Raw genomic sequence first — 230,686 nt, 5'->3', positions numbered from 1 at the left:
GAGCAGGCTACGTGATACCTCAGTTTTCTTGGTTGGCGGCTTTGGGAGTTCAAAGAAGCCCATTGAGGCTTGCTATACTCCTGTATGAAGATTATCAGTAAGCAGGTGAGTTAGAGGGAAGTAAGTATTGTGAAGATTGAAATAGCAGAATCTCTTTTGCGCTCTTGGTTAAGGCATGTTCGTGGCTGTGAATTTGCTGAGTTAAACTGGAAACCATCTCCCGAATGGTTGCCAAAGTCTGATGGAATAACTGAACTATTCGATACAGCTCAAGAACTTTGGCCGGAGGCGTTTGGTAAAAACAGTTACGAGCAATTGTTGCGTCAAGCAGAGGTCGATGTACTGGGACTTTCATTTTACGATAACCGACTATATTTCATAGATGTAGCTTTTCACCTTGGTGGGCTGAATTACGGCGATAAAGTAACAACGGCAATGAGGGTCTATAAAAAGCTAGTTAGATCAGCATTAATTGCGAAGCGCTACTTCCCTGAGCATGCATCTTCTATCTATTTTGTTTCACCATTTACTAATCCGAGCACTTGTTCTGAACTTGAGGGAGTGAAGGATAAACTTCAAGAAATTTCAGCTAACGATAAAAAGATTAACTTTGAAATAATTCTCACAAAATCCGACTTTAAATCGGAATTGGTGGAACCACTACTGTCATTGGGTAACGGTGTAGCAGATACATCTGAATTGTTTTTGCGTAGTTGGCAACTAATAGAACCTTTCCTCAATCTTCAACAACAAAGAAATCACCCAGAAGTATGCGTGCCTAAGAAAGATGCTTTGCGTCTGACCGTGCCTACACCTGAAATTAATAGGAAAGACCTATTAGTCTCGGCGCTTTATTTGGCAAAATTTGGTCACTTTAATCTTTTAGGTTTTGGGAACCAAACTGGAGCAATTCAAAGCTTGGCGGATCTAATAGGATGCTCAGCAAACTCATTAAGAGGGTTTCGAGATCGATACGATAGATATGTTGAGAGTCCTCGTGTGGGATATGATTTGCCTCTCTCTGATGAGTTGATGGCGACTTTAGATAAATATGGTGAATTGTCAGAAGTTGAGTTGCGTTCTAAATTACCGAACTAAAGTTATTCATGCCCCTTTCTAATGTTCTTCAGATAAACGCCTTAAGTTTATTAATCTAAAACGTTTTTCTTCATCAAATATTGGCTTCAACACGATCTAATACAGTACAAGAGGGAACTAACTCAACAAACAAAATTCCGCCAGATTATAACTAGTACTTAAATTTCAAATGCCGAAGACAACTAATTTTAATTAAAGGTTTTTTATAAATATCGGATACTTTTTGCAGTGGTGGTACTTAACCATTTGAACTGCGATACTATAACCTTGATTCATCGATTCTAAAGAACGGTACGCTGTTTCTACATCAATTACGAATGGAATACCTCCTATTCTATTAATATTTGCTACATAATGAAGTGCCATTGCAAGTTCATGCTCTACCAAATTTTCACTAACATTATCATACTCAATCATGTATTTCCCATAACGTTCTCTGTTTTCGGTGTTTGTAAGGTAAAGCAAGGAAGCCGAACACTTGGAAGCAATACTCAAAATTTCAGTGGGACTTTTTTCTCGTAATTTACTTGAATAGTCCAACCAATCATTTGCGTCTACTGACGCACTTAGACATACTGTAATGGTAATTAAACTTGCCGAATTTTTGTTCATTAATTTTTTCATATCTTTTGTAAAAGTACCTCATTGAAGTTTATTGTAGTGAGTGTTGATTGAATGTCTGTAATCCCCAAATGGCTAGACACTAAGTTGTTACACCAACTAGCGGCCTATAGGGAAAAAGCGAGGTAGATTTAAGTGACCTGATTTAGGCTAGTCTGGTTGAAGTGGAACGATAAGCCCTTCTAGATTAAATATTTCAGAGATAGCAGCGAAACTTAGCTTTCCAGAGCGTCCTTTGTAACCACACATTGAAAGGTAGACATCATGAAAGTTGGGGCAAAGGTAGAGATCGTTGGTACATTTTAATAGGAATTCGTACCTGTTTGCTCGTGAACGTTGAGTATATACTTTTTCCCCGCTGCCTTCTTCATAACTCAGCCATAATTCGGGAGCCAAACTGTCTAGATGACTTTTTAACTCTTCGGCAAGATCATTGAATAACTCTTCACTATTTAAGGGGAGAGTACAAAGCATTTTCGTCAGTTTTTCTTTGCTTAATTTAGTAAAAAGAGGATGTTCATCCCAAGCTCCATCGAAAGAAAAATGTTGATAAATTAATGCTAGGAAAGGAACTATAGCTTTGTATGTGTGATTTTCTGGATAAGGAAGCTCATCGAAAAAGTTTACTTCATGTAAATGAGCCCACGCTTGGCGACACCAACGAAGATCTTCTTTAGTGCTCCAAAATTGGAAGTATTCTTCTGCTAAATGCTGGATATTGTGCCAGCTATATTTATTGTGTTGTTCTATCATTTCCATTTAACTTTATGTATTACATCACTAGAAGTAGCATCAACGCTAAGCGTACCATTTGTCACTTTTTGGGACAAAAGCGAGATTGAGTGATAATTCTAAATGACTTCTGTCCCAATTTATTACCAAATAGGAGCGGGGAGAATGTAATTGGAGAACTACCTGTCACAACAATGCTTATATTTCTTTCCCGAGTTGCATAGGGGACACACGTCGTTTCGTCCTATTTTCTGATGTGTAAGGTTTCTAGTTGAAGACGTATTAACTCTACTTGGCATGTAAAATCTTGACTTTACATTGTTTTTTATATCTTGAGCTGAAGAGGTTTGTAGGCTATTGGATAAAGCTGAAATAGAGTCAAGCATGCTTTTCTGAGAATCAAAAGGGCATCCTTTAGAATCAAAATTGCAATAGAAAGCCGTCCAATCATCTTCTTCCTTCTTGGTAAGAGACATTTTTGCAAATAACCGATCTAGAGCCCTTAAGTGCTTTGGAGTAAGGTTTTCTATTTCTTTTCTGATTTTGATGGGACAATCTGAGCTCCGATAGCTAGCTATAAACTCCCCAAGACCTTTCTTGATTTCAATCGGATTTTCTCCGGCATGTTTGAGAATTAGTAATCCGAACTCATATCTAGCAACTGGATCATTACTTATTTCAACATATCTGCTGTAACATGAAAGAGCTTCAACTAGTTGTTCTTTGTTATGTGGTTGACGGACTAAAGTTCTTCCCGCGCTAAGCAATGCTGGTACATAACCATTTGACAGTGACTGTTCAATATATACCCAATAGTTATCGAACTCACCTTCTCTAAGATAAAATTCAGCTAATTTATATTGTGATTCTGGGTAACCTGAATTTGCCGCTTCTGTTAGTAGCTCCATTGATCGTAAAAGATCTTTCTTGACGAGCTTTCCATCGGCATAGACTTTACTTAGGGTATTCAAAGCTAAAGGGTGGCGTTTTTGAGCTGATTCATCTAAAAACCTCAGCGCTTCTCGGATATCTTCCTCATCTTTGTCATCTAGTTCAAGTAGAAAATAACCATAATATGCTTTGGCTTCATCGTGATCCGAGTATGCCGCGAAGCTTAGGTGGCTAATACCTTTGTGCATATTAACTTCACATCCTAACCCTTTAATATATGTGAGCCCAAGAGTGAACCGACTATCAGAATGTGCCCAGTTCGAGGTAGACTCCAAGAAATGCAGGGCATTTCTTAGTTCATCACCATCTTCTTCAGAAAAATAGACATAGCTTTGGTTAGTTGTATTGTTGAATGTCTGTTCCCACCTCTGATTACGCTGTTGTATTAAAGCTATCGCAACATCATACTTCGCTTGCGAATCATTTTTGAACAAAGCTTTGTAGGTTAAATTCTCTAATTCGGTTTCATTAGACTCGATAAATTCGTATTGAGTAGGCTGAAGCCCTTGAAATGAGGTTCGTATAAGATCGACAGTATCACATAACACTAATAGCGTATTTCTAGCTAACTCTCTGAAATCCGTTTCTTTTAATGAGAATTGCTCTGGGTGGGCAGCTTTGTTTCCTTCTAAGCGGATTTGATGTAGGTATTTAATTATATCTTTGTTTATAAGTTTTGTTGAATGGAGTTTCTCTACTAGATCATATAGATCAGAATCGCGTTTCTCTTCACCAACCTCGGATAACATCAAGGTAGTTATACTTGTTGCCAGTGAGCGGAGGATAATCAGTGTTTGGATTGGTGCAGATTTATAAAGACATTTCGCTCGTTCATATTCCTGTCCCATCACTTCATCGAAGTCCTTGATGAGTTCGATGTCATCTAGAGTTTTCAAGTTGTTCAATTCCTCTGGCTAAAAATCTTTTTCATCTGTTTGAACATAAAAGAATCATCAAAATAATACCTTCTTCTTGCTCCGGGACAAAAGCGACTTAGGAATTAGCCTAAATCGCCAAGCTTTATATGATTTACATTAGATTGAGGATTTGAATTGCTTCCACTACGATTTTTGTACGCTCTCCTTTTCTAGGAGGAAAGCCTGCTCGACGGAAGTAGGCTTCGATTAAGTGTTGCCATTCTGAGTCATGATGATCATCACTAGGCTCAAACAGGTCTGAGCTGTACAAGCATTCTTGCGCGATCATTGTAAGGACTACTTGATGGTGTTCGGCATCAAGTGACCCTTCTTGGATGGGAACTATTTGATGTTCACCAAAGAATTCAGCAAGCTGTTTTGCATCAGCTCTTGAACGAGCAAGCGAGCTAGCTATCTGTTTATTAAAGCAAAATAGCATGACTCCAAACAGCCTAAGTAGTCGGTATCCGAATACAACGCCATTAGCTAGAGCTTGCCCATTTGAGAGTTGTTGGTATACCTCTATGCACCTGACCAGTGTTTCCACTTCACGCAATGAAAGGTGATGCTCACTTATGACATGCCTTACTAAAGCAAACTCGGCATTTTCTGCCAAATTAAGAGATTCCAAAAGGGGGCTTTGGTTAACTAGGTTTTGATAGTGGAAAACAGAAGCTAGAGACTTTTCTAGACCGCTATGATTTGAAAAGGAGTTCGGTAGTACGAAAGTAAACTTGAGGAATTTATCAAGATATTGTTGAGCGTTAACACTGTCACCATATCGATGATTAATAGAGGCTTTTAGTTGGTTTGTGTTGGTCACTAGGACAAACTGAACACCAGAAACAGGGAATGTGTGCTTAATTACTTCGAGTATATTCACCGCAAAGTCAGGTCGACATCGGTCTAGTTCATCGATGAATACTACAATAGGCTTTTCTTCCGTAATATCAGCCATCATTTTTTGCAGAGCTTCTAGGCTTTCATTAGCCTTTATATGATCTTTTAACAGCGACTCTACTGACGAATCTATCGCTTTGTCTGCTACTTTCTGGATCTCTTTATCAAATCCATCAAGGACAGTTTCTGTATCTTGTTTTAAAACATGAGCAACACCTGCTTTTGCTAAAGTTTTTAGACCATACCTAACTGTTGGTAAGACTTTTTGAACGAAGCTTTCTCGTTGCTCACCTTCAGGTAGAACCTTCAAAATTTCAGCTAGTATTGTTAGCAAAGGTTCGTTGGCATGATCAGCCTGAAATGCATCAACGTAAATCAAATGATGCGAATCTTTGCCTTTCATTAAGTTGATTAGTTTATGGCAAAACTCTGTTTTTCCGGTTCCCCATCCACCATCAACGACCATTGGAGAAATATCTATCGAAGACTCAAGCAATAGAGCTACTTTTTCAGCGACAGTTTCTCGTTTGAACTCATCACGGTCAGTAAAGGTTATATTGTTCATTGGTTTCAATTAAGCCTTATAAATTATATTCTTAATGAGTAGCGTACTTCACATCACCACGCTCATAGCAAGTAGCCGCCCATGTGTGTTTATCAATCACTTTTGCTCCAAAAGGCCCATATACACCCCATGCAACTGAAATGTCTTCGTCCCAACAAAGGTCGCACTGTAGTGCTTCCGTGGGAATGGTCATACTTAAAATGTCGTGTGCAATATTATGAAGTGATGTAGGTTTGGCGCAGTAACAATTTTTACTACCTAATGGGTCTCGCAGTGTTAATGGGCCTACATATCGACGATAAAGCTTGGGAAACACTTTCCGTAAACGCTGTTGCACTGCTTTTAGTATTGTTTTTTCGCCTTTAGTTTCAGCATTTTTCATGAGCCTAACTAGACTGTCTTGGTTATCATATTGCCCCTGATTTATCTTTGAAAACAGAGCGTTTAAACGCTCTGATCTAGATGTTGTTCTGCTGGTACTCGGAGTTTCTGACGAGGATGTTAGTTGAATAGGCGCTATTTTTTCGCCATGTATTTTTCTAAGGTGGCGTTTAAGGTTTTTCTGTTTGATAGCCTTTTTACATTGAGGACACTCAACGAATAGCTCTTTATCAGATAGTGAATTATTCATCTACAACCTCAACGGTCTTATGTTGCGCACCGTAGTACGTCCCCTCATCAATGATGTAACGCAGCATCACACCACAGCTTGGGCAATCAAACTCTTCGTTTGGTTCAATGCATTCGTCTTCAATCCAGTCCCAGCCAAAGTGATTCTCACATTCGGGGCATTGCATAACGGCTCCTCACGTCTCACAACTCTCTGAAATCCTTAGTGCATCTTCAATCTCGACGCCAAGGTATTCAACCGTGCTTTCTAACTTAGCATGACCAAGAAGTAATTGAATAGCCCTAAGATTCTTGGTTTTAGCGTAGATCAAAGAAGCTTTGGTGCGGCGCAGTGAATGTGTGCCGTATTGCGTTTTATCGAGTCCTATATCAGTAACCCATCGATTAACCATGGTTGTGTAGTAATGGTATGAGATGGGCTGCCCTTCACGGCGTGGGCTTGGGAATAAATAGTCTGTTGGCTGTAATGAGTTTTGAATGATCCATTGTGACAAAGTTTGCTGAGTCTTCTGCTGTTTCACTATGGTTCTCGACATAACGCAGCCGCTGCGGCTGACATCTTGAACTTTCAAGTTGCGTAAATCACAGGATCTCAACTTACAGTCGATGGCTAGATTGAACAGTGCCAACTCAAACAAGCGTTCTTCCAATTCAAGTCGAATACGGATGCGCCAAATGTCCTCTAGCTTGAAGGCTTTCTTCTGACCTACACGCTTTCCTTTATTCCAAGCTTCCATAATGTGCTCCTTACTTCATAAAAATGCTCTTTAAGTAAGGCAGAAATCAAAGACAATGCTGTATCCAGTGGTATGATTGACGGAATATTTCTATAACAAGAAAACTTCTAATGAATCAAACAGAACAACAGTATTTGAAAGAGCTTGAAGGTAAGCTTTGGAACGCCGCAGACAAGCTACGTTCAACGCTAGACGCAGCGCAGTACAAACACGCAGTGTTAGGTCTAATCTTCGTTAAATACGTCTCTGATGCATTTAAGTTGCGTCAGGATGAGATTAAAGCTGATATTGCTAACCCTGAGCACGAATACTATTTAGATCCTGCCGATTACTCTGAAGAAGAACTAGCAGAAGAAATCAAGATTGAGCTTGAGCAACGTGACTTCTACACAGAGAAAAATGTGTTCTGGCTGCCAATTGAATCCCGTTGGCAGTTTCTGCAAAACAATGGCCCGCTGGTTATTGGTGGTGCTGAGTTAGATGTTGACGGTAAAACGAAAAAAATCACTTCTGTTGGGCACCTAATTGATAACGCACTTGAAGGCATCGAGCGTGATAACCCGAAACTGAAAGGCGTACTTAATAAGTCCTATTCGGGCATGCAGATTGACCAAGCCAAGCTTAACGAACTTATCAACCTGATTGCCACTATTCCGTTTGTTCATGCCGATCTAAACAGTAAAGATATCCTAGGTCATGTATACGAATATATGCTGGGTCAGTTTGCGCTTGCCGAAGGTAAAAAAGGCGGTCAGTTCTACACGCCAGCCTCTATCGTAACGCTGATCGTTGAAATGATTGAACCGTTTGAAGGTCGTGTGTATGACCCTGCAATGGGTTCTGGTGGTTTCTTCGTTCAATCAGAGAAATTCATCGAGCGTCATGCAAACGAGAAGAAGGTTGATGCCCTTACTCAGAAGCAGAAGATCTCTATCTACGGTCAAGAATACAACCATACAACGTGGCAATTAGCAGCGATGAACATGGCGATTCGTGGTCTTGATTACGACTTCGGTAAAGAGCCTGCAAGTACCTACACCAATGTACAGCATCCAGATTTACGTGCTGACTTCATCATGGCTAACCCTCCATTCAACATGAAAGAGTGGAACACTGGCGTAGATGATAACGATCCTCGCTTCAAATACGGCCAACCGCCATCAGGTAACGCTAACTTCGCATGGATGCAGCACATGCTTCATCACCTTGCTCCTGAAGGCTCTCAGGCGCTTCTGTTGGCAAATGGTTCGATGAGTTCAACGACCAACAACGAAGGTACTATTCGTCAGGCGTTAATCGAGAATGACTTGATTGAATGTATGGTGGCGCTTCCCGGCCAACTGTTTACCAACACACAAATCCCTGCTTGTATCTGGTTCTTAACTAAGAACAAGAATCCTCGCGTTGATAAGGCAGGGCGTAAACTACGCGGTCGTAAAGGTGAAGTGTTATTTATTGATGCGCGTAACCTTGGCTACATGAAAGACCGTGTACTTCGTGACTTTAACTTCGATGACATTAAGAAAGTCGCAGACCTCTTCCATGCTTGGAAAACAGGTGAAGAAGTTAATGGCGTTGGTTATGAAGATCAAGCAGGTTTCTGTAAGTCAGCAATGCTAGAAGAAATCACTAAGCACGATTTTGTTCTGACTCCGGGTCGCTACGTTGGTGCTGCTGAAGAAGAGGATGACGGTGTTCTTTTTGCTGAGAAAATGGCAACACTGACTTCGAAGTTAGGTGAGCAGTTTGCAAAGTCGGCAACGCTAGAAGCTGAGATCAAGAAGAACCTAGCGGGGTTAGGTTATGAGTTGTAATTGGCCTGAATTTACCGTAGCTGATTTGGAAAAGAAAAAGCTAATTCTTGTTCAAGATGGGAATCATGGTGAGTACCGTCCGAGGAAGAATGAGTTTGATGCCGATGGTATCGCATTTATTCGAGCTGCCGATTTTTGCAATGGAACTCTAGATTTTACTGGAGCAGAAAACATAAATGATGTTGCTTTTCAGCGTATAAGAAAAGGGATTGGCAAAGATTTAGATACTATTCTTTCGACAAAGGGTACGGTTGGTAAGATAGCGTTTGTTCCAGAAAACTCCCCTAAATTTGTATGTTCACCTCAGACAACATTTTGGCGCTCATTGGATCATACTTTTCTTCATCCACAATATCTTTACTATGCGCTTCAATCTAAGCACTTTGTAAACCAGATTTCATCAAGAAAAGGTGAAACTGACATGGCTGACTATCTTAGCTTAACAGCACAAAGAAGCTTATCTTTATTAATACCGGACATATCAACACAAAAAAAGATCGTTGCCCAGTTGTCGGTCATAGACGCAAAGCTTCAACTAGGAGCGCAAACAAACCAAACCCTTGAAGCTATAGCTCAGGCCATTTTCAAGTCATGGTTTGTCGATTTTGACTCAGTAAAAGCCAAGATGAATGGTGAGCAACCTGAGGGGATGGATGCGGCTACTGCCTCGCTATTCCCAGAAAAGCTAGTTGAGTCTGAATTGGGTTTGATACCTGAGGGGTGGGAAGTAAAGCCCTTAGACAAAGTTGCTCACTTCCAAAATGGGCTGGCATTGCAAAAGTTTAGGCCTGAGTCTGAAGATGATGAATTCTTACCAGTTCTTAAAATTGCTCAGCTACGCCAAGGCTACTGTGATGGCAAAGAGAAGGCACGTACAGATATAAAAGAATCTTGCAGAGTATACGATGGGGATATGATTTTCTCATGGTCAGGCTCCTTGATGATTGATTTATGGACTGGTGGTAATGCTGCTTTAAATCAACATCTTTTCAAGGTTACGAGTGAAGAATATAACCTACCGTTATACCTGTTCTGGACAAAACACCATTTGGTGAAATTCCAGCAAATTGCTAAAGACAAAGCAGTAACGATGGGACATATAAAACGTGGTCACCTGAGTGAATCATTATGTGTCATTCCTCCAAAGGAACTAAGAGACAAAATGGATGAAGTTTTGATGCCATTAATCAATCAAGGACTTAATTTGCGACTTCAGAGTAACCAGTTGGCCGCACTGCGTGACACGCTACTTCCTAAATTGCTTTCCGGCGAAATCGACTTAGACAAAGTGTTAGACGTTTAAGATAAGGACAATAAGACGTGTTTAAAATTGATAAGGAATCCAACCGAATTTCAAGAATAGAAACTAAACGTTTTAGTGATCTTGGTTTTCGAGAACGTGATCACCTGCAAGAATGGTTAGCGAACCAACCAGACGCCTTAGGCGAAGAGCTACTTATCATTCAAAAAGAATTCGATGGGTTTGATGATACGAGAGAGCGTCTTGATCTATTAGCGATGGATAAAGACGGGAACCTTATCATTATAGAAAACAAGCTTGATGATACTGGTCGTGATGTCATGTGGCAGGCTCTTAAATATGCGTCTTATTGTTCTAATCTAACCAAGTCACAAATTGTCGATATTTATCAGGGCTATCTAATTAAGTATTGCGGTGGTGGTGATGCAAAATCTCAATTATGTGAATTTCTAGATGCTCCTGATTTGAGTGAAGTCGTTCTTAACTCTGGTATGAATCAACGCTTGATGCTAGTTGCAGCCAACTTTAGAAAAGAAGTAACAAGTACGGCATTGTGGTTATTGAATCACGGCATTCAGGTTCAATGTTTTAAAGTGACGCCTTATTCAATGGCTGAAGATCTTTTTCTTAACGTTGAGCAAATCATTCCGACTCCTGAAGCTAAGGAATTGATGATTGGAATGAATGCCAAAGAAGCTGAAGAAAAGAACACAGAAGCAGAACTTAAGAATCGACACCGAATCCGAATGGCTTTTTGGGAGAGAGCATTAGAATCCATGAAGAGTAGTCAATGCGATTTGTTTAACAATATCAATCCAAGCAAAGATCACTGGCTAAGTGCTGGCTCTGGTGTTCGTTCTTGTCCGTTTACTTTGATCTTTGGTGTTAGAGAGGTTCGAGTTCAACTTGAAATGACTCGTGCTGGAGGTTTGGAAAACAAGTTCTTGTTTGACCAGTTACTAGAACAGATCAGTCCAATCGAATCCTCTTTTGGTCAACCTTTGGAGTGGTTGCGGTTAGATGATAAAAAAGCATCTAGAGTTCAGTTACGAAAAGAGTTTGATGGGTACGATCGAGAACAATGGCAAGAGATGATTGACTGGTTAGTTGAGCACATGATCTTACTCGAAAAAGCGTTTAAATTTCCACTTCAAGTGGCAAGTGATAAATTAAAAAATACTACTTTTGAGGGTGGAGCCGAGACATGATCACTGAAGACCAGTTAGAAAAAGAATGTATTAGATGGTTCACCGACCAAGGTTATCTGTATAAAAATGGCTATGACATCGCACCTGATGGAGATTCTCCAGAGCGTGATGATTATCATCAAGTTGTTTTAAAGCAACGGCTATTAAATCAATTAGCAATCATCAATCCAGAGCTTCCGATAGAGGCACTGAATGATGTGGTTAACACGGTATCTTCCCCCGATACGCCAATTCTTATTAAAAACAACCGCGCCTTCCACAAGTTTGTGATTGAAGGGGTGCCTGTCGAATACACGATTGTTGAAGACGGCGAATCAAAGACAAAGCATACTCACGCTCAGTTAATGGATTTTACGACGCCTGATAACAATGAATTCCTTATCGTGAATCAGTTTACGATTACAGGTACAAAAGGGAATCGCCGTCCCGATGTTTTGGTGTTTATTAACGGCTTGCCCATCTCTGTTATTGAGTTGAAAAATCCAGCCGATGAGCATGCCGACATTTGGAATGCCTTTAATCAACTTCAAACCTACAAAGATGAAATTTCAGATCTGTTTATTTTCAATGAAGCGCTGGTTGTTAGCGATGGGTGGACGGCTCGTGTTGGTTCACTGACGGCTAATAAAGAACGATTCTTACCTTGGAAAACCGTCGCTACGGAGGACGATAGACCATTATTGGAGTTTCAATTAGAAACCATGGTTCGTGGCTTCTTTAAGCAAGATTTATTGCTCGATTACATCCGTTACTTTGTGTTGTTTGAAACTGACAATGACAAAATTATCAAGAAGATTGCAGGCTATCACCAGTTTCACGCGGTGAGAGCGGCTGTTGAGGCGACGGTTCGTGCCGCCAATACATCTGGTAACTTCCTTGAGAGCACTATACCTGCTTTAGAAAAAATTAAACAAGGGAGTGGTAAAGCTGGTGTGGTTTGGCATACGCAAGGCAGTGGCAAAAGCATCTCTATGGTTTGCTACGCGAGTAAGTTATTGCAACAAGCCGCAATGAATAACCCGACGATCGTGGTGGTGACTGATCGAAATGATCTCGATGGTCAGCTTTACAATACCTTCGGGATGGCACAAGAGACGTTAAAGCAAATACCTCAACAAGCGGACGACCGAGATGCGTTACGTGAACTGCTTTTAAATCGCCAATCTGGAGGCATCATCTTCACGACGATTCAAAAGTTCGCTTTATTAGATGAAGAGACTGAGCACCCTAGACTGTCTGAGCGAAGTAATATCGTTGTTGTTTCTGATGAAGCGCACCGAAGCCAGTATGGCAATAAGTCAAAGATGGTAGAAGTGAAGGACAAAAACGGCACTGTAACGGGTCACAAGTACGTTTATGGTTATTCCAAGTATATGCGTGACGCATTGCCTAATGCTTCATTCATCGGCTTTACAGGAACACCTATCGCAATGGATGACAAAGACACGCGTGGTGTTTTTGGTGAGTACGTCTCTATCTATGATATTCAAGATGCCGTTGACGATGGTGCCACGGTGCCTATCTACTACGAATCTCGCCTCGCTAAGCTTGATATTAACCAAGAGGAAATAGAGCAACTTAACGATAAAGTTGAAGATGAAATCGGTGAAGATGAAGAAACGGCAGATCGTGAAAAAGTAAAATCAGAATGGGCAACGTTAGAAAAACTTGTAGGCGCAGAGCCTCGTATTGAACAAGTCGCAAAAGATCTCGTTGAACATTTCACCACTCGAACGTCGACCTTTCCCGGTAAGGCGATGATTGTTTCGATGAGTCGAGAAATCTGTGTCGATCTTTACAATGCTATTGTGGCAATTAAACCAGAGTGGCATCACCCAGATACAGATAAAGGTGCAATCAAGATTGTGATGACTGGCTCTGCATCAGACAAAGAAAAGATGCAGCCTCACATCCACGATAAGAAAACCAAAAAGCTATTCGAGAAGCGTTACAAAGATACTGAGGATGAACTTCAGCTCGTCATCGTTCGAGATATGTGGCTGACAGGATTCGATGCACCTTGTTGCCATACCATGTATATCGATAAACCAATGAAAGGGCATAACCTAATGCAGGCTATTGCTCGTGTTAACCGAGTATTTAAAGATAAACCCGGTGGTTTGGTTGTCGATTACATCGGTATCGCTAATGAACTTAAAAATGCACTAAAAACCTATACTAACAGCCAAGGTAAGGGCCAACCAACTGTCGATACAGCAGAAGCGTTTTCAGTATTGATGGAGAAAGTTGATATCATCAGAGGGATGTTTGCAACACCCGTTGATACAAAGGTATTCAACTACCGTCCAGACTTTGAAACGGATGCATTGCGCTTGTTACCGGGAGCAGTTAACCATTTGTCAGGTTTATCTCATACTGACGCTAACGGAAAACAAGTCAGGGACGGAAAGAGGCGATTCCTCGATGTGATGGCGGCTTTGGCTAAAGCATATTCACTGTGTAGCACCATGGATGAAACTCACGGTTATAAGAACGAAATTGCCTTTTACTCTGCGATCAAGACAGCTTTTATCAAGCACTCAACGGTAGACAAGAAACGTACCGATGAAGAGCGCAATACAGTGTTAAAACAAATTCTAAATAATGCAGTTGTAGCCGATGGTGTTGATGATATTTTCACTATGGTAGGGCTTGATAAGCCAAACATTGGGCTTCTGTCTGAAGAGTTCTTAGAAGATGTAAAGAACATGAAAGAGAAGAACCTCGCGGTAGAGCTGTTAGAAAAGCTGCTTCGTGATGAGGTTAAATCTCGCATGAAGAACGACGTCGTACAGGAGAAGAAATACTCTGAACGTATTATGTCGACGCTTCAAAAATATCATAACCGTAGTATTGAAACGGCTCAGGTTATTGAGGAGCTGATTCAATGGGCAAAAGAGATGCAAGAAGATGGGGAGTTATTAGAGAAACTCGACCTCTCTGTTGACGAAATTGCTTTTTATCGTGCCTTGGTCGACAACGAATCTTCGGTTAGAGATCTTGGTGACGACAACTTGCGTAAGCTTGCTATTGAATTGACTCATCAACTACGTAAGTCAGCCACTGTCGATTGGCAAAAGAGGGATAGTGTTCGTGCTCGAATGCGCAATCTTGTTCGTCGGTTATTACGTAGATGGAAATACCCGCCAGATGCGGCAGAAGAGGCGATAAAGCTTGTACTAGAGCAAGCTGAAGTGCTGGCAGATGGTTGGTATAAGTAATTATAAAATTCTAGTAGATGTTAAAAGGCCACCAGCCCAGCAACTGAGTCGGAGTGTGTTCAAGTGAACCATCTCCATATCTAGGGCGTAACATCGCTTAAAAGTGCTAGCTGGTGGCTTAGCTTTTACGAAGCTGCTTAATGGGTTATTACGGTATAAACCCCAGCAACACAAGCTCCTTATATTCGGCGTGCATTAATGAATTAGTACAAGCATCATGCTGATAAGAAGATTTGAGAGAAGGTAAGGCGTTATGAATTGCTGGTGGACACTGAAACTGGTGTAGTGCGAACTAAAGAGTTTAATGGGGGAGTTGTACTCCTTACGGTGGTTTAGAGTTTAACTGGGTGATTGTTATGACTCCCAACAGGGTTGTTGATTACGTAGTGGTGCATGAGCTTTGTCATCTAATCCATCACGGCCATTCGCCACAGTTCTAGAAGGAAGTTGAACGAGTCATGCCCGACTACCAAGAACATAAAGACTGGCTGAGAGAGTACGGGCATGGACTATGTGTTTAATGGTATTTATGAGAACCAACTCTGATAGCTCTATCTCAGAGTAGGTTCTCTTTTTTATCAATTAGATGGTTCTTAGTTAATGTTCATGAAGTCAGGTTTATCAAAGCTTTCTTGATGATTGCATCCTTTTAGCGTTCTATAGATATCATCTAAAAAACCGTTTAGAGCTTGTCGGTTGTTGTATTGAAGGTCTAGCTCTTTAGTCTCACTAGGAATGCGAACGTATGCTTGTTCAAGCTCTGTAAATATATGAGGTATTTCACCATCATAGAGTTTGAGTTTAGAGACGCATTTTCCGTGTAATGAGTTGAAGTTAGTCTTGCTGGAAATCGCAACAAGGCACCGTTCTATGTGTTTCTTCAATTTAGTACTCTGCTCATCTGTCATTCTTTCAATGATAATGCAACATGAGCGTGCCATGAATTGACAGGATGTATTGCCATTGAGCTGATATTCTTTTTTATACTGTAGGTAAATTTTTGTAATCTCACTTGTTAGCTCTAGTACTTCTTCGGTGAATAATTTTCTCATTTTGGTGTTTCCTATTGTTAAATTTTGTGTTACGCGCGGAGTTTCTACGCTTGGTTTAAAAATTTTGGAATAGTTCATCGATGTCTTCAAAGTTAATGGATTGCTCTCTTTGACCTGCTGGTGTTACTGAAGCTAAGAACATAAAGCAATAAGTATCAGACCTGTCTGGTGATTTGATGTTGTATTTATCCCTCATCTCTTTTTTCGATACCGCTACCCATTGACCAGATTCATTGAGGTGAACGGGAAGTCTGCTAATTTGTTCTTTAGTTTTCTCTGTTGAATCAATACGCATACGACTTGTTTTAATGGCATTACGCATCATGATGTGACTAAAGGCTCTTTTATTAATAAAGCGGCTTTTTTGTGATGAAGAGAAAACTGGTTGCCCCCACCGTATCTCTTGAATGTTTAACCCTATTTGACGGGCAGTTTTTACTGTCGAAAAGCCTACACCGTCACCATCTATTAGGATGGAGATATTTTCATTTAGATACGGCTCAACCGCTTTTTGTATTTCATACGCAAAATCAATAGGGTCAATATCTGAACGCATTTCTAATATTTGGTGACTTAATATTTTCCGTTCTTCTGGTGAGTCTAGGGTTACTTTACATATATTAATTATGGACTTATCTCTGCCATTGCCTACATCACAAGCAGCAACCCAGCCCCATTCGCCATGTTCTAGGTTCAACGTTAATCGAGCAGAATGTTCACAATCACTACGACTGAGTAAAAAACCGTCCGCATTATTGGGAAACTGACCTAATACTTTTATTTGATACTCAGGGGAGTCTTCACCGCCATAAGATATGAGTTTTTCGCCAATGAATTCAGGTGTCACGAGCGGTGACTCTTCTGAACTCAGAGTGAGTGCCGTCCATATGCCGTGGGGATTGGCTTGGTTTTTTGCCAAACGATGATGGGTGTCATAAAAGAACCCAGAGCTACGTGTTGGTTGGCTTAGAAGGCACATATTGTTATGTTTCTCTGTTAAAGCAGAGCTAAGGATTTGCAATGCTTTGTCTGATAATCCACTAGCTTCATCTACAACAACAAGGTAGGTATGACAGTGTTCTCCCGCTAATGCTTCTTCGTTTCCCTGTCTTGCTGATTTAGCTATACAACTCCAAACACCTTTATATCCAATTGCATAGAATTCGCGCTCGTTCAATTCGAAGTACTGTTTTATCCAAGGTAGTGTATAACAAATTGCGTTGAAGTTTATTTTGATATATTTCCAAATTACATTTCTAACTTGCGCCGCATTATTTGCTACGACAACGACTCTACTTTCAGGATTCAAAATAAGGAATGCGAGTATCATGATACTGGTCATGTCCGATTTTCCCGTCCCATGACCGCTCGATACTGATACGCGTGCGCCTTTAATTTGAATCGCCTCAATAATTAGACGCTGTTGCCACGTGGGCTTTTTATTTGCAATTACAGCTGCAAATTCAATCCAATCATGCTGAAATTTTTTTAAGAGCTCGATATATCTGGGTTCGTGATAGATAGTCTTAAGCTTTTTAGCCATCATTATTTCCTTTTGAAGGCTCGAATATCTCTTTATTTATCCGTTGCTTAATATTGTGAACCTCTTCTTGACGTAGCTGTTTATCTTTAGCTTCTTTTTTTGTTGCCTCCCAATACTCACACAATTGTTGTTGTAGGTCGGTTCGACTAAATAGCTCATCTTCAACTTTTGAATCACTACTACGTAACTCAATATCAATCATCTTATGGACATACGCTGGTGGCTCACCGAGTTGCTGAGTTTCAAACTGATAAGCCACTTCAGATGGAAGGCATACACCATCTTTAAGTTTTTTTAACCAACGCTTGCGAGCTGCTTGTTCTTTATGGGTTAAAGCGTTGTGCTGAGCCTCACTGTACAGCAACAGTTTTTGAATCTGAGGAACTAGCTTTGATGATCGATCTGCACATGAGAGGATTACAGAGAGCGCATTGGCTTCTTCGCCTTGGCTTATTAAGTCTCGAGTTAACTCCCCCCCTATAGTGTGGATGTTAGTTAATTGACCTTTTAAAATACCAACTTCAAAGCCTAAATCATTATCTAGAATAGCCTCTAAAATACGATCACTAATGTCATGTGAATAACCTCCGTGAATTAATGCCGCTTTGTTATTTTTCTTAAATGTTGCTCGCGATGTTATAGGGTCTAAGGTGTAATCCACGCCTTTTTGTGCTTTTTGTCTCTTCATATTAATCTCTTAACTACATCTCGGGTTGTAAGGTAACCTGCTAGTACTAAATGCTTTGGTATGACTGCCAAAATTCGTTTTGGAATGTACCTTAGCTAGGTAACTCAGTCTTAACCTTGCAGCCCTTAACTCGTGTTGTTTACCATCTCTATGGATACGGTAAATTCTGTTTCTTACTTTGAAGCTAAAATTTAAAGGGTCTATCTGCTCCCAGACATCTTTGCAAAGCTGGTCGATACCACGACTGCTTTGGCAAAGGTGACCGCTTAGCATTATCGCAAGATGATAGTGTTGAGATTGAGCGTACACTTGCTCTCTTACCCAAACGTAACCAAATTTACATGAGTAAATCTTTGACAGTTTTAGTTGGAACCTTTTAATAAATAAAGCCATCTGCTTATTGTCATCGGTAAACTCCTTTTGGTGGATCTGGAGAAAGACAACACTGACTTTTGAGTAATAGCTCATCATGGTATCTAGCTGGCTAAAGCTCCGAAGTAATATCTTTTTAATCACTCCACCTAGTGGATGAAAGATCAGTTGTTCTTCAGCGTAATAGTTCAGATAAGCAAGATGCTTTTTTGATTCATGGAGTGCTATCTGATACATACAATATATATAACCTGCAAAGTCGCATGACTCGTACAACACTAAGTGCTTATAAAATCAATTGGTTAGTTAGGTTGGTTGGAATGAACAAAGATGAGGTTTCATTTCAATTTCGGTCATTTCCGGTCAACCTATCATCAGTTTAATTATGATTGATTATCTGCAATCCAAATTTCAATTGAGCTTTGTAGCCATCCTCTAATACGTCCTGTTGGTGATAAAAGAGGTTTTGGCAATTGGTTCTGTTTATTCATGCGATAGATGGTTGATTCACTTACACCTAGTTTTTTAGCTAAACTTTGTTTATTGATGATTTTTATGCCATCAGCCTTTGTTATGGCTCGGGCGAAATCAAAGCCATTTGTTTTCATATGTAATTACTCAAAGTTAAATCGATAATTAACTTACGCTGGTTACGCTATTTCTCTGGATTGAATCCATTCATTTATTTCTGAAAGTAACCATCCAACTGAGTTGCCAGTAGGAGTGAGTTTTCTTCGCTTAGGGAAGTGCCCAAATTTTTCGAGCTCCCATGCTCGTACACGAGAAATTCCCGTGAGTTCTTTTCGTTCAGCTTCACGAATGATGCGGTCAAGTAGTAGGGTGGTGGCTGTGGATTTTTGGCTCATAAATACCTCTATCTGTTTCAATTAGTTCGAGTGTCTTCGATAGAGGTATTGTGATGTTTTTAGCTGGAAATAAAACGCAGAGGCAGTGCCACTCCAAGTTTTTAATCTTACAAGTTTTTCATGTAAATTATTGATTATTATTGATTAATGACAGTATTTGTTTTTTACCAAAATTATTTTTTAGATGCTTTTCAAGTTTAGAGCGCGAAGTGCATTGTTGCAGCTTTTTACTGGTCGTAATTTTTAGTAGTAGTACTTGGGTTCTGATCTTCTCTATTGAGGGAGCGGACGGAACTTTATGATTCCCATAAGGTAGGAATAAATTTTGAACAGATTCTGGGAGCTTTTTTAAGCATAAGAAGTCATCAATAGTATTTTGTATAGCTTGATACGCCTCTTCTTTTTTAAAGCTTTCAATTTCAGATGACTTATATAGAGATGTATACATTTCTTGAATGAGTCGATTTACTGGTATTGGCTTATTACTTTGTTTTTCTATATTTGTATTACACCTAGCTGTCAATTCGCTCCCTTTAAATGCAGGATCTTGAGTTAGTACATGCATATCGTTTGCTGCTAAGTTGTAGCCTATGTGAAAAGCAACTTCTAACATATGCTGAACTTCGGGTATCGAGGAAAATGGTTGTGTTCGGTCTAATAGTTGAAAATATTTGTTTATATTTTCCTCTATAGCCTGAAGGTGTGCTAATGGAGAGCGCTCATTTTTTTTATCAAGATGGCTAATTTGATAGTTGCATCGCGCACTAATTAATTTTATTAGTTCATTTGCAGGTAATGGAGACTCCATTACGTTGATCAATTCATTATCTTCGTCTGCTGGAAATTGAAGGTTAATCTGCTTGCTATAACCTTCTAAAAGCTCAGGTAGAATTGTTTTGTTAAAATCTTTTTGTTTACGTTTTAGCTCTGTTTCATGTGACATTAAGAGCCTCCTACAACTCTAAGGTGTTTATGGGTAAGGCTGAAACTTCCAGAGCTAGCTTTAGAAATGTATTCACTCCACCAGCACATTATTGGACGACGTTGCTCTAGGTAATCGGTACGATTGTATGCTCGGCGCACTTCATTGCTGTCAACGTGAGATAAGGCTGCTTCAATGATATCAGGGTTAAAGCCTTGTTCATTCAAAGTCGTGCTAGCAATTGCTCTTAGTCCATGCGAAACCAGTTTCCCCTGATAACCCATTCTTTTGATGGCAGCGTTAGCTGTTTGAGAGTTTGTTGGCTTCTTAGGGTCTCTATCTGCGGGGAATATAAACTCTCGATGCGCGCTGATGGGTTTCATAACGTCAAGTAGTTCGATCATTTGAGGGGTTAGAGGGATTGAATGTTCACGGCGGTTTTTCATTCGTTTTTCTGGAACCACCCATATTTGTTTATCCCAATCTATCTCTGACCATTTAGCTCCTGATGACTCTTGAGGTCTTGTCATCGTGTGCAATTGCCACTCAATTAAGCATCGTGTCGTAAGTTTAATGCTTGCTCTAGATAGAGTTGTCATAAACTTGGGAAGCTCTTCTGGAGTTATTGTTGGCATATTTTGCTTTTTGGGTGCATGGAATGCAGCATGAATCTTATTTAATGGATTTGCATGAATCACTCCGGTATTAACCGCAAAGTTCATAACTTCATTAATACGCTGGCATAAGCGCTTAACCGTTTCCAATGAGCCTTTTGCTGCAATTGGTTTAAGTGTGTTGATAGCTTCAATTGCGGTAAGCCTACTGATTGGAAGCTTGCCTAATTTAGGAAATACATGAATTTCAAACGAGCGCCATATGTCTTTCGCGTAATCTTCTGAAACAGTTGAATTCTTAACGACCATCCACGATTCTGCGATTTTTTCGAAGGTGTGCTCTAGTTCTGCGAGTTTTCCTTGGGTCTGTTGTTGTTTGTGCTCTCTGGGGTCTATTTCTTTAGCTAGTAGACTTAAAGCATCTAGTCTTAGCTTTCGCGCATCAGCGATACCAATTTCAGGGAAGTTACCAAATGAAATGTTGGTACGCTTTTTAGTGTAGGGCTTTTGATATTTGAAAAGCCAAACTTTGCTACCGGACGGTCGAATGCTTAGCATTAAGCCTTGTCCATCGCTCAACGTATATTCTTTATCTTTTGGTTTAGCTTTGTTTACCTCTGTGAAAGTAAGAGGTCTTACAGTTCTAGCCATCCTAATGCTCCTTGAATGGTACTAAACCTCATTTAGTACCAAGATACTTAGTACTAAATTCACCTTGGTACATTGCTTAGTACTAAAAGAAGCGAATTTAGCCGAACAGTTTCGAACATTATAGACACAAAAAAGCCCCCGAAGCTATATGCTGCGGGGGCTTTTAGAACGTTCTAGAACGTCTTCGTATACGAATTTGGTGGAGCTGGCGGGAGTTGAACCCGCGTCCAGAAATCATTCATCATTGGTACTACATGCTTAGTCGATCTTTAATTTCACCAAGTACCTGCGAACCGACACGCTAGTAAATGACTATCCTGAATTAAATTTCGAACTTCATCTCTCAGGCGGGAGAATCCGATCTAGCTAGTTTGGGTTTGACTCTCTGTTATTCCCCGTCTTACAAGCGGAAGCTAGGGCAGAAAGGCTCTCAGCAGGTTATTAAGCTGCTAGTGCGTAGTTTTCGTCGTTTGCGACTATTTTTTTGCGGCTTTTTACGTGGCCAACCGCCCCACGGCATGCACCTCAGACTTCAAAATTCCTGTCGAATCCTGAATCAGCCCCAAGTGTTATTTGCATAGTACCAGAAAAGCATAGCCTGTCTAGCGTTGTGCGTTTAAGTGCTTAAAATTAACGCAAACTACTCTTCATAATTCGCGATTTATCTCTCGCCCAATCTTTTTCTTTCATATCAGTACGTTTGTCGTGCAGTTTTTTACCTTTTGCTACGCCAATTTTGATTTTCGCCCATGAGCGAGACCAATACATAGCGGTTGCAACTAGCGTCATACCTTCACGATTAATGCGCCCGATAAGATTATCGAGTTCTTTTCTAGATAAAAGAAGTTTACGAATACGAGTTGGGTTAGCGACAACGTGTGTTGATGCTTGGATAAGCGGAGTGATAGTCATACCACTGATAAATGCTTCTCCATCCCGAACATAGACGTAACTTTCCACGATATTAGTTTTACCTTCACGTAGAGATTTTACTTCCCAGCCTTGTAGCTCAAGCCCCGCTTCTATCTCATCATCGATGAAATATTCGTGGCGAGCTTTCTTATTTAGCGCAATGGTATTGCTACCCGCTTTTGATTTTGATTTATTCTTTGCCATAATGGCCTCATTATACGGATTGCACCTGAATTGGGGAATCCTTTATTTGCGCGCTAGCTCAATAGAATTAAATTTTTCGACAGCTAAATGTATCGCTGTTACTTACAGGAGTCTATATGCCACAAGTCACTCGCTCAGCGTTAGTGTCGTTTAGTGCTGACCAGATGTATGCTTTGGTTAATGATGTTGCCCGTTATCCCGAATTTTTGCCTGGTTGTTCAGGCTCTCGTGTCTTGGAATCATCAAGTACGACAATGGTCGCATCAGTTGATGTTGCAAAAGCCGGTATTAGTAAAACGTTCACTACTTCTAATCAGTTAACTGATGGTACTTCTATTATGATGGAGTTGGTAGATGGTCCGTTCAGAAAGTTACAAGGTGGTTGGTCTTTTATTCCGTTAGATGAGCAAGCATGCAAGGTTGAACTTAAGTTAGAGTTCGAATTTTCAAGCCGGATGATTGAGATGGCTTTTGGTAAGATCTTCAATGATCTGACGAGCAATATGGTTAGTGCGTTTACCCAGCGCGCAAAACAGGTGTATTAAAGATGAGTATTGAATCGGACATGATCCATGTAGAGGTTGTGTACGCGTTGCCACACGAGCAGCGAGTATTTAACTTGGTGGTGAACCGTAATATGACGGTGGAAGAGATTGTACAGCAGTCGGGCGTGTTGGCTTTGTACCCTGAGATTGACTTAGCCAAAAATAAACTGGGAGTGTTTAGTCGTAATATCAAGCTAGATGCGACGGTTAGAGACAAAGATCGCATTGAGATTTACCGACCATTGCTTGCTGATCCTAAAGAGATCAGACGTAAGCGAGCGGAACAAGCCAAAGCCGCAGGGGCTATTGACCCTGTGACAGGCGGTAAGATGAATGAGATGCGTAAAAGCTAGTTAGGTCTTGTTTGCAATCTCTTTGTTATCATGTCTTCGTTGACTATATCTATGGTAACGATGTCTTCGGTAAAAATGGTTTCGTTAACCACATCTGCATTGGCGTTGCTGTGTTTAACTTGAAACCGTTGTCGTTACAGTAATGTGACGTCATTGTGGAAAATTGCCTATGCGCCAGATATAGAAAAGGCTCGTCATTGCGAGCCTTTTTGAGCCTTTTTATTGCGCGTTGTGTTTTCCGATGAGGATTAGTTTAAGCCTTCGAAAAAGGTGTCGCTTTCCGGGAAATCACCCGCAATATTCAATAATGTACCATGTTCACCAAAGTTCACGATTAAGTCCTTTTGGATCGGATCGTTATGGCCTTTGGTGTGATGGTAGATGTAGTACCAAGTATCAGGGTAGCCATTTTCGATTAGCATAGGGGACCCCATGACATACCGAACTTGGTCTTTAGTCATACCAAACTTGAGTTGGCTAACTGCTTCTTGTTCTACATAGTTACCTTGGTTTATATCAATTCGATAAACCAGCTTTTCTAATACGGAGCAACCCGTCAACATTGTTAGTGCTAGTGGGACTGCTACTAACCACTTCTTAAATCGCATAGTAAAATTCTTAGTCGTTATCCGTAAATCTGGCCTGATAATAAACAAGCTAGAGGCAGAAGTAAAAAACTCCCTGTTATTTGATGCTAATCAGACTGCTATTTTTGAGTTAAGTTGCATTATTGGACAAAAATAGTGCTCTGATTGAACTTTTCAAACAAACTTTCGGCTTAAGCAACCATGAGTAGTTCTTTCGCGTTGGCTAATGTCGAGTCGGTGATTGTACTGCCTCCAAGCAGTCGTGCTAGCTCTCCAATACGCTGAGTTTCATCCAAAACGTTCATCTGCGTTTCAGTTTTTCCCGCTTTAGTATTTTTCGCGACAAACAACTGTTGATGCCCACACCCTGCGACTTGAGGAAGGTGAGTAACACACATTACCTGAGTGGACTCTCCCAGTTGACGAAGCATTTTCCCGACAACGGCAGCGGTTGGGCCGCTGATACCGACATCGACTTCATCAAAAATAAGGCTTGGTGTTTCTACCTTCTGTGCGGTGATGACCTGTATCGCCAATGAGATACGTGATAATTCACCACCAGAAGCGACTTTCGCAATGGGCTGCATTGGCTGCCCAGGGTTAGTCGAAACCACAAAAGTGACGCAATCTAATCCAAGAGGAGAGGGATGAGAACCTTGAGCTTCAACCTGAATCGCAAATTTCGCGTTTTCCATGCTCAATTCATGCATGCTTTGTGTGATCAGTTTATTTAACTCTTTCGCATAGCGACTACGAGACTTATGCAGTTTCTCTCCATGATTGAGGAATAATTGGAATTTTTGCTGCACTTCTTGAGCGAGTTCGTCGAGTTTCTCGTCTGAACAATCAAGCTCTTCGATCTGTTTCAACAAATCTTGATGATGCTGATAGAGCTCATTGGGTTGAACATGATGTTTACGAGAGATAGACATAATTTTTGAGAAGCGTTCTTCCACAAAGGCCATTCTTCCTGGATCTACATCAATGCAGTCTAGATATGAGCGCAGTTCGTTGTTGGTCTCTTCAATTTGAATGATCGCTTCCTCAAGCATATTAGGAAGTGAGGATAGTTTTTCGTCTAGCTCAGCCAGTTGGATTAACGAACTATTGGCTTTTTGAAGCACGCTGAGGGCATTGTATTCATCGCCTTCATAGATGAGATCAATGGCGAGTTGGCAACTTGAGGCAAGCTCTCCGCTATTGGATAAGCGTTTATGCTCTTGCTCTAACGTTTGGAACTCCTCTTCACCAATGGCGAGTTCCGTTAACTCTTTAATTTGGTATTCGAGAAGCTGCTTTTGAGCTTGGTTCTGTTGGCTATTATCACGTAAAGTTTTTAGGTTGTTGTCGGCTTGTCGCCACGCTTGATAAGCGTTACGGACATTTTTTAGTAGATTAGTATGGCCTGCATATTGATCCAACATGGAGAGTTGGTAATCACTTTTCATTAATTGATGGTGCGCATGTTGACCATGAATGTTGATCAATAGTTGAGCGAGTGATTTTAGTTGAGATAGCGGAACAGGGCTGCCATTAATAAAAGCGCGAGAGCGACCCTCTTTGGTGATGGTTCGGCGTAAAATGCATTCGCTTCCATCAAAAAGATCGTTGTCTTCTAACCAGCGAGTGGCATTGAGATTGTTGTCGAGTAAGAACGCGGCGCTGACTTCGGTTTTTTCTTCACCTTGTCTTACCATTCCTGCATCAGCTCGACCGCCTAAACATAACCCGAGTGCATCTATTGCAATAGATTTACCTGCGCCTGTTTCACCAGTGATGGTGGTCATGCCCTTAGAGAGCTCTAGCTGTAGCGACTTAACAATTGCAAAATTATTAACACTTAAATGAGCCAGCATCTTTTATTACCTGTATAACTAAACACTACTGTATAAGAAGACAGTATATACTGTTTCTTTATACAGTAAAGTTATACAGGTAATTTTTGTTGCTTATGCGATTTCATTTTGTGAGCAGCATCAATCTAATGGCTGTTTCTCTTTAATCTACTTATGTTTGAGTGACTTGGTAGATTTACATCCATTAAATACCTTAAGCGAGCCCGGAATTAAAACAGCTTACTAGACCACCCAAGTTTGTTTCGCAGTACATGGTAATAGCTGTAATCTTTCGGGTGAATCAACTTAAGTACGTTGGGGCTTCGGTAAATATGAATTTCATCGCCAGGAGAAACAGGTAGCGATATTTGTCCATCACAACTTACCTCTTGAGTGCCCGGATTATCAGGAGAAACAATGAGCTTAATATTTCGATTTCCATCTACTACAAGCGGACGACTCGATAAAGTGTGTGGGAACATTGGCACAAGTGAAATGGCATTAAGGCTTGAAGAGAGGATAGGGCCTCCACCTGAAAGCGAATAAGCGGTGGATCCTGTAGGTGTGGAAACGATTAATCCATCTGAACGCTGAGAAAAAGCAAAACTATCATCGATATACACTTCAAATTCGATCATTCGTGCGACTTGACCCGGGTGTAAAACGGCTTCATTTAATGCGGCATTATGACTTTTTATTTGACCATGGCGATGTATTTCAGTCTCTAATAGAAAGCGTTCTTCTTCAGAGTATTCACCACTCAATACGGCTTGCAGTGAGGTTTGGAAGTCTTCTGGGTTGAGATCGGTAAGAAATCCTAAGCTTCCACGGTTGACTCCAATGACGGAAATATCAAAGCGTGAAAGGATCCTTGCGGCTCCAAGCATATTCCCATCACCACCAACAACAATGGCAAGATCGGCTTTTTTTCCTAGGCTGACTAGGCTGGCAAATTGTTCTTGTGGGATATCATCTAAGATAGCAGCAAGACGATCGTCAATAAATACTTGATAACCCTCAGAAGTTAGCCAATTAAATAGCTCTCGATGGGTTTGAATTGCTTTTTGATCACGAGGTTTACCTATGATGGCAATGACCTCAAATGGCTTTTTCATAACGTTTCCAAACTATTAATGCTTGAATCACAAATCTTCGTCCCCATAATAAAGGCAAGTCGAACGTCTATGCGAGTTTTTTATCTCAATTTAGAGGTTTAATATCCCCTTTTGATATGCATAGAAAATTGAATTCTGGAGAGAACATGAGCAACGAAGAGAACAAATTGAAAGAAGAAGAGCTGCAACAGCAAGAAACAGCCGAGCAAGAAGTTGAAGCGGTTGGTACGGAAGCGGATGTGGACTGGAACCCAGAAGAAGAACTTTTTCCAGAAGAAGAGTCTCAAGTCGCTCAACTTGAAGCCGCATTGCTATCGAGCGAAGCTAAAATTAAAGAGCAACAAGAGTCTGTATTACGCGCCAAAGCTGAAGTTGAAAACATGCGCCGCCGTACTGAGCAAGAGATCGATAAAGCTCGTAAATACGCACTGAACAAATTTGCTGAAGGCTTGCTACCGGTTATTGATAACCTTGAGCGTGCAATTCAAGCCGCAGATGCAGAGCATGAAGCCGTAAAACCAATCCTTGAAGGTATCGAACTGACGCATAAAACATTCGTAGACACCGTGTCTAAGTTTGGTTTGAAAGAGATTAACCCTGAAGGTGAAGTGTTTAATCCAGAATTCCACCAAGCTATGTCAATTCAAGAAAGTCCAGATCACGAATCAAACACGGTTATGTTTGTGATGCAAAAAGGCTATGAGTTGAACGGACGAGTGGTTCGCCCTGCAATGGTTATGGTTGCAAAATAAAATACCAAATCGAATGCATAAAAAGAGAGGCTTAGGCTTCTCTTTTTTTTATTTTTAATTCAAGGGAAACTCGATATATAAGGGCTTTCTAATCTTTATTGAGTTCGATGTACTAAAACATTGTTATCTTTGATAATTGGAGTTTTATATTGCAATGCTATGAGTTGGTGATTGTTTGTTCTGATTTGTTTTATGTAGCATTAATGTAAATAAATGCTTTAAATTGTAATTTTGCTGTGTATTATGCGCGGTAGTTTAGCGTTTTAAACGCTTTGCTCACTAAAATATTACAATTATTCAACACAACGAACCGGAGACGAACGATGGATAAATCGCTCTCAAGTAAAATTTTTGTAGGCTTGTTCGCTGGTCTGCTTATTGGTACTGCCATTCAGTACCTATTTAATGGGATAACAATTTTCGATACATACTTACTAGGCCTTGCAGAAGGCGCTGGTGGCATGTTTGTTTCACTGATTAAACTTTTGGTTGTGCCTCTAGTTTATGTCTCTATCGTTTGTGGCATCGTCGATTTAAAAGACATCACGGCATTTGGTCGTCTTGGTGGTAAAACCTTTGCGCTTTACATTATTAACACCATCATTGCGATTACGGCAGCTTTAACTGTTGGTATGATTTTCCAACCGGGTGCTGATGCAAATCTTGCTGGAACGATCTCAGAAGCGGTTAAGCTGACGACAACAGAAACGCCAGATATTTTTTCTCTAGTGGTTAATATTGTACCAAGCAACCCTGTGCAAGCTTTTGCTAATGGTGACATGCTCCAAATCATCTTCATGGCTATTTTAACCGGTCTTGCTATTCAGGCTCTTGACTCTCGTGGCGGCCCTGCGATCAAAACGTTCAAAATGGCCAATGAGATCATGATGAAGCTTGTAGGCTTGGTGATGAGCTTGGCTCCATTTGGTGTTTTTGCCCTTATGATTCAACTGGGTGCCACTTTAGATGCGAATACTCTTGCTTCTGTTGCTGGTTACGTGGCGCTTGTTGTCGCAATGCTTGTATTCTGGATTTTTGTCTTCTATCCAATGATGGTTGGACTTACAACAGGTATTTCTCCTCGCCAATTCTTGCGTGCAACTCGTGAACAAATACTGTTCTCACTATCTACAGCAAGTTCTAACGCAACTATCCCTGTAACGATGCGTACTTTGACTGAAAAGCTTAATGTATCTAAGTCAGTGGCTGGTTTTGGTGTTCCGCTCGGCGCGACAATGAACATGTCAGGCGTGTCTATCTATATTGCATTGGCGACTATTTTCGTTGCGAACGCATTTGGTCAGCCAATTAACTCTGCAGACATCTTCACTCTAGGCTTAACGATTCTACTTCTGTCTATTGGTGCTGGTGGTGTTCCTGGTGGTGGTGTTGTGATGGTGGGCGTGCTTCTTCATCAACTAGGCTTGCCACCGGAAGGTCTTGCAATCATTGCTGCGGTTGACCGTATTAATGATATGTTCTGTACTTCTTCAAATGTGGTTGGTGATACCGCTGTGAATACCATTGTGGCTAAATCAGAGAATGAAATCTCGGTATCAATTGAGAAAGAAGCAGAGCCAGCTCAAGCTAACTCATAAGAAACGATACAACGAATATAATCAGCGGAGCCAATTGGCTCCGCTTTCTTTTGGTGGTTTTCAGTGTTTAGGATAGACAGTTGCTTATGAGCACCTGTGTCATTTTTAAAGAGTAGAAACCGCCATTTTGAAAATAACCCTTCGCTTTTTGACTAATACAGATAAAAAAGTGATTTTTTTTGCTTGCGACCCTTGAAAAGGAATTGTCCGCCCCTATCTATTGGGCATACAAGAAGCAAACATGATTATGCTTCATAATTTGTGAATGAGGATTGCGTCCTTGTTTACTCGCTCCAATTTTGGGGCATAGCAAAAACTAAACAGAATTTATTTCGGAGATAGCCTGATGGGTAGAATCATTGGTATTGATTTAGGTACTACTAACTCTTGTGTTGCAGTTTTAGACGGCGACGCACCACGCGTAATTGAAAATGCTGAAGGCGAACGTACTACAGCATCAGTAGTTGCATATACTGAAGGTGAAACGCTAGTAGGCCAGCCAGCTAAACGTCAAGCCGTAACAAACCCTCAAAACACACTATTCGCAATTAAGCGTCTAATCGGTCGTCGTTTTGAAGATGAAGAAGTTCAGCGTGATATCGAAATCATGCCTTTCAACATTGTTAAAGCTGACAATGGTGATGCTTGGGTTGAAGCGCAAGGTCAAAAAATGGCTGCTCCTCAAGTTTCTGCTGAAATTCTTAAGAAGATGAAGAAGACAGCTGAAGATTTCCTAGGCGAAGAAGTAACAGCAGCAGTAATCACTGTTCCTGCATACTTCAACGATGCACAACGTCAAGCAACAAAAGATGCTGGTCGTATTGCTGGTCTAGAAGTTAAGCGTATCATCAACGAACCAACAGCAGCGGCACTTGCTTACGGTCTTGATAAGAAAGATGGCGATCGCACTATCGCTGTATATGACCTTGGTGGCGGTACATTTGATATCTCTATCATTGAAATCGACAAAGTAGACGGCGACCAAACTTTCGAAGTACTAGCAACTAACGGTGACACTCACCTTGGTGGTGAAGATTTCGATAACCGCATGATCAAGTACTTGGTTGAAGAATTCAAAAAAGAGCAAGGTATCGATCTTAAGAACGATCCTCTTGCAATGCAACGTGTTAAAGAAGCTGCAGAAAAAGCGAAAATTGAACTGTCTTCTGCACAGCAAACTGACGTAAACCTTCCTTACGTTACAGCTGATGCGACTGGTCCTAAGCACATGAACGTTAAAGTGACTCGTGCAAAACTAGAATCTCTAGTTGAAGACCTAGTACAACGTTCTCTTGAGCCACTTAAAGTTGCTCTAGCTGACTCTGATTTATCAGTAGGCGATATCACTGACGTAATCCTAGTTGGTGGTCAAACACGTATGCCTATGGTTCAAGCTAAAGTTGCTGAGTTCTTCGGTAAAGAAGCTCGTCGTGACGTAAACCCTGATGAAGCAGTAGCAATGGGTGCTGCAGTTCAAGGTGGTGTACTTGCTGGTGATGTTAAAGACGTTCTTCTACTAGACGTAACTCCTCTATCTTTCGGTATCGAAACGATGGGCGGCGTAATGACTAAACTAGTTGAGAAAAACACAACTATCCCAACAAAAGCGAACCAAACGTTCTCAACAGCTGAAGATAACCAAAGCGCGGTAACTATCCACGTTCTTCAAGGTGAGCGTAAGCAAGCGACTTACAACAAGTCTCTAGGTCAATTCAACCTAGAAGGTATCCAACCAGCACCACGTGGCATGCCACAAATCGAAGTAACATTCGACCTTGATGCTGATGGTATCCTAAACGTATCTGCTAAAGATAAAGCGACTGGTAAAGAACAGAAGATCACTATCCAAGCTTCTGGCGGTCTATCAGACGACGAAATCGAAGCAATGGTACAAGAAGCTGAAGCTAACAAAGAAGAAGATAAAAAATTCGAAGAGTTAGTGACTACTCGTAACCAAGCTGACCAAATGATCCACGGCACTCGTAAGCAAATGGAAGAAGCTGGTGAAGCTCTACCTGCAGACGAGAAAGAGAAAATCGAAGCGGCTATTACAGCACTAGAAGGCGTTAAGTCTGGTGATGATAAAGAAGCGATCGACGCTAAAGTTCAAGAACTTATGCAAGCGGCTCAAAAGCTAATGGAAATTGCTCAACAACAAGCTCAAGCTCAACAAGCTGGCGCTGAAGGTGAGCAACCTAAGCAAGAAGACGATGTAGTTGACGCTGAATTTGAAGAAGTTAAAGAAGACGCTAAGAAGTAATACTTCTCGCTAATCAACTTCAGATCTAATAGTCTTGCGGGCGTCAGAGGTAACTCTTACGCCCGCAATCTTGTAAGTAACGAATCACTCTAGATAATACTCAGATAAATAGCTCAATTTTTAATGATCTCTTTAGGGGTTTTATCTAGATTGATACATAAACCGCCCATGGCACGTTGAGTGCGATGTGGTAGCAATAATTGGTGACCTAGAACATGTCAAAACGTGATTTTTACGAAGTATTAGGCGTGAGCCGCGATGCATCAGAGCGCGATATTAAAAAGGCGTACAAACGCCTAGCAATGAAATTCCACCCTGACCGTAATCAGGATGATAAGAGTGCGCCTGAAAAGTTTAAAGAAGTAAAAGAAGCGTATGAGATCCTAACCGACGCTCAGAAAAAAGCCGCTTACGATCAATATGGTCACGCTGCTTTTGAACAAGGTGGAATGGGCGGCGGTGGCTTCGGTGGCGGCGGTCAAGGCGATTTTGGTGATATTTTCGGCGATGTGTTTGGTGATATTTTCGGCGGCGGTCGTCGTGGCGGTGGTCAGCAACGTGCACAACGTGGTGCTGATTTACGTTACAACATGGAACTATCATTAGAAGAAGCCGTTCGTGGTTGCTCTAAAGAGATCCAGGTGCCAACTCTTGTCGAGTGTGACACGTGTGACGGCAGCGGTGCTAAAAAAGGTTCTTCTGCACAAACGTGTGGTACTTGTCATGGTCATGGTCAAGTTCAAATGCGCCAAGGATTCTTTGCAGTTCAGCAAACATGTCCTACGTGTAATGGTAAAGGTCAGATCATTAAAGACCCTTGTAACTCTTGTCATGGTCAAGGTCGCAAACAAAAAACTAAAACGCTTAATGTTAAGATCCCAGCAGGCGTGGACACTGGCGATCGCATCCGTTTATCGGGTGAAGGTGAAGCCGGAGAAATGGGCGCGCCAACCGGTGATTTATATGTTCAAGTACATGTAAAAGAGCACCATATTTTTGAGCGTGACGGCAACAACCTTTACTGTGAAGTGCCAGTAAGCTTTGTTCAAGCGGCTCTAGGTGGTGAAGTTGAAGTTCCAACACTTGATGGTCGTGTTAACCTTAAAGTGCCTGAAGAGACGCAAACAGGCCGTATGTTCCGTATGCGTGGTAAAGGGGTTAAAGGCGTTCGTAGCGGTGGCGTTGGTGACTTAATTGTGAAACTTGCGATTGAGACTCCGGTGAAATTAAGTTCACGTCAAAAAGAGTTACTTCGTGAATTTGAAGACACTTGTGGTGGTGCAGTTGCGAATAAGCACAATCCAAAATCAGAAGGTTTCTTTAATGGCGTTAAGAAGTTCTTTGATGATCTAACCAGCTAATTGGATTAGATGAAATGAGAGGTCTACTGCGGTAGGCCTTTTTTGTATCTATAGGTTGGGGGCTTGGGTGCTGATGTTCCAAGACGTAACTGAAAGTGAATGGACATTTCGCGAGTAGATGACAAAAAGCCCAGCAATCAAATTACTGGGCTTTTGGGTGTTTAATGCGGCAGTAGATTTAGCCGTTTAGCACAAACCGATTACTTGTTTGGAATCGCTTCTAATAGCGCACACATCTGTTCCCAGTAAAGTGTAACGGTATCGATTTTCACTTTCTCGTCAGGCGAGTGTGGGAATTTGATTGTTGGACCAAAAGAGACCATATCCATGTTCGGGTAAGGTTCTTTGAACAGACCACACTCAAGACCCGCGTGGATCACCATGATATTTGGTTTATGACCGTAGATACCTTCGTACATGTCACGGAAAATACCCATGATTTCAGAATCAGCATCAGGTTTCCAACCAGGGTAAGCACCTGTAAATTCGACATCAGCACCTGCAAGTTCAGCAACAGAAGCAATCATGCTTTCTACTTGCATACGGCCTGAATCCATTAGTGAGCGGATTAGGCAAAGTACAGATACTTTATCGTCTTCAGTTGTAATTACACCAACATTCAAAGAGGTTTCTACTACACCTTCAATCTCGTCACTCATGCGAATAACGCCGTTTGGACAAGCATTCAACGCAGCAACGAAGCGGCTTTGGTCAGCATTCGCAAATACGCCTTGCTCTGTCTCAATCGCTTCGTTAAACGTAACGATGTCAGTTTCAACTTTACCAAGCTCAGTAGAAAGTAACTCAGTGTAGTAAGTGTAAAGTTCTGCTAGTTTTGCTTCATTCTCAGCAGGAACAGCAACAGTAACGAAGCCTTCACGAGGAATTGCGTTACGTAGGCTGCCACCTTTGAATTCGATCATTCGTAGATCAAGTTCTTGAGCGTGACCAGCAAGGAAACGAGCAAGCAGTTTATTTGCGTTAGCACGGCCAGTGTGAATATCACAACCAGAGTGACCGCCTTTTAGACCTTTTAGGATTAACTTACGAGTTACGTAACCAGCAGGTTGAGCTTCGCGAGTGATGTTGAAAGTCATTTCACCATCAATACCGCCAGCACAGCCCATGTAAACTTCGCCTTCTTGCTCTGAATCGGTGTTAAGAAGGATATCACCTTCTAACCAGCCCGCTTCTAAGCCAAATGCGCCAGTCATACCAGCTTCTTCATCGATAGTTAGTAGAACCTCTAGTGGGCCGTGTTTAAGGTCATTAGAAGCTAACACAGCAAGACATGAAGCCATGCCAATACCGTTATCTGCACCTAATGTTGTTCCTTTCGCTGTCACCCATTCACCATCAATGTATGGCTGAATTGGATCGGCAACGAAGTCATGTTCAGTGTCTTCATTCTTCTGTGGCACCATATCGATATGAGCTTGAAGTACGACACCTTTCTTGTTTTCCATTCCAGCAGTCGCAGGCTTTTTGATGAAAACATTACCTGTTGGATCACGACGAACATCTAGCCCTTGGCTCTTAGCCCAATCAACAATGTATAACGCTAAAGGTTCTTCATGTTTAGATGGGTGTGGGATAGAACAAATTTTATCGAAAAATTGCCAGATTAGTGCAGGTGATAAACTGCTGATTTCAGAATGGAATTCAGACACGGATGACTCCTTTATGGATTAATTACCAGATTTATGATTGCAAAGTCGTAGTAATAGTAGATTTATTATCTACCGACAGTTGCGTTGGTATGGCCACAGCATACCACTACTCGAATGGGGCTAGTAGTGGCAGAAATCGTGAAATGTCTCTGAGCTCTCAATTTTTATCTAAATGGGAATTTCAGTATATGAGTGTCGTTTTATTAGAAGTGTCAAACAGAGGCTCTGTAACTAACATTTCTGTAATTTAATTACGAAAATCATTTGATCTAGATCGTTATTTTCAAATAAGTGTGACTTAAGTCTACTTTTTTGTTGTAATTTTTTTTCTCAATGGTATATTAAACCCAACTTCTGAAGCGAAGAAGAAATGCTCAAAGGATGAGTCCGTTAATCGCCTCCAAGGAACTGAGAATCAAATTTTTGTTTATTGATTTATTAAGGTGATATTTATGAAAGGTTTACCAGCTGCAATGTTTTGGACAAACAACTCTGTTTTTACTAACAACTTTGCATACCCAACAAGCTTTGGTTACTAATTAATACCAACGCATGTGATTGAACATTATGTTCACCCCTATATATTAGAATTTTTCTACAGTCCTTGACTGACAAGATTCAACCGCCACTCCTCTTGAGTGGCGTTTTTTTATCTGAACCATTTTTTGATTAATCTTTGACCTTTAACGGTTGTCATTCCACCAACTCTCTTCTCCCTTAGCCACAACAGTCCATTATTCTGGATAAACTCGTAATTAAAGAACCACTGAACTCAGTAGAAAAATACCGAATAGATTAAATAACATCCATATTAATGGTTTTTAAATTTATGTTTAATTCATTGTTTTTAAAGTTATTTATTGTTTGGTTGATACTTTCTGATTGATGGTTTCTATCTTTTATAGAAAGAAATATTTATTAGAGTATGAATTCTATCTGGAATTTGTTATTTGATAACTTTATAATCCCTGCCAATCGATTACGCAACCGTTTACTTTGATAATTCACTAGCCACTTTTAGCGGATAAGAGGGCTACTGAATTTGATTACACTTTTTAGGAATAACAAAATGCTCGAAAGGCTATTTAAACTCAGCGAACATGGAACGAACGTTCGAACTGAAATCATTGCAGGTATGACGACTTTCCTGACAATGGCATACATCATCTTTGTTAACCCAGCGATTTTGTCTGATGCAGGAATGGATCACGGAGCCGTATTTGTAGCGACCTGTTTAGCGGCGGCGATTGGCTGTTTTATCATGGGATTTGTGGCGAACTACCCAATTGCACAAGCGCCTGGGATGGGACTCAACGCCTTCTTTACCTATTCAGTCGTACTTGGGATGGGATATACATGGCAAGTTGCGCTAGCAGCGGTATTTGTTTCAGGTATTTTGTTTGTCCTTTTAAGTATCTTCAAGATTCGTGAATGGATCATCAATTCAATTCCTATGTCTCTTAGAACGGGTATCTCTGCGGGTATTGGACTTTTCTTGGCGTTCATTGCTCTAAAGAATGCAGGCATCGTGGTGGATAACCCAGCGACATTAGTTTCTATGGGTGCGATTACTTCTGTTCCTGCGGTACTGGGTGCGATTGGGTTTTTCCTTACGATTGCATTAGTTCACCGTGGTGTGAAAGGTGGAGTGATGATTGCCATTCTGGCGGTCACGGGTCTTGGTCTTATTTTTGGTGATGTGCAGTACCACGGTATTATGTCAGCGCCACCTAGCATTGCGCCGACTTTCTTGCAGCTAGACTTTTCTGCTGTATTTGAACTGGGCATGATTTCTGTTGTGTTTGCGTTCTTATTTGTCGATTTATTTGATACTGCGGGTACTTTAGTTGGTGTCGCACAAAAAGCGGATCTTATCGGTAAAGATGGCAAAATTCCTCGCCTTAATAAAGCATTGCTTGCGGATTCAACAGCAACATCGGTTGGTGCTCTGCTTGGTACCTCAAATACGACGTCATATATTGAAAGTGTTTCAGGGGTCGCTGCGGGTGGACGAACAGGTTTAACTGCGGTTGTTGTTGGTATTTTCTTCCTACTTGCTTTATTCTTCTCGCCATTAGCTGGAATGATCCCGGCTTACGCAACCGCTGGCGCACTGTTTTATGTCGCGATCTTGATGCTATCTGGTTTAGTTAGTATTGATTGGCGTGATCTGACAGAAGCGGCTCCAGTTGTCGTTACTTGCTTGCTTATGCCACTGACTTTTTCGATTGCTGAAGGTATTTCTCTTGGTTTTATCGCGTATGCGGCGATCAAGTTATTCAGTGGTAAAGGTCGTGATGTATCGATGAGCGTGTGGGTCATGGCTGCAATCTTTATTCTAAAATACGTGTTAACAGCTGCTTAATTCGTAAAACAATAAGTTTATAACTATTAGGTTTTATTATTATGACGACTAAATTCATCATTACTTGGGACAACATGCAAACATATTGTCGCCAGCTTGCTGAGAAGCAAATGCCAGCAGAACAATGGAAAGGGATCCTTGGTGTAAGCCGTGGTGGTTTGGTTCCTGCTGCAATTTTAGCTCGTGAACTTGGTATTCGTTACGTAGATACAGTGTGCATTGCAAGTTACGATCACGATCATCAGCGTGATATGCGTATCTTGAAAGCACCAGAGCATGACGGTGAAGGGTTCTTGATTGTTGATGATTTAGTAGACAGTGGCGATACAGCACGTAAAATCCGTGAAATGTACCCAAAAGCTAAATTTGTGACGGTATGTGCAAAACCTGCGGGCGCTGATCTAGTTGACGAATACATTGTTGATATTGCTCAAGACACATGGATTGAACAACCGTGGGATACCGCGATTACTTACGTAGAGCCAATTAATCGTAAGCAAAAATAAGATCAAAATGTGATTATTTGAAAATGACCCTTTATTGGGTCATTTTTTTTATTATGATTAAGGCAAATCATTGTAAGAAGCGTAGATATGACTGACGAAACAAGTAAAAATCTGTCTGAGACCCTGTTTGTTAAGTACAAACAAGCACAGGAAACCTCTGCCTTAACACGTTACCTACCAAGCTCATTAGAGATCCTCAATGAGCGTAAACAGCAGGACAATTTTTCGTGGTATCGTAACCTACGTAGATTGCAATGGATTTGGCAGGGCATCGATCCTATTGAGCAAGAAGGGGTATTGTCTAGAATCGCTTGCTCAACGCACTCACGAACAGATGAACAGTGGCTCGATACCGTTATGGGTTATCACAGTGGAAATTGGGCTTATGAGTGGACAAAGCTTGGCATGCTTCATCAAAAAAGAGCCAATGATATGCAGAATGAAGAAGCAGCCAATGAGCTTTTTTCTGCCTCTCTGTGTTTCAGCATTGCAGGCTACCCACACCTTAAAAATGATAACCTTGCCTTACAAGCGCAAACCCTTGCGACAGGTGCCTACCAAGAAGCCGCGAAACACACGAAACATGTAATTAAGCAGATAGAGATCCCATATAAGAATAAGAAAATTATCGCTAATTTACATATGTCTTCAACTGACAAACAGCAGCCAGTCGTGATAGTAAGTGCGGGGTTAGACAGCCTTCAGACGGATATGTGGCGTCTGTTTAGAGATTATCTTGCGCCTAAGAATATTGCGATGCTGACTGTAGATATGCCTTCTGTTGGGCATAGTTCTCATTGGAGTTTGACTGAAGACTCTTCATGTTTGCATCAAGCTGTATTGAATGAACTGCCTAATTTACCCTGGGTGGATCACTATAAGGTTGGTCTAATCGGTTTTCGCTTTGGTGGTAATGCTATGGTTCGCCTCTCTTTTATAGAGCAGACTAAGATAAAAGCATGCATTAGCCTTGGTGCTCCGATCCATGATGTGCTCGCCACTCCTGGAAAATTAAAACAGATGCCCAAGATGTATCTTGATGTATTAGCCTCTCGACTTGGAAAGAGTGGAGTGGATATCAATAGCCTTGCAGGGCAAATGATGGCGTGGTCATTAAAAGTTCAAGGCATATTATCGAGCCGACGAACTAAAGTGCCAATTCTTGCCATTGGTTTAGAGGGCGATCCTATTTCGCCATACTCTGATAATCAATTGGTTGCACTTTTTAGTGAGTATGGAAAAGCAAAAAAAATTGATTCTAAAACTATTTCAAAAGGGTATGAGCAATCCCTCGATTTAGCAATAAAGTGGCTTGAAGAGGAATTATTTAGGTGACATTTTTCCTAATTTAGTTAAGCATGATATAGCAATGTAGCGTAAGCTTATGATCCCCATTCATAATTTATTGGAGAGGGTGGGGAGGACATTGTCATAAAGGATATTATGCTTTTCATTGAAATGGAGATTCAATATGTCAGATGAAATCACAAAGTCGACTCACTTTCGTCTACTTCCGGCACTAAAAGCGATTGGCCCATATTTGAGAGAGCCTCAATCGGAAGACGGTCATTACCTATTCGACTGCTTGTCAGTCTGTGTTAACGATAAAAAATCCCCAGAAGAACGAGAATTTTGGTGCTGGTGGTTAGAGCTTGAGCGGAATGATGAGGGCTTCGCCGCGAAATACCATATTGGTAAATACAATCAAGCGGGTGATTGGGTTGGTGAAAAAGTGCCAAAGAAAGCCCATGCCGAAATCAATCGAACCCAAGAAAATTTCCACGCTAAGCTTGTCGAGACACTTGCGACGAAATTTGACTTGGAAGTGACTATTCACGCAGATTCGGCCGAATTTGTCTGATTTTACCCAACTAACTTCTTCTTAGAACAAAAAGGTGCTTATTAGCACCTTTTCTACTTGTGAATTGATGGTTTGATTGTTAAAACAACGGTTCTTATATGTTTTTTAATTCAAAAGAACCCATGAATACGAATCAGAAAAGCGGGAACACAACACACTCCAAGACAGTGGTTGTTAAACTAGGTACTAGTGTTTTAACTGGTGGAACGTTAGCGCTTGACCGAGCTCATATGGTTGAGCTTGTGCGTCAATGTGCGGAGCTTAAAAAGCAAGGGCACTCAATTGTAATGGTATCGTCTGGTGCTATTGCGGCTGGACGTGAACATCTAGGATACCCCGCACTCCCCAACTCAATGGCAAGTAAACAACTACTTGCGGCAGTAGGGCAGAGCCAGCTGATTCAAGCGTGGGAATCACTTTTTGCTATCTACGGCCTGAAAATCGGCCAAATGCTACTGACACGAGCGGACCTTGATGATCGTGAGCGATTTTTAAATGCTCGCGATACCATTAATGCTTTAGTCGATCACGACATCATTCCTATTGTGAATGAGAACGATGCCGTGGCGACGAATGAAATTAAGGTTGGTGACAACGATAATTTGTCTGCTTTGGTTGGGATTTTGTGCGGTGCCGATAAACTGCTTCTGCTGACGGATCAACGCGGGTTGTTTACGGCGGATCCAAGAAGTAATCCGAATGCAGAACTTATCCGTGAAGTGACCACCATTGATGAAACGTTGCGTCAAATCGCAGGTGGTAGCGGAAGCACATTAGGCACGGGCGGAATGGCAACTAAACTTCAAGCTGCCGATATTGCACGCCGAGCAGGAATCGAAGTGATCATTGCTGCGGGTAGTGCAGAAAATGTCATTTTTGATTCATTGAGCGATGAGCCTCAAGGTACTCGATTCTTGCCTTTAGCGGAAGCGTTAGAAAACCGCAAACGTTGGATCTTAGCGGGCCCAGCGGCTTCTGGAGATATTGTTATTGATGATGGTGCGGTAAGCGCTGTGGTTGAAAAGGGCAGTAGCTTGCTTGCTAAAGGCGTGGTGGAGGTGAGCGGACAATTCGCACGTGGTGAAGTCGCACGAGTGACCAACACGAAAGGTCAGCTTATCGCCCGTGGTATTTCGAGTTACTCCAATCAAGATTTAGCAAAAATTGTCGGTAAACACAGTAAAGATATCGGTTTGATTTTGGGTTATGACTATGGCTCAGAAGTTATTCACCGTGACGACCTCGTGGTTATTCAAGATTAACGATTTAAACGAATTTAGGGAGCGTTCAACGTGACTAGCTTACAAAATATGGGCATAGCGGCAAAAGAGGCGGCTTTCCATTTATCAACCGCATCGACGGCACAAAAAAACCAAGCATTAGCAACGATTGCTGATGAACTTGAAATCAATTCAGCGGCCATTTTAGCCGCGAATGCAAAAGATATTGAACTTGGACGCAATGCAGGGCTAACCGATGCTCTGCTTGATCGACTGATGCTGAACGAAGAGCGTTTAACGGGTATCGCTAACGATGTACGTAATGTTATTAGCTTAAACGATCCTGTTGGCAGTGAAATCGACAGTAAAGTATTAGAAAACGGCATGTCATTGTCGCGACGTCGAGTACCACTGGGTGTGGTTGGCGTGATTTACGAAGCTCGCCCAAACGTGACGATTGATATCGCGGCGTTGTGTCTGAAAACCGGTAATGCGAGTATTTTGCGTGGTGGTAAAGAGACCTTTTTCTCAAATATGGAGCTGGTTAAAGTCATTCAATCAGCTTTAGAAAAAGCACAATTACCAGCAGCTTCTGTGCAATACATTGAAAAACCTGATCGTGAATTAGTGTCACAACTGCTTAAATTGGATGACTATGTGGATATGATCATTCCACGCGGCGGCGCTGGTCTGCATAAAATGTGTAAAGAGAACAGCACCATTCCTGTCATCATTGGCGGTTTTGGTATCAGCCATATCTTTGTCGACGAGAGTGCAGATTTAGAAAAATCAGTTGATGTAGTCGAAAACTCGAAAGCACAGCGCCCATCTGCATGTAACTCATTAGATACGCTGCTGGTGCACGAATCCATTGCCGTTGATTTTCTGCCAATGTTAGCGAAACGCTTGAGTGGTAAAGTTGAGTTTGTGGTCGAAGAGAAAGCAAAGTCATTATTAAGCGAGACGGTGAAAACGGATGCTGAACTGCAATTACGTGATGTGATTGATGGTGATTTTGATACTGAATGGCTCAGTTACACTTTGGGCATTAAAGTGGTATCGGGTGTGAAAGAGGCGATCGATCACATGCGTATTCACAATGCGAGTCACTCTGATGCCATCATGACCAACAGCTTAACGAATGCGGAATTGTTTATTAATTCGGTAGGTTCTGCGGCGGTTTATGTGAATGCTTCAACACGATTTACCGATGGCGCTCAATTTGGTTTAGGGGCTGAGGTTGCAGTGTCGACTCAGAAACTGCATGCTCGTGGTCCGATGGGACTGGAAGAACTCACCAGCTATAAATGGGTAGGTAAAGCGAATTACTTGGTTCGTCCATAGCGCGTAACGTTAGGCAGAGATGCCTCTATAATGAAACGCTTCACATATAGAGTTTTGGTTAGAATTGGGGAGATCCCATCTCTATCCTAAGTTCTTGAGTGAAGCGTTTGCGTATTTGATATGAAAAACGCAATATACGCACCATTATTCGGCAAATCTCGGCCTAACTATCGACTTCTTCATTCACTCCCTGTCCCAATTCCGTTACACTGATGCCAATTAATTGGAGGTGATATGCATTGTCCTTTTTGTTCAGAAAATGACACTAAAGTGATTGATTCGCGCTTAGTCGCAGACGGTCACCAAGTTCGTCGTAGACGCCAGTGCTTAGCGTGTAGTGAACGTTTCACTACTTTTGAAAGTGCTGAGCTTGTGATGCCTAAAGTGATCAAATCAAATGGCAACCGTGAACCATTTAATGAAGATAAAATGGTGGGCGGAGTACAGCGCGCACTAGAAAAACGCCCAGTCAGTGCTGATTCGATTGAGTTAGCAATCAGTACGATTAAATCTCAGCTGAGAGCAACGGGTGAGCGAGAGGTTCCGAGTGACCTTATCGGTAACTTAGTGATGGAACAGCTTAAAGTCTTAGACAAAGTGGCTTATATTCGTTTTGCGTCTGTTTATCGTAGTTTTGAAGATATTCGAGAGTTTGGCGAAGAAATTGCCAAGCTAGAAGACTAACCGTTATGTCTAATTTCACTCCTCTAGATTACCAATTTATGGTGCGTGCGCTTGAGCTTGCCAAGCGTGGCATTTATACCACGGCACCGAACCCTAATGTCGGCTGTGTGATTGCGCGTGACGGCGAAATCGTTGGAGAGGGTTTTCACCTAAAAGCGGGTGAGCCTCATGCTGAAGTTCATGCCTTACGAATGGCGGGTGAAAAAGCGGTGGGAGCCACGGCTTATGTCACTTTAGAGCCATGTTCGCACTATGGCCGAACGCCACCTTGTGCTGAAGGCTTGATAAAAGCGAAAGTCGCGAAAGTTATCTGTGCAATGCAAGATCCAAATCCTCAAGTTTCTGGCCGTGGTATTCAAATGCTACGTGATGCTGGAATTGACGTTGAAGTCGGTTTATTAGAAGTCGATGCGAAAGCTTTGAATCCCGCGTTTATCAAAAAAATGCAAACGGGTATGCCATTTGTTCAATTAAAAATGGCGGCGAGCTTAGACGGACAAACCGCATTAAACAATGGTAAAAGCCAGTGGATCACTTCTCCTCAAGCAAGACAAGATGTTCAGACTTTCCGTGCTATGTCTGGCGCTATTCTCTCAACCAGTAAGACGGTGATTGACGATAATGCTTCGTTGAATGTGCGATGGGATTACTTACCTTGCAGTGTTCAGTCTCGCTATGGCCTAAAACCTAGTGCTTTACTAAAACCTAGAGCTTTACTGAAACCTAGCGATGTACTTAAGCTAAGTGATGAGGTGAACTCTCAAGCTCAGAAGAGTGTGGTTAGGCAGCCTATTCGCGTGATTCTTGATAGGCAGCATCAGTTGACCGAAGATCTTAATCTGTTTCAAACTCAAGGTGAAGTGCTGAGAGTTGGCTCTGAAGGGTCGGATATCAACCTAACGGAGACGGGTCATCAACTGGATTTAGCTGAGTTGATGTCACAGTTAGCGGAGCAGCATAATATCAATCACGTGTGGGTTGAAGCTGGGGCGACTCTGGCCGGACAGTTGCTCGTTAATGGTTTAGTTGATGAGTTGATCGTTTATTTAGCACCTAAACTCATGGGAAGCGATGGCAGAGGCTTAATCGGAGCGCTCGGCTTAGAATGTATGTCGCAAGTGATTGAGCTTGATATTCAAGATGTTCGCCAAGTGGGTCAAGATATTCGCTTAATTGCTAAGCCTGTATTGAAAGAAAACAAATAGATGATATTCATAGGAATCATATGTTTACAGGAATCGTAGAAGCTGTCGGAACATTGGCGGCTATCACCCCAAAAGGGGAAGACATTAGCATTACAGTTAATGCTGATAAGTTAGATATGTCAGACGTTAATTTAGGCGATAGTATCGCGACTAATGGCGTTTGTCTGACGGTTGTAAAATTTGATGCTTGCAGTTATACCGCCGACCTCTCACTTGAAACATTGAAAAAAACAGGTTTTGCTCAATACCAAGCTGGCGATAAGGTTAATCTTGAAAAAGCGATGTTACCGACAACCCGCTTTGGTGGTCATATTGTTTCAGGCCATGTGGATGGTGTTGGTGAAATTGTAGAGCGAAATCATGTCGGACGTTCGATTGAATTTTGGGTCAACATGCCAGCAGATATTGCAAAATACGTTGCTCAGAAAGGCTCTATTACCGTAGATGGAATTAGCTTAACGGTTAATGCTCTACGTAAAAATGCATTCAAATTAACTATCGTACCTCACACCTCAGAAGAGACGACGATTGATGATTTTCAGGTCGGCAGAAAAGTTAATTTAGAAGTAGATGTGCTTGCTCGTTATATGGAGCGTCTACTTCAAGGACAACAAGAAGAACAACCGGAATCTCGTTTAACGATGGAATTTTTGCAACAAAATGGATTTGCTTGATTCAATGAAAAAGTAAAGGGAGCTTCTCCTACACTCTTTTAGAATTACCGAAGATTTTCATGATTACAGTAGACTTTCATGATCACCGTAGATGTAAGCCTAGAGTCTCAACACCTAGCGCCTAATAAAATAGGAACAACATAATGCCAATTAGTACGCCTCAAGAAATTATTGAAGATATTCGCCTCGGTAAAATGGTTATCCTGATGGATGACGAAGATCGTGAAAACGAAGGCGATTTAATCATGGCAGCGGAACATATTACCCCTGAAGCAATTAACTTCATGGCAATGTATGGTCGCGGTTTGATCTGTCTAACTATGACAAAAGAGCGTTGTGAGCGTCTTGGATTACCGCCAATGGTTCAAGATAATAATGCTCAATACACAACTAACTTTACTGTTTCTATTGAAGCTGCTGAAGGAGTGACAACGGGTATTTCAGCATCTGATCGTGCGGTTACTGTTCAAGCCGCTGTAGCGAAAGATGCGAAAGCCGCTGATCTTGTTCAGCCGGGTCATATTTTCCCTCTTACGGCTCAAGAAGGTGGCGTGCTAACTCGCGCTGGACATACTGAAGCAGGCTGTGACTTAGGTCGACTCGCAGGCTTGGAGCCAGCTTCTGTTATCGTTGAGATCCTAAATGAAGATGGCACAATGGCTCGTCGTCCAGATTTAGAAATCTTCGCAGAAAAACACGATATTAAACTCGGCACCATTGCTGATTTAATCGAATACCGAAACAACACAGAAACCACTATTGAGCGTGTTGCTGAGTGTAAGTTGCCAACGGAATTTGGTGATTTTGACCTTGTGACTTTCCGCGACACCATTGATAACCAAGTTCACTACGCGCTGAAAAAAGGCGATGTGAAAACGGGCGCTCCACTTGTGCGTGTTCACCTGCATGATACGTTTACCGATTTACTGCACTCAGACCGCAGCACAGAGCGTAGCTGGACGTTAGATAAAGCGATGCAACGTATTGGCACAGATGGTGGTGTTTTAGTGATTTTGGGTAACGAAGAGACGTCTGACACCTTGATCAATAAAGTGAAAACCTTTGAAGCACAAGATAAAGGTGAAGCTCCGACAATGGCGAAAAAGCAGGGTACATCTCGCCGTGTTGGTGTTGGCTCTCAAATTTTGGCGGATTTAGGAGTAAGCGATATGCGCCTGCTTTCTTCTAGTTCAAAACGTTACCATGCATTAGGCGGGTTTGGCCTTAATGTCGTTGAGTATGTTTGTGAATAATTAGCGTTTATTCAATACGAAAAAAGCGAATACAGAAAGCTGTGTTCGCTTTTTTATTTGAATAGGGCTAATTAAGTTAATTGGTATTAGATATCGCTCACAGTTCTGTGCTAGAATCCGTCGATTCTCACTTGATGAACATAGTTAAAGGAAGGCTTATGAAAGTGATCGAGGGTGGCTTCCCAGCGCCAAATGCAAAAATTGCTATCGTTATTTCTCGTTTCAACAGTTTTATTAACGAAAGTTTACTTTCTGGTGCAATCGATACTTTAAAGCGTCATGGACAAGTTAGCGAAGACAATATTACTGTAGTTCGTTGCCCTGGTGCAGTTGAATTACCGTTAGTTGCTCAACGTGTTGCGAAAACAGGAAAATTTGATGCTATCGTATCACTTGGTACTGTAATTCGCGGCGGAACGCCACATTTTGACTATGTTTGCAGTGAATGTAATAAAGGTTTAGCTCAAGTGTCTATGGAGTTCAGTCTTCCTGTAGCATTTGGTGTACTTACTGTTGATACAATCGATCAAGCTATTGAACGCGCAGGAACCAAGGCTGGTAATAAAGGTGCAGAGGCTGCACTAAGCGCACTTGAGATGATTAACGTTCTTTCTGAAATCGATTCCTAATGGGGGCCAGTGTGAAACCAGCCGCACGTCGTAACGCACGTCAATTTGCTCTGCAAGCAATTTATTCTTGGCAAATTACTAAAGAAAATGTCGCAACAGTTGAGGAACAGTTCCTAACTGGTGGCAAGTATGATGAAGAAGAGCATCATGAATTAGAACCGGCTTTGTCGGCTCCAGAAACAGACGTTGCGTATTTCCGTGATCTATTTTCTGGTGTTGTACTTGGTCATATGGAGCTGGACAGCAAATTGCGTCCATACCTATCACGTCCAATGCAAGATTTGGATATGATGGAACTTGCTCTGCTACGTCTTGCTATGTACGAGATGACTCGTCGTGAAGATGTACCATACAAAGTCGTAATCAATGAAGCTATTGAGCTAGCAAAAGTATTTGCAGCGGAAGATAGCCATAAGTTCGTTAATGGTGTGCTTGATAAAGCTGCGCCACACGTGCGTAAAAAGTAATTGATTATCTAAGAATTGAAAAGGTCAGCTATATGCTGGCCTTTTTTGTGAGTATTTTTTCAACAAACGTTCTAGATCCTAAATCAACACATCATGAAATTTAGTGATAAAGCCTTTTCGTGATTAAACCTAACTGTGTTGATATCTGCTCTATAATGATGGGTCTGAACGAGACATCAAGGATGTATGTATGTCTGGTGAATTCAATTTAATCGAAAAGTATTTTTCTAATCGCCAAAGTCAGCGAAAAGATGTGCAGCTATCGCTAGGTGATGACTGTGCTTTAGTCAAACCGCCAAGTAATGTTCAAATTGCGATTAGTACAGATACGCTGGTCGCAGGTACACACTTCTTAGCCGATGCAAACCCTGCATGGGTAGCACATAAAGCATTAGCCTCCAACGTGAGTGATTTAGCCGCGATGGGCGCGACACCTGCGTGGGTATCATTTGCGTTGACCATGCCGGACGCTGATGAAGCGTGGCTGGCTCCATTTTGTGATGCGTTCTTTGAGTTAGCTGACTATTTTGGGATTCAATTGATCGGTGGAGATACCACCAAAGGCCCATTAAGTTTAACCTTAACGGTGCAAGGCTTTGTTCCGGAAGATAAAGCGTTGCGCAGAGATGGCGCTAGTGTGGGGGATTGGATTTATGTCACTGGGAACTTAGGTGACAGTAAAGCGGGTTTATCCGTGATTTTAGATGATAGCCTCCGTTGCAAACCTTTTGCACAAGAACTTGAAAAACGTCATTACCTTAGCCAACCTAGAGTACTTGCAGGACAAGCATTGTTAGGTTTAGCGTCATCGGCGATTGATATCTCAGATGGGTTGATATCTGATCTTAGTCATATACTCAAACGCTCAAATGTTGGGGCCAGTATTAATGCTAATTTTTTGCCTCTCTCTTCTGAACTTATACAATTTAGTGGTAATGTGGACAGTGCTCAGCAGTATGCTCTGACGAGTGGGGAAGAGTACGAACTCTGCTTTACCGTTCCTGAAGAGAATAAAGGATCACTGGAAACCGCTTTAGCTCATATTGGCGCGAAAGTAACATGTATTGGTCAGATCCGTCCGCAAGGAATGTTAGAACTGCATAGCAACGGGCAACCTCTTGATTGGCACTTAGATGGCTATGATCACTTTAAGGTTAAATAATTATGACTAACCCTCTCTCTTTAATTTCATTAAAAAACCCATGGCATCTGTTGGCGACGGGCTTTGGCAGCGGTTTATCGCCGATCATTCCGGGAACAGTGGGGACTCTTGCTTCTATTCCATTCTATTTGCTTCTTGTTCAGTTGCCGCTTCCGATGTATTTAGTGGTGGTGGTTATTTCATGCATTATTGGCGTTAAGATCTGCCAAGTGACGTCAGATGACATGAAAGTTCACGATCATGGTTCAATTGTGTGGGATGAATTTGCGGGCTTTTGGATCACCATGAGCTTAGTGCCTATGCTAGACCTTCCCGTAGATGACTGGAAATGGCTTATCACCGGTTTTGTACTGTTTCGTTTCTTCGATATGGTTAAGCCGTGGCCTATTGGTTGGCTAGATAAGCGCGTCGATGGCGGCTTTGGGATCATGGTAGACGATATCGTCGCTGGTGTAATGGCGGGTGTCGCTTTGTATTTTGTTGGGCATTTTTCTGGCTGGTTATAATGGTAGCTGCCTAATGTTAGACAAATGAACGGTTCTTAAATGGTAATAAAAAGCCCACAGATTTTGCTGTGGGCTTTTTTGTATCTTTCTAATTTTGGTTATTTTTCAAGATATTGTTGAATCGAACGAATGATGCCATCACTGTCTAACCCAAGCTCTTGATGCAGTTCGCCTTGCGTACCTTGAGCAATAAACTTGTCAGGAAGACCAAGAGTAAGAACGGGCATTGGGCGCTTATCTTGCATTAAGAATTCAATCACGCCTGCGCCTGCGCCACCAATGATGGCATTCTCTTCAAGTGTAATGAGCACATCATGATCAGCGGCCAGTTGCCGGATTAACTCTTCATCGAGAGGCTTAACAAAACGCATATCCGCAACGGTTGCGTTTAGTGTTTCTGACGCTTCCAAAGCATTTGGCAAGAAAGTACCAAAGTTCAAAATCGCGACTTTACTCCCATCTTTTGGTGCATCGCTTTGCTTGATGATTCGACCTTTGCCAATTTCAAGTGCGGTGAACGTTTCGACTAACTCAGTGCCCATGCCATTACCTCTTGGGTAACGCACAGCACTTGGACCTGTATGCTTATGGCCAGTATAAAGCATCTGACGGCACTCATTTTCATCACTTGGTGCCATGATGACCATATTAGGAATGCAGCGCATGAAGCTTAAATCAAAGGCTCCTTGGTGAGTTTGACCATCTGCACCCACAAGACCTGCTCGGTCAATTGCAAACATCACGGGTAAATCCATGATCGCAACATCGTGAATCAGTTGGTCATAACCACGCTGTAAGAAGGTAGAGTAAATCGCGACGATAGGGTGATCCCCTGCGATAGCCATGCCTGTTGCCAAAGTAACAGCATGTTGTTCTGCGATTGCCACATCATAATATTGGTCTGGGAACTCTTTGGAGAAGCGCACCATGCCTGAACCTTCACGCATTGCTGGCGTAATTGCTCTTAACTTAGGATCTTGCGCGGCCATGTCACATAAGAAGTCACCAAATATCTTAGAGAAAGTTGGTTTATTGCTTGTGCTCTTAGGCAGGCTGCTGTGGCTAGGGTCAAATTTAGGGACACCATGATAGCCAATAGGATCTTTTTCTGCGGGCTCATAACCTTTGCCTTTCTTGGTCATAATATGCAGAAATTGAGGGCCTTTTAGCCCACGCATGTTGCGCAGCGTTTTAATCAGCTCATTTACGTCGTGACCATCCACAGGGCCAATATAATTAAATCCAAGCTCTTCAAAAAGGGTTCCAGGAACAACCATGCCCTTAAGATGTTCTTCAGTGCGGCGTACTAATTCTTTGATTGGTGGAACACCAGAAAGAACTTTTTTACCGCCTTCACGAATAGACGTGTAAAGGTTACCTGAAAGCACTTGAGCTAAATGGTTGTTCAGCGCACCGACATTTTCTGAAATTGACATTTCGTTATCGTTTAATACCACGAGCATATCCGAATGAACATCACCTGCGTGATTCATCGCTTCAAATGCCATACCTGCGGTAATCGCACCGTCACCGATAACGCTCACCACTTTGCGGTCTTTGCCTTCCTTCTCAGCACTAATTGCCATACCAAGAGCGGCACTTATCGACGTTGAAGAGTGTCCAACTGAAAGGGTGTCGTACTCGCTCTCTTCACGCCAAGGGAAAGGATGTAACCCATCTTTCTGGCGAATCGTTGATAATTTCTCTCTTCGACCAGTAAGGATTTTGTGCGGGTAGGCTTGGTGGCCAACATCCCAAACAAGTTGATCGAATGGAGTGTTGTAGACATAGTGCAACGCTACCGTAAGCTCGACTGTACCTAAACCAGACGCTAAGTGACCACTTGATTGGCTCACTGAGTTTAGAAGGTATGAGCGTAGTTCATCACATAATTGTGGCAGAGTGGATTTTGGCAAAAGGCGCAGATCATCAGGAGTGTCTGCTAAAGCCAATGTTGGATACTTTGAAATATCAAGAGTCATATAATTGCGCGCTTATAGTCTTAGTTCTTGCGCTCGATGACGTATCGGGCGAACTCTTCGAGTAACTGGGTATTGTATGGGATTGCATCCAAAGCTTGAAGGGCTTCAGTTAACAGAGTTTGAGCTTTTTTCATTGCGCCATCTAATCCGAGCAATGAAGGGTAAGTGCTCTTGTTCAATTCTTGATCTGAACCTTGTGGTTTACCCAATGTTTCAGTATCGCCAATAATATCCAAAATATCATCTTGGACTTGGAAGGCTAAACCAATCGCATCAGCATATTTATCAAGTTGAGGTAAAATTTCCACGCCTTTTTGACCCGCAGCCAACGCGCCTAAACGAATAGCACACTTCATGAGTGCGCCCGTTTTGTTTTTGTGGATATCTTTTAGCTCTTCGAGCGAAACCGAGCGGTTTTCTGCTGCAAGATCAAGAGCCTGACCAATGCACATGCCTGAGGCGCCAGATGCTTGAGCTAAGACTTGAACCATCTTAATACGGTTCGCTTCGCCAGCAGCGGATAACTCACCTTCTGCAAGGATGGTAAAGGCTAACGTTTGTAGAGCATCGCCAGTTAAAATAGCGGTGGCTTCATCAAATTTAATATGACAAGTCGTTTGCCCACGGCGCAGCTCATCGTCATCCATTGCAGGAAGATCATCATGAATTAAAGAGTAAGCATGGATGCACTCTATCGCTGATGCTGGTGTGTCTAGAGTGGCTGATGAGCACCCGAGCATTTCCCCTGTGATGTAAACCAAAAATGGGCGCGCTCGCTTTCCTCCAAGTAATAAACCATAGCGCATTGCTTGCACGAGAGGTTGCTCTTGATGAGGTAGGCGATCGAGCCAATAATTTAATTGGGAATTATTTCTTTCCTGATAAGAGGTTAAGGCCTCAACCATAGGGGGTCTCATATATTTTGTTCTAGTCTTGCTGAGGATTAAATTCGCTTAATTCAGCATTGTCGTCATTTTGTAGCAAAATACTGACACGCTGTTCAGCATCGCTTAATTTATTTTGTCCGGCGCGGGCTAATGCGATGCCACGTTCGAATTTCTTTAGCGCATCATCTAAAGCCAGTTCACCATTTTCTAGTTGATCAACTAGGCCGTCGAGCTCTTCGATCGTTGCTTCGAAGGTCATATTTTCAGGTTTCTTAGTCGCCATAATAATTCTGCATTGCAAAAGATGCACGAAAGTTACCTTAGGGCGTGAAGATGGTCAAATTTAACCAAGTAAAATTGTTAGAAAAATGGAGCTCATACGTGCTTGAGTCGAAGATAAAACTTAACATATCAGCTCGTGTGATGAACAAAACCCACGTAGACTCAAATAGCTAAGAATGAGTATTGATCAAATTTAATGAAAAAGTATGAGATTTACTCCAAGGTTTCACTTAAAGATCTTACGATCTTGCCGATAACAATATTATTCTCCATATAGTTGGCACAAAACAGATAGCATGAGGAGTGCTTTGTGGATTTAGCAACGCTGATAGGTCTAATAGGTGGCTTCGCCTTTGTAATCATGGCAATGATTCTTGGTGGCAGTCTATCCATGTTTATTGATGTCACTTCGATTCTGATTGTGGTTGGTGGCTCTACGTTTGTTGTATTAATGAAATTTACCATGGGGCAGTTCTTTGGAGCCGCCAAAATTGCAGGTAAAGCTTTCATGTTTAAGTCAGACGAACCTGAAGATTTGATCGCTAAAGTTGTCGAAATGGCAGATGCAGCTCGTAAAGGGGGCTTCCTTGCTCTTGAAGAAATGGAAATCACGAACAGCTTCATGCAAAAAGGTATCGATCTTCTCGTAGACGGCCACGATGCTGATGTGGTGCGCGCCGCTTTGCAAAAAGATATCGCTTTAACCAATGAACGTCATGAACAAGGCGGTAAAGTATTCATGGCCTATGGTGATGTATCTCCAGCTATGGGGATGATCGGTACCTTAGTTGGTTTGGTGGCAATGCTTTCAAACATGGATGACCCTAAATCCATCGGTCCAGCGATGGCGGTTGCTTTGCTAACGACACTATATGGAGCGGTATTATCCAATATGATCTTTTTCCCTATCGCCGATAAGTTGGCCTTGCGTCGAGAGCAAGAGACACTGAACCGCCGTTTAATTATGGATGGTGTACTTGCGATTCAAGATGGGCAAAACCCTCGTGTGATTGATAGCTACCTGAAAAACTACCTCAACGAAGGTAAGCGACTTCTTGGTGTTGATGGTGAATAGACAGGACTCTTAAGATGGATGATGAAAATGAATGCAAATGTCCACCACCAGGTCTCGCGTTATGGATGGGAACGTTTGCCGATTTAATGTCACTGCTGATGTGCTTCTTCGTTCTGTTGCTTTCCTTTTCAGAAATGGATGTACTGAAGTTCAAGCAAATCGCTGGTTCGATGAAGTTTGCCTTTGGTGTTCAGAATAAGCTTGAAGTAAAAGATATTCCGAAGGGGACCAGTATTATTGCTCAAGAGTTTCGTCCGGGCAGACCTGAGCCAACGCCGATTGATGTGATCATGCAGCAGACGATTGATATTACCCAGCAAACGTTAGAGTTTCATGAAGGTGAATCGGACCGTGCGGGTGGTAATAAGCGTGATCAAGGTAAGTTGAACGGCGGACAATCGCCTGAAACTTCGACCCAAGATAACCAAAATACGGAATCTGAACAGCAGCAACAGCAAGCGGAATCCATGTCGGAAGAGATGGAAACATTGATGGAGAACATCAAGAAAGCGCTGGAGCGAGAGATTGATCAGGGGGCGATTGAAGTTGAAAACTTAGGTCAGCAGATTGTCATTCGTATTCGAGAGAAAGGCGCATTCCCTAGCGGTTCGGCGTTCTTACAGCCTAAATTCCGCCCGTTGGTAAGACAAGTTGCCGAGTTGGTTAAAGACATTCCGGGTATTGTTAGAATTTCAGGTCATACAGACGATCAACGCCTCGATTCTGAACTGTATCGTTCAAATTGGGATCTCTCTTCTCAGCGAGCGGTTTCTGTCGCTCAAGAGATGGAGAAAGTTCGCGGATTTTCTCATCAGCGATTACGAGTGAGAGGGATGGCGGATACCGCACCTCTGGGCCCGAATGATACCGAAGCTCAGCGTTCAATTAACCGACGAGTTGAAATCAGCATCATGCAAGGCGAACCTATTTTTAGTGATGAAGTTCCTGTCTTATAGTTAACTATTATTAATATAGTTAGCACTCATTAATAAAGGCTCCTAATTCGCGATTCGTTAGCTTTAGGAGCCTTTTTTATTTCTGAGATAAACTAAACTCAGTGGTGGTTATTCATCTCCCTCTTTCCTTTAGTTTGAGATCTCATGTATAATCTTGCGCCCTCAGTGGGGCTGTGCATTCGAAGGTTTCTGCCTATCGACAGTTTGAATATAAAATCGAAAGTTTGGATATAAACAAGCTAGCACCTAATCAAGGTTGAATAAATCAATCTGATGCCCACGCAGAGAGACAACCTCATCTTGCAAACCCTAAAATTATTGTGAAGAAAATATGAAATTTATTGTTAAGCCCCATCCGGAAATTTTTGTAAAAAGTGAGTCGGTGCGTAAGCGCTTCATCAAAATTTTAGAATCTAACCTTCGCATTATCATTAAGCGCCGAACTGAATCTGTTGCGGTATACAACCGTCGCGATCATATTGAAGTGAGCGCAAGCTGTGATAAATACTACGAGCAAGTGCTTGAAATCCTGACTCATACATCAGGTATTCACCATACGCTTGAAGTTCTTCAAACTGAATTCACTGATATGCACAATATCTATGAGCAAGTGTTAGAGCGCAGTGGTAGCAAGATTGTTGATAAAACATTCGTTGTTCGTGCTAAACGTCGCGGCCAGCATGATTTTACTTCAATTGAACTTGAGCGTTATGTTGGCGGTGGTTTAAACCAAGCAGTAGAAAGTGCGAAGGTTAAACTGAAGAAGCCAGATGTATCAATCAACATTGAAGTTGAAAACGATAAATTAAACCAAGTGATTGAACGTCACAAAGGATTAGGCGGTTTCCCTCTAGGTACTCAAGAGGATGTATTAAGCTTAATTTCTGGTGGCTTCGATTCTGGTGTATCCAGTTACTTACACATCAAGCGCGGTTCTAAAACGCATTTCTGCTTCTTTAACTTAGGCGGCCCTGCTCATGAGATTGGTGTTAAGCAAGTTGCTCACTATCTTTGGAATAAGTACGGATCTTCTGCAAAAGTGAAGTTTATTGCGGTGGATTTTGAACCTGTCGTGGCTGAAATTTTAGAAAACGTCGATGACGGCCAAATGGGTGTCGTTCTAAAACGTATGTTCATGCGTGCTGGTGGCATGGTGGCAGAACGTTTTGGTATTCAAGCCTTAGTGACTGGTGAAGCGTTAGGCCAAGTTTCAAGCCAAACGTTAACTAACTTACGCCATATCGATAACGTGACCGATACTCTTATTTTGCGCCCACTGATTAACTGGGATAAAGAAGACATTATCGATCTATCTCGAAAAATTGGCACGGAAGATTTTGCCAAAGTAATGCCAGAGTATTGTGGTGTTATCTCTAAGAAGCCGACCATTAAAGCTGAAAAGGCGAAGTTAGAAGCTGAAGAAGCGAACTTTGATTTCTCTATCTTAGATGGTGTGATTGAGAATGCTCGTATCATGGATATTCGTGATATTGAGAAAGAGAGTAAAGAACAAGCGCCAGAAGTTGAACAAGTGACTGCGGTTGAAGAGAATGCGGTAGTACTTGATATTCGTAGTGCTGAAGAAGAAGAGGCTAGCCCACTTGAACTGGATAGCGTTGAAGTGAAGCATTTGCCTTTCTTTAAGCTTGCGACTCAATTTGGTGATTTGGACCAGTCTAAGACATACCTATTGTACTGTGACCGTGGCGTAATGAGCCGCTTACAGGCGCTTTACCTGCAAGAGCAAGGTTTTAGCAATGTAAAAGTTTATCGCCCTTAGAAACCGTTAGAGCGTTAGCTGAATTAAAACCGTTTACGATTCACTGATAAAGTGAGTAGTGAGCGGTTTTTTTATGGCCACTACTTTATTTTGAGATTGTTTCTTTGTCGTAAGCCTTTCTGATTTTCTAAGATAAGAAGATAAGAAGATAAGAAGATAAGAAAAAAGTGACAGATAAAAAAACACCGCCATATAGGCGGTGTATAAAAATTTGACAGACAGGTCAAAAAAACAGGAAGCAGTCTTATCGCCACAGGGATAATGGGCAATAAACTACGGTAGAAATTCTACCTAACTCGAAATACGAGTTTGCAAACACAACATCGCAACAACTAAGCCAATTGATTCTGAGAGAACCAAGCCGTTCAGGCTAGCGCTGCGGGATGAAATATAGAATTTCTCTAGCCCTTAGGCAATGGACAATTTATAATGTTTCAGATTAAAAAAACTAATGTATTTTTTAGAGCGTATTTATGTCCAGAAGATTGCCACCATTAAACTCGTTAAAAGTGTTTGAAGCTGCGGCTCGACACTTAAGTTTTACCCGTGCCGCTGAAGAACTTTTTGTTACTCAAGCCGCTGTGAGCCATCAAATAAAAGCGCTGGAAGAGTTCCTTGCGTTGAAATTATTTCGCCGCCGAAACCGCTCTTTGTTACTAACAGAAGAAGGACAAGGCTATTTTCTTGATATCAAAGATATCTTCACTTCTTTAGCCGAAGCGACCGATAAAGTGCTTGAACGTAGTGAAAAAGGGGCTTTGACCATCAGCCTTCCGCCAAGTTTTGCAATTCAATGGCTTGTCCCTCGGCTTTCTGATTTTAATCAACAGCAACCTGATATTGATGTACGAATCAAAGCGGTTGATATGGATGAAGGTTCACTGACCGATGATGTGGATGTGGCGATCTACTATGGACGAGGAAATTGGCCAGGATTAAGAGCCGATAAACTCTATCAAGAATTCCTGATTCCACTCTGTTCACCCTCGTTACTTTTAAGTAACAAACCATTAGAAACTCTAACTGATTTAAATCATCACACTTTGCTTCATGATACCTCAAGGAAAGATTGGAAATCGTTTGTGAAGCAGAACTCAATCGAAGGTGTAAATGTTAACCAAGGGCCAATTTTCAGTCACTCGACGATGGTGCTTCAAGCTGCGGCTCATGGACAAGGGATTGCACTTGGTAATAATGTACTGGCTCAGCCGGAAATCGAAGCGGGTCGTCTGATTGCGCCTTTTGATGAAATATTGGTGAGTAAGAATGCGTTCTATGTAGTGTGCCACGATAAACAGGCTGACATGGGGCGAATTGCCACTTTCCGTGATTGGATGTTAGCGAAAGCGCATAAAGAGCAGGAAGAGTTACTGGATGACTGAGAATAATCATCAGCTGATTAATGGCGCAGAGCATAAGGCGACGTTTATTTTTGCTCATGGCGCTGGCGCGGGAATGGATCACCATTTTATGGTTTCTGTCGCGCAAGGGTTAGCTGAAAAAGGCATTAAAGTGGTGCGCTTTAATTTTCCTTATATGATTCAGCGAGCAGAAATGGGCACCAAGCGTCCGCCGGATCGCGCTCCTAAGTTGCTCGATGCTTATGTTGACGTCATCAATGAACATGCAGGCGTACCAGTCGTTATTGGTGGCAAATCGATGGGGGGAAGGATGGCGAGTTTATTAGCCGATAACCCTCTCGTCGCGGGAGTGGCTTGTTTGGGTTTTCCATTTCACCCTCCGGGTAAGCCTGAAAAATTTAAAGGCGATCACTTAGCGACAATCGAAAAGCCTTGTTTAATTTTGCAAGGGGAAAGGGATACATTTGGTAAGCGTGAAGAGTTTACTGACTTTGATCTATCTCCGATGATTGATGTGGCGTTTCTCCCTGATGGCGATCATGGCTTTAAACCGCGTAAACGTTCTGGTTTTACCGAGCAGGGGAATTTAACCTTAACAATAGATAAGCTCTCTGCTTTCATTTTTGAGGTTTTAGATGAAAAGTAAGTATTTACTCACTATTGCAGGGATGTTTTCTGGGCTTGGTGTGATGTTAGGGGCCTTTGCCGCGCATGGTTTAAAGGCTCAATTAGCGCCATACTTGCTTGATGTTTTTAATACGGGAGTGCTTTATCAATTGCTTCACTCCTTCGCGATCATTGCTTGTGCGGTGTTGCTGCGCTTTAATCTTGGAATAAAGTCGCAAAAATATTTTTTCATTGCGGCAATTTGCTTTATTATCGGCATCCTTTGTTTTAGCGGCAGTTTGTATGCGCTAGCACTAACAGGCATAAAATGGTTTGGCCCAGTCACTCCATTTGGTGGTTTGTTGTTTATTGTCGGATGGGGAAGTTTCTCTTTCGCGGCATTCAATATTAATGAGGTTACTAAGTGAAACACGTATTACTGTATTGTCGTTCTGGTTTTGAAAAAGAGTGCGCAGGTGAAATTCAAGACAAAGCAACGCAACTTGAGGTGTTTGGTTTTCCTCGTGTAAAGAATAATAGTGGTTATGTTCTTTTTGAATGCTACCAAGATGGTGACGCGGAAAAACTGATCCAGAGAATCGATTTTCAATCATTGATTTTTGCTCGCCAAATGTTTGCGGTTGCCGCTGAACTAAAAGAGTTGCCGTCTGAAGACCGCATCTCGCCAATTTTGGCTGAACTTGGTGATATTGATGGTTTCCCTCGTTGTGGTGATATCCGCATCGAAACTCCAGACACTAACGAAGCGAAAGAGTTGCTGAAGTTCTGTCGTAAATTTACGGTGCCGCTGCGTCAAGCTCTACGTGGTAAAGGGATCTTGTTCAATAAAGACCACCCTAAAAAACCAGTACTGCACCTTTGCTTTATTGCGCCTGGGCACTGCTACGTTGGTTATTCACTACCAACTAACAACTCTCAGTTCTTCATGGGTATCCCGCGTCTGAAGTTCCCATCTGATGCACCAAGCCGTTCTACACTGAAATTGGAAGAAGCGTTTCACGTATTTATTCCACGTGATGAGTGGGATGAGCGTTTAGCATCAGGCATGTGGGGTGTCGATTTAGGTGCTTGCCCGGGTGGTTGGACTTACCAACTTGTTAAGCGTTCAATGTTCGTTCACTGTGTTGATAACGGCATGATGGCAGATAGCTTAATGCAAACTGGCCAAGTTAAGCACCATATGGAAGATGGCTTCAAGTTTGAACCACCACGTAAGAACGTGACATGGCTTATTTGTGACATGATTGAGAAACCATCACGTGTTGCTCAGTTAATGGGTGAGTGGTTGATCCGTGGTTGGGCGAAAGAAACAATCTTTAACCTTAAGCTGCCAATGAAAGGTCGATACGATGAAGTGCTACAAGATATCGAAAACTTGAAGCAGTTTTTGAGTGACAATGATGTGAAATATAAGCTGCAAGCGAAGCATCTTTATCATGATCGCGAAGAGATCACGGTGCATATCCAATCTCTATCGAATATTTCACCCTATTAATATCGAGTAATGTGAGAGTGATAAGTTAAGTTCTTCGCTTAAGCTTGCATGTTCTACATCAAATAATTCAAGGCCGCTGTCTTATACTTTAAGACAGCGGCCTTTTCGTTTATTGAGCCGTAGGATTGTCAAAGCTGCTTGCTATGAGTCTGGCTGTTCGAACCTCAGGTCTTGCAAATTAAAACCGAGTTCAATGTCGGTTTTGAGTGCCGATATTTGCTTACAGATTCGAGCTGATTCAATGTGCTCATCGAATTTTTTTCGGTATTTTGGCAGCAACTCTTCTGAAGTATGTGCTTGTTCTATATCTTTAAACTGCGTCAAAATCTCTTTTGCGGCTTTAGGGCCAATTCCGGGAATACCGGGGACTTGACTAGAACTTACGCCGGTGAGCCCCCAGTAATCAGCCAGTTGATCCGGTGTTACGCCAAACTCTTTCTCTATGAAGGGTTCATCTAGCCAGCGATGTTGAAAGTAATCACGGATCTGTAAAGTTGGAGTCAGAAGCTGGCAGTAGCCTTTGTCTGTTGAAATGATGGTGACTTTCTCACCGTGACTGGCGACTTTGGTTGCCAGTGTTGCGACTAAATCATCGGCTTCATCGCCTTCTGACAGCAGTGAATCTATTCCTAACTCCCACCATGCTTGCTGGATCGCATCCAACCCTTTCATAAGCGGTTCAGGCATGGGTTTGCGGTTCTGCTTATAAGTAGGAAGTACCTCGGCTCGCCACCCTCTGTCTTGTTCGTGGTGATCGAATACAGCGATGATATGAGTCGGTTGAGATTCCGATAAAATGCGATTTAATGTGCGAGTGGTGGTGGTGATGGTTCTTGCAATATCGTTAGGATCTGGCTGGGCAGAGTGCACCCGGCGGATCAGGTTGAGCGCATCGATAATAACAAGATGAATAGACATAACATTCCAATAAAATAAGGGGCCATTTAGCCCCTTATAGTAACTGACTTAGGAATCAGTTTAAACGCTGTTGCCGATGATCTTAACGGTTTGCGATTCGGTAGCAGGGAACATAAGCACTGCCCGGTAGCTTCATGCGTTGCTGCTCAACAAAATCATTCAGTAGCTTATCCATTTTTTTCATCAGTGACGCATCGCCATCAATGGTGAATGGACCGTGACGTTTGATCTCTCTGATCCCCTCCGCTTTTACATTACCAGCCACAATACCAGAGAACGCTTGGCGTAAATTGGCGGCCAAGTTTTCAGGGCGTTGGTTTAGGTGTAGATCCAGATTCTTCATATTGTCATGAGTCGGGTCGAAAGGAAGTTGGAACTCCGGGGCTATTTTTAGTGACCAGTTGTAGCTGTATGCATCGCCGCTCTGTTTTCTATGCTCACGTACTTCAGGCATGGCTTGGCTCATTATTTGCGCCGCTTTTTGCGGATCATCAATAACGATTTGGTAATGTTTCTGTGCCGCTTCGCCTAGTGTGTCACCAATGAATTTATCAATGGAGCGGAAGTAGGCTTCACTCTCTTTTGAGCCCGTCAATACGATTGGCATCGGCTGATCTTTATTTTCTGGGTGCATCATAATGCCGAGAATATACAGCAGCTCTTCAGCCGTTCCCGGTCCTCCAGGGAAAATAATGATCCCATGGGCCATGCGGACAAACGCTTCTAAACGCTTCTCTATATCAGGCATAATGATAAGTTCGTTCACAATTGGGTTAGGCGGCTCTGCAGCAATGATTGACGGTTCAGTTAATCCAAGATAACGCTGTTCAGCGTAGCGCTGCTTAGCGTGGCCGATAGCGGCACCTTTCATCGGCCCTTCCATCGCCCCTGGGCCACATCCTGTACAGATATTCAATTCACGCAGCCCAAGCTCGTGCCCAACTTCACGGGTGTATTGGTATTCGCTAGGATTAATTGAGTGACCACCCCAACACACCACTAAATTTGGCTCAATGCCAGGGGTAAGAGCACCTGCATTGCGTAATATCCCAAAGACGAGGTTCGTAATGTGAGTGGCATTCGTGAGGTTAAGATGCTGGTTATCTGCTAAGTGCATATTGACGTAAACAATATCGCGAAGCACAGAAAACAGATGTTCTTGGATCCCTTTAATGATCTCTCCGTCCACAAAGGCATGCTCTGGTGGATTATGGAGCTCAAGTTTTATTCCGCGTTCACGGCGCATCACATTAACATCGAAAGATTGATACTTATCGAGCAACTCTTGCGAGTTATCGGTGTGGCTACCTGAGTTCAATACCGCCAGTGTGCAGTTTCGATATAACTGGTATAGATCACTAGATGCAGTTTTTTTAAGACGCTCAACTTCAAGTTGAGAAAGCAGATCCATGCTACCTGCTGGGCTAATATGAGTGATCATAATGCCTCCTTTGGTGAGAGGTGAACAAAATACCCACGTTGTAATTAGAATCGATGCTACTGGACTAATTTGATGACAGAACAAATGCAAATGGTTCAGTTGTGAACAACTTGGAGAGGTTCATTTTTGTAGTGGGTATCATTTAGCTTAGCAAACAAATTGGGGATTGTTTTGTGATAACTGATTGAAAAATTTATAGCAAATGAATAATTAGGACAAAAGGGAATGAGGAAAGGTGGAAATAGTACTTAAACTATTTCCATACCACTTGATTCGTTCCTAGGTTTTTCGCTTCATTCAGTGAGCAATTTAATCGCTCTAAAATGATTTCGGGAGTATCAGAATCTTTAAAGCTAGTCGTTGATGCCGAGAGAGTGATCGTGATGCTCTGATCTCTAAATTTGAACGGTAACTTGCTGACACTTTGCTGAATGCCTTTGATTAACTCATGGCAATATTCGTCGGTTTGTTCAGGCAAGATCAAAATGAACTCTTCACCTGAAAAACGAGCGACAGTGTCGGTATCACTTGCCGCTTTTGCTATGGTGCGTGCAATGATTTTAAGCGCTTTATCTCCGGCAGTATAACCAAAGCTATCGTTGATTTTTTTGAAGTTATCGATATCAAAAAGCACCATTTTCAATGCTTTTTGCGAACGTATCCAGCGACGATATTCCAACTCTAATCGATCCGTTAAGGCGGTACGGTTATACACCTTAGTTAAAGGATCAAGCAGCATTCTTTGAGCTTGGTCATCCAGACGTCGACGATAATCTTGGGTGACTTCAAAAAGGGCTTCTAACTGGTTTTGACCATATGCCATTCTTTCGTTGAGTGCTTGTTCACGCTGTTCTGCATGATGTAAGCGTTCAGACAGTGATGACAGTTGGCTAAGAAGTGGGTTAATAGTTTGTTTTAATTCATCTAATTCTGAAGAATCTTGGACGGACTCCTGGCTTCGCTTAACCAGTGAGCTTAGCTCATCGTTCATCCCTTTTCTGTGTTCAAAATAGCTTTGGCTTTGATCTGAATTTTGTGACGAGGTTTTAAGTGAAGAGGCGAGTGATGAATTAATTTGTTCTAAAAACTGTTCTGACGTTTTACGTTCTAAATGAGTACCCTGAATGACCAGTTTCAATATTTGTAATGTCAGCTCAAGGAGAGACTCCGTCGATACTCCGATCAGTAGCTTTGCTCGAATATCAATGAGGACATCACCGGACTCACCATCGAAATCGAGTTCCGTGATTAAGTGTTGTAACTCATCTGTTAAGCAAGAGAACAACTCTTTATCAGGGGAGTGATCAAAACTCCCAACCGAATGGCTAGAGTTAGACGCCATTATTTTAATGGCACGTTCATAAATTGTTAGTAAGCGAATCGCGTGATCGACCTTTTTGTTCCCATTTGTCGCCGGGAAACTCAGTAAATTACGCAGGTCACGTTTCAGTTGAGCAGGTAAGCCTGTCACTCTCTGAAGTGTTTCACCACTATGCTTGATCTGTTCATCAAGATGTCCAGTTTGTTTTTCCATAGCCAACGTTTTTTGTTTTAGCATTCTTTCTAATACCGCAAGTCGTGGTATCAGGGCGCTAATTTCTTTTTGTTGTTCTAATTCTTGTTTTAGCGCGATTAAGTTGCTATCAAGTTGAGAATTTGTACCTACACAAGCTGAACTTAAAGATGTGACGATACGCTTAAGAATCTTTTGTTCTCGTTTAAATTTGAATGATGTATCTCTCTGTGTCAAACGCACTTGTTCCAACTGACTTTTTAGCTGGTGTAACTGTGTTTGAATATCTTTTTCGAGAATGCCCATGGATTGTTAAACTTCGACAAATGATCAAGCGTAAGCTTATTAATGAATCTCTCGATAATAGCAAAAAAAGTCACAAGGTCACGTGTTGCAAGTGCCGACAGGGCAGTTTTTATTCATCTTTTAGCATTTTTTTGATGTTATCCTCATTCTGGTAAGAAGATTGAATTTTTATTAGGCCTTGATTTATTGCATGTTTACACGCTTCTCTTATGTTACCAGTTGCAAGGCTTGCCGCAGGGGCATTATCAATCGCTTTGAAATATACCCATTCGCTACTGTGTTCTTTGAGGCTTATATCACGAGCAAGGTGTGTTGACATCAGTAGAACATCAAGCAGTTCTTGATCGTTTATTGCCGTATAGGCGCGTGGCAAAAATGGATAATCCGCGATACCAATACGAATACGACGATTGATTTTTCGATTGGGTTCAAACTCATTAATCCAAGTTTGGATTTTGCTAAACATCGCCTCTGGTGAAGCATTACGGTCTGAATTTGATTCAATATACAACAAGTTAGCATCAGAGAAGTGATAAAGGCGTGAGGAACCTTCAACTTTGGAAGCAAGGTATTGTCCAAAGGATTCTTCTAATTGTAGTCCAGATTTGTATCCGTGTTGGATATACATACTGCGTAAAAAAGGCAAATCAATCATCACAAACCGTAGTCGGTCATTTAATGGCTCGTGAATGAGCTCTCCCATTTGCCACTGCTCAAAGGTATCACTCGTTTTTTGGAGTGAACTTGATAACTTGGCATTAAGCATGCGTAAGTTACGCAATTTTGAGCGTGAATGAGTATAGAGCTGCTTGGTTAATTTACTATTTTGTCGGTTGAGAGCCTGGATAATGAACCCTCTGCGCATGACGACAAAAAACAGAATTATAGAGAGAGCAAACAGGGAAAGCGCGATTTTTTGATATTTTCGATGTTCGATCGCCATCTGCTTTAGCTCATTTTCTTGATTGGCGTAATGCAGAGTTTGTTCAGCGAACTCTTTTTGTTGTCTAAAGGCATCCTCACTGATCTGGTTGAGTTGCTGCTGTTTTATCGCCACTAACATGTTGTATTTTTTCATGTAATCAAGGGCGAGGGCATACTGCTCATTTTGTTCGTAACCCATTGAAAGTAAGTCGTATGAACGTTGCATAAGATCTTTGTTTTTGATGTTCTTCGCGATGGCTAACGCTTTATGAGCGTGAATAATGCCATTTTTACTTTCATGCTGATGATAAGCTAATCCCGATCTTAATAGTTCAGCTTTAGCTCTGAGTGCTGAGATGTCGGTGTATTCTAAAAGTTCGATTGCGCGGTTGAGGTACTGCTCTGCAAGAGGGTAGTTGTAAAGGTTTAGGTAAGTGGCCGCCAAACTGATGCGCACTTCGATAACTTGTTCTATGTTTTGTGCGGTGCTTTCATGATCCAGTACATTAAAAAAGTGCACTAAGGCTAAATTATATTTTCCTTGTTGAAAATAGATTTCGCCCATCATTTTTAAGACATGAGATAGAATAGGTGACTGGTCATACTTATTGTAGAAATCAGCCGCTTGAGACAGATGCTCAATGGCTTTATCCAGCACTCGTCTTTCAAGGAACAGTTGCGCTAATAATCGGTTTACTTGTGCCAGTTGCGGGCTTAAATCGCTCTCTACTGACTTCCAATAACCAAACAGTAATTCAGATAAAGCTCGATTGTACTGTTTGTGGTTGAGGTAGAACTCCCCAACTTGTAAATGGTATTCAATGAGGTTTTTTTCGGAGTTACTGGTATTAATGAAGTTTTTTGCTTCGGCGTAAAAATTCTCCGCCGCTGATATTTCACTTTCTTTCGATGCGATCTTTGCTCTAAGCATGGTTAGGCGGTAGGTAATGCCTCTGGTTAGTTGCTGTGAGTTGTCTAGCAACTGTAAGTTATGATCGATGTTATCAAGGGATAGCTTCGCTTTTGTTGAGTCGTGATCGGTTAACCAAACAAGGCGAGTTCTTAAAATATCAACGTCCATCTTTTGGTAAGGAAGGCGATGTGTTTGGGTAAGGGTAGAGGCTAAATCGAGTTGTTCTAATGCTTGACGAGTATTACCTAGATTGAATTCGGCTTTGGCCAGAACCTTATATGCATCAATGCTGGCTCTAGGTGAACGAAGTCGGTTATCTGCCTCTTCTCTTGAAAGTGCAGTTAGGCTTTTATCACTTTGATCGGAAAGTTGGCGCTGTACAAGATAGTTACTTGCAATTTTTTTTGCCTGTATTGGTGAGATCTCAACCAATTTATTTGCATCATTAAGCTGAGGCGATGAGTAAATGGTGGCATTTACTCCTGACGATAGCAGTGCACAAAATAGCAATAACAGTCTTAGCCAGCGCATTTTAATTCCTTTGAGTTTATATATCGATTGATTTGTAAATCGATTACTGACGAGCCATGCGACAGTTGTGGCTTGGCTTTGCTTGCTCGGTAGAACGGTACGGGTTGATGTCTAATCCACCACGGCGAGTATAGCGTGCAAAAACAGTGAGTTTGCTCGGCTGACAGTATTTCATAATATCAGTGAAAATGCGCTCAACACACTGTTCGTGAAATTCATTATGCTCACGGAATGAAACTAAGTAACGCAGTAATGACTCACGGTTAATCTGTTTACCTTTATATTGGATTTCAACACTGCCCCAATCTGGTTGATTGGTGATTAGGCAGTTTGACTTCAATAGGTGGCTGTGCAGAGACTCTTCAACGATGTTAGTACCTGCCGCGCCAGAAAGCAGTGTAGCATCGAAATCATAGCTAGTGATTTCAATATCTTGCCCGTCAATACAGTCACCTTCCATCGTAACAATCGCTTGATTGGTGTATTGGGTAACAGGGTTTACTTCGACTTCAACCGCTTCTCCTGCACACTGTGACAGATCTTTTGCAAGGCTTACTTGAACGGCTGACCAGTCGTTGAAGCGAGTTTGATTGTAGCTGTTAAGGTAGAGCTTAAAAGATTTAGATTCAATCAAGTTTGAGCTCGTCGCGGGGATATACACTTCAGCTACGGCGACTTGCGGTAGACCTTTATTATTGAGCCATGATAGTTCGTATAATGTCCAAATATCGTGCCCCATAAATGGCAACTCGTCACCTAATTCAAGATCATCTCGGTTTAGGCTACGTGGTACGGGTTGTAGTAGGCTTGGATCGTACTGAGATGCGTATTCAGTCTTTTGACCAAGGGTTAAACCTGCTAGCTCTTTTGCGTCAGAATATTTGCTCATACTTTCGTTTAAATTCGATTAGAATGGCATGAATTTTACTGAATCCCCCTTTTGCTGTCATTAAGCATTTGCTTGGTTGCCTTCAACTATTTGTATAAAAGGTGGGGTCACACATTTATCTTGTCCATCTTTTAGGAGATCTTCATGGATCAATCTGCCGAGAAAGCTTTATATTCATTCAGTCAACGCTATCTTGATGAGTGGCAAAAACAGCACAATAGCTTGCCAGTTAACCAAGAACTGGTGGATTTAGTTTCCCCTTGTGTAGAAGAAAAACGTGCCGATGACGTGTTATGGAGAGCGCACCCTCGAGATCAGAAAGCGGATTTCACGAATGTTGAAAATGGCATTGAGTTGACGTTACATGACGATATTAAAACCTTCTATGGCACGCAATATAGCGCGGATATGGATGCCAAATGGCAAGATAACTCACTGACGCTGCTTCAAGTTTGGAGCGATCATGATTTTGAACTTTTACAAGAGAACATTTTGGGACATTTAGTAACGCAGCGTCGTTTAAAGTTAAAACCGACGGTATTTATTGCGGCAACCGATGCTGAGTTGGATGTGATCTCTATTTGTAATTTAACGGGTAATGTCATTCTGGAACGCCTAGGGACAAGCAATCGTGATGTACTGGCTGAAGATTTAGCGGAATTTTTAACGAAACTTGAGCCTGAGGTTTAATTATGTACGTTGTTGAACTCCAGTTTGAGTGCTTTGATAACACGACGGTTTCAGCTGTCGATAAAGCAGTAAATGGTTTGATGGATGCATTTCGTTACAATGGACAGGTACTCGGCCGCGAATTTCCTATTGTGATGGGCGACGGAGAATTTTTTGTTCGAGTAGTGTGCCCAGAGCAAGATAGTTTGCATCCGCGGAATCACTCAGACTTCGTTAAAGTGTGTTTTGATCGCTTATCTAACGCGTGCCTTCTTGCGCCTAAAATGCGTTTGTTAGGGCGAGATCTTAACTCCGAAGAAGTGGCAGAAGATGAAACACCGAGTTGGCAGGTGTTATACACGACATTCGTTCATACTTGTTCACCTTTGCGCAGTGGCGATAGCTTGCTGCCAATCCCTTTGTATCGCAACCCACCTACATTCAACGGCGACCATAAAGCCGTACTGAAATGGCAGACAGAATGGCAAGCCTGTGATGAAGTACAAATGGGCGGTGGTTGCCGTGCTGAACATGCAACGCTAGCTGAAATCAGTGATACTAAGAGTGTATTGTTTAAACGTGGTTGGGGGTTAAGAGGGCGTATTGAGTATCTGACTAAGGTACCAACCTACTACTATTTATACCGTGTGGGTGGAATCAGCTTGAAAGATGAAAAAGAGCGCAAATGCCCTCAATGTGGTGGTGAATGGCTGCTTGATGCGCCGATCCACGATATTTTCTATTTCAAGTGTGATGATTGTCGACTGGTGTCAAACATCTCTTGGGATCATCTTAAGTAACTCTCCTGTTTTGATTTAAACGTCATATTTAGATGTCGGAGCACTACCTAAGTGTTCTGATATCGATTTTCCCTTTGGTATTAATTATTTACCTTCTGTTTCCTTACTCGATTTCATGACTTCGATACCGATCTTTTCCCAATATTTCTGACTCCCTAATTGTTAGCTACTGTTCCCTGAATACGCGCAGAACGTGTTATCCCCCTCTTGCTTCAGCTCCAATGTATTCATTGAAATAATCCAACACTCATCAACTTTTAGTTACCTCAATAGTTAGCCTGATCACAATAATCAATCAGTTCTCTTTCAATTTATATTCATCTCAATATAAATGGGATCGATCCCATGGGAATGTTCCCAAGTTTGATAATCACCTGATTCTAAATCTAAAAGGAATGGACGATGAAACTGTTACCTATTGCTGCAGCGCTTACTACTGCTTTACTTACTCCTAGTTTATACGCTGGTGAAACCGCACCATTGGAATTTAATGGCTACATGCGCGGCGGTGTTGGCCTTAGTAATGAAGGTGGTTCAAATAGCAAGTGGGAGGTGAGTAAGGTTGGTCGCCTCGGCAATGAAAATGACCTGTATGGTGAGTTTGGTTTTAAGAAAGAGGTGTATGTAGAGGGCGACGTTTCGTTTTTAGTTGATTCTATGTTGTCGTACTGGCAAGGACAAGATGAGAACGCTGCGGATAAAAACGTTGATGTGGTGCAATTGAATGTTCAGGCTGTAGGGGTTTTTGAAGATAAGGATATTGGGATTTGGGCGGGTGAGCGCTACTACCAACGTCATGATGTGCACATCGTTGATAACTATTACTGGGATGTCAGTGGTATTGGTGCTGGTGTTGAACACATCAATATGGGCCCAGGTAAATTATCGGTGGCTTTGATTCAAGACACGGTCACGGGTGACATTGCCGATGGTAAAGAAACCACAGCCATGATTGCTGATGTACGTTATGCGGGCATTCCATTGTGGAACAATGCTGATCTTGAGGTCGGTATTGATGTGAACTTTGCCAATGAAAAGCAAGGTCAAACTGTGGATGCGGATGACAGCGTAATGCTAACGGCGAGCTTGAATCAGAATCTTTCAGGTGGCTTCAATAAAACCATTCTACAGGTTGCTAACTCTGGTTATGCAGAGCAGATGACGACTTTTGGGACGGGTAAAAATATCGTTCGTGATGCAAACAACAATGACGCCGATGGCTTCCGATTGATTAACTGGGGCGTACTTGCGATCGGCGAGAACATCGAGTTTGGCCACACTGTTCGTTATGCCGCGTCAACCGGTGTTGGCGCCAATAACAGTGATGATGATTCTTTTAGTGCGGTAATTCGCCCGCTTTACAAGTGGGATAAACGTATGCGAACCATCCTTGAAATTGGTGGCTTTGTTGAAACCATTAATAACCAAGATGGTGCGGGTGGCAAGCTTACTGTGGCTCAGGCTTGGGTACCGCAAGTGGGTTTCTGGTCGCGTCCTGAATTTCGTATCTTTGCGACTTACCTAAACGACGCTGAAAACGACAATGCTTTCGGTGAAGGTAAAAACAGCGAAATGAGTGTTGGTATGCAGGTGGAAGCTTGGTGGTAAGCCGATTTTCCTAACCAGTCTAAACCAACAAAAAAGAGGCTGACATTATGTCAGCCTCTTCGGGTATCTATAGGGTGCTGTCGTTTAGTTGATTACCAACCTTTAACTACGCCACCTTGGAAGATCTCAGACGCTGCGTTGTATACTTCGTCTGTTTGGTAAGATTTTACAAAGTTTTGTACGTTTTCAGCGTCTAGATTTTCAATACGAGAAACAATGATGTTCACGTATGGAGACTCTTTATCTTCAACAAAAATACCGTCTTTTTGTGGTGTTAAGTTGATGCTGCTTGCGTAAGTGGTATTGATTACTGACAAAGCCACATCGTCTAGAGAGCGAGGAAGTTGCGCTGCATCTAGCTCAACAATCGTAATATTCTTTGGGTTGCCAACGATATCGCGAACGGTTGCTAGAAGGCCAACGCCATCACGAAGTGTGATAAGGCCTTGCTGTTCTAAAAGAAGTAGAGAGCGGCCAAGGTTTGTAGGATCGTTCGGTACCGCAATACGTGCATTGTCTTGGATTTCATCAACACTTTTAACCTGCTTTGAATAGCCTGCAATTGGATAAACAAAGGTATTACCCGCAATCGTGATTTTGTATTCACGGTCAGCGATCTGTTGATCTAGGTATGGCTTATGTTGGAACGCGTTGATATCGATTGAACCATCGTCTAACGCAGCATTAGGAGTAACATAGTCAGTAAAAGTGACGAGCTCAACATCAAGTCCAAACTTCTCTTTAGCAACTTTAGCGGCAACTTCTGCTACTTGAGCTTCTGCTCCTGCCATTACGCCGACTTTGATTTTTGAAGTATCGATCTCTTTTTCTCCACAACCTGAAAGCACAAGTGCTGAGGCGGCAACGGCAATGGCTAATAAGCCCTTAAGATTAAATTTCATGACTCTCTCCTTGTTATATGATTATATTTTTTATCTAACTATCGGTGATCAACGCGGCGAACTAGTGCATCGCCAATCGATTGAATTATTTGTACTAATATAATAAGCATTACAACCGTCACTGCCATGATAACAACGTCGTAGCGGTGGAAGCCGTAGCGTATGGCGACATCACCCAAACCACCACCACCAACAGTTCCTGCCATTGCAGAGTAACTGACTAGCGTCACCATGGTGATCGTGACTGAGTTAATAATGGTTGGTAGTGCTTCCGGTAATAATACTTTGGTAATAATCTGGCGTGGCTTAGCACCCATTGATTGCGCGGCTTCGACTAGACCTGTAGGGACTTCTAAAAGCGCACTTTCAATTAAGCGTGCAACAAATGGGATAGCGCCAATCGTTAAAGGAACAATGGCAGCAGTCGTGCCGATGAAGGTGCCAATTAACAATTTAGTTAAAGGAATAATCGCGACCATCAAAACTAAGAAAGGGACTGAACGTCCGATATTGACGACTGCACCTAAAATACTATTGAGTTTGGTATTTTCTAACAGCCCACCTTTTTTACTGGTATGCAGAATTACACCTAGTGGGATCCCCACAGCAAAACCTACAATGCCAGCGACTGCGACCATGTAAAGGGTTTCAAGAGTTGCGCCTAGTAGTAGGTCACCATTTAAACTTAGCCAATCGATGATTGAATTAAAGGACATAACCTAATACCTCTACTTTTACTTTGTGTGCGCGTAAAAATTCAATCGCGCCGTTATCATCTTGTTCTGTTCCGAATAATTCAGCGACCATCATGCCGAATTTAACGCCGCCAGCGTAATCTAAGTCTGAGCTTAAAATACTGACATCGATATTGAATTTACGTGCGATTTGCGTCATTAACGGCGCATCAACGGTTTCCCCAGTAAACTCCAAACGCAATAGAGGGTAACTGCCATGCACTCGTGTTTCTTGTAGTCGAGCTTGGTAATCTTCAGGAATCGAAAGATCTAAGGTCGAGCGGATAAATTGATGGGCTAACTCTGTTTTTGGATGAGCAAAAATATCGCCAACACTGCCTTTTTCTACTAGTTTTCCGCCACCAATAATAGCCACTTCATGACAGATGCTTTTAACCACATCCATTTCGTGAGTGATTAATAACATGGTGATATTGAGTTTACGGTTAATCTCGCGCAGTAACTCTAGAATTGATTGAGTAGTTGCGGGATCTAGCGCGCTGGTGGCTTCATCACAAAGCAGTACTTTTGGATCAGACGCTAGCGCACGAGCAATGGCGACACGCTGTTTTTGTCCGCCACTTAAATTTGATGGGTAGGTCTCTTTCTTATCCGCCAAGCCAACTAAATTGAGCAGTTCAGTGACTTTTTTGTTGATGTCACCTTTGTCTACTCCTGCAAGCTCTAACGGTAGGGCGATGTTACCAAAAACAGTTCGAGAAGAGAGCAGGTTAAAGTGTTGAAAGATCATACCGATGTTACGTCTTGCAGCACTTAGCTCAGATTTAGAGAGTTGTGTTAAGTCAACACCATCAACAATGACAGAGCCACTGGTTGGAGCTTCTAGCATGTTGACACAGCGTATAAGAGTACTTTTCCCTGCCCCTGAAGAACCAATAACCCCAAAAATACCACCTTGAGGGACTTGGAGGTTTATATCTATTAAGGCATTGATTTCTTTAGTACCTTGATAGAAAGTTTTGTTAACTTGATTAATTTTAATCATCTAAAAACCTATGCAGGAGTAACAGTGGAAAATGTTGTTCAAAGTTTGAATCTATAGAAGATGCTATGGGCTAACTTGATTTAAGTCAATAGATATTTTGACGTCTAGACGTCTAAAGGGCAATTAGGTAGTGCCGTAAGAAATAAAGCGTGTAATAATTCTTTTCATATAGGGTAGATAGAGACATAAATTTTGGCGAAACCAGCAGTTTTTCTAGATCGCGATGGTGTGATTAATGTTGATCATGGCTATGTGCATGATGAGCATGATTTTGAATACATCGATGGTGTCTTTGAGGCGACAAAGAAGCTTCAAGATATGGGGTACATGTTAGTTCTCGTGACGAACCAATCGGGCATCGCTCGTGGCATGTTCAGTGAAGACCGCTTTTTGTCTTTGACGCAATGGATGGACTGGAATTTTGTCGATCATGGCGTTGAGCTTGATGGGATTTATTACTGCCCGCATCACGCAGAACATGGCGTGGGTAAATACAAAGAAGATTGTGATTGTCGTAAGCCTAAACCCGGTATGTTTATCTCTGCTCGTGATTTTTTAAAAATCGATATGGAAAAATCCATTATGATTGGCGATAAAGCAGAAGATATGATGGCAGCCGAAGCGGCAGGGGTTGGAACGAAAATTTTAGTGAGAACAGGTAAACCAATCACTGAAAAAGGTGAAGCCATTGCCACCGTTGTACTTGATAGTATTAAAAATGTTCCAGATTACGTGCTAGGTGCTTAATGAACAAAAAACTCACTATTCTTGATATTGCCAAACTTTCTGGTGTAGGGAAATCAACCGTTTCACGAGTTATAACCAATGATCCGAAAGTGAAACCTGCAACACGAGCAAAAGTTGAACAAGTAATACAAGAGTCTGGCTATGTTCCATCAAAGTCAGCGCAATTGATGCGAGGTGGGAGTCAAAAAGTGATCGGGGTTATTATCTCTCGCCTCGATTCTCCCTCTGAAAATCGAGCGGTGAGTACGATGCTCGCTGAGCTTTATCGTGCGGGCTATGATGTCGTTATTATGGAGAGCCAGTTCAGTCGGAGTAAAACCAATGAACATTTAGCAGTATTACAAAAGCGTAATGTTGATGGTGTGATTGTATTTGGCTTTACTGATTGTGATGTTGAAACTCTGAATTTATGGCAAGAAAAAGCCGTCGTTATTGCATTGGATACTCAAGATGTATCTTCGGTCAATTATGACAACATAGCCGTGATCCAACTGGCCATCTCTCATTTAGAGCTGATGGGTATTAACGATATCGCCTTTATAGGGGTAGATCCTAGTGATCGTTCCACTGGTGAACTACGTTTAAGTGCCTATCTTAATTGGTGCAAGAGAACGAGCGTCGAGCCTAATTATAAGACAGGCCAACTGCACCATGAAAGTGCTTATGGGTTAGTCGATGACGTGATTACTGAAACAACACAAGCGATTGTCTGTGCGAGTGATACTCTTGCCCTAGGCGTAATCAAACGTCTACAAGAGCTGAAACGTACGGATATTGCGGTGACAGGTGTCGGCGGAAATGATCTGCTTTCTTTTCTTTTTCCGAACATCTATAGCATTGACCCTGGCTACTCTCAAGCTGGAGAAAAGGCAGCTAAGTTGTTGATTGCTCAGCTTTCTGGTGAGGGTAATATCACACATGTAACCCAAAAGCCTGTTGTTTAAAACAGGCTTGTAACCTATTTAAATAATGACCATTCATCCATGATTTTAAAGGAAGTCACCCTAAATCGTGCCGTGAAACTCACCATTGATTCCTATCTATTTAAGCTATTGTTTATTCATTTAAAATAAAATATTGTGTGATCTCTTTCAATTAATGGGAATGTTCCCATTTAAAGATTCTATTGATCTGTGCAATATACTCATATTGACGTTTGGGAATGTTCCCATTGCGGTAGGTATGAAAGTAGAGCTTGTTTGCGGGCACAGCCTTACTAACGTGCAGAATTCAGGAATAGAAATAGGGTGGATAGTTATGAGTAAAATAGCGAGACAAGACGTTGAGCGTCTTATACAGCTTGTCGGAGGGAATGATAACATTGCTAGTGTTAGTCATTGTCTCACTCGGTTGCGCTTTGTATTAAATGATACGGATCTTGCAAATAAGCAGGAACTAGAATCAATGCGCTTGGTGAAAGGCTGTTTTACTAATGCAGGACAATTTCAGGTTGTTATCGGCACTGAAGTTGATGAGGTTTACGCTATTCTCATTGAATTATCAGGCAAAAGTGAAGCGTCAAAAGATGAGTCTAAGCTCGCTGCTCGTCAGAACATGAATATATTAGAGCGCGGAATTTCCCATTTAGCAGAAATTTTTGTTCCGCTTTTGCCCGCAATTATTACGGGTGGTTTGATTTTAGGTTTCCGAAATGTGATTGGTGACATTCGCATGTTCGACGGAAAAACCCTTGTTGAAATCAGTCAATTCTGGGCAACCGTACACTCATTCTTATGGTTGATTGGTGAGGCGATCTTCTTCTTCCTTCCTGTTGGTGTTTGTTGGTCTACCGTTAAGAAGTTAGGTGGAACACCAATTCTTGGTATCACGCTTGGGGTTACCTTGGTCTCGCCTCAATTAATGAATGCTTACATGATCGGTAAACAAGTGCCAGAAGTCTGGGATTTTGGGCTGTTCGTGATTGAGAAGGTAGGCTATCAGGCTCAAGTGATCCCGGCAATGTTAGCCGGTGTAGCATTAGCCTTTATTGAAACTAACTTAAAACGAATTGTACCTGCCTACTTATACTTGGTGGTGGTGCCATTTGTCTCCATCATTCTTTCCGTCATTTTAGCTCATGCTTTCATTGGTCCCTTTGGACGTGTGTTAGGTGATGGCGTTGCTTTTGCGGCAAAAGCGGCAATGACAGGCGATTTTGCGGTGATTGGTTCTATTATCTTCGGTTTCTTGTATGCACCGTTAGTCATTACCGGGATCCATCACACCACGAACGCTGTCGACCTTCAATTAATGCAAGACTTAGGTGGCACGCCAATTTGGCCTCTAATTGCTTTGTCTAATATTGCTCAGGCATCAGCTGTAGTGGGTATTATTATTCTGAGTAAGAAAGAGGGCGAGCGTGATATCTCTATTCCTGCAGCTATCTCTGCTTACCTAGGGGTAACGGAACCTGCGATGTACGGTATCAACTTAAAATATAAGTTCCCAATGCTTAGCGCGATGATCGGTAGCGCAGCGGCGGCGGCGATTTGTGGCAGCGCTGGCGTTATGGCGAACGGTATCGGTGTTGGTGGTCTGCCCGGTATTCTGTCTATTCAACCTCAGTACTGGACAGTTTACTTAATTGCGATGCTGGTGGCGATTGTTGTACCTGTGGCGTTAACACTACTCAGCTACAAACGAGCACAAGCGAAAGGTGAGTTAACTGCCGTTAACGGATAATAGATTTTGGAGTGATGCTTTTGTCACTCCGTTTTTGATTTTTAGTAAGAGTAAGTCGAGATGATGATTCAAAAGAAAGATGCGTTGTGGTGGAAAACAGCAACCATTTATCAAATTTACCCAAAAAGTTTTTGCGACAGTGGTGCTCAAGGTTCTGGTGACATTAAAGGCATTATTTCAAAATTAGATTATCTGAAAACATTGGGTATTGAGGCAATCTGGTTAACGCCAGTCTACGAATCACCGATGATCGACAATGGTTATGATATTTCAGATTATTACGCGATAAATCCAGAATTTGGAACCATGGAAGATTTTGAACGTCTGCTGTCGGAAGCTCACCAGCGCGGCATTCGAATTATCATGGATATTGTCGTGAACCATACCTCAACGGCTCATGCTTGGTTTCAGTCAGCTCTGGGTGACAAAACAAGTCCATATCGTGATTATTATATTTGGAAAGATCCAGTAAACGGAGGTACTCCAACGAACTGGCAGTCTAAATTTGGTGGAAATGCATGGGAGATGGATGAGGCGACAAGCCAATACTACTTACATCTTTTTGCAAAAGAGCAAGCCGATTTAAATTGGGAGAATCCACAAGTTCGAGATGAAGTGAAAAAAGTCATCAGTTATTGGGCTGAAAAAGGGGTGGATGGTTTCCGGCTAGATGTGATCAACCTGATCTCTAAACAGCAAGACTTCCTTAATGATGAGATTGGAGATGGGCGACGTTTTTATACTGACGGCCCACGAGTTCACGAATACCTGCAAGAGATCAGCGAAGCGGTTTTCCAGAAATACGGGAGTGTCACGGTTGGTGAAATGTCTTCAACGACGTTAGAGCATTGCCAGCAGTACTCAAGTACGGATAACAAAGAGTTGTCTATGGTGTTCAATTTTCATCATTTAAAAGTGGATTATACGAATGGTGACAAATGGACAAAAGCGCCATTTGATTTTGTTCAGCTTAAATCAATTTTCAATCATTGGCAGACAGGCTTGAACGGCAAAGGTTGGGGGGCGTTATTTTGGTGTAACCATGATCAACCTAGAGTTGTAAGCCGACTGGGTGATGATAAGCAATATCGAGTTGAATCTGCCAAAATGCTTGCCGCGTCTTTGCACATGATGCAAGGAACCCCTTACATCTATCAAGGTGAAGAGATCGGCATGACTAACCCTCATTATACTGATATTAGCCAATATCAGGATGTTGAGAGTACTAACATGTACGACATTATGGTGAGCCAACAAGGGGTCGAACACCTGGATATGATGGCGATCTTAGCGCAAAAATCCCGCGATAACTCACGAGCGCCAATGCAATGGAACAGTGAGCCTTACGCAGGATTCTCACAAACTCAGCCATGGCTTGATGTAGCGAATAATTACCCTGAGATTAACGCTGAGCAAGCACTTGAACACAAAGACTCTGTTTTTTACTTCTATAAGAGCTTGATTGAGTTACGTAAACAAGTGCCAGTGATTACGGATGGCAGCTATCAAGACCTCTTGCCTGAGCACTCATCCATTTTTGCATATGTACGTGAGAACGAAGGGCAAACCTTGCTGTGTATTAACAACTATTATGGTGAAGAAACAGAGTGCGTTTTACCTGAGCGTTTTGAGATGATGAAGGCTAAGAGCCTGTTATCCAATTATCAAGTGAGCGAAAGTTTAGTTACGTCTCATCACCAAGTGCTACGACCTTACGAGACTCGTATTCTCCTGATTGAAGATTAGCCTCGTTACTATTTCAAGAAACCTAATTCTCAGTTCCCCCTAAAGATTTAGGTTTGAACAAAGGCTTTGGAGTGCTCCCAAAGCCTTTTTTATTGTTTGTGGCTAGTCAGCAGCCACGCTCTGGTTCAGTGAATCTAAGTCAGGGCTAGCTAATCGAAGTCAGTACCGCTGCTGATTCTTCGATCGTAGATTGCTCTACAGACATCAATTCAATCTGCTCAACTAGGCCGAGCGTTGGGTTGAACCAACGCTCAGACGATGTGCCAAACTCTGCTGAGTCCATCCCGACACAGCCAATGTAGTAAGTGTTTTTTTCCGTAAGATTCGCAGCTTCGATGGATTTACCCGAAACAGTGAAGCTCTTACGTACACCTGTTTCATTAATTTCTTGCTGCCAAGTAACTTGGCATGAAGCATCCGTGGGCAGTGATTGCACCCACTGGTGATCTTCAAAGTCACTTAACATATTCGAGACAGCTTCCCCTTCTAACGTGATTTGCATTGAAATAGTTTCTTCACTGATATCAATGATCGGGCTGCTCTCTTTTACGTCTGTTCCTTGCAAACGGAACAGTGGGCTGCTGTACATCATTCTTGTGATGTATTGGCTACCAATCAAGTAGGCATTGGTGATCTCGTGTAGACTGCGGTCGAGACCTGCAAAATAAATGCTGCCGTCTTCTTGTGTACCTTCAGCATTCGTCATGATGTCTTCAGAAACATAAAATTCGGTGATGCCGTAATTGATCAGGTCGTTGATAACTTGAACTACCGCTTTATTGCCGGCCTCTTCTTCTAACCCTGCAATAATGAGCTCACCGCTTAAAGGCGTGAAGTTCATGGTCATCACGCCTTCAGTCTGACCATCTTTGGTAAATGAGTAGCCCAATGTTGTTTCTGGTTTAGGGGAAAATGCAGAGCTCGCAATAGGGTAATCCACCTGACTGTTTGGACCTTTATTACCATCTATTGAACCAGAAGAAGAGCTACCTCCGCCACCACAACCATAGAGAGCAAAGAGAGAGGTCGCTAGCAGCGTCATTGTTTTTTTCATGTTGAACATTCCTAAAGTTGAAAGCCCTTGGTGAGCCCGATGTTTTTAAGAATGCTATTGCTTGAGGAGTAAATAGGGCAAAAAATGAAGTCACATAAGATCTTAATTTATATTTAAGTTATTTATTTTAAAGGGCTTTTTGTTGTCCTTTGAGAACTGCTGCCCGACAGCGGTGCAGTAGTTAAGCATTAAGTTTTCCCACTGCTTTATGATCAGAGGCTCTTTAACGCTCAGCTTTAAGCTCTTCCAAGGCTGTAGGCAGGTCGATTTAGATTCAGGTTTAGATAGTCGAGCGAATAGATCTTCGGATGGAACCACTCTTAATAACGCAACCAGAGACTCCATGTAGTTGAGGCGGAACTTCTCCATGTTGCCTTGCTTATAAGCAATGTGAGAAACCATCATATAAACCAACGCATTTTCGATCGTAGAGTTTCCTGAGGTATTGGTTAGGAGTTCTTTTGCGGTTTGCAGGTCTCTCAGTTTGAAATGAATGGTACCAACCCACAGTTTGAGTTCGTCCGGTAGTAACTTAAATCGAGTTTGAACAAGATTGGTGAATGCAATGAGCTTCTTCTGATCCGTTTCAAATAGAGCAAGTTGTCGCGCAATCAGAGTAGAGGTCATGGTGTTGAGTTTGATGTCATCAAACGTGATGGTTTTACCACTCAGCAATTCGCTGACTTCAGTGTTGTCGACTGACCATTCTGGCGACAATGGTGCGGGCAGAGCAAAGTAGTTAGCTAACTTTCGGTTGATCTCCATAACGCTGCTGCTGATATTATTAACATCAATAGAGTAAACCCCACCAAACGCCAGTTTCCCTGAGTTTGGGTAAATCAGGCTTATTTTAGCGACAAGGCGTTTATCTACTTCTTGATCCTTTAGCTGAATGTTAAGCAGGTAATCACTGGTACGCATGTTCTTTGCGCCCGGAAAGAAGGGAGAGCTATCTATAGGGTCAAGGAAGTAGCTTGGCGCATCTTGGTTAGCAAGATCGGTGTAGGCGTATTCAATCTGCTGTTGAAGTAGCAATGCTTTTACGACTTTTCGGTATTTTCTGGAATTATCGCCAATGGCATCCAATCGATTCAGGAGAAGTTCGACCTTAGGAATCAATCGTTGGTCGCGTTCGACTTCAGAAGCACGAGTCGAAGGTTGCCAAAGCATATAACCCATTATCGCAGTGTTGATCAGTAAAACCAAAGACACCACAACAAGCCAAGAGTTAACTGAATTGGTGCTAAATCCTTTTTTACTGGTTGGAGATTCTATGGCTGCATCTCCCGCTGTGGTATCAGGGTAGTCCGCGGCAAAGCTAATCGAGCTTGGGTTAAGGAAATAGCCCTTGCGTGGGTAAGTCACCAGTATTTTGGTTGCATCGCTATCAGGCAGATATTTTTGAAGTACTGAACGTAAGGTGCTGATTCTGTTTGTCAGAACATTTTTGGAAATGAAGTTACTTTGCCATACAGATTCAATGATGTGCTCGGCAGCGAGCGGTTGACCAACGCTGGTAAGAAATAACTCTAAGAGCTCGATAGAACGAGGTTCTAAATCTATGATCTGTTCGCCGCAGCTTAAGACTCGTGTGTTGGGGTTGAATTCCAAGCCTTCAATGTAAATAGAGGCTTGTTGGTCTTTGGCGCTAGAGAGATAATCTTGCATAGAAAAGGCGACGGTTTATAAAACCTAAATACTAGCTGTTTTTGTTATTAAAAACAGCTAGTAATTCATAGGGTGGTTGGTATTAAGATACGTACTTCACTGTGTAGCGTGTTGGTTTGTGGTTCATTGCTAATACGACATTAAGCGCGACAGCTCCTAGTACAGAGACTGCAATGACTTCTGGAGCAACGAAGAAGCAAGATGTGAAAAGAATACAGCAATCGATAGCGAGCTGAGTCTTACCGACTGAAATCCCAAACTTGTCTTGAATGACCAAGCAAAGTACATTGAAACCACCTAAGCTTGAGCGGTGTCTGAATAGAATCAACATGCCTAATCCCATCAGTAATCCCCCTGCAATCGCACAGTAAATGATGTTCATTGTGTCGAGTGAGATCACTAAATATAGATGATCGGCAAAAACTGAAACTAACGCGCCAGAAATAGCACTATTGATCGCAAATCGGTGTCCGAAACGTCGCCAAGCGAGAATGTAGAAAGGACAGTTTGCCACAAAATACAGTATGCCAAATGACAGAGGAATGAACTGGGTTAATAATAGTGCTAGTCCTGTTGTGCCGCCGGTTAAAAGGTTAGCGGCCTGAAGGAAGAAAACACCCTGAGCAACTAAAAAGGTGCCTGTCAGTATTGCCATCCAATCTTCTTTACGTGAGTGTTTTTCCATCATTCTTATTTTTAACTGCTTAATAATGGCGTGCATAGTAGAGAAAAGATGATCTTTTCGGTAGCTTGAGAGGTTAAATTAAGGTAAACCTATGTAATCTGCGTTTTACAGGGTGTAAAACGTGAAATTGACACTCAATGTAATGACTCATGCGTGAAGTCGTTTCAGTATGAGGAGCGTTGAATGTCATTATGAAAAAACTGCATGATAAATTTTGCATTTACTCTTTATGACCTAGATCAAATTATGTAGAATGCATTTCATCAAAAACGGTTACGAAAACGTTTGCTTTCGGTCGTTGAGTGGTTTTTTTGAAACTTTCAGTACAATCTGAGTCAGGAGATACAGATGCTTAAGCGTGACATGAACATTGCTGATTACGATGCGGATCTATTCGCAGCAATCCAAGAAGAGACGATTCGTCAAGAAGAACACATCGAGCTAATCGCTTCAGAAAACTACACAAGCCCACGTGTAATGGAAGCTCAAGGTTCTCAACTTACTAACAAATACGCTGAAGGTTACCCTGGCAAGCGTTACTACGGCGGCTGTGAGTTCGTTGACAAAGTTGAAACGCTAGCAATTGAACGAGCATGTGAACTATTTGGTGCAGAGTACGCGAACGTACAACCTCACTCAGGCTCTCAAGCAAATAACGCTGTATACATGGCTCTACTGAATGCTGGTGATACCGTTTTAGGCATGAGCCTTGCTCACGGTGGTCACTTGACTCATGGTTCGCCTGTAAACTTCTCAGGTAAGCTTTACAACATCATTCCTTACGGTATCGATGAAGCAGGTCAGATCAATTACGAAGAGATGGAAGCGCTTGCGATTGAGCACAAACCTAAGATGATCATCGGTGGTTTCTCGGCTTACTCTCAAATTTGTGATTGGGCGCGTATGCGTGAAATCGCGGACAAAGTTGGTGCTTACTTCTTCGTTGATATGGCTCACGTTGCAGGTCTTATTGCTGCTGGCGTTTATCCAAACCCTGTACCTCATGCTCATGTTGTTACAACAACAACGCACAAAACCCTTGCTGGTCCTCGTGGCGGTCTTATTCTTTCTAATGAAGGCGAAGACTTATACAAGAAGCTAAACTCTGCGGTATTCCCTGGTGGTCAAGGCGGCCCTCTAATGCACGTTATCGCGGGTAAAGCGGTAGCGTTCAAAGAAGCTCTAGAACCAGAATTCGAAGAATACCAAACACGTGTGGTTGCTAATGCAAAAGCAATGGTTGCAGAATTCCTAGCTCGTGGTTACAACATCGTTTCAGGTTCAACAGAGAACCACCTGTTCCTTGTCGACCTAATCGATAAAGACATCACAGGTAAAGAAGCGGATGCAGCACTTGGTTCTGCGAACATAACAGTGAACAAGAACTCAGTACCAAATGATCCTCGCAGCCCATTCGTTACTTCTGGTATTCGTATCGGTTCTCCTTCTATCACTCGTCGCGGTTTCTCAGAAGCAGACGCGAAAGAGTTAGCGGGTTGGATGTGTGACATCCTAGATAACATGGGCGATGAGTCCGTTATCGAAGCGACGAAAGCTAAGGTATTAGAGATTTGTAAGCGATTACCTGTTTACGCATAATCGAATGTCTAGAATAAAGAAAAAGGAACGGTAATCGTTCCTTTTTTTGTGCGTGCTATATTTGTAGAAAATTGAAAACTAAATGCTAAGAGCAGGAGAAAAGGTGATAGGCATAAAAAAAGTTGATGGGTAAACATCAACTTTTTAGATCGGATTCGTCTAGCAGGGAGAAGTGACTATTCACTGTCTCTCGTCCTCGGAATTATTTAATTTCCATGCCTTGAGCTTGTAAATCTGCATGGTAAGAAGAACGAACAAATGGCCCACATGCAGCATGAGTAAAGCCAAGCTCTAGAGCAATCTCTTTTAGCTCATCAAACTCAGCAGGTGGCACGTAGCGTTCCACGGGTAAGTGGTGACGGCTAGGTGCTAAGTATTGACCTAGAGTTAGCATGGTTACACCGTGCTCTCGAAGATCTTTTAGTACTTGAACGATCTCTTCTTTGGTTTCACCAAGTCCCATCATAACACCCGATTTTGTTGGGATATCTGGGTGCTGTTCCTTGAATTTCTTCAATAGGTTGAGTGACCACTTATAGTTCGCACCTGGGCGAGCTTTACGGTACAAGCGTGGTGCTGTTTCTAGGTTGTGGTTAAAGACATCTGGCGGATTGTCTTTAAGTAATTCAAGAGCAGTATCCATACGGCCACGGAAATCAGGAACCAAGGTTTCGATTCTGATCTCTGGGTTTAATGCGCGAATTTCACGGTTACAATCTGCAAAGTGTTGTGCGCCGCCATCACGTAGGTCATCACGGTCAACTGAAGTGATCACCACGTATTTAAGCTGCATATCCTGAATGGTTTTCGCCAATTTTTGTGGCTCATTCGTTTCTGGTGCAATTGGACGCCCATGAGCAACATCGCAGAATGGACAACGGCGAGTACAGATCGCGCCTAAAATCATAAAGGTCGCGGTGCCGTGGTTGAAGCATTCTGCGAGGTTTGGACAAGATGCCTCTTCACACACCGAGTGAAGTTTGTTTTTACGCAGAGCCGATTTGATATCTTGAATACGTTTACTGTCAGAAGGAAGTTTGATCTTCATCCATTCAGGTTTACGCAGTACTTCTTTTTGCTCGGTTGGCATATTCTTAACGGGAATTAAGGCCATCTTTTCAGCGTCACGGTATTTAACGCCTTTTTCCATTTGGATAGGTTTGCTCATGATTTTATGCTTCTGCTGTAATGTTACTTTCGGCTTGGATATCCACTTGGTCGTAATCAAGTAGAGCCACAAGCTCTTGTATTAGTTGTTGTTCTACGGGTTCTAGGCTTTCTGGACCACCAAATTGACTCACCTGAACCATTTCCATACCTTCATAACCACATGGGTTAATACGCAGGAAAGGGGATAAGTCCATATTGACGTTGAGAGCCAGTCCATGGAATGAACAGCCTTTACGGATGCGAAGTCCAAGCGAACATATTTTCTTACCATCGACGTAGACACCAGGGGCGTCAGGTCGGGCGGCTGAATCAATATTGTATGCTTTTAGCGTATTAATTACGAGATTCTCAATGTGCGTAACGAGATCTCGCACCCCGAATTTTTTCCTGCGAATATTTATTAGAAAATAAACAACAAGTTGGCCGGGGCCATGGTAAGTCACTTGCCCACCACGGTCGCTTTGCACTATCGGAATATCGCCTGGGTTTAGGACATGTTCTGCTTTGCCCGCTTGCCCTTGAGTAAACACCGGATTATGTTCAACCAGCCAAATTTCATCGACTGAATTTTCGTCACGAGTATCGGTAAAATCATGCATGGCTTTCCAGACTGGTTCATAATCTTGTCTGCCTAACTTTTTAACGATCAGTTGATTGTGCAAACCGCGTTCCCTCAAGGATTAATAAAGTGTTTTCATTATAAACTCGAAAAGCATTTCTCACTACCTGAAATCTGTATCAATTAACAGATGTTGGTAGTAATCGTTACAACTGGTTTTAAATACTGTTACGTTTCAGTCGTCTGCTAGATAAGAAACTTATGTCTAGATAGCAAAACAGCGACTATTGAGCCGCTGTTTGATGTTTTTGTTCGGAATCTGGTGATACCGAATTACAGAACCATACGTACGATATCAATCTCGCCTAACTCTTTGTATAGAGTTTCGACTTGTTCGATAGAGGTCGCCGTAATATTAATGGACACTGAGTTATAAGTACCTTTACCACTAGGTTTTACTGTTGGGCAGTAATCTCCTGGTGCATGGCGTTGGATAACTTCTAAAACCAACTCAGGCAGTTCTGGTTTAGCATAACCCATTACTTTGTACGTAAACGAACAAGGAAATTCCAGTAGGTCTTTTAGTTTAGCATCAGAATTAATGTTCATGTTTGACTCCAAGTTGGAAAGCAATTTTCGATAACAAGGGCGGGATATTACTGGCAATGAGGTTGGAACTCAAGAACAACAAAAGCCGCATTTAGCGGCTTTTGTTATTAGAAAGAACAAATTCTAAGTTAGAACAAGCCCTTTAGCAGTAATACGATGTAATCCCATAAGCGGCTAAATAGGCTGCCTTGCTCTACATTTTCAAGTGCAAGCAGTGGGTATTCAGCGACATCTTCACCATCAACTTGGTAGAAAAGTTTACCGACAACATCACCTTTACTGATTGGCGCTTCAAGCTCTTTCTCTAGAACAAAGCTCGCTTTTAGGTTCTTCGCTTGGCCGCGAGGTAAAGTTACATATGTATCTGTATCTACACCAAGAGCAACGGTATCTTTGTCACCCATCCAAATTTTCTCTTCAACAAACGTTTCACCAGCCGTGTGCGGTGCGACTGTTTCGAAGAAGCGGAAGCCGTAACCCAGTAATTTCTTACTTTCAGATTTACGAGCGTTGGCATTTTTGGTTCCCATCACAACGGCAACAAGGCGCATTTTACCTTCCGTTGCTGAGCTAACTAAGCTGTAACCAGCATTACTTGTGTGGCCAGTTTTAATGCCGTCCACATTCATGCTTTTATCCCAAAGAAGGCCATTACGGTTGTATTGAGTAATACCGTTGTAGGTGAACTTCTTCTCAGAGTAGATTCGGTACTCTGCTGGCACATCACGAATAAGCGCTTGGCCAAGTAAAGCCATATCGTAAGGTGTTGAGTATAAATTAGGGTTGTCTAGGCCGTGCACGTTAGCAAAGTGTGTGTCTGTCATGCCAATTGAGCTTGCCCAAGCATTCATTAAATCGACAAATGAATCTTCAGAACCTGCAATATGTTCAGCCATCGCAACACAGGCATCGTTACCTGATTGGATAATAATGCCGCGATTTAGCTCTTCTACTTTTACCGTTGTGCCAACTTCAATGAACATCTTTGAGGAGTCTGGGAAGTTTTTAGCCCAAGCATTTTGGCTAATAACGACATCATCTTGTAGGCTGATATTTCCGCGATCTAACTCCTGACCAATGACGTAGCTAGTCATCATTTTGGTTAAGCTCGCTGGAGACAGTTTGGTATTCATCTCTTTTTGCGCGAGAACTTTCCCTGAATGGAAGTCCATTAGAACAAAACCCTTCGCTGCGATTTGCGGAGCGTCAGGTACGACAATAGGAGCGGCAAACGCTGAAAATGCGATAGAGGCAGAAAGCGCGACCGATGAAGTTAAAATAGATGTAACGATTTTTTTAGTTTTGTTCATTTTGGGTGCAATTCTTTGGTTAACTGTCGGTATCTTAACAGAATCATTCTGGCAAGTCAGAAATGGTAACACTAGAAGCAGTGCTACTCATTGTCAATAGTGTTACTCATTGTTAATTTTGGCGTATGCTTTTTGATAAAAGCGGATGAATAGCCCAACATTTTAACTTGTTCTAAAGTTGTCTGCGTCAGAGCGTAGTCATTAAATGGGCCAAGGAACACTCGGTGCTGTTGCTCTGTACTCTCAAGAAAACTAGCAACTGATAGCTTTTGACCTAATTCATCCGCTAAAGTTCGGGTACGTTCAGGATGTTTTGAAGTGGCAACTTGAATAATGTACTTAGGCAGTAGCTTATTGGCTTGTTCGCCTACTGGTTTATCGATATTGATCACTTCAATCTCGACACTTGCTGTCCCTGTTTTAACGACATCGAGTTTATAAGCGGCGGCATAGCTAAGATCTATGATTCGACCTTCATGAAAAGGACCACGATCATTGACTCGAACAACGGCTGATTTTCCATTATCCGTATTGGTGACTTTAACATAGCTAGGAATCGGTAGCGTTTTATGGGCGGCAGACATGGAATACATGTCATAAATCTCACCATTTGAAGTTAGGTGCCCGTGAAACTTCTCTCCGTACCAAGAGGCTTTTCCTTGCTGTTTAAACTCATTGGTATTTTTGATTATTTTGTAATCTTTCCCTCTGAGTGTGTAGTCCGTATTCCCTCCTAGACTGTAAGGTTCATATTTTGGATGTGCATCTTCAATATGGTCAACAGTCAGTGGGGCATCAGGGGCAATATCATTATCTATTGAGTAGCGGCTAGCATCCTCTTTAGTTGAGGTACACCCAACTAAAACGGTGCCAAATAGAGCGAAAATGAAACAGCTGCGCATGGTCATAATTTATGTTGCCTTTGAGAATGCTTTTCTATGTGTATGGATCGACATTAACATACCGAAACCTGCCATAAGTGTCACCATAGAGGTTCCACCATAGCTTATCAGGGGCAGTGGTACACCAACTACGGGAAGAATGCCGCTCACCATGCCTATATTTACGAAAACATAGACAAAGAAACTGAGAACGATACTACCAGCCATCATTCTCCCAAAAGCGGTTTGAGCTTGGCTCGCTAAGAATAGCCCACGACCGATGATAAATAGATAAAGCGTTAATAGGAGTAAAATACCTATCATGCCCCATTCTTCTGCGATGACTGCAAAGATAAAGTCAGTATGTCGCTCTGGAAGGAACTCCAATTGTGATTGAGTACCTTGCAACCACCCTTTGCCTGAGATGCCACCTGACCCGATGGCGATTTTACTTTGAATAATGTGGTAACCCGCTCCGAGAGGATCAGATTCCGGATCAAAGAGTGTTCTTACGCGAACCTTCTGATATTCACGCATCAAAAAGAACCACAGGATAGGGATAAAACAACCTAAGGCTGTTGCGGCAGCTGCGATGATCTTCCAACTAATACCAGCCAGAAAGATCACAAAAATGCCAGAAGCAGCAATGAGGATTGAGGTTCCTAAGTCCGGCTGTTTTGCAATCAAAATAGTGGGAAGAAATACCATCACTAATGATATTACGAGCGTTTGAAAGGTCGGTGGGAGCGATCGCTTACCGATAAAGCGAGCGACCATTAATGGTACTGCAAGTTTGAGTAATTCTGATGGTTGGAATCGAACAAAGCCTAGGTTAAGCCAGCGTTGTGCCCCTTTTGAAGCCTCACCAAAAAACAGTACGCCTAGCAGTAGAACCACGCCACTGACAAAAAGTAAGGGCGCAAGCGTTTCATAGGTTCTCGGAGAGATCTGCGCTAAAAAAAGCATAACCCCTAAGGCTAAAGCCATACGCATCGCTTGGCGATCCATCATCGCCAGGCTCTGACCACTGGCGCTATACATCACAATGAGACCAAACCCCATAAGCACAAGTAAGCCAAGAAGGAGAGGCAAATCAATGTGGAAGCGCTCAAATAAAATTCGATTGCGACCGGTTGATGGATCCAGTTTCATTACTTGTTAGCCTCTTTCGAATTGAGAATGACATGGTCGAAAATTTTGCGCACCACAGGGCCACCATTGCTTGAACCGCCGCCTGCATTTTCAAGAACTAGGGTCACGATCAATTGTGGATCATCAACTGGGGCAAAACCGGTAAATAATGCGTGATCGCGTAAATGTTCCGCGAGCTCATCTGCGTTGTACTCTTGATCTTCTTTAAGGCCGAATACTTGTGCGGTCCCCGATTTTCCCGCAGACACATAAGACATTTTTTGGAATGAGCGTCTTGCTGTTCCCTTTTTGCCGTGATTCACTCGGCGCATCCCATCTTTTGCGATATCCCAATAACGAGTAGGCACGTTAGTGATAGGCGGGTAAGTCACGATCTCAGAAAGTTGTTGAGAAGAAAATTCGCCGCCATTCTCAATGGTTGAACGCAATAGGTGAGGAGCTGTCACTTGGCCATCATTCACCAATACTGATGTTGCCTTGGCAATTTGCATCGGTGTTGCCGTCCAATAACCTTGGCCAATACCAACAGGAATAGTATCACCTTGATACCATGGTGTTCTGTGTCTGCCCATTTTCCAGTCTCGGGTTGGCATATTGGCTTTGCTCTCTTCGTTGATATCAATGCCAGTGTAATCACCAAAGCCAAACATCATCATCCAACGAGATAGGCGGTCGATCCCCAGATCAAACGCGATTTGATAGAAAAAGGTATCCACAGACTCTTCAATTGCTTTGGAGATGTTAACTTTGCCATGTCCCCAGCGAAGCCAGTCTCTGAAAGGTTTGGTTTTTGAGTTGGGTATTTTCCAATAACCGGGATCGTTACGTGTTGTACTTGGTGTAATAACCCCTTCCTCTAATGCCGCGACAGCAATAAAGGGCTTAATGGTTGATGCTGGTGGGTAAATACCGAGTGTGGCTCTATTTACCAGTGGGCGGTCTGGGTTGTTGAGTAGTGCGTTATAACCTTTCACCGATATTCCATGCACAAATGCATTGGGGTCATAACTTGGGCTAGAGACCATCGCAAGTACGCCATTGTCTTTCGGATCCAGAACAACGGCAGAGCCTCGGCGTCCATCTAATAATTTAGTGACGTACTGTTGTAGTTTAATATCTAAATTAAGAACAATATCTTTCCCTGGTACAGGAGGAACATATTTTAGAGTTCGGATAATTCGCCCGCGGCTATTGACTTCCACTTCTTGGTAGCCGGCAATCCCATGTAAGACATCTTCGTAATAGCTTTCGATGCCCAATTTCCCGATATCACGGGTTGCTTGATAATTGGAGTCTTTCTCTTCTCGAATCAGTTTCTGCATATCGCGGTCATTGATGCGAGACACGTAACCAATAACGTGAGTAAGTTCTCTTCCAAAAGGGTAGAAACGCTTTAGTGTTGCAGTCACTTCAACCCCAGGGTATTTGTGCTGATTAACTGCAAAGATTGCGACTTGTTCTTCTGTTAACTGAGTTAATAACGGGACCGACTTAAAACGGCGAGCGCGTCTTTTCTCTTTTTTGAAGCGAGCCACTCGTTCTGGAGAGATCTCTAAAATTGCTCGAAGACGTTCAATCGTCTCATCGATGTTTTTAATTTTTTCAGAGGTGAGTTCTAAATTATAAACAGGGCGATTTTCGGCAAGTAATACACCATTACGATCATAAATCAGGCCACGATTGGGCGCGATAGGAACGACTTTAATGCGATTGTCGTTAGAGCGAGTTTTATAATCTTGGTATTGGTTGACTTGGATGTTGTATAGGTTTGCAATGAGAAGCCCCATCATCACAATAATACCAATAAATGATACAACAGCACGGCTAGAAAATAGCCGTGCTTCTGCTTTGTAATCTCGTATTTGGCTACGTCTGCGTAACATTACAAATTATTCTCGGTGGTACGGATGATTAGTTGTAATACTCCATGCTCGATATAAGCTTTCAGCCATAACGATTCGAACAAGGGGGTGAGGAAGTGTGAGTGCAGATAAAGACCAACTCTGCTCAGCGGCCGCTTTACAAGCCGGTGCTAACCCTTCAGGTCCACCAATTAGGATAGAGACATCACGAGCGTCTAACTTCCAACTCTCTAATTGACCAGCTAGCTGTTCGGTATCCCATTTCTTACCTGGGATATCGAGCGTAACAATGCGGTTGCCTTTAGGTACGGCAGCCAACATCGCTTCCCCTTCCTTTTGCAGAATACGAGCAATATCAGCGTTCTTTCCGCGCTTGCCTGCTGTAATCTCAATTAAATCGAGTGGCATGTCATGTGGGAATCGACGACGATATTCTTGAAAGCCTTCCTCTACCCACTTGGGCATCTTTGTTCCGACTGCGATTAATTGAATTTTCAAAAGACTAGCTCCACAACTTTTCTAGTTGGTAAAGCTCACGGTGTTCCTCTTGCATCACATGTAACATGCTTGTGCCTAAATCTAGAACGACCCATTCACCTTCTTGCTCACCGCTAATCGCGATAGGTTCAATACCTGATTTTTTCATTTCATCGGCTACATGTTCTGCGATAGAAGCGACATGGCGCTTAGAAGTGCCCGTACAAACAATCATGTAATCTGTGATGTTTGATTTGCCTTCTACATTAATCGTAACAATGTTTTCTGCTTTCATGTCGTCAGCTTTATCAGCTAAGAAGTTGTTCAATTCTGCTTGTAACACGGTGTGTTCCTCTGGGGCTTAGATATAAGCTTTAAATAAAATGGTAAAAATGAAATTCATTTCGCGGGCAGTGTATACCACGATTTTAGTTGTGAAAAGCGGTCGAGAACGGTATCTCATGTTCAGGCTTACACACTTCTAGGCTTAACTGTATTAATTGTGGCCAAGGTGAATGTTCATATTGTGTTTTTGCTGTGAGCTCTATTTGAGTCAGTAAAATGAGCAGTCGATGAATCTTAGCTACAGATAAACGCTGAAGCGCGGCATTATAAAACGGTCGCTTTGATTGCCATATTCTATTTTTTTCAAAGACTTGAGCCATATTCATCAGCTTCGATTGTTGATGCATTCTAAGCAGTAGGCTGAACTCTTTTTGAATGCTTCGAAGTAGAATGACCGTTTCGACACCTTCGGCTTCAAGCTGACGTAATATCCGCTGTGCCCGATTGGCTTTGCCTATTAATAGGGCATCGATCCAATGAAAAGTCGTAAAATGATTATGTCTGCTTAAGGCTTCTTCTAAGCGAACGAGCGTAAGTTGTCCGTCAGGGTAGAGTAAAACTAATTTTTCTAAGCTCTGAGCCAGTGCAAATAAGTTACCTTCATGCCACTGAGCAAGCATTTGTAGTGCTTCTGGATCTGGCTTTAAGCCTAATTTTCGACAACGAGCTTGAACAAACTGTGGTAGACGCTGGATGTCTGGCGTTAAGCAGCTGACCCAGTCACCCTGTGCGGAGAGGGCTTTGAACCATTTGGCATTTTCTTGCGCTTTCGTCAGTTTGCTACCGACAAGGATCAGTAGAATATCGCTATGAAGCAAGCTTGATAGTGCGAGTAACTCTTTTGCTATTGCCGCATTTACGCCTGATTCTGGAAGCTCTAATTCAATAATTTGGCGAGAAGAAAACAAGCTAAGTGCTTGGCAGCAATCCGCAACTTGATTCCAATCCAAACTGTTATCAATTGAAAATCGATGTTTTTCATCGAACCCTTGCTCTTTAGCGATATGTTGAATCGCTTCGCGGCTTTCCTGAAGCAGTAATGGTTCATTACCAAATAGCAAATAGACGTTTTGAAGTTGACGGCTAAGGTGCTCGGTTAATTTGTCTGCATAAATGCGCATTATTGATCTTAATTACTGCTTGTTGATTGGTTATTGCTATTAGGCAAGCTTGACGTCGCGATATCACGAGATTTTTTTAGCTCAGCTTCACTTATTTGAGTTCGAGTTCGAGCAAGCTGACGGATGATCTGAGCGGCAGCCTGTGTACGCATTTCACTTTCAATGACATCTCGTTCAACTGATTTTGCTAGGGCCGTTAATGGGTTGTCTAAGTAATTACGATTAACGGTAGTGGAAAAAACGTCTGAACCGATAGTTGGTAGAGTCACTCGATAAGAGACTTTATAGGTCAGCTCTTTCTCTGCGGCTTGGCTATTTTGGTATAGAGAAAGAGTCCGTTCATCGATGCTTTCATCGATGAGGTGAATATTGGGAGTGGTGTTCGATGGTGTTACAAGAGTGATATTGTTAAGTATTAGCTGATCTTTAACATCACGAGTTAACTCATTATATTGGTCGAAACTGGTTAGTGAGAGTGTTGCAAGCTCTTGTGGGATGGAGTATTCGCCACGTAAGTGGAAGCCACATGCACTGACTAAACTAGTAAGTAAGACAACAAGTGAAATCTTCATTGACGGTAGGGAAAATAGGCGCATTGTTTGATGGCTCTCATGTAGTGGAATACTTATCTCAGCCCACTGTTGTGCTAATGAAATAGGTTGAGATAAATAGTTGGTTAGTTTGAATAATAAACAGGACAGTAATGGCTGTCCTGTTTAAAGACAGATTAACTACAAAATAGTTCGTAATTAATCTGCCACATTAAATTCACGTCGCAATCTTAGTTAGCTACGATGTTTAGAAGCTTGCCTGGTACGAAGATAACTTTACGGATAGTTAAGCCATCTAGGAACTTCTTAGCGTTCTCATCGTTTAGACCAAGTTCACGAACTTGTTCTTCTGTTGCGTCAGCAGCAACCGTTAGCTTCGCACGTAGCTTACCGTTGATCATGACAACGATAGTTTTCTCGTCTTCCACTAGCGCTTTCTCATCAAACGTTGGCCATGTTGCTGAGTCTACGTTTGATTCACCAAGTGCAATCCACATTTCGTAAGAGATGTGTGGCGTCATTGGGTAAAGCATGCGAACCACGGCTTTTAGCGCTTCATCAAGAATTGCACGATCTTGTACTGATTCTTGAGGTGCTTTTGCAAGCTTGTTCATCAGTTCCATGATTGCCGCAATCGCAGTGTTGAACGTTTGGCGACGGCCAATATCGTCTGTCACTTTCGCGATAGTTTTGTGGATATCACGACGAAGTGCTTTTTGGTCACCAGATAGCGCAGAAGCATCAACAGTTTCAGCTGCACCTTTAGAAGAGTGAGCGTGAACCAGTTTCCAAACACGTTTAAGGAAACGGTTAGCGCCTTCAACGCCAGACTCTTGCCATTCAAGCGTCATATCAGCAGGTGATGCAAACATCATGAATAGACGTACTGTATCTGCGCCGTACTTGTCTACCATCTCTTGCGGGTCGATACCGTTGTTTTTCGACTTAGACATTTTGATCATGCCTGAGTGTTCTACGTTACGACCTTCGTTATCAACCGCTGTTTCAATGCGACCTTTACCATCACGCTCGATAGTCACGTCAGTTGGAGCAATCCACTCTTTCGTGCCTTTCTCGTTGGTGTGGTAGAACGCATCAGCCAGAACCATGCCTTGACATAGTAGTTGCTTGAACGGTTCGTCAGACGTCACATAACCCGCATCACGTAGAAGCTTATGGAAGAAACGAGAGTAAAGCAGGTGCATACAAGCGTGTTCAATACCACCAACGTATTGGTCAACTGGCAACCAGTAGTTTGCTTTTTCTGGGTCTAAAATGTCGTCAGCTTGTGGTGAACAGTAACGTGCGTAGTACCATGAAGATTCCATGAACGTATCGAATGTATCAGTTTCACGTAGCGCAGGTTCGCCATTGAATGTGGTTTCAGCCCAAGATTTGTCAGCTTTGATTGGGCTAGTAACGCCATCCATTACTACATCTTCAGGAAGAATCACTGGCAGTTGGTCTGCTGGTACAGGGTGAACTTCACCATCTTCAGTGGTTACCATTGGGATTGGAGCGCCCCAGTAACGTTGACGAGATACACCCCAGTCACGTAGACGGAAGTTTACTGTTTTCTTACCTTTGCCTTCAGCTTCTAGCTTCGCAGCGATTGCACCGAACGCTTCTTGGAACGCAAGGCCATCGAATTCACCAGAATCGAACAGTACACCTTTCTCAGTGTAAGCTGCTTCTGAAACATCTAGTTCAGAACCATCTTCAGGTTTGATTACTGGAATGATATCAATGCCGTACTTAGTTGCGAATTCATAGTCACGTTGATCGTGAGCAGGAACCGCCATTACAGCACCTGTGCCGTAATCCATAAGTACGAAGTTTGCTACGTAAACAGGAACAACACGACCGTTAAGAGGGTGGATAGCTGTTAGGCCAGTATCCATACCTTTCTTTTCCATCGTTGCGAGTTCTGCTTCTGCCACTTTAGTGTTGCGACATTCATCAACGAATGCAGCAAGCTCAGGGTTGTTCTTAGATGCTTTCTCTGCAAGAGGGTGACCTGCAGCGATACCAACATAAGAAACACCCATTAGTGTATCTGGGCGAGTTGTGTACACTTCTAGTGGTGCTTCTTCGCCGTTAACAGCGAAAGATAGCTCAACACCTTCAGAGCGACCGATCCAGTTGCGCTGCATGGTTTTAACCATTTCAGGCCAACCTTCAAGGTTGTCTAGGTCGTCTAGTAGCTCTTGAGCGTACTCAGTGATTTTAATGAACCACTGTGGAATTTTCTTTTGTTCTACTGGAGTGTCACAACGCCAGCAACAACCGTCTTCTACTTGCTCGTTCGCAAGAACAGTTTGGTCGTTTGGACACCAGTTAACAGAAGAAGTCTTTTTGTACACTAGGCCTTTTTCGTAAAGCTTAGTGAAGAACTCTTGTTCCCAGCGGTAGTACTCTGGAGTACAAGTCGCGAATTCACGTTTCCAGTCGTAACCAAAGCCAAGAAGCTTAAGTTGGTTTTTCATGTACTCGATGTTTTCGTAAGTCCACGGTGCTGGAGCGGTTTTGTTTTTTACTGCTGCGTTTTCAGCAGGTAGACCAAATGCATCCCAACCAATAGGTTGCATAACATTTTTGCCTTGCAGTCGTTGGAAACGAGATACCACATCACCGATGGTGTAGTTACGCACGTGACCCATGTGCAGTCGGCCACTTGGGTAAGGGAACATAGAAAGACAGTAGAATTTTTCTTTGTTTGGGTCTTCACTTACAACGAAAGTCTCGCTGTCATCCCAGTGTTGTTGAACCTTTTGTTCAATCTCTTGCGGGTTATATTGTTCTTGCATCGATGGTATCCGGTTATCTTGGAATTTGTGAGTTCGGTTAGAACAGAATCTAGTTGATCGTCATAGAATACCTAAAGGAGCGTAGTACAACAATAGAAATACCTATTCCATTGGTTATCTGTAGGCGAAGAGTTCTACTATGATCAATAGAATGAAGGTAAATTCACGGAGGTGGGGTATGCCAAAGCGTAAAAAAGGTTATGAAGAAGTGCTAGAGGATGTGGTTGAAACACTCAAACACAGCCCAGATGAGATAGGCAATGTGCTTGAAACCTCGGGCAAAGTTGTTAATGCTGCCAATGATATGACAAAAGATGAGCTCTCATTAGTTTCTGCCTATGTTAAATCTGACTTGAAAGAGTTTGCTGATAATTATGAAGAGAGTAAAAGCGGTCCATTTTATTTGATGATCACTGATACTATCTGGCAGGGGTTACTGGAAATTACCGACCGAACCAAAGTTGAATGGGTCGAGTTATTTAAAGATTTAGAACATCAGGGGCTTTATCAATCAGGAGAGGTGATAGGGCTTGGTATTTTGGTCTGTGAAAACTGCGGACATAAAGTGCAATATAGCCACCCAACTATTATTTCAACCTGTTCTCGTTGTGGTAATAACGGGTTTAGTCGCCAAGCGTTAAAACCATAGCGATGCCAGTTGGCTTTATAGCTAAAAAAAGGAGGTATGATCCACTCATACCTCCTTTTTAATGCCATTACGATAGGGCTTAGATTATTCTTTTCTGAATTTCCAACCTATCACTAAACTTAATAGTACCCAAATATATAGCGGCCAAGTGCCTACCGTTCGATACGGTGTCATGCCATCCGTTGAGGTTAATTCAGTGTTAAGAACCGCGGTTTCAAATTGTGGTGCTAGTTCAATTATCTTTCCTTTGTAATCGGTAACACCTGTTACGCCATTGTTGGTTGAACGAATCAGAGGCTTGCCTAGTTCTAGGGCTCGCATTCGCGCTATTTCCATATGTTGAAGAGGCCCGATAGATCGACCAAACCAAGCATCATTCGACAAGGTCAAGATAAAATCGGTCTCTTCTGTTACGTTCTGCCTAACTTGTTCATTGAAGATGATTTCATAACAGAGCGCAGGAGCTAAGTGACGCCCATTTGCCACAATATTCGGCTGTACAAAATCACCGCGACTGAACGAAGACATCGGCAAGTTGAAGAAAGGGGCTAATGGCCTTAATAGAGCTTCTAAAGGAACAAATTCGCCAAATGGTAATAGGTGGTGTTTATGGTAACGCTGATTTACATCATAGCGGTAGTCACCGTAAGGCGTGGTTCCTATTGCTAGTACGCTATTGTAATACTTTCGGTTTTCAGCTTGGTTAACCACACCTGTAATGATAGCGCTGCTGTTCATTTTGGCCGCTGAATCTAAGTTGCTTAGAAAGGATGAGACTTCAGATTCAAAAGCTGGGATTGCAGCCTCTGGCCAGATGACGATATCAGCATCCCAATTTTCACGGCTTAGATCGGTGTACTTCATGATGGTCGGCCAGCGTTGACTTGGTAACCATTTTAGCTCTTGATCGATATTACCTTGAATAAGTGCCACCGACGTTGTTTTTTCTGGGTTTGGTGTTACCCAATCGATGTTTCGAATTCCAAAACCTGATGCAAGGATCACCATTGGGATAATTGAGACTGCCCAACGTTTATGAATGATTGCATAGGCTAAGCTAGATGCAGAAATGACAATTAAAAGAGTCAGTAACTCCACACCTCCAATAGGAGCAAACGGGGCGAGGGGGCCATCAATTTGACTATAACCCAGCCAAAGCCACGGGAAGCCCGTCATTACCCAGCCTCGTAGCCAGTCGAAGACTAACCACAGAGCTGGCAGCACGAGAAAATATCGAGATCGAGATCCGCGCTGTTGAGTATGTGGGAAGAATTTGTTTAAACACCAAGCAAACAAGCCTGAGTAAATGGCTAAATAGCCGACCAGCATCGCCATGAGAAATAGGTTAGCAATGAGTGGCATTCCACCGAAGCCTGCAATGCTGACGTATACCCAACTGATGCCAGCACCAAATTGACCAATTCCCCAAGCGTAACCAATCGCTAATGCACTTTTAGGGCTGCGATTATGAATTAACAGGAAAAAAATGGCAGGGCTGAGAATGGCTAACGGCCAGATTTGATATGGAGCAAAGGCAAGTGTGGTTGTTGCGCCAACAAAAACGGCCGCAAGCGGCCGTAGTAGGCGATGAGTAAGTTTATTATTCATCTAATTATTTTCTATGTTCTCTATATAAAGAAACTAGCGTTACTCTTCGGTAGTCGGAAGAGGCTCTTCATCTGGAATTGTTACCTGCAATTGGACAACTCTTCGATTATCTGCTGCCGTTACCTTAAAGCTATAGCGACCTATTTCGACAATTTCTCCGCGTGAAGGGAGGTGTCCAAAGTTAGTCATAACCAACCCACCTACAGTATCTACTTCTTCATCGCTGAATTGAGTACCAAAAGTGTCATTGAAATCTTCAATTGTGGTTAAAGCTTTAACTGCAAAGGTATGTTTGCTCAGCTTACGGATATCAAGCTCTTCTTCTTCATCGTCGAATTCATCTTCAATTTCGCCAACGATCTCTTCTAAGATATCTTCAATGGTGACTAGGCCAGAAACACCGCCGAATTCATCGACGACAATCGACATGTGATAGCGTTCCTCTCGGAACTCTTTCAATAGTCGATCAACGCGTTTGCTTTCGGGAACAACCACCGCAGGGCGGATCACTTGTTCAATATCGAATGGTGCGCTTCCTGAACCTAAGTACTTAAGTAGGTCCTTCGCTAATAGAATGCCTTCCACATGGTCTTTGTCTTCACTGATCACTGGGTAGCGAGAGTGTTGAGCATCAGTAATCAACGCAATTAATGTATCTAAATCATCAGTGCGTTCTACTGTAACCATTTGCGAACGTGGCAACATGATGTCACGTACTCGCATTTCGGAAATTTCCATTACACCCTCAAGCATGTCGCGGGTGTCGTGGTCAATAAGGTCATTAACTTCAGAATCTCGAATAACATCTACGAGCTCTTGGCGATCTTTTGGATCACCTTGAAATATTTGACCTATGCGTTCTAAGAAGGACTTTCTACTCGGACCTTCAGACTTTTTACTTCCCTCAGAAGTGGGGGGGTTACCTTCGTTCATGATTTCTCAAAAAATAACGCTATCAGATGTGTGATAGCACACATAAAGTAGATCTAAGTTAAATACTTAATTCTACTGTTTTTCTGCGATGTACGGGTCGTCATAACCCATAGATTGCATGATTTCTGTTTCGAGACTTTCCATCTCTTCAGCTTCATCGTTCTCGATATGATCATAACCTAGCAGATGCAAGCTACCATGTACAACCATATGCGCCCAGTGTGCTAGAAGGGGCTTACTTTGCTCTTCCGCTTCTTTTTCGACAACTTGGCGGCAAATGATGAGATCACCTAAGAGATCGATTTCGATACCCGGAGGCGCTTCAAAAGGAAAAGATAACACATTCGTTGGTTTATCTTTGCCACGGTAGTCATAATTTAGCTGGTGGCTTTCTTGTTCATCCACAATACGAACCGTTAATTCAGCTTGAGGTTGAAATTGAGTGATGGTTTTGTCTAACCATCCCTGAATATCGTTCTCGCTTGGAAGGCCGCTTTCATTTTCGACCGCTAATTGTAGATCTAGTTCGATTGACATTGGTTCACCAGTAATCTTAGTGCGTAATAATGATTGAATTAGTTTGTCTGCGTATTTTGTGCAAGGGCAGATTCACGCTCTTCACGGCGGCGCTGTTCGATCAGTTTGCGCTCTTTTTGATCGTTGTTTTCCCATTTTTCATAAGCGTTAACGATACGAGCAACCACTGGATGTCGTACAACATCATCCGCTAGGAAGAAATTGAAGCTAATCTCATCGACATCACTGAGCACTTCAATGGCATGGCGTAAACCTGAACGCGCGCCACGTGGTAAGTCTATCTGGGTAACATCGCCAGTAATTACCGCTCGCGAATTAAAACCAATACGAGTTAAGAACATCTTCATCTGTTCGATAGTCGTATTTTGGCTTTCATCAAGAATGATAAAGGCATCGTTCAAAGTACGTCCGCGCATATAGGCCAGCGGTGCAACTTCAATGACGTTACGCTCAATTAATTTTTCAACACGCTCAAAACCAAGCATTTCAAACAGGGCATCGTAAAGTGGGCGAAGATATGGATCGACTTTTTGGCTTAGATCGCCCGGTAAAAATCCTAGCTTTTCTCCAGCCTCGACCGCTGGACGCGTCAGTAGAATGCGACGAACTTCTTGGCGTTCTAGTGCATCTACCGCAGCCGCAACAGCCAGGTAGGTTTTACCCGTACCAGCAGGGCCAATACCAAAGGTAATGTCGTGAGTGACCATATTGACCAAGTATTGGCCTTGGTTAGGCGTTCGTGGCTTGATGACGCCTTTCTTGGTCTTGATGAACACCTCTTTGCCGTGCTCCATGACTGAATCGGCAACGTGCTCTAATACACCAGACTCTTTGATCGCTAAGTGGATATGATCCGGTTCGATGTCGGGAGTATTACCACGGACAGGAGCGGTTTCAACATATAGCGTTTTTAAAATATCAAGTGCAGCAGAGGCTGAATATGCCTTACCAACAATACTGAAATAGTTATTTCTATGGTTGATTTCGACGCCTAAGCGACGCTCTAGCTGTTTGATATTATCGTCGAAAGGACCGCAAAGGCTGGATAAACGGCGGTTGTCAGAAGGTTCTAGATCAATTTCTAAAGTTACTATTTTATTGCTCAATGCGACCTCACATTCAGACTATCTAATAAAGCCCGAGGACGTCGGGCTTTATTGATACATTATATTGTTATTTTGAGATTATGCTTTTGCAACTAGGGTGTAAAGGTTGCAACGCCTAATTCATCTTCTTTTCGTGTTTTTTCCATCATTTCTGTTGGAGAAGTAACGCTTCGAAGATCCATCTCTTTTTCTGTACGTATCAGCTCACCGCGCAATGAGTTAGTGAAAACATCGGTAATTTTAACATCTACAAATTGACCGATTAGGTCTGCAGAACCTTCGAAGTTAACCACACGGCTGTTTTCAGTACGGCCACGAAGTTCCATAAGGTTTTTCTTCGATGGGCCTTCCACTAAAATACGCTGCTCTGTACCTAACATTAGACGAGAAAAACGCATCGCTTGAGCGTTGACCGTTTGTTGTAGTTCGTACAAACGTTCTTTCTTCTCTTGCTCTGGAGTATCACATGGATAGTCTGCCGCAGGAGTGCCTGGGCGAGGAGAGAAGACAAAGCTGAAGCTCATATCGAAGTCGATTTCTTTAATCAGCTTCATTGTGTCTTGGAAATCTTTGTCGGTTTCACCAGGGAAGCCAACAATGAAATCTGAACTGATCTGAATATCTGGACGCGCTTTACGTAGCTTACGAATAATTGATTTGTACTCAATAGCAGTATGAGGACGCTTCATCATGGTCAAAATACGATCTGAGCCGCTTTGTACTGGCAAGTGTAAGAAGCTCACAAGTTCTGGAGTATCTTTATATACTTCAATGATGTCGTCACCAAATTCTAGCGGGTGGCTAGTGGTGAAACGAATACGGTCGATGCCATCGATAGAAGCCACTAAACGTAGTAATTCAGCAAATGAACAAATATCGCCGTCAAACATAGGACCACGATAGGCGTTTACGTTCTGGCCAAGCAGGTTAACTTCACGTACGCCTTGCTCTGCTAATTGTGCAATTTCAAAAAGTACATCATCCATCGGACGACTCACTTCTTCACCACGCGTGTAAGGCACAACGCAGTAAGTGCAGTATTTTGAGCAGCCTTCCATGATAGAGACAAACGCCGTTGCGCCATCTGCTTTTGGTTCAGGAAGATTATCGAATTTTTCGATCTCAGGGAAAGAAATATCCATCACTGGTTTTTCGTTTGATAGCGATGAGCGGATCATCTCAGGTAGACGGTGCAGCGTTTGTGGGCCAAAAATCACATCAACATAAGGAGCACGTTGACGAATATGGTCGCCTTCTTGAGTCGCAACACAACCACCGACGCCAATCACAACGCCTTCTTTCTTATCTTTCAGTGTTTTCCAACGACCAAGCTGGTGGAATACTTTTTCTTGAGCTTTTTCACGGATCGAACAAGTATTAAGTAGGAGTACATCTGCTTCCTCAGGTACTTCTGTTAGCTCGTAGCCATTTGCAGCATTTAGCAGGTCAGCCATTTTTGATGAATCGTATTCGTTCATCTGGCAGCCCCAAGTTTTTATTAGCAGTTTCTTACTCATCTTTTGTTCGCTCGATCGTTAGTTTAATTTAAGGGAGCAAATCGCCCAGTATTTCTCCGCCTAGAATATGTCAGCTATAGCTGTGCTCAGGCGGCAAGCCGCGTATTGTACTGCTTTAAAAACCAACTGACTAGTAGTCGACGTAAATCTCTTCAAGCCACCATTCCACAAGGTGTTCACTGCTCAAAAAGGGCAGTTTTATCGTTAAATAGTTTCGCAATAAGGTTACGAAATCGTACAATTAAAAATAGGCGATAAATCAACATGATGAAGTGTAAAAAATGAACAAATTTGATATTGCAGTGGTGGGCGGTGGCATGGTTGGTGCTGCGATTGCACTTGGTTTTGCAAAGCAGGGTAGGAGCGTTGCTCTTATTGAAGGTGCACGTCCTAAGGGGTACGAACATGACCAACCAATGGACATTCGAGTCTCTGCAATATCTCAGACATCAGTGAATCTATTGAGCTCGTTAGGGGCATGGGAGGCTATTTCTTCAATGAGAGTGTGCCCATATCGTCGCTTGGAAACGTGGGAACACCCTGAATGCCGAACTCGCTTTAGTGCTGAAGACGTTAACTTACCCCAGCTTGGTTATATTGTTGAAAATCGTTTGATTCAACTAGGACTATGGGAACAATTTGAACAGCAACCTTCATTATCACTTTTCTGCCCGGATAAATTGAAATCAATTGAATTTGGAACTGAAGAAAATCAAATCGCTCTAGAATCAGGAATCAACCTCACTGCTAGTTGGGTTGTTGGTGCTGATGGCGCTAATTCTGTCGTTAGGCAACAAGCAAATATAGGCGTAACCGCATGGGATTATCGTCAGCACTGCATGTTAATCAATGTTGAAACGGAATACTCACAGCAAGATATTACGTGGCAACAGTTTACCCCTTCAGGGCCTCGATCATTCCTACCATTGTGTGGGAATCAAGGTTCACTCGTTTGGTATGATTCACCAAAGCGAATTAAGCAACTAATGAATATGAGCCATGTGCAATTACGTAATGAAATTGTGAGTGTTTTCCCTCGCGAGTTAGGCGATATCAAAGTGCTCCAAACCGGATCGTTTCCACTTACTCGCCGTCATGCTCAGCAATATCACAAGAATGGATGTGTTCTTGTGGGTGATTCTGCACATACGATTAACCCATTAGCGGGACAAGGCGTTAATCTTGGCTTTAAAGATGTCGCAGCATTATTAGATATAACGGCTGAACAAGATGAGCTCACGACTGACTTACTGAGAAAGTACGAGCGATGTCGCCGTGGTGATAATTTATTGATGCAAAGCGGGATGGATTTTTTCTACAAAACATTCAGCAATGATCTTATGCCTTTAAAGATGGTAAGAAATGCAGTGCTTAAAGTGGCTGAAAACTCAGGGCCAATGAAGCAGCAAGTACTGAAATATGCCTTAGGGTTGTAGCGGTTTCGGCCAATGCTGTAAGTTTAACTAACTCGAAGAGTAAATAGAGTAGAAGAGAGTCTTTAATAGGCTCTTTTTTTATTGCTGAAGAAACATATAGACAGGGGTATAGACTTAGAAAGAAGTAGGTGCAGAAATAAATAGGTATAGAAAGAAATGGGGCTGGTAGAAATAGATAAACAGCAGATAAAAGAAAACCCAACTAAAAGCTGGGTTTCTAATTTTCTCTTACAAGAAATAATGGTGCGGTCGGAGAGACTTGAACTCTCACACCTCTCGGCGCCAGAACCTAAATCTGGTGCGTCTACCAATTCCGCCACGACCGCAGCAAGTCTTTTACTCTGACTAAGAGTATAGTTAAGAAGACTTATGGTTTGTCTAAATAACGTTGTAATGGCTGGGCTACCTGGATTCGAACCAGGGAATGCTGGCATCAAAAGCCAGTGCCTTACCGCTTGGCGATAGCCCAACAGTGATATCATTTAAGATATCTAAATAATGGTGCGGTCGGAGAGACTTGAACTCTCACACCTCTCGGCGCCAGAACCTAAATCTGGTGCGTCTACCAATTCCGCCACGACCGCAGCAAATCTTTCCTCTCAACTAAGCAAATAACCTAGCGAAGAGTATATAGTTAGGAAGACTATTGGTAAGTCTAAATAACGTTGTAATGGCTGGGCTACCTGGATTCGAACCAGGGAATGCTGGCATCAAAAGCCAGTGCCTTACCGCTTGGCGATAGCCCAACAGTGATATCATTTAAGACATCAAAATAATGGTGCGGTCGGAGAGACTTGAACTCTCACACCTCTCGGCGCCAGAACCTAAATCTGGTGCGTCTACCAATTCCGCCACGACCGCAGCAAGTCTTTTACTCTGACTAAGAGTATAGTTAAGAAGACTTATGGTTTGTCTAAATAACGTTGTAATGGCTGGGCTACCTGGATTCGAACCAGGGAATGCTGGCATCAAAAGCCAGTGCCTTACCGCTTGGCGATAGCCCAACAGTGATATCATTTAAGATATCTAAATAATGGTGCGGTCGGAGAGACTTGAACTCTCACACCTCTCGGCGCCAGAACCTAAATCTGGTGCGTCTACCAATTCCGCCACGACCGCAGCAAATCTTTCCTCTCAACTAAGCAAATAACCTAGCGAAGAGTATATAGTTAGGAAGACTATTGGTAAGTCTAAATAACGTTGTAATGGCTGGGCTACCTGGATTCGAACCAGGGAATGCTGGCATCAAAAGCCAGTGCCTTACCGCTTGGCGATAGCCCAACAGTGATATCATTTAAGACATCAAAATAATGGTGCGGTCGGAGAGACTTGAACTCTCACACCTCTCGGCGCCAGAACCTAAATCTGGTGCGTCTACCAATTCCGCCACGACCGCAGCAAGTCTTTTACTCTGACTAAGAGTATAGTTAAGAAGACTTATGGTTTGTCTAAATAACGTTGTAATGGCTGGGCTACCTGGATTCGAACCAGGGAATGCTGGCATCAAAAGCCAGTGCCTTACCGCTTGGCGATAGCCCAACAGTGATATCATTTAAGACATCTAAATAATGGTGCGGTCGGAGAGACTTGAACTCTCACACCTCTCGGCGCCAGAACCTAAATCTGGTGCGTCTACCAATTCCGCCACGACCGCAGCAAATCTTTATAGTTATATTAACATTGGTGGTTCAATATAACGTTGTGCTCTTGGTTTTCTATTTAGCTTAAAAACAAGCTAAGTAATAAACAAAGAGTTTAAAATGGTGGCTACTGCGGGATTTGAACCTGCGACCCCATCATTATGAGTGATGTGCTCTAACCAACTGAGCTAAGTAGCCATATTTTCTAAGCGAGACAATATAATACAATCTTATCTCTAGTTCTACCCAGTTTAAGAAAAAATCTAAAACTCAATAAAACAAATGATGGCTGGGCTACCTGGATTCGAACCAGGGAATGCTGGCATCAAAAGCCAGTGCCTTACCGCTTGGCGATAGCCCAACAATGATATCATTTAAGATATCTAAATAATGGTGCGGTCGGAGAGACTTGAACTCTCACACCTCTCGGCGCCAGAACCTAAATCTGGTGCGTCTACCAATTCCGCCACGACCGCAGCAAATCTTTATAGTTATATCGACATTGGTTATTCAATATAACGTTGTAATTCTTTAAATGAAAAATGGTGGCTACTGCGGGATTCGAACCTGCGACCCCATCATTATGAGTGATGTGCTCTAACCAACTGAGCTAAGTAGCCATTTCCAATTTTTCTGCTCTCGTTGAATCGTTGCCTTATCGCTGAGAACGGGGCGCATTATGCGTAGTTGAGCTAAACCCGTCAATAGTTTTTTTGAATAAATACGTTTTAAAGGACTGTTCGCCCTTTTTTTAAACAAAGAGACGTATTTGTGATCAAAAACCACCAACAAAAACGGATCTAAACTCTAAATTAACGGTTTTCTTTTCAATAGAAAAAGAGATAAAAAAAAGCCAACGCGAACGTTGGCTTCTTATCATTAATCAATTTGACGATAATTCGTACATTACAATTTATACGTTGAAACGGAAATGAACCACATCGCCATCTTTAACGATGTAATCTTTGCCTTCTAAGCGCCATTTACCCGCTTCTTTAGCTCCGCTCTCACCGTTAAATTCGATAAAGTTGTCATAACCGACAACTTCAGCTCGAATGAAACCTTTCTCAAAGTCAGTGTGGATCTTACCTGCAGCTTGTGGTGCTGTTGCGCCAACAGGGATAGTCCATGCGCGAACTTCTTTAACACCAGCAGTGAAATAGGTTTGCAGTGTTAGAAGTTCGTAGCCAGAACGAATTACGCGGTTAAGACCCGGTTCTTCGATTCCCATATCCGCTAGAAACTCTTCACGATCTTCGTCATCTAATTCAGAAAGCTCAGATTCAATAGCAGCGCACACTGGAACTACTACGTTGTTTTCTTTTGCTGCGAATTCACGCACAAGATCCAGGTATGGATTATTCTCAAAACCGTCTTCACTTACGTTTGCGATGTACATCGTAGGCTTAAGTGTTAGGAAGTTTAGGTAATCAATGGCGATAAGTTCTTCTTTTGTTAGCTCGATGGTACGAGCCATGCCGCCTTCCGTTAGTACTGGAAGTAGCTTCTCAAGAACCGTGATTTCGAATTTCGCATCTTTATCACCACCTTTTGCTTTTTTAGCATTACGCTGTAAAGCACGTTCACAGCTATCCAAATCGGCAAGAGCAAGCTCTAGGTTGATGATTTCGATATCTTCAAGAGGTGAGATTTTACCTGCAACGTGAATGATGTTTTCATTTTCAAAACAACGTACCACGTGGCCAATTGCATCTGTTTCACGGATGTTAGCTAGGAATTTGTTACCTAAACCTTCACCTTTTGAAGCACCAGCAACCAAACCTGCAATATCAACAAATTCCATTGTTGTTGGTAAGATGCGTTCTGGGTTTACAATTTTCGCCAGAGCGTCTAAACGAAGATCTGGAACTGGAACAACACCAGTGTTTGGTTCAATAGTACAGAACGGAAAGTTTGCCGCTTCAATACCAGCTTTAGTAAGCGCGTTGAACAGAGTTGATTTACCTACATTTGGTAGACCAACGATGCCACATTTAAAACCCATGATAATAACCTTATTCAGCTTTGAACGTATGTAAGCGATTTTGTGCTTTGGTCAGGCCATCTTTTAATAAGATGTCGAGGCTGCGTACTGATTCATCCACTACGGCCTCTATACACTCCTGCTCTTTAGCGGGAGCTTTGCCTAACACATAACCTGCAACTTTATCTTTATGCCCAGGATGGCCAATGCCGAGCCTGAGACGATAGAATTCTTTATTATTCCCTTGCTTACTGATGATGTCTTTCAGGCCATTATGACCGCCATGACCACCACCTTTTTTAAATTTTCCTACGCCAGGAGGTAAGTCTAGCTCATCATGAGCGACCATTATTTCTTCCGGCTTAATTTGGTAGAACTTCGCCAGTGCGGCAACGGATTTACCAGATAAATTCATAAAAGTGGTTGGGATCAGTAAGCGAAGATCTTCGCCATGCACCATGATGCGACCCGTTAATCCAAAGAATTTAGCTTCATTCTTTAGAGTGACGTTATGTACACGTGCTAACTCTTCTACTACCCAAGCACCCGCATTATGGCGAGTTTTGGCATACTCAGGACCAGGATTCGCTAGTCCGACGAGAAGTTTTATTTGTTGGCTCAAGGTTAGGATCTCTCAGGAATTTCAAAAAGCGCCGTATAGTAGCATAGAAAATGCTTAAGGGGCGAGAGTCACAAAACCCTCGCATATATAAAAAAACCACCTCATGTTTGAGGTGGTTTTTATATTCATTAAACCAAAGAAGGATTAATTGCTAAACATCGCAGAGATTGACTCTTCGTTGCTGATACGACGAATCGCTTCAGCTAGCATGCGAGAAAGGCTAAGTGTGGTTACTTTGCCTGTAGCTTCCATCTCTTTAGTCATTGTGATTGAGTCAGTTACGATAACTTGATCAAGCACAGAGTTGCCGATGTTGTCTGCGGCACTGCCTGAGAATACAGCGTGAGTCGCATAAGCAAATACGCGCTTCGCTCCACGTGCTTTCAGTGCTTCTGCTGCTTTACATAATGTACCGCCAGTATCAATCATGTCGTCAACGATGACACAATCGCGACCTTCAACATCACCGATAAGGTTCATTACTTCTGAAACATTTGCGCGTGGACGACGTTTGTCAACAATCGCAATATCGATATCACCTAGGGCTTTCGCAGTTGCACGAGCACGAACAACGCCACCAAGGTCAGGAGAAACCACTACTGGGTTTTCTAGACCACGGTTTGCCATGTCTTCAAGTAAAACTGGAGTACCGAAAATGTTATCAACAGGTACATCGAAGAAGCCTTGAATTTGCTCTGCGTGTAGGTCGATAGTTAGAACGCGGTCAACACCAACGTTAGAAAGGAAGTCTGCAACAACTTTTGCAGTAATTGGTACACGAGCAGAACGTACGCGACGATCTTGACGGGCATAACCAAAGTATGGGATTACAGCAGTAATACGGCCAGCTGAAGCGCGGCGCATTGCGTCAATCATTACCACCAACTCCATTAAGTTGTCGTTGGTTGGTGCACAAGTTGATTGAATGATGAATACATCGCTACCACGAACATTTTCATTAATTTGAACAGCGACTTCGCCATCAGAAAAACGTTCAACAGTAGCATCTCCTAGAGAGATGTATAGACGATCAGCAATACGTTGGGCTAGTTCAGGTGTTGCGTTACCAGCAAATAGCTTCATATCAGGCACGGTGGAAACCTCGGTTGCGTCCAGTTTTAAATAGATTGGGTTTGGGCTGATTCATATTCAGCCAGTGTCTCTTTTAAAGGTGAAGTGTTTCGACCTTTTGCAATGAATGCAGAGACAGTGTCAGGAAGTTTTTCTAGAACAGTTTCAGCGTTTTGTTTGCTATCAAACTCAGCAAATACGCAGGACCCAGTTCCTGTCAATCTCGACGGCGCGTATTGTAACAGCCAAGAAAGTTGCTTATCAACCTCTGGGTACAGCATTCGAACAATTTTTTCGCAATCGTTTTCGTATTTTTCGCTTAGAAGCGTTGTCAAGGCTCGCTTTGGCGTATTTCTAATTAATTTTTCGTGCGTGAATATGTCTACCGTTGCAATGCTAACTTGGGGCTTGATCACTAAATACCATTTTTCTTCTGGTTCCGCTTTTACCAGTTTTTCGCCTACACCTTCTGCAAAAGCAGCATAGCCATGAACAAATACAGGTACATCTGCGCCCAATTTCAAACCTATCTCTGCAAGTTGTTCATCAGATAGGTCTAAATCCCAAAGATAATTGAGGGCAACTAAGACGGTTGCAGCATTTGAAGAACCACCACCGATTCCGCCTCCCATAGGAAGGATTTTATTTAAAATAATGTCAGCCCCAAGCGAGCACGAAGCATACTCTTGTAGTGCTGTAGCGGCTTTCCAAATTAGATTATCTTGTGTCGCCACCCCTTTTATTTCTGGGGTAATGGTAATTTGAGCTGAGTTATTTGCAGTAATTAATAGGTCATCACCAAAATCGACAAATTGAAATAGGGTTTGCAATTCATGGTAACCATTGTCTCTACGACCTGTTATATAGAGAAAGAGGTTTAATTTGGCAGGGGATGGCCAAGAGGTTTGTTCGGTTATCATTCCGTAATTTTCCATTTAGACACAACAATATTGATGGTGGTATCGGCTTGCGTAAATTTTAATTTTGACGGTAAAGGAAGCGGATTTACATCGGAATTTTCCGCTAAGTTGGTAGTCTCTTTGTAAGCTTGATATTCGAGTTGCCATTGACGAAGGCCCACTTTTTTATTTAAAGAGGCTAGTGTGTTGGTTTCATTTAACTGAAACTGGTCAGCTCCCGTAGGTAAGCCAAGTAACCATAGTGGCATATGATCGATTGGGATCATCAACCCTGTAAGGTTATAAACCAATTGTGTGGCACTCTCTCCAGTAAAGGTTTCGTCGTCGTAAGTGACTACTTTTGCCCCTTGAGGGGTGATCGTCAAATTGAGTGCTGTTTGCCCCAGAAATGTGGTTAATCGTAGATGGCTAAGCTTCTCTGAGTGTTTCCACTGAAAATTCAGACTTTGTCTCTGCTGTGGAGATATATAGGCGAGTTTACCCGTGATGTTGTAACTGGTTATCTGTTCTAGCTTCGATTGATGAGATTGCCACTCAACGCTGGTGACTGTTTCTGGAATGCTGGAACACCCAAAAAGAAGAAGACTTGCAAAAAATAGGCTAAGGACTTGGCGAAATTTGATCATGTTTGCTCACAACTTGCTCAAAAATGGGAAGAAAGCAGGGCAACTATAGCATTGAACTCACGAACTCAGTAAAACAAATCCTCCTTGCCCTTTAAATAGATCCCTCCATCAAGTAAAATTCGCCACTTATTTATATATCTTGATCAGAGAACCTTCAATTCATGTCCTTGCTTGCTATTGGTATTAATCACAATACAGCCTCGGTAGATTTGCGAGAAAAAGTCGCATTTGGCCCCGACAAACTGACGGAAGCGTTAAAGCAGCTAGGTGCAAATGAGAATGTAAACGGAAGTGTTATCATTTCCACTTGTAATCGAACTGAAATTTATTGCGATATAAAAGCCGCAACAAAGAATAAGCTTATTGATTGGCTTTCTAACTTTCATGATATTAGCCCTGAAGAACTAAAACCAAGTTTATACATTTACGAAGAGCAAGCGGCGATTAAGCACTTGATGCGGGTATCGTGTGGATTAGACTCTTTAGTACTAGGTGAGCCGCAGATCCTTGGTCAAGTTAAGCAGGCTTTTTCTGATTCGAGAGAATTAAAAGCCGTTGATGCTTCAATGGAAAAATTGTTCCAAAAATCTTTCTCTGTTGCGAAACGAGTTCGGACAGAAACGGAAATTGGCGGAAGTGCTGTTTCTGTGGCTTATGCTGCTTGTACTTTAGCTAAGCAAATTTTTGAATCATTGGCTGACTCTACAGTATTACTGGTTGGTGCCGGTGAAACTATTGAACTTGTCGCGAAACATTTAGCGAGTAATGGCTGTACCAATATGATTGTTGCTAACCGTACTCGTGAACGAGCGTTAAGTTTAGCGGAAGAGTTCGGTGCGGAAATTATTGGACTGCCAGATATTCCTGATTATTTGCCACGAGCCGATATTGTGATTAGTTCTACCGCGAGTCCTTTACCTATCATAGGGAAGGGGATGGTAGAAACGGCACTCAAAGCTCGCAAGCATCAGCCAATATTATTAGTTGATATTGCCGTTCCTCGTGATGTAGAAGCGCAGGTCGGGGATTTAAATGATGCCTATCTTTATACGGTTGATGATTTACAATCCATTGTTGAAAGTAATCTTGAACAGCGAAAAGTGGAAGCTATCCAAGCAGAAGCTATTGTTAGTGAAGAAAGCGCGATATTCATGACGTGGATGCGCTCGTTGCAAGCCGTCGATAGCATTCGAGATTTTCGGAAGTCGGCGAATGAGATTCGAGAAGAGCTTTTAAATAAAAGTTTGCAGTCTCTTGAGGCTGGAAATGATCCACAGAAAGTATTACTAGAACTTAGTAATAAGTTAACGAACAAATTGATCCATGCTCCCACTCGCGCGTTACAAAGTGCAGCCGAGCAAGGTGAACCAGCAAAATTAACAGTCATTAGACAAAGTCTGGGTCTTGATGACCCTAGCTAAGACTCATAAGAAGTAAGAGAAGTATGAAATCCTCGATTCTAGTAAAGCTTGAAAGCCTAGTTGAACGCTATGAAGAAGTTCAGCATCTACTTGGTGACCCTGATGTTCTCGGTGACCAAAACAAATTCCGTGCTTTGTCGAAAGAGTACTCCCAGCTAGAAGAAGTGACTCAGTGCTTCCAAGCTTACCAGCAAGCACAAGAAGATCTTGTGGCAGCTGAAGAGATGGCCAATGAAGATGATGCAGAAATGCGTGAAATGGCTCAGGAAGAGATCAAAGAAGCAAAAGCGGCTATTGAAAAATTGACCGATGAACTGCAAATTTTGTTGCTACCGAAAGATCCAAACGATGAGCGCAACTGTTTCTTAGAAATCCGCGCCGGTGCGGGTGGCGATGAAGCGGGTATCTTTGCGGGTAACTTATTCCGTATGTACTCAAAGTTTGCTGAGAAGAAGGGCTGGCGCGTAGAAGTGATGAGCTGCAATGTGTCTGAGCAGGGCGGTTACAAAGAGATGATCGCTAAAGTAAGCGGTGATGGCGTGTTCGGTACTATGAAGTTTGAATCTGGTGGTCACCGTGTTCAACGTGTACCAGAAACTGAATCTCAAGGTCGTGTACACACTTCTGCATGTACCGTTGCTGTAATGGCTGAAGTACCAGAAGCGGATTTACCAGAGATTAAATCAAGCGATCTGAAAATTGATACTTTCCGCTCTTCGGGTGCGGGTGGTCAGCACGTTAACACGACAGATTCTGCTATTCGTATTACCCACCTTCCAACGGGTACGGTTGTTGAGTGCCAAGATGAGCGTTCACAACATAAAAACAAAGCCAAAGCGATGGCTGTTCTTGCGGCTCGTATTATCCAAGCTGAAGAAGCTCGTCGTGCTGCGGTAGTCTCTGATACTCGTCGTAACCTACTTGGTTCAGGCGATCGTAGTGACCGTATTCGTACTTATAACTACCCACAAGGTCGTGTTTCAGATCACCGTATTAACCTGACACTTTACCGTCTATCAGAAACGATGGAAGGCGATCTGCAAAGCTTGGTTGACCCTGTAATGGCTGAGCACCAAGCTGACCAACTTGCAGCATTAGCTGATAACCATTAATTGTTGGTGACGCAGAATTAATGAACGCTAACCGCACAATCGAACATGTGCTTAAAGCTACCATTAGCCAGTTTCAAGAGAGCGGCAGTGAATCGCCCTCTCTTGATGCGGCAGTGTTACTTTGCCATGCACTCGATAAACCTCGCTCATATTTACTGACTTGGCCTGAAAAAACGCTAACCAATGAACAGTGGATTGATTTCAATCGTATTGTTGAAAGGCGACTAAAAGGCGAGCCTGTTGCCTATATTGTCGGGGAGAGGGAGTTCTGGTCTCTGCCATTAAAGGTATCACCTTCCACTTTAATCCCAAGACCTGATACCGAAAGATTAGTTGAAGTCGCTCTGGATAAAACCTTCGAACAGCAAGGTGCCATTCTCGATTTAGGAACCGGTACAGGGGCGATAGCATTAGCTTTAGCGTCAGAGCTACCTAATCGACAAGTCATCGGAGTCGATCTCCGTCCTGAAGCGCAACAGCTTGCGACTCATAATGGGCAACAACTTAATCTTTTAAATGCGACTTTTCGCCATGGCAGTTGGTTTGAACCGATTGATAACGGCATGAAGTTTGCTTTAATTGTTTCGAACCCGCCCTACATTGAAGAAAATGATCCGCACTTAACTCAAGGTGATGTTCGCTTTGAACCCATAACAGCACTTGTTGCTGAAGATGAAGGTTTGGCTGATATTCGGTTTATATCCACCCATGCTATTGATTATATGGAAAAAGACGCATGGTTGGTTTTTGAGCATGGTTACGATCAAGGGCAAGCGGTTCGGAAAATAATGACTGATCTTGGCTATTGTGATGTCACAACAGAACAAGATTACGGTGGCAATGATAGAGTGACTTTAGGTCGTAATATTAAATAGCCCCAAGAACGACAATTTTTGCCGCTGAGCAAATATTGTCATAAGAGCCAACAATAAGAGAGATAATATGTACGAAGCTCTAAAACACTTTCACCTTCTGACGATTGGTATTAGTGCCGTTTTACTTTCCGTTCGCTACTTTTTGATGATGGCGAACTCTCCAATACTTGAGCATGGTTTTCTAAAACGTTTTCCTCATATCAATGACTCTCTGCTCCTGCTCTCTGGCTTTGCACTGATTGCAATTACAGGCTTTATCCCTTTCACACCTGAAGCGCCTTGGTTAACTGAAAAATTAACCTGCGTTATGATCTATATCGCGTTGGGATTTTTTGCACTACGATTAGGCCGTAATAAATTGCTGCGTTCATTCTCATTTTTTGGTGCTCTAGGCTGGCTAGCAATGGCAGGAAAGATTGCGATGACGAAAACGCCAACTATCTTTGGGTAATAAAGTATGCTTAATTTATTTGATGAAGATTTCGATAATATGGAATTGGTTGAAGGTGCTTTAGTTTTAAATAAAGCGGTAAATCCTGAAACTCAGGTTAATTGGGCTGAAGAAGAACTAGAGCGCTTGGTTAAAGAGGCCAAAAACTGTCTGAATCATGAAGTCAGTGATAAGCAGAACTTTGAATCCTTTCTGAATGTTTTCTACTCTGATTGGGGCTTTAGCGGTGATAGAGAGGCGTATTTCTCTTCCGAAAATGCGTTTATCGATAAAGTGCTTGAGCGTCGCAAGGGTGTACCTGTTAGTCTAGGTTCTTTGCTACTCTTTTTTGGGCGAAAGTTGGGTTTCCCTATCGAAGGCGTCACTTTTCCAACTCAGTTTTTAATTAAAGTCACATGGCCTGAAGAGACCCCCGTTTATCTTAATCCGTATAATGGTGAATTCGTTGCACAGCATACACTTAAAGCGTGGCTGATTGGGCATGATGGCCCTTTAGCTAATTTAGAGCCTGAACATTTCAATACAGCAGACAACCCAACCGTCATTGGACGTTGGCTTGCATTGTTAAAGAGTGCTTTGTTGCGTGAAGAGCGCTATACATTAGCATTAAGGTGCACGGATCTTGCGCTAAGCTTTGTTCCAGATGACCCATATGAGATTCGCGATCGTGGATTTATTTATCAGCAGTTAGATTGCCATCAGATAGCGGTATCCGATTACCAATACTTTATTGATCAGTGCCCTGATGATCCTGCGTCTGAGTTACTAAAGACTCAAGTTAATGCATTAAGTGAAAGTTCAATTACCATTCATTAGACATGAATGTTAACTACCTAATAATTTTGAGAGAAGATAATGGAACAGAAAACAGTTCATATTGGTGATATTCCAGTAGCCAACGACAAACCATTCACCCTATTTGCGGGCATGAACGTTTTAGAATCTCGCGATCTAGCGATGCAAATCTGTGAGCACTACGTAAAAGTGACGGAAAAGCTTGGCATCCCATACGTATTTAAAGCCTCTTTTGATAAAGCGAACCGCAGCTCAGTACACTCATACCGTGGCCCGGGCCTTGATGAAGGGATGAAAATCTTCCAAGAGTTGAAAGATACTTTTGGCGTTAAAATTATCACGGATATTCACACTGAAGCGCAAGCACAAGTGGTTGCCGATGTGGTTGATGTGATCCAATTACCTGCATTTTTAGCACGACAAACCGATCTTGTTGAAGCGATGGCAAAAACAGGCGCTGTGATTAATGTGAAGAAACCGCAATTCATGAGCCCAAATCAAGTAGGTAATATTGTTGATAAGTTTGCTGAGTGTGGCAACGAAAATATTATTCTATGTGAGCGTGGTTCATGCATGGGATATGACAACTTAGTCGTTGATATGCTTGGTTTCGGCGTGATGAAAAAATCATCAAACGGTAGCCCTATCATCTTTGATGTAACTCACTCATTGCAAATGCGTGACCCATCTGGTGCTGCATCTGGTGGTCGCCGTGAACAAACCGTTGAGCTTGCGAAAGCCGGTTTGGCGACAGGTATTGCTGGCCTCTTCATTGAAGCTCACCCTAACCCAGATAAAGCAATGTGTGATGGCCCTTCAGCGCTGCCTCTAGATAAACTAGAACCATTCTTGGCTCAAATGAAATCGCTAGATGACCTGATCAAGAGTTTTGCGGATATCGATATTAAGTAATTTAATCTGATATTGTGTGTTTAAAAGGCTGACGAGAGTTGGCCTTTTTGCTTTTTGCTATCAGCTTAGCTAGACGTGTGTGCCTGGGCTAGACCGCCATGCTGCCCATTTGTGTTTATTAAGCGTTTCATCTCTCATTCTTCGTATTAATCGTCGATCTCACAGTAAAACGTTTGCCTGTGATCTTATTTAACCTTAAGTGCAAGTTACAGCACCTATTACACCTGCATTATCTTTTTAGTGTGATTGATTCGACATTAATATGAAAACAAAATGTTACTTGGACTCTGTTAATTTAAACTAGTTCATGTTTTATAGGTCTTTCAAGCATATACACTCTATTTGTAATATTTTGTCTGTAAGCCTATTTATAAAGTAGTGGACCCCTAACCGTTCAAAAGGTATGACAATGAAGCAAAGCCTTATTCTAAAGACTGCGTTAAGCGCAGCTATTCTTGCAACTCTTGGTGGTTGTGCATCTGAACCAACACACGACTGGAATGCAGATACAACGTACAAACTAACGGTTCTTCATACTAATGATAACCACGGTCGTTTTTGGCAGAATAAATATGGCGAGTACGGCATGGCTGCTCGTAAGACACTTATTGATGAGTTGCGTGCCGATGTACGTGCAGAAGGTGGTAGCGTGTTACTTCTTTCTGGTGGTGATATCAACACTGGTGTACCTGAGTCAGATCTTCAAGATGCAGAACCTGATTTCAAAGGTATGACTAAAATTGGTTACGATGCGATGGCACTGGGTAACCACGAATTTGATAATCCATTAGAAGTTCTATTCAAACAGAAAGAGTGGGCTGATTTCCCAATGCTTTCTGCGAACATTTACGATAAAGAAACTGGCGAGCGTCTTTTCCAAGCTTACCAAATGTTCGACAAGCAAGGTATCAAAATTGCCGTTATCGGTTTAACGACTGAAGATACAGCGAAAATTGGTAACCCAGAATACATCGGTGGTGTTGACTTCCGTGACCCTAAAGAAGAAGCGAAAAAACTGATCGCTGAACTTGAAGAGACTGAAAAACCAGATCTAATTTTTGCTGTAACACACATGGGCCACTACGAAGATGGTCAACGTGGTGTTAACGCTCCTGGTGATGTAGCTCTAGCTCGTTACTTAGATGAAGGTTCTCTGGATATGATCGTTGGTGGTCACTCTCAAGAGCCTGTATGTATGGAAGGTCCAAACGTCGCTAAGAAAAACTTCAAGCCAGGTGATGAGTGTAAGCCAGACGAACAAAACGGTACTTACATTGTTCAAGCTCACGAGTGGGGCAAGTACGTAGGCCGTGCTGATTACGAGTTCCGTAACGGCGAGCTAGAGATGGTAAGCTATGATCTTATCCCTGTTAACCTTAAGAAAAAAATTAAGGTAGACGGTAAGAAGAAGCGTGTTCTTATCCAAGAAGAGATTGCACAAGATAAAGAGCTTCTTGAGTTCTTACGTCCGTTCCAAGAGCAAGGCCAAGAACAGCTAGGTATTAAGATTGCTGAGACAAATGGCAAGCTTGAAGGTGACCGTAACGTCGTTCGTTTCCAACAAACTAATCTAGGTCGTCTGATTGCAACGGCTCACATGGAACGTGCAAAAGCAGATTTCTCTGTAATGAACTCTGGTGGCGTTCGTGACTCAATTGAAGCGGGTGACGTAACATACAAAGACGTTCTAACGGTTCAACCATTTGCGAATATCCTAACTTACGTAGACATGAACGGTGCGGAAGTAATGGATTACCTAAATGTTGTAGGTACTAAGCCTATCGACTCTGGTGCTTACGCTCAGTTCGCGGGTATCTCAATGACGGTTGCAGACGGTAAAGTATCTAACGTATTTATCGGTGGCAAGCAATTGCGCTTAGATGAGACTTACCGTTTCACTATCCCAAGTTACAACGCTGCTGGTGGTGATGGTTACCCTAAAATTTCAGGTCACCCAGGCTACGTAAATACTGGTTTTGTTGACGCTGAAGTATTAAAAGATTACTTAGAAGCGAACAGCCCTGTTGATGTTAATGCATATGCACCATCTGGCGAGATTGTTTACAAGTAATTAAGGAATAGTAGGAGAAAGAGTTTGACTCTTAGTCTCTGATATTTTTTACTAAAAGCGGTGCTTCGGCATCGCTTTTTTGTATTTAAAATTCAAGCAATGATTTCTTACTCTTACCCTGTGGACAGACGAATGACTCCTGCAATTAACCTCGCGAAAAAGCGAAAGGTTCCTCATATAATCCACCAGTATCAACATGATCCAAACCATAATAGTTATGGGTTAGAAGCGGCGGAAGTATTAGGCCAAGACCCTGATACGGTATTCAAGACATTGCTATTTTGTATCAATGGAGAGCCAAAAAACCTGGCGGTTGCGATTATTCCTGTAGCACAAAAACTCAATCTAAAATTAGCGGCAAAGGCGACTAAAGCCAAAAAGGCAGAGATGGCCGATCCGGACATTGCACAGAAAACAACAGGGTATGTTGTGGGGGGGATCAGCCCACTAGGTCAAAAAAAAGCACTGCCAACGTTTATTCATTGCAGCGCAGAAACTTTGGTTGCGATATGTGTCAGTGCGGGTAAGCGTGGGCTAGAAATTGAATTAGCACCACAAGATTTGGCAGTACTAACTCGTGGTCAATTTGCTGAGTTATGCTTATAACTACCCTTGTAAGTGATATTCGATTGATGTCAAAGCAACTAAAGTCAAAGAAACTTGAGCTAAAGGCAATAAAAAATCGCGACGAATACGCCGCGATTTTATCAATGTCTATGAGATTAGTTTATGAGATTACTTTTTCAAGCTCAACGTACCGCTGACTCTTTTAGGTGCGGGTTTATTTGGGCGCTGCCCTGAATGGCTCGGACGTGAGTCGCGCTTCCCATTTGCATCTCGGCTTGAACGTCGGTTGTCATTACGATCATCATTTGAGTATCGACGGTTCTCTGAACGTCCGCCAGTTGAACGCCCATCACTTGAGCGGCCCTCACTTGAACGACCAGAACCACGCTTGCTGTTCGGTGCGTGTCTGAATTCATCACTACCATGACCGCTATAAATCTTATGCTTAGGTGCGTTCTCAGCCTGTTGACGCGCATCGTAAAGTTTTGCATCGGTCGCTTTTTTGATGCGATGTCCTTTGCCGTCGACTTTTGAAGCCTCTTCAGTGCCGCTAGAACCTTCACTCATAAGTAAAATTTCAGCCACTTCATCATCCGTTAAATAACGCCATTTACCGTTAGGAATACCATCTAGTGAGATGTTCATGATGCGTACACGACGAAGCTTAAATACTTCAAAACCTAGCGCTTCACACATACGGCGAATTTGGCGGTTAAGCCCTTGCGTTAAAGTAATGCGAAAAGAGTATTGAGTCTCTTTGGTGACTTTACATGGCAGAGTGACAGTATCTAAAATTTCAACGCCAGAGCTCATTTTATCTAAAAAGTGCTGAGTGATCGGTTTATCGACACGAACCACATACTCTTTTTCGTGATTGTTCCCTGCGCGTAAAATCTTGTTCACAATATCGCCATCATTGGTTAGGAAGATCAAACCGTCAGATGGTTTATCTAAGCGACCAATAGGGAATATACGTTTCCTGTGACCAATAAAATCAACAATGTTGCCAGGAACATCACGTTCAGTGGTACAAGTAATGCCTGTCGGCTTGTTGAGAGCAATATAAACAGGGGCTTCTTTTGATTTTACTGGTTTACCATCAATGCATACTTCATCGCTAGGAAGCACTTTCGTGCCCATTTCAGGGATAGTGCCATTGATAGTAACTCGACCAGCATCAATCAGTTTATCTGCTTCTCGACGAGAGCAGAAACCTGTTTCACTGATGTATTTATTGAGACGTTTAGCTTGGGATTCTTGTGACATGAGATTCTCTTAGCGTTTCACAACGATTGTTTGGGTAAGAAATTAGGACGATTAAAAAAGCAACTACCGAGATAGTTGCTTTGATGATTCGTTCAATTTTAGCACTAACTTTAAAAATCAGCACGAACTTTAAAGTCGTGATGTTTTATTGCTGGGATCAGCTCATTCGTTTTTGATGGCGCTCTCTATTTTCGAGTTTTTGTTCTGCGCTTTTTCTCAATAAAACATAAACAGCACCAAACCCACCATGAAAATGTTGTGCGCTATGAACGCACTGAACGTCTTTAATTTGTTGTAACCATGTTGAAACGTAGCTTTTCATTAATGCTGGTGGATTAGAGCGTTCGCCTTTGCCGTGAACAATGACAACGGTTCTAATGTCCATCTTTAAACATTGACGTAAAAAGCGAACAACCTCATCACGCGCATCTTTCAACGTGTAACGGTGTAAATCAAGACGAGCTTGAATAGGGTATTTTCCGAGTCTTAATTTTCGGTATACCCCCTCTTGGACGCCATCTCTTTTAAATTCAATCATGTCGTCCGGTTTAAGCATGGTGGCATTATCAAGAGAGAGGTACTCAGGATCACTTTCAGTCAGCCATATCGCCGCTTCACGTTTAGCGAGTTGGGCTTCGGTGACTTGATGAACCTTGGTGTGCTCTGCAGTATCGTGAGCCATTGGAGTTACGTCACTCATCATCTGTTGAAACAGATCTAAATCTTGGTCTTGAGACATAAGTGCATCTCAGTTAGTCAGTCATAGTGAAATTATATCAATTGAAATTGAAAAAGGACCAGACGGATAGAGAAGTTTTCGAAGGCGGGAATAAAAAACCGGAGTGGGTATGATACCGACTCCGGAGCAAAGCGATTATCTATTTATTGGTGCCATTTTTAGAAAAATAAATGTGGCGATTAAATAGGGCTAAGCGAGCTAGTGAGGAGATTTGTCATGCGTAACTTTGTAGATGATGAAACCGCCGTAAAACAGCATCAGACCTAGAGCACTAAGAATTACTATCATTGAAGATAGTCCCACAGCATTACCAAATAGGAGATCAAGCCAAAAGTCCATGTTTCCTCCAAAGTTCGTAGACAGACTTTAAAGTAATGTGTTCAGAAGTTGTTCACTCTGATCTGGATCAATAATGTTGCTAAGGTTAAGGGAATGTTTCTTGTGGTGTGTTTTTAATCACACTCTAGCGTTTTTTGGTGCTTATCTGAGCGAACGAAATAAAAAATTAAAAAAACAAAGAAAAGCACTTGCGTAACTCTTAAGAATCCGTAATATACGCATCCGTTGACAGGCAAAACGCCTAGTTCAAACGAGTTTATGAAAGATAAACATCTCGGTGAATAGCGCAGCTTGGTAGCGCATCTGGTTTGGGACCAGAGGGTCGGGGGTTCGAATCCCTCTTCACCGACCACATTAAGAAAAAGGCCTTATCGAAAGATAAGGCCTTTTTCGTTTCTGTCGTATAATTTTGAAGTGTAATTTCAGACGTATAGCTTGAGATGATTAAAAGGCTCAAAGGCTCAAAGGCTCGTAGGGCTAAAACTCGCAGCCTGCAGGAGTACTTTTTGATCGTTGATGAATGGCGAATCCTTTCCGTTCTAATAACGAAAGCAAGTTGCGCTCTCCCGCTAAGTGCAAAGTACCGACAACAACCAAATATCGCCCTTTTCCTTGAATGAGTTGATCGCCATCGAGCTTATCTGCCCAGTCATGGTTGCGCTGAAAAACGAATCGCTCACTTATTACGTGGTTTATTTCAGATTCTTCAGACAGCTGTTGTAGATTTTCAATATCACCAGCCTTCCAACTCTTGATTAAGCAGTGTGTAATATCCTCACCGTCATCCCACTCTTCGAGCCCGCTGGCTAATAATTCAATTCCACCATTTGGTAACTGAGTGATGAGATCGATTTGAAATTGAAGCGACTCTAAACCGATAACAGGCTTATCTGACAGTGTGGCTTGTATCATCAGGTTGTTATCGATGCCATATTCTGAAGAGTAACCAAGTTGCTTAAACTGTTTCGCCTGGATAGTCAGCGCCGTTGCCCACGGTGGGGATTGAAGTAGATGGTCGGGTGCAATTTCAAGTTGGCGTGCAATTGTTTTTAGTTTCTGTTGCTGCTTTTTAGATAGTAACTCTGCACTAGTAATAGTGGTTGATGGGTAGCGAATGCCATGATCCTTTCTCGTATCCGTTTCTACGATAAGTCCATCACTCTGCTTTAAGTATTGGAGGATAAAACTAGGAAGAGGGTAGAGAGATGCGTTGCCCACATGGACAGAGCCAAGAATGATAAGCTCTTTATCTCCTTTAGTTGCAGACCAGTAAAGAGGTTCTGCATGAGCCAAAGCTGAAATAAAGAAACTAATCCCAAGTAAAAACGTACGAACTCTAGAAGTCTTAATCACGATTTATCATCCATTCAAATCTTATTTATTATCATGATTGTCGCTAGTCCACATTCAGGTTGTCAATTCTATTCTCGCTACAAAGCGAATGCTTATCAGATTAATGCTTCTAGATTGAATCCAATAACCACTTCTTACCTGGCATTTATCTGTTTATATCTCTCCAAGTGGGCACTTCTATGATCAAAAAAAGGAGCTCAACACACTTGCTGGCTCCTTTTAGTTAATCGAAATAATTACTTCTTTGCTTCATAATGACGGTATTCGTAAACTTGCCCCTTCTCGTTGAAGGCATACACCGAGTATTCATCTCGTTTATGTCCATACTCCATACCCGGAGAGCCCATCGGCATACCTGGAACGGCAAGCCCTTTGGCATTCTTTGGTGGGTTGTCTAAAAATGCTTGTATATCTTCAGCGGGTATATGCCCTTCAAATACATAGCCGTTAATTTCAGCGGTGTGGCAAGATGCAATTTCTGGTGTGATCCCTAACTTCTGTTTTACGGGATTCATGTTTTCATGCAGTTGCTCTTTGACGTTAAAACCCGCGTCTTTCATGTGCTGAGTCCACTCTGTACAGCAACCACAGTAAGGGGATTTATGGTTAAGAACATCCGTTGCTAAAGCTTGGCCAGAGACAAAAGTGAGCGCGGTTAATGCTAAAATTTTACTATTCATAAAAACACCTTATCGATTTGTGTCGTGAGTTTGTGGTTTGAACAGACGCAAGCGGTTTGCGTTACTCACCACGGTAATTGAAGATAGCGCCATCGCTGCACCTGCAACGACAGGGCTAAGTAAGAAGCCAAAAAATGGATATAAAACACCAGCGGCGATTGGAATACCTAGCGAGTTATAAACAAAGGCACCAAATAAGTTCTGTTGCATATTTCGAACGGTAGCTTTAGACAGTTCAATGGCATTTAGTACTGCGATTGGGGATGAGTTTAGTAGCGTCATTTGTGCACTCTCTATGGCAACATCACTGCCACTTCCCATGGCAATTCCGACATCAGCTTGAGCTAAAGCGGGTGCATCATTGATACCATCACCGACCATAGCGACAATTCCGTTATTACGTTGTAGCTGTTCGATATGTTGAGCTTTCTCATCAGGCAAGACTTGCGCGATAACCTGGTCAAGGCCTAATTCATCAGCAATAGCTTTTGCGACGTGTTGGCTGTCTCCGGTGAGCATGACGGTGCGAATACCAGCTTGCTTTAATTGAGTAATGGCGAGTTTCGCATCGGGTTTAATTGGATCTGAAATGGCGATAATGCCGCTGAGCTGGTTATCGATAATGACGACAACGGGCGTCCATGCAGACTTTTTACATTGAGAAATAGCATGCTTTGCTTCGGAAAGATCGGCGTTGAGCGTTTCGGCATGCTGAAGTGATGCGATGATAATATCCTTGCTATCGATTGTGGCTTGGATCCCTTTCCCACGCAGGTTGCTAAATTGGCTATGTACCAAAGGTTCTAAGTGCCGCTCTTGAGCATATTGGCATACCGCTTTCGCTAATGGATGCTCTGAATGACGCTCGGCAGAGTAGGCGAGGGTGAGCAAATCATTATCTTCAATGTTGAACGAAAACAGTCGTTGGACGCTAGGTTTTCCTTGAGTTAACGTTCCTGTCTTATCAAACACCACCGTATTAATCTTACTGGCAGATTGTAGAACATTAGCATCTTTAATTAATATTCCTAGTTCTGCTGCTTTACCAACGCCGACGGTCACCGAAAGCGGTGTCGCGAGACCTAAAGCGCAAGGACAGGCAATGATTAAAACGGTGGTTGCGACGACTAACATGTAGCTCGCTTTTGGATCTGGACCGACCCAAAACCAAATAAGCGCAGAGAGCACCGCAATAGCAACGACGACAGGAACAAACACTGCAGATATAGAGTCAGCAAGTTTGGCAATGGCTGGTTTACTGCTTTGTGCTTGACGTACCATTTGAATAATACGGGCGAGCATGGTATCGCTGCCAACGCCTGTCGCTTCCATGAGGAGGCTGCCATCCCCATTGATAGTACCCGCAGAGAGTGCATCACCAAGAGCTTTGACGGCTGGAACCGGTTCACCTGTCAGCATTGACTCATCAAGATAAGATTCACCATCGACCACTTTTCCATCGACGGGCACCTTTTCACCGGGTCTAATTCTTAACTGCATCCCAAGTTGGATCGCTTCCACTGCAATGCTCTGTTCTGAGCCATTATTAACCAGCGTTGCTTGCTGCGGTTGCAGGTTTATCAATGCTTGTAGAGATTGAGTGGTGCGAGCTTTTGCTTTTGCTTCAATATAGTGACCAAGTGAAATTAACCCGATGATCATTGCACTGGCTTCGAAATAAACATGACGAGAGGCTATCGGAAACCAATCTGGAATGAGCACGACAAATATGGAGTAGAGCCAAGCAGCACCAGTACCGAGCGCAACCAAGGTGTCCATTGTCGCGCGTTTATGTAAGACCGACTTCCAAGCATTGATGAAAAAGTGTTTCCCTGATGTGGCGAGTAACCATAAGCAGAGTAGCCCAACCATTCCCCAAATCAGTTGATCGTGAGTCGTACGGATCATCATGTTGCCGCTTAGCACTCCCCAAAGCATCAGAGGTGCACCGAGTAGCAGCGCTGTGATCGCATTTTTGCGGTATATTTTCTGTTCTTCTTGTTGTTGCTCAAGCTGTTTTTGCTGCTGGATTTCAGGAGAATGAACAAATTCAGCGTGATAGCCAGCCGCTTCTATCGCAGCAATTAAAGGTGTTTGAATCACCTCTTGCTCGGATACCGAGAAAACTAATGCGCTCTGCTCAGCAAGATTAATCTGAACGTGTGATACCGCTTCGACAGAGAGACAAGCTTTCTCGACTGAAGAGACACAACTTGCACAAGTTAAGCCTTGCAGCAATAAATGATAACTGTGATTGGGTTGAGTTTTTGCTGGTGGCGCGTCTGAATGAGGTTCTGCTATTAAAGCCTCACTTGCTAATGGTGTTGACGTGATGACTTTCTCAGCGATTGATTGCTCATCGGCGACAGTTTGCTTGTCTGAGGTTTCTGACTCAAGAAGAGGAGACGCTTGGTAACCTACAGATGCGACTAAGTCGATAATCTGCTGCGATTTCAGGTCGGTCACTAACGTTAATTCGGTTGTCGTGACAGAGAAGACACCAATATGAGGGTGCAGCTCAAGGTGTTGACTGAGCTTCTTTACACAGCGGCCACAACTTAATCCCGATAGAGAGAATTGAACCTTATCCCCAGCATGGTAGCCGAGTGATTCTACTGTATTGATAATATCGGTCAGCGGAAGTGGCGTGTCTACCTGAAGCATTGTCGGGCTGATATCAATGACAGTGCTTTCAGAGTGCTCTACTAATGCTCGTTTGACTTTATTCGCGCACCCCATGCAATTTAATCCATGAAGCGGAAGGGTATAGTGGTTCATGAGACAACCTTAATGGTAAGACACACGATTAAGATAAACCTTACCTTAAGGGTAAGGTCAATGTTTGATGACAAAAAAAGAGATTGGTTAGAAAAACAGTCACAATGATGATGGAGGATAAGAAATTTAAAACAGCACGATCATTGTAGATTTGCTTTAGGGTGGTAAAATGTCGCCACTTTAAATCCTTGTACTCGTAGTGAGCTAACTGAAGTCTCGCTACCCATTTATTCCTAAGGAAATCAAATGACGGTTAAAACTCGTTTTGCTCCTAGCCCTACTGGCTATCTTCACGTTGGTGGTGCACGTACTGCATTGTACTCTTGGCTTTATGCTAAAAACCAAGGCGGTGAGTTCGTTTTACGTATCGAAGACACTGACTTAGAGCGTAACTCTCAAGAAGCGGTAGATGCGATCCTTGAAGGAATGCAGTGGATGGGTTTAGAGTGGAATGAAGGTCCTTACTTCCAATCTAAGCGTTTCGACCGTTACAACGAAGTCGTAGAACAGCTACTTGCAGAAGACAAAGCATACAAATGTTACGCTTCTAAAGAGTTGCTAGACGAAATTCGTGCAGAGCAAGAAGCAAACAAAGAGATGGCTCGCTACGATGCTAACCACCCTAAAATTGTTGCAGCAAATGCAGCAGCAACGGGCGATGAGCCATGTGTTATCCGTTTCCGTAACCCTAAAGAAGGTTCGGTTGTTTTTGATGATCAGATCCGTGGCCGCATTGAAATTGCAAACAGCCAGTTAGATGATCTGATCATTCGCCGTACAGACGGTGCTCCAACGTATAACTTCGTAGTGGTTGTTGATGATTGGGATATGGGCATTACTAACGTTGTTCGTGGTGAAGATCACATCAACAACACACCACGTCAAATCAACATTTACAACGCATTAGGCGCACCAGTTCCGACTTTTGCTCACTGTGCAATGATCCTTGGCGATGATGGTGCAAAACTGTCTAAACGCCACGGTGCTGTATCTGTTATGCAATACCGTGATGAAGGCTACTTGCCAAATGCACTGAACAACTACCTTGTTCGTTTAGGCTGGTCTCACGGTGACCAAGAAATTTTCTCTCAAGAAGAGATGATTAACTTATTTACTCTTGAAGCGGTAAGCAAATCAGCTTCAGCGTTCAATACTGATAAGTTACTTTGGTTGAACAACCATTACATCAAAACGTCTGAACCTGAGTATGTTGCAAAATACCTGCAATGGCACTTAGATAATCTAAACATCAACACCGAAAACGGTCCTGCTATTACAGACGTGATCACGCTAGTGGGTGAGCGTTGTAATACATTGGTGGAATTAGCTGAGCAATCTCGTTACTTCTACGAAGATTTCTCTGAGTTTGAAGCGGGCGCTGCGAAGAAACATCTACGCGGTGTAGCGAAAGGCCCACTAGAACTTGCTTTGGCAAAAGTGGAAGCGCTAGAAGACTTCACAACAGCAAACATCAAAGATGGTGTGATTGCAGCGGTATGTGAAGAGCTAGAAATCGGCATGGGTAAAATTGGTATGCCACTTCGCGTAGCAGTAACAGGTGGCGGTCAGTCTCCTTCTGTTGATGCGGTAATGGAACTTGTTGGTAAAGAGCGCGTGATTGCTCGTATCAAGATGGCTCTAGAGTTTATTGCTGAACGTGAAGCGAACGCTCAATAAGTTTAAGCAGTAACCAAAACATAAAAAGCCTCATAACTTATCGTTGTGAGGCTTTTTTTTGATTGTTAGCTAGTCTTAAATCTTGGAGCGTTTTGAATCTTAGCTAACCGTTATTTCAAATCAATACTGTGCAGTCGGCCCATAAATTCAAGAATCTTCAAGTTATCTTTGTGTGCCACAAGTAGTGCTTTTTTCGTTTGTGTATAAGCGGCAAGTTTTCCATGCTTATTGATAGAGCATACTTTGGTGCGATAGCGGTATTTTCCGTCATCACATAACTCACGCCACTTTGCGATATAGCAAGCGTCACGATGATCTGGATCCGCCAGTGTCGGACTTGGTTTGTAGACAATGCTTGGCTCTAAATTATGAGGGAGACGAGTCATCAAGTAAGGATCTTTGAGCAATTTTCCCCAAAATTTCCCCCACATCTCTTTACCAAGCTCATTGCGCAATGCAATTGCTTTCTTTAATCCTTCTTTCTCACCTATTTTGATGAAACCAACAGAGCGGTGCATCACCGTATCATCAGGCGTATGAATATGAATTTTAAACGCGGTCTTGCTCTGTGAGATAAAGCGATGACCTGTACTGGTTTCTAGATTGCTTTTCTTCATAAGGCTTTATTGTTTACAGTTTTGTTAATTGTAAGAGGTAACGTCTAAAAGTAGAAGTATCAATTGAGTATAGGAAAGAAAAATTGAGAAGGTGATACAAGTTTGAGAATCGGCGAACGTTGAGTTATTACTCTTGGTGCATAAGAGGTTTTATGATTGTAACTCAACGTCCGTTTAAATCTAAATGTGTGTTAATGCTTTTTGAATATCAACGATGTATTGATGCCACCAAAAGCAAAACTTCAATGAGTATCATGCTAGTATCTCCCTATCAGCGATATGAATGTGAAATAGAACTCATTTGTTTTACTGAGTGTAGTGAAACCTACCACGATTAACTAATGAGGATGTAAGCGATGAGCAAGTTAAATGCTGAGCAGCGAAAAGCACGAGATGATGAGCGTTTTTCACAACGAGTGAATGAGCGCAGAGAGAAAGGTGAAGATGTTGTAGCGTATGCGCTTGGCAATAAGAAAGCAGTTAAATTTTTAACTAAGTCAGAGAAGAAAAATCTAAAAGAACGCCGAGCAATGATTCAAGAAGAATTAAAAATAAAAGAGCAACAAGAGCTTGAAAGAATTGAAGCCGCGTTTACGGAAGATAATGCAGAGTAGGTTGTTCATATTCTGATAACCAGCTTTCTTGGAAAACAGCAAGAAGTTTGGGGCTGTCGTTCCAACGCTAGATTTTAAACATTGCTTATGTAGTGACAAAAAACAAAAGGGCTAAGAAGTTCACTACTTCTTAGCCCTTTCTTTATATGGCGCTCCCGACAGGATTCGAACCTGTGACCTGCCCCTTAGGAGGGGGCCGCGCTATCCAGCTGTGCCACGGGAGCATGGTGCTTATCATACTCAATAAAATGAATAAGTTAAGCACTCGTTCTGATTTTTATAGCTGTTTGTTCATAACATCACCAATTTGGATACTTCCAGCAAGGTTGGGCTGATCGACGGCGAGCTCCGCTTCATTTTCATACACACGAGATACCGTTAGTGTAATGTCACTCTTCGATACTTTATTTCGAGGCAGGCCATGTTGATCGATAAAAGAGCCAGTGTGCCAAAGGGTGAGTTTGTCGCCTACTTGAACCCCATGTAAACGACCTAAGTCCATCGTGATGGTGTTGCCAAACACAGCCACAACTTCTGGTAAGGTGATTTTACATGACACTTCAGATTCCAAATCTAGCATGATATTTCGGCTGACTCTAAGGAGCATTTCGCCGTAGGTGGATGCCCAGAAACGAGCGCTACGAGTATCGACTTGGCTGGTTTTAGCAAAAGGCCATTTCGCTACTTCACGGTAGTTTCGGTTGTAGACTTCATTACCTGTTTTACCGTCATAAATGTGCATTTCGAGAGCAAATTGGCGGTTGATAATATCATCACGCAATAGTTTAGATTCAATTGTTGCCGTTAAATCAGTAATGACACCACCAATAATATATTGGGCACCTGTATCTTGGGCGATCATTTTTAGCATTTCAGGTCGCTTAGCATCTATTTCATAATCGGTGGTTCCGACAGATATAAAGCTTCGAGATTCCTGATCAAGCTGCCTGTTAACTACGTGGCTAAAATCGTCGCCAACTCGGTAAATTTGTCCCATAACCGCTTGTTGAGGTGACGCTACGTCAATATTTCCGACTAAGAATGTCTTCTTATATTGATTGGACTGGCAACCATTTGCCGAAGGGTAGATATCAATTCTTGCTTTTACCACCATTTGATTGCCACGAGAACGTTGAGATTCAATCAGAATGTAGCGGACTTCGTGGTTGGTGAACTGATACTCCTTTCTACTTTCTTCCAGGAATGGTCTTAGAGCACTGATACTGCCGATATTTGCCCCAGAAAAGTTGACGGCTTGATAAACAGCATCTTCCAAAGCATGGACTCTTGCCACCTCATCAGACGAAACAATAGTGGCAACACCTGTAACTTCATACCAAGAGGCATTGACACTAAAAGAGGCTAGTAGTGCTAATGTTGTTGATATTATAAGAGAAAATAGTTTTTTCATTCGATTATTACCAGTTGGGTATAAATATTGCTTTAGGTTTCTGTAGCTGATTTCGGTGCTGCTTTTCTTAATTCGACAATTTATGAAAAGCAAAGAACGTTCCAATATTGTAATTCATTAAGAGAGAGTAATGTATACAAAGAGATATTGGGCAAAGCACTAGCATTTATCTGGAGAGTAAGAGAATGAAAAAGTGGCTTATAATGGCAACTGTGATGTTATTGACGTCATGTGCCTATTCACCGATATATAATGGTAAAGAACCGTATTCGGGTAGTCAGTTCATGCTGATGGATACCCCCCGACATACTATGGATTTCTTCGTCGAGAGTATGACTGAAGAGCTAATGATATCAAACACAAGCGTGTCTGCGCGTACACCTATAGCAGTGACCTCTTTTGTTGATCTGCAAAGTATGGATGCGACAAACTGGCTTGGCAACTCAGTGTCTGAAGGCTTTATCCATCAATTGCAACGCCGCGGTTTTAAGGTCGTTGACTTTAAAGCGACAGGGTCGATTCAAGTGACCCAACAGGGTGACTTTGCTTTGAGCCGAGATTGGAAAGATCTCGCGCAAGAGCAAGATATCCAATATATTTTGACCGGAACAATGTTACGCCAAGAGGGTGGTGTTTTGGTCAATGCCCGAGTCGTGGGTATGCAAACTAGAATTGTTGTGGCTACGGCACAAGGTTTCCTTCCTGCGGACAGAATTGGCCGTGATTTAGATACACTGAATAGTATTAGAACTCAGGATGGCGTTATTATCCGCTCTGATCCAAGAATGAAGCAGCCTTATACTGTTATTCTTCGTCCATAGGTATTGGTTATGAAAAAAGTTATATCTCTAATATTTGTTTTGATCCTCGTGGGTTGTCAGCCATTGCAAACAATGCGTGAAGATGAAGTTCTTGTCGCGGTCGGTTATGCCAGCATTAGCGAGCAAAGCGGTAGAACGGATGAAGAGAGACGAGTAAGAGCAATGAGAGCGTCAAAACTGGATGCTTACCGTGAGCTTGCTGAACAAGTCTACGGCATGCGAGTCAGTGGGCGTGCAGAGCTACAAGACCAACGCTTAGGTACAGAAGCAACATCAGGTGCCGTTGATGGTGTCATTCGAGGTGCTGAAGTGTTGAGAAGTTATCCGGTAGGCGATAGTTATGTGACTGAGCTGAAACTTGATATTCGTAAAATGGATAAGCTACGTGATTATGGTGAAGTACAACAAGTACCAGATAACCGTAGACAAACTCTGTTTTAGAAATATAAATAGATAGATGAACCAAAGTATGGTTCCAGTTTGAATCAGTCAACCAGTAGCAATATAGGCTAGTTTACGTTTTTCTCCAGAGAACCAATTAGCCATATAACGGTTATGTCCGATTTATGTGAAACTGTACAGACGGCAAAAAGCGGCTATCAAAGCCGCTTTTTTATGTTCTTATTTTAATGCTCTAGCATTGCTGATGAGCTTTTGCGTCTGGTATTTAGTTTTGAATTATTCAGCTTTGAACGATTATACTTTAGACGCTTAAGTAGTCGCTTATGCTTTAATGTTGGTGCCTAGGGTGGAAACCGAGTTTGTTTGGCCTCCTGCATTATAGGTCATACCAACTTTGCCTTGGCTTTGCTGCATCAAGTTATTCAGTTTATTGAAACTTAATTGTGCTCTTTGTAGGGCTTCACCATTCGCACTATTCGCTTGTTGACAATCATGAATAATAGATTGAATAAGAGAGACCATTTCAGCAAGTGCTGGGTCTTCTTTAAGCTCTGCAACATTGGTGTGTGATGCAATTCGTTGATCAGTCTGTCTTAGCTGACTAATTAGAGTCACTTTTTCTTTTGCGATGCGTTCAATATCAACGGATACACGGCTAGTGATCGCAATTTTTTCAAGATCAAGATGTTCAGACAGGTCCTGAGCATTCTTGAGTTGATAATTGACTAGATCAGTTAAAGTCGCCATCGTTTATTATCAGCCTCGATTAGGCTTCAAGCCCTGAAAATTCATTTTCAAATTTCATCATGTTATCAGCCAGTTTTTCTGGATCTACGCTGTAAGATCCATTAGAAATAGCTTCTTTAATTGCTGCTACCTTAGCACTATCAAAACTCGGTTGAGATGCCATTTGTTGGTGAAGTTGACCAATCGCTTTGCCTTGCTGGCTTAGCGATACTTCGTCTTGTTTACCCGTTGCTTTAGGTGCAGATTCCGAGCGACTTGATGCATTCGATTCTGCGCGTGCAGAACTACGATTTGTCGTCGTCATGGGTTGCCCGGAACGTATGTTATCAATACCTGCCATATAAGAGCCTTACTTACGAATTTAGAAACCTGTACAGTCAATATCGACGTCAGGAAGGAATACTTTAGCCTTTTTTTAGTGATTATTTAATCATCATATCTTAAATAGAATAATTTAATTGCTTTTTTATTGAACGACAACGAGTTAAATAGCAAACAAATTGCACTTTAAGCATAAAAATAAAGCTTTTAGAGATTAAAAATAGATAGTGACTTCAGCAATCCCTGTCACTTGCCCATCAATTATACGCTTAGATGTATCATTTTTCACCCGGACCTGATCACCCGTTGACCCGTCCTGAAGAGAGGTTCCTTTAGTTGTGATAGTCATTCCAGATTTGACGGCTCTTATTACCACTTTTTCATTTCGACACACAATGCAGACATCGCCACGCTCAACAACCTCTCCTGGGCGAATACTTTTTTTCAATTTTGCGCCAATAACAAGCTTAGGATCCGAAAACCCTTGGCGTCTAAAGCGGTGCAGTTCTATCATGCCCATAGTGAGATCGCTTTGGCTGATCAAGTCCCCACGAGAGAGTGATCGGGTCGCGGTGACGAGCGGAACGGAAATGGATAAACGAACAGGCACATATATTCGCCAGTTATCTGCTTCGCATTGCACAAGAACATTGATGTTACTGGTAGAATTGCTAGAATTTGAGGCACTAGTTTTGAGCGGTTGAGGGCAATCACTCGCCTTCACTCGAGAATCAATATTTGCCGCTTGTACTGATAGTTCCCCCCCTGGTGGTTGCTGAATTGTATCGAAAATGTGATTTTCAGCAGCTTTCTGGATCAATTCAATTTGTTGTTCTGTAGCCGCGTGGGAGAAAAAACTAAACAAAACGAATAAAATGCCGATAGACTTAACAAAAGTTTTATAGAAAGCTCTACACTTAGTGATGGAAAATGGATCTAAATTATTCATATAATATGCCATTCTGTTTCTCTGTTCTTCACGTAGACGATAATAGACTATCATTTTTGAGATAAAAAGTTTGAGATGGAGATGAGCTTATGACGGGTGTTCTTGATTCAGTGAATCAGCGTACGCAACTTGTTGGTCAAAACCGATTGGAACTTTTAACGTTTCGTCTAATGGGACGACAACGTTACGGTATCAATGTATTTAAAGTAAAAGAAGTACTTCAATGCCCTAAGCTTACTTCAATGCCAAACTTGCATCCGCTGGTTAAAGGCTTGGCACATATTCGCGGTCAAACTATTTCCGTGATTGACTTGAGTGCCGCAATAGGTGGTCGTCCTACAACAGATATAGATAAGTGCTTTGTTGTTATTTCTGAGTTCAACCGTACTATTCAAGGTTTCCTTGTGAGTTCTGTCGAGCGAATTATTAATATGCACTGGGAATCTATCTTGCCACCGCCAGACGGAGCGGGCAAAGCCAATTACCTAACCGCTGTGACAAATATTGATAATGAGTTGGTAGAAATTTTAGATGTAGAAAAAATCTTAATGGAGATTTCACCTGCTGATGAGACGATGGATACCGACCTTGTTGAAGAGATTGCTCAAGTTGAACAAGAAAAAGTTCGCCGAATCTTAATTGCCGATGACTCAACGGTTGCTCGTAAACAAGTGCAAAGAGCGATTGAAGGGATAGGGTTTGAAGTTATATCGGTTAAAGATGGTAAAGAAGCTTATGAAAAGCTGATTGAAATGGCTGAAGAAGGTAGTATATACGAGCAAATATCGTTAGTTATCTCGGATATAGAAATGCCAGAAATGGACGGCTACACGCTAACGGCAGAGATTAGACGAAATCCGCATTTAAAAGATTTATACGTCATACTTCACTCTTCACTTAGTGGCGTATTTAACCAAGCAATGGTTGAAAGGGTGGGTGCAAACTCATTTATAGCGAAATTTAACCCGGATGAGCTTGGTACAGCAGTGAAAACTGCATTAACTAATTAAAAGAGACATTAATGACTGCAATAACTATAAGTGATCAAGAATATCGTGATTTTAGTCGTTTTTTAGAATCCCAGTGCGGTATTGTGCTTGGAGATAGCAAGCAATACCTAGTTAGAAGCCGTTTAAGTCCATTGGTGACTAAGTTTAAACTCGACTCTCTTTCTACTCTTCTAAGGGATGTTGTTAGCGGAAGAAATCGTGAATTGCGAGTTGCCGCTGTTGATGCGATGACGACAAATGAAACACTTTGGTTTCGTGATACTTATCCGTTTGCTGTTTTAGCTGACAAGTTATTACCGGAAATGGCAGCAAATAAACGCCCAATTAAGATTTGGTCTGCGGCGAGCTCTTCGGGCCAAGAACCTTACTCGATGGGGATGACGATCTTAGAGACTCAAGCTCGCAAGCCGGGAATGATACCTAATGTGTCGATTACTGCCACTGACATCTCTGCAAGCATGCTTGATATGTGTCGTGCGGGTGTTTATGACAATCTAGCTTTAGGTCGTGGTTTATCTCCAGAACGTCGCCGTACCTTTTTTGAGGACGCTGGTGATGGTCGAATGAAAATCAAAGACAATGTGAAGCGTCTGGTTAACTTTCGTCCTCAAAACTTGATGGACAGTTATGCATTAATTGGTAAATTTGACATTATCTTCTGCCGTAATGTTCTTATTTACTTCTCACCAGAGATGAAGTCGCAAGTACTTAACCAGATGGCAAATAGCCTTAATCCTGGTGGTTACCTGCTTTTAGGTGCTTCAGAGTCTTTGACTGGTTTAACAGATAAGTTTGAAATGGTTCGATGTAACCCTGGAATTATTTATAAACTGAAATAGTCGACTCTGACGTATACAATAAGAAGCCTAGCATTGTTGCTAGGTTTTTTTTCGTTTGAACAAATTTATCCCTTCTATACTCAAACAATGCCTTTCTTTCAGTGATGACTACTAAAGTGGGCTCATATCTTAATTAAAGTCAAGATGGCTCATTTATTGCTAGATATTTATCAGTAGTGAAGATGAAATGTAGATTAGTAGTATTGATTTAAAAGTTGGTACGTTAATTGCTTTTATTTAACTATACGGTCAGTTCTTTAAGTTGAGGTAAACATGGCTATTTCTTTTGACAAAGCATTAGGTATCCACCAATACACGGTTGGTGTACGTGAGCGCAACGCTGAGGTTATATCAACCAATATCGCGCAAGCAAACACACCTGGCTTTAAAGCAAAAGGAATGGACTTTCAGAAAGCACTGCAAGCGGCAAGTTCAGGGGCAAGCATTGGTCTTAGCGAAACTGACGGTCGGCATATTTCTGCCTCTACAACAGTGACTGGGGAAAAACTGTATCGAGTTCCTACTCAGCCTGATACTGGAGATGGCAACACAGTTGATGTTGATTTAGAGCGTAACTTGTTTATGCAAAATCAAATTAGACACCAAGCCTCTCTTGACTTCTTAGGAAGTAAATTCAAGAACTTAACTAAAGCACTTAAAGGGGAATAATTAGATGAGCTTATTTAATGTATTCAATGTAACAGGTTCAGCCATGAGTGCGGAATCAGTTCGTCTTAATACAACCTCTAGTAACTTAGCGAACGCGGACAGCGTAAGTAGTTCTGTTAAAGACACTTATAAAGCTCGCCACGCGGTGTTTGGTGCGGAATTAAGTAAAGCGCGTTATAACCGTGACCATAACGTGCCAGTGAAAGTATTAGGTATTGTAGAAAGTGATAAACCACTCAATGCAGAATATAACCCGGATCACCCATTAGCGAATGACGAAGGTTTTATTTACAAACCGAACGTTAACGTGATGGAAGAAATGGCAAACATGATATCAGCTTCTCGTGCGTACCAAACGAACGTACAAGTAGCGGATTCAAGTAAACAGATGCTGCTGCGTACGCTGCAGATGGGTCAATAAGGTTCAGGGGGTAGCGTATGGCCGGAATAAATAATATTGGTCAACAAAGCGGCTTGTCCTATGTTGATCAGCTAAAAAGCCTTCAAGAGAATACCAAGAAGCCAGATGAGACAACGGGGAAACAAGATCTTAAACAAGAAGATTTTCTATCTCTGCTCACCAAGCAACTTGCTCAACAAGATCCTTTTAAGCCGGTTAGCAATGACCAAATGATTGCGCAAATGGCTTCATTTGCGACGGTTGATGGCATTGGAAAAATGAATACACAGTTTGAAAGCTTGAATTCATCAATGACATCTAACCAAGCACTACAGGCGTCTTCATTAGTAGGGCGTGATGTACTTGTTCCAGGTGCTGCGGGTATTAAGCAGGCAGAAGGCGGAATGGCGGCGATGGTTAAACTCCCTCAAGCAGTGGACAATTTATTTGTACGCGTTGAGAACGAGATGGGCCAATTAATTCGTACGTTAGACGTTGGAGCTAAGACTGCTGGTGATACTCGTGTTGAATGGGACGGAAAAGATGAAAACGGTAATCCATTGCCAGCTGGCAAATATAACGTGAAAGCGGCAGGTTTGTTGGATGGAGAGAGTGCTGAATTCGGCGTATCAACGTATGCGAACGTGAACAGTGTTCTTCTTGGTAAAGGTGATGGTAACGTACTGCTCAATCTGGCTGGATTTCCTTCGCCAGTTCGACTTGCTGAAGTACTAGAAGTTGGCAAAGCGTAACGCTTTATAGAGTTATAACGCTAGCTAGATTAGGAGATTTTTGGAATGTCATATATTTCGTTAAGCGGTTTATCCGCAGCTCAGTTAGATCTGAACACAACCAGTAACAACATTGCCAACGCAAACTCATTCGGCTTTAAAGAGTCTCGTGCGGAGTTCGGCGATGTTTATTCAAATTCACTGTTTACGAACTCTAAAACAGTCACGGGTGGTGGTGCTCAAGCGAACAAAGTAGCTCAACAATTCCATGAAGGTTCAAGTATTTATACGAATAACCCAATGGACTTACGAATCAGCGGTACAGGTTTCTTTGCAGTAGCAAAAGAGCGACTTGAACCAACGACGAATGAGCTTACTCGTAACGGCGCTTTCCACCTAAATAAAGATAACTACATGGTTACCTCTAATGAAGAGTATCTTTTAGGCTATACCGTAAACCCTGATACTGATGAAGTGACGTCTTACGAGCCGAAACCATTAAACATTCCTGCAGAATTTGGTAAGCCAAAGCAAACTGAGAATATTGATGTAGGTGTTAACTTACCTGCAAATGGCGATTTGAAAGATCCGGCAGCATTTGATTTCAATGACCCTGATTCTTACAACCGTTCTACATCTTCAACGATTTACGACTCTATGGGTCAATCGTACAAGATGACGACGTATTACCTTAAAGATCAAACTCAGCCAAATACTTGGAACTCTTACTACACAGTAACGGACGACCTAGGCGAGAAACCAGTCAACATTACTGGCGGTGATGCTACTAATGCTACGGGGCATATTGGCCACACAATGAAGTTCAATAATGATGGTACTTTAGCCTCATTAAATAGTGGACTTCCTATGGTGTCTGAAGCGCTCGGAGCTGGTGCAAACCCTATTAATTTGAATGGTGCTGATGTTACTCAAACTCTTAATTTCGGTTTAGATCAAGCGACCCAATTTGCCGCTCCATTTGAAGTCACCAAGTTTGATGAAGATGGTGCAACAACGGGTTTCTTGAGCAAAATTGACTTTGATGAACGTGGTAGCATTTTAGGGACTTACTCAAATGGTGAATCTGTCACATTAGGCCGTGTTGGTTTAGTGCGAGTGCCAAATGAGCAAGGTCTTGATAAAAAAGGTGGAACCCAGTGGGATTCAACTCAACTTTCAGGTGCTAAAATCTGGGGTGAATCAAACAAAGGTTCGTACGGTAGCGTGAGTAGCGGCACATTGGAGCAATCCAATATCGATATGACTCAAGAGCTTGTTGACCTGATTTCAGCTCAGCGTAACTTCCAAGCAAACTCTCGTTCGCTTGAAGTGCATAACCAACTGCAGCAAAATATCCTACAAATCCGTTAATTCTAGTGTTAACAATCATTGGTACAATATCAAACTGGGTGGCAAACTCAGTTTGATATTCTTTGCCTCTTTACGGCAATACTCTCTTCAATATTTTCCTTTCAAACAACGCGCTCCTTTAATTAACTGAATTAAAAGGTGTTTTTATATTGGCATATAAATTGCTTTTCAATAGTCAGACGATGATTTTTTGGAGCAAATTATGGATCGCGCACTGTTTCTTGCCATGAGTGGCGCTAAGCAAAACATGCAAGCATTGCAGCTTAGAGCAAACAACTTAGCTAACGTAAGTACCCCGGGTTTTCGAGCGGATTTAGCTCAAGCTCGTTCAATGCAAGCGTATGGTGAAGGTTTGCCGACTCGTGTATTTAGCATGACAGAACGCCCTGGACATAACTTCTCCCAAGGAAGCGTGATCACGACTGGCCGAGACCTTGATGTAACTATTGAAGGTGAAGGCTGGATTTCCGTTATAGATAAAACGGGAAAAGAGGGTTTAACCCGCAACGGTAACTTAAAAATTGATCAAAACGGTCTGTTACTCAATGGTAATGGTCACCTTGTTTTAGGTGATACAGGTGCTCCGATATCCCTTCCGATTCCATTGAGTAAAATTGAAATTGGACGTGATGGCACTATTTCTGTTCTTCCTCAAGGTGCTCCAGCGACTGAGATGGAACAAATCGATCGCATTAAATTGACTCGTTCAAACCCACAAACATTGTTTAAAGATTCAAATGGTTTATTCCGTTTGAAAGATCCAAATCTGGCGTACGAAGCTGATGCTGGTGTTCACATTCTAACTGGTGCTATTGAAGGTAGTAATGTAAACGCAGTAGGCGAAATGACCAGTCTAATTGACCTTCAACGTCAATTTGAAATGCAAGTCAAAATGATGAGCACAGCAGAAGAGATGGACAAGTCGTCCGATTCACTGCTTCGTATGAGCTAATAGATTTAAGGGGATTGTCATGCATCCAGCATTATGGGTAAGTAAAACAGGTTTAGATGCTCAACAAACGAATATCTCAACCATTTCAAATAACTTGGCGAATGCCTCGACCATTGGCTTTAAAAAGAGCCGCCCAGTGTTTGAAGATTTGTTCTATCAAAACATTAATCAACCTGGTGGTCAGTCATCACAAAATACCGAGCTTCCTAGCGGTTTAATGCTTGGTGCTGGTGCGAAAGTCGTGGCGACGCAAAAAGTGCACACTCACGGTAATGCCCAAACGACCACCAACAGTTTAGATATGATGATTGAAGGTGATGGCTTTTTCCAAATCAACATGCCTGATGGCAACATCGGTTATAGCCGAAATGGTCAATTCACGTTGAACTCTGAAGGGATCATTGTGACTTCAGGTTCTGGCTACTCTCTTGAACCAGAAATCACCATTCCTGAAGATGCGATCTCAATTACTGTTGGTAACGATGGTGAAGTGTCCGTGCGAGTTCGTGGCCAGCAGGATAACCAAGTGGTCGGTCAAATTACCACAGTAGATTTCGTTAACCCTGGTGGTTTAGAACCTTTAGGACAAAACCTTTATTTACCGACTGGTGCGAGTGGTGATCCACAAGAAGGCGTTCCGGGGTTAGACGGTTTAGGTTCAGTTCGTCAATCAATGCTTGAAACATCAAACGTTAATGTAACGGAAGAGTTGGTTAATATGATTGAAGCTCAACGAGTTTATGAAATGAACTCTAAAGTTATATCGTCCGTCGATAAAATGATGAGCTTCGTGAACCAGCAGTTGTAATGACTCGTATCCGATAAAGACATTAAAGATTAACTAACCAGAGAATATCGCTATGAAACGTCTACTATGCTTAGCTTTTATTGCCTCTTTAAGTGGCTGTACTATGTTGGAACCTGTAGAAACAACAGAAGTACAGCAAGGAACAACAGTAGTCGATGCAGTAGAAGGCGATAAGTCAGAAGACGAGAGCTCTGGGATTGTTGATACACTGCGTGGAAGAACCGACCCTGTCGCTGGTGATCCGGCTTGGGCTCCAATTCACCCGAAACAAAAAGCAGAGCACTACGCGGCGGCAACAGGCTCGCTGTTCAATGCCGACCAAGTGAGTAATTTATATGATGATTCGAAGCCTCATGGTTTAGGAGATATCATTACCGTTACTCTAGATGAAAGCACCAAAGCGGCAAAAAGTTCCGATGCTGATTTATCAAAAGCGAATGACTCATCAATGGATCCGATCTTTGTTGGGGGGAATGAATTAAAAATCCAAGATTATAACTTCTCTTACGAACTCTCGAATGATAACTCCTACAAAGGCAGTGCAGCCGCAAACCAAAGCAATAGCTTGAGTGGCTCAATTACAGTGGAAGTTATTGAAGTATTGGCCAATGGTAACTTGGTGATCCGCGGTGAAAAATGGCTCACACTGAATACAGGTGACGAGTACATTCGCTTGAGCGGCACGATCCGACCGGATGATGTCGCCTTCGATAACACCATCGCATCTAACCGAATTTCTAATGCTCGAATTCAATATTCAGGCACCGGAACTCAACAAGATATGCAAGAGCCGGGATTCTTGGCACGATTCTTCAATGTAGCTTTGTAATCACAAAATTACAGTCGAAGTATTGGCGTAGTTTTGTCAGCTAGATATTAAGGTATTTGAAGATGAAGAAACTCACCCTATTACTACTCGGCATGATATTTTGTGTCACAAGTGCTCAAGCGGCACGAATCAAAGACGTTTCAAAAATTGCTGGTGTCCGTAGTAACCAGTTGGTGGGTTACGGTTTAGTTTCAGGTTTACCGGGCACGGGTGAGTCAACTCCCTTTACCGATCAAAGCTTTAACGCCATGTTGCAAAATTTTGGGATTCAACTACCGCCAGGTACTAAACCTAAAACAAAAAACATTGCAGCGGTAATGGTGACGGCTGAAATGCCAGCCTTTTCGAAACAGGGTCAACAAGTCGATATCACCGTCTCTTCCATTGGATCGGCAAAAAGCCTGCGTGGCGGTACATTACTGCAAACATTCCTAAAAGGTCTTGATGGGCAGGTTTATGCCGTTGCACAAGGCAATCTAGTGGTCAGTGGTTTTAGTGCTACTGGCGCTGATGGTTCAAAAATTGTCGGAAACAACCCAACAGTCGGCCTTATCTCTGGCGGTGCTACCGTTGAACGAGAAATTCCATCGCCTTTTGGTCGTGGCGATTACATTACCTTTAATCTTCTTGAGTCCGATTTCACAACGGCACAACGCATGGCTGACGCAGTCAATAACTTCTTAGGTCCGCAAATGGCATCGGCTGTGGATTCAACTTCGGTTCGAGTTCGTGCTCCTCGTGAGATTAGCCAGCGCGTTGCCTTCCTTTCTGCTGTTGAAAATATCGAATTCAACCCTGCAGATGGCGCAGCAAAAATCATTGTAAACTCTCGAACGGGTACAATTGTGGTCGGTAAGCATGTCCGCCTTAAAGCCGCAGCGGTAACACATGGTGGAATGACCGTTGCGATTAAAGAAAACTTGAACGTGAGCCAGCCAAATGGATTTTCTGGTGGACAAACGGTTGTCGTGCCTGATTCCGATATCGAAGTCACAGAAGAGCAAGGGAAAATGTTTAAATTTGAACCTGGCTTAACTCTTGATGATCTTGTTCGAGCGGTAAACGAAGTGGGTGCAGCTCCTTCCGATTTAATGGCTATCCTTCAGGCGCTGAAACAAGCTGGCGCGATTGAAGGTCAGTTAATCATTATCTAACCAACAGAGGTTTTCCTATGATCAAGAATCCTACCGATGTTGGCTTTGTGCATGATATTTCAAGCCTAGACCGTTTACGTCAACAAGCTGTAAATGGAGAAGAGGGCGATGAGAAAGCCGCATTAACTGCTGCAGCAAAACAGTTTGAATCTATTTTCACATCGATGTTGTTTAAATCAATGCGTGATGCTAACTCAAGTTTTAAGTCTGACATGATGAACAGTCAGAATGAAGATTTCTATCGTCAGATGTTAGATGATCAAATGTCGACAGAATTGAGCTCCTCTGGATCGCTTGGTCTTGCTGATATGATTGTGGCGCAGCTCAGCCAAGGTCAGAGTTCTGAAGCGGATAAAACCGAAGTTCGTATGCGTAATGAAGCGTTTGATACTTCCTTACGTTTGCCAGTTAATGAAGAAAAAGCACGCTTGATCGCGGATAGAGTCCTTAAAAAGCAACAAGTCAGTCCTGCAGAACCGACGTCATTTGAATCTCCACAATCCTTTGTGCAATCTATGCGTCCATACGCTGAAAAAGCGGCAAAAACTCTTGGTGTCGAGCCTTCATTATTACTTGCACAGGCGGCTCTTGAAACGGGCTGGGGGCAAAAAGTCGTTCAAAATTCGGTGGATAACAGTAACAACCTATTCAACATTAAAGCCGATAGAAGCTGGAAAGGTGACAAAATTGCCACTCAAACACTGGAGTTTCATGATAATACGCCAGTTAAAGAGAGTGCTTCATTCCGTTCTTACTCTTCATATCAAGAGAGCTTTAATGATTACGTGCGCTTCTTGAATGATAACCCGAGATACAAAACGGCACTTCAAGTCGGAAATGGTGATGAACTTTCCAGCTTAAACGGTCAAGGTGAAAATGGTGATAACTCTGAAGTATTCATCAGAGGCATTCATCAGGCTGGGTATGCAACAGACCCTCAATATGCAGATAAAGTGTTGCGTGTTAAAGCGAAAATCGACCAAATGAATTAAGATAAATCAATCAGAATAAAGGCTTATGATGACATAAGCCTTTTTTATTATTCCCTTCAAAACGCCCTCCTAAATATCTGGTACATATCTTGCTTTATATCCCTTAAGCATCGGCAATTGCTGATTTTTGTTTGAGTTTTTTGGGGGCTTTATGGCATCGGATCTTCTGAATGTAGGTACTCAGAGCGTACTTACCGCTCAGAGACAGTTGAATACCACTGGTCATAACATTTCTAACGTAAATACAGAGGGTTACAGTCGTCAGTCTGTAGTTCAAGCTGTAAATGCACCGCGCCAGTACGGTGGGGAAACCTATGGAATGGGTGTGCATGTGGAAAATGTTCGCCGCTCTTGGGATCAATTTGCCGTTAAAGAACTCAATATCGCAACAACCAATGCCGCGAAAGCTGAAGATGTAGAGTCTAATTTAGATATGCTCTCTAGCATGCTCTCTTCTGTCGCGTCTAAAAAAATTCCAGAAACATTAAATGACTGGTTTGATTCGATCAAAACGCTTGCAGATAGCCCTAATAATGTTGGTGCAAGGAAAGTAGTACTTGAGAAAGCCGATTTAATCAGCCAAAACTTGAATAATTTCCATGAAACCGTTCGCCAGCAATCTGAAGCCGTAAATAAAAAACTAGACATGGGTATCGAAAGAATTAATCAACTCGCGGTTGAAATTCGAGATGTCCAACGTTTGATGATGCGCACTCCAGGACCGCATAACGATCTACGAGATCAGCATGAAACGCTCATTAAAGAGTTATCCGAATACACCAAAGTGAGCGTGACACCACGAGCTAATGCCGAAGGCTATAACGTTCATATTGGCGGCGGACATACATTAGTATCAGGCTCGGAATCCAGTCAATTAAAGATGGTTGGTGGCTACCCAGATGTGCACCAACGACGTTTAGCTGTGGTAGAAGGCAAAGCGGTCAAAGTAATTGATAGCCGATCGATTGATGGAAAACTTGGTTCGATGCTGGATATGCGTGATAACCAAATTCCAAATATCATGGATGAACTTGGTCGACTGGCCACTGCTTTATCTTATGAAGTGAATGGATTGCAAGCACAAGGCTTAGATATGAACGGGAATGTAGGTGGTTTGATCTACACCGACATTAACTCGGAAATCGTCGCGAGTTCGCGTGTTGTGACTAAAGGTGATTCAGAAGCCGATATTGCGGTGTTTATTGCCAATACCAGTGAACTAAAAGGCGGAGAATACGGATTACGCTACGATGGCAGTAATTATGTAGTGACAAAACCAACCGGTGAAAGTGTCACTGTTCAGGTTGATGACTCTGGCTCATTTTATTTAGATGGGATGAGAGTTGAGGTTCGTAATGCACCTGAAGAAGGTGAACGAATTTTACTGCGCCCAACGCGATCTGGTGCGGCTCAAATGCAGCTGGAAACGAACGATCCAAACGCAATTGCAGCACAAAGCTATGAAGCGTCGACCACCTTTGCACAAGGGACGGCTACGTTCAATATTTTAGCCGCTGGTGATCTTCGAGAGTTTGAAGTTATCGTTTCACCGAAGGGCGATCAATTTGCGGTGATTGATACGAAAGGTAAAGTTCTTTTAGATCCGCAACCTTATCCACCAAATACACCTATTACTGTTATGGGTACTACATTTGAATTATCAGGCGGCGCGATTGCCGATGATAAATTTACGGCAAACCTTGTCCCTTCTGAAGGGGATAACGGCAACTTACGTAAAATGCAGAACATTCAAACGGACAAAAAGTTAAATGGCAATGAAGCGACGGTTTTAGATGTTTACCACAACTTGAACACCGATGTGGGGCTGAAAATGTCCACCGCTACACGGCTAAATGAGATCGCGACGTTAGAAAAAGAGTCCGCGTCGGAACGCCTTGCTTCAATATCTGGGGTTAACCTCGATGAAGAAGCTGCCAATATGATGAAGTTTCAACAAGCTTATATGGCGTCGTCAAGAATCATGCAAGCGGCAAATGATACTTTCAATACCATTTTGGCCTTGAGATAGGGGGATCGTGAATGTTGAATCGAATTTCTAGCTTTCATAATTACCAATCCGTTCAAAATGATTTTCGTCGTCAAGAGAATAAGGTTTTCCATAACCAAGCTCAGCTAGCGTCAGGAAAAAAATTACTTTCGCCAAGTGATGATCCACTTGCGACGCACTATTTACAAAATATTAACCAGCAGTCAGAGCAACTCAAGCAGTACTTGGATGCCATTGTTTTGGTTCGTAACCGTTTAGAACATCATGAAGTGGTGATTGCGAATACCGAAGAGTTTACAGATGAAGCGAAACGAACCGTTATGGAGATGATTAACGGTGCGTTATCCCCTGAAGATCGGCAAGCAAAGGCACGCGAAATCGAAGAATTAGCTTCAAATTTTTTGAACCTAGCCAATACACAAGATGAGTCTGGTAACTATACACTGGCGGGGACAAAGCCTAAGAATCAACCGTTTTTCCGAGATAATGATGGAACGGTAACGTACTCCGGTGACGATTATCAAAGAAAAATGCGTATCTCTAACAGTCTAGAAATGGCCATGAATGATCCAGGTAGCAAGTTATTCATGGAAATTGAAAATCCATTTGGTGATTTTGAACCACAATACGAGCTACAAAATGGTTCGCACTTACTGTTAGATAAAGCAGTCAACAGCAACTTTGGTGATACCTCGGTCTATAAGGTCACATTTGTCGATATGAACACCGGAAAATTTGGCTATCAGCTTGAGAAAGACGGCAGTGTCGTAAAAGCAGACGAATTTGACCCGGGTAAAGGCATTGATTACGAAGGCGTCAATATACGTGTTCGAGGCCAGATAACCAAAGGTGATGCCATTTCACTGGAGCCAAGATCAACGTTCAGTGTTTTTGATAGCTTTAAAGATGCGATGGAGTTGTCCAAATCTTCAGTTTCCGATACTTCGGCTACCGCAAAGCTGCACCAAGTGACAGAAGAGTTCCATGCCGCATTTATTCATTTAAATAAAGCAAGAACGGATGCTGGTGCTCGTTTGAATACACTTGATATTCAAGAGCAGCAGCATGAAGACTTTAATTTAACGTTAGCAAAATCCAAAAGTAAGTTTGAAGATCTTGATTACTCTAAAGCAGTCATTGAATTTAACGAAAATTCAAGAGCTTTGCAGGCATCTCAGCAAGCTTTCGGAAAAACAAAAGATCTTACGTTGTTTAATTACATTTAAGTTATCGATAACCAGAGATGATGTGTCTTGCCGATCTGTGGCTAGAAGTGAGTTGATCTTATTTTTGATGGTGCCTTATGAGCTATGCCTTAAGTGCAAAAAAATGAGATTGAACATTGAAGGAATGAGTTTGCCGCAAGATGATTGACGGTAAATGAGCTGTCTATAAAGGCGGCAATAGAACGAGAAAGGTGAATGGAGTTCAAGCGAAAGAAAAGAACATTCACTTAGCTGGTTTCTTTTGTAAGTGGTTGTTTTTAAGGGTTTGTTTTATTTTTAAATAAATAAATAAAAACTTGGCACACAAATCGCATATATTAAATCAGTACGAATTACACAATTTTAAACCTATTGATGTATCAATAGATTTAGCGAGAATTTTTACGGTCAGTGCTTTTCCAAATGAGAGTAAAGCTGGCCGCTTCGCATCAAGCTTGCGAACTCAAAAGGAGAGCAACTAATGGCTGTAACAGTAAGCACAAACGTACCGGCGATGACGGCACAACGTTACCTCAATAAGGCGAATGATGAGCTAAGCGTTTCAATGGAACGCCTATCTTCAGGCCATAAGATTAACAGCGCAAAAGATGATGCGGCTGGTCTACAGATTTCGAATCGTCTAACGGCACAATCTCGTGGTTTAGATGTAGCAATGCGTAACGCGAACGATGGTATATCTATCGCTCAAACGGCTGAAGGGGCGATGAACGAATCGACCAATGTACTTCAACGTATGCGTGACCTAGCCCTACAATCTGCGAATGGTACTAACTCAGACGCTGAACGTCAGGCGATTAACGAAGAATCTCAAGATCTTCAAGATGAGTTGAACCGTATAGCAGAGACAACCTCTTTTGGTGGTAGACGTCTGCTGAATGGTTCGTTCGGTGACGCTTCTTTCCAAATCGGTTCGAATGCGGGTGAAGCAATGATCATGGCGCTGACCAGTATCCGTGCAGATGATAGCCGAATGGGTGGTAGCACTTTCTTTGCTGAAAACGGTAAAGACAAAGATTGGGGTGTGGCTCCCGATAAAAAAGATATAAAATTTGAGTTTATTACCAAAGAAGGCGAAGAGATTTCAATTAACATTGACGCAAAAGCGGGTGATGATATTGAAGAACTTGCGACTTCGATTAACGGCCAAACGGCAATGGTCAATGCTTCAGTTAGTGATGAAGGTAAACTGCAGATATTCGTCGCAGAACCGAATTTACAAGGCGATATGTCGATTTCTGGTAGTTTAGCATCGGACTTAGGCTTAAGTTCTGAAGGTGTACATACAACCGTGCAAGATATCGATATGCGTACAGTGGCTGGCTCGCAAAATGCTGTGAGTATTGTGGATGCAGCACTTAAGTATGTTGACTCACAACGTTCAGACCTCGGTGCGAAACAGAACCGTTTAAGCCATAGTATTAGTAACTTAGCGAACGTTCAAGAGAACGTAGATGCTTCTAACAGCCGTATTAAAGATACCGATTTTGCGAAAGAAACAACGCAAATGACGAAAGCACAAATTCTGCAACAGGCAGGGACGTCAATCCTTGCTCAAGCAAAACAGTTGCCAAACTCTGCAATGTCACTATTGCAGTAGCTATAAGGAATCCTTATCAGCAATGTTCAGACGTGAGCGCGCTAATAGGGATAACTTGGCAAAGTATGCTTACTATTGGATGAAGAACTCTCTCACTTTGTTCTCCATTTTTACAGTAAACATACACTCGGTCAGCCAGTAATGTGTTCATTTCTCTTGATCTCCACATAGGCTCTGGTTACCAACCGGCCCCGGTTCTCTCAAAGGAAAAGGGGCTTTTCTCTATCTGCTACTTAATAAAAACCTGCTACTTAATAAAGTCTGTTACTTAATAAAAATTTGCTACTTGATAAAACCTGTAATTGAGTAAATATTTTATTCAGCAACGCTGCCTGCAAATGAGTGAAACCACCCCCAAAAACTCATAATCTGACGACTACTATCTTTGTCATCCTCTCCGAAATATCAAAAAATCACCGTCCTTCACGGCTATGTCTTTCCTTTGCTACCGATTTTCTTTAGATTTTAATTTTATTAAGTTATTGATTTTAAATATAAATAAAATTTATTGATGATTTTTATTAATTTTCTTCTAAAGCATTTTGAATTAGCGCCGTTATTAAAAGTAACTTTGAGAGAACTACTTGGTTTTTCGAGACGTCGAAAACCGCTACAACGAAAAATCAATTGGAGAAATCACCATGGCAGTGAATGTAAATACTAACGTATCAGCGATGACAGCACAGCGTCACCTTAATAACTCGACAAGTGCTCAGCAAACCTCAATGGAACGCCTATCATCAGGCTTCAAAATTAACAGTGCGAAAGACGACGCAGCGGGTCTACAAATTTCGAACCGTTTAAACGTACAAAGCCGTGGTCTTGATGTTGCAGTACGCAACGCAAATGACGGTATTTCAATTGCACAAACAGCAGAAGGTGCAATGAATGAAACAACCAACATCCTTCAACGTATGCGTGACTTGTCACTACAATCTTCAAACGGCTCAAACTCAAAAGCTGAGCGTGTCGCGATTCAAGAAGAAGTAACGGCGCTGAATGATGAACTAAACCGTATTGCAGAAACCACATCATTTGGTGGCAACAAGCTACTTAATGGTACTCACGGCACGAAATCATTCCAAATTGGCGCTGATAACGGTGAAGCGGTCATGCTTTCTCTACGCGATATGCGTTCAGATAACTCAAAAATGGGTGGTACAGGTTACCAAGCTGGCGAAACAAAAGATAAAGATTGGGCAGTTAAATCAGACGCTAACGACCTTACGATTAAGCTGACTGATACAGCAGGCCAAGAACAAGAAATCAACATCAGCGCGAAAGCGGGTGACGATATCGAAGAACTTGCTACTTACATTAATGGTCAAACAGATTTAGTAAAAGCATCAGTTACAGAAGATGGCGCACTTCAAATGTTTGCGGGTAGCAACAAAGTATCGGGCGAAGTTGAATTCTCTGGCGGCCTTGCTGGTGAGCTAGACATGCAAGCGGGTCGTAAAGAAACGGTTGATACTATTGATGTAAGAACGGTTGGCGGTTCACAAGAATCTGTTGCTGTTATTGATGCAGCACTTAAATATGTCGATAGCCACCGTGCAGAACTGGGTGCTTTCCAAAACCGTTTCGAACATGCAATCAACAACTTAGATAACATTAACGAAAATGTTAATGCTTCTAAGAGCCGTATCAAAGATACCGATTTCGCGAAAGAAACGACGCAAATGACGAAGACACAAATTCTTGGTCAGGCATCAAGCTCAATTCTTGCTCAAGCGAAACAAGCGCCTAACTCAGCGTTAAGCCTACTAGGCTAATGATTTTAAGCACCTTTAATCAGGTGAATTAAAATAGAGATAGTTAAAAAGTTTAAAACCCAGCGTTGGCTGGGTTTTTTATTGGAAATAATAAAATAGGGTGCTGATAGCGCCCCAAGTTAGGCCTGAAGACGCTTCTTTCACTTTTTGATGTCCTGCATAGGGTGATTTTTGTGTTGTTTATTTATACGTGTAGCGCGTTTTATGAACGATTTGATCATTGGCTTTTGGTTTGAAACGAGATGATATTTTTAAGAGGAAATCGCCCAATAGTTTAGAAGTTGATCACATTTTTCTTTTTAGTTGAAAAAAAACACAAAAAAACTAATTTTTTTCCTAAAGCTTCTAATATAGGGGCCGTTAAAGGGATTGAGAGAAATGAGATGTGCCGAGGTGTGGTGAGAGACACCAAGGCCATCAAACAATGCCTTAAGGAGATCAACTATGGCTATAAATGTAAATACAAACGTATCTGCAATGACCGCACAGCGTTACCTAAACGGTGCAGCTGAAGGTACTCAAAAATCAATGGAGCGTTTGTCTTCAGGTTATAAAATCAACAGCGCAAAAGACGACGCTGCTGGTCTACAAATTTCTAACCGTTTAAACGCGCAAAGCCGTGGTTTAGATATGGCGGTTCGTAATGCTAATGACGGTATTTCAATTGCACAAACAGCAGAAGGTGCAATGGATGAAACAACCAACATCCTACAACGTATGCGTGATCTATCGCTACAATCATCAAATGGTTCAAACTCTAAATCAGAGCGTGTTGCTATCCAAGAGGAAGTAACAGCACTTAATGACGAGCTAAACCGTATCGCGGAAACGACTTCATTTGGTGGTAACAAACTTCTAAATGGTACTTTTGGTACTCAATCATTCCAAATCGGCGCTGATTCTGGTGAAGCTGTTATGCTTTCTATGAATAGCTTGCGTTCAGATACCATGGCAATGGGCGGCAAAAGCTACGCAGCTGAAGAAGGTAAGGACGCAAGTTGGAGAGTATCGGAAGATACTGATCTAACAATGACCTATACTAATAAGCAAGGTGAAGAGAAAGAAGTCGAAATCAACGCTAAACAAGGCGATGATTTAGAGCAGCTTGCGACTTACATCAATGGTCAAAACGATGAAGTAAAAGCATCGGTTGGCGAAAATGGTAAACTACAGCTTTTTGCTTCAACTCAAAAAGTGGAAGGTGAAGTTGAATTTTCAGGTGGCTTAGCTAGCGAAATTGGTATCGGCAGCAGCCAAGATGTGACCGTTAAAGATATTGATGTAACATCTGTTGCGGGTTCACAAGAAGCGGTGTCTATTATTGATGGCGCCCTAAAAAGTGTTGATAGCCAACGTGCGTCACTGGGTGCATTCCAAAACCGTTTTGACCATGCAATCAGCAACCTTGATAACATCAACGAAAACGTAAACGCATCTCAAAGCCGAATTAAAGATACGGATTACGCAAAAGAAACAACCGCTATGACTAAGTCTCAAATCCTACAACAGGCGAGTACTTCAATCTTAGCTCAAGCGAAGCAGACACCATCTGCAGCTCTTAGCTTATTGGGCTAATACACCTAAGTTAAACATATAGCTTAAAGGTGGTAGCAGATAAGGGTATGACTGTTACTAGCCCATGAGGCGGAAGGGAGATTGTTATGGACATTTCATCCTACACATCGAACATCCAGCCTTACGGTTCGCCAAGTGGCATACAAATTGCTTCTGAAAACAATAGTGGCGCACCTAATGTTTCTCGTTCTAAAGAGGTCAAACAACCAGAGAAGGTTGTGGAAGAACACGATGTTACCGTTGGAGCTGCAATCGAACTTGCAAAAGAACGACAAGAGCTAAACAAAGAACAGCGTGTGAAGATGGTTGAAAAAATGAATGAATTTATTTCTTCCATCAACAAAGGGGTCTCTTTTAAAGTGGACGAAGAGTCTGGTCGAGATGTTGTGACAATTTATGAAGCAACAACGGGTGATATCATTCGTCAGATACCAGATGAAGAAATGTTAGAGATACTGCGGCGCTTAGCAGCCCACACCTCTAGTAGCGGATTACTAGTGGAGAAGGTATAAGTCGTTTTTGAGGTGATTTAATGAGTTTAGGCCCTATGGGGATGTCTTCTGGCATGGATATAAATGCCATGGTCAGCAAAATTGTCGATGCGGAGCGTGTGCCAAAGCAGCAACGTATCGATAATGAGCGAATGAAGAATGACTCAAGCATTAGTGCTTATGGGCGACTCAGAGAATCGCTAGATACGATGAAAAATCTGATGACAAATTTTCGTCAGGAAAAGGCTTTTGCAGTTCGAAAAGTCGATACCACCAATGATGAAGTTGTCTCAGCAACTGCAACAACAGATGCGATAGCTGGTAAATATGCCATCGATGTGTTGCAGCTTGCTCAGAGTCACAAAGTGGCTTCCGATGTCATTCCGGAAGATACTAAATTTGGCCCTGGCAAGCTGCAGGTTTCGCTTGGTGATAAAAACTTCGACGTTGATATCAGTGCTAATTCAAAATTGATTGATGTTGTTAGAGGTATTAACGGCGCCGGTAAAAATCCTGGCGTTCGTGCTTCTTTAATCAACGACGTTGAAGGCCCACGTCTTATACTGGCTTCTAATTTGTCAGGTAAAGACCATGCGATAAAAATTAACGTAGATGCCGAGCCCGGTGATGCGTTAAAAACATTTGAATATAAAACTCTTGAAGAGCGTGTTTCCGATTTAGAGAAAGCAAGAAACGCGGCTCAAGAGCTGATAGTGGCTGACGATCCTAATGCGATTAATGGCCTAGGGGCTAACTCAGAAGGTTCAGATAAAGCCAACGGCAACGACCCACTTTCTTCACAAGATCAAATCCCACAAGATCAAACAACGGGTCCAAACGCCACTACCGATCCCAATAGTCCACAAGCTCAAACGATTGACCCTGTGACAGGCTTACCTGTGGACGCGGTAACGGATGCTCTGCAAGCTGCCGCTAAAACCGCTTCTTTATTACCACAAGATAATATTCCAGGTTGGACAGAGACTGCTTCAGGAACGCTGCTTGATTCATATTACACGCCTGAAGCTGAACTGGATTCGAAAGCGATCGAAAAAGCGCCCGATGTACCAGGCTGGACAAATACGGCTTCAGGTACGCTTACTGACTCTTTTGTGACGCCGAAAGAAGCGCAAATCCAGCTTGATAAAAAGCTCGCAGATGAAAAAGCAGCGATTGAAAATGCCGTTTTAACTGGAGAGTTAACACCAGAACAAGCAAAACAAATTGAACGAGCGAAGTTATCCCCGGAAGAAAGGGCGCATCTTGAAAAAGTGGAAAAAGCTCAAGTCGATCTAGAAAAAGCTCAGCGCTCATTTGATAGTTATAATGGGATGACGGAAGTTCAAGCGGGTCAAGATTCCGTTGTTGTCTTAGATGGTATTGCTCAGTTGTCGAGTAATAACAACATTATTGAAGATGCAATTGAAGGTGTCGATTTAACTCTCAAAGGAAAAACAGAGAAGAATAAAGCTCCGGCAGAAATTGGTATCGAATACGATAGACGAAGCGTGCGAGATGATATTGAGCAGTTCGTTGCCGCTTATAACCAGTTTTATCAGATGTCTAAGCAGCTCTCTTCGGTTGACCCAACGACAGGGCAGAAAGGCCCATTAGCGGGAGACAGCATTGTTAGAGGTGCCGATTCTCGCTTAAAGAGTGTCTTCTCCAGCAGCATTTCTAAAGCACCAAAAGATATTCAAAGTTTAACCGAGTTTGGTGTCACCACCACGCGTCAAGGTACACTTGAAATCAACTACGATATGCTTGATCGCCAATTAAATAATAACTTCAATAAGTTGGAAGATTTTTTTGGTGGCAATAATGGTTTTGCAAAAAAAGTCGAAGATGCGATTCAAAGCATGACTGGCGTAACCGGTGCGATTCGTACTCGCGAAAAAAGTATGGTTGAACAGAATTACCGTTTAAGTGATGATCAAGTCACTTTAGATCGACGGATGGAAGGCTTAGAAAAGAGAACTCACTCGAAATTTACCGCCATGCAAGAAGCGACAGGAAATATGCAGTCACAGCTTTCTGGCATGATGAATGCATTAGGCTAATATGATGCAAGCAGAATTGACACTCCTTTGTGAGTTAGATCACCAATTACTGAAAGCATTAGAAGAAAAAGAAATTAATGCTGAAGAAATCGTATCCTTGGTCGATAAAAGAGAACAGTTGCTGCAGAGTACTCTGCATTTTCTAGGTGAAAACCCAGAATTTAAACAAAGTAAGCAATGGCATGAGGCTATTGCTCGAACTAAACAATTAGTTGAATTGATGCAATCAGAAACCAATCGAGTCGGGCAAATACTTCAAAAGTATCGACACGGAAGCAAATCACTTCAGCAATATAAAAAGTTTTTATAAAAGAGGAATACTATGCGTGGTTCTTTACAAGCTTACAAAAAGGTATCAGTGGATAGCCAGCTAAGCGCTGCGTCCCCGCATAAAGTGATCCAAATGTTGATGGGTGGTGCTATCGAACGCCTTATTCAAGGTAAAGCAGCGATGCAAGCAGGTAACATTCCTGTGAAAGGCGAACGTTTAGGTAAAGCTCTAGATATCATCATTAGCTTGCGTAGTTGTCTCTCTATCTCTGATGGTGGAGAGATAGCAAAAAACCTAGATCAGCTTTATGAATTTATGATCACACAAATTTCAACGGCAAATCACAAAAATGATCCTCAACCCATTGATGATGTAATTGACATTATTCGCGAAATTAAATCGGCATGGGATCAAATTCCGAACGAATATCACAATTTAACGGCTGCTGAAGTAGGAATATAAATAACTAAAGTTTAAACCAAGCTCACATCGCCTAATTGCTTGGTTGCCTTATTTTTTTAATCAAATAAAATAGAAGCCATTAGACAGCCTAATGGCTTTTTTGTTGCTGATTTCCGTAATGTGTCTATCGTTATCTTATAGAACTGTTAAAAATAGCGCTATTTCAGGTGACGTATCTCAAAGTTTGACCGCAACGTTTCAAAAATTAAGGCAATAATTCTTACTTATGCAAGGCTTAGCAAAACTGCTTGTAATTGAAGACGACGCTCAAAGTCGTTTAAATCTAAGCAACATATTAGAATTCGTTGGAGAACTCTGCGAAGTAATCAGCACCGATCAGATCAATACTATTGATTGGTCTCGTGTCTGGTCGGGCTGCATTATCGGTTCGATCAAAGGCGGTGGCTTTTCCCCGCTGCTGATAGATAAACTTGCGCAATCTAACCATATCCCGCTGTTAATCATGGGTGAACACCTATATCCAGTCGATGATCTTCCTAATTATGTAGGAGATCTTGCTCTACCTTTAAACTACCCACAATTAAGTGATGCTTTAAGACACTGCAAAGAGTTTCTAGGTCGTAAAGGCGTACAGGTCTTAGCTTCAGCACGAAAAAACACACTCTTTAGAAGCCTAGTTGGGCAGAGCCATGGTATTCAGCATGTACGTCATTTAATTGAGCAAGTTTCGAATACTGAAGCCAATGTGCTTATTCTCGGCGAATCAGGAACAGGCAAAGAGGTAGTGGCTCGCAATGTTCATTACCATTCTGCTCGAAGAAAAGGCCCATTTGTTCCTATTAACTGTGGAGCCATTCCGCCAGATTTACTTGAAAGTGAACTGTTTGGACATGAGAAAGGCGCATTCACAGGGGCGATCACATCGCGTAAAGGCCGTTTTGAGTTAGCGGAAGGTGGCACTCTGTTTCTTGATGAGATTGGTGATATGCCAATGTCGATGCAAGTTAAACTGCTTCGAGTGCTTCAAGAGCGCAGCTTTGAACGTGTTGGTGGAAACACCACGATCAAAGTTAACGTCAGAGTGATCGCTGCGACTCATCGAAACTTAGAAACGATGATTGACGATGAATCATTTCGTGAAGACTTATATTACCGTTTGAATGTCTTCCCAATTGAAATGCCAGCGCTTCAGGACAGAAAAGAGGATATCCCACTGCTTTTGCAAGAGTTAATGACTCGCATGGAAGCAGAAGGTAGCTTGCCAATTTGCTTTACCCCACGTTCTATTAACTCTTTGATGGAGCATAGTTGGCCTGGTAACGTTCGTGAACTAGCAAATCTTGTCGAGCGAATGGTGATTCTATATCCAAATAGCCTTGTTGATGTTAATCACTTACCAACAAAGTATCGCTATAGTGACATTCCTGAATTTCAGCCTGAAAATCAGCTTTATGGCACAGTTGAAGAGCAAGAAAGAGATGCCCTTGCCGATATTTTCGCTGAAGATTTTAGCTTTGATCAACCCGATGAACTTGCTGAGCATATGAACGCGCCACAATCTCTTCCTCCAGAAGGGGTGAATTTGAAAGAGCTGTTAGCCGACTTGGAGGTCAATATGATCAACCAAGCCCTAGAGGCTCAAGGTGGCGTTGTGGCAAGAGCGGCAGATATGCTAGGAATGCGAAGAACAACTTTAGTCGAAAAAATGCGTAAGTATAATTTACAACGATAAAGAGTTCGGCTCATAGAGGATAGCGGTCAATTTTTTGACTGGTGTTAACTTATTGTTTATTAAATAATAATAGCCTGGTGTGTTTTTGCATATCAGGCTATTCTAGTTTTTAGCCGCGCCTGTTAGGAATAAAGACGACATGTCATCATCGAATAATATAGAGAATCAGTCACATTTAGATTCTGTTGAGCATCAAGTTGAACGTTATAAGCAAGTGCTTGATGTTATGCCTGCTGGGGTCATCTTGCTCGATACTCAAGGGGAAGTTCGAGAAGCAAACCCTGAAGCTCATCGTATTCTGGGTGTGACTCTAGTTGGTGAGAAATGGTTTTCCATTATTCAAAGTGCCTTTGATCCACGTGAAGATGATGGACATGAAATATCACTAAAGAATGGACGAAAAGTTCGTCTAGCCACTTCCGCTTCTGCGACAGGCCAACTGATTCTTGTGACCGATTTGACCGAAACCCGGTTACTTCAAGCGCGTGTTGGTGACCTTCAGCGATTATCCTCATTAGGGCGTATGGTGGCATCTCTTGCGCACCAAGTCAGAACCCCACTTTCAAGTGCAATGTTATACGCTTCAAATTTAGCCGCTCCCAATTTACCTACGGCAACCAAAGACCGCTTTCAATCCAAATTGATGGATCGACTTCATGATTTAGAAAAACAAGTCAATGATATGCTGCTCTTTGCGAAGGGGGGTGATAATAAAGTTGTGAGCGGATTTACAATTCAGGATTTGGTCGCTGAATACCAACCAATGGTTGAAACTGCATTGAAAAATAATCAGATCGACTATTGCCAAGAGATAGAACATGAAGAGACGCAAATGCTTGGCAATTCCAATGCAATTGCGTCGGCATTAAGTAACCTGGTGCTTAACGCCATCCAGATTGCTGGTAAAGCGTCACAGATTGATGTTTTTTTCCGACCGGTTAATGGTGAATTACGTATTTCTGTGCAAGATAGTGGACCGGGTGTTCCCAAAGAGATTCAAAGTAAAATCATGGAACCATTTTTTACGACTCGTTCACAGGGAACAGGCTTAGGGCTTGCTGTCGTACAAATGGTCTGTCGTGCTCATGAGGGACGACTAGAATTAATATCAGAAGAAGGGGATGGCGCGTGTTTTACCATGTGCTTACCGCTAGATAAAAATCACACTGGAGAATCATAATGGCTCAAAGCAAAGTGTTAATCGTAGAAGATGACGAAGGTCTACGTGAGGCTCTCGTTGATACCTTGGCACTCGCAGGGTATGAATGGCTAGAGGCCGATTGTGCAGAAGATGCTTTAGTTAAACTTAAAGCGAACCAAGTTGATATTGTGGTCTCCGATGTCCAAATGGCGGGAATGGGAGGGTTAGCACTGCTGCGCAATATTAAGCAGCATTGGCCAAATCTGCCTGTTTTACTTATGACGGCTTATGCCAATATTGAAGATGCCGTTGCCGCAATGAAAGAAGGCGCGATTGACTACATGGCAAAACCTTTTGCCCCTGAAGTATTGCTCAATATGGTGAGCCGTTATGCGCCTGTAAAATCTGATGATAATGGCGATGCGATTGTTGCCGATGAAAAAAGTTTAAAATTATTAGTACTTGCTGAAAAAGTCGCAAAAACTGATGCGAACGTGATGGTTTTGGGGCCTAGTGGTTCAGGCAAAGAGGTCATGTCACGCTATATTCATAACGCCTCAAATCGTAAAGATGGCCCATTTATAGCGATTAACTGTGCCGCGATCCCCGATAACATGCTAGAAGCAACCTTGTTTGGTTATGAAAAAGGGGCATTTACTGGCGCAATTCAGGCGTGCCCTGGAAAATTCGAACAAGCTCAAGGTGGCACCATTTTACTTGATGAAATCAGTGAAATGGACATGAACTTACAAGCTAAGCTGTTACGTGTACTTCAAGAGAGAGAAGTGGAACGTTTGGGCAGTCGCAAAAGCATTAAGTTAGATGTTCGAGTACTAGCGACCAGTAACCGAGATTTGAAGACATACGTGTCAGAAGGTAACTTTCGTGAAGACTTGTACTACCGCTTGAATGTTTTCCCAATTACGTGGCCTGCGCTTTGTGAGCGTAAAGGTGACATCGAACCATTGGCTAAACACCTTGTTGAGCGCCACTGTACCAAGTTAGGTTTGGCGGTTCCGACGGTTTCACCTGATGCGATCAATAAACTACTCCAGTACCCATGGCCAGGGAATGTCAGAGAGCTTGATAATGTTGTTCAGCGAGCATTGATTTTAAGCGAGCAATCAAACATTACCTGTGATCATATTTTATTAGAAGGCGTTGATTGGGCAGACGCTACTAGCCTGCAAAATATTGTATCTGAAGGTAATATAGCCACACCTGAAATTAAACCTATCGCAGAAGCGGATGCATCGGTTGCAAAAATACCGAGTGAAGGGTTAGGTGGTGAATTGCGAGATCAAGAGTACGCTATCATCCTTGAAACCTTAATTGAGTGTAATGGTAAGCGCAAAGAGATGGCGGATAAGTTAGGTATTAGCCCGAGAACCTTACGCTATAAACTCGCTAAGATGCGTGATGCTGGGATAGATATTCCAAATTAGTATCAGTAAACAATCACTATAAATGGAATTTGCTGTACCATATTAGGAATGGCATATAATTTGCTCTGTCAATATTAGGGCATAACGAATAGTCAAAACTTTGGCTTCTGAGGTAAGAATGAGAATTGATGGTTTACAAGGTGAAATGCAAACCATGATGCTAGAAGCAACAAACAGCAGACCTGCGGTGACGGGAAAGCAAGCCGGAATTGACTTCGGTGATATGTTGAATCAAGCCATTAATAATGTGAATTCATTACAAAAGACATCAGGTAACTTACAAATGCGGTTTGATCGCGGTGATGAAGATGTCTCACTTTCAGATGTCATGATCGCTAGAAATAAATCAGGTGTTGCCTTTGATGCGACCATTCAGATTAGAAATAAGCTGGTGGACTCTTACAAAGAATTGATGAATATGCCGGTATAAATTTTGGGTAGTAAATAGTGGCTGACGATAATAATTCTACAGACTTAACCGTGACAGATGGAGCTGACAGTGCATTGATGGCGTCGTCTGATAACCATTTAGATGGACAGAATCCAGATTTAGATGAGCGCAGTTCGTCTAAATTTGATATGGCTGTTGGTGATCTCGATCTTCTAAGACAAGTGGTACTGGTTCTCTCAATCTCAATCTGTGTCGCGTTGATTGTGATGCTTTTTTTCTGGGTCAAAGAGCCAGAGATGCGACCGCTTGGTGCTTATGAAACCGAAGAGATGATCCCAGTACTTGATTATCTTGATCAGCAAAAAATCGAATACCGATTGGATGGGAATACCATTCAGGTTCCAGCTAGTGAATACAGTTCATTAAAACTCAATATGGTTCGAGCAGGAGTGAATCAAGCCAGAAATGAAGGCGATGATATCCTGTTACAAGATATGGGTTTTGGTGTATCTCAACGCTTGGAAAAAGAGCGTCTCAAGTTAAGCCGTGAACGTCAACTTGCCAAAGCAATAGAACAGATGAAGCAAGTGAGAAAAGCGAAAGTTCTATTGGCACTACCTAAACAGAGTGTTTTTGTTCGACATAGCCAAGACGCGTCAGCATCGGTTGTTTTAACTCTTAGTATGGGCGCAAATTTACGTCAGCAAGAAATAGACTCTGTGGTTGATATGGTGGCGAGTGCCGTACCTGGTATGAAAACATCGCGTATCACGGTGACAGATCAACACGGACGCTTATTAAGTTCAGGCTCACAAGATCCACTATCAAGTGCTCGTCGTAAAGAGCAAGAGTTAGAACGTAATCAAGAGCAAGAGCTAAGAGAAAAAATAGACTCCGTACTTATCCCAATTTTAGGGCTTGGTAACTATACTTCTCAAGTGGATATCGAACTTGATTTCAGCGCGGTAGAACAAACGCGTAAACGCTTTGATCCTGGTACACCGGCGACTCGAAGTGAATATACCCTTGAAGATTATAACAATGGCAATGTGGTTGCGGGTGTTCCTGGTGCGTTGAGTAACCAGCCACCTGCTGATGCTTCAATTCCACAAGACGTTGCTCAGATGAAAGATGGTTCAATATTAGGTCAAGGCTCTGTCCATAAAGAAGCGACTCGAAATTTTGAGCTTGATACTACGATCAGCCACGAGCGAAAACAGACGGGCGTTGTTAATCGTCAAACGGTATCGGTGGCAATTAAAGAGCACAGCTCAATTAATACTGAAACAGGTGAAGTCACTTATACACCATTAACTTCTAGCGAAATTGATACCATCAGACAAATACTTATTGGTACGGTTGGTTTCAGTGAAGCGCGAGGCGATTTAATTAACGTATTAAGCGTGAAGTTTGCCGTTCAAGAGGCAGACATAATCGCTGATGTTCCAATTTGGGAACACCCGAACTTTAATGACTGGATCCGTTGGTTTGCAAGCGCGTTGGTTATCATCGTTGTGATTCTTGTACTGGTTCGCCCAGCAATGAAGAAATTGCTTAACCCTGCGGAAGAAGATGAAGATCCAATGTACGGCCCAGATGGTTTGCCTATCGGTAGCGATGGCGAAACTAGCCTAATTGGTGGTGATATCGAAGGCGGTGAGCTGTTCGAATTTGGCTCAGGTATCGATTTACCAAATCTACATAAAGATGAAGATGTACTTAAAGCTGTTCGTGCTCTTGTCGCGAATGAACCAGAGCTTGCTGCTCAAGTTGTGAAAAATTGGATGATGGATGCCTAACGAACTCGTAAACCAAGAAGAAGGCGCTGATGGCGCTGGAACTGAAGTTGATATTTCAGGGATCAGTGGTGATGAAAAAGCCGCTATTCTTTTATTGAGCCTTAATGAAGAAGATGCTGCGGGCATTATCCGTCATCTTGAGCCAAAGCAAGTCCAACGAGTTGGTAGTGCGATGGCAAAAGCCAATGATTTGAGCCAAGAGAAGGTTGGGGCTGTGCACCGTGCATTCCTCGAAGATATCCAGAAATACACCAATATCGGTATGGGTAGCGAAGACTTCATGCGTAATGCACTGGTTGCCGCACTTGGTGAAGATAAAGCGAATAACTTAGTTGATCAAATCTTACTGGGTACAGGTTCAAAAGGTCTGGATTCACTCAAATGGATGGATCCAAGACAAGTGGCAAGTATCATTATCAATGAGCACCCGCAGATCCAAACTATTGTACTCTCTTACTTGGAGTCGGATCAGTCAGCCGAAATACTGTCTCAATTCCCTGAGCGTGTACGCCTAGACTTAATGATGCGTATTGCTAACCTTGAAGAAGTACAACCTTCAGCGTTGGCAGAGCTAAATGAGATCATGGAGAAACAGTTCGCTGGTCAAGCAGGTGCTCAAGCCGCGAAAATTGGTGGCCTGAAAGCCGCTGCTGAAATCATGAACTACATGGATAACAGCGTTGAAGGCATCTTGATGGATCAAATCCGAGATCAAGATGAAGATATGGCCACTCAAATTCAAGACCTCATGTTTGTATTTGAAAACCTTATCGAAGTGGATGATCAAGGCGTTCAGAAACTTCTACGTGATGTACCACAAGACGTACTACAACGTGCTCTTAAAGGTGCTGACGAAGGCTTGCGTGAGAAGATCTTCAAGAACATGTCTAAACGTGCAGCTGATATGATGCGTGATGATATCGAGGCGATGCCACCTGTTCGTGTTGCCGATGTTGAATCTGCTCAGAAAGAGATTCTTACTGTTGCGAGGCGTTTGGCTGATAGTGGTGAGATTATGCTATCTGGCGGCGCAGACGAGTTCTTATAAAGACCCTGAAGCCTCCTCGTGAGGCTTCATTATTATTGTTTGTACGTTAATCCAAATTCCCCAATTCCATTTTATACAGGTATCAATATGTCAGGTGAAAGAAAAAGAGGCTTCTTACGCCCCGATGAAGATGAAAACATTGAGCAACCTAAAAAGTGGGGTCTGCCCGATTATGGGGCTGAAATAAATAAACAAGCGAAAGATACCGCGTTTAATTACGATCCCGGTTGGATGCCTGATTTTGATGAACCCGAACCAGAGGCTCCTTTAGAACTCACCGAAGAACAGATTGAATTGATCAAGCAAGGCGCTTACCAAGATGGATTGCATCAAGGGCAAGAAGCTGGCTTTAAACAAGGTTATGAAAAGGGTAAAGAAGAGGGTTTCGAAGCGGGCCATTCCGAAGGCAATGAAGCTGGAAAGCTTGAAGGCGTGACTGCTGGACAAGAGTACATCCAGCAACAAGTGAGTATCTTTATGGGATTAGCCAATCAATTTGCTCAGCCACTTGAATTAATGAATGCTCAGGTAGAAAAACAGCTTGTTGATATGGTATTGACCTTGGTAAAAGAGGTCGTCCACGTTGAAGTCCAAACTAATCCACAGATCATTCTCGATACCCTTAAAGAGTCAGTTGAAGCCTTGCCGATATCTGGACATGCGATCACCATTAAGTTAAACCCTGAAGATGTCGCGATAGTGCATGCCGCTTATGGTGATAACGAACTTGATTGCCGTAATTGGTCGTTAGCGTCAGAGCCTGCGTTAAACCGCGGAGACGTGGAGATCGAAGCTGGAGAATCGAGCGTTAATTATCGAATGGAAGATCGTATTCATACTGTGATCCAAGGTTTTTGTGGCGCTAACCGACATCAAGGACACTCGTGATGTTGGCGCTGGCAGAAAGACTTGAACAATATAAAGTCGAAGGGCTAACCAGTCGTCCAATCGCTTCTGGTAAGCTAGTACGTGTTGTTGGGTTAACTCTTGAAGCGACAGGTTGCCGAGCACCAGTCGGCAGTTTGTGTCATGTGGAAACCATGTCTGGCGTGATGGAGGCAGAAGTCGTTGGTTTTGCTAATGACAACTTATTCCTTATGCCAAGTGAACAGATATCCGGTATTTTGCCCGGTGCAAAAGTGACGCCTTTAACCCGAGAAAGTGGGTTGCCTGTTGGGATGGAACTATTAGGCCGTGTCATCGATGGTGTTGGGAACCCACTTGATGGTTTAGGTGCTATTTATACTGAAAATCGAGCTCCACTAAACGCAGTTCCGATCAACCCTCTGGCACGTAAACCAATTTCTGAACCTTTGGATGTTGGTTTAAAAGCGATTAATGGGCTTCTTACTGTCGGTAAAGGACAACGTATTGGCCTCTTTGCTGGTTCAGGTGTGGGTAAATCCGTAACCCTAGGGATGATGACGCGAGGCACGACCGCGCAGGTTGTTGTGGTAGGGTTAATTGGTGAACGTGGACGGGAAGTTAAAGAGTTCATTGAAGAGATTCTTGGAGAAGATGGGCGTAAACGATCCGTGGTAGTTGCTGCTCCTGCTGACTCCTCGGCACTGATGCGATTAAAAGGTTGCCAAACCGCTCTGACGATTGCGGAGTACTTTCGTGATCAAGGGTTAGACGTTCTACTGTTGATGGATTCATTGACGCGTTTTGCTCAAGCTCAGCGTGAAATTGCTCTGTCTGTTGGAGAACCTCCGGCAACGAAAGGTTATCCACCTTCTGTTTTTGCAAAACTACCAGCCTTAGTAGAACGAGCGGGTAACGGAAGCCAAGATCAGGGATCTATTACCGCCTTTTTCACCGTTTTAACCGAAGGTGATGACCTACAAGATCCAATTGCAGATGCTTCACGAGCAATCCTTGATGGACACATTGTACTGTCTCGTGAAATGGCGGATGCAGGTCATTACCCTGCGATTGATGTTGAACGATCTGTGAGTCGTGTGATGCCGCAAATCACCACTGATGAACATATGTTGATGTCAAAAGCGGTGAGACAAGTACTCTCAATTTGCCGTAAAAACCAAGATTTAGTGTCGATTGGTGCCTATAAACCAGGGACCGATCCCGCCATTGATGGTGCCTTTACATTGAAACCTAAACTTGATGAGTATTTGCAGCAGAAAATGAAAGAGAGCGTACCTTACGATATGTGTGTCAACATGTTGAAGCATGTTCTCGGAGGGTAGTAAGTTATGGATAATGCACTAGATTTCTTACTTGAGCAGGCGAAAGAGAAGCAAAACCAAGCTCAAATGGCACTGAATCAAGCCAATATCGAGCTGGAAGATTACTACAAGCAAGTGGCCCAGATAGAACAGTATCGATTGGATTATTGTCAGCAGTTGATTGAGCGTGGCAAAAACGGCCTTACCGCAAGCCAATATGGGCACTTGAATCGCTTCTTAACTCAGCTTGATGAAACCTTATCAAAACAGAGAGACGCAGAATCTCACTTCAAAAACCAAGTAGATAATTGCCAAGAGTACTGGCTAGAAATGCGAAAGCAATGCAAATCCTACGAGTGGTTGATGGAGAAGAAAGAGACAGAGAAGCGACAACTCGAAGAGAAAAGAGACCAAAAACAGATGGATGAGTTCTCTACACTGCTGTATAGCCGAAAGAAATCGCATTTCTGATATTTTTCTTTCATGTCATCACACCGATACCCTATTTGATGAACCATTTTAATAATGGTTCTCCCTCCTTATCAATTTAATAGCGAAGCTTTCCGTTAACTGGCTCATTTTTTGCAAAGTTTTCAGTTGCAATTGTATTTTGTCAATGTTTTAGCTGCTTCTGCTCTTGGCTCAGTACGTGTGGTCCTTCACTTGGTGTGAAATAGAACGATTTCAATCAGAAAACTTTTTTGTGAGAGCCTTTGACATGAACCTTAATATTCAATCAACTTCCGATAGCTCAAAGTCTTCCCTTCTGCAAAAGGGCAGCGGCAGTTCCGCATCTTCTTCCAGTGAGGCGGCAGAGTCGAAAGGTTTCTTTGCTACGCTAAAAGAAGCGTTTGGCCAAGGTGAAGAGGCAAAAGTATCGGATGTAGAAAAAACAAAAACGAAGTCAGAGAAATCGTCTAATGACTCAGATTCAGACACTGAAATTGATGGTGAGAAAAAAGTCGATAGCAGTAAAGCGAGCGGTGACAACGCGAGCAAAGAGGTCTCCTCTGAAGAGGGCGAGATCACTGCTGATAGTGAAGCGCCTCTTACTTCAAATGAAAAGTCAGTTACTGGTGAAGAGCCAGGAGTAAAACAGACATCTAATACGAGCGGTGACTCGGTTCAGGCTGAGCAGTCTGATGGCTCAAAACATCAGGTAATGAGCGCGCAGCAAGGAAAAAACAGCGAACAAAACCCAGCACAGAAAGCAGGTGAGAGCGCGGATCCATCGAAAGTGTCGGCGGTGATGGATGAAGGAAATGAATTGCTTGGTCGACTGGATGAGGCAAATAAAACGCTTCAACCAGAAGACGGCAAAACATTGCCTCAGTCAAAAGGTGCTTCTGAAACGGTGAGTGCGCAAACGAGCACCCAGAATCCACGTCCTAACCATTCAGATTTAATGAAGAGTGGCACAACTGAAATATCGAAAGAGCTAGATCCTAGGCTTACGGTATCGGATGTCAGTAAAGTGCCCGCTTCGGGTGGGCAAGAGAGTGTCGCTGAAGAGTTGGCACCACAAAATGTACAGTTAACAGAGCAAGAACGAGCTTTTATCACAGACGCTAAATTCGCGGATCAAAAACAACTCGACGCCTTGATTGCGAAAAGTGAGACGGTTCCTTTATCTGAACAAGAGCTGGAAGCGGTCGCTGTATTAAAAAGTAAGATCGCGGCTGAAGAGCAGATTTTATTATCGAACGAGCTTCCGGCTACTGATCTTTTGGCAAAACAGCCGCTGTCTAACCAATCTGCGGCTAACAGTTCTGCTGTGTCACCAAATAAAGTCGACACGAACTCGTTATCAAATAAAGCGTCTGCCAGTAGTGAACTTCCCAACAATAATGAACTCTCTAACAACAACGTTGTTGCTAACCCTCAAGAAATTCAGTGGGGAAATATGGCAGCAATGGAACCGAAAATAGACGGGCAGATCGCAGCAAAAGGGGCTCAAGGTGCATTAGCCACATCCGTTCATAATGCATTGAATCAGCAGCAAGCTGCTCAAGCGATGTTAACTGAGAATGACATTACAGAAAAAGTGTTGACTGAAAAAGCGGCCCTAGACAAAAGCGCAGCAGATAAAGCGATAATGGGGCAATTTTCAGCACAGCAAGCGATGAGCACTGATGCTAACGCTTTAAACATCGCGGCACAGGCTTCTGGAATGAGCAGTAAAAATGCGGCAAGCCAAGCGGCATTAGCAAGTGCGTTAGGGGCTGGAGCAATAGGGGCAACGCGCAAGTCATCGGGCAATGAAGCTTCAGATACATTAGCTCAGCAAATAGCGTCTGCATCTGGTCAGCCTGGAACGCCGACTCCAGCACAAGCTCGTGCTGAAATTCAAGCAGCACAACAAGCCCCGCTGCAGCTAACAAAAGAGTTAGCGAATGAGCAGGTTCAAGAAAAAATACAGATGATGATGTCTAAAAACCTTAAAAACTTAGACATTCGACTCGACCCGCCAGAGCTTGGTCGAATGCAAATTCGTATGACGATGAATAATGATTTAGCGAATGTGCATTTTACGGTATCGAACCCACAAGCTAGGGAAATAATTGAGCAAACATTACCTCGTCTGCGTGAAATGTTAGCTCAACAAGGGTTGCAACTTGCAGACTCATCAGTACAGCAACAAAGCTCGGGTCAACAACAGGGGCAATTTGGATCGTCTGCAAGTGAAGGGGCATCATCAGGTTTTGGTTCAAATAATGATCAAAATGGTGAAAATTTTGATGCAGATGTCAAACTTGATTTGAATGTCGCTACAAAGCGTGATGGAATCAGTTATTACGCTTAAACTAACAATAAAATAATAACCTAGAGACAATTATGGCTGACGAAGTAGAAACAGGCGAAGCGCCAAAAGGAAAGAGTAAGCTCTTAATCATAATTATTGCCGTGGTCGTACTATTAGCTGGTGGCGGTGGTGCTGCCTTTTTCTTTATGGGGTCAGATAGCTCACCTGAACAAAGCGGAACGCAAGAAGCGGCGCCAATTGCAGTAGAAAATCTCGCCGCTTACGTAAATATTCCTCAGCCTTTCTTATTTAATGTTACTGGGGACAAAAGAGATCGTTTAGTACAAATTAAAGTTCAGTTGATGGTTCGAGGCAGCGAAAATGAAAATGCAGCACGCTACCACTCTCCTTTAATCGAAAGTGCACTGCTTGCTACTTTTGCTTCCGCCACAGTGAATCAATTACGTTCGGCAACAGGTCGTGTGGAATTGCGAAACAAAGCGACAGAAGACGTAAAAGCAAGTTTGACCAAAGCGGTAGGGAAACCTGTTATTGAGAAGGTACTTTTCACTGATTTCGTAATTCAATAGGTGTTACGTGACTGATCTATTAAGCCAAGACGAAATTGATGCGCTGTTACACGGCGTTGATGATGTTGATGATATTGATGATGACGATATTGGTGCCGAGGTTGAAGGTGCCACGAGTTTTGATTTTTCATCTCAAGACAGAATTGTTCGTGGTCGAATGCCGACCTTGGAACTTATCAATGAGCGTTTTGCTCGGCATATGCGAGTCAGCTTATTTAACATGCTGAGAAAAACGGCTGAAGTGTCGATAAACGGCGTTCAGATGATGAAGTTTGGTGAGTATCAAAATACACTATACGTTCCAACCAGTTTGAATATGGTGCGTTTCCGACCTCTAAAAGGAACGGCTCTGGTTACCATGGAAGCGCGATTAGTGTTCATTTTGGTAGAAAACTTTTTTGGTGGCGATGGACGTTTTCATGCGAAAATTGAAGGCCGTGAGTTTACTCCCACAGAGCGCAGGATCATACAGTTACTTCTGAAAATCGTATTTGAAGATTACAAGGAAGCATGGTCGCCAGTGATGGGCGTTGAGTTTGAGTATCTTGATTCTGAAGTAAACCCAAGTATGGCAAACATTGTGAGCCCGACGGAAGTGATCGTTGTTAGTTCATTCCATATTGAAGTGGATGGTGGTGGTGGTGATTTCCACGTCGTTATGCCGTATTCGATGGTAGAGCCAATCCGAGAATTGCTTGATGCTGGTGTCCAATCCGACAAAATGGAAACTGACGTTCGTTGGAGCACCGCACTTCGTGACGAAATTATGGATGTTCCGGTCAACTTCAGAGTTAATCTATTGGAACAAGACATTTCATTAAGAGATTTAATGGAACTGCAACCGGGTGATGTGATCCCGATGGAAATGCCTAAACATGCCACCATGTTTGTTGAAGAGCTACCCACTTACCGAGTTAAGATGGGGCGTTCAGGTGAAAAACTTGCAGTTCAAGTGTCTGAGAAAATTAGCAGACCACATGTAGTGAAAACGGATCTAGCATTCTTGGGTAAAGACATCATGTCTGATCTTGATGCTGAAGAGCAAAGTGAAGAATAAAATAATAGGTATTGAGAATGGAACCAAGTGACGACCAAAAGCTAGCGGATGAGTGGGCTGCCGCATTGGGTGAAGATCCAAGTGCACCAAGTATAGATGTTGATGAGATCATGGCTGCGCCTCTTGAAGAGTTACAAGATTCGTCAGCACCAATATCCGAAGATGAGCGACGTAAGCTCGATACGATAATGGATATTCCAGTGACCATCTCTATGGAGGTTGGACGCTCTCAAATTAGCATTCGAAATCTTTTGCAATTAAACCAAGGTTCAGTGGTTGAGTTAGACCGTGTTGCCGGTGAATCTTTGGATGTGATGGTTAATGGCACCTTGATTGCTCACGGCGAAGTGGTTGTCGTGAATGATAAGTTTGGTATTCGCCTGACGGATGTTATCAGCCAGACCGAACGTATTAAGAAGCTTAGGTAGATCATTAATGCCACGTAAGTTAGGTGTTCAATATTTGTTGGTGAGCTGTGGGCTGTTTTCTAGCCAAGCGATGGCAGCGCCACCAACTCAACTGGATTTAGCGACCACATTTGGGTCGCTTTTGTTGGTTCTTGCCTTTATCTTTTTTCTCGCCTTTATGCTGAAACGCATGAAAGTGCCTTCGCTGATTAACCAAAAAGATTTAAGTATTGTTCGCCAAATTGCAGTGGGGACGAAAGAAAGAATCGCAGTGGTGCAGGCCGGAGAAGAGCAGTTTTTAGTGGGGATTACGTCTCAATCGATCCAGCTAATTTCGAAACTAGATACCCCTATAAAACAGGAGGAGCTGGAGAAAAGCCAGTTTTCAAATCAGCTAAGCCAGCTATTAACAAAAAATGAAAAGAAATAGCGCGTTGAATACCCTATTGATATACGTGGCGATCCTCGGTGCATTGCTACTCTCTCCATTCTCACTTGCCCAAGAAGAGCTTGAAACGGTTCTTCCTAATTCAGCTGCGACCTCAGAAAGTGTGACTGTCTCTGCGATGGAGAAAGAGCAAGGAGCATCACGCAGCTCAATGAGTAGCGTAAATGGCGCAGGTATTCCAGCCTTTACCATGACCAGTAATCCCGATGGAAGTGAGGATTATTCGGTAAACTTACAAATTTTAGCCTTAATGACCATGCTAGGCTTCTTGCCTGCGATGGTGATTTTGATGACCTCATTCACGCGTATTGTGGTGGTCATGTCTATTCTGCGGCAGGCGATGGGCCTACAGCAAACACCTTCAAATCAAGTCATTATTGGTATTTCGATCTTTTTGACATTCTTTATTATGTCCCCAGTACTTGATCAAGTGAACGAACAGGCGATTCAACCCTACTTAAATGAGCAGATAACCGCTCGTGCAGCCTTTGATGCCGCACAAGAACCGATGAAAACTTTCATGCTGAAACAAACCAGAGTAAAAGATCTGGAGACGTTTGTTGAGATCTCTGGGGCAGAAGTGAGAAACCCTGAAGATGTCTCGTTAGCAGTGTTGATTCCGGCGTTCATTACTTCCGAGCTAAAAACGGCTTTCCAAATTGGGTTTATGCTGTTCTTACCATTTTTGATTATCGATTTGGTAGTGGCCTCCATTTTGATGGCAATGGGTATGATGATGCTATCTCCGATGATTGTCTCTTTGCCATTTAAACTCATGTTGTTTGTATTGGTTGATGGTTGGAACCTTATTTTATCCACCTTAGCCAGCAGTTTTGCATTGTGACGAGGAGTAACCTATGACTCCTGAAATGTTTGTCGAACTCTTTAGAGACGCACTGTGGATGGTTCTGATCATGGTGTGTGCGATCATCATACCGAGTTTGATGATCGGTTTAGTGGTGGCGATTTTCCAAGCCGCCACGTCAATTAACGAACAAACACTGAGTTTCTTACCCCGTTTGATTGTGACCCTATTATCGTTGATGCTATTCGCTCACTGGATGACACAGATGATGATGGAGTTCTTTTTTAGTATCGTCGAACGATTACCACAAGTTCTTTACTAGGAACGACGATGGAATACCCCACAACGGTTGTATTAGATTGGCTTGCCAACTACTTTTGGCCCTATACCAGAATATCTGCCATGTTAATGGTGATGACGGTAACAGGGGCAAGGTTTGTGTCGCCTAGAATACGTCTTTATTTGGGGTTAGCGATCACCTTAGCTGTGATGCCTGCAATACCTGCTGTACCAACCAATATCGAACTGCTCTCATTTAAAGGGTTTATCACGGTTCTCGAACAGTTGATTATCGGTGTTGCCATGGGGATGGTGACTCAATTTATGATCCAGACATTTGTTATGCTTGGTCAAATATTGGGTATGCAATCGAGTTTGGGTTTCGCCTCTATGGTTGACCCTGCGAACGGGCAAAATACGCCAGTACTTGGTCAGTTATTTATGTTTTTAGCGACCATGTTTTTCCTCTCGACTAATGGGCATTTAAAGATGCTTCAATTAGTTATTTTCAGTTTTACAACATTGCCGATTGGTTCCGGTTCGTTGACGACGGTTGATTTTAGAGAGTTAGCGTTGTGGCTCGGCATCATGTTCAAAACGGCACTGAGCATGTCCCTGTCAGGCATTATCGCACTGCTGACCATCAACCTCTCATTTGGCGTAATGACGCGTGCCGCTCCTCAGTTAAACATTTTCTCTTTGGGTTTTGCCTTCGCATTGCTGGTTGGTTTAATGCTCTGTTGGTACATTCTTGGCGGCTTGTTTAGCCACTATGAACTATTCTGGATGGAAGGTGAGCAACAAATTTGCCGCCTGATCCGGTTGAATTGTTAGGGGGCCGATTTGTCAGAATCCGATGGTCAAGAACGCACAGAAGACGCCACGCCCAAACGCTTGCAACAGGCAAAAGAGAAAGGGCAGGTTGCAAGGTCAAAAGAATTAGCGTCAGCATCAGTCCTTATCGTTGGGGCGATATCTCTCATGTGGTTCGGAGATGGGCTAGCGAAAGCTCTCTTCGAAGCGATGGGTAGAATGTTCACACTTAGCCGTGAAGAGATTTTCAATGCCTCTAAGCTCCTCGAAATCGCAGCAGGAGCGGTAGGAGGGTTGATATTTCCACTGCTGCTCATCATATTTATCTTGTTTGTCGCCGCAATAATTGGAGCTGCGGGTGTTGGCGGTGTCAGTTTTTCTGTTGAAGCGGCCATGCCTAAAGCATCAAAAATGAACCCGATGAGCGGTCTTAAGCGCATGGTCGGAATGCAAAGTTGGGTAGAGCTGGTTAAATCGATACTCAAAGTTGGATTAGTGTCTGGTGTAGCCGTTTATCTGATCCAAAAATCACAAGCTGATCTAATGCAATTGAGCATGGACGTCTATCCACAAAATATATTCCACGCCCTTGATATTCTATTGAACTTTGTTCTGCTTATTAGTTGTTCATTGTTGATTGTCGTCGCCATCGATATTCCTTTTCAAATATGGCAACACGCTGATCAACTGAAAATGACCAAGCAAGAAGTCAAAGATGAGTATAAGGACACTGAAGGTAAGCCTGAAGTAAAAGGGCGGATCCGGATGTTGCAGAGAGAGGCAGCGCAGCGTCGTATGATGGCAGACATTCCCGATGCGGATGTCATCGTAACCAACCCAGAGCACTTCTCAGTAGCATTACGCTATAAACAAGACAAAGATAGAACGCCCGTAGTGGTCGCGAAAGGGGTTGACCATATGGCAATGAAGATACGAGAAGTAGCTCGCGAGCACGATATTTATATTATTCCAGCTCCGCCCCTTGCCCGTGCGCTTTATCACACCACAGAGCTAGAACAAGAAATTCCAGATGGCCTCTTTACCGCAGTTGCGCAGATCCTTGCTTATGTCTTCCAACTAAAGCAGTACCGTAAACGTGGTGGACAGCGACCGAAGCTCGACCCTAAAAATATTACGATCCCTCCAGAACTTCGACATTAACGGTGAATGCGGATTAAGTTCTATCGCTGACTTAATATTGAAGCAAATAGCGACCAACTAAACGAAAGGACTATTAACGGGCTATAGTTAAACAGAGACTGACTAATTTAGAGCTAGTGTTCTTTGAGAAGTGAGTAACTGACAAGCTGATTTTCAAGCGAGCAAATTCAAGTCAATGGTGAGGATTTAGAGATAGTTGCCATAATTTTGACAAATACCTTGGACTGATAATTGCTTAGTCAGTGAAATTAATGCCAAAAACTGTTTAAATGACGTGTTCTTACGCCGAGATAGATAACCAATTTTTATATGAAATTTACCCTACCATTTGCGGATAAATTGCCTTCAATACCAAACCGTGCGATGCCTGCGATAGGCGCACCGGTTATGGTGCTAGCAACGCTAGCGATGGTTGTTTTGCCTATTCCAGCTTTTCTACTGGATATGTTTTTTACCTTTAATATCGCCCTTGCAATGGTCGTATTATTGGTGACTATCTATACTCGCCGTCCGCTAGATTTTGCGGCCTTCCCAACGGTTCTACTGATTGCCACCTTATTAAGGTTGGCACTGAACGTTGCTTCAACACGTGTCGTATTACTTTATGGTCATGAAGGCTCTGGTGCCGCCGGTAACGTAATCGAAGCGTTTGGTAATGTCGTTATCGGCGGTAACTATGCCGTTGGTCTTGTGGTATTCCTTATCTTGATGATCATTAACTTTATGGTTGTGACAAAAGGTGCAGGGCGTATCTCTGAAGTAAGTGCCCGCTTTACTCTTGATGCCTTACCAGGTAAGCAAATGGCTATCGACGCGGATTTGAATGCCGGATTAATCGATCAGGATCAAGCTCGTTTACGTCGCTTTGAAGTAACCAAGGAAGCTGACTTTTACGGTTCAATGGATGGTGCGTCAAAATTTGTAAAAGGTGATGCGATCGCCGGTATTTTAATCCTGTTCATTAACATTATTGGCGGATTAAGTATTGGTATGGTGCAGTACGATTTAGGTTTCGTAGAAGCGATTGAAATCTATACGCTGTTGACCATTGGTGATGGCTTGGTTGCACAGATACCGTCTCTTTTACTGTCTATTGGCGCTGCCATGATGGTTACTCGTCAAAATACAGATGAAGACATGGGGCAACAGCTCGTCTTTCAACTGTTTGATAACCCTAAGGCCTTGATGATCACCGCGGGTATTTTAGGCGTCATGGGTATCGTACCTGGAATGCCACATTTCTCATTCTTATCTCTTGCCATCCTTGCGGGAGGAGGGGCTTATTTGATTGATAAGAAAGCGAAGAAGGCCAAACAAGAGCCTAAGCTACCAGTTACAGCAAGTGGGGAAGCCCCTGCTCAGAAAGAACTCTCGTGGGATGATGTACAACCCGTTGATATTATCGGACTAGAAGTGGGCTATCGCTTAATCCCCTTGGTCGATAGAGATCAGGGTGGGGAATTATTAGAGCGAGTGAAAGGGGTTCGTAAGAAGCTTTCGCAAGACTTTGGTTTTCTTATCCCTGCTGTTCATATTCGAGATAATTTGGAACTCACTCCCAATAGCTACCGCATAACATTAATGGGGGTGGCTGTCGGTGAGGCTGAAATTCGTCCTGACTTAGAACTTGCGATCAACCCGGGGCAAGTGTATGGAATGATCGATGGTGAACCAACCATTGACCCCGCATTTGGACTTGAAGCGACTTGGATTCGAGTTGAACAGCGAGAACATGCTCAGGCACTAGGCTACACAGTGGTCGACTCTTCCACCGTTTTGGCGACGCATTTAAGTCAATTGCTCACGAATAACGCATCTCAGTTGCTCGGCCATGAAGAAGTTCAGAACTTGTTAGAGATGCTCAGTCGATCTGCGCCTAAACTAGTTGAAGGGTTTGTGCCTGATCTCATTCCGCTAGGAACCGTGGTCAAAGTGCTGCAAAACTTGCTCAATGAGGCGATACCAATTCGAGATATTCGTACTATTGTACAAACCTTGTCCGAGTATGCGGGTAAGAGTCAAGAACCTGACATTCTTACTGCGGCGGTTCGCATATCACTGAAACGACTAATTGTTCAAGAAATCAATGGTATAGAGCCTGAATTGCCAGTGATTACACTGATACCGGAACTGGAACAATTATTGCATCAAACTATGCAGTCGTCAGGTGGAGAATCAGCAGGTATTGAACCTGGTTTAGCTGAACGATTACAGATGTCTTTAAGCCAGGCGACGCAAGAACAAGAATTAAAAGGTGAGCCTTCAGTTCTACTCACATCTGGAGTATTACGCTCTACTCTGGCTAAGTTTGTCAAAAATACCATACCGAATTTAAGGGTGCTGTCTTATCAAGAAATTCCAGATGAGAAACAGATCCGCATTGTACAAGCTGTTGGAAACTAGCTCGTGGTATACCCTAAATATGGACAATTGCTTTGAAAATTAAACGATTTTTTGCCAAAGATATGCGATCAGCTCTGCTCCAAGTCAAAGAAGAACTTGGCGCTGAAGCTGTGATCATGTCTAACAAAAAAGTCGCTGGTGGGGTAGAAATTGTTGCGGCAATTGATGGCGAGCCAAACGGCACGGCACAGCGCAACGTGAGTCCTAAACCATCACGAAATGAATACACACAAGTTTCTCCTCAAGTACAACCAAAAACGAAGCGTCAGTTAGATGATGATAGGGTGAGCTTACAATCGAACCCTGCGGCTGGTAATGGATCGTCTATGACTAAGCGTTTTGCGAATATGCTGAAACAGTATAGTGCCGGAGCGGATGACGAGAGTGAACATCGCGCTGAAAACGAAGATTCATTGTCCGCTCTGCTCAATCGTCAGAATAATGGGCGAGGGGAGCCAAATTCTGGTAGTCGATACCAACAAGAATCGGGCTTGGCAAAATTAATTGCCGAAGATCGTCGTGTCGAAAGGCCAAAACCAAAACTCGATCCTACCCGCTACGATCGTCATCGCGAGCCTCAATCACCGCCTACATCAGAAAAAGATATGGAGTCGATGCGCGAGGAGATGACCTCAATACGTCGCCTGCTTGAACATCAAGTTTCTGGCCTTATGTGGCAAGAAGTTGAGCGTCGGGAACCACTCAGAGCTATGCTGATAAAAAGACTAGAGCGGATGGGTGTTTCTTCAGAGTTCGCCGATCAAATGGCATGCTACATCCCTGAAGACACGCCACCTGCCCGAGCTTGGAAAGCCTTGCTAGCATTAGTGTCAGACCAAATTTCCGTCACTAAGCAAGATATCTTGAAGCGTGGTGGCATCGTGGCTCTACTCGGCCCTACAGGAGTGGGGAAAACCACAACTGTAGCAAAACTTGCCGCAAGAGCTGCAATGGAGTACGGCGCAGATAACGTTGCATTGGTTACAACGGATACTTACCGTATCGGTGCTCATGAACAACTGTCGATTTATGGCAGAATTATGGGTTGTCCAGTAAGAGTTGCTAAAGATTCCAGTGAGTTAGCCGATGTAATATATCAGTTACGGAATCGACGTCTGATTTTGGTCGATACTGCGGGTATGGGTCAGCGTGATGTACGTCTATCAGAACAGTTAGACACACTGATGCAAGAGAGTGGCGAAGTCATACACAGTTACTTGGTGTTACCCGCGACCGCTCAGCGAAAAGTACTACAAGAAACAATCGAACACTTTAGACGTATCCCACTTTCGGGATGCATTTTGACCAAGCTTGATGAGTCATTAAGTTTGGGGGAATTTATTAGCGTAGTTGTTCAAAATGCGTTACCCATTGCGTATATTGCAAATGGACAACGCGTACCCGAAGACATCGTCATCGCTCAGCCTAAATACATGATAGCTAAAGCGAATGAGTTACTAGAGAAGTCGACAGAGAATGAACCACACTACTGGAACAGTGATTCGGAAGAATTCTAGGGCGGCGGATAAATATGACTGATAATATGATATATGATCAAGCAAGCGGCCTCCGTCGCTTAACCCAACCTTCATTGACTAAAGTGATTTCGGTTACTGGTGGCAAAGGCGGTGTAGGGAAATCAAACGTAACTCTTGGTTTGGCTATTTGTATGGCTAGACAGGGTAAAAAAGTGACCGTTTTAGATGCCGATTTAGGGCTCGCCAATGTCGATGTTATGCTAGGAATTAGAACTAAGCGTAACTTAGGGCATGTCCTAGCCGGAGAATGTGAGCTCAAAGATGCCATTGTTGAAGGGCCTCACGGGGTGAAAATTATCCCTGCAACTTCAGGCACTCAAAGCATGACAGAGCTTTCTCATGCGCAGCATGTCGGTTTAATCCGAGCGTTTGGTAGCTTAGAAGATGACATGGATGTGCTATTAATCGACACCGCAGCTGGCATCTCTGACATGGTCGTGAGCTTTTCTCGCGCAGCTCAGGATGTCGTGGTTGTGGTTTGTGATGAACCAACATCGATAACAGATGCATATGCTCTGATCAAATTACTTAGCCGTGAACACCAAGTGCAACGCTTTAAAGTTGTTGCAAATATGGTCAGAAGTTATCGAGAAGGGCGAGAATTATTTGCAAAATTGACATTGGTCACAGAGAGATTTCTAAATGTAAGCCTTGAACTTGTCGCATGTATTCCTTTAGATGATAAAGTACGACAAGCAGTTAAGAGACAAAAAATTGTGGTAGACGCATTTCCACGCTCTCCAGCGGCTCTTGCTATTAGTTCATTAGCGAATAAAGCTTTAACATGGCCTATTCCTAAGACTCCTAGCGGCCATTTAGAGTTTTTTGTAGAACGGCTACTAAATCGCCCAGAAATTTCAGAGGAACCATTTGGTGAATAAGGCGCTTACTTACGACCAACATGCAAATCTAAGTAGCCCCCAGGCTTTTATAGAAAAATACTCAGTGTTGGTTAAACGTATCGCTCATCATCTGCTCGGTCGTTTGCCACCGAATGTATTGGTCGAAGACCTCATTCAAGCAGGCATGATTGGTCTACTTGAAGCTCAGAAGAACTACGATGGGTCCAAAGGCGCAAGTTTTGAAACTTATGCTGGCATCAGGATCCGCGGTGCTATGCTTGATGATATTCGCAAAGGGGATTGGGTTCCTCGTTCTGTTCATCGAAACAATCGAGAAATTACTCAAGCGATATCAGAATTAGAGGGGATACTAAATAGAGACCCATCTGATGCAGAAGTGGCAAAACATATGGGGTTATCCCTAGAGCAGTATCATAGTGCGCTAACCGATATAAACAGCTCAAGAATTGTAGGCATTGAAGATCTCGGTGTATCTGATGATGCTTTATCACCTAATGAAGATGATAAAGATAATGCACCATTTCAGGGGGTTGCAGATGAGAATTTTAGAGTCGCTCTAGTTGATTCGATCAAACAACTTCCTGAGCGTGAGGCATTAGTACTTTCGCTCTACTATGATGAAGAGTTAAACTTAAAAGAAATTGGTGAAGTTTTAGGTGTCAGCGAATCTCGTGTCAGCCAAATATTAAGCCAATCAATGCAGCGTTTACGTACTAAATTAAGTGCGTGGACACAAAACGACTAACAACACTGATTTCGAGTTCAGTGGAGGCAATTTTGAACAAAAACATGAAAATCCTCATTGTTGATGACTTTTCAACGATGCGCCGTATTGTAAAAAACCTACTAAGAGACCTAGGTTTTAATAACACACAAGAAGCTGATGATGGATTAACAGCATTGCCGATGCTCAAGAAAGGTGATTTTGACTTTGTTGTAACCGACTGGAATATGCCGGGAATGCAAGGTATTGATTTGCTGAAAAACATCCGTGCTGATGCTGAGCTTAAGCATTTGCCTGTATTGATGATTACGGCTGAAGCGAAACGTGAACAAATTATTGAAGCGGCTCAAGCTGGTGTAAACGGTTATATTGTTAAGCCATTTACCGCAGCAACGCTGAAAGAAAAACTCGACAAAATATTCGAACGCTTATAAGCCAGAATACGTAATGTCTGCACTTGGTTTTTGTCTATTTAGTGATCGCCAAATATAAAAAGAGCGACATTAGACTAAGTGACTTATTAATACGAACGTTGAGTTTATAAAGGCTAGGCCCGGATGATTTCATTAGAACAAGCGAAGCAACTCGTTCAGTTGCTTGAAAATGACGAGCAGCAAGAAGCGAACCTTCTTGTCAAAAATATCTATGAAGGCAGTGATAACTTAATGCTGCAACAAATAGGTTCACTGACTCGTGATCTTCATAGCTCATTAACTCAATTCAACCTTGATGAGAGAATGAGTGAAATTGCCAATGACGAAATTCCTGATGCAAGGGATCGCCTTCAATATGTCATTGATAAAACTGAAGTAGCTGCGAATAAAACAATGGACGCCGTTGATCGTTGCTTACCTATTGCAGATAATCTTCATGAATGTCTTGTTCAGGTAAGGCCGCAATGGAACGAGTTGATGCATGGGCGAATAGAGTTAAGCGAGTTTAAAGCTCTATGCCACCGCATTGATTCTTTGCTCGTTCAAGTTGAAGGTGACAGTACTGAATTACGCGGGCAACTCACCGAGATCTTGATGGCACAAGACTTCCAAGATCTTACTGGGCAGATCATTCGCAGAGTGATTACGCTTGTTGCTGAAGTCGAAGGAAGACTTGTTGAAATATTGACGGTATTTGGTACGAGTCCAACAACAGAAGAACCTAATAAAGAGAAGAAATCATCAACAGAAGCTGAAGGGCCAATATTGAACCCTGAAGAGCGTGAAGATGCAGTCGCATCACAAGATGATGTTGATGATTTATTATCCAGTCTTGGATTTTAAGGGAAACGTATGAGCTACGAGTTAGACGAAGATATTCTTCAGGACTTTTTAGTAGAAGCCGGGGAAATAATTGAGCTCCTATCTGAGCAGTTAGTAGAGCTTGAAAATAACCCTGACGATAGAGATTTACTTAATGCAATCTTCCGTGGGTTCCACACTGTAAAAGGTGGAGCAGGCTTTTTGGCACTTTCAGAACTGGTTGACACATGTCATGGTGCTGAGAATGTGTTTGATATTTTGCGTAACGGCCAAAGAAGCGTAACTGCTGGATTAATGGATACGATGCTTCGAGCATTGGATACCATCAACATTCAATTTAGTGCTGTTCAGGATCGCGAAAAACCTGAACCTGCGGATCAAGCTCTACTCGATGAGTTACACCGTTTATGCCGACCTGAATCTGAAGATGCTGCTCCTGCTGAAGCAGAAGTTGTTGAACCAGTAAAAGAGCATGAAGTTGTTAAAGCGCCTGCTGAAAGTTCTACGATTTCTAGCTCCCTGGATGAAATCTCTCAAGATGAATTTGAAAAGTTACTTGATGAATTACATGGGAAAGGTACAGCACCAAGTGCGGCTACACCTTCTGCACCAGTCACTTCTTCGCCAATAGCTTCAGCTCCAGTTGCCTCGGCCCCAAGTTCGACCGCTTCAGTGTTAGCATCTGATGGTGATATTACTGACGATGAATTTGAAAAGTTACTAGATGAATTACATGGTGCTGGACAAAGTCCTTCTGCCGCGTCGGAAAGTGCAGCTCCTGTTACACCTCCGCCAGCGCCAACACCAGCTCCGGTGGCAACATCAAGCTTCAGTAATGCAGATGACATAATGTCAGATGAAGAGTTTGAAAACCTTCTTGACCAACTGCACGGTTCAGGTAATGGCCCGACAGCTGAAGAATTGGAAGCGGCAACGAAGCCTGCGATTGAGAATGTTGCACCACCAGCGCCTGCAGCGGCTCCAGCTCCTAAGCCAGCAGAACCAAAAGTAGCAGCACCAGCAAAATCGGCTCCTACGCCAGTAGCGAAAGAACAAGCAGCAAAAACTCCTGCCAAGGGAGGACAAAAGAAACCACAGGCTGAAGCGACCGTTCGTGTTGATACGTCAACATTAGACACCATTATGAATATGGTCGGTGAGTTAGTATTAGTCCGTAACCGTTTAGTGAGCTTAGGCTTAAATAGTAACGATGAAGAGATGGCTAAAGCTGTCTCGAATCTAGATGTTGTTACTGCTGACTTGCAAGGCGCAGTGATGAAAACGCGCATGCAGCCAATCAAGAAAGTATTTGGCCGTTTCCCTCGCGTGGTTCGTGACTTAGCAAGAAGCTTGAAGAAAGATATCGTGCTAGAAATGCGCGGTGAAGAGACGGATTTAGATAAAAACCTTGTGGAAGCTCTTGCCGATCCGCTTATTCACTTAGTGAGAAACTCTGTCGATCACGGTGTTGAAATGCCGGAAGACCGTGTGAAAGCCGGTAAGCCTCGAACAGGTAAAGTAATTTTATCAGCATCACAAGAAGGTGATCATATTGAACTTGCTATCGTTGATGATGGCGGTGGTATGGACCCAGATGTATTACGTGGTATCGCCGTTAAGCGCGGTATTATGGACGAAGATGCAGCGTCTCGTTTATCTGATAAAGAGTGTTTCAATCTGATTTTTGCTCCTGGTTTCTCAAGCAAAGAGAAAATTTCAGATATCTCTGGTCGTGGTGTTGGTATGGACGTTGTAAAAACAGCCATCAATACATTAAACGGTTCGATTGACATTGATTCAGAGAAAAACAAAGGGACTAAGATAACCATCAAAGTTCCTCTGACCTTAGCCATTCTTCCTACGTTGATGGTTGGTGTTGCGGGTCATCCATTTGCGTTGCCATTGGCTTCTGTAAATGAGATTTTCCACCTAGATTTAAGCAGAACTAACGTTGTTGATGGTCAGCTAACCATTATCGTTCGTGAAAAATCAATACCACTTTTCTATCTGCAAAACTGGCTTGCGCCTAAAGATGGAATGGCAGAGCTACGTAAAGGACATGGGCACGTTGTTATTGTCCAAATCGGTAGTCAGCGAGTTGGCTTTGTTGTTGATGCATTAATTGGCCAAGAAGAGGTTGTTATTAAACCCCTTGATAACCTTCTACAAGGTACGCCAGGTATGGCAGGTGCGACAATCACAAGTGATGGTCACATTGCACTGATTCTTGATGTGCCAGATTTGTTAAAGCAGTACGCAGCAGCATCACGAATTTAAGATAAGGAAAGGTATGGCGATTAAAGTACTAGTCGTTGATGATTCGAGTTTTTTTCGTCGTCGTGTAAGCGAGATCATCAATTCAGACGCACGCCTAGAAGTTATAGATGTGGCTGTAAATGGTAAGGAAGCGGTCGAGAAGGCGAAGCGACTCAAGCCTGATGTGATCACGATGGATATCGAGATGCCGGTGATGGATGGCATTACAGCCGTCCGTCAAATCATGACAGCTTGCCCAACACCGATTCTAATGTTCTCTTCGCTTACCCATGACGGGGCAAAAGCGACGTTAGATGCGTTAGATGCTGGTGCATTGGATTTCTTACCGAAAAAGTTTGAAGATATTGCGCGTAATCGAGACGACGCCGTTTCGCTATTACAGCAGCGTGTTATTGAGATTGCCGCGAAGCGCGTGTTTATGCGTCGTCAAGCGGTGAGATCAACACCAGCTCCGGCTCCAACATCACCTGCAGCGGGACAAAGAACCACTCTTCAAGAGCGTTCTGCGCGTCCTGTTGCGTCTAGCGTAGCGAGCAAGTTTAGAGCGTCGGGTAAAAAATATCAGTTAACCGCAATCGGAACGTCTACTGGTGGACCGGTTGCGCTACAGAAAATATTAACGAAACTACCAGCACATTACCCACATCCAATCGTGCTAATTCAGCATATGCCAGCGACATTTACCGCGGCCTTTGCGAGCCGTCTTAACTCACTTTGCAAGATACAAGTAAAGGAAGCTGAAGATGGAGATATTTTGAAACCTGGCGTTGCTTATCTCGCTCCAGGTGGAAAGCAAATGATGATTGATGGACGTCCAGGTACGGCGAAACTGCGCATTATTGATGGCGGTGAACGCATGAACTACAAACCTTGTGTTGATGTAACATTTGGCTCTGCGGCGAAAATATATGGCGATAAAGTATTATCTATGGTCCTCACTGGAATGGGTGCTGATGGTCGTGAAGGCGCGCGGATGTTGAAATCTGCGGGTGCAACGATTTGGGCTCAAAATGAAGAGAGCTGTGTGGTATATGGAATGCCTCAGGCCGTCGCTAAAGCTGGTATATCAACAGAAGATCTACCTTTAGAACGAATTTCAGAACGTATGCTAGTGGAAGTTGGCCTAGCCTAGGAATTATATTAATGATTGTTTGGAGTGTAGCAAACCAAAAAGGTGGTGTTGGGAAAACAACCACAACCGTAACATTAGCGGGTCTGCTGAGTAAGCAAGGCCATCGAGTGTTACTTGTTGATACCGATCCTCACGCGTCTTTAACTACCTATCTTGGGTTTGACTCTGATGCGGTGCCTGCAAGTTTGTTTGAACTGTTTCAACTTAAAGAGTTTACCAAGCAATCTGTTGAGCCTTTAATTTTAAAAACAGAAGTTGAAGGTATCGATATTATTCCCGCACATATGTCACTGGCAACGTTAGATCGTGTCATGGGCAACAGAGGTGGTATGGGACTCATTTTAAAACGAGCATTAGCTTCGATTGAAAATGAGTATGACTACGTACTGATAGATTGTCCTCCGATTTTGGGGGTAATGATGGTTAATGCGCTTGCTGCCAGCGATAGGATATTGATTCCTGTTCAAACTGAATTTTTAGCGATGAAAGGGCTAGAGCGCATGGTTCGAACCCTCGCAATTATGCAGAAGTCGCGTAATACACCATTTAAAGTTACCGTTGTGCCGACAATGTATGACAAACGGACTCGGGCATCTTTGCAGACACTGACACAGCTTAAGCAGGACTATCCTGATCAAGTTTGGAACTCGGCGGTACCCATTGATACTAAATTTAGAGATGCAAGTTTGAAGCGATTGCCAGCTTCGCATTTTGCTTCTGGTAGTCGTGGCGTTTTTGCTTATAAGCAGTTGTTGATTTTCCTTGAGAGGTTAACAATTGATGAGCAGTGATTACGTACTGTCGAGTGAACAAGCTCTAGATGATTACTTTAGTGCGTTGTTGGGGGAAGATACAGAGGCTGAAGTCTCTCCCTCTTTGCCGATAACGGAACTCGATATTGAACCTGAACTGAAGACCCAGCCGTTGAAGGATGAGGCTGAAAGTAGCCAGTCTCTTTCATACGCTGAGATTCAAACAGAAGATTTTGACGTACCAAACCTTGAAGATGTTCAGAAACTACTGAGTCAATTAGAGTCCACTGATATTGTTGGTGAGCTTGATATCGACAGTATTCTTGAACAAAACACAGTCGAGATCGCAACGCTTCAAGATGATATTCTGATTCAAAATAACAATATCAAACTAGACCTTGAGCCAAGTGTTGAAGTTGTTGATGAGATTCAAAGCTGGGATATTCCAGAAGAGCCTAGCGTTGATGTTTCAGTTCAAGATGAGACAGTTGAAAATGTTGGAAAATCAGATGAAAGCTTAGATACAGGCTTAGATACAAGCCCCATTGTTGAGGCTGAACAACCTGAAGTTGGTACATCGGACAATGCCAATGTTGCGACCGAAAATGAGTTAGAGACTCAGGCTGGTGGGCATCAATTTGATAACTGGCAAACTACAAGCAGAACAGAAGACTTTCAAGTACTATACTTTGACGTTAATGGTGTGACGTTTGCTGTGCCTCTCGATGAGCTAGGCGGTATTCACCAGGTAACTGAACTTAGTCATATCATTGGTAAACCAAGCTGGTATTTAGGTTTGCAAATGAATAAAGAGCACCAGTTAGATGTCGTAGACAGTGCTAAATGGGTGATGGCTGAAAAATTAGCCAATGACGATTATAAAGATAATTATCAATATATCGTGATGTTGGGTGAGAGTTCGTGGGGGCTGGCAAGTACAGAACTCATGGGAACCGAATTGTTAAATACTGACAAAGTTCGGTGGCGTGAACAGGCAGGAAAACGCCCTTGGCTTGCCGGTATGGTAAAAGAAAAAATGTGTGCCTTGATCCATGTTGAGGCAATGGTAGCTATGCTAAATGCAGGGCTAGATGTAAAAGCATTAGATTGATAAAAATTTTAGTCGGGAACGACATTAAGAGGATTGACTATGTCTCAAGCTAACGAAGTTGAAGTAAGAAAAGAACAAGGTAATGACGAAGTTCTTCAGTGGGTGACGTTCCAATTAGAACAAGAAACATACGGTATTAATGTAATGCAAGTTCGTGAAGTATTGCGTTATACCGAAATTGCTCCAGTACCGGGTGCTCCAGATTACGTTTTAGGTATCATTAATCTTCGTGGTAATGTGGTTACTGTTATTGATACGCGCTCTCGCTTTGGTCTGATGCAAGGTGAAACGACGGACAATACCCGTATTATTGTTATTGAATCTGAGCGTCAAGTGATTGGTATCTTAGTTGATAGCGTTGCTGAAGTGGTTTACCTACGTTCTTCAGAAATTGATACCACACCAAGTGTTGGTACGGATGAAAGTGCTAAGTTCATTCAAGGTGTAAGCAACCGTGACGGTAAACTTCTTATCTTGGTTGATCTAGATAAGCTGCTTACCGATGAAGAATGGGATGACATGGCTCACCTATAATGACTGATGTTTTGTCACAAAATATCCCCTTCCTGATTGGTGGGGGTGTTTTAATTGCTCTTCTGTTTGTGCTTGCCTTGTTTCGAACAAAACAAGCATCACAAAAGCTTTTTGACGCATCTCGCTTGCAAACACGGCACCTTGAGAAAGAGCTTCAAAAAGCCAATAAGCAGTTGCTAGAAGTGAGATCTGTAGTGGTTGGTCTTGGTCAGCGAGTGACTGAGCAGCAGGATATTATCAAGCATCTAAATGAGCGAGTAGTGGAGCTTGAACACGTAGATACTGATGGTCGTTTGTATACGAGAGCCAGTAAAATGGTTCAGTTAGGCGCGAGTGTCAATGAGTTGATTGAAGAGTGCGAAATCCCTAAAGCGGAAGCTGAGCTTATGATGTCTCTACAAAATAAGCTTACAGGAAAAGAGAAATTGCCGCCATTGAGAGGGACCCCTCGCTCTACTGGTGAACATCGAGCATCGCCTCAATCGCCTAAAAATGTTCGACGGTAAACGGTGTACAAAACAGAAGAAGAAAAAAGAAGCCTCGGCTTCTTTTTTTGTTTTTAGGAATAAAATGCAAAATAGAGGGATGGTAATTTAGCCATATCCAATATTAATTGTGAAATTGTGATAGAACATTAACAGTTTCTTACGTAGTTTCGTGATTCGTAAAGGTCTACTCCTGTTTTGTATTCGGCTTGCTGTGTTAAGATAACTGTTATGTTTTTGTGCCGAAAAAATTTATGCTCGAAGTATCTAATTTAACTGCAATTCGCGATGAGAGAGTTTTGTTTGAATCTCTTTCCTTTAATATTCAACCGGGTGAACTTGTTCAAGTTGAAGGTAGAAATGGCACGGGTAAAACAACACTTTTACGCATTATTTCTGGCTTAGGCGAGAGAGACGAAGGTACGATTTCGTGGAAAGGTGAGCAAATTGAATCTAGCCGCGATACCTACCATCAAGACTTGCTCTTTTTAGGCCATCAAACAGGAGTGAAGCGCGAGCTCACCGCATTTGAGAACCTGAATTTTTACCAATCTATTCATGGTAATAACACCTCTAGAGAAGACATTTTCCAAGCGCTCACTCAAGTTGGGCTTGCTGGTAGAGAGGATGTACCCGTCGGACAGCTTTCCGCTGGTCAACAGCGACGAGTCGCGCTGGCTCGTCTATGGTTGAGTGAACAGATTTTATGGATCCTTGATGAGCCTTTAACGGCAATTGATAAGCAAGGGGTGAAAGTGTTAGAAGCGCTTTTTCTAAAGCATGCGCAAAGTGGGGGCATAGTATTGCTCACGACCCACCAAGACATGTTTGCTGATAATCCGATACTTCGAAAAATTAAGTTGGGTGGTTAACATGATCTCAGCGATGAGCACGATTGTACGCCGCGAATTGCTAATTGCATTTCGCAGGCAAGCTGACATTTTTAACCCTCTGTGGTTTTTTATTATTGTTATTACTTTATTCCCGCTGAGTATTGGGCCGGAGCCTAATTTATTAGCGCGAATTGCGGCAGGTATTGTCTGGGTAGCGGCGCTGCTATCTGCTTTATTATCATTAGAACGACTATTCCGTGATGATTTTCAAGACGGCTCTTTAGAGCAGATGATGCTAATGCCCATCCCATTACAATTAGTTGTGATGTCAAAAGTCATCGCGCATTGGTTGTTAACGGGGTTGCCTCTTATCTTAATCAGTCCGTTACTGGCGGTGTTGTTATCGCTTGATTTCGATACTTGGTTAGCGGTCGTTCTAACCCTCTTTGTCGGAACACCTACGTTAAGTTTTATCGGTGCAATTGGTGTCGCTTTGACTGTCGGGCTGCAAAAAGGTGGCGTGCTGCTGAGCCTATTGATTTTACCTCTGTATATTCCAATCCTAATTTTTGCTACCTCAGCAATTGATGCGGCATCTTTAGGGGTGGCTTATAATGGACAACTTGCCGTTTTAGGTGCCATGTTTATGGGAGCAATGACGCTGACACCATTTGCGATTAGTGCGGCATTAAGAGTCAGTGTGAACTAATTGATTTTCGACAGCTCTAATTGAGTTAATTATAAATATAATAATCAACAACGCGTAAAAGCATTGTTAGCAATTTGAAGTAAAAGTGAGAGTGAACATGTGGAAATGGCTCCATCCCTATGCCAAACCGGAAACCGCTTATCGCCTAAGCGGCACACTTCTTCCGTGGTTTTCTGTATTAGCTTTATTGTGTTTGTTTAGCGGTAGTGTTTGGGGGTTAGCATTCGCTCCTTCAGACTATCAACAAGGCGATAGCTTCAGAATTATCTATATTCATGTGCCATCGGCTATTTGGTCTATGGGCGCTTATATGTCTATGGCAATCGCAGCATTTATTGGTCTTGTTTGGCAAGTTAGATTGTCGAATATGGCAGCAGCGGCAATGGCTCCAATCGGTGCTGTTTTTACCTTCATCGCTTTGTTGACTGGAGCGGTATGGGGTAAGCCTATGTGGGGCGCTTGGTGGGTTTGGGATGCTCGTTTAACATCTGAACTTATTCTTCTATTCTTATATTTAGGTGTAATTGCGCTTTATCACGCATTTGATGATCAGAAAACGGCAGCTAAAGCGGCGGGTATTTTGGCTATTGTTGGTGTGATTAACCTACCTATTATTCACTTCTCAGTTGAGTGGTGGAATACCCTTCATCAAGGTGCCTCAATTACTAAATTCGATAAACCATCTATCTCTTCAGATATGCTATGGCCACTATTATTGAATATATTTGGTTTTGCATTTTTCTTTGGAGCGGTGACAATGCTGCGCTTCAGAAATGAAATTATCAGTAAAGAAAGCCATCGCCCTTGGGTACAACAATTAGCATTAGATAACGCTAAGAGAGGTAACTAACATGCATTTTGAATCATTCAGCGCGATGTTGAACATGGGCGGCTATGCGGCCTATGTATGGAGTGCTTTTGGGATTACCTTCTTATCGATGTTTATTCTGCTTATCTCAAGCATTAAGCGTGGTAAAACCTTACTTCGCGATGTACAAGCTAAAATCGATCGTCAAGCTCGAATTGATGCTGCAAAAAATATGGAGAACACACTATGACCCCAAGACGCAAAAAGAGACTTGGTATTATTCTCGCTCTTTTCATTGGTATTAGTGCCACAGTAGGTTTAATGCTATATGCACTGAATCAAAACATGGATCTGTTCTACACGCCAACGGAATTGGTCAATGGCAAAGATGACGGGACCAAACCAGAAGTCGGCCAAAGACTCCGTATCGGTGGTATGGTCGTGGTTGGGTCTGTAAAGCGTGATGTTGAATCTTTACGAGTAAGCTTCGATCTTGCTGATGTTGGTCCAAAAGTGACGATTGTTTACGATGGCATTCTCCCAGACCTTTTTCGTGAAGGCCAAGGTATTGTTGCACAAGGGGTTCTACTTGACGCTACGACAATTGAAGCGTTCGAAGTTCTTGCCAAGCATGATGAAGAGTACATGCCGCCAGAAGTGGCTGAAGCAATGAAGAAAACGCACGAGCCGCTAACGTACACAAAAGAACAAACTCAAGGAAGTAATCAATGATTGCTGAAATTGGTCACTTTGCTTTAATCCTATCGTTAGGATTGGCAGTGTTACTTAGTCTGCTTCCACTGGTGGGAGCATCGAGAAATAACACCACATTGATGAATACTGCGAGACCTCTGTCTTGGGGTATGTTCATTATGCTTTGCCTATCATTTTTTATTCTATGTTGGGCTTTTTACAAGAACGATTTTACGCTGCAATATGTGGCGAGTAACTCGAATAGTTTACTTCCTTGGTACTATCGCATTACCGCTGTTTGGGGGGCGCATGAAGGCTCTTTGCTTTTATGGGTGCTCATTCAAGCCGGTTGGACGGTTGCTGTGGCGACATTTAGCCGAGGTATGCCGCAAGAATCCGTTGCGCGTGTACTTGCGGTTATGGGGATGATTTCAGTAGGCTTTTTACTGTTTATCATCGTCACTTCCAATCCATTCCTGAGAACACTGCCTTTCTTCCCAATTGATGGTCGAGATCTAAACCCTCTATTGCAAGATCCAGGTTTGATCATTCACCCACCAATGCTTTACATGGGTTATGTGGGCTTCTCTGTTGCGTTCTCATTTGCTATCGCTTCTTTGATGACTGGTCGTTTAGATACGGCTTGGGCCCGTTGGTCTCGTCCTTGGACTATCGCTGCGTGGTCATTTTTAACGGTTGGTATCGCGCTAGGTTCATGGTGGGCTTATTACGAACTTGGTTGGGGCGGCTGGTGGTTCTGGGATCCAGTAGAAAATGCTTCGTTTATGCCGTGGTTAGCGGGTACAGCATTAATGCACTCTCTTGCTGTAACAGAAAAGCGTGGCACATTTAAAGCTTGGACAGTGCTACTCGCTATTTCAGCGTTCTCTTTAAGCTTACTAGGTACCTTCCTTGTTCGTTCGGGGATTTTAGTCTCTGTTCATGCGTTTGCCTCAGATCCGGCTCGTGGCATGTTCATTCTCGGCTTCTTAGTCTTTGTGATTGGCGGTTCATTACTGCTGTTTGCAGTGAAAGGTGCATCGGTACGAGTTCGCGGCAACTTCAGTCTTATTTCACGCGAAAACGCATTGCTTTCAAATAACATTTTATTGATTGCAGCTTTGGTTGTGGTACTGGTTGGGACACTGCTTCCGCTAGTGCACAAACAGATTGGCTTAGGCTCAGTTTCAATCGGTGCTCCATTCTTTAACATGTTGTTTAGCTGGTTAATGATTCCTTTCTCGTTCCTCTTAGGTATTGGTCCTTTGGTTCGTTGGAAGCGTGACAATATGTCAGCACTGATCAAACCAATGTTGATCTCTGGTGTTGGGTCATTCACTTTAGCCGCAGCTATGGTTTGGCTATTGGCAGACCGATTCACTGGAATGGCCTACATGGGCTGGGTTATGGCGTTATGGATTGTGTCCATGCACAGCTTTGAGCTGTATGAACGTGCAACTCACCGTCACGATTTTTTCACAGGGTTAAGAAAACTTCAGCGCAGTCACTGGGCGATGATGTTCGCACATATTGGTTTGGCTGTTACTGTGATTGGTATCGCAATGGTGCAGAACTACAGCATTGAACGTGATGTTCGTCTTGCGCCAGGTGAGCACTTCCAAATAGAAGATTACAATTTCTACTTCTCCGGCGTACGAGATGAAGATGGACCAAACTATGATGGTTACATCGCTGATTTTGAAATCACGCAGCAAGGTAAGTACGTTAATACGCTACACGCTGAAAAACGTTTCTACACAACGACTCGTTCAATGATGACAGAAGCTGCTATCGACAGCGGTTTCACTCGTGATTTATACATTGCAATGGGTGAGAGACTGGATGATAACCGCTCATGGGCTGTTCGAATTTACTATAAACCCTTTATTCGTTGGATCTGGGCTGGTTCAATATTGATGGCACTAGGCGGTTTAATCGCAATTAGTGATAGACGCTACCGCTTCCGTAAATCGTCATCATCAAAAACAATCAGCAGTGAACAAGAGAAGGTCGCGTAGATGAACAAGAAAATATTATTTGTCCCACTGGTTATGTTTATGGTTCTAGCGGCGGTTTTTGCATCGCAGCTTGTTCGAAACTCTTCAGGTGATGACCCGACCAAATTGGAATCGGTATTGATTGGTAAACAAGTTCCAGAGTTTCGTTTAGAAGACTTAGCTCAACCAGGAAAGTTGCATGATCAAGCTATTTTCAAGGGCGAACCATTGCTGTTGAATGTTTGGGCTACTTGGTGTCCGACATGTTATGCCGAGCATCAATACCTTAATGAATTGTCGTCAGATGGTGTGAAAATCATTGGTCTTAACTATAAAGATCAGCGTGATAAAGCGGTGCAGTGGTTAACTGAATTAGGCAACCCATACCTGATTAGCCTGTTTGATGGTGATGGTATGTTAGGGCTAGATCTTGGCGTGTATGGCGCACCTGAAACTTTTTTAATTGATGCAAATGGCGTAGTTCGCTATCGCCATGTTGGTGATGTTAATCCAGCTAACTGGAAAGAGACATTGCAACCAATGTACCAAGCTCTTCTGGAGGAGGCGAAATGATGAAACGTATCTTCGTTGCTTTTATGACGAGCATGCTTCTGTCAATTTCAGCTTATGCCACAATTGAAGTTCATGAGTTTGATAACTTTGAACAAGAGCAGCAATTCAAAGAGCTAAGTAACACGTTGCGTTGTCCTAAGTGTCAAAATAATACGATTGGTGACTCTAACGCAGAATTAGCACAAGATCTTCGCCAAAAAGTATATGAAATGACGAAAGCAGGAAAGTCGGAGCAGGAGATCATTGACTATATGATCGCTCGCTATGGCAATTTCGTTACTTATAACCCGCCGTTGACTCTAGCAACATCGGTGTTATGGGGTGGACCACTGTTTGTCATCGTTCTAGGTTTTGCTCTGATTGTGGTACGCAGCCGCAAATCTAAAGTGGTAAAAACGGCAGAATCTAAAGAGTGGGATGAAGAGAAAGAAGCACGTTTGAAATCGTTGCTTAATGAAGAAAAAGACGGAGATAAACAGTAATGACGTTATTTTGGATATCGAGTCTAGTTCTTACTCTTATTAGTTGCCTCTTTATTGCGATGCCTTTCATTAAAAAAAGGGCAAATAATGATGAGGCACTACGCGATGAATTAAACAAAGCTCTCTACAAAGATCGTTTATCTGAACTTGAAGAAGAAGCCGATGAAGGGCTTGTGGATGATCAACAAGATCTGATTTCAGACCTGAAGCAGTCGCTTTTGGATGACATCCCAACGGAGCAAAAAAACAGTCGTGGTAGCGAAATACCGGCGGCCGTTATTTTACTACCATCGTTTTTATTGGTGATTGCACTCTCTTATGCCATGTATATGAAGTTTGGTGCGATAGATAAAGTGCAGCAATGGCAAGACGTTTCAGCCAATTTACCGGCATTAACGAAGAAATTGATGTTTCCAGAAGGCGATGCATTAACTGATGATGAGATGCAAGATCTGACGTTAGCACTTCGTACTCGCTTACATTATCAACCTGAAGATTCCACAGGGTGGTTGCTACTTGGGCGAATTGGGTTAGCGAACCGTGATGTTGAAACTGCCATTAACTCTATGCGCAAGGCGTATCGATTCGAACCAGAGAATGAAGATGTTAAATTGGGTTATGCTCAAGCTCTGATGTTGTCTCAAGATGAAGCTGATCAAGACAAAGCGCGTCGATTGCTCGGTAGCCTCGTTCAGGAAGACTATGTCGATTTGCGAGTCTTTTCTCTACTTGGTTTTGATGCTTTTGAGCGTCAGGATTATCCGGCTGCGGTTAAATACTGGAGTATTATGCAGCAAATGATTGGCCCTGATGATAGCCGTTATACTATGTTGGCTCGTAGTATTGAGAATGCTAAGAAGAAAATGGGCGTTGAAGCAACTCCAAGTGGTAAAAATGTCGCGGTTACTATCTCATTAGGTGCTCAAGTTAATCCATCAAGTAACGCCGTTTTGGTCGTTTCAGTGCATAGTGCTGATGGCGCGCCAATGCCAATTGCTGCTGCTCGATATCCTTTAGGTTCATTCCCAAGAACGATCGTATTGGATGACGGCAATAGTATGATGCAAGGTCGTAAACTATCGGATCTAGAGAGCTTAATTGTTCGAGCTAGACTGGATAGTGACGGAAATGTTTCAACGCGAGATGGTGATTGGTATGGTGAAAGCTCAGTCGTTTCTCTTGGTGAACCTGCGTCGTTGAAGATTGAGCAGCAATACTGATGTAGTTAAACGGTTGATTACATATTAAATATACTTATTTCTATGGTATTGAATATCAGTATAATAAGTATATTGCTACTTAGGCCAGCATCGCTGGCCTTATTTATGGAAGATAAAATGCTAACACGCGGATTACAATTACATTTAAGTCTGTTTTTAGCTTTGATGACGGTGGGTTGTTCTAGCGCACCGGAAAAGCAAGTCATTGATGAAAGTAATGCTGTGAATGGAACTGACTCTACAGCTAATATCGATGAAACACACCCTAACGATCCCTTTGAAAGCTTTAACCGAGCAATGTGGGATATCAACTACGACTACCTTGACCCCTATTTAGTGCGTCCTGTATCTGTCGCCTATGTTGAATATGTTCCTCACCCGATACGCCTAGGTATTATTAACGTGCTTGCCAATTTAGATGAACCTTCTAGCATGGTGAATAACCTCGTAATGGGTAATGGAGAGCAAGCGGTCAATCACTTTAACCGCTTTTGGATTAACACTACGTTTGGTTTGGTGGGCTTAATTGATATTGCATCAGAAGCAGGAATACCTAAAAACGATGATAAAGCGTTCAGTGATGCGCTTGGTCATTATGGTGTCGGTAACGGCCCGTATTTGATGCTCCCTGGCTACGGACCTTATACGGTTCGAGAAGTCACCGATACCGTTGATGGAATGTATGTGCCGCTTAGTTATTTGAATGTTTGGGCTGGGCTAGGTAAGTGGGCGTTAGAGGGGATGGAAAAACGAGTGCAGTTGATTCCTCAAGAGGGGCAGCTAAACACGTCGCCAGACCCATATGCATTGTCTCGAGAGGTGTTCTTGCAACGCCAAGATTTTAAAGCCGAGATTAACACCACAACTGAAATTGATGAAGATGAAGAAGCTTATCTTGATGAATATCTAGATGAAGAATTTTAACGGTTCTTGTTATTGTCGATAAAAGAAAGGCTTGGTATGAAACCAAGCCTTTTTTGTACGAAGAAGCTTTTTGCTAAGAAACTCTTTATTCAGAAGCTTTTTATTAAGAAACCTTTTATTCAGAAATTCTTTATTCAAAAACTTTTGATTCAGAAACGGAATTAGAAAACGTAGTTAGCTTGAACACCGATCAACCAAACATTACCTGTTACTTCGCCTTCAAAGTTGCCACCAAACATAGATGATTTAGCATCATCTTCGTGCATTTTCGCATCTTTTGCGAAAATATAGGTGTAACCAGCATCTAAAGACAGTTGGCTAGACCATTGGTAGCTTGCACCAACGCTCAACCAAGTACGGTCGGTTTCTGGAATAGTCGCGGTACGGTCGGCTTCGTCTACTGCTGAAGTATCGTAAGCTACGCCTGTACGTAACGCTAATTTTGGTGTTGCTTGATAAGTTGAACCAATGGCAAAGCGATAGTTGTCTTTCCAGTTCTCTTTTTTGATATCTTGTGTTGGCTGAGGTAGCTCAGGAATGTGTGCTACCAATTCTTTAAAGCTGCTCCAATCAGTCCAGTTGATACTAGCATGGACAGCTGTTTTGTCTGTTAATTGATGAAAACTTGCAAGTTCAGCGGTTGCAGGAAGTGCTAGCTCCATTGAGCCCGCATATTTTGCTTTAACATTTGGAGCTGCAATAAGGTCAAACCCTGCACCATTAGCATGGCCTTCAAGCGTTAGTGCTACTTCAGACTTATAAGCAAAACCAATTCGATGAGCGTCATTGATTTGCCAAGCGGTACCCACTTGCCAGCCCCATGCTTTATCATCCCCTTCCATGTACTTTAGAGTGGTGCCTGCTAGTGCCCCCGTTTGTGGTGGAGCTACTGCACCAAAACTGCCTTCTGCGATCACATAGCGTACACCGCCACCAACACTTACTTGTTCATTTAATTGGTAAGCAACGTTGAGGTTTAGTTCTTTACTGATCACGCTTGCTTCGTTGCCGTGGTTAGCACCAGCAAAGTCAGTACCAAGATCCGTTTCCATGCCGTAGTTTGTGCTTAGTGCAACACCAACGGCAAATTGGTCATTATATTTGTGGGAAATATAAAGGTTCGGGATTATCGCATCGTGAGCAAAGTCGTGTGATTCAGCTTTAATGCTGCCAGCACTTGTGCCGTCAACGTCAATATTTGGGTTTACATAAATAGCACCAGTTGAGATCTGTGTCCCTTCTAAATAAGTCAACATTGCAGGGTTGCGCCATTGTGCACTTGCATTGTCGGCCATTGCCGCTTCACCAGCATAAGCACGGCCAAGACCGGTTGCTGAATATTCAGCAAGCTGAAAACCTGCCGCGTTAGTGGCGCTTGATACAGATGCGAGGCTAAAAGCGACCGCTAAAGATAGAAGAGTTTTATTTGATTTCATTATAATGTTCGCTGAACTGATAAAATTTAGTAGCGTGATTCTAATGTTAGAGTGATTACTTTAAAAATGTAATTCGATGAAAAGCATGTTTTGAGGATAAATGGCTAGATTTAATTTTTATATAGATGTTTATGCTAATTGTTGCGAGAAGGTTTTGATTTTTGAGCGAACACATGTGGTATGGAATAGGCAGTTTCGCTAACAACTGTACACTGAAAATATGATATTGAAGTATAGCAGCCACAAAAAAAGGCTGGAAAACCAGCCTTTTACATAGAGTGCTAAATAGCTTGTGCTTAGAAAGTACGGCTGTACTGTAAGCCGACTAAGATTGCATCTGCGTGAGTGGTTGCTGTTAGACTTGTTAAATCCGAGCCTGGTGAAAGTGGGTTTTCTGTATTTTCAGCCACATCAACATCTTGACCAAGAAGGTAAGTGAAACCAAAATCAATATTAGACTTTTCAGTGATGTGGTAAGTGAAGCCAGTAGAGAACCATTGGCGATCTGAGTCAGGCACTGAAACTGACGTTACTTGATCTTGAGCACTGGTGTCGTACATGTAACCTGCACGTAGTGTCCAGTCGCGGTTTAAGTAATAAGTACCACCGATAGAGTAGTGCCAACCATCTTGCCACTCATAATTATTTAAAACTCCGATATCATCAGCTTTAAGAACATCAAAATCTGACCAACCAATCCACTGGACACTGTAGTGCACGGCAAATTTGGTATTTTCGATTTTGTGGAAGCCTGAAAACTCAGCAATATCCGGTAGTGGAATGTATAGAGTATCGCTTGTTTGACCTAGGTAGTTGATATCGCCTTCAGCTTCTAACTCAGGAGTATAGTGGTAAGCAAAGCCAAAGCGGTTATTCTCATCTAATTCGTAAACCGTGCCAAGGTTAAAACCAATTGCCCAACCATCAGCATCTGCTTCAAGTGCATTGCCAGCACCCAGTGGACTTGGTCTTGTTAATTCACCTTTACCATAAATAAGGTCTAAACCAGCACCGAAGCTCCATTGTTCATTCATACGATATGAGCCCGCGACACCAATATTTACGCTTTTAACGTCTGTTAGACCACCAAACTCTTTACCGGCATAACCATCACTAAATTCTGTTTTAGTACCAAAATTTGAGTAAGCATTTACTCCAACCGCAAATTTTTCATTAATAGGGACGATTAGATGGATATTAGGGGCAATTGAAGTATCGCCCGCATCATCGTAGCTTGCATTATCTGCTGGAACCAATCCACCAGTTGCAGTACAAGCAGCTCCGCAGTACTGCGCATCCTTGACTTCAATCATTGAAGTAATGCTTTCAAAACCGATGGAGAAAGCGGTTTCATCGAATAGTGCCATTGCTGCTGGGTTACGCGCCATGACAGAAGCGTTATCAGCAATTACCGCATCACCAGCAAATGCACGGCCAATGCCGGTTGCTGATTGTGCGTTAATTTGGAAACCTGCCGCCATTGCTTGGCTAGAGGCTAAAGTAATTGTCACTGCTAAAAGAGACTTTTTAAACAGACGCGTTTTATTAGTCATTAGTGTTTTCCTTGAGATGTCCCGCCTCTAATAGGGCGATTTAATTTGAGTTAATACTCAGTTGGGAACGGATAATAGCGGTTAGTATAAGGTATAGAAATCCGACCATTGAATTAAATGTCGACAAAATTACAGAAATGATGGCTATCTGGCACGATATTGGTTGTAAATGCATGGTTTTAGAGTTTTAACTCTAAGTTGAATTGCCGATGCAGGAGGAAATTGAATGATAGATTAAAATAAAGCAGCCCAGCACGAATGCTGGGCTGAAAATTGAATTAACTTGCAGGTTGTATCATTGGTGTTAGGTTTTCGGCGATCTTAGCGACATCTTCTCCATTTTCCCCGACGATGATCATACTGGTGTTGCCAATTGGAGTAACAACTCCTGACATACCTTTTTCATTAAAGTCGATAGGCTGCTCACTTTTAATGCCTGTTAGGAACAGTGTGACTTTGCCTTTTTCACCCTGAAAAACCATATGCATCGCATTAGATTTACCAAAGCCACAATGATTTAAGTAGTAAACATGGTAAGGAAAGTTCTGATCGAACTGGTAAGCAAAAGGTGACATCTTGGCATTAATTTGCTGAGAAGTGACTTTTTCATCCAGTACGTTTACAAAGCTGCTTTCATCAACGACATGCTTCATCGCGGTATCGGCTAAACTTGCTTGTGCTGGGGAAACCACAATATTACCCCAATTGACTTGCCCAACTAATAAACCAAATGCAAAAGCCACAGATGCCGCCATCGCCATGGCACGCTTAGCAAAAGTCGGTCTGATGATATTCTGCTCATTCGATGTTTGCTTAAATAGAATTCGGTCGGCTAAATCATCCGGAACATCAACGTTCATTGCGTTAGATATTTGTGTATCTAAATTTAAAACGTCATCAAGAAACTTTCCGTTAGCTTCATTATTCGTTAATGCGTCTAATAGCTGTTGATCTCGCCGTTTTGGGTCAGACAAAACGCGGCGGCGAAATTCTAAATCATCCATTTTGCTGCCCTCTCTGTTTCTCATCCGAATCCAACATCTCTTTTAATTGATTGCGGGCTCGGAATAAGCGAGTCATTACCGTATTTTTGTTGAGATCTAAAATATCTCCAATCTCTTCACCACTGAATCCGCCTACAACTTGTAGGAAGAGGGGTTCTCGGTAATCGACCTCTAGTTTCATTATTTGTGCTTGAAGCCACTCTTGTTGATGATGTGGGTCATCATTGATCTTGGCTTCATGGCCGTGATCATCAATATCGACGAGATCAAGCTGTTTTCGTTCAAAGCGTCGCGCATTTTCTCGTCTCAAGATAGTAATGAGCCAAGATTTTGCTGCTTTTTCGTCTTGTAGGCTATCGAGAGATTTCCATGCCCTTAAGCAGGTCTCTTGCACAAGATCTTCAGCAACGCTCTTATCTTTACATAGCCAATAAGCGTAGCGGAATAGATCTCGATGGTAGGCCCTTACAAGCGCTTCGTATTTTCTTTGTTTGTCCATATCAGAGTTGACCGGACGATCTGGCTTTTTATTTCCAAACATTTTTAATATCGACACATGAGCCTCCATTTTTGCTCTGCGGATAGCATTTTTTTTATTTATGTCCAGTTTCGAAAGTTGCAAATCACACTAAAATTGATCTACTTCAAAATATCGCGCTCTCAAGCCGTTATAGTACACATTGTTGTCTAGTTAGTCATTTATGACTAGCGTGTTGAGCAAGACAACAACTTCCTTTTGAAGGCTGACTTTACTTTCTCCTAATCAGGAAACTGATTATTTCAATTGGCGCAAGTTAATTGCTTTATATACATTCCAACCACACAGCTTTGTGTGGTTTTTTTTTGCTTTAAATTCAAGTGGTTCGAACCTACTCCTTCCCAATAGTTCCCTAGATTAAGTAGTAAATTGTTAATCCAGAACACGATTGTAGTTCACGTTTAGTTAAACGAGCGTTTGATTCTTTTAACAACTTCGTTACAATGCAAGCAGGTCAGACCTCTCATTCTAAGGAGAAACAATGGGCAAACAGGAAGTTACCACGCGTTCAGGTGAACGTGTAGCAATCGTTGCGGGGCTGCGAACACCATTTGCACGTCAAAGCACTGAATTTAGCCAAGTACCAGCCGTCGATCTTGGAAAAATGGTAGTGAGTGAAATGCTTGCTCGTACCGATATCGATCCTGCTTTAATTGAACAAGTTGTGTTTGGTCAGGTGGTTCAAATGCCTGAAGCGCCGAACATTGCCCGTGAGATTGTCCTTGGAACAGGAATGAATATCCATACTGACGCTTATAGTGTTACTCGCGCTTGTGCGACGAGTTTCCAAGCTTCAGTTAATGTTGCAGAGAGCATTATGGCTGGCTCTATTGATATCGGTATCGCTGGCGGTGCAGACTCCTCTTCTGTTTTGCCTATTGGTGTGACGAAAAAACTGGCGGCAAATTTACTTGCTTTAAGTAAAACCAAAACGGTCGGGCAGAAACTTAAAATCCTCAAAAGCCTATCACTGAAAGATTTGATGCCAGTACCTCCTGCGGTGGCTGAATATTCCACAGGGCTATCGATGGGGCAGACGGCTGAGCAGATGGCAAAAACTCACGGTATCACTCGAGCCGAACAAGATGCCTTGGCTCATCGCTCGCACTCCTTAGCATCAATTGCTTGGAACGAGGGTAAGATCCAAGATGAAGTCATGACTGCATTTCCTGCGCCATATAAGAAGTGGATCTCTCAAGATAACAATATTCGACATGACTCGACTCTAGAGGGTTACGCTAAGCTTAGACCTGCTTTTGACCGCCAATACGGAAGTGTCACTGCTGCAAATAGTACGCCTTTAACAGACGGTGGCGCTGCGGTAATGCTTATGCGTGAAGGAAAAGCGAAGGAGCTCGGTTTAGAAATCATGGGTTACATTCGGTCGTATGCCTTTTCTGCGATTGGCGTTGAGACAGACATGTTAATGGGGCCATCTTATGCGACGTCAATGGCGTTACAAAAGGCGGGTCTAGAACTGTCAGATTTAACTTTAATTGATATGCATGAAGCCTTTGCTGCACAGGCTCTTGCGAATGTGAAGATGTTTGCGAGTGATAAATTTGCACAAGAAAACCTCGGTCGTTCAAAAGCGATGGGGGAGATCGATATGGACAAATTTAATGTACTTGGTGGTTCTATTGCTTATGGGCACCCATTTGCAGCAACAGGCGCAAGAATGATGACGCAAACTCTACGTGAATTAAAACGCAGAGGTGGCGGAATTGGTTTAAATACAGCATGTGCAGCTGGTGGTTTGGGCGCGGCAATGATTTTGGAGGTTGAGTAATGAGTGAGCAAGCATTTAATTTAACGATTGATGAGCAAAACCTAGCTTGGCTCGCCATCGATGTACCCAATGAAAAAATGAACACCCTTCAAGCGGCGTTTGCTGATGATATGAAAGCCATCTTTGTTCAGTTAGAAGAGAAAAAATCGACAATTAAAGGGTTGATTGTTCACTCACTGAAACCGGACAACTTCATCGCAGGTGCTGATATTCGCATGCTCGATGATTGCACTACCGCAGAACAAGCCGAAGCCTTAGCGACACAAGGGCAAGAGATGTTCCAGACATTATCTGACTTGCCATACCCTGTTGTGGCTGCGATTCACGGCCCATGTTTAGGTGGTGGACTTGAGTTAGCGCTCGCTTGTGACTATCGAGTGTGTAGTGATTCTGATAAAACGCGCTTAGGTTTACCGGAAGTTCAATTAGGACTGCTTCCGGGTTCCGGTGGTACTCAGCGTCTGCCTCGCTTGATTGGCTTGCTTCCGTCTCTTGATCTTATTATGACGGGTAAGCAACTTAGAGCTAAAAAAGCGAAGAAACTCGGAGTGGTGGATGCTTGTGTGCCTAATTCGGTGTTACTCGACGTCGCCAAAGATTTTGTAGAAAAGTATTCAGGTAAGAAAAAAGCAAAACGTAAAGTATCAACCAAAGAGAAGTTGATTGCTCATAGTGGACTTGGACGCAAAGTCATCTTCGAACAAGCGGCAAAGAAATCATATGAGAAGACTCGCGGAAATTACCCTGCGATTGATGCCATCCTTGAGGTTATTCGCAACGGATTAGAAAATGGGTTTGAGAAAGGCCAGCAATTAGAAGCGAAAAAATTTAGTGAACTGGTGATGACGCCAGAATCTAAATCGCTGCGTTCGATTTTCTTTGCAACGACGGAAATGAAAAAAGACAACGGCTCAGATTCTACGCCATTGCCCGTTAACCGTGTTGGTGTGCTTGGTGGCGGTTTGATGGGAGCGGGAATCAGTCACGTTAGTGTCGCTAAAGCGAAAGTCCCAGTTCGGATTAAAGATGTGTCTAATGACGGTGTATTAAATGCGTTGAACTATAACTACAAGTTGTTCAACAAGCAGTTTAAGCGCCGGATCATTACTAAATCTGGTCTGGAAAGTAAGATGTTACAGCTTTCTGGGGGCATTGATTTCACGAGCTTTAATACTCTTGATGTCGTCGTTGAAGCGGTATTTGAGGATCTTGACCTTAAACAGAGCATGGTTGCGGATATCGAAGCAAACGCAAAACGAGATACTGTTTTTGCTACCAATACGTCATCGTTGCCAATCCATAAAATTGCAGAAAAAGCACAGCGCCCTGAAAATATTGTGGGTCTGCACTACTTCAGTCCGGTTGAAAAAATGCCGCTAGTGGAAGTGATTCCGCACGCGACAACCTCTGACGAGACTATTGCGACGGTGGTTGCTTTTGCTCGTAAACAAGGGAAAACGCCAATTGTTGTAAAAGATTGTGCGGGTTTCTACGTAAACCGAATCTTAGCGCCATACATGAATGAGTCAGCTCAGGTGTTGATAGGTGGTGAGCCTATTGATGCACTAGATAAAGCGCTGCTTAATTTTGGTTTCCCAGTTGGGCCGATTACGTTATTAGACGAAGTTGGTGTGGATATTGGGGCGAAAATTATGCCGATTCTTGTGGATGAATTAGGCCCTCGTTTTAAAGGCCCGGATGTTTTCGATATTTTGCTTAATGATGATCGTAAAGGTCGTAAGAGTGGTAAAGGCTTCTACAGTTACAAAGGCAAGAAAAAGGAAGTCGATAAATCCGTTTATAAACTACTGAAATTACAGCCTGAAGCTAAGCTAACAGAAAAAGATATTTCACTTCGCTGCGTGCTTCCTATGTTGAATGAAGCGGTTCGCTGCTTGGATGAAGGTATTATCCGTAACCCAAGAGATGGTGATATTGGTGCGATCTTCGGTATCGGTTTCCCTCCTTTCCTCGGTGGCCCATTCCGATATATGGATCAGATTGGAATCAAAGCCCTCGTTGAAATGATGAATGAATACGCGGAAAAATATGGTGACCGATATGCTCCGTGTGATGGTTTGCTCACTCGCGCGGGTTTAGATGAAAGCTTCTACTGATATATAGTCGCAGAGGATAAATGGTAGCCATTGCTTTATGGTTATCGTTTATTCACAAGATACAAAAACGCCCGCTAACTATTTGCGGGCGTTTTTATTACTTGCTTTTACATTTCGCCAATCACTGACCCTAAATTAGAAACTTAGGCCAATTTATCGATTAGCCTAAATCACAATCTTTAGCTCTGAGCTGAAATTGATCAATTGAATCAATATCGTGCCCTAGATCCAGCCTTTCCTCTTCTAGGTGAGCGTTACCTAAACTGTGCATGATCAGTCGATTTGATGTCCGAGGTTTTAATTCATTAATAACAAAACGAATCATGTCTGAACGGCTAAGGGCTTTTAGTTCCTCTAACACTTTCTCTCGTTGATTGAACTCTACATCTTTATTCCCAATGGCAACCCATAAGCGCTGAGAGCGTCCACGTAAAGTCACGTCTGGTGTCGCCATTTGATTCCATAATCCTTTTTTACTGCTGTGCCATTGGTACTCATTCAGCTCAAGTAGCACTAAGTAGAAAGCATTTAAGAACTCGTCAATCGACGCAACTAACTCTGTTGGAGCCGCATTAGGAGATTGGACATAGAGGACGATCCCCGGGTGGCGGTTTAGAGGCATGTTACCCGTTCCCACCATATAGCCTAATTGCTGTTTGGTGCGGATCTCATGAAAGAATGTTGCCGACATAAGATGATTAGCTAGCGAATATAGCGCGATGCTGCGCGGAAGAATGTCATCGCATTGGTAATAAACAACCACCGCAGAATCTTGCTGATCGCACACAACCTCATGCTGGAAAGTACCACTGTTGCCCAACATGATTAATGGTCTTAGTGACTCTTCGTACGCTTGGTTCTTTACTCGTAATGCGTTTTTTAATGTCGTGGCAATATCGTGAGCTTGTTGCTGAGTCCAATCCCCATAAACAAAGGTCTCTACATGAAGTTCTGCGAGAATAGCGTCAACAAAAGTAGATAATTCATCTATTTTAATCTGTTCTAATGCTTCGATTAATACCGTGTATGGAGGGTTGTTTGGTTGAAGAACTCCAGACATAGCATTAAAAAGCTGTGAAATTGGGCGATCTTGAGCTGAATTTCGCCAACTACGTAAAAGTTGATTCTTAATCGAATCAAATCTTTCCTGGCTAAAATCTCGTTGTGAGAAACGCGATAGGATCATATCGAGCAGTTGAGGTTGTTTCTGACTAAAGCCCGATAATGTCAGTGTGACTCCACCTTGATGAGCGTACATGTTATAGCCCATACCAGCAATTTCAGCCTGATATGTCTCTTCGGCCAGTGAGTCTAGGAACATCTCAACACACAGCCGAGTTTTAACGATGTTAATGGGCGTTTCAACGGCATGAGGGCTGTCTATTGCCACATAGACGACCCCTTTTGGTACTCGGAATTGAGCATCTTGCAAATGCCACAATCGGAAACCCTCAAGATCTTCAATCAGCTCAGGAGTCTCTGCCTCTTTTTCCAGTGGCGTTGGGTCTAAGTCGTAGCAGATAAAGGGGTTTTTATCTGGAAGTTGAAAATCCCAACTAGGATCGATCTGCTGGAAATGGGCAAGTTGTTGTTGGCTAAACGGTGTGACGGAGTAGGGGGTAAAATACCACTTAGCGGTCTTATCATAGCTTAGCCCTTTACCTATCACTGTTGCTTTTAGATTGAGTGGGCAAAAATAGGAGAAGAGGGAGCGCAGGAACGTCTCATCGTAATGAGACATTTTATAATCCCCATAGATCACATCTTCTGGTGAATAGTGCTGCATGTTGATGACGAGATGGCTGACTAAATCCATAGAGCGTGTTGGTTCTTGGAAACGGAACGCTGATTCAAGAACGGCTTGTTTCTCAATGTAACGCCACTCATCCATCCCTTGAAACTCTATAAGCTTGAAGTATTGGAAAACGGCTTGAGTGATTTGATCGGTATGCGCTAACCCTTCATCGGTTAGTGAGCAACTGAGGGTAAACTCTCGATAGTTACTGCCGCTTGCGCCTCCTCCAGCGGAAAGCGAGGTGATCCAACCTTTATTTTTCAGCTGCATCATTAGGCTCCCTTTCCCTTCGTAACCTAATAGGTGAGCAAAGTAGGATAAAGGCTTGCTGCCATAATATTCATCCATTGAGGGAAGAGGGAACGCGAGAATTAGTTTGCGGATCTCTTTTACAGGTTCGATACAGATAGTGATACCAGCGCTATTGTCGTCTGTCATCGGTTCTGAAATGGACTTTTGATTGAGATTTTTATTTTGGATAGCGGAAAATTTGTCTTCGACCCACTGTTGCAACTCATCTAATGATTGAGGGCCTGTTACTGCGAGCGTCATTAGATCAGACGAGTAGCACTGCTGGTGGAAATTTAAAATCTCTTGGCGAATGGATTGCCCGTCACGATCATTGAGGGTTTCAAGATTGCCCACTGAAAATTTAGCAAAAGGGTGTTTGGGGTTGGCTACCTCTTTCTGAACTTGATACAAACGCCTAGAGTCATCGGCGAGTTTCAGTTTGTATTCCGACTCGACGGCTTGGCGTTCTTTATCTAATGCTTCTTCATTAAAGAGAGGTGCTTCAAAAAATTGGGCAAAGCGATCGAGTGCTTTTTCGAAGACGTTCGGCGATATATCAAAGAAAAAGCAAGTATGTTCAGTTCCAGTCCAAGCATTATTTCTACCACCATGTTGGCTAATATAGCTTTGAAACTCACCCACTTTAGGGTATTTTTCCGTACCCAAAAAAAGCATGTGTTCAAGATAGTGAGCGAGCCCTTCACGATCGAGAGGATCATCAAAGTGGCCAACATTCACGGCAAGAGCGGCGGCAGATTTTTGTGCGTCGATTTCTTGAATCAACAAAACACGTAACCCGTTCGATAACGTTAAATAACGATATTGATTGGTATCATTTGGACTTAGGTGCACAGAGCATCTCCAAAAAAAGCGATGTATTAATTATGACTCTGATATGAGCAGGTGCAAATCTTGATTTTAGATTTTGAGATATATCCCCAAGCTAGCCCAAGTGGGTTGTATTTACTAGAATTTAATAGACTGTTAAGAGTATCGAAGTCTTTCATTCGTGAATTGATATAATTAAGTGTCGGAAAATAATAGTCAGTTAGCATGAGCGGCATTCGCTTGAATACAAAACTGACGTATAAGAGATAAACAGCAATAAGACTGTTTTATCAATTAGCGCAAATGCCAAGAAGTGTCTAATGCTTGGTAAAATAGGATAGAACATGAAAATTTTTATTATGCGCCACGGGGAAGCGGAGCACTATGCTGCGAGTGATGCAGAAAGAGCGCTTACTGAGCGAGGTCAACGTAGCTCAGCGGCTGTCGCTAAAGCATGTAAAGAGCAAGGTTTCAGCCAATTTGATAAAGTGCTAGTTAGTCCTTACTTACGTGCGCAGCAAACATGGCAAACGATTAGCGAATATTATAACGCGAAAAGTGTTGAAACATGTGACGACATCACGCCTTATGGCCAATCTGACTATGTGCGTGATTACGCAACGGCTCTCATCGAAACAGAGCAATTAGAGTCACTACTTTTTGTATCTCACCTTCCATTAGTGGGTTACTTAACGGCTGACTTTGTCACAGACATGATGCCGCCAATGTTCCCCACATCAGGTTTAGTGTGTATTGAATTTGATCCAGAAACCCAAACCGGAGATTTGTTATGGAATATTAATCCGTAACCACGCCTACTTTTCTGGAATCGATAGCAGAATCAATAAGGCACCATTGCCACCAAATTCGAGTGGTGCTTGGTGAAACGCCATGACATCTGGGTGTTGGGCGAGCCATAACGGCACTTTCTTTTTCAGAATGTGTTTGCCAATACCATGTTGCACACAAGCACAATGTACACTCTCTTTTACACAGTGAGCGATCATGGCACCAAGTTCGCGTTTGGCTTCTTGTTGAGTCATGCCGTGCATATCTAGATAGACATCAGGGACATAGACGCCTCGACGAAGGCGTTTGACCTCATATTTTGAGACATCATCACGGGCATAGCGTGTTGGTCCGTCTTCATTTAATAGCGGTACAAACTCATCAGAGAAATAAAATTCTGTATCACTCGCTTGGCGGGCCGTACGTTTTATTTCTTTTTGTGTTGTATCTCTTTTTGGCTGCTGGATTATGGTATCCTGTTGCAACTTTTTAACGCCCTGTACTGCATCCTTGAATAAGGCGAAATCATCATCGATATCGGTGTTTTTTTTGCTCATCAGGTTATCAATTCTAAACAGAAACTAAATTAGCAGTATTGTAGCGCTTTTCGGAGGCAATTTTGGATAAGATTTTTGTAGAAGAGGCCGTGTCTGAACTTCACACTCTTCAAGATATGATTCGTTGGACGGTTAGCCGCTTTAATGCAGCAGGTTTATTCTATGGTCATGGAACCGATAACGCATGGGATGAAGCAGTTCAATTAATCCTACCAACTCTTTATTTACCGATTGATGTGCCTCCTCATGTTTTGAATTCTCGCTTAACTAATAGTGAGCGTTTACGTATTGTGGAACGAGTAATTCATCGTATTAATGACCGAACGCCAACCGCTTACTTGACCAATAAAGCTTGGTTCTGTGGTTTAGAGTTCTTTGTTGATGAGCGCGTTCTTGTGCCTCGTTCTCCAATTGGTGAACTTATTGAAGCGCAATTCCAACCGTGGTTAGTTGAAGAGCCAGTACGCATTATGGACTTATGTACTGGCAGTGGTTGTATTGCGATCGCTTGTGCACATGCATTCCCTGATGCGGAAGTGGATGCTATCGATATCTCAACCGATGCACTACAAGTTGCTGAGCAGAATGTACAAGATCACGGAATGGAGCAGCAAGTGTTCCCAATTCGTTCTGATCTATTCCGCGATTTACCAAAAGAAAAGTACAACCTAATTGTATCGAACCCACCTTATGTGGATGAAGAAGACATGGGTAGCTTGCCTGAAGAGTTTACCCATGAGCCTGAACTTGGTTTAGCTGCGGGTACTGATGGCCTTAAACTGGTTCGTCGTATTTTGTCTAATGCCCCTGACTATTTAACCGATGACGGTATCTTGATCTGTGAAGTAGGCAATTCAATGGTGCATATGATGGAACAGTACCCAGACATTCCATTCACTTGGATTGAGTTCTCTAATGGTGGTCATGGTGTATTCATGATCACTCGCGCTCAGTTGATTGAGTGTGCAGAAGAGTTTGCACTCTACAAAGATTAAACCATTCGTATAAATAGATTTTGTTCTATTTGTATCTGAAAACGTCAGCTTTTAACGCTGGCGTTTTTTTATGTTTTTCGAGAAGCAAGGAAAGCATGTCATTAATTGTTAGAATTTAGTGTATTTTTTGGTTTACAAGAATTGCTATTAAAGCCACTATGAAATCACGAAGAATTGATGATTGAACGCGGTGATGAGTAAAATTGGTTGGCAAGATGCCCCAAATCTTATCCCCACTTCTACACAGAGGATGTAATGGCAGGAAATAGTATCGGGCAACACTTTCGAGTAACAACATTCGGGGAGAGTCACGGTATCGCACTAGGATGTATCGTCGATGGATGCCCTCCGGGATTAGAGCTTACCGAATCAGATTTACAAAAGGACTTGGACCGCCGCCGTCCGGGTACCTCTCGCTATACAACGGCTCGTCGTGAAGCCGATGAAGTGAAAATTCTATCTGGTGTCTTTGAAGGGCAAACAACAGGAACGTCAATTGGCCTGTTGATTGAAAACACCGATCAGCGTTCTAAAGATTATTCTGAAATCAAAGATAAATTCCGTCCAGGCCATGCTGACTATACTTACCATCAAAAATATGGGGTTCGTGATTATCGTGGCGGTGGTCGCTCTTCTGCGCGTGAAACGGCAATGCGTGTGGCTGCCGGAGCCATTGCAAAAAAATACCTTAAACAAGAATTTGGTGTAGAAATCCAAGCTTATTTATCGCAAATGGGCGATATTTCAATTGATAAAGTCGATTGGAATGAGATCGAGAATAACGCTTTCTTTTGCCCTGATGCTGATAAAGTGTCTGAATTTGATCAATTGATTCGTGATTTACTCAAAGAAGGCAACTCCATTGGTGCAAAGATTCAAGTGGTGGCAACGAAAATTCCAGTAGGGTTGGGTGAGCCAATATTTGACCGATTGGATGCTGATATTGCTCATGCGCTGATGAGTATCAACGCAGTCAAAGGCGTTGAAATTGGTGATGGCTTTGGTGTTGTGAACCAAAAGGGAAGTGAGCATCGTGATCCATTAACTCCTGAAGGTTTCTCAAGTAATCATGCTGGTGGTATTTTGGGCGGTATTTCGACTGGACAAGATATTGTTGCGAGTATTGCGCTTAAACCGACATCGAGCATTACCGTTCCCGGTGAAACGATCACGAAAGATGGTGAACCGACTCAGTTAATTACTAAAGGGCGTCACGATCCATGCGTGGGTATTCGTGCGGTACCAATTGCTGAAGCTATGCTGGCGATTGTGTTACTCGATCATCTGCTGCGCCACCGTGGTCAGAACTTTGGCGTGCAGACGACGACTCCGCAGATATAGTGTTCAAGTTGAGCGTTTAAAATAAAACCGTGTTCAAGGTAAAATAGCTTCAACGAAAAACGCCCTCACATATTATGAGGGCGTTTTTATTAGGTCGGTTATCGCTTTGTGTAAAGTATAGCTAATGATCAAGAGTCACCTTATTTCAATAGCTTAATGTCAATAGCTTAATTTCAGAACATAGTCTTATCGCAGAAATAGCTTAATCGCAGAACATAGTTTACTCACAGAAATAGCTTAATCGTAGATATGGATGGATTAATGAATGGAGCCTTCAGTTTCCAAGTGGAAAGAGGGCAATCGCCATTTAAATCGAACGGCTGCCATTCGCAGTAAATAGCCGACACTGAGTGTCACAACTGTGCTGGTTACATCACTGATGCCATATTCAAGCAAAGCTAAATAGAGCCCAGATGCGACGAGCGCGACAGAGGCATAAAGCTCTTCATGCAGTACGAGTGGTGTTTGTCGACAAATCATATCGCGAAGTAGCCCACCAAATACACCCGTGACTAAGCCTGAAACCATACAGATAGCAGGATGAAGCCCCATTGTCATGGCGACTTTTGTTCCGATGATACTGAATACAATGAGCCCCAGTGCATCCAGACGAATAAATAGCCCTTTAAATTTAATGACCCACTTTGCCAAACCAGTCGTCACCACGCCAGCAACGCAGGTGATCATCAAGTATTCAGGGTTTTTAACCCAGCCGAGAGGGTAGTGCCCTAGGAGAATATCGCGAACCGTCCCACCCCCAATTGCTGTCGCACTTGCTACCAGCATGACACCAAACCAATCCATTTTTTTTCGACCAGCACTGAGCGCACCTGTCATTGCTTCTGCTGTGATCCCTACGATATATAAAACACTTAATAGCATCGTCTTAAACTCTATAAATTACCTAGCAGGAAGTGCTTGGTTATAAAAAATGAAAGCGCGATTCTAGTGCTTAAGCGGCAATCTGACGAATGAGATTTTGTACTGTGAACAGAGCTTATTGATTAGATTAACTAATTCTAGGGTGATGATATAACTCAGCTAAATCCTTTACCTAGGAAGATAAAAAATGGAGAATGTATCGTGTTGTTCCTAATAGACCTAAATAAACTATGAGCCATCACTATCCAGACATCATCGCCATTTTTAATACCACATTTTCCAACAGCTTTAATACCCAATTAGAGCTTGGCGGAGATGAACCTATTTACTTACCCGCTGATGATAATAATGAACACCATCGGATTATTTTTGCTCGTGGTTTCTATGCGTCGGCCATGCATGAAATTGCTCACTGGTGCGTGGCTGGTCCAAAGCGCCGATTACTGGAAGATTTTGGTTACTGGTACGAGCCTGATGGGCGTACTGCCGAAGTTCAAGCTGAATTCGAGAAAGTCGAAACCAGACCACAAGCTTATGAGTGGATTTTGTCACAAAGCGCAGGCTTTCCTTTTAGTGTTAGCTGTGACAATCTACATGGCGATTTTGAACCGGATAGATTAGCGTTTATGAGTAAAGTTCATCAGGAAGTGATGAGCATTTTAGACGCTGGGTTACCAGAAAGAGTCAAAATGCTTGCAGACGCTTTGAGTGACTTTTATAAGACACCAGCATTAACCCCTTGCCAATTTGTCGTGAAATAAAAAAGAGAACGAAATGATTATTGAATTTGAAGAGAAGTTACTTGAGTTGATTGATAACCGAATTGAAACTGCGTCTGATGATGAATTGTTTGCCGGTGGTTACTTGCGTGGTCATATTTCTCTTTCTATTGCATCATGCGAAGAAGAGGGAATCAACGACGTCGCTGTAGTAAAAGAGCTTATTGAAAAAAGCCTCGATGATGCGCGTTCAGAACTCAGTCCAGCCGATCGTACTATTGTTAGCGATTTATGGCAGGAGCTACAAAGTCAAGCGTAGCTCATTCACAGTGCTGCGCACCTATATATAAGCTATAGATAAGATATAGATAAGACTCGTTCGAATAATTTGAATGAGTCCGTACAATTTTTGTAGTTGTTGAAATATTGCCCTGTTGTAATCTTATTAGCACTTAACGAGATGACAGAAACGAAAGGGTATCATCATGAAAATTATCGCATTTGGCGCAAGCACCAGCTCAACTTCTATTAATAAAGCTCTCGCAACTTATACAGCTAATTTGATTGAAGATGCTGAAGTTATCGTTTTAGATATCAATGACTATCAAGTTCCGATGTTTAGCGAAGATAAAGAAAAAGAGATCGGTCAAGCGGAAGGGGCGCAAGCATTCTTACGTGATCTTTCTCAAGCGGATGCCTTTGTTATCTCATTTGCTGAGCATAACGGTTACTTCCCTGCGGCTTACAAAAACCTATTTGATTGGACGACACGTATTGAGCGCTCTGTTTTTCAGGATAAGCCAGCGGTCTTTTTAGCTACATCGCCAGGTCCGGGTGGTGCACAATCTGCACTAGCGGCAGCAACGGGCTCTGCTCCATTCTTTGGCGGCAACGTGAAAGCTTCGGTTTCTGTGCCTAGTTTCTATGATAACTTCGATTTTGCGACTGGCTCAATCAGTAACGATGAGATCACTGCTCAACTAAAAGAGGCGGTTGCCCAGTTAGCGCAGTCATAATATTTAGCATAATGATCACGTTCGCACCGAGCGATTAATTTTAAAAAAGCCAGAACAGCCATGCCGTTCTGGCTTTTTTGTTTGAGGAAAACTCAACTTTATTTAGCTCAACAGCTCTTAGCTCAACTCAACCGGGCCGTATTACGTATTATTGAGGCTGGTGGTTTTTGTCTGCCACGTAACCGTTAGTCAATGCTTTGCCTTTGCGCAGTCGTCTTACCCACATTCTGCTTGGGTGAATGGCTTCTAAGACATCCGCAGGAAGTGGGAGCGGGTCGCCGCAAATTTGAGAGGCCAACACTTCTGCCAATAAAGAGGCAGAGCTTAATCCGCGTGAGCCTAAACCAATAAAGCAGTAAAGATTCGGGTAGCTTGATACCGGCTTAATTTCATCCAGTGAATCGCGCTTAGGATTAAAGTTATGCAGATTTTGGTACTGGGTGGTAATTGCTTCGAAATCCCCTACATTTCCTACAAAAGGCAGGTGATCTCGACTGACACTGCGAATACCCTGGCGAGATAAGTTACCGCTCGTATCGGTCTCTTTTGCCCACTCTTGATCGGGAAGTGAACCCGCGAGTCTTACCCCATTGTGCTGTTGCACTTCAGGATCAAACTCTTGGTCAATATTACTTTTATCGTAGTTCGCACCAATGCAGTGGTGACCATTATTGAGATTTTGAGGAGTTAAATAGCCATCAAAGCACAATACCGTTTTCAACTTACTTAAGTTTTCAGTGGTTGGGATATGGCTCACTTGCCCTTTGACCGGAGTCAGCGGGATCCGCTGAGTTTGTTCAAATTGAGTAAATTTATGCCCATTTGCCACCACGACTTGATCATGATGAGTGATGACTTCACCGTTAGGTGTCTCTATTGTTAATTGCCACTGGTTTGTGTCGACTAACCACTTCAAATCGGTGACTTGATGCTGGTAGTGAGTGGTTACGGCGGATGCCTCTTCTAGCTTTTTGAACAAACCTTGGGTTAGTTGTAACGGGCTTAACCAGCCACCAAGTGGGAAGTAGACACTCTCTTTATCAACATTGAGGCCGATTTTCTTATTTGCTTCTTCTTGGGATAATCGTTGAATAAGATCGTGATGAAAGTTCCCTTCGAGCATTCGATTCAGTTTTTTCTTCGAGGCTTCATCCCACATCAGAATGTTAACGCCACACCAATCATGGTCAAACGGAATGCTCTCTGCTGCTTGCTCGATAAATTGACGTGCGAACAGCATTCCTGGGCTAAATACTCGTGAAACATTCGATTTTTCATCACTCAAAAGAGGGTAAATTGCTCCTTGGTTGTTGCCAGAAGCGTTGCCTGCGGCCTGTTCGTGTTCGCAATAGACTGTAATGTTTTTACCGCGACGAGATAGCGTTTTGGCTAAAGCTGCACTCGCGATACCACCACCGATAATTGCGATATCGTCAGATTCCGAATGGGGAGACAGACCATACCAAGGTTTTGTATTGGTGTAAGGGACTTTGTTTTTGAGTGTTCCCGCGATCATTTCGCGTTTAATGCCAAAGCCTTTGACCTTTTTCATCTCAAAGCCAGCGTCTATCAAGCCACGTCGAACAAAGCCGGCTGCGGTGAAGGTCGCGCAAGTGCAATCTTGTTTTGCTAATTTTGCCATGTCATCAAACAGGTCTTGATTCCACATCTCAGGATTTTTACTTGGTGCAAAACCATCAAGGAACCAAGCGTCAATAATGCCTTCTGAGTAAGTCTGAACTAAAGGCATGCAATCTTTTATGTCCCCAAACCACAAATCAAGAGTGATAGCGCCGTCAGCTAAAACGATCCGGTGGCACTCAGGAACGGCAATCGGGTAGTGCTGCTGTAACTGTTCTGCGTATTGAGCAAGTTCAGGCCAAGCTTGATGCGCTTTAATTAGGTCATCTTTGTTCAGTGGGAATTTTTCGAAACTGACAAAATGCAGCTCTTTCAGCTCAGCGTCTGGGTTTTCTTTAAGAAACTTATCAAACCATTGCCATACCGCTAGAAAATTGAGACCAGTGCCAAACCCTGTTTCGCCAATGGTAAAGCGCCTTTGTTGATGCTCTTGCCATCGTTGAGGAAGGTGATTTTGTTGCAAGAACACATAGCGTGTTTCCTCTAAGCCGTTTACATTAGAGAAATAAACATCATCAAATTGATCAGATACGGGTGTTCCAGCCTCGTTCCAGCCGAGTTCAGCATTGGTTATTGAAGTCATATTGCCTTTGTTTTTGTGATATGGGACGGTCTGTAAGAGTTGATTGTACGAATTTCTGGGAAAGCTGACCACTTTTGTTATGCTTCTTAGTTATCATCTAGCTGTATTTTGAATTATAGGAATGTCACATGAAACGAGTCGTAATCACCGGTATGGGTATTGTTTCAAGTATCGGTAACAACGTCGAAGAAGTTTTAGCTTCACTAAAAGCGGGTAAATCAGGTATCACAGCTTCAGAACAGTTCAAGGAAAACGGACTTCGTTCTCAAGTTTGGGGTAACCTGAAAATGAACCCTGCTGACCATATTGATCGCAAAAAAGTGCGCTTTATGGGTGATGCGGCAGCCTTTGCTTACCTTTCAATGGAACAAGCAATCGCAGACTCTGGTCTAGCTGAAGACCAAGTTTCAAATGACCGTACTGGTATCGTTGCGGGTTCTGGTGGTGCATCATCACTGAACCAAGTAAATGCGGTTGATATTCTACGTAACAAAGGCGTTAAGCGTGTTGGTCCATACATGGTTCCACGTACTATGGCGTCAACGGTTTCTGCATGTCTTGCAACACCGTTTAAAATCCGTGGCGTGAACTACTCAATGAGTTCAGCTTGTGCAACGTCTGCACACTGTATCGGCCACGCAATGGAGCTGATCCAACTAGGCAAGCAAGATGTCGTATTTGCTGGTGGCGGTGAAGAACTTGATTGGTCTTTGACTATGATGTTCGATGCAATGGGCGCACTGTCGACTAAGTACAATGATTCTCCAGATCAAGCTTCTCGTACATACGATGCAGACCGTGATGGTTTCGTTATCTCTGGTGGCGGCGGTATGTTGGTTATCGAAGAGCTAGAGCACGCAAAAGCTCGTGGCGCAAAAATTTACGGTGAAATCGTAGGTTACGGTGCGACATCAGATGGCTACGACATGGTTGCTCCTTCAGGCGAAGGCGCAGTACGTTGCATGAAGATGGCAATGCAAAATGTTGATAGTGTTGATTACGTGAACACTCACGGTACTTCAACTCCTGTTGGTGACGTAAAAGAGCTTGGCGCAATCCAAGAGATCTTTGGCGGCGACAGCCCTGCTATTTCAGCAACAAAAGCGATGACAGGTCACGCTCTCGGTGCTGCTGGTGTTCATGAAGCGATTTACTCTACTTTGATGCTTGATAATGGTTTCGTAGCGCCAAGCATTAACATTGCGAATTTAGATGAAGCGGCTGAAGGCCTAGATATCGTGACAGAAATGCGCGAACAAGAGTTGACGACAGTAATGTCTAACAGCTTTGGCTTTGGCGGTACAAACGCTACGCTAGTGATTAAGAAATACCAAGACTAGGAGCGTTCCTAGCCATCTCGATACCTTTCAGCGTTAAATCAGTAAACGTTTAACGCTGATATCAAGGAATAGATTTTAAGGTTTCCAGAGCTTGATCAGGCTAACTGATCGAACAGACGCAGACTCTGTCCCCTGGAGAGCGGGACCGGATCCTTTTGTTCTGGATTTTGCCCAGTGGTTTACGCCACTGGGCATTTTTATTTGCTCGACAGATAGCCCCTGTTTACTGCAAAATCTATTTTCTCTTTTCATACCATTGATATGACTCCCTATGAAAATCCTAATTGATGAAAACATGCCTTATGCTGAACAACTCTTTAGCCAGCTAGGGGATGTTGTACTAAAGCCAGGTCGCACTCTAACCGCAGATGATTTAATTGACGTTGATGCCTTGATGATTCGCTCAGTGACGAAAGTAAACTCGGCACTGTTAGAAAAAGCGAATAAGCTAAAGTTCGTTGGTACGGCAACCGCAGGAATGGATCACGTCGATCAGCCGTTATTAGCGCAGAAAGGTATTTTTTTTACCGCTGCCCCAGGTTGTAACAAAGTCGGTGTGGCTGAATACGTCTTTAGCGTGATGATGGTACTTGCGCAGCAACATGGTTTCTCCGTTTTTGATAAAACCGTCGGAATTGTTGGTGCAGGCCAGGTGGGGAGTTACTTAGCTAAGTGCTTATCCGGTATTGGAATCAAAGTTTTGCTGAATGATCCGCCGAAAGAGCAAGCAGGTGATGCTCGTTCTTTTACACCATTAGATAAATTATTAGAGCAAGCCGACATTATCAGTTTGCATACACCGATCACCAAAGAGGGTGAACACCCAAGTCATCATTTGCTTGACGGTGCTCGGTTGAGTGCTTTACGTGCTGATCAGATATTAATAAATGCCGCGCGCGGCCCAGTCGTGGATAACCAAGCCCTGAAGCAACGGCTTGAAAAACAAGATGGTTTTATTGCTGCGCTGGATGTATTTGAATTTGAACCACAAGTGGATATGGAACTGCTACCTTATCTTGCTTTTGCGACGCCACACGTCGCGGGTTATGGTTTAGAAGGCAAAGCTCGTGGGACAACCATGATTTTCAACTCTTATTGTGAGTTCATCAATAGTGAACAGCGAGTGGATCCAAACCGCTTATTACCTATCGCGCCTATCCCTAAAGTGCATTTAGATAGAGAATGGGATGAAGCAACACTGCACAATTTGACTCAGTTGATTTATGATGTGCGCCAAGATGATGCATTGTTCCGTCGCGAAATTGCCAAACCTGACTCTTTTGATCAGATGCGTAAGCAATATTGGGATAGAAGGGAGTACAGTGCAATCCAATTAGTTGGGGATGATTCATGCAATCTAGAGCCCCTAGCTAAGTTAGGCTTTAAGACAAAGCCCAATTTTCAGAATGAATGAGAGAGACAATGAGCCAAGAATTTAATATTGCTATTTTAGGTGCGACAGGTGCGGTTGGCGAGACCATCATTGAAGTACTAAAAGATCGTAAATTCCCTGTAGGTGAAATCTTCTTGCTTGCAAGTGAGCGTAGTGAAGGTAAAAGCTACCGATTCAATGGCAAAACGATCAGTGTTCAAAATGTAGAAGAGTTTGATTGGTCTCAAGCGCATATTGCATTCTTCTCTGCGGGTGCTGAGCAGTCTGCTAAGTGGGCTCCTGTTGCGGCAGATGAAGGTGTGGTTGTGATTGATAACACATCACAATACCGTTATGAATACGATGTGCCTCTAGTTGTTCCTGAAGTGAACCCAGAAGCGATTGCAGAGTTTCGTAACCGTAACATCATCGCAAACCCAAATTGCTCAACCATTCAAATGTTAGTGGCGCTTAAGCCAATTCATGATGCTGTTGGTTTAGAGCGTATTAACGTGTCGACTTACCAATCGGTTTCTGGTGCGGGTAAAGCCGGTATTGATGAGTTAGCAGGACAAACTGCAAAACTTTTAAATGGTCACCCAGCAGATAGCGAAGTGTTCAGTCAACAGATCGCATTTAACTGTGTGCCTCAAATTGACGAATTTACGGAAAATGGTTACACACGAGAAGAGATGAAGATGGTTTGGGAAACTCAAAAAATCTTTAATGATTCTTCTATCACGGTTAACCCGACTTGTGTACGAGTGCCTGTTTTCTACGGCCACGCAGAATCATTACATGTTGAAACATGCTCTCCAATCGGGGCTGAACAAGTAACAGAATTACTTAACGCGACGGATGGGGTTGAAGTGTATCCAGATTTGGATTTCCCAACTCAAGTTCGCGATGCTGGTGGCAAAGACCATGTAATGGTTGGCCGAATTCGTAATGATATTAGCCACCATAGTGGTATCAACCTTTGGGTTGTCGCAGACAACGTTCGTAAAGGTGCAGCAACCAATGCCGTGCAAATCGCAGAAGTTTTGATTCGTGATTACTTCTAACTAGCGATTCAATAAAGCCTCACCCAGTGTGAGGCTTTTTTCATCATATCGTTTATACCACCGACTATTTATGTGAGATTGCTGCGATTATCACGCCTGCCACACATTTTTTGCCTTCATCTCTATAGTTTTACGGCATTTATCCGATATATTTAATAGATCATAATTTTTCATACCTAAGCACATAGCTGAGCCTTATATGCGTCAAATTTATAAGCGATTATTAACGTCACTCACATTGATAGCCGCGACTCAGGTTTCAAACGTCCATGCAGATTCAATTCGTCTTTTAGGGCCGAATGGTGAAGTTCAGACATCTCCACAATACTCTGAACAAGTGCAAAGAGCTCAAGCTCCTGTTGCAAGTAGAGTTGTGTCTGATGAACCTTCGCGTTTTTATGGCCCAACAGGTGCCCGAGAGACCCTTTGGTCTATCGCTTCCAACCTGCGTCCATCGAATCGAGTTTCTGTCCAACAGACGCTTCTTGCTATTTATCGTCTGAATCCTCAAGCATTCGAAAATCAAAATATTCACAGCTTGCTCCCTAATCAAAATTTGAGAGTCCCTTCTTTAGAGCAAGTCAGTGCGAGTACCACTCAGCAAGCCATTGCCATCATGGATGCGCATACCGCCAAATTAGCCAACGCTCCAACGGTTCGGCCTGTTACGAAAGCGGTGCAACCGATCCCTCGAACCGCATCTTCGAACATAAGTGCACCGAGTGCATCTTTAGCTGCTGAAAAACCGGTTATGGAAAAAGCTGTAGCGCCAAAGTCAGCTGCCAAACCTACGCCAGTAGTGAAACCTGCGCCTTCGAAAACCGTTTCACCAGTATCTAGTAACCCGCTACCTAGCAATCAAGACATCGTTAAATTAGAGCAGGATCTAAGTAGCTCTGAAACCGAATTAACGTCACTTGAAGAGAAAAACCACCAATTAAGATTGATGCTGGCAGATGTGCAATCTGAAGTCGATGGACTAAAAGGTGAGCTTGGGGATGAAAGCCGTATTCGGTCAGAAGTGGAAAAACTTCTTGCTGAAGAACGTGCAAAAGAACTCGAAGAGCAAAAACTAGCGCCAACATCATTAGATACATTGCTTTCTAATGGATGGTTAGTGGCGTTATTAGCCATTGTTCCAGGTTTACTGCTTGGTCTGATCGTCGTATTGCTGCTTGGCCGTCGTTCGAAGAGTGAAGAAACTGAAGCGAAACCAGTAGAAGAGTCGGTTGCTGAAGATGCACCGATTATCTTAGGTGAAGATGCGGATGAGCTGTCTGATGATCTCTCATTGGATGATGACCTATTCGGTGATGGCAGCGATCCTGATGCTCTATTTGGTGATGATACGACATCTGATGACGACGATATTTTTGCCAGTCTAGATGACGATGATCTTGATTTTAACCTTGAAGGTGAAGATGAAGAGGATCCATTTGCAGGTATTGGTGATGATGGTGATCTCGATGAGAGTTTCAGCGAATTTGACTCAAGCAGCAATGGCATCAGCGTTAACGGTGATGAAAAAGCGCTTGGCTTAGAAGAGATGGAACGAGCACTCGATGAAGTTGAGCCTGAGTTATCAGAGGAAGAAGAAGCCGCTTTCGACTTATCAGATGAAGGCGGAATGTCTCAAGATGAGATTGAAAAACTTCTCGCAAGCGATGAGCCAACAGAAGAGCTAGAAGATGATGCGGTTGATCAGTCGTTTTTAGATGAACTGCTTGCCGGAAATGGAGACGACGATGACGACGATTTTGACATTGATAGTCTCATTGCTGAACAGGCTCCAAGCCCAAGTAGTACACCTGATCCCGATGATATTGATGATATCTTTGCACAAGTCGCCGCTGAAGAAGCGTCATCAGATGAATTTAACCTAGATGATGATACCGATAGCACTCCAGCCCCTACAAGCAATGCTGATGCATCTATTGATGATATCGATGACATCTTTGCTCAAGTTGCAGCGGAAAAAAGTGCGGAACCAGAAAGTTTAGCGTCTGATGATATTGACGACATTTTTGCTCAGTTCAGCACAGAAGCCTCCGACGATTTAAACTTAGACGATTCGGATAGTGATGATGTCACTCTACTTGACGAAATGCTTGACGACGAGGCTCCGCTTGAAGCTGAAAGTACAGACTTACTTGATGAACTTCTGAGTGACGACGATGAGCAAGATCTCGATCTGCAAGACAGTAGCGACTTATTGGATGACTTACTTAGTGAAGATGAGCCAAGTAATGGAACTACGGAAGCTGAGTTAGAAAACGAAGAGTTTGACCCTATCGCTGAGTTAGAGTCTCTTTCAGGTCTTTCCGATGATGAGCTTCTTGACCTTGATGAGAACAGTACAGAAACTCTGGATGAGTTACTGGGTACGGATTCGAACGATGAAACACCAGAGCTTGAACTTGATGAAGATAGCACTGATCTATTCGACGAACTCCTTGCTGGTGATATCGACGTAGATCAAGACGATAGCGATACTTTAGATGAACTTCTGAGTTCTGAATTGACGGACTTGAGCGAGGATTCTGTTAGTGCGAATGCAGAACCAAGCGTCGGTGAGAAAGCATCAGATGTCACTGAACCTTCGTTTGATGAGATTTTCAATAGCGCCATTGAAACAAACGAACAGCCAGAACATGAGGCTCCAGTTGTTTCTAATGAAGTGTCGTCTGATTCTGAGCTAGATGAAAATAGTACTGAGCTTCTTGATGAATTATTACTTGATGATAGCGATGACGATAGTAGTGAGGAGTCGCTAACATCAAGTGAATCTGAATCTGAATCTGAATCTGCATTTGATCGTGATGATTTCATTGATGACTTATTTAATGCAGCACCAGAAACGGATGCTCTACTTGACGATGTTATCGAAACAACGGATCAAGCCCTTGCAGATGAACTAGATGCTGATTTAATCGTGCCAGAGCCAGAGCCAGAGCCAGAGCCAGAGCCAGAGCCAGAGCCAGAGCCAGAGCCAGAGCCAGAGCCAGAGCCAGAGCCAGAGCCAGAGCCAGAAAATGAAACCGGAATATCATCGGATGACGATCATCAGAGTGAAGTTTCTCGTTTCGAAGATATTGCAGCGCAAGATATTGATGATATTTTCACGTCAGAGAGCAGCGATGCTGAAGAAGATTGGTTATCTGCTGCTATTGATGATGTCGAATCGACTCAAGATGAGACAGAATCAGACTTTGACTTTGCGCCTACCATTGAAGGCGTTTCAGACAGTATCGACTCGGAAGATGAAGGTGTTGAGAGTGAATCATCCATTGATTTAGAAGATGACCAACTGTCGGCTCCCCCTTCAACCACTGATGAAAGCTTGGCTGATAAACCGGAAGAAATGAAACAGCCGAACATGCCAGAGTCGATTCCAAATGAGTTTGGAATGCCTCAAGATGATGATTGGCTCACTGATGACGACGAACTTGTTACCGAAGCTGAGCCGGAAAGTGCACCTGTTGTTTCAGAGCAAGAAATTGTAGCCTCTGAACCAGAAGCTCCAGCACCAGAAGCACCCGTACAACCAACAGCGCAAGAGTTCGATGAGTTAGAACTTCCTGAATATAGTGAAGAAGATGCTCTTGCGGATGCATTTGCAGAACCAAATTCAGATGCGGATATCGCTCAAGAGCCGCTTCTAGACGAACAGCTTGTCGATGAGCCAATAAGCAATGAACCTGCTGCTGAAGTCTCTGAGCCAGAAGCTCCAGCACAACCATCAGAGCAAGATTTCGATGAGCTAGAGCTTCCTGAATACGGTGAAGAAGATGCCCTTGCGGACGCATTTTCAGAGCCAAGTTCGGATGCGGATATCGCTCAAGAGCCGCTTCTAGATGAGCCGCTTATAGACGAACAGCTTGTCGATGAGCCAATAAGCAATGAACCTGCTGCTGAAGTCTCTGAGCCAGAAGCTCCAGCACAACCATCAGTGCAAGAGTTCGATGAGTTAGAACTTCCTGAATATGGTGAAGAAGATGCCCTTGCGGATGCATTTGCAGAGCCAAGTTCAGATGCGGATATCGCTCAAGAACCTGAACCTGCGACTTTAGCACAAGAACTCGATGAGTTAGAACTTCCTGAATACAGTGAGCAAGATGCTCTTGCGGATGCATTCTCTAGTGTGGGAGCGGATACTGGCTTCGACCTAGACTCAGATTCAGATCTAGATCTAGGTAGTGAGGAGGGCGAGGCAGAAGCGGTTCAAAATACGGCCTCTTTCGAAGACAATTCCGATAAAGATGCTCTACAAGATCTGTTTTCAGCAAGTGCCGATGAAATTTTAGAAGAAGATATTGTTGGTGACTTTGATGAGTCAGCACTAGCGGAATTGCTATCAGAAGATGTCCAGCACTCTGTGGACGATATGTTCCGTCAGCCGATGGATAGCCGTGCTTCAGATAGTGCCGGGTTAGATATTGAAGCGATGCTTGATGTTGGCGGAGAAGATTGGGATGGATTCAATTTATCTCCAGATCAGAACGCAAGTAACTTAACCGGTGTTCCAGAAGATCAGCGTGAGGTTTGGCAAGATGATGCGCAATTAGAGCAGCCAAAAATCCAAGCTGAGGATTGGGGCAATCAAAATGAATTTTCTGATTTTGATGCAAAAAAATCGGAGTTCATGACCATTGACCAATTAATGGCTGAAGTCGATCAGAATGAACCACAACCGAATCCAGATGAAGAAGAGTTAAAGCTTGATGTAGGCTTAAATGAATTCCCAGATGTGATCGGCGACAATGGTGATGTGGATGTCGACAGCCATGGTGAAGCGGCCGGCAAGTTAGATTTGGCTAAAATTTATATTGAGATGAATGATAGCAACGGTGCGATTAAATTATTGGAAGAGGCGATTGTTTACGGTGATGATACGATTCGCCGAGAAGCAAAAAATTTAATCGATACCTTAAATCGTCAATAATGGGTTAATCGTCCGCAATAAGTAAATTCAAAGAGCAGCAATTTTGTTGCTCTTTTTCTTTTTTAACGATAGAAGAAATCACCAACGAGATTAGAAATCTCAATGGATTGATATTATACTCTTCGCCCCATTTTCAAAGAGAGCACAACATGAAAATTGCTTTAGGTATTGAGTATGACGGTACTCACTACTATGGTTGGCAACGCCAGAAAGATGTAATAGGTGTCCAAGAGAAATTAGAGAAGGCACTGGCTATTGTCGCTAACCATCCTGTTGAAGTGTTTTGTGCAGGTCGTACTGATGCTGGTGTACATGGTACTGGGCAGGTTGTTCATTTTGAAACGACCTCCACACGCAAAATGGTGGCATGGACAATGGGCGTAAATGCAAACATGCCTAAAGATATCGCGGTACGATGGGCTAAAGAAGTCCCTGATGAATTCCATGCTCGCTTTACTGCCACAGCAAGGCGTTATCGCTATATTATCTATAACAGCCCGTATCGTCCGGGAATCATGTCTTCAGGTGTTAGCCATTACCATGGTGAGCTTGATGAGGCGAAAATGCAGGAAGCGGGGCAGTATCTATTAGGCGAGAATGATTTTACTTCATTTCGCGCTTTGCATTGCCAATCAAGAAGTCCATGCCGAAATATGATGCATTTAAATGTCACACGACATGGTAAATACGTCATTATTGATATCAAAGCAAACGCCTTTGTTCACCACATGGTGCGCAATATTACGGGCAGTTTGATTGCAGTCGGGCGTGGAGAGAAAGATCCTGAATGGATCAAATGGCTATTAGAAGCAAAAGAGCGAAAGCTGGCAGGAGCGACCGCAAAAGCAGCAGGTTTATATCTGGTTGATGTGGACTATCCGGCTGAATATGAGCTGCCAAGAGAGCCGATCGGACCGTTGTTTCTCGCGGATAATTTGAACTAATTGTGAGACTTAGGTTCAAAAACTAATATTAATGGGCAGGTAAGATAGAATTTGAAAATAGGTACAACCAGTTTTTTATCTACACTTGCCATTTATTGTGGTTTAATCCTCACGCATATATTCCAAATTTACATCTTTCGCAATCAAGTGAAAGAGCTGACAGAAAAGGTCTTCCATGAGTTGGCTTGAAAAAATTTTAGAAAAAAGCAACATCGTTACTTCACGTAAAGCGTCTATCCCTGAAGGGGTTTGGACAAAATGTACTTCATGTGAACAGGTTCTTTATCATGCAGAACTAGAACGTAACTTAGAAGTTTGTCCTAAATGTGATCATCACATGCGCATGAAGGCTCGTCGTCGTTTAGAAACATTTTTAGATGAGAATAATCGTGTTGAGCTCGCGACGGAGTTCGAACCACAAGATAAACTGAAATTTAAAGACTCTAAGCGTTACAAAGAGCGAATCTCAATTGCACAGAAGAATAGCGGTGAAAAAGACGCGCTTGTTGTTATGCAAGGTGAGTTGCTAGGCATGCCATTGGTAGCTTGTGCTTTTGAATTCTCATTCATGGGCGGTTCAATGGGCTCTGTAGTCGGTGCTCGTTTTGTCGCGGCTGTTGATGCGGCTATCGCAAGTAATTGTGGTCTCGTTTGTTTCTCTGCAAGTGGCGGTGCTCGTATGCAAGAAGCACTGATGTCATTAATGCAAATGGCAAAAACCAGCGCGGCTCTTGAGCGATTGTCTTCAAAAGGATTACCGTTTGTATCTGTGATGACAGACCCAACAATGGGTGGTGTTTCAGCGAGTTTAGCTATGCTAGGCGATATCAATATCGGTGAGCCTAAAGCGTTAATTGGTTTTGCTGGTCGTCGTGTTATTGAACAAACCGTACGTGAAGACTTACCTGAAGGTTTCCAGCGTAGTGAGTTTTTGCTTGATCATGGTGCTATCGATATGATCGTTGACCGCCGTGAAATGCGTCAGCGTGTCGGCAGTTTAGTTGCGAAAATGACGAATCATAGCTCTCCATTAGTAGTTTCTGTGAACGATTCACCAAATGAAACGACTTATGAAGTACCAGAAGCTTCTGAAAAAGGGTAAAGTAGTCGCTAACAAACCAATATTAATTGATGGTTATTAGTTAGATGAGTCAAAACCCAACCCCACAAGCCACATCACCTCTATCGATGTGGCTTGATTATTTATCAAACATCCACACGAGTGCTATCGACTTAGGCTTAGATCGCGTACAAGCCGTTGCTGCTCAAACCAAGCTTACTAAACCCGCACCTAAAATCATCACCGTTGCTGGAACAAATGGCAAGGGCTCTACCTGTGCCTTGATGGAAGCCATCTTGCTTGATGCAGGCTATTCTGTTGGTGTTTATAGCTCTCCCCATCTGATCCGTTATAACGAACGCGTACGTGTTAATGGTCAAGATCTACCTGATGAAAAACATGCACAGGCTTTTTCTTATATTGAGCAACAGCGTGGTGAAATCAGTTTAAGCTTTTTCGAATATGGCACCTTGGCAGCTCTGAGACTGTTTCAAACGGAACAGGTCGATATTGTGTTGCTGGAAGTTGGTTTAGGTGGTCGTTTAGACGCGACAAACGTTGTTGACCATGATGTTTCTGTTATTACCAGTTTAGCGGTTGATCATGTTGACTGGCTTGGTGATGACATTAACGTGATAGGTTTTGAAAAAGCGGGAATTTTCCGTTCTAACAAACCTGCTATTTGTGGGCAACCTAAGCCTCCTGCAACTGTTGCCGCTCATGCCGATGATATTAATGCAGAGTTTCATCAAGTCGGTATTCAATTTGATTACTCGCTGACAGGTGATACTTGGGTATGGAAAAGTGGGTCGTTTACATTAGAGGCTTTACCTATTCCTCAGTTGCCTTTACCTAACGCCGCCACAGCGATAATGGCATTGGGTTGCGCTGAACTTGATGTTAGCGACGTGAATATTGTTAATGGGCTTAAAGCTGCATCACTGCCTGGTCGAATGCAGACGCTTTCCGAGGCTCCGAAAATCATTCTTGATGTCGCTCATAACCCCCATTCTGCTGAATATTTAGTTAAGCAGATGCAGGCGCACTATTCAGATCATTCGATCCATGTTGTCGTTGCGATGCTGCATGATAAAGATGTCGCGGCGACACTTGAGGCACTAAAACCCATAGCCAACTATTGGTATCCTGCGTCTCTTTCTGGGCCTAGAGCGGCTCTGGCCTCGGAATTGTGTCAGTCACTTGAAAATGATGTAGAGCAGTACCTTACGCCTGTTGATGCTTTTAACGCTGCGTTGGCTACCGCGAAAGATAAAGAACTTATCCTTGTAGTCGGTTCATTTCATACTGTAGGTGAAGTACTCGATTACTGGCAAAAAAAAGGAATCTAGATGGCAAGTAAATTTCAAAGCCGCTTAGTTGGAACGATCATACTGGTTGCGATGGGTGTGATTGTTTTACCCGATGTTTTAGATGGTCAAAAACTGCATTACAAAGAAGAGTTTGCCAGCATCCCAATTAAACCAGAGCTTGATAGTGACGTAGAAACTTTCGAGTTGCTGGATCCCATTGAAGATGAATCGGTTCTGCCTGATTCACCTGTAGAAGTTGTACTTGATTCGAATGTGGATCGCTCGGATGTAAATAGCTCGAAGCCTTCGACGACATCTGCATCTAAGGATCACGTAAAAACGGTTGCGAAAGTCGTACCTGAAAAGAACGATTATCAAGACAGTGCGTGGATCATTCAACTGATGGCATTAAAGAGTGCAGATAATGCTAAAAACTTAGTGAAGGATCTAAAGAAACGAGGTTACCAAGCTCATACGAAGAAAGAAAATTCATTTACTCGTATTATTATTGGCCCTGATGTATCAAAAACGAAACTTGAGCGACAAGTTAAAGAATTGGAAAAAATAACTGGTTCTAAAGGTCAATTGCTCAAATTTAAACCACTAAACCCATAAGAAAACGTTTGCGTCGCGTTTTTTTCTGTTAAAATGCGCGCCAACTGAGATGTAGAATTCATGAATTGGTTAGATTTTGTCATTTTAGGTGTGGTCGGATTTTCAGCTCTGATCAGTTTAGTTCGCGGCTTTGCAAAGGAAGCATTGTCATTGGTGATTTGGTGTGGTGCATTTTTTATTGCCAGCCAATACTACGCAAAACTTGCGGTGTATTTTACCAATATTGCAGATGATATGTTCCGCAACGGAGCCGCAATCGCAGCACTATTTGTTGCAACGCTCGTAGTTGGGGCTCTAGTTAACTATGTTATCGGTCAGCTAGTGCAAAAAACAGGGTTATCGGGTACAGATAGAGTTCTTGGTGTCGTTTTCGGCGGCTTACGTGGAATTCTAATTGTGTCAGCACTTCTGTTTTTTATGGATACATTCACCGCCTTCCCAAGTTCTGAGTGGTGGAAGAACTCGCAATTGGTTCCTGAATTTAGTCGAATCATTGCTCCGTTCTTCGAACATTTACAAGCAACATCAAGTTTCTTATCTGGCGCAGTTTAGCGCCAGTAACTGTCGCCAAATTGAGGATTAGGACATGTGTGGGATTGTTGGAATCGTGGGTACATCACCTGTAAACCAGTCTATCTATGACGCGCTAACGGTTTTACAGCACCGTGGCCAAGATGCCGCTGGTATTGTTACCATAGAAAGCAATCGTTTCCGTCTGCGTAAAGCAAATGGTTTAGTGAAAGATGTCTTTGAAGCAAAACACATGCAACGTCTACAGGGCAACGTTGGTATCGGCCATGTTCGTTACCCAACAGCAGGTAGTTCAAGTGCTTCTGAAGCGCAGCCATTTTATGTTAACTCCCCATTTGGTATCACCTTAGCTCATAACGGTAATTTGACTAACGTGAATGACGTGCGTGAAAAACTCTTTGAAAAAGACCGCCGCCACGTTAACACCACTTCAGACTCAGAAGTGTTACTCAACGTTCTTGCTCATGAGATTGATACTGTTAAAGGGAACGTGACATCTGAAGATGTATTTCGTGCTGTCGCGAATGTCCATCGAACTATCCGTGGCGCTTACGCGGTTACGGCAATGATCATCGGACATGGCATGGTGGCGTTTCGTGACCCTCATGGTATCCGTCCTTTGTGCTTAGGTAAGCGCGAAGTGAATGGACAATTTGAATACATGGTGGCTTCAGAGTCAGTTGCACTGGATGCGGTTGGTTTTGATTTTGTTCGTGATGTTGCGCCGGGCGAAGCGATTTACGTTGCGTTTGATGGTCAACTCTTTACTAAGCAATGTGCCGACAACCCTCAGTTGAATCCTTGCATTTTTGAATTCGTTTACTTCGCACGCCCAGATTCGTTTATTGATAAAATATCAGTATATAGCGCACGCGTAGAGATGGGAAAAAAGCTAGGTGAGCGCATTAAAGATGAATTTTCACATCTAGACATTGATGTTGTTATTCCTATCCCAGAAACATCTTGCGATATTGCCTTGCAAATAGCCCAAGCGATCGACACTCCATATCGTCAAGGGTTTGTTAAAAACCGTTATGTTGGGCGTACTTTTATCATGCCGGGGCAGCAGCAACGTAAGAAGTCCGTTCGCCGTAAACTGAATGCAATTCGCTCTGAATTTAAAGATAAAAATGTTCTTCTTGTGGATGATTCAATTGTTCGCGGTACAACGTCTGAACAGATCATTGAGATGGCTCGAGATTCAGGGGCGAAGAAAGTCTTTATGGTGTCAGCTGCGCCAGAAGTTCGATTCCCGAATGTGTATGGTATTGATATGCCAAGTGCAAGTGAGTTAATTGCTCATGGCCGTGATAACCAAACTATTTGCAATCATATCGGTGCCGATGCGTTAATCTATCAAAAACTTGAAGACTTAGTGGATGCCGTCGGTCTTAGTAATCAAGATATTGCGCGTTTTGATGCGTCGGTATTTAATGGTGAATATGTGACGGGTGATATCGATCAAAACTACCTCGATTTTCTAGAATCGTTGCGCAATGATGACTCGAAAACTGCACGAGAAATGCAGCAAGATTTAGCCAATTTAGAACTGCATAATGAAGGAGCCTAAATTCTTGATGTTTAACATTCGTTCTTCAAGAATTTCAGTTATCTAGTTGAAAAAGAAAACCCAGAGTCAACAGGCTCTGGGTTTTTTTATTGTCGCGGAAACCAACGTTTAATGAAGGCTGTAGGCAATCATAAAGTCGATAAACAGACGCACTTTTTCTGGTAGGTGATCTTTGTGATTGTAAAGCATGTAGATATCACGCGAGTTTGCACTCCACTCCTCAAGGATCTGAACAAGGCTGCCGTCTTCAATGTACTCTCTGATCATGACATCTGGCATCAGCGTAATCCCAAGCCCATCAGAACAAGCATGACGAATCACATTCAGTGCATTGGCTTGGAATCGACCTTTCTCACAGTTAACAATGGTTTCACCGTTCGAGTTTGTCAGTTGCCATTTGATTAATGGGCGACCTTTCAACAATGAATGTTGTGTTAGCTCTTCAGCATGCGTAGGAGCCGGGTGGGCTGCCAAATAGTCAGGACTCGCTACTAAAATATCTTTTACTTCACTCAGTTTTCTTGCGATCAGGCTCGAATCTCTTTGTGGACCGACGCGGAAAATAACATCCCACTCTGTTGGGTCGAGCTGATCGGCTTGATTGCTCATGGTTAGCTCCAGATTAATATCAGGATACTTTTTCATGAACTCACAAAACATTGGCATCATCATGCGCTTTGTTAAGTTTGATGGTGCCGATATTTTAATTTTACCAGAGGCACCACGACATTCGTCCGTTAGCTCTTCCGTGGTTGAGGCTAAACTCTGCAATAGAGGAGAGCATTCATTGAAAAAACGTTCGCCAGCCTCGGTTAATGAGAGTTTGCGAGCGTGACGATTTAAAAGCCTTAAGTTTAAAGAATCCTCTAGAGCTTGGATACGTCGGGTAATTGTTGCAACAGGAATCATGGTTTTACGCGATGTTGCAGTATAGCTTCCATTTTCGACAACGAGTCGAAATAGGTTTAAATCGTCTAATTTCATACTTTCAGACACACTTTGTTACGAATCCAGTTAATTTAAACGCAAATCCGTGATCAATGTTTGCGTCACATCAACATGTTGCGTCATTTACAATAATCCATATATATAGTATGCATCACTAATAACGAGTGGCGCATTTGTATAAATGGCATTTCGAGGCTACTTTTTATATTAGTGTGTATTTGAACAACAATAATAAAAAATACAATGATTAATTGACTAAGCATTGTGAGGCGCAAGCTTATGTATAAAACTCACAGTCGATCCATAATGACCTCGGCACAAGAAGCGATCAACCCAAAACTGATCATGTTGGTCGATGATGACCCTATCTTTCGACGCATCACAACAGCGTATTTAGAAGTTCAGGGCTACAAAATTATTGAAGCGGAGAATGGTTTAGATGGCTTACAGAAGTTAAGACATTCAGAACCTGATCTGATTCTGTGTGATCTCTCAATGCCAATATTAGACGGCATCGAATTTGTAGAAGAGGTCAGTTTAGAGTACCCATCGCTGCCATTGATTGTTGTTTCTGCAACAGAAGAGATGTCAGATGTTGCCAAAGCATTGCGTTTCGGGATTAAAGATTTTTTACCCAAACCCATCGATAACCATGAGCATCTAACCTCTGCAATTGAAAATACCTTAGAGGATACGTTTAACCACCTCGCCGATCAGCGCGATTTTGCCAGCCAATGGTTTCGCGTGGATGATGGTGGTGACATACCAGCGGATCAAGAATTGCATTGGCATTTAGAGTATTTAGAGAATAATCCATCCTCGGCTCGTAGCTTGCTTCATGCGTTGTTACCCGACAAAGATACATCTCAAGGCAGCTGGAAGTGCAGTTATCGATTATTACAGTCAATCGATAACATGCCGTTGGTTTTTGATTATGCTTGGTTGATCAACGGACAGTTTGCTTTTTATCTCGTCGATTCCTCTTCAATAGAGGAGGGTGGAGTTGCCACGACTTTGCTAGTTCGTGCACTTTTTGATGATTACTTACGTAATTTGAAGTGCTTCAATGCCGATCTCAAAGATATGGCAGAGATTCTGGAGAAAGGGCTCGCTTGCTCAGAGTGTGCCGCACCGGTTGAGGCGTTATTTGGTGTCGCTGATTTATCGCAAGGTACGTTGTCTATCTTACCTGCGGGTTTAGATGGGCAGTGGTCAAATGGATATGTAAGTCAGCACCTTCCCGCGGGAGTTCGGTTAGGGGAAAATTGCGTTAAAAATTTCATCACAATGGATTTACCGATTCAGTCTGGCTGCCAGCTCTCATTGAGTAAGTTGGGCGCAAGCAGCTTTAGTTTAGATATTCATCAAGGCTCTAGCCAATAGTCTTTCATAGCAAGATACATAAATAGCAATATTACATAGTAATAACCTTACATAGCGTCGGTTTTTCTGTTAATTGCTTTCAGGTATAGTCTGCCACCTAAAACAATTAATACTCAACCCATTAACTTTTGATTAACGGTATTGAGTGGGAAAGTGAAACATCTACATCTGGAAGAGCTCATGGCAGACAACGAAACATTTAACGAACCGTATAATATTTTTTATTTTTTGGGGTTAGTGGCAGCATTGCTAATTCCGACACTACCTGCAACACTGACGTGGATTCGTATATTCAATGGTTACGCTGTTTTTTAAGCGATACTACGTCAATTTAAGCTCATGTTGAGCAGATAGGAGGTCATCATCAGTATTCGGCATTTAGGATTGAATGTGATTGGTGGCCTTAGTCTTCTACTGGGTATCGTGGGGATCGTGCTGCCACTCTTACCTACCACACCCTTTTTATTGCTTTCTAGTGCTTGCTTTGTCCGCAGTAGTCCTCGGTTCCATCACTGGTTGCATACTCAAAAAACGCTTGGCCCCATTCTAGAAAACTGGCAAAGAAACGGCG

Annotated in this window: 211 protein-coding genes, 17 tRNA genes, 1 other RNA gene and 2 pseudogenes (2 of these 231 running past the window's edge); 138 read left to right on the top strand and 93 right to left on the bottom strand. The window is 42.7% G+C overall.

Annotated elements, in window-relative coordinates:
• Together OCV39_RS11395 and OCV39_RS11390 are read left to right on the top strand one after the other, a co-directional pair.
• Positions 1–2, top strand: a 2-nt sliver of a protein-coding gene (locus OCV39_RS11395) for a peptidase M15 (RefSeq protein ID WP_261888494.1). The gene continues 640 nt to the left of window position 1, outside the view; a 2-nt sliver of its 642-nt coding sequence is all that appears in the window; its start codon lies off the left edge, out of view; its stop codon straddles the left edge of the window (only 2 of its three bases are visible, at positions 1–2).
• A 127-nt stretch (positions 3–129) separates the two neighbouring features.
• Positions 130–1,098, top strand: a complete 969-nt coding sequence (locus OCV39_RS11390) for a hypothetical protein (RefSeq protein WP_261888493.1) — start codon at positions 130–132, stop codon at positions 1,096–1,098.
• Between the two features lie 192 nt (positions 1,099–1,290).
• On the opposite strand, the gene OCV39_RS11385 is transcribed toward OCV39_RS11390, so the two are convergent.
• From OCV39_RS11385 to OCV39_RS11355, 7 genes are all read right to left on the bottom strand, one after another.
• Positions 1,291–1,710 (bottom strand): hypothetical protein, encoded by a 420-nt coding sequence (locus OCV39_RS11385; RefSeq protein ID WP_261888492.1) that lies wholly within the window; start codon positions 1,708–1,710, stop codon positions 1,291–1,293.
• Between the two features lie 159 nt (positions 1,711–1,869).
• Positions 1,870–2,472 carry a hypothetical protein gene (locus tag OCV39_RS11380; protein ID WP_261888491.1) on the bottom strand — a complete coding sequence of 201 codons (603 nt, stop codon included), beginning with the start codon at positions 2,470–2,472 and terminating at the stop codon, positions 1,870–1,872.
• Positions 2,473–2,630: 158 nt separating this feature from the next.
• Complete coding sequence (locus OCV39_RS11375) at positions 2,631–4,298, bottom strand: DUF4145 domain-containing protein (RefSeq protein WP_261888490.1); 1,668 nt, start codon at positions 4,296–4,298, stop codon at positions 2,631–2,633.
• 133 nt (positions 4,299–4,431) lie between these two features.
• Positions 4,432–5,784 (bottom strand): KAP family P-loop NTPase fold protein, encoded by a 1,353-nt coding sequence (locus OCV39_RS11370; RefSeq protein ID WP_261888489.1) that lies wholly within the window; start codon positions 5,782–5,784, stop codon positions 4,432–4,434.
• Positions 5,785–5,815: 31 nt separating this feature from the next.
• Positions 5,816–6,415, bottom strand: a complete 600-nt coding sequence (locus tag OCV39_RS11365; RefSeq protein WP_261888488.1) for a hypothetical protein — start codon at positions 6,413–6,415, stop codon at positions 5,816–5,818.
• Complete coding sequence (locus tag OCV39_RS11360) at positions 6,408–6,581, bottom strand: hypothetical protein (protein ID WP_261888487.1); 174 nt, start codon at positions 6,579–6,581, stop codon at positions 6,408–6,410. Before OCV39_RS11360 ends, OCV39_RS11365 begins: the two co-directional genes overlap by 8 nt.
• A 9-nt stretch (positions 6,582–6,590) precedes the next feature.
• The gene (locus OCV39_RS11355; RefSeq protein ID WP_261888486.1) at positions 6,591–7,151 is read right to left on the bottom strand and encodes a tyrosine-type recombinase/integrase; all 561 of its coding nucleotides are present in this window, start codon (positions 7,149–7,151) and stop codon (positions 6,591–6,593) included.
• A gap of 110 nt (positions 7,152–7,261) precedes the next feature.
• On the opposite strand from OCV39_RS11355, the gene OCV39_RS11350 reads away from it, so the two are divergent.
• The 5 genes from OCV39_RS11350 to OCV39_RS11330 all read left to right on the top strand — a co-directional run bounded on the left by OCV39_RS11350 (position 7,262) and on the right by OCV39_RS11330 (position 15,095).
• Positions 7,262–8,965, top strand: a complete 1,704-nt coding sequence (locus OCV39_RS11350; RefSeq protein WP_261888485.1) for a type I restriction-modification system subunit M — start codon at positions 7,262–7,264, stop codon at positions 8,963–8,965.
• 25 nt (positions 8,966–8,990) lie between these two features.
• A complete protein-coding gene (locus OCV39_RS11345) occupies positions 8,991–10,268 on the top strand; it encodes a restriction endonuclease subunit S (protein WP_261888484.1) in 1,278 nt (425 codons plus the stop codon).
• A gap of 17 nt (positions 10,269–10,285) precedes the next feature.
• Positions 10,286–11,434 carry a DUF4268 domain-containing protein gene (locus tag OCV39_RS11340; RefSeq protein WP_261888483.1) on the top strand — a complete coding sequence of 383 codons (1,149 nt, stop codon included), beginning with the start codon at positions 10,286–10,288 and terminating at the stop codon, positions 11,432–11,434.
• The gene (locus OCV39_RS11335) at positions 11,431–14,655 is read left to right on the top strand and encodes a type I restriction endonuclease subunit R (protein WP_261888482.1); all 3,225 of its coding nucleotides are present in this window, start codon (positions 11,431–11,433) and stop codon (positions 14,653–14,655) included. The genes OCV39_RS11340 and OCV39_RS11335 overlap by 4 nt, the downstream gene beginning before the upstream one ends.
• A 356-nt stretch (positions 14,656–15,011) precedes the next feature.
• On the top strand, positions 15,012–15,095 hold the full coding sequence (locus OCV39_RS11330) for a M48 metallopeptidase family protein (RefSeq protein WP_261889510.1): 84 nt from the start codon (positions 15,012–15,014) through the stop codon (positions 15,093–15,095).
• 153 nt (positions 15,096–15,248) lie between these two features.
• On the opposite strand, the gene OCV39_RS11325 is transcribed toward OCV39_RS11330, so the two are convergent.
• The 10 genes from OCV39_RS11325 to smpB form a co-directional block, all read right to left on the bottom strand.
• The gene (locus OCV39_RS11325; RefSeq protein ID WP_261888481.1) at positions 15,249–15,707 is read right to left on the bottom strand and encodes a hypothetical protein; all 459 of its coding nucleotides are present in this window, start codon (positions 15,705–15,707) and stop codon (positions 15,249–15,251) included.
• A 55-nt stretch (positions 15,708–15,762) separates the two neighbouring features.
• Complete coding sequence (locus OCV39_RS11320; RefSeq protein ID WP_261888480.1) at positions 15,763–17,253, bottom strand: terminase; 1,491 nt, start codon at positions 17,251–17,253, stop codon at positions 15,763–15,765.
• On the bottom strand, positions 17,243–17,938 hold the full coding sequence (locus OCV39_RS11315) for a DNA polymerase III subunit delta (protein WP_261888479.1): 696 nt from the start codon (positions 17,936–17,938) through the stop codon (positions 17,243–17,245). The genes OCV39_RS11320 and OCV39_RS11315 overlap by 11 nt, the downstream gene beginning before the upstream one ends.
• A 9-nt stretch (positions 17,939–17,947) precedes the next feature.
• Entirely contained in the window at positions 17,948–18,331 is a 384-nt protein-coding gene (locus OCV39_RS11310) for an inovirus Gp2 family protein (protein WP_261889509.1), read from the bottom strand.
• Between the two features lie 362 nt (positions 18,332–18,693).
• The gene (locus tag OCV39_RS11305; RefSeq protein ID WP_261888478.1) at positions 18,694–18,918 is read right to left on the bottom strand and encodes a helix-turn-helix transcriptional regulator; all 225 of its coding nucleotides are present in this window, start codon (positions 18,916–18,918) and stop codon (positions 18,694–18,696) included.
• A 42-nt stretch (positions 18,919–18,960) separates the two neighbouring features.
• Positions 18,961–19,176: a helix-turn-helix transcriptional regulator gene (locus OCV39_RS11300; protein ID WP_261888477.1), complete on the bottom strand. Its 216-nt coding sequence runs from the start codon at positions 19,174–19,176 to the stop codon at positions 18,961–18,963.
• Positions 19,177–19,303: 127 nt separating this feature from the next.
• Positions 19,304–20,119: a hypothetical protein gene (locus OCV39_RS11295; protein WP_261888476.1), complete on the bottom strand. Its 816-nt coding sequence runs from the start codon at positions 20,117–20,119 to the stop codon at positions 19,304–19,306.
• On the bottom strand, positions 20,119–21,363 hold the full coding sequence (locus OCV39_RS11290) for an integrase domain-containing protein (RefSeq protein WP_261888475.1): 1,245 nt from the start codon (positions 21,361–21,363) through the stop codon (positions 20,119–20,121). Before OCV39_RS11290 ends, OCV39_RS11295 begins: the two co-directional genes overlap by 1 nt.
• A 197-nt stretch (positions 21,364–21,560) precedes the next feature.
• Positions 21,561–21,927: a transfer-messenger RNA gene (ssrA, locus tag OCV39_RS11285) on the bottom strand.
• Between the two features lie 66 nt (positions 21,928–21,993).
• The gene (gene smpB / locus OCV39_RS11280; RefSeq protein WP_017053795.1) at positions 21,994–22,479 is read right to left on the bottom strand and encodes an SsrA-binding protein SmpB; all 486 of its coding nucleotides are present in this window, start codon (positions 22,477–22,479) and stop codon (positions 21,994–21,996) included.
• A 116-nt stretch (positions 22,480–22,595) separates the two neighbouring features.
• Here smpB and OCV39_RS11275 point away from each other — a divergent pair, with 116 nt between their 5' ends.
• Positions 22,596–23,024, top strand: coding sequence for an SRPBCC family protein (locus OCV39_RS11275; protein WP_113796532.1), 429 nt, complete (start codon positions 22,596–22,598; stop codon positions 23,022–23,024).
• A gap of 2 nt (positions 23,025–23,026) precedes the next feature.
• Positions 23,027–23,377 carry an RnfH family protein gene (locus tag OCV39_RS11270; protein WP_261888474.1) on the top strand — a complete coding sequence of 117 codons (351 nt, stop codon included), beginning with the start codon at positions 23,027–23,029 and terminating at the stop codon, positions 23,375–23,377.
• Positions 23,378–23,625: 248 nt separating this feature from the next.
• Here OCV39_RS11270 and bamE read toward each other — a convergent pair whose 3' ends face one another.
• From bamE to nadK, 3 genes are all read right to left on the bottom strand, one after another.
• Positions 23,626–23,985 (bottom strand): outer membrane protein assembly factor BamE, encoded by a 360-nt coding sequence (bamE, locus tag OCV39_RS11265; RefSeq protein ID WP_017053798.1) that lies wholly within the window; start codon positions 23,983–23,985, stop codon positions 23,626–23,628.
• A gap of 170 nt (positions 23,986–24,155) precedes the next feature.
• Positions 24,156–25,820 (bottom strand): DNA repair protein RecN, encoded by a 1,665-nt coding sequence (gene recN / locus OCV39_RS11260; protein WP_261888473.1) that lies wholly within the window; start codon positions 25,818–25,820, stop codon positions 24,156–24,158.
• A 209-nt stretch (positions 25,821–26,029) separates the two neighbouring features.
• On the bottom strand, positions 26,030–26,914 hold the full coding sequence (nadK, locus tag OCV39_RS11255) for an NAD(+) kinase (protein ID WP_017053800.1): 885 nt from the start codon (positions 26,912–26,914) through the stop codon (positions 26,030–26,032).
• 146 nt (positions 26,915–27,060) lie between these two features.
• Between nadK and grpE the strand changes: the two genes are divergently transcribed.
• The 4 genes from grpE (at position 27,061) to dnaJ (ending at position 32,885) form a co-directional block, all read left to right on the top strand.
• Positions 27,061–27,666, top strand: coding sequence for a nucleotide exchange factor GrpE (gene grpE, locus OCV39_RS11250; protein ID WP_113796526.1), 606 nt, complete (start codon positions 27,061–27,063; stop codon positions 27,664–27,666).
• A 323-nt stretch (positions 27,667–27,989) separates the two neighbouring features.
• On the top strand, positions 27,990–29,264 hold the full coding sequence (locus OCV39_RS11245) for a dicarboxylate/amino acid:cation symporter (protein ID WP_261888472.1): 1,275 nt from the start codon (positions 27,990–27,992) through the stop codon (positions 29,262–29,264).
• Between the two features lie 346 nt (positions 29,265–29,610).
• Entirely contained in the window at positions 29,611–31,524 is a 1,914-nt protein-coding gene (dnaK, locus tag OCV39_RS11240) for a molecular chaperone DnaK (protein WP_113796522.1), read from the top strand.
• A gap of 215 nt (positions 31,525–31,739) precedes the next feature.
• Entirely contained in the window at positions 31,740–32,885 is a 1,146-nt protein-coding gene (gene dnaJ, locus OCV39_RS11235) for a molecular chaperone DnaJ (RefSeq protein WP_113796520.1), read from the top strand.
• Between the two features lie 200 nt (positions 32,886–33,085).
• On the opposite strand, the gene OCV39_RS11230 is transcribed toward dnaJ, so the two are convergent.
• Positions 33,086–34,555, bottom strand: coding sequence for an aminoacyl-histidine dipeptidase (locus OCV39_RS11230; protein ID WP_017051700.1), 1,470 nt, complete (start codon positions 34,553–34,555; stop codon positions 33,086–33,088).
• Between the two features lie 1,069 nt (positions 34,556–35,624).
• Between OCV39_RS11230 and OCV39_RS11225 the strand changes: the two genes are divergently transcribed.
• From OCV39_RS11225 to pgpA, 14 genes are all read left to right on the top strand, one after another.
• Positions 35,625–36,920 carry an NCS2 family permease gene (locus OCV39_RS11225; protein WP_017051703.1) on the top strand — a complete coding sequence of 432 codons (1,296 nt, stop codon included), beginning with the start codon at positions 35,625–35,627 and terminating at the stop codon, positions 36,918–36,920.
• A 41-nt stretch (positions 36,921–36,961) separates the two neighbouring features.
• The gene (gene gpt / locus OCV39_RS11220) at positions 36,962–37,426 is read left to right on the top strand and encodes a xanthine phosphoribosyltransferase (protein ID WP_017051704.1); all 465 of its coding nucleotides are present in this window, start codon (positions 36,962–36,964) and stop codon (positions 37,424–37,426) included.
• A gap of 87 nt (positions 37,427–37,513) precedes the next feature.
• On the top strand, positions 37,514–38,761 hold the full coding sequence (gene frsA, locus OCV39_RS11215; RefSeq protein WP_113796516.1) for an esterase FrsA: 1,248 nt from the start codon (positions 37,514–37,516) through the stop codon (positions 38,759–38,761).
• Positions 38,762–38,897: 136 nt separating this feature from the next.
• Positions 38,898–39,287, top strand: coding sequence for a sigma factor-binding protein Crl (crl, locus tag OCV39_RS11210; protein WP_017051706.1), 390 nt, complete (start codon positions 38,898–38,900; stop codon positions 39,285–39,287).
• Positions 39,288–39,385: 98 nt separating this feature from the next.
• Positions 39,386–40,549 carry a glutamate 5-kinase gene (proB, locus tag OCV39_RS11205; RefSeq protein ID WP_017051707.1) on the top strand — a complete coding sequence of 388 codons (1,164 nt, stop codon included), beginning with the start codon at positions 39,386–39,388 and terminating at the stop codon, positions 40,547–40,549.
• A 48-nt stretch (positions 40,550–40,597) separates the two neighbouring features.
• Positions 40,598–41,851: a glutamate-5-semialdehyde dehydrogenase gene (locus OCV39_RS11200; RefSeq protein ID WP_017051708.1), complete on the top strand. Its 1,254-nt coding sequence runs from the start codon at positions 40,598–40,600 to the stop codon at positions 41,849–41,851.
• Positions 41,852–42,085: 234 nt separating this feature from the next.
• Complete coding sequence (gene nrdR / locus OCV39_RS11195; RefSeq protein WP_017051709.1) at positions 42,086–42,535, top strand: transcriptional regulator NrdR; 450 nt, start codon at positions 42,086–42,088, stop codon at positions 42,533–42,535.
• 5 nt (positions 42,536–42,540) lie between these two features.
• The gene (gene ribD / locus OCV39_RS11190) at positions 42,541–43,740 is read left to right on the top strand and encodes a bifunctional diaminohydroxyphosphoribosylaminopyrimidine deaminase/5-amino-6-(5-phosphoribosylamino)uracil reductase RibD (RefSeq protein ID WP_261888471.1); all 1,200 of its coding nucleotides are present in this window, start codon (positions 42,541–42,543) and stop codon (positions 43,738–43,740) included.
• 20 nt (positions 43,741–43,760) lie between these two features.
• Positions 43,761–44,414: a riboflavin synthase gene (locus OCV39_RS11185; protein WP_017051711.1), complete on the top strand. Its 654-nt coding sequence runs from the start codon at positions 43,761–43,763 to the stop codon at positions 44,412–44,414.
• 143 nt (positions 44,415–44,557) lie between these two features.
• A complete protein-coding gene (ribBA, locus tag OCV39_RS11180) occupies positions 44,558–45,667 on the top strand; it encodes a bifunctional 3,4-dihydroxy-2-butanone-4-phosphate synthase/GTP cyclohydrolase II (RefSeq protein ID WP_261888470.1) in 1,110 nt (369 codons plus the stop codon).
• A gap of 158 nt (positions 45,668–45,825) precedes the next feature.
• A complete protein-coding gene (ribH, locus tag OCV39_RS11175; RefSeq protein ID WP_017051713.1) occupies positions 45,826–46,296 on the top strand; it encodes a 6,7-dimethyl-8-ribityllumazine synthase in 471 nt (156 codons plus the stop codon).
• Complete coding sequence (gene nusB / locus OCV39_RS11170; protein WP_017051714.1) at positions 46,296–46,763, top strand: transcription antitermination factor NusB; 468 nt, start codon at positions 46,296–46,298, stop codon at positions 46,761–46,763. Before ribH ends, nusB begins: the two co-directional genes overlap by 1 nt.
• Positions 46,764–46,953: 190 nt before the next feature.
• Entirely contained in the window at positions 46,954–47,925 is a 972-nt protein-coding gene (thiL, locus tag OCV39_RS11165) for a thiamine-phosphate kinase (RefSeq protein ID WP_261888469.1), read from the top strand.
• 2 nt (positions 47,926–47,927) lie between these two features.
• On the top strand, positions 47,928–48,431 hold the full coding sequence (gene pgpA, locus OCV39_RS11160) for a phosphatidylglycerophosphatase A (protein WP_261888468.1): 504 nt from the start codon (positions 47,928–47,930) through the stop codon (positions 48,429–48,431).
• 98 nt (positions 48,432–48,529) lie between these two features.
• Here the strand turns inward: pgpA and dxs are convergent, their stop codons facing one another.
• The 3 genes from dxs to xseB are packed head-to-tail and all read right to left on the bottom strand — an operon-like array spanning position 48,530 to position 51,583.
• Entirely contained in the window at positions 48,530–50,413 is a 1,884-nt protein-coding gene (dxs, locus tag OCV39_RS11155) for a 1-deoxy-D-xylulose-5-phosphate synthase (RefSeq protein ID WP_261888467.1), read from the bottom strand.
• A gap of 20 nt (positions 50,414–50,433) precedes the next feature.
• Positions 50,434–51,318: a (2E,6E)-farnesyl diphosphate synthase gene (ispA, locus tag OCV39_RS11150; protein WP_017051718.1), complete on the bottom strand. Its 885-nt coding sequence runs from the start codon at positions 51,316–51,318 to the stop codon at positions 50,434–50,436.
• A 22-nt stretch (positions 51,319–51,340) separates the two neighbouring features.
• The gene (gene xseB, locus OCV39_RS11145; RefSeq protein WP_113796498.1) at positions 51,341–51,583 is read right to left on the bottom strand and encodes an exodeoxyribonuclease VII small subunit; all 243 of its coding nucleotides are present in this window, start codon (positions 51,581–51,583) and stop codon (positions 51,341–51,343) included.
• A 309-nt stretch (positions 51,584–51,892) separates the two neighbouring features.
• Between xseB and pomA the strand changes: the two genes are divergently transcribed.
• From pomA to rlmM, 7 genes are all read left to right on the top strand, one after another.
• On the top strand, positions 51,893–52,657 hold the full coding sequence (gene pomA, locus OCV39_RS11140) for a flagellar motor protein PomA (protein ID WP_017051720.1): 765 nt from the start codon (positions 51,893–51,895) through the stop codon (positions 52,655–52,657).
• A 14-nt stretch (positions 52,658–52,671) separates the two neighbouring features.
• The gene (locus tag OCV39_RS11135; RefSeq protein WP_017051721.1) at positions 52,672–53,613 is read left to right on the top strand and encodes a flagellar motor protein MotB; all 942 of its coding nucleotides are present in this window, start codon (positions 52,672–52,674) and stop codon (positions 53,611–53,613) included.
• A 331-nt stretch (positions 53,614–53,944) separates the two neighbouring features.
• A complete protein-coding gene (gene thiI / locus OCV39_RS11130) occupies positions 53,945–55,393 on the top strand; it encodes a tRNA uracil 4-sulfurtransferase ThiI (RefSeq protein WP_171756890.1) in 1,449 nt (482 codons plus the stop codon).
• A gap of 473 nt (positions 55,394–55,866) precedes the next feature.
• On the top strand, positions 55,867–56,775 hold the full coding sequence (locus OCV39_RS11125; RefSeq protein ID WP_017052997.1) for a transcriptional regulator GcvA: 909 nt from the start codon (positions 55,867–55,869) through the stop codon (positions 56,773–56,775).
• The gene (locus tag OCV39_RS11120; protein ID WP_171756889.1) at positions 56,768–57,400 is read left to right on the top strand and encodes an alpha/beta fold hydrolase; all 633 of its coding nucleotides are present in this window, start codon (positions 56,768–56,770) and stop codon (positions 57,398–57,400) included. Before OCV39_RS11125 ends, OCV39_RS11120 begins: the two co-directional genes overlap by 8 nt.
• Complete coding sequence (locus OCV39_RS11115) at positions 57,390–57,788, top strand: DUF423 domain-containing protein (RefSeq protein WP_017052999.1); 399 nt, start codon at positions 57,390–57,392, stop codon at positions 57,786–57,788. Before OCV39_RS11120 ends, OCV39_RS11115 begins: the two co-directional genes overlap by 11 nt.
• Entirely contained in the window at positions 57,785–58,876 is a 1,092-nt protein-coding gene (gene rlmM / locus OCV39_RS11110) for a 23S rRNA (cytidine(2498)-2'-O)-methyltransferase RlmM (protein ID WP_017053000.1), read from the top strand. The genes OCV39_RS11115 and rlmM overlap by 4 nt, the downstream gene beginning before the upstream one ends.
• Positions 58,877–59,017: 141 nt before the next feature.
• Here the strand turns inward: rlmM and xni are convergent, their stop codons facing one another.
• From xni to queF, 5 genes are all read right to left on the bottom strand, one after another.
• Entirely contained in the window at positions 59,018–59,794 is a 777-nt protein-coding gene (gene xni / locus OCV39_RS11105) for a flap endonuclease Xni (protein WP_261888466.1), read from the bottom strand.
• 82 nt (positions 59,795–59,876) lie between these two features.
• Entirely contained in the window at positions 59,877–61,235 is a 1,359-nt protein-coding gene (gene ppnN, locus OCV39_RS11100) for a nucleotide 5'-monophosphate nucleosidase PpnN (protein ID WP_261888465.1), read from the bottom strand.
• 253 nt (positions 61,236–61,488) lie between these two features.
• Positions 61,489–63,054, bottom strand: coding sequence for a GGDEF domain-containing protein (locus OCV39_RS11095; RefSeq protein WP_113796488.1), 1,566 nt, complete (start codon positions 63,052–63,054; stop codon positions 61,489–61,491).
• Positions 63,055–63,163: 109 nt separating this feature from the next.
• Positions 63,164–65,422 (bottom strand): tetratricopeptide repeat protein, encoded by a 2,259-nt coding sequence (locus OCV39_RS11090; RefSeq protein ID WP_261888464.1) that lies wholly within the window; start codon positions 65,420–65,422, stop codon positions 63,164–63,166.
• Positions 65,423–65,465: 43 nt separating this feature from the next.
• Positions 65,466–66,311, bottom strand: coding sequence for an NADPH-dependent 7-cyano-7-deazaguanine reductase QueF (gene queF, locus OCV39_RS11085; protein ID WP_261888463.1), 846 nt, complete (start codon positions 66,309–66,311; stop codon positions 65,466–65,468).
• A 144-nt stretch (positions 66,312–66,455) separates the two neighbouring features.
• On the opposite strand from queF, the gene syd reads away from it, so the two are divergent.
• From syd to OCV39_RS11070, 3 genes are all read left to right on the top strand, one after another.
• Complete coding sequence (gene syd, locus OCV39_RS11080; protein WP_261888462.1) at positions 66,456–67,001, top strand: SecY-interacting protein; 546 nt, start codon at positions 66,456–66,458, stop codon at positions 66,999–67,001.
• Between the two features lie 2 nt (positions 67,002–67,003).
• Positions 67,004–67,780 (top strand): Zn-ribbon-containing protein, encoded by a 777-nt coding sequence (locus OCV39_RS11075; RefSeq protein WP_017053007.1) that lies wholly within the window; start codon positions 67,004–67,006, stop codon positions 67,778–67,780.
• 402 nt (positions 67,781–68,182) lie between these two features.
• The gene (locus tag OCV39_RS11070; protein WP_261888461.1) at positions 68,183–69,388 is read left to right on the top strand and encodes a carbohydrate porin; all 1,206 of its coding nucleotides are present in this window, start codon (positions 68,183–68,185) and stop codon (positions 69,386–69,388) included.
• 92 nt (positions 69,389–69,480) lie between these two features.
• Here the strand turns inward: OCV39_RS11070 and OCV39_RS11065 are convergent, their stop codons facing one another.
• The 3 genes from OCV39_RS11065 to metN are packed head-to-tail and all read right to left on the bottom strand — an operon-like array spanning position 69,481 to position 72,030.
• Positions 69,481–70,290 (bottom strand): MetQ/NlpA family lipoprotein, encoded by an 810-nt coding sequence (locus OCV39_RS11065; RefSeq protein WP_113796478.1) that lies wholly within the window; start codon positions 70,288–70,290, stop codon positions 69,481–69,483.
• A gap of 38 nt (positions 70,291–70,328) precedes the next feature.
• The gene (locus OCV39_RS11060; RefSeq protein ID WP_017053010.1) at positions 70,329–71,006 is read right to left on the bottom strand and encodes a methionine ABC transporter permease; all 678 of its coding nucleotides are present in this window, start codon (positions 71,004–71,006) and stop codon (positions 70,329–70,331) included.
• The gene (gene metN / locus OCV39_RS11055) at positions 70,996–72,030 is read right to left on the bottom strand and encodes a methionine ABC transporter ATP-binding protein MetN (protein WP_017053011.1); all 1,035 of its coding nucleotides are present in this window, start codon (positions 72,028–72,030) and stop codon (positions 70,996–70,998) included. The genes OCV39_RS11060 and metN overlap by 11 nt, the downstream gene beginning before the upstream one ends.
• Before the next feature lie 192 nt (positions 72,031–72,222).
• On the opposite strand from metN, the gene gmhB reads away from it, so the two are divergent.
• The 4 genes from gmhB (at position 72,223) to treC (ending at position 77,205) form a co-directional block, all read left to right on the top strand.
• Positions 72,223–72,777 (top strand): D-glycero-beta-D-manno-heptose 1,7-bisphosphate 7-phosphatase, encoded by a 555-nt coding sequence (gmhB, locus tag OCV39_RS11050; protein WP_017053012.1) that lies wholly within the window; start codon positions 72,223–72,225, stop codon positions 72,775–72,777.
• The gene (gene treR / locus OCV39_RS11045; RefSeq protein ID WP_261888460.1) at positions 72,777–73,721 is read left to right on the top strand and encodes a trehalose operon repressor TreR; all 945 of its coding nucleotides are present in this window, start codon (positions 72,777–72,779) and stop codon (positions 73,719–73,721) included. The genes gmhB and treR overlap by 1 nt, the downstream gene beginning before the upstream one ends.
• Positions 73,722–74,034: 313 nt before the next feature.
• Positions 74,035–75,459 carry a PTS trehalose transporter subunit IIBC gene (gene treB, locus OCV39_RS11040; protein ID WP_017053014.1) on the top strand — a complete coding sequence of 475 codons (1,425 nt, stop codon included), beginning with the start codon at positions 74,035–74,037 and terminating at the stop codon, positions 75,457–75,459.
• A gap of 60 nt (positions 75,460–75,519) precedes the next feature.
• Positions 75,520–77,205 (top strand): alpha,alpha-phosphotrehalase, encoded by a 1,686-nt coding sequence (treC, locus tag OCV39_RS11035; protein ID WP_261888459.1) that lies wholly within the window; start codon positions 75,520–75,522, stop codon positions 77,203–77,205.
• A 145-nt stretch (positions 77,206–77,350) separates the two neighbouring features.
• On the opposite strand, the gene OCV39_RS11030 is transcribed toward treC, so the two are convergent.
• The 3 genes from OCV39_RS11030 to OCV39_RS11020 all read right to left on the bottom strand — a co-directional run bounded on the left by OCV39_RS11030 (position 77,351) and on the right by OCV39_RS11020 (position 80,612).
• Positions 77,351–78,259 carry a hypothetical protein gene (locus OCV39_RS11030; RefSeq protein WP_017053016.1) on the bottom strand — a complete coding sequence of 303 codons (909 nt, stop codon included), beginning with the start codon at positions 78,257–78,259 and terminating at the stop codon, positions 77,351–77,353.
• Positions 78,260–78,361: 102 nt separating this feature from the next.
• Entirely contained in the window at positions 78,362–79,927 is a 1,566-nt protein-coding gene (locus OCV39_RS11025; protein ID WP_261888458.1) for a winged helix-turn-helix domain-containing protein, read from the bottom strand.
• Between the two features lie 82 nt (positions 79,928–80,009).
• Positions 80,010–80,612 carry a YitT family protein gene (locus OCV39_RS11020; protein WP_029203416.1) on the bottom strand — a complete coding sequence of 201 codons (603 nt, stop codon included), beginning with the start codon at positions 80,610–80,612 and terminating at the stop codon, positions 80,010–80,012.
• A 348-nt stretch (positions 80,613–80,960) separates the two neighbouring features.
• Here OCV39_RS11020 and glyA point away from each other — a divergent pair, with 348 nt between their 5' ends.
• On the top strand, positions 80,961–82,211 hold the full coding sequence (gene glyA / locus OCV39_RS11015; RefSeq protein WP_261888457.1) for a serine hydroxymethyltransferase: 1,251 nt from the start codon (positions 80,961–80,963) through the stop codon (positions 82,209–82,211).
• Between the two features lie 202 nt (positions 82,212–82,413).
• On the opposite strand, the gene lipA is transcribed toward glyA, so the two are convergent.
• The 12 genes from lipA to leuS all read right to left on the bottom strand — a co-directional run bounded on the left by lipA (position 82,414) and on the right by leuS (position 95,055).
• Positions 82,414–83,379 carry a lipoyl synthase gene (gene lipA, locus OCV39_RS11010; RefSeq protein WP_113796469.1) on the bottom strand — a complete coding sequence of 322 codons (966 nt, stop codon included), beginning with the start codon at positions 83,377–83,379 and terminating at the stop codon, positions 82,414–82,416.
• Between the two features lie 4 nt (positions 83,380–83,383).
• Positions 83,384–84,043: a lipoyl(octanoyl) transferase LipB gene (gene lipB, locus OCV39_RS11005; RefSeq protein WP_113796467.1), complete on the bottom strand. Its 660-nt coding sequence runs from the start codon at positions 84,041–84,043 to the stop codon at positions 83,384–83,386.
• Positions 84,044–84,273: 230 nt separating this feature from the next.
• Positions 84,274–84,549: a DUF493 family protein YbeD gene (gene ybeD / locus OCV39_RS11000; protein WP_017053022.1), complete on the bottom strand. Its 276-nt coding sequence runs from the start codon at positions 84,547–84,549 to the stop codon at positions 84,274–84,276.
• Between the two features lie 128 nt (positions 84,550–84,677).
• Positions 84,678–85,859 (bottom strand): serine hydrolase, encoded by a 1,182-nt coding sequence (locus tag OCV39_RS10995; RefSeq protein ID WP_017053023.1) that lies wholly within the window; start codon positions 85,857–85,859, stop codon positions 84,678–84,680.
• Between the two features lie 83 nt (positions 85,860–85,942).
• Positions 85,943–86,767 carry a septal ring lytic transglycosylase RlpA family protein gene (locus OCV39_RS10990; RefSeq protein ID WP_136996081.1) on the bottom strand — a complete coding sequence of 275 codons (825 nt, stop codon included), beginning with the start codon at positions 86,765–86,767 and terminating at the stop codon, positions 85,943–85,945.
• A 3-nt stretch (positions 86,768–86,770) separates the two neighbouring features.
• Positions 86,771–87,892, bottom strand: coding sequence for a rod shape-determining protein RodA (rodA, locus tag OCV39_RS10985; protein WP_017053025.1), 1,122 nt, complete (start codon positions 87,890–87,892; stop codon positions 86,771–86,773).
• Entirely contained in the window at positions 87,892–89,775 is a 1,884-nt protein-coding gene (gene mrdA, locus OCV39_RS10980; RefSeq protein WP_113796463.1) for a penicillin-binding protein 2, read from the bottom strand. Before mrdA ends, rodA begins: the two co-directional genes overlap by 1 nt.
• Before the next feature lie 6 nt (positions 89,776–89,781).
• Entirely contained in the window at positions 89,782–90,252 is a 471-nt protein-coding gene (gene rlmH, locus OCV39_RS10975; protein ID WP_029203417.1) for a 23S rRNA (pseudouridine(1915)-N(3))-methyltransferase RlmH, read from the bottom strand.
• A 4-nt stretch (positions 90,253–90,256) separates the two neighbouring features.
• Entirely contained in the window at positions 90,257–90,574 is a 318-nt protein-coding gene (gene rsfS / locus OCV39_RS10970; protein WP_017053028.1) for a ribosome silencing factor, read from the bottom strand.
• An 85-nt stretch (positions 90,575–90,659) separates the two neighbouring features.
• Entirely contained in the window at positions 90,660–91,697 is a 1,038-nt protein-coding gene (gene holA / locus OCV39_RS10965; protein ID WP_017053029.1) for a DNA polymerase III subunit delta, read from the bottom strand.
• Positions 91,698–91,705: 8 nt separating this feature from the next.
• Positions 91,706–92,293, bottom strand: coding sequence for an LPS-assembly lipoprotein LptE (locus OCV39_RS10960; RefSeq protein ID WP_084654812.1), 588 nt, complete (start codon positions 92,291–92,293; stop codon positions 91,706–91,708).
• A gap of 185 nt (positions 92,294–92,478) precedes the next feature.
• Positions 92,479–95,055, bottom strand: coding sequence for a leucine--tRNA ligase (gene leuS, locus OCV39_RS10955; RefSeq protein WP_261888456.1), 2,577 nt, complete (start codon positions 95,053–95,055; stop codon positions 92,479–92,481).
• Positions 95,056–95,233: 178 nt separating this feature from the next.
• Between leuS and OCV39_RS10950 the strand changes: the two genes are divergently transcribed.
• A complete protein-coding gene (locus OCV39_RS10950) occupies positions 95,234–95,704 on the top strand; it encodes a zinc ribbon-containing protein (RefSeq protein WP_017053032.1) in 471 nt (156 codons plus the stop codon).
• Between the two features lie 84 nt (positions 95,705–95,788).
• On the opposite strand, the gene lnt is transcribed toward OCV39_RS10950, so the two are convergent.
• The 5 genes from lnt to miaB all read right to left on the bottom strand — a co-directional run bounded on the left by lnt (position 95,789) and on the right by miaB (position 101,405).
• Positions 95,789–97,312 carry an apolipoprotein N-acyltransferase gene (lnt, locus tag OCV39_RS10945; RefSeq protein ID WP_113796457.1) on the bottom strand — a complete coding sequence of 508 codons (1,524 nt, stop codon included), beginning with the start codon at positions 97,310–97,312 and terminating at the stop codon, positions 95,789–95,791.
• A gap of 39 nt (positions 97,313–97,351) precedes the next feature.
• Positions 97,352–98,245: a CNNM family magnesium/cobalt transport protein CorC gene (gene corC, locus OCV39_RS10940; RefSeq protein WP_017051695.1), complete on the bottom strand. Its 894-nt coding sequence runs from the start codon at positions 98,243–98,245 to the stop codon at positions 97,352–97,354.
• A 72-nt stretch (positions 98,246–98,317) separates the two neighbouring features.
• Complete coding sequence (gene ybeY / locus OCV39_RS10935) at positions 98,318–98,782, bottom strand: rRNA maturation RNase YbeY (protein WP_261888455.1); 465 nt, start codon at positions 98,780–98,782, stop codon at positions 98,318–98,320.
• Positions 98,783–98,820: 38 nt separating this feature from the next.
• Positions 98,821–99,888, bottom strand: a complete 1,068-nt coding sequence (locus tag OCV39_RS10930; RefSeq protein ID WP_017051693.1) for a PhoH family protein — start codon at positions 99,886–99,888, stop codon at positions 98,821–98,823.
• Positions 99,889–99,980: 92 nt separating this feature from the next.
• Positions 99,981–101,405, bottom strand: a complete 1,425-nt coding sequence (gene miaB / locus OCV39_RS10925; protein ID WP_029203265.1) for a tRNA (N6-isopentenyl adenosine(37)-C2)-methylthiotransferase MiaB — start codon at positions 101,403–101,405, stop codon at positions 99,981–99,983.
• Between the two features lie 281 nt (positions 101,406–101,686).
• Here miaB and OCV39_RS10920 point away from each other — a divergent pair, with 281 nt between their 5' ends.
• A complete protein-coding gene (locus tag OCV39_RS10920) occupies positions 101,687–102,841 on the top strand; it encodes a 2-octaprenyl-3-methyl-6-methoxy-1,4-benzoquinol hydroxylase (protein ID WP_261888454.1) in 1,155 nt (384 codons plus the stop codon).
• Positions 102,842–103,082: 241 nt separating this feature from the next.
• Here OCV39_RS10920 and OCV39_RS10915 read toward each other — a convergent pair.
• The 20 genes from OCV39_RS10915 to lolB all read right to left on the bottom strand — a co-directional run bounded on the left by OCV39_RS10915 (position 103,083) and on the right by lolB (position 109,704).
• Positions 103,083–103,167 (bottom strand) — tRNA-Leu (locus OCV39_RS10915).
• A 68-nt stretch (positions 103,168–103,235) separates the two neighbouring features.
• Positions 103,236–103,310, bottom strand: a tRNA-Gln gene (locus OCV39_RS10910).
• A 30-nt stretch (positions 103,311–103,340) separates the two neighbouring features.
• Positions 103,341–103,425 (bottom strand) — tRNA-Leu (locus tag OCV39_RS10905).
• Positions 103,426–103,512: 87 nt separating this feature from the next.
• Positions 103,513–103,587: transfer RNA gene (locus tag OCV39_RS10900), tRNA-Gln, on the bottom strand.
• A gap of 30 nt (positions 103,588–103,617) precedes the next feature.
• Positions 103,618–103,702, bottom strand: a tRNA-Leu gene (locus tag OCV39_RS10895).
• Positions 103,703–103,770: 68 nt separating this feature from the next.
• A tRNA-Gln gene (locus tag OCV39_RS10890) sits at positions 103,771–103,845 on the bottom strand.
• Between the two features lie 30 nt (positions 103,846–103,875).
• Positions 103,876–103,960 (bottom strand) — tRNA-Leu (locus tag OCV39_RS10885).
• Between the two features lie 87 nt (positions 103,961–104,047).
• Positions 104,048–104,122 (bottom strand) — tRNA-Gln (locus tag OCV39_RS10880).
• A 30-nt stretch (positions 104,123–104,152) separates the two neighbouring features.
• Positions 104,153–104,237: transfer RNA gene (locus OCV39_RS10875), tRNA-Leu, on the bottom strand.
• A gap of 68 nt (positions 104,238–104,305) precedes the next feature.
• A tRNA-Gln gene (locus OCV39_RS10870) sits at positions 104,306–104,380 on the bottom strand.
• A gap of 30 nt (positions 104,381–104,410) precedes the next feature.
• A tRNA-Leu gene (locus tag OCV39_RS10865) sits at positions 104,411–104,495 on the bottom strand.
• Between the two features lie 107 nt (positions 104,496–104,602).
• Positions 104,603–104,679 (bottom strand) — tRNA-Met (locus OCV39_RS10860).
• An 88-nt stretch (positions 104,680–104,767) separates the two neighbouring features.
• Positions 104,768–104,842 (bottom strand) — tRNA-Gln (locus tag OCV39_RS10855).
• A gap of 30 nt (positions 104,843–104,872) precedes the next feature.
• Positions 104,873–104,957 (bottom strand) — tRNA-Leu (locus OCV39_RS10850).
• Positions 104,958–105,024: 67 nt separating this feature from the next.
• Positions 105,025–105,101, bottom strand: a tRNA-Met gene (locus tag OCV39_RS10845).
• A gap of 293 nt (positions 105,102–105,394) precedes the next feature.
• On the bottom strand, positions 105,395–106,486 hold the full coding sequence (ychF, locus tag OCV39_RS10840) for a redox-regulated ATPase YchF (RefSeq protein ID WP_017054208.1): 1,092 nt from the start codon (positions 106,484–106,486) through the stop codon (positions 105,395–105,397).
• A 10-nt stretch (positions 106,487–106,496) separates the two neighbouring features.
• On the bottom strand, positions 106,497–107,087 hold the full coding sequence (gene pth, locus OCV39_RS10835) for an aminoacyl-tRNA hydrolase (protein ID WP_017054209.1): 591 nt from the start codon (positions 107,085–107,087) through the stop codon (positions 106,497–106,499).
• A gap of 144 nt (positions 107,088–107,231) precedes the next feature.
• Positions 107,232–108,179: a ribose-phosphate pyrophosphokinase gene (locus OCV39_RS10830; RefSeq protein WP_017054210.1), complete on the bottom strand. Its 948-nt coding sequence runs from the start codon at positions 108,177–108,179 to the stop codon at positions 107,232–107,234.
• Positions 108,180–108,205: 26 nt separating this feature from the next.
• Positions 108,206–109,078 (bottom strand): 4-(cytidine 5'-diphospho)-2-C-methyl-D-erythritol kinase, encoded by an 873-nt coding sequence (ispE, locus tag OCV39_RS10825; protein ID WP_136994474.1) that lies wholly within the window; start codon positions 109,076–109,078, stop codon positions 108,206–108,208.
• A complete protein-coding gene (gene lolB, locus OCV39_RS10820; protein ID WP_261888453.1) occupies positions 109,075–109,704 on the bottom strand; it encodes a lipoprotein insertase outer membrane protein LolB in 630 nt (209 codons plus the stop codon). The genes ispE and lolB overlap by 4 nt, the downstream gene beginning before the upstream one ends.
• Positions 109,705–109,865: 161 nt before the next feature.
• Between lolB and hemA the strand changes: the two genes are divergently transcribed.
• From hemA to ybaK, 8 genes are all read left to right on the top strand, one after another.
• On the top strand, positions 109,866–111,125 hold the full coding sequence (gene hemA / locus OCV39_RS10815) for a glutamyl-tRNA reductase (protein ID WP_261888452.1): 1,260 nt from the start codon (positions 109,866–109,868) through the stop codon (positions 111,123–111,125).
• 23 nt (positions 111,126–111,148) lie between these two features.
• Entirely contained in the window at positions 111,149–112,237 is a 1,089-nt protein-coding gene (gene prfA, locus OCV39_RS10810) for a peptide chain release factor 1 (protein WP_017054214.1), read from the top strand.
• A gap of 20 nt (positions 112,238–112,257) precedes the next feature.
• Positions 112,258–113,112: a peptide chain release factor N(5)-glutamine methyltransferase gene (gene prmC, locus OCV39_RS10805; protein WP_261888451.1), complete on the top strand. Its 855-nt coding sequence runs from the start codon at positions 112,258–112,260 to the stop codon at positions 113,110–113,112.
• 67 nt (positions 113,113–113,179) lie between these two features.
• Complete coding sequence (locus OCV39_RS10800; RefSeq protein WP_017054216.1) at positions 113,180–113,563, top strand: SirB2 family protein; 384 nt, start codon at positions 113,180–113,182, stop codon at positions 113,561–113,563.
• Between the two features lie 6 nt (positions 113,564–113,569).
• Positions 113,570–114,379 carry a SirB1 family protein gene (locus OCV39_RS10795; protein ID WP_113795370.1) on the top strand — a complete coding sequence of 270 codons (810 nt, stop codon included), beginning with the start codon at positions 113,570–113,572 and terminating at the stop codon, positions 114,377–114,379.
• A 39-nt stretch (positions 114,380–114,418) separates the two neighbouring features.
• A complete protein-coding gene (kdsA, locus tag OCV39_RS10790; RefSeq protein ID WP_017054218.1) occupies positions 114,419–115,270 on the top strand; it encodes a 3-deoxy-8-phosphooctulonate synthase in 852 nt (283 codons plus the stop codon).
• A 409-nt stretch (positions 115,271–115,679) separates the two neighbouring features.
• Positions 115,680–117,341: a bifunctional UDP-sugar hydrolase/5'-nucleotidase UshA gene (gene ushA / locus OCV39_RS10785; protein WP_261888450.1), complete on the top strand. Its 1,662-nt coding sequence runs from the start codon at positions 115,680–115,682 to the stop codon at positions 117,339–117,341.
• A gap of 132 nt (positions 117,342–117,473) precedes the next feature.
• Positions 117,474–117,947 (top strand): Cys-tRNA(Pro) deacylase, encoded by a 474-nt coding sequence (gene ybaK / locus OCV39_RS10780; protein ID WP_261888449.1) that lies wholly within the window; start codon positions 117,474–117,476, stop codon positions 117,945–117,947.
• 129 nt (positions 117,948–118,076) lie between these two features.
• Here the strand turns inward: ybaK and rluF are convergent, their stop codons facing one another.
• The 3 genes from rluF to OCV39_RS10765 all read right to left on the bottom strand — a co-directional run bounded on the left by rluF (position 118,077) and on the right by OCV39_RS10765 (position 120,252).
• Entirely contained in the window at positions 118,077–119,174 is a 1,098-nt protein-coding gene (gene rluF, locus OCV39_RS10775) for a 23S rRNA pseudouridine(2604) synthase RluF (protein ID WP_113795368.1), read from the bottom strand.
• Positions 119,175–119,331: 157 nt separating this feature from the next.
• Complete coding sequence (smrA, locus tag OCV39_RS10770) at positions 119,332–119,913, bottom strand: DNA endonuclease SmrA (RefSeq protein ID WP_113795367.1); 582 nt, start codon at positions 119,911–119,913, stop codon at positions 119,332–119,334.
• A gap of 198 nt (positions 119,914–120,111) precedes the next feature.
• Positions 120,112–120,252: a DUF3149 domain-containing protein gene (locus OCV39_RS10765; RefSeq protein ID WP_017054223.1), complete on the bottom strand. Its 141-nt coding sequence runs from the start codon at positions 120,250–120,252 to the stop codon at positions 120,112–120,114.
• A gap of 275 nt (positions 120,253–120,527) precedes the next feature.
• On the opposite strand from OCV39_RS10765, the gene OCV39_RS10760 reads away from it, so the two are divergent.
• Positions 120,528–120,604: transfer RNA gene (locus OCV39_RS10760), tRNA-Pro, on the top strand.
• Positions 120,605–120,729: 125 nt separating this feature from the next.
• Here the strand turns inward: OCV39_RS10760 and OCV39_RS10755 are convergent.
• From OCV39_RS10755 to OCV39_RS10745, 3 genes are all read right to left on the bottom strand, one after another.
• Positions 120,730–121,605 (bottom strand): TraB/GumN family protein, encoded by an 876-nt coding sequence (locus OCV39_RS10755; RefSeq protein ID WP_113795366.1) that lies wholly within the window; start codon positions 121,603–121,605, stop codon positions 120,730–120,732.
• A 236-nt stretch (positions 121,606–121,841) separates the two neighbouring features.
• Positions 121,842–122,285 (bottom strand): DUF411 domain-containing protein, encoded by a 444-nt coding sequence (locus tag OCV39_RS10750; protein ID WP_017053319.1) that lies wholly within the window; start codon positions 122,283–122,285, stop codon positions 121,842–121,844.
• Between the two features lie 9 nt (positions 122,286–122,294).
• Positions 122,295–125,063: a heavy metal translocating P-type ATPase gene (locus tag OCV39_RS10745; protein ID WP_261888448.1), complete on the bottom strand. Its 2,769-nt coding sequence runs from the start codon at positions 125,061–125,063 to the stop codon at positions 122,295–122,297.
• A gap of 246 nt (positions 125,064–125,309) precedes the next feature.
• Between OCV39_RS10745 and gltX the strand changes: the two genes are divergently transcribed.
• Complete coding sequence (gltX, locus tag OCV39_RS10740) at positions 125,310–126,740, top strand: glutamate--tRNA ligase (RefSeq protein WP_017053317.1); 1,431 nt, start codon at positions 125,310–125,312, stop codon at positions 126,738–126,740.
• 110 nt (positions 126,741–126,850) lie between these two features.
• Here gltX and OCV39_RS10735 read toward each other — a convergent pair whose 3' ends face one another.
• Positions 126,851–127,357 carry a Fe3+-citrate ABC transporter substrate-binding protein gene (locus tag OCV39_RS10735; RefSeq protein ID WP_113795364.1) on the bottom strand — a complete coding sequence of 169 codons (507 nt, stop codon included), beginning with the start codon at positions 127,355–127,357 and terminating at the stop codon, positions 126,851–126,853.
• 356 nt (positions 127,358–127,713) lie between these two features.
• Here OCV39_RS10735 and OCV39_RS10730 point away from each other — a divergent pair, with 356 nt between their 5' ends.
• A complete protein-coding gene (locus OCV39_RS10730; RefSeq protein WP_113795363.1) occupies positions 127,714–127,971 on the top strand; it encodes a DNA polymerase III subunit epsilon in 258 nt (85 codons plus the stop codon).
• A gap of 147 nt (positions 127,972–128,118) precedes the next feature.
• On the opposite strand, the gene OCV39_RS10725 is transcribed toward OCV39_RS10730, so the two are convergent.
• Together OCV39_RS10725 and OCV39_RS10720 are read right to left on the bottom strand one after the other, a co-directional pair.
• Positions 128,119–128,195, bottom strand: a tRNA-Arg gene (locus OCV39_RS10725).
• Between the two features lie 53 nt (positions 128,196–128,248).
• Positions 128,249–129,382: a flagellar assembly protein FlgT gene (locus OCV39_RS10720; protein WP_171757355.1), complete on the bottom strand. Its 1,134-nt coding sequence runs from the start codon at positions 129,380–129,382 to the stop codon at positions 128,249–128,251.
• 185 nt (positions 129,383–129,567) lie between these two features.
• Between OCV39_RS10720 and OCV39_RS10715 the strand changes: the two genes are divergently transcribed.
• On the top strand, positions 129,568–130,203 hold the full coding sequence (locus OCV39_RS10715) for a FlgO family outer membrane protein (RefSeq protein ID WP_029203444.1): 636 nt from the start codon (positions 129,568–129,570) through the stop codon (positions 130,201–130,203).
• Positions 130,204–130,212: 9 nt separating this feature from the next.
• Positions 130,213–130,644, top strand: a complete 432-nt coding sequence (flgP, locus tag OCV39_RS10710; RefSeq protein ID WP_017053312.1) for a flagellar assembly lipoprotein FlgP — start codon at positions 130,213–130,215, stop codon at positions 130,642–130,644.
• 282 nt (positions 130,645–130,926) lie between these two features.
• Here the strand turns inward: flgP and OCV39_RS10705 are convergent, their stop codons facing one another.
• The 3 genes from OCV39_RS10705 to flgA form a co-directional block, all read right to left on the bottom strand.
• Positions 130,927–131,352, bottom strand: a complete 426-nt coding sequence (locus OCV39_RS10705; protein WP_171757353.1) for a flagella synthesis protein FlgN — start codon at positions 131,350–131,352, stop codon at positions 130,927–130,929.
• A 19-nt stretch (positions 131,353–131,371) separates the two neighbouring features.
• Entirely contained in the window at positions 131,372–131,692 is a 321-nt protein-coding gene (gene flgM / locus OCV39_RS10700) for a flagellar biosynthesis anti-sigma factor FlgM (protein WP_017053310.1), read from the bottom strand.
• Positions 131,693–131,887: 195 nt separating this feature from the next.
• On the bottom strand, positions 131,888–132,634 hold the full coding sequence (gene flgA, locus OCV39_RS10695; protein ID WP_017053309.1) for a flagellar basal body P-ring formation chaperone FlgA: 747 nt from the start codon (positions 132,632–132,634) through the stop codon (positions 131,888–131,890).
• A 77-nt stretch (positions 132,635–132,711) separates the two neighbouring features.
• Between flgA and OCV39_RS10690 the strand changes: the two genes are divergently transcribed.
• The 60 genes from OCV39_RS10690 to OCV39_RS10395 all read left to right on the top strand — a co-directional run bounded on the left by OCV39_RS10690 (position 132,712) and on the right by OCV39_RS10395 (position 193,162).
• The gene (locus OCV39_RS10690) at positions 132,712–133,632 is read left to right on the top strand and encodes a chemotaxis protein CheV (protein ID WP_113795361.1); all 921 of its coding nucleotides are present in this window, start codon (positions 132,712–132,714) and stop codon (positions 133,630–133,632) included.
• Positions 133,633–133,643: 11 nt separating this feature from the next.
• A complete protein-coding gene (locus tag OCV39_RS10685; protein ID WP_017053307.1) occupies positions 133,644–134,471 on the top strand; it encodes a protein-glutamate O-methyltransferase in 828 nt (275 codons plus the stop codon).
• Between the two features lie 273 nt (positions 134,472–134,744).
• Positions 134,745–135,140: a flagellar basal body rod protein FlgB gene (flgB, locus tag OCV39_RS10680; RefSeq protein ID WP_017053306.1), complete on the top strand. Its 396-nt coding sequence runs from the start codon at positions 134,745–134,747 to the stop codon at positions 135,138–135,140.
• 4 nt (positions 135,141–135,144) lie between these two features.
• On the top strand, positions 135,145–135,561 hold the full coding sequence (gene flgC, locus OCV39_RS10675) for a flagellar basal body rod protein FlgC (protein ID WP_017053305.1): 417 nt from the start codon (positions 135,145–135,147) through the stop codon (positions 135,559–135,561).
• Positions 135,562–135,578: 17 nt separating this feature from the next.
• Complete coding sequence (flgD, locus tag OCV39_RS10670; protein WP_017053304.1) at positions 135,579–136,292, top strand: flagellar hook assembly protein FlgD; 714 nt, start codon at positions 135,579–135,581, stop codon at positions 136,290–136,292.
• Between the two features lie 45 nt (positions 136,293–136,337).
• Positions 136,338–137,642, top strand: a complete 1,305-nt coding sequence (flgE, locus tag OCV39_RS10665) for a flagellar hook protein FlgE (RefSeq protein WP_113795360.1) — start codon at positions 136,338–136,340, stop codon at positions 137,640–137,642.
• Between the two features lie 202 nt (positions 137,643–137,844).
• Positions 137,845–138,594: a flagellar basal-body rod protein FlgF gene (flgF, locus tag OCV39_RS10660; RefSeq protein ID WP_113795359.1), complete on the top strand. Its 750-nt coding sequence runs from the start codon at positions 137,845–137,847 to the stop codon at positions 138,592–138,594.
• A gap of 19 nt (positions 138,595–138,613) precedes the next feature.
• Entirely contained in the window at positions 138,614–139,402 is a 789-nt protein-coding gene (gene flgG / locus OCV39_RS10655; protein ID WP_017053301.1) for a flagellar basal-body rod protein FlgG, read from the top strand.
• A 52-nt stretch (positions 139,403–139,454) separates the two neighbouring features.
• Complete coding sequence (gene flgH, locus OCV39_RS10650; protein WP_136994402.1) at positions 139,455–140,231, top strand: flagellar basal body L-ring protein FlgH; 777 nt, start codon at positions 139,455–139,457, stop codon at positions 140,229–140,231.
• Positions 140,232–140,293: 62 nt separating this feature from the next.
• Positions 140,294–141,385, top strand: a complete 1,092-nt coding sequence (locus OCV39_RS10645; RefSeq protein WP_017053299.1) for a flagellar basal body P-ring protein FlgI — start codon at positions 140,294–140,296, stop codon at positions 141,383–141,385.
• A 17-nt stretch (positions 141,386–141,402) separates the two neighbouring features.
• A complete protein-coding gene (flgJ, locus tag OCV39_RS10640; protein WP_261888447.1) occupies positions 141,403–142,377 on the top strand; it encodes a flagellar assembly peptidoglycan hydrolase FlgJ in 975 nt (324 codons plus the stop codon).
• 151 nt (positions 142,378–142,528) lie between these two features.
• Positions 142,529–144,406: a flagellar hook-associated protein FlgK gene (gene flgK, locus OCV39_RS10635; RefSeq protein WP_113795356.1), complete on the top strand. Its 1,878-nt coding sequence runs from the start codon at positions 142,529–142,531 to the stop codon at positions 144,404–144,406.
• 11 nt (positions 144,407–144,417) lie between these two features.
• Entirely contained in the window at positions 144,418–145,611 is a 1,194-nt protein-coding gene (flgL, locus tag OCV39_RS10630; RefSeq protein WP_113795355.1) for a flagellar hook-associated protein FlgL, read from the top strand.
• Between the two features lie 460 nt (positions 145,612–146,071).
• Positions 146,072–147,208: a flagellin gene (locus OCV39_RS10625; protein WP_171757349.1), complete on the top strand. Its 1,137-nt coding sequence runs from the start codon at positions 146,072–146,074 to the stop codon at positions 147,206–147,208.
• Positions 147,209–147,849: 641 nt separating this feature from the next.
• A complete protein-coding gene (locus tag OCV39_RS10620; RefSeq protein WP_261888446.1) occupies positions 147,850–148,983 on the top strand; it encodes a flagellin in 1,134 nt (377 codons plus the stop codon).
• 444 nt (positions 148,984–149,427) lie between these two features.
• Positions 149,428–150,558 carry a flagellin gene (locus OCV39_RS10615; RefSeq protein ID WP_113796764.1) on the top strand — a complete coding sequence of 377 codons (1,131 nt, stop codon included), beginning with the start codon at positions 149,428–149,430 and terminating at the stop codon, positions 150,556–150,558.
• 86 nt (positions 150,559–150,644) lie between these two features.
• Positions 150,645–151,070: a flagellar protein FlaG gene (flaG, locus tag OCV39_RS10610; RefSeq protein ID WP_113796766.1), complete on the top strand. Its 426-nt coding sequence runs from the start codon at positions 150,645–150,647 to the stop codon at positions 151,068–151,070.
• A gap of 20 nt (positions 151,071–151,090) precedes the next feature.
• Positions 151,091–153,109 carry a flagellar filament capping protein FliD gene (gene fliD / locus OCV39_RS10605; protein ID WP_261888445.1) on the top strand — a complete coding sequence of 673 codons (2,019 nt, stop codon included), beginning with the start codon at positions 151,091–151,093 and terminating at the stop codon, positions 153,107–153,109.
• 4 nt (positions 153,110–153,113) lie between these two features.
• Entirely contained in the window at positions 153,114–153,419 is a 306-nt protein-coding gene (locus OCV39_RS10600) for a flagellar protein FliT (protein ID WP_113796770.1), read from the top strand.
• Between the two features lie 12 nt (positions 153,420–153,431).
• Positions 153,432–153,842 (top strand): flagellar export chaperone FliS, encoded by a 411-nt coding sequence (gene fliS / locus OCV39_RS10595; RefSeq protein WP_113796772.1) that lies wholly within the window; start codon positions 153,432–153,434, stop codon positions 153,840–153,842.
• Positions 153,843–154,068: 226 nt separating this feature from the next.
• Positions 154,069–155,535, top strand: coding sequence for a sigma-54 dependent transcriptional regulator (locus OCV39_RS10590; RefSeq protein ID WP_261888444.1), 1,467 nt, complete (start codon positions 154,069–154,071; stop codon positions 155,533–155,535).
• Between the two features lie 139 nt (positions 155,536–155,674).
• Positions 155,675–156,715, top strand: a complete 1,041-nt coding sequence (locus OCV39_RS10585; RefSeq protein ID WP_261888443.1) for a sensor histidine kinase — start codon at positions 155,675–155,677, stop codon at positions 156,713–156,715.
• Positions 156,715–158,121, top strand: a complete 1,407-nt coding sequence (locus OCV39_RS10580) for a sigma-54-dependent transcriptional regulator (protein ID WP_113796778.1) — start codon at positions 156,715–156,717, stop codon at positions 158,119–158,121. Before OCV39_RS10585 ends, OCV39_RS10580 begins: the two co-directional genes overlap by 1 nt.
• 118 nt (positions 158,122–158,239) lie before the next feature.
• On the top strand, positions 158,240–158,551 hold the full coding sequence (gene fliE / locus OCV39_RS10575; protein ID WP_261888442.1) for a flagellar hook-basal body complex protein FliE: 312 nt from the start codon (positions 158,240–158,242) through the stop codon (positions 158,549–158,551).
• 77 nt (positions 158,552–158,628) lie between these two features.
• A complete protein-coding gene (fliF, locus tag OCV39_RS10570; protein WP_371712406.1) occupies positions 158,629–160,311 on the top strand; it encodes a flagellar basal-body MS-ring/collar protein FliF in 1,683 nt (560 codons plus the stop codon).
• Positions 160,304–161,359, top strand: a complete 1,056-nt coding sequence (gene fliG, locus OCV39_RS10565; protein ID WP_017052504.1) for a flagellar motor switch protein FliG — start codon at positions 160,304–160,306, stop codon at positions 161,357–161,359. Before fliF ends, fliG begins: the two co-directional genes overlap by 8 nt.
• A gap of 87 nt (positions 161,360–161,446) precedes the next feature.
• On the top strand, positions 161,447–162,247 hold the full coding sequence (gene fliH / locus OCV39_RS10560; RefSeq protein WP_017052503.1) for a flagellar assembly protein FliH: 801 nt from the start codon (positions 161,447–161,449) through the stop codon (positions 162,245–162,247).
• Positions 162,247–163,566, top strand: a complete 1,320-nt coding sequence (fliI, locus tag OCV39_RS10555; RefSeq protein ID WP_261888441.1) for a flagellar protein export ATPase FliI — start codon at positions 162,247–162,249, stop codon at positions 163,564–163,566. The genes fliH and fliI overlap by 1 nt, the downstream gene beginning before the upstream one ends.
• A 6-nt stretch (positions 163,567–163,572) precedes the next feature.
• Positions 163,573–164,016 carry a flagellar export protein FliJ gene (gene fliJ / locus OCV39_RS10550; protein ID WP_017052501.1) on the top strand — a complete coding sequence of 148 codons (444 nt, stop codon included), beginning with the start codon at positions 163,573–163,575 and terminating at the stop codon, positions 164,014–164,016.
• 247 nt (positions 164,017–164,263) lie between these two features.
• The gene (locus tag OCV39_RS10545; RefSeq protein WP_261888440.1) at positions 164,264–166,348 is read left to right on the top strand and encodes a flagellar hook-length control protein FliK; all 2,085 of its coding nucleotides are present in this window, start codon (positions 164,264–164,266) and stop codon (positions 166,346–166,348) included.
• Positions 166,349–166,380: 32 nt separating this feature from the next.
• Entirely contained in the window at positions 166,381–166,878 is a 498-nt protein-coding gene (gene fliL / locus OCV39_RS10540) for a flagellar basal body-associated protein FliL (protein WP_017052499.1), read from the top strand.
• A gap of 7 nt (positions 166,879–166,885) precedes the next feature.
• Positions 166,886–167,935, top strand: a complete 1,050-nt coding sequence (fliM, locus tag OCV39_RS10535; protein WP_017052498.1) for a flagellar motor switch protein FliM — start codon at positions 166,886–166,888, stop codon at positions 167,933–167,935.
• 17 nt (positions 167,936–167,952) lie between these two features.
• Positions 167,953–168,363, top strand: coding sequence for a flagellar motor switch protein FliN (gene fliN, locus OCV39_RS10530; protein WP_017052497.1), 411 nt, complete (start codon positions 167,953–167,955; stop codon positions 168,361–168,363).
• A 7-nt stretch (positions 168,364–168,370) separates the two neighbouring features.
• Entirely contained in the window at positions 168,371–168,772 is a 402-nt protein-coding gene (gene fliO, locus OCV39_RS10525) for a flagellar biosynthetic protein FliO (protein ID WP_017052496.1), read from the top strand.
• Entirely contained in the window at positions 168,759–169,634 is an 876-nt protein-coding gene (gene fliP / locus OCV39_RS10520; RefSeq protein WP_261888439.1) for a flagellar type III secretion system pore protein FliP, read from the top strand. The genes fliO and fliP overlap by 14 nt, the downstream gene beginning before the upstream one ends.
• 13 nt (positions 169,635–169,647) lie before the next feature.
• A complete protein-coding gene (gene fliQ / locus OCV39_RS10515; RefSeq protein ID WP_017052494.1) occupies positions 169,648–169,917 on the top strand; it encodes a flagellar biosynthesis protein FliQ in 270 nt (89 codons plus the stop codon).
• An 8-nt stretch (positions 169,918–169,925) separates the two neighbouring features.
• Entirely contained in the window at positions 169,926–170,708 is a 783-nt protein-coding gene (gene fliR / locus OCV39_RS10510) for a flagellar biosynthetic protein FliR (protein WP_171757016.1), read from the top strand.
• Positions 170,709–170,717: 9 nt separating this feature from the next.
• Positions 170,718–171,848, top strand: coding sequence for a flagellar biosynthesis protein FlhB (gene flhB, locus OCV39_RS10505; RefSeq protein WP_017052492.1), 1,131 nt, complete (start codon positions 170,718–170,720; stop codon positions 171,846–171,848).
• Between the two features lie 309 nt (positions 171,849–172,157).
• The gene (gene flhA, locus OCV39_RS10500) at positions 172,158–174,251 is read left to right on the top strand and encodes a flagellar biosynthesis protein FlhA (RefSeq protein WP_113796790.1); all 2,094 of its coding nucleotides are present in this window, start codon (positions 172,158–172,160) and stop codon (positions 174,249–174,251) included.
• 32 nt (positions 174,252–174,283) lie between these two features.
• Entirely contained in the window at positions 174,284–175,768 is a 1,485-nt protein-coding gene (flhF, locus tag OCV39_RS10495; RefSeq protein WP_017052490.1) for a flagellar biosynthesis protein FlhF, read from the top strand.
• A 14-nt stretch (positions 175,769–175,782) separates the two neighbouring features.
• Positions 175,783–176,670 (top strand): MinD/ParA family protein, encoded by an 888-nt coding sequence (locus tag OCV39_RS10490; protein ID WP_017052489.1) that lies wholly within the window; start codon positions 175,783–175,785, stop codon positions 176,668–176,670.
• Positions 176,663–177,397: an RNA polymerase sigma factor FliA gene (locus tag OCV39_RS10485; protein WP_017052488.1), complete on the top strand. Its 735-nt coding sequence runs from the start codon at positions 176,663–176,665 to the stop codon at positions 177,395–177,397. The genes OCV39_RS10490 and OCV39_RS10485 overlap by 8 nt, the downstream gene beginning before the upstream one ends.
• 44 nt (positions 177,398–177,441) lie before the next feature.
• The gene (gene cheY / locus OCV39_RS10480) at positions 177,442–177,810 is read left to right on the top strand and encodes a chemotaxis response regulator CheY (protein WP_017052487.1); all 369 of its coding nucleotides are present in this window, start codon (positions 177,442–177,444) and stop codon (positions 177,808–177,810) included.
• A gap of 123 nt (positions 177,811–177,933) precedes the next feature.
• The gene (locus OCV39_RS10475) at positions 177,934–178,653 is read left to right on the top strand and encodes a protein phosphatase CheZ (protein ID WP_017052486.1); all 720 of its coding nucleotides are present in this window, start codon (positions 177,934–177,936) and stop codon (positions 178,651–178,653) included.
• Positions 178,654–178,662: 9 nt separating this feature from the next.
• Positions 178,663–180,909: a chemotaxis protein CheA gene (locus OCV39_RS10470; RefSeq protein WP_261888438.1), complete on the top strand. Its 2,247-nt coding sequence runs from the start codon at positions 178,663–178,665 to the stop codon at positions 180,907–180,909.
• Between the two features lie 13 nt (positions 180,910–180,922).
• Positions 180,923–182,041 (top strand): protein-glutamate methylesterase/protein-glutamine glutaminase, encoded by a 1,119-nt coding sequence (locus tag OCV39_RS10465; protein ID WP_261888437.1) that lies wholly within the window; start codon positions 180,923–180,925, stop codon positions 182,039–182,041.
• Positions 182,042–182,052: 11 nt separating this feature from the next.
• Entirely contained in the window at positions 182,053–182,832 is a 780-nt protein-coding gene (locus OCV39_RS10460; RefSeq protein WP_017052483.1) for a ParA family protein, read from the top strand.
• Positions 182,822–183,904, top strand: a complete 1,083-nt coding sequence (locus OCV39_RS10455) for a chemotaxis protein CheW (RefSeq protein WP_261888436.1) — start codon at positions 182,822–182,824, stop codon at positions 183,902–183,904. The genes OCV39_RS10460 and OCV39_RS10455 overlap by 11 nt, the downstream gene beginning before the upstream one ends.
• A gap of 39 nt (positions 183,905–183,943) precedes the next feature.
• Positions 183,944–184,438: a chemotaxis protein CheW gene (locus tag OCV39_RS10450; RefSeq protein ID WP_017052481.1), complete on the top strand. Its 495-nt coding sequence runs from the start codon at positions 183,944–183,946 to the stop codon at positions 184,436–184,438.
• Complete coding sequence (locus OCV39_RS10445) at positions 184,438–184,944, top strand: DUF2802 domain-containing protein (RefSeq protein ID WP_017052480.1); 507 nt, start codon at positions 184,438–184,440, stop codon at positions 184,942–184,944. Before OCV39_RS10450 ends, OCV39_RS10445 begins: the two co-directional genes overlap by 1 nt.
• Positions 184,945–185,177: 233 nt before the next feature.
• The gene (ccmA, locus tag OCV39_RS10440) at positions 185,178–185,795 is read left to right on the top strand and encodes a cytochrome c biogenesis heme-transporting ATPase CcmA (protein ID WP_017052479.1); all 618 of its coding nucleotides are present in this window, start codon (positions 185,178–185,180) and stop codon (positions 185,793–185,795) included.
• A 1-nt stretch (position 185,796) separates the two neighbouring features.
• Complete coding sequence (gene ccmB, locus OCV39_RS10435) at positions 185,797–186,465, top strand: heme exporter protein CcmB (protein WP_017052478.1); 669 nt, start codon at positions 185,797–185,799, stop codon at positions 186,463–186,465.
• Positions 186,466–186,562: 97 nt separating this feature from the next.
• Positions 186,563–187,315, top strand: coding sequence for a heme ABC transporter permease (locus OCV39_RS10430; RefSeq protein WP_017052477.1), 753 nt, complete (start codon positions 186,563–186,565; stop codon positions 187,313–187,315).
• A gap of 1 nt (position 187,316) precedes the next feature.
• The gene (gene ccmD, locus OCV39_RS10425) at positions 187,317–187,523 is read left to right on the top strand and encodes a heme exporter protein CcmD (RefSeq protein WP_017052476.1); all 207 of its coding nucleotides are present in this window, start codon (positions 187,317–187,319) and stop codon (positions 187,521–187,523) included.
• On the top strand, positions 187,520–188,005 hold the full coding sequence (ccmE, locus tag OCV39_RS10420; protein ID WP_017052475.1) for a cytochrome c maturation protein CcmE: 486 nt from the start codon (positions 187,520–187,522) through the stop codon (positions 188,003–188,005). The genes ccmD and ccmE overlap by 4 nt, the downstream gene beginning before the upstream one ends.
• The gene (locus tag OCV39_RS10415) at positions 188,002–189,984 is read left to right on the top strand and encodes a heme lyase CcmF/NrfE family subunit (protein ID WP_261888435.1); all 1,983 of its coding nucleotides are present in this window, start codon (positions 188,002–188,004) and stop codon (positions 189,982–189,984) included. Before ccmE ends, OCV39_RS10415 begins: the two co-directional genes overlap by 4 nt.
• Entirely contained in the window at positions 189,985–190,536 is a 552-nt protein-coding gene (locus OCV39_RS10410; protein WP_113796801.1) for a DsbE family thiol:disulfide interchange protein, read from the top strand.
• Positions 190,533–191,018 carry a cytochrome c-type biogenesis protein gene (locus OCV39_RS10405; protein WP_017052472.1) on the top strand — a complete coding sequence of 162 codons (486 nt, stop codon included), beginning with the start codon at positions 190,533–190,535 and terminating at the stop codon, positions 191,016–191,018. Before OCV39_RS10410 ends, OCV39_RS10405 begins: the two co-directional genes overlap by 4 nt.
• The gene (ccmI, locus tag OCV39_RS10400) at positions 191,018–192,238 is read left to right on the top strand and encodes a c-type cytochrome biogenesis protein CcmI (RefSeq protein WP_261888434.1); all 1,221 of its coding nucleotides are present in this window, start codon (positions 191,018–191,020) and stop codon (positions 192,236–192,238) included. The genes OCV39_RS10405 and ccmI overlap by 1 nt, the downstream gene beginning before the upstream one ends.
• A gap of 117 nt (positions 192,239–192,355) precedes the next feature.
• On the top strand, positions 192,356–193,162 hold the full coding sequence (locus OCV39_RS10395) for an MlaA family lipoprotein (RefSeq protein WP_113796805.1): 807 nt from the start codon (positions 192,356–192,358) through the stop codon (positions 193,160–193,162).
• Positions 193,163–193,323: 161 nt separating this feature from the next.
• On the opposite strand, the gene OCV39_RS10390 is transcribed toward OCV39_RS10395, so the two are convergent.
• From OCV39_RS10390 to OCV39_RS10375, 4 genes are all read right to left on the bottom strand, one after another.
• Positions 193,324–194,598, bottom strand: coding sequence for an outer membrane protein transport protein (locus OCV39_RS10390; RefSeq protein WP_171757023.1), 1,275 nt, complete (start codon positions 194,596–194,598; stop codon positions 193,324–193,326).
• A 296-nt stretch (positions 194,599–194,894) separates the two neighbouring features.
• On the bottom strand, positions 194,895–196,151 hold the full coding sequence (locus OCV39_RS10385) for an outer membrane protein transport protein (protein ID WP_261888433.1): 1,257 nt from the start codon (positions 196,149–196,151) through the stop codon (positions 194,895–194,897).
• Positions 196,152–196,429: 278 nt separating this feature from the next.
• On the bottom strand, positions 196,430–197,155 hold the full coding sequence (locus tag OCV39_RS10380; RefSeq protein WP_136994358.1) for a DUF3379 domain-containing protein: 726 nt from the start codon (positions 197,153–197,155) through the stop codon (positions 196,430–196,432).
• Positions 197,148–197,696 (bottom strand): sigma-70 family RNA polymerase sigma factor, encoded by a 549-nt coding sequence (locus tag OCV39_RS10375; protein ID WP_017052466.1) that lies wholly within the window; start codon positions 197,694–197,696, stop codon positions 197,148–197,150. The genes OCV39_RS10380 and OCV39_RS10375 overlap by 8 nt, the downstream gene beginning before the upstream one ends.
• 478 nt (positions 197,697–198,174) lie before the next feature.
• Between OCV39_RS10375 and fadI the strand changes: the two genes are divergently transcribed.
• Both fadI and fadJ read left to right on the top strand, forming a co-directional pair.
• Positions 198,175–199,482, top strand: a complete 1,308-nt coding sequence (gene fadI, locus OCV39_RS10370) for an acetyl-CoA C-acyltransferase FadI (RefSeq protein WP_017052465.1) — start codon at positions 198,175–198,177, stop codon at positions 199,480–199,482.
• Positions 199,482–201,599, top strand: coding sequence for a fatty acid oxidation complex subunit alpha FadJ (gene fadJ / locus OCV39_RS10365; RefSeq protein WP_261888432.1), 2,118 nt, complete (start codon positions 199,482–199,484; stop codon positions 201,597–201,599). The genes fadI and fadJ overlap by 1 nt, the downstream gene beginning before the upstream one ends.
• Before the next feature lie 160 nt (positions 201,600–201,759).
• Here fadJ and OCV39_RS10360 read toward each other — a convergent pair whose 3' ends face one another.
• Positions 201,760–204,537 carry an insulinase family protein gene (locus OCV39_RS10360; RefSeq protein WP_261888431.1) on the bottom strand — a complete coding sequence of 926 codons (2,778 nt, stop codon included), beginning with the start codon at positions 204,535–204,537 and terminating at the stop codon, positions 201,760–201,762.
• 320 nt (positions 204,538–204,857) lie between these two features.
• On the opposite strand from OCV39_RS10360, the gene sixA reads away from it, so the two are divergent.
• The gene (gene sixA, locus OCV39_RS10355) at positions 204,858–205,322 is read left to right on the top strand and encodes a phosphohistidine phosphatase SixA (RefSeq protein ID WP_017052462.1); all 465 of its coding nucleotides are present in this window, start codon (positions 204,858–204,860) and stop codon (positions 205,320–205,322) included.
• A gap of 6 nt (positions 205,323–205,328) precedes the next feature.
• Here the strand turns inward: sixA and smrB are convergent, their stop codons facing one another.
• Entirely contained in the window at positions 205,329–205,859 is a 531-nt protein-coding gene (gene smrB / locus OCV39_RS10350; protein WP_017052461.1) for an endonuclease SmrB, read from the bottom strand.
• A 62-nt stretch (positions 205,860–205,921) separates the two neighbouring features.
• Between smrB and prmB the strand changes: the two genes are divergently transcribed.
• Positions 205,922–206,854 carry a 50S ribosomal protein L3 N(5)-glutamine methyltransferase gene (gene prmB, locus OCV39_RS10345; protein ID WP_017052460.1) on the top strand — a complete coding sequence of 311 codons (933 nt, stop codon included), beginning with the start codon at positions 205,922–205,924 and terminating at the stop codon, positions 206,852–206,854.
• 255 nt (positions 206,855–207,109) lie between these two features.
• Positions 207,110–208,195 (top strand): chorismate synthase, encoded by a 1,086-nt coding sequence (gene aroC / locus OCV39_RS10340; RefSeq protein ID WP_261888430.1) that lies wholly within the window; start codon positions 207,110–207,112, stop codon positions 208,193–208,195.
• A 258-nt stretch (positions 208,196–208,453) separates the two neighbouring features.
• Here the strand turns inward: aroC and OCV39_RS10335 are convergent, their stop codons facing one another.
• Positions 208,454–209,077 (bottom strand): trimeric intracellular cation channel family protein, encoded by a 624-nt coding sequence (locus OCV39_RS10335; RefSeq protein ID WP_017052458.1) that lies wholly within the window; start codon positions 209,075–209,077, stop codon positions 208,454–208,456.
• A 230-nt stretch (positions 209,078–209,307) separates the two neighbouring features.
• On the opposite strand from OCV39_RS10335, the gene OCV39_RS10330 reads away from it, so the two are divergent.
• The 3 genes from OCV39_RS10330 to OCV39_RS10320 all read left to right on the top strand — a co-directional run bounded on the left by OCV39_RS10330 (position 209,308) and on the right by OCV39_RS10320 (position 210,812).
• Complete coding sequence (locus OCV39_RS10330) at positions 209,308–209,838, top strand: elongation factor P hydroxylase (RefSeq protein ID WP_261888429.1); 531 nt, start codon at positions 209,308–209,310, stop codon at positions 209,836–209,838.
• Between the two features lie 13 nt (positions 209,839–209,851).
• Positions 209,852–210,115, top strand: a complete 264-nt coding sequence (locus OCV39_RS10325) for a YfcL family protein (RefSeq protein ID WP_261888428.1) — start codon at positions 209,852–209,854, stop codon at positions 210,113–210,115.
• Positions 210,116–210,281: 166 nt separating this feature from the next.
• On the top strand, positions 210,282–210,812 hold the full coding sequence (locus tag OCV39_RS10320) for an NADPH-dependent FMN reductase (protein WP_017052455.1): 531 nt from the start codon (positions 210,282–210,284) through the stop codon (positions 210,810–210,812).
• Positions 210,813–210,960: 148 nt separating this feature from the next.
• On the opposite strand, the gene mnmC is transcribed toward OCV39_RS10320, so the two are convergent.
• Positions 210,961–213,108: a bifunctional tRNA (5-methylaminomethyl-2-thiouridine)(34)-methyltransferase MnmD/FAD-dependent 5-carboxymethylaminomethyl-2-thiouridine(34) oxidoreductase MnmC gene (mnmC, locus tag OCV39_RS10315; RefSeq protein ID WP_261888427.1), complete on the bottom strand. Its 2,148-nt coding sequence runs from the start codon at positions 213,106–213,108 to the stop codon at positions 210,961–210,963.
• 56 nt (positions 213,109–213,164) lie between these two features.
• Between mnmC and fabB the strand changes: the two genes are divergently transcribed.
• The 11 genes and pseudogenes from fabB (at position 213,165) to purF (ending at position 227,784) form a co-directional block, all read left to right on the top strand.
• Entirely contained in the window at positions 213,165–214,376 is a 1,212-nt protein-coding gene (gene fabB, locus OCV39_RS10310) for a beta-ketoacyl-ACP synthase I (RefSeq protein WP_017052453.1), read from the top strand.
• A gap of 271 nt (positions 214,377–214,647) precedes the next feature.
• The gene (locus tag OCV39_RS10305) at positions 214,648–215,790 is read left to right on the top strand and encodes a 4-phosphoerythronate dehydrogenase (RefSeq protein ID WP_171757027.1); all 1,143 of its coding nucleotides are present in this window, start codon (positions 214,648–214,650) and stop codon (positions 215,788–215,790) included.
• 8 nt (positions 215,791–215,798) lie between these two features.
• Positions 215,799–216,812 (top strand): aspartate-semialdehyde dehydrogenase, encoded by a 1,014-nt coding sequence (locus tag OCV39_RS10300; RefSeq protein WP_017052450.1) that lies wholly within the window; start codon positions 215,799–215,801, stop codon positions 216,810–216,812.
• A gap of 199 nt (positions 216,813–217,011) precedes the next feature.
• On the top strand, positions 217,012–221,754 hold the full coding sequence (locus OCV39_RS10295) for a FimV/HubP family polar landmark protein (protein ID WP_261888426.1): 4,743 nt from the start codon (positions 217,012–217,014) through the stop codon (positions 221,752–221,754).
• Between the two features lie 149 nt (positions 221,755–221,903).
• Positions 221,904–222,698 carry a tRNA pseudouridine(38-40) synthase TruA gene (gene truA / locus OCV39_RS10290; protein ID WP_017053067.1) on the top strand — a complete coding sequence of 265 codons (795 nt, stop codon included), beginning with the start codon at positions 221,904–221,906 and terminating at the stop codon, positions 222,696–222,698.
• Between the two features lie 175 nt (positions 222,699–222,873).
• Positions 222,874–223,800, top strand: a complete 927-nt coding sequence (gene accD / locus OCV39_RS10285) for an acetyl-CoA carboxylase, carboxyltransferase subunit beta (protein WP_017053068.1) — start codon at positions 222,874–222,876, stop codon at positions 223,798–223,800.
• A gap of 44 nt (positions 223,801–223,844) precedes the next feature.
• The gene (folC, locus tag OCV39_RS10280; protein WP_261888425.1) at positions 223,845–225,107 is read left to right on the top strand and encodes a bifunctional tetrahydrofolate synthase/dihydrofolate synthase; all 1,263 of its coding nucleotides are present in this window, start codon (positions 223,845–223,847) and stop codon (positions 225,105–225,107) included.
• Positions 225,108–225,333, top strand: a pseudogene (locus OCV39_RS21180) (cell division protein DedD); the annotation flags it as partial.
• A gap of 68 nt (positions 225,334–225,401) precedes the next feature.
• A pseudogene (locus OCV39_RS21175) lies at positions 225,402–225,683 on the top strand (SPOR domain-containing protein); the annotation flags it as partial.
• Between the two features lie 60 nt (positions 225,684–225,743).
• Positions 225,744–226,235 carry a CvpA family protein gene (locus tag OCV39_RS10270; protein WP_017053071.1) on the top strand — a complete coding sequence of 164 codons (492 nt, stop codon included), beginning with the start codon at positions 225,744–225,746 and terminating at the stop codon, positions 226,233–226,235.
• A gap of 34 nt (positions 226,236–226,269) precedes the next feature.
• Entirely contained in the window at positions 226,270–227,784 is a 1,515-nt protein-coding gene (purF, locus tag OCV39_RS10265; protein WP_171757029.1) for an amidophosphoribosyltransferase, read from the top strand.
• A gap of 108 nt (positions 227,785–227,892) precedes the next feature.
• On the opposite strand, the gene OCV39_RS10260 is transcribed toward purF, so the two are convergent.
• Positions 227,893–228,768 (bottom strand): LysR family transcriptional regulator, encoded by an 876-nt coding sequence (locus OCV39_RS10260; RefSeq protein WP_017053073.1) that lies wholly within the window; start codon positions 228,766–228,768, stop codon positions 227,893–227,895.
• Between the two features lie 243 nt (positions 228,769–229,011).
• On the opposite strand from OCV39_RS10260, the gene OCV39_RS10255 reads away from it, so the two are divergent.
• Together OCV39_RS10255 and OCV39_RS10250 are read left to right on the top strand one after the other, a co-directional pair.
• Positions 229,012–230,115, top strand: a complete 1,104-nt coding sequence (locus OCV39_RS10255; RefSeq protein WP_029203424.1) for a response regulator — start codon at positions 229,012–229,014, stop codon at positions 230,113–230,115.
• A gap of 390 nt (positions 230,116–230,505) precedes the next feature.
• Positions 230,506–230,686 carry the 5' portion of a YbaN family protein gene (locus tag OCV39_RS10250; RefSeq protein WP_017053075.1) on the top strand. The gene runs 185 nt beyond the window's last position, so only the first 181 of its 366 coding nucleotides appear in the window; the start codon lies at positions 230,506–230,508; its stop codon lies beyond the right edge, outside the window.

Source organism: Vibrio cortegadensis (assembly GCF_024347395.1).
Taxonomy (GTDB): domain Bacteria; phylum Pseudomonadota; class Gammaproteobacteria; order Enterobacterales; family Vibrionaceae; genus Vibrio; species Vibrio cortegadensis.
Note: the sequence above shows the minus strand (reverse complement) of the source record. Positions and strands in the feature narration are given on the sequence as shown.

Excerpts from the sequence above, each read along its gene's own strand:
- OCV39_RS11385 (WP_261888492.1), bottom strand. The coding sequence starts at position 1,710 with ATGAACAAAAATTCGGCAAGTTTAATTACCATTACAGTATGTCTAAGT.
- OCV39_RS11380 (WP_261888491.1), bottom strand. The coding sequence starts at position 2,472 with ATGATAGAACAACACAATAAATATAGCTGGCACAATATCCAGCATTTA.
- OCV39_RS11370 (WP_261888489.1), bottom strand. The coding sequence starts at position 5,784 with ATGAACAATATAACCTTTACTGACCGTGATGAGTTCAAACGAGAAACT.
- OCV39_RS11365 (WP_261888488.1), bottom strand. The coding sequence starts at position 6,415 with ATGAATAATTCACTATCTGATAAAGAGCTATTCGTTGAGTGTCCTCAA.
- OCV39_RS11360 (WP_261888487.1), bottom strand. The coding sequence starts at position 6,581 with ATGCAATGCCCCGAATGTGAGAATCACTTTGGCTGGGACTGGATTGAA.
- OCV39_RS11355 (WP_261888486.1), bottom strand. The coding sequence starts at position 7,151 with ATGGAAGCTTGGAATAAAGGAAAGCGTGTAGGTCAGAAGAAAGCCTTC.
- OCV39_RS11350 (WP_261888485.1), top strand. The coding sequence starts at position 7,262 with ATGAATCAAACAGAACAACAGTATTTGAAAGAGCTTGAAGGTAAGCTT.
- OCV39_RS11335 (WP_261888482.1), top strand. The coding sequence starts at position 11,431 with ATGATCACTGAAGACCAGTTAGAAAAAGAATGTATTAGATGGTTCACC.
- OCV39_RS11330 (WP_261889510.1), top strand. The coding sequence starts at position 15,012 with ATGACTCCCAACAGGGTTGTTGATTACGTAGTGGTGCATGAGCTTTGT.
- OCV39_RS11325 (WP_261888481.1), bottom strand. The coding sequence starts at position 15,707 with ATGAGAAAATTATTCACCGAAGAAGTACTAGAGCTAACAAGTGAGATT.
- OCV39_RS11320 (WP_261888480.1), bottom strand. The coding sequence starts at position 17,253 with ATGATGGCTAAAAAGCTTAAGACTATCTATCACGAACCCAGATATATC.
- OCV39_RS11315 (WP_261888479.1), bottom strand. The coding sequence starts at position 17,938 with ATGAAGAGACAAAAAGCACAAAAAGGCGTGGATTACACCTTAGACCCT.
- OCV39_RS11310 (WP_261889509.1), bottom strand. The coding sequence starts at position 18,331 with ATGGCTTTATTTATTAAAAGGTTCCAACTAAAACTGTCAAAGATTTAC.
- OCV39_RS11305 (WP_261888478.1), bottom strand. The coding sequence starts at position 18,918 with ATGAAAACAAATGGCTTTGATTTCGCCCGAGCCATAACAAAGGCTGAT.
- OCV39_RS11300 (WP_261888477.1), bottom strand. The coding sequence starts at position 19,176 with ATGAGCCAAAAATCCACAGCCACCACCCTACTACTTGACCGCATCATT.
- OCV39_RS11295 (WP_261888476.1), bottom strand. The coding sequence starts at position 20,119 with ATGTCACATGAAACAGAGCTAAAACGTAAACAAAAAGATTTTAACAAA.
- OCV39_RS11290 (WP_261888475.1), bottom strand. The coding sequence starts at position 21,363 with ATGGCTAGAACTGTAAGACCTCTTACTTTCACAGAGGTAAACAAAGCT.
- smpB (WP_017053795.1), bottom strand. The coding sequence starts at position 22,479 with ATGGCAAAGAATAAATCAAAATCAAAAGCGGGTAGCAATACCATTGCG.
- OCV39_RS11275 (WP_113796532.1), top strand. The coding sequence starts at position 22,596 with ATGCCACAAGTCACTCGCTCAGCGTTAGTGTCGTTTAGTGCTGACCAG.
- OCV39_RS11270 (WP_261888474.1), top strand. The coding sequence starts at position 23,027 with ATGAGTATTGAATCGGACATGATCCATGTAGAGGTTGTGTACGCGTTG.
- bamE (WP_017053798.1), bottom strand. The coding sequence starts at position 23,985 with ATGCGATTTAAGAAGTGGTTAGTAGCAGTCCCACTAGCACTAACAATG.
- recN (WP_261888473.1), bottom strand. The coding sequence starts at position 25,820 with ATGCTGGCTCATTTAAGTGTTAATAATTTTGCAATTGTTAAGTCGCTA.
- nadK (WP_017053800.1), bottom strand. The coding sequence starts at position 26,914 with ATGAAAAAGCCATTTGAGGTCATTGCCATCATAGGTAAACCTCGTGAT.
- grpE (WP_113796526.1), top strand. The coding sequence starts at position 27,061 with ATGAGCAACGAAGAGAACAAATTGAAAGAAGAAGAGCTGCAACAGCAA.
- OCV39_RS11245 (WP_261888472.1), top strand. The coding sequence starts at position 27,990 with ATGGATAAATCGCTCTCAAGTAAAATTTTTGTAGGCTTGTTCGCTGGT.
- dnaK (WP_113796522.1), top strand. The coding sequence starts at position 29,611 with ATGGGTAGAATCATTGGTATTGATTTAGGTACTACTAACTCTTGTGTT.
- dnaJ (WP_113796520.1), top strand. The coding sequence starts at position 31,740 with ATGTCAAAACGTGATTTTTACGAAGTATTAGGCGTGAGCCGCGATGCA.
- OCV39_RS11225 (WP_017051703.1), top strand. The coding sequence starts at position 35,625 with ATGCTCGAAAGGCTATTTAAACTCAGCGAACATGGAACGAACGTTCGA.
- gpt (WP_017051704.1), top strand. The coding sequence starts at position 36,962 with ATGACGACTAAATTCATCATTACTTGGGACAACATGCAAACATATTGT.
- frsA (WP_113796516.1), top strand. The coding sequence starts at position 37,514 with ATGACTGACGAAACAAGTAAAAATCTGTCTGAGACCCTGTTTGTTAAG.
- crl (WP_017051706.1), top strand. The coding sequence starts at position 38,898 with ATGTCAGATGAAATCACAAAGTCGACTCACTTTCGTCTACTTCCGGCA.
- proB (WP_017051707.1), top strand. The coding sequence starts at position 39,386 with ATGTTTTTTAATTCAAAAGAACCCATGAATACGAATCAGAAAAGCGGG.
- OCV39_RS11200 (WP_017051708.1), top strand. The coding sequence starts at position 40,598 with ATGGGCATAGCGGCAAAAGAGGCGGCTTTCCATTTATCAACCGCATCG.
- nrdR (WP_017051709.1), top strand. The coding sequence starts at position 42,086 with ATGCATTGTCCTTTTTGTTCAGAAAATGACACTAAAGTGATTGATTCG.
- ribD (WP_261888471.1), top strand. The coding sequence starts at position 42,541 with ATGTCTAATTTCACTCCTCTAGATTACCAATTTATGGTGCGTGCGCTT.
- OCV39_RS11185 (WP_017051711.1), top strand. The coding sequence starts at position 43,761 with ATGTTTACAGGAATCGTAGAAGCTGTCGGAACATTGGCGGCTATCACC.
- ribBA (WP_261888470.1), top strand. The coding sequence starts at position 44,558 with ATGCCAATTAGTACGCCTCAAGAAATTATTGAAGATATTCGCCTCGGT.
- ribH (WP_017051713.1), top strand. The coding sequence starts at position 45,826 with ATGAAAGTGATCGAGGGTGGCTTCCCAGCGCCAAATGCAAAAATTGCT.
- nusB (WP_017051714.1), top strand. The coding sequence starts at position 46,296 with ATGGGGGCCAGTGTGAAACCAGCCGCACGTCGTAACGCACGTCAATTT.
- thiL (WP_261888469.1), top strand. The coding sequence starts at position 46,954 with ATGTCTGGTGAATTCAATTTAATCGAAAAGTATTTTTCTAATCGCCAA.
- pgpA (WP_261888468.1), top strand. The coding sequence starts at position 47,928 with ATGACTAACCCTCTCTCTTTAATTTCATTAAAAAACCCATGGCATCTG.
- dxs (WP_261888467.1), bottom strand. The coding sequence starts at position 50,413 with ATGACTCTTGATATTTCAAAGTATCCAACATTGGCTTTAGCAGACACT.
- ispA (WP_017051718.1), bottom strand. The coding sequence starts at position 51,318 with ATGGTTGAGGCCTTAACCTCTTATCAGGAAAGAAATAATTCCCAATTA.
- xseB (WP_113796498.1), bottom strand. The coding sequence starts at position 51,583 with ATGGCGACTAAGAAACCTGAAAATATGACCTTCGAAGCAACGATCGAA.
- OCV39_RS11135 (WP_017051721.1), top strand. The coding sequence starts at position 52,672 with ATGGATGATGAAAATGAATGCAAATGTCCACCACCAGGTCTCGCGTTA.
- thiI (WP_171756890.1), top strand. The coding sequence starts at position 53,945 with ATGAAATTTATTGTTAAGCCCCATCCGGAAATTTTTGTAAAAAGTGAG.
- OCV39_RS11125 (WP_017052997.1), top strand. The coding sequence starts at position 55,867 with ATGTCCAGAAGATTGCCACCATTAAACTCGTTAAAAGTGTTTGAAGCT.
- OCV39_RS11120 (WP_171756889.1), top strand. The coding sequence starts at position 56,768 with ATGACTGAGAATAATCATCAGCTGATTAATGGCGCAGAGCATAAGGCG.
- OCV39_RS11115 (WP_017052999.1), top strand. The coding sequence starts at position 57,390 with ATGAAAAGTAAGTATTTACTCACTATTGCAGGGATGTTTTCTGGGCTT.
- xni (WP_261888466.1), bottom strand. The coding sequence starts at position 59,794 with ATGTCTATTCATCTTGTTATTATCGATGCGCTCAACCTGATCCGCCGG.
- ppnN (WP_261888465.1), bottom strand. The coding sequence starts at position 61,235 with ATGATCACTCATATTAGCCCAGCAGGTAGCATGGATCTGCTTTCTCAA.
- OCV39_RS11095 (WP_113796488.1), bottom strand. The coding sequence starts at position 63,054 with ATGGGCATTCTCGAAAAAGATATTCAAACACAGTTACACCAGCTAAAA.
- OCV39_RS11090 (WP_261888464.1), bottom strand. The coding sequence starts at position 65,422 with ATGCGCTGGCTAAGACTGTTATTGCTATTTTGTGCACTGCTATCGTCA.
- queF (WP_261888463.1), bottom strand. The coding sequence starts at position 66,311 with ATGAGCAAATATTCTGACGCAAAAGAGCTAGCAGGTTTAACCCTTGGT.
- syd (WP_261888462.1), top strand. The coding sequence starts at position 66,456 with ATGGATCAATCTGCCGAGAAAGCTTTATATTCATTCAGTCAACGCTAT.
- OCV39_RS11075 (WP_017053007.1), top strand. The coding sequence starts at position 67,004 with ATGTACGTTGTTGAACTCCAGTTTGAGTGCTTTGATAACACGACGGTT.
- OCV39_RS11070 (WP_261888461.1), top strand. The coding sequence starts at position 68,183 with ATGAAACTGTTACCTATTGCTGCAGCGCTTACTACTGCTTTACTTACT.
- OCV39_RS11065 (WP_113796478.1), bottom strand. The coding sequence starts at position 70,290 with ATGAAATTTAATCTTAAGGGCTTATTAGCCATTGCCGTTGCCGCCTCA.
- OCV39_RS11060 (WP_017053010.1), bottom strand. The coding sequence starts at position 71,006 with ATGTCCTTTAATTCAATCATCGATTGGCTAAGTTTAAATGGTGACCTA.
- metN (WP_017053011.1), bottom strand. The coding sequence starts at position 72,030 with ATGATTAAAATTAATCAAGTTAACAAAACTTTCTATCAAGGTACTAAA.
- treR (WP_261888460.1), top strand. The coding sequence starts at position 72,777 with ATGAACAAAAAACTCACTATTCTTGATATTGCCAAACTTTCTGGTGTA.
- treB (WP_017053014.1), top strand. The coding sequence starts at position 74,035 with ATGAGTAAAATAGCGAGACAAGACGTTGAGCGTCTTATACAGCTTGTC.
- treC (WP_261888459.1), top strand. The coding sequence starts at position 75,520 with ATGATGATTCAAAAGAAAGATGCGTTGTGGTGGAAAACAGCAACCATT.
- OCV39_RS11030 (WP_017053016.1), bottom strand. The coding sequence starts at position 78,259 with ATGAAAAAAACAATGACGCTGCTAGCGACCTCTCTCTTTGCTCTCTAT.
- OCV39_RS11025 (WP_261888458.1), bottom strand. The coding sequence starts at position 79,927 with ATGCAAGATTATCTCTCTAGCGCCAAAGACCAACAAGCCTCTATTTAC.
- OCV39_RS11020 (WP_029203416.1), bottom strand. The coding sequence starts at position 80,612 with ATGGAAAAACACTCACGTAAAGAAGATTGGATGGCAATACTGACAGGC.
- glyA (WP_261888457.1), top strand. The coding sequence starts at position 80,961 with ATGCTTAAGCGTGACATGAACATTGCTGATTACGATGCGGATCTATTC.
- lipA (WP_113796469.1), bottom strand. The coding sequence starts at position 83,379 with ATGAGCAAACCTATCCAAATGGAAAAAGGCGTTAAATACCGTGACGCT.
- ybeD (WP_017053022.1), bottom strand. The coding sequence starts at position 84,549 with ATGAACATTAATTCTGATGCTAAACTAAAAGACCTACTGGAATTTCCT.
- OCV39_RS10995 (WP_017053023.1), bottom strand. The coding sequence starts at position 85,859 with ATGAACAAAACTAAAAAAATCGTTACATCTATTTTAACTTCATCGGTC.
- OCV39_RS10990 (WP_136996081.1), bottom strand. The coding sequence starts at position 86,767 with ATGACCATGCGCAGCTGTTTCATTTTCGCTCTATTTGGCACCGTTTTA.
- rodA (WP_017053025.1), bottom strand. The coding sequence starts at position 87,892 with ATGAAACTGGATCCATCAACCGGTCGCAATCGAATTTTATTTGAGCGC.
- mrdA (WP_113796463.1), bottom strand. The coding sequence starts at position 89,775 with ATGTTACGCAGACGTAGCCAAATACGAGATTACAAAGCAGAAGCACGG.
- holA (WP_017053029.1), bottom strand. The coding sequence starts at position 91,697 with ATGCGCATTTATGCAGACAAATTAACCGAGCACCTTAGCCGTCAACTT.
- OCV39_RS10960 (WP_084654812.1), bottom strand. The coding sequence starts at position 92,293 with ATGCGCCTATTTTCCCTACCGTCAATGAAGATTTCACTTGTTGTCTTA.
- leuS (WP_261888456.1), bottom strand. The coding sequence starts at position 95,055 with ATGCAAGAACAATATAACCCGCAAGAGATTGAACAAAAGGTTCAACAA.
- OCV39_RS10950 (WP_017053032.1), top strand. The coding sequence starts at position 95,234 with ATGCCAAAGCGTAAAAAAGGTTATGAAGAAGTGCTAGAGGATGTGGTT.
- lnt (WP_113796457.1), bottom strand. The coding sequence starts at position 97,312 with ATGAATAATAAACTTACTCATCGCCTACTACGGCCGCTTGCGGCCGTT.
- corC (WP_017051695.1), bottom strand. The coding sequence starts at position 98,245 with ATGAACGAAGGTAACCCCCCCACTTCTGAGGGAAGTAAAAAGTCTGAA.
- ybeY (WP_261888455.1), bottom strand. The coding sequence starts at position 98,782 with ATGTCAATCGAACTAGATCTACAATTAGCGGTCGAAAATGAAAGCGGC.
- miaB (WP_029203265.1), bottom strand. The coding sequence starts at position 101,405 with ATGAGTAAGAAACTGCTAATAAAAACTTGGGGCTGCCAGATGAACGAA.
- OCV39_RS10920 (WP_261888454.1), top strand. The coding sequence starts at position 101,687 with ATGAACAAATTTGATATTGCAGTGGTGGGCGGTGGCATGGTTGGTGCT.
- ychF (WP_017054208.1), bottom strand. The coding sequence starts at position 106,486 with ATGGGTTTTAAATGTGGCATCGTTGGTCTACCAAATGTAGGTAAATCA.
- ispE (WP_136994474.1), bottom strand. The coding sequence starts at position 109,078 with ATGATAACCGAACAAACCTCTTGGCCATCCCCTGCCAAATTAAACCTC.
- lolB (WP_261888453.1), bottom strand. The coding sequence starts at position 109,704 with ATGATCAAATTTCGCCAAGTCCTTAGCCTATTTTTTGCAAGTCTTCTT.
- hemA (WP_261888452.1), top strand. The coding sequence starts at position 109,866 with ATGTCCTTGCTTGCTATTGGTATTAATCACAATACAGCCTCGGTAGAT.
- prfA (WP_017054214.1), top strand. The coding sequence starts at position 111,149 with ATGAAATCCTCGATTCTAGTAAAGCTTGAAAGCCTAGTTGAACGCTAT.
- prmC (WP_261888451.1), top strand. The coding sequence starts at position 112,258 with ATGAACGCTAACCGCACAATCGAACATGTGCTTAAAGCTACCATTAGC.
- OCV39_RS10800 (WP_017054216.1), top strand. The coding sequence starts at position 113,180 with ATGTACGAAGCTCTAAAACACTTTCACCTTCTGACGATTGGTATTAGT.
- OCV39_RS10795 (WP_113795370.1), top strand. The coding sequence starts at position 113,570 with ATGCTTAATTTATTTGATGAAGATTTCGATAATATGGAATTGGTTGAA.
- kdsA (WP_017054218.1), top strand. The coding sequence starts at position 114,419 with ATGGAACAGAAAACAGTTCATATTGGTGATATTCCAGTAGCCAACGAC.
- ushA (WP_261888450.1), top strand. The coding sequence starts at position 115,680 with ATGAAGCAAAGCCTTATTCTAAAGACTGCGTTAAGCGCAGCTATTCTT.
- ybaK (WP_261888449.1), top strand. The coding sequence starts at position 117,474 with ATGACTCCTGCAATTAACCTCGCGAAAAAGCGAAAGGTTCCTCATATA.
- rluF (WP_113795368.1), bottom strand. The coding sequence starts at position 119,174 with ATGTCACAAGAATCCCAAGCTAAACGTCTCAATAAATACATCAGTGAA.
- smrA (WP_113795367.1), bottom strand. The coding sequence starts at position 119,913 with ATGTCTCAAGACCAAGATTTAGATCTGTTTCAACAGATGATGAGTGAC.
- OCV39_RS10765 (WP_017054223.1), bottom strand. The coding sequence starts at position 120,252 with ATGGACTTTTGGCTTGATCTCCTATTTGGTAATGCTGTGGGACTATCT.
- OCV39_RS10750 (WP_017053319.1), bottom strand. The coding sequence starts at position 122,285 with ATGAATAGTAAAATTTTAGCATTAACCGCGCTCACTTTTGTCTCTGGC.
- OCV39_RS10745 (WP_261888448.1), bottom strand. The coding sequence starts at position 125,063 with ATGAACCACTATACCCTTCCGCTTCATGGATTAAATTGCATGGGGTGC.
- gltX (WP_017053317.1), top strand. The coding sequence starts at position 125,310 with ATGACGGTTAAAACTCGTTTTGCTCCTAGCCCTACTGGCTATCTTCAC.
- OCV39_RS10735 (WP_113795364.1), bottom strand. The coding sequence starts at position 127,357 with ATGAAGAAAAGCAATCTAGAAACCAGTACAGGTCATCGCTTTATCTCA.
- OCV39_RS10730 (WP_113795363.1), top strand. The coding sequence starts at position 127,714 with ATGAGCAAGTTAAATGCTGAGCAGCGAAAAGCACGAGATGATGAGCGT.
- OCV39_RS10720 (WP_171757355.1), bottom strand. The coding sequence starts at position 129,382 with ATGAAAAAACTATTTTCTCTTATAATATCAACAACATTAGCACTACTA.
- OCV39_RS10715 (WP_029203444.1), top strand. The coding sequence starts at position 129,568 with ATGAAAAAGTGGCTTATAATGGCAACTGTGATGTTATTGACGTCATGT.
- flgP (WP_017053312.1), top strand. The coding sequence starts at position 130,213 with ATGAAAAAAGTTATATCTCTAATATTTGTTTTGATCCTCGTGGGTTGT.
- OCV39_RS10705 (WP_171757353.1), bottom strand. The coding sequence starts at position 131,352 with ATGGCGACTTTAACTGATCTAGTCAATTATCAACTCAAGAATGCTCAG.
- flgM (WP_017053310.1), bottom strand. The coding sequence starts at position 131,692 with ATGGCAGGTATTGATAACATACGTTCCGGGCAACCCATGACGACGACA.
- flgA (WP_017053309.1), bottom strand. The coding sequence starts at position 132,634 with ATGGCATATTATATGAATAATTTAGATCCATTTTCCATCACTAAGTGT.
- OCV39_RS10690 (WP_113795361.1), top strand. The coding sequence starts at position 132,712 with ATGACGGGTGTTCTTGATTCAGTGAATCAGCGTACGCAACTTGTTGGT.
- OCV39_RS10685 (WP_017053307.1), top strand. The coding sequence starts at position 133,644 with ATGACTGCAATAACTATAAGTGATCAAGAATATCGTGATTTTAGTCGT.
- flgB (WP_017053306.1), top strand. The coding sequence starts at position 134,745 with ATGGCTATTTCTTTTGACAAAGCATTAGGTATCCACCAATACACGGTT.
- flgC (WP_017053305.1), top strand. The coding sequence starts at position 135,145 with ATGAGCTTATTTAATGTATTCAATGTAACAGGTTCAGCCATGAGTGCG.
- flgD (WP_017053304.1), top strand. The coding sequence starts at position 135,579 with ATGGCCGGAATAAATAATATTGGTCAACAAAGCGGCTTGTCCTATGTT.
- flgE (WP_113795360.1), top strand. The coding sequence starts at position 136,338 with ATGTCATATATTTCGTTAAGCGGTTTATCCGCAGCTCAGTTAGATCTG.
- flgF (WP_113795359.1), top strand. The coding sequence starts at position 137,845 with ATGGATCGCGCACTGTTTCTTGCCATGAGTGGCGCTAAGCAAAACATG.
- flgG (WP_017053301.1), top strand. The coding sequence starts at position 138,614 with ATGCATCCAGCATTATGGGTAAGTAAAACAGGTTTAGATGCTCAACAA.
- flgH (WP_136994402.1), top strand. The coding sequence starts at position 139,455 with ATGAAACGTCTACTATGCTTAGCTTTTATTGCCTCTTTAAGTGGCTGT.
- OCV39_RS10645 (WP_017053299.1), top strand. The coding sequence starts at position 140,294 with ATGAAGAAACTCACCCTATTACTACTCGGCATGATATTTTGTGTCACA.
- flgJ (WP_261888447.1), top strand. The coding sequence starts at position 141,403 with ATGATCAAGAATCCTACCGATGTTGGCTTTGTGCATGATATTTCAAGC.
- flgK (WP_113795356.1), top strand. The coding sequence starts at position 142,529 with ATGGCATCGGATCTTCTGAATGTAGGTACTCAGAGCGTACTTACCGCT.
- flgL (WP_113795355.1), top strand. The coding sequence starts at position 144,418 with ATGTTGAATCGAATTTCTAGCTTTCATAATTACCAATCCGTTCAAAAT.
- OCV39_RS10625 (WP_171757349.1), top strand. The coding sequence starts at position 146,072 with ATGGCTGTAACAGTAAGCACAAACGTACCGGCGATGACGGCACAACGT.
- OCV39_RS10620 (WP_261888446.1), top strand. The coding sequence starts at position 147,850 with ATGGCAGTGAATGTAAATACTAACGTATCAGCGATGACAGCACAGCGT.
- OCV39_RS10615 (WP_113796764.1), top strand. The coding sequence starts at position 149,428 with ATGGCTATAAATGTAAATACAAACGTATCTGCAATGACCGCACAGCGT.
- flaG (WP_113796766.1), top strand. The coding sequence starts at position 150,645 with ATGGACATTTCATCCTACACATCGAACATCCAGCCTTACGGTTCGCCA.
- fliD (WP_261888445.1), top strand. The coding sequence starts at position 151,091 with ATGAGTTTAGGCCCTATGGGGATGTCTTCTGGCATGGATATAAATGCC.
- OCV39_RS10600 (WP_113796770.1), top strand. The coding sequence starts at position 153,114 with ATGCAAGCAGAATTGACACTCCTTTGTGAGTTAGATCACCAATTACTG.
- fliS (WP_113796772.1), top strand. The coding sequence starts at position 153,432 with ATGCGTGGTTCTTTACAAGCTTACAAAAAGGTATCAGTGGATAGCCAG.
- OCV39_RS10590 (WP_261888444.1), top strand. The coding sequence starts at position 154,069 with ATGCAAGGCTTAGCAAAACTGCTTGTAATTGAAGACGACGCTCAAAGT.
- OCV39_RS10585 (WP_261888443.1), top strand. The coding sequence starts at position 155,675 with ATGTCATCATCGAATAATATAGAGAATCAGTCACATTTAGATTCTGTT.
- OCV39_RS10580 (WP_113796778.1), top strand. The coding sequence starts at position 156,715 with ATGGCTCAAAGCAAAGTGTTAATCGTAGAAGATGACGAAGGTCTACGT.
- fliE (WP_261888442.1), top strand. The coding sequence starts at position 158,240 with ATGAGAATTGATGGTTTACAAGGTGAAATGCAAACCATGATGCTAGAA.
- fliF (WP_371712406.1), top strand. The coding sequence starts at position 158,629 with ATGGCGTCGTCTGATAACCATTTAGATGGACAGAATCCAGATTTAGAT.
- fliG (WP_017052504.1), top strand. The coding sequence starts at position 160,304 with ATGCCTAACGAACTCGTAAACCAAGAAGAAGGCGCTGATGGCGCTGGA.
- fliH (WP_017052503.1), top strand. The coding sequence starts at position 161,447 with ATGTCAGGTGAAAGAAAAAGAGGCTTCTTACGCCCCGATGAAGATGAA.
- fliI (WP_261888441.1), top strand. The coding sequence starts at position 162,247 with ATGTTGGCGCTGGCAGAAAGACTTGAACAATATAAAGTCGAAGGGCTA.
- fliJ (WP_017052501.1), top strand. The coding sequence starts at position 163,573 with ATGGATAATGCACTAGATTTCTTACTTGAGCAGGCGAAAGAGAAGCAA.
- OCV39_RS10545 (WP_261888440.1), top strand. The coding sequence starts at position 164,264 with ATGAACCTTAATATTCAATCAACTTCCGATAGCTCAAAGTCTTCCCTT.
- fliL (WP_017052499.1), top strand. The coding sequence starts at position 166,381 with ATGGCTGACGAAGTAGAAACAGGCGAAGCGCCAAAAGGAAAGAGTAAG.
- fliN (WP_017052497.1), top strand. The coding sequence starts at position 167,953 with ATGGAACCAAGTGACGACCAAAAGCTAGCGGATGAGTGGGCTGCCGCA.
- fliO (WP_017052496.1), top strand. The coding sequence starts at position 168,371 with ATGCCACGTAAGTTAGGTGTTCAATATTTGTTGGTGAGCTGTGGGCTG.
- fliP (WP_261888439.1), top strand. The coding sequence starts at position 168,759 with ATGAAAAGAAATAGCGCGTTGAATACCCTATTGATATACGTGGCGATC.
- fliQ (WP_017052494.1), top strand. The coding sequence starts at position 169,648 with ATGACTCCTGAAATGTTTGTCGAACTCTTTAGAGACGCACTGTGGATG.
- fliR (WP_171757016.1), top strand. The coding sequence starts at position 169,926 with ATGGAATACCCCACAACGGTTGTATTAGATTGGCTTGCCAACTACTTT.
- flhA (WP_113796790.1), top strand. The coding sequence starts at position 172,158 with ATGAAATTTACCCTACCATTTGCGGATAAATTGCCTTCAATACCAAAC.
- OCV39_RS10490 (WP_017052489.1), top strand. The coding sequence starts at position 175,783 with ATGACTGATAATATGATATATGATCAAGCAAGCGGCCTCCGTCGCTTA.
- cheY (WP_017052487.1), top strand. The coding sequence starts at position 177,442 with ATGAAAATCCTCATTGTTGATGACTTTTCAACGATGCGCCGTATTGTA.
- OCV39_RS10475 (WP_017052486.1), top strand. The coding sequence starts at position 177,934 with ATGATTTCATTAGAACAAGCGAAGCAACTCGTTCAGTTGCTTGAAAAT.
- OCV39_RS10470 (WP_261888438.1), top strand. The coding sequence starts at position 178,663 with ATGAGCTACGAGTTAGACGAAGATATTCTTCAGGACTTTTTAGTAGAA.
- OCV39_RS10465 (WP_261888437.1), top strand. The coding sequence starts at position 180,923 with ATGGCGATTAAAGTACTAGTCGTTGATGATTCGAGTTTTTTTCGTCGT.
- OCV39_RS10460 (WP_017052483.1), top strand. The coding sequence starts at position 182,053 with ATGATTGTTTGGAGTGTAGCAAACCAAAAAGGTGGTGTTGGGAAAACA.
- OCV39_RS10455 (WP_261888436.1), top strand. The coding sequence starts at position 182,822 with ATGAGCAGTGATTACGTACTGTCGAGTGAACAAGCTCTAGATGATTAC.
- OCV39_RS10450 (WP_017052481.1), top strand. The coding sequence starts at position 183,944 with ATGTCTCAAGCTAACGAAGTTGAAGTAAGAAAAGAACAAGGTAATGAC.
- OCV39_RS10445 (WP_017052480.1), top strand. The coding sequence starts at position 184,438 with ATGACTGATGTTTTGTCACAAAATATCCCCTTCCTGATTGGTGGGGGT.
- ccmA (WP_017052479.1), top strand. The coding sequence starts at position 185,178 with ATGCTCGAAGTATCTAATTTAACTGCAATTCGCGATGAGAGAGTTTTG.
- ccmB (WP_017052478.1), top strand. The coding sequence starts at position 185,797 with ATGATCTCAGCGATGAGCACGATTGTACGCCGCGAATTGCTAATTGCA.
- OCV39_RS10430 (WP_017052477.1), top strand. The coding sequence starts at position 186,563 with ATGTGGAAATGGCTCCATCCCTATGCCAAACCGGAAACCGCTTATCGC.
- ccmD (WP_017052476.1), top strand. The coding sequence starts at position 187,317 with ATGCATTTTGAATCATTCAGCGCGATGTTGAACATGGGCGGCTATGCG.
- ccmE (WP_017052475.1), top strand. The coding sequence starts at position 187,520 with ATGACCCCAAGACGCAAAAAGAGACTTGGTATTATTCTCGCTCTTTTC.
- OCV39_RS10415 (WP_261888435.1), top strand. The coding sequence starts at position 188,002 with ATGATTGCTGAAATTGGTCACTTTGCTTTAATCCTATCGTTAGGATTG.
- OCV39_RS10410 (WP_113796801.1), top strand. The coding sequence starts at position 189,985 with ATGAACAAGAAAATATTATTTGTCCCACTGGTTATGTTTATGGTTCTA.
- OCV39_RS10405 (WP_017052472.1), top strand. The coding sequence starts at position 190,533 with ATGATGAAACGTATCTTCGTTGCTTTTATGACGAGCATGCTTCTGTCA.
- ccmI (WP_261888434.1), top strand. The coding sequence starts at position 191,018 with ATGACGTTATTTTGGATATCGAGTCTAGTTCTTACTCTTATTAGTTGC.
- OCV39_RS10395 (WP_113796805.1), top strand. The coding sequence starts at position 192,356 with ATGCTAACACGCGGATTACAATTACATTTAAGTCTGTTTTTAGCTTTG.
- OCV39_RS10390 (WP_171757023.1), bottom strand. The coding sequence starts at position 194,598 with ATGAAATCAAATAAAACTCTTCTATCTTTAGCGGTCGCTTTTAGCCTC.
- OCV39_RS10385 (WP_261888433.1), bottom strand. The coding sequence starts at position 196,151 with ATGACTAATAAAACGCGTCTGTTTAAAAAGTCTCTTTTAGCAGTGACA.
- OCV39_RS10380 (WP_136994358.1), bottom strand. The coding sequence starts at position 197,155 with ATGGATGATTTAGAATTTCGCCGCCGCGTTTTGTCTGACCCAAAACGG.
- OCV39_RS10375 (WP_017052466.1), bottom strand. The coding sequence starts at position 197,696 with ATGTTTGGAAATAAAAAGCCAGATCGTCCGGTCAACTCTGATATGGAC.
- fadI (WP_017052465.1), top strand. The coding sequence starts at position 198,175 with ATGGGCAAACAGGAAGTTACCACGCGTTCAGGTGAACGTGTAGCAATC.
- fadJ (WP_261888432.1), top strand. The coding sequence starts at position 199,482 with ATGAGTGAGCAAGCATTTAATTTAACGATTGATGAGCAAAACCTAGCT.
- sixA (WP_017052462.1), top strand. The coding sequence starts at position 204,858 with ATGAAAATTTTTATTATGCGCCACGGGGAAGCGGAGCACTATGCTGCG.
- smrB (WP_017052461.1), bottom strand. The coding sequence starts at position 205,859 with ATGAGCAAAAAAAACACCGATATCGATGATGATTTCGCCTTATTCAAG.
- aroC (WP_261888430.1), top strand. The coding sequence starts at position 207,110 with ATGGCAGGAAATAGTATCGGGCAACACTTTCGAGTAACAACATTCGGG.
- OCV39_RS10335 (WP_017052458.1), bottom strand. The coding sequence starts at position 209,077 with ATGCTATTAAGTGTTTTATATATCGTAGGGATCACAGCAGAAGCAATG.
- OCV39_RS10330 (WP_261888429.1), top strand. The coding sequence starts at position 209,308 with ATGAGCCATCACTATCCAGACATCATCGCCATTTTTAATACCACATTT.
- OCV39_RS10325 (WP_261888428.1), top strand. The coding sequence starts at position 209,852 with ATGATTATTGAATTTGAAGAGAAGTTACTTGAGTTGATTGATAACCGA.
- OCV39_RS10320 (WP_017052455.1), top strand. The coding sequence starts at position 210,282 with ATGAAAATTATCGCATTTGGCGCAAGCACCAGCTCAACTTCTATTAAT.
- fabB (WP_017052453.1), top strand. The coding sequence starts at position 213,165 with ATGAAACGAGTCGTAATCACCGGTATGGGTATTGTTTCAAGTATCGGT.
- OCV39_RS10305 (WP_171757027.1), top strand. The coding sequence starts at position 214,648 with ATGAAAATCCTAATTGATGAAAACATGCCTTATGCTGAACAACTCTTT.
- OCV39_RS10300 (WP_017052450.1), top strand. The coding sequence starts at position 215,799 with ATGAGCCAAGAATTTAATATTGCTATTTTAGGTGCGACAGGTGCGGTT.
- OCV39_RS10295 (WP_261888426.1), top strand. The coding sequence starts at position 217,012 with ATGCGTCAAATTTATAAGCGATTATTAACGTCACTCACATTGATAGCC.
- truA (WP_017053067.1), top strand. The coding sequence starts at position 221,904 with ATGAAAATTGCTTTAGGTATTGAGTATGACGGTACTCACTACTATGGT.
- accD (WP_017053068.1), top strand. The coding sequence starts at position 222,874 with ATGAGTTGGCTTGAAAAAATTTTAGAAAAAAGCAACATCGTTACTTCA.
- folC (WP_261888425.1), top strand. The coding sequence starts at position 223,845 with ATGAGTCAAAACCCAACCCCACAAGCCACATCACCTCTATCGATGTGG.
- OCV39_RS10270 (WP_017053071.1), top strand. The coding sequence starts at position 225,744 with ATGAATTGGTTAGATTTTGTCATTTTAGGTGTGGTCGGATTTTCAGCT.
- purF (WP_171757029.1), top strand. The coding sequence starts at position 226,270 with ATGTGTGGGATTGTTGGAATCGTGGGTACATCACCTGTAAACCAGTCT.
- OCV39_RS10260 (WP_017053073.1), bottom strand. The coding sequence starts at position 228,768 with ATGAAATTAGACGATTTAAACCTATTTCGACTCGTTGTCGAAAATGGA.
- OCV39_RS10255 (WP_029203424.1), top strand. The coding sequence starts at position 229,012 with ATGTATAAAACTCACAGTCGATCCATAATGACCTCGGCACAAGAAGCG.